The 230,686-nt window shown below is 70.2% G+C and carries 176 protein-coding genes and 3 pseudogenes (2 of these 179 cut by a window edge); 90 read left to right on the forward strand and 89 right to left on the reverse strand.

The genetic code is table 11. The features are described 5' to 3' along the window. The 9 genes from PV396_RS03160 to PV396_RS03200 form a co-directional block, all read left to right on the forward strand. Positions 1 to 2,231, forward strand: the 3' portion of a protein-coding gene (locus PV396_RS03160; protein ID WP_319200020.1) for a family 78 glycoside hydrolase catalytic domain. Its footprint begins 601 nt before the window's first position; the window shows 2,231 of its 2,832 coding nt (coding positions 602-2,832); its start codon lies off the left edge, out of view; it ends in the stop codon at positions 2,229 to 2,231. Between the two features lie 57 nt (positions 2,232 to 2,288). Continuing rightward, on the forward strand, positions 2,289 to 2,456 hold the full coding sequence (locus tag PV396_RS03165) for a hypothetical protein (protein WP_319200021.1): 168 nt from the start codon (positions 2,289 to 2,291) through the stop codon (positions 2,454 to 2,456). Further along, positions 2,453 to 4,786: a glycoside hydrolase family 3 N-terminal domain-containing protein gene (locus PV396_RS03170; protein WP_319200022.1), complete on the forward strand. Its 2,334-nt coding sequence runs from the start codon at positions 2,453 to 2,455 to the stop codon at positions 4,784 to 4,786. The genes PV396_RS03165 and PV396_RS03170 overlap by 4 nt, the downstream gene beginning before the upstream one ends. Continuing rightward, positions 4,783 to 7,209, forward strand: coding sequence for a glycoside hydrolase family 2 protein (locus PV396_RS03175; RefSeq protein ID WP_319200023.1), 2,427 nt, complete (start codon positions 4,783 to 4,785; stop codon positions 7,207 to 7,209). Before PV396_RS03170 ends, PV396_RS03175 begins: the two co-directional genes overlap by 4 nt. Before the next feature lie 288 nt (positions 7,210 to 7,497). Further along, positions 7,498 to 8,292: an SDR family NAD(P)-dependent oxidoreductase gene (locus tag PV396_RS03180; protein WP_319200024.1), complete on the forward strand. Its 795-nt coding sequence runs from the start codon at positions 7,498 to 7,500 to the stop codon at positions 8,290 to 8,292. 147 nt (positions 8,293 to 8,439) lie between these two features. Continuing rightward, entirely contained in the window at positions 8,440 to 8,748 is a 309-nt protein-coding gene (locus PV396_RS03185; protein WP_319200025.1) for a transposase, read from the forward strand. After that, on the forward strand, positions 8,745 to 9,515 hold the full coding sequence (locus PV396_RS03190; RefSeq protein ID WP_319200026.1) for an IS3 family transposase: 771 nt from the start codon (positions 8,745 to 8,747) through the stop codon (positions 9,513 to 9,515). The genes PV396_RS03185 and PV396_RS03190 overlap by 4 nt, the downstream gene beginning before the upstream one ends. 361 nt (positions 9,516 to 9,876) lie before the next feature. After that, entirely contained in the window at positions 9,877 to 12,072 is a 2,196-nt protein-coding gene (locus tag PV396_RS03195) for a hypothetical protein (protein WP_319200027.1), read from the forward strand. 65 nt (positions 12,073 to 12,137) lie between these two features. Beyond that, entirely contained in the window at positions 12,138 to 18,323 is a 6,186-nt protein-coding gene (locus PV396_RS03200) for a hypothetical protein (RefSeq protein WP_416071330.1), read from the forward strand. Between the two features lie 349 nt (positions 18,324 to 18,672). Here PV396_RS03200 and PV396_RS03205 read toward each other — a convergent pair whose 3' ends face one another. The 4 genes from PV396_RS03205 to PV396_RS03220 form a co-directional block, all read right to left on the reverse strand. Next, complete coding sequence (locus PV396_RS03205) at positions 18,673 to 19,341, reverse strand: nucleotidyl transferase AbiEii/AbiGii toxin family protein (RefSeq protein WP_319200647.1); 669 nt, start codon at positions 19,339 to 19,341, stop codon at positions 18,673 to 18,675. 5 nt (positions 19,342 to 19,346) lie between these two features. Beyond that, on the reverse strand, positions 19,347 to 19,739 hold the full coding sequence (locus tag PV396_RS03210) for a hypothetical protein (protein ID WP_319200028.1): 393 nt from the start codon (positions 19,737 to 19,739) through the stop codon (positions 19,347 to 19,349). A gap of 390 nt (positions 19,740 to 20,129) precedes the next feature. After that, positions 20,130 to 21,659 (reverse strand): UDP-N-acetylglucosamine 1-carboxyvinyltransferase, encoded by a 1,530-nt coding sequence (locus tag PV396_RS03215; RefSeq protein WP_319200029.1) that lies wholly within the window; start codon positions 21,657 to 21,659, stop codon positions 20,130 to 20,132. 65 nt (positions 21,660 to 21,724) lie between these two features. Continuing rightward, entirely contained in the window at positions 21,725 to 21,925 is a 201-nt protein-coding gene (locus PV396_RS03220; protein WP_319200030.1) for a DUF4236 domain-containing protein, read from the reverse strand. Positions 21,926 to 22,134: 209 nt separating this feature from the next. Here PV396_RS03220 and acnA point away from each other — a divergent pair, with 209 nt between their 5' ends. The 4 genes from acnA to PV396_RS03240 all read left to right on the forward strand — a co-directional run bounded on the left by acnA (position 22,135) and on the right by PV396_RS03240 (position 30,560). Beyond that, positions 22,135 to 24,852 carry an aconitate hydratase AcnA gene (gene acnA, locus PV396_RS03225; RefSeq protein ID WP_319200031.1) on the forward strand — a complete coding sequence of 906 codons (2,718 nt, stop codon included), beginning with the start codon at positions 22,135 to 22,137 and terminating at the stop codon, positions 24,850 to 24,852. A gap of 518 nt (positions 24,853 to 25,370) precedes the next feature. After that, positions 25,371 to 26,471, forward strand: a complete 1,101-nt coding sequence (locus PV396_RS03230) for a lytic polysaccharide monooxygenase (RefSeq protein ID WP_319200032.1) — start codon at positions 25,371 to 25,373, stop codon at positions 26,469 to 26,471. 381 nt (positions 26,472 to 26,852) lie between these two features. After that, on the forward strand, positions 26,853 to 30,140 hold the full coding sequence (locus PV396_RS03235; protein ID WP_319200033.1) for a GH92 family glycosyl hydrolase: 3,288 nt from the start codon (positions 26,853 to 26,855) through the stop codon (positions 30,138 to 30,140). Between the two features lie 12 nt (positions 30,141 to 30,152). Then, the gene (locus tag PV396_RS03240; RefSeq protein WP_319200034.1) at positions 30,153 to 30,560 is read left to right on the forward strand and encodes a hypothetical protein; all 408 of its coding nucleotides are present in this window, start codon (positions 30,153 to 30,155) and stop codon (positions 30,558 to 30,560) included. A gap of 28 nt (positions 30,561 to 30,588) precedes the next feature. On the opposite strand, the gene PV396_RS03245 is transcribed toward PV396_RS03240, so the two are convergent. Continuing rightward, complete coding sequence (locus PV396_RS03245; protein WP_319200035.1) at positions 30,589 to 34,419, reverse strand: GH92 family glycosyl hydrolase; 3,831 nt, start codon at positions 34,417 to 34,419, stop codon at positions 30,589 to 30,591. A 454-nt stretch (positions 34,420 to 34,873) separates the two neighbouring features. Between PV396_RS03245 and ngcE the strand changes: the two genes are divergently transcribed. From ngcE to PV396_RS03290, 9 genes are all read left to right on the forward strand, one after another. Further along, positions 34,874 to 36,370, forward strand: a complete 1,497-nt coding sequence (gene ngcE / locus PV396_RS03250) for an N-acetylglucosamine/diacetylchitobiose ABC transporter substrate-binding protein (protein WP_319200036.1) — start codon at positions 34,874 to 34,876, stop codon at positions 36,368 to 36,370. A gap of 266 nt (positions 36,371 to 36,636) precedes the next feature. Next, positions 36,637 to 37,563: a sugar ABC transporter permease gene (locus PV396_RS03255; RefSeq protein WP_319200037.1), complete on the forward strand. Its 927-nt coding sequence runs from the start codon at positions 36,637 to 36,639 to the stop codon at positions 37,561 to 37,563. A 5-nt stretch (positions 37,564 to 37,568) separates the two neighbouring features. Next, positions 37,569 to 38,495 (forward strand): carbohydrate ABC transporter permease, encoded by a 927-nt coding sequence (locus tag PV396_RS03260; RefSeq protein WP_319200038.1) that lies wholly within the window; start codon positions 37,569 to 37,571, stop codon positions 38,493 to 38,495. Between the two features lie 193 nt (positions 38,496 to 38,688). Continuing rightward, complete coding sequence (locus tag PV396_RS03265; protein WP_319200039.1) at positions 38,689 to 39,888, forward strand: ROK family transcriptional regulator; 1,200 nt, start codon at positions 38,689 to 38,691, stop codon at positions 39,886 to 39,888. A gap of 122 nt (positions 39,889 to 40,010) precedes the next feature. Further along, positions 40,011 to 41,117 carry a sugar ABC transporter substrate-binding protein gene (locus tag PV396_RS03270; RefSeq protein WP_319200040.1) on the forward strand — a complete coding sequence of 369 codons (1,107 nt, stop codon included), beginning with the start codon at positions 40,011 to 40,013 and terminating at the stop codon, positions 41,115 to 41,117. Between the two features lie 305 nt (positions 41,118 to 41,422). Further along, complete coding sequence (locus PV396_RS03275; protein ID WP_319200041.1) at positions 41,423 to 42,214, forward strand: ATP-binding cassette domain-containing protein; 792 nt, start codon at positions 41,423 to 41,425, stop codon at positions 42,212 to 42,214. Then, positions 42,211 to 43,530 (forward strand): ABC transporter permease subunit, encoded by a 1,320-nt coding sequence (locus PV396_RS03280; protein ID WP_319200042.1) that lies wholly within the window; start codon positions 42,211 to 42,213, stop codon positions 43,528 to 43,530. Before PV396_RS03275 ends, PV396_RS03280 begins: the two co-directional genes overlap by 4 nt. Positions 43,531 to 43,796: 266 nt before the next feature. After that, on the forward strand, positions 43,797 to 45,722 hold the full coding sequence (dxs, locus tag PV396_RS03285; RefSeq protein ID WP_319200043.1) for a 1-deoxy-D-xylulose-5-phosphate synthase: 1,926 nt from the start codon (positions 43,797 to 43,799) through the stop codon (positions 45,720 to 45,722). A 178-nt stretch (positions 45,723 to 45,900) separates the two neighbouring features. Beyond that, the gene (locus PV396_RS03290; protein ID WP_319200044.1) at positions 45,901 to 47,403 is read left to right on the forward strand and encodes an amino acid permease; all 1,503 of its coding nucleotides are present in this window, start codon (positions 45,901 to 45,903) and stop codon (positions 47,401 to 47,403) included. Positions 47,404 to 47,452: 49 nt separating this feature from the next. On the opposite strand, the gene PV396_RS03295 is transcribed toward PV396_RS03290, so the two are convergent. After that, on the reverse strand, positions 47,453 to 47,830 hold the full coding sequence (locus PV396_RS03295; RefSeq protein WP_319200045.1) for an NTP pyrophosphohydrolase: 378 nt from the start codon (positions 47,828 to 47,830) through the stop codon (positions 47,453 to 47,455). 92 nt (positions 47,831 to 47,922) lie between these two features. On the opposite strand from PV396_RS03295, the gene PV396_RS03300 reads away from it, so the two are divergent. Then, positions 47,923 to 48,993, forward strand: coding sequence for a hypothetical protein (locus tag PV396_RS03300; protein ID WP_319200046.1), 1,071 nt, complete (start codon positions 47,923 to 47,925; stop codon positions 48,991 to 48,993). Between the two features lie 246 nt (positions 48,994 to 49,239). Here PV396_RS03300 and PV396_RS03305 read toward each other — a convergent pair whose 3' ends face one another. From PV396_RS03305 to PV396_RS03320, 4 genes are all read right to left on the reverse strand, one after another. After that, complete coding sequence (locus PV396_RS03305; RefSeq protein WP_319200047.1) at positions 49,240 to 51,366, reverse strand: 3-hydroxyacyl-CoA dehydrogenase NAD-binding domain-containing protein; 2,127 nt, start codon at positions 51,364 to 51,366, stop codon at positions 49,240 to 49,242. Beyond that, positions 51,363 to 52,589 carry an acetyl-CoA C-acyltransferase gene (locus PV396_RS03310; RefSeq protein ID WP_319200048.1) on the reverse strand — a complete coding sequence of 409 codons (1,227 nt, stop codon included), beginning with the start codon at positions 52,587 to 52,589 and terminating at the stop codon, positions 51,363 to 51,365. Before PV396_RS03310 ends, PV396_RS03305 begins: the two co-directional genes overlap by 4 nt. A 233-nt stretch (positions 52,590 to 52,822) precedes the next feature. Continuing rightward, a complete protein-coding gene (locus tag PV396_RS03315) occupies positions 52,823 to 53,860 on the reverse strand; it encodes a LacI family DNA-binding transcriptional regulator (protein WP_319200049.1) in 1,038 nt (345 codons plus the stop codon). Continuing rightward, a complete protein-coding gene (locus tag PV396_RS03320) occupies positions 53,860 to 56,283 on the reverse strand; it encodes a glycosyl hydrolase 2 galactose-binding domain-containing protein (protein ID WP_319200050.1) in 2,424 nt (807 codons plus the stop codon). Before PV396_RS03320 ends, PV396_RS03315 begins: the two co-directional genes overlap by 1 nt. Positions 56,284 to 56,441: 158 nt before the next feature. Between PV396_RS03320 and PV396_RS03325 the strand changes: the two genes are divergently transcribed. The 3 genes from PV396_RS03325 to PV396_RS03335 are packed head-to-tail and all read left to right on the forward strand — an operon-like array spanning position 56,442 to position 59,553. Then, complete coding sequence (locus PV396_RS03325; protein ID WP_319200051.1) at positions 56,442 to 57,755, forward strand: ABC transporter substrate-binding protein; 1,314 nt, start codon at positions 56,442 to 56,444, stop codon at positions 57,753 to 57,755. Continuing rightward, complete coding sequence (locus PV396_RS03330) at positions 57,752 to 58,726, forward strand: sugar ABC transporter permease (RefSeq protein WP_319200052.1); 975 nt, start codon at positions 57,752 to 57,754, stop codon at positions 58,724 to 58,726. The genes PV396_RS03325 and PV396_RS03330 overlap by 4 nt, the downstream gene beginning before the upstream one ends. Then, positions 58,723 to 59,553: a carbohydrate ABC transporter permease gene (locus tag PV396_RS03335; protein ID WP_319200053.1), complete on the forward strand. Its 831-nt coding sequence runs from the start codon at positions 58,723 to 58,725 to the stop codon at positions 59,551 to 59,553. Before PV396_RS03330 ends, PV396_RS03335 begins: the two co-directional genes overlap by 4 nt. A gap of 377 nt (positions 59,554 to 59,930) precedes the next feature. Here the strand turns inward: PV396_RS03335 and PV396_RS03340 are convergent, their stop codons facing one another. From PV396_RS03340 to PV396_RS03350, 3 genes are all read right to left on the reverse strand, one after another. Beyond that, complete coding sequence (locus tag PV396_RS03340) at positions 59,931 to 61,220, reverse strand: ribonuclease D (protein WP_319200054.1); 1,290 nt, start codon at positions 61,218 to 61,220, stop codon at positions 59,931 to 59,933. Between the two features lie 134 nt (positions 61,221 to 61,354). Then, on the reverse strand, positions 61,355 to 62,014 hold the full coding sequence (locus tag PV396_RS03345; protein ID WP_319200055.1) for a response regulator transcription factor: 660 nt from the start codon (positions 62,012 to 62,014) through the stop codon (positions 61,355 to 61,357). A gap of 299 nt (positions 62,015 to 62,313) precedes the next feature. Next, a complete protein-coding gene (locus PV396_RS03350) occupies positions 62,314 to 62,979 on the reverse strand; it encodes a DUF3000 domain-containing protein (protein WP_319200056.1) in 666 nt (221 codons plus the stop codon). Between the two features lie 129 nt (positions 62,980 to 63,108). Between PV396_RS03350 and hemE the strand changes: the two genes are divergently transcribed. Continuing rightward, positions 63,109 to 64,203, forward strand: a complete 1,095-nt coding sequence (gene hemE / locus PV396_RS03355; RefSeq protein WP_319200057.1) for a uroporphyrinogen decarboxylase — start codon at positions 63,109 to 63,111, stop codon at positions 64,201 to 64,203. Between the two features lie 13 nt (positions 64,204 to 64,216). On the opposite strand, the gene PV396_RS03360 is transcribed toward hemE, so the two are convergent. The 4 genes from PV396_RS03360 to PV396_RS03375 form a co-directional block, all read right to left on the reverse strand. Next, positions 64,217 to 64,528, reverse strand: a complete 312-nt coding sequence (locus PV396_RS03360) for a hypothetical protein (RefSeq protein ID WP_319200058.1) — start codon at positions 64,526 to 64,528, stop codon at positions 64,217 to 64,219. A 39-nt stretch (positions 64,529 to 64,567) separates the two neighbouring features. Further along, a complete protein-coding gene (locus PV396_RS03365) occupies positions 64,568 to 65,338 on the reverse strand; it encodes a hypothetical protein (protein ID WP_319200059.1) in 771 nt (256 codons plus the stop codon). A gap of 56 nt (positions 65,339 to 65,394) precedes the next feature. Next, on the reverse strand, positions 65,395 to 67,647 hold the full coding sequence (locus PV396_RS03370) for a glycoside hydrolase domain-containing protein (RefSeq protein ID WP_319200060.1): 2,253 nt from the start codon (positions 67,645 to 67,647) through the stop codon (positions 65,395 to 65,397). A 247-nt stretch (positions 67,648 to 67,894) separates the two neighbouring features. Continuing rightward, positions 67,895 to 68,713, reverse strand: a complete 819-nt coding sequence (locus PV396_RS03375) for a rhomboid family intramembrane serine protease (RefSeq protein ID WP_319200061.1) — start codon at positions 68,711 to 68,713, stop codon at positions 67,895 to 67,897. A 124-nt stretch (positions 68,714 to 68,837) separates the two neighbouring features. Between PV396_RS03375 and PV396_RS03380 the strand changes: the two genes are divergently transcribed. Next, entirely contained in the window at positions 68,838 to 69,170 is a 333-nt protein-coding gene (locus tag PV396_RS03380) for a hypothetical protein (RefSeq protein WP_319200062.1), read from the forward strand. 85 nt (positions 69,171 to 69,255) lie between these two features. On the opposite strand, the gene PV396_RS03385 is transcribed toward PV396_RS03380, so the two are convergent. Beyond that, positions 69,256 to 70,671, reverse strand: coding sequence for an FAD-dependent oxidoreductase (locus PV396_RS03385; RefSeq protein WP_319200063.1), 1,416 nt, complete (start codon positions 70,669 to 70,671; stop codon positions 69,256 to 69,258). Between the two features lie 27 nt (positions 70,672 to 70,698). Continuing rightward, the gene (locus tag PV396_RS03390; protein ID WP_319200064.1) at positions 70,699 to 71,703 is read right to left on the reverse strand and encodes a DUF4349 domain-containing protein; all 1,005 of its coding nucleotides are present in this window, start codon (positions 71,701 to 71,703) and stop codon (positions 70,699 to 70,701) included. A gap of 208 nt (positions 71,704 to 71,911) precedes the next feature. Here PV396_RS03390 and hemG point away from each other — a divergent pair, with 208 nt between their 5' ends. Together hemG and hemQ are read left to right on the forward strand one after the other, a co-directional pair. Next, entirely contained in the window at positions 71,912 to 73,360 is a 1,449-nt protein-coding gene (hemG, locus tag PV396_RS03395) for a protoporphyrinogen oxidase (RefSeq protein WP_319200065.1), read from the forward strand. A gap of 4 nt (positions 73,361 to 73,364) precedes the next feature. Beyond that, positions 73,365 to 74,096, forward strand: a complete 732-nt coding sequence (gene hemQ / locus PV396_RS03400; RefSeq protein ID WP_319200066.1) for a hydrogen peroxide-dependent heme synthase — start codon at positions 73,365 to 73,367, stop codon at positions 74,094 to 74,096. Between the two features lie 141 nt (positions 74,097 to 74,237). Here the strand turns inward: hemQ and PV396_RS03405 are convergent, their stop codons facing one another. The 7 genes from PV396_RS03405 to PV396_RS03435 form a co-directional block, all read right to left on the reverse strand. Beyond that, the gene (locus PV396_RS03405) at positions 74,238 to 75,875 is read right to left on the reverse strand and encodes an alpha/beta hydrolase (RefSeq protein ID WP_319200067.1); all 1,638 of its coding nucleotides are present in this window, start codon (positions 75,873 to 75,875) and stop codon (positions 74,238 to 74,240) included. 136 nt (positions 75,876 to 76,011) lie between these two features. Beyond that, complete coding sequence (locus PV396_RS03410; RefSeq protein WP_319200068.1) at positions 76,012 to 76,827, reverse strand: TIGR04222 domain-containing membrane protein; 816 nt, start codon at positions 76,825 to 76,827, stop codon at positions 76,012 to 76,014. A 94-nt stretch (positions 76,828 to 76,921) separates the two neighbouring features. Further along, positions 76,922 to 77,722, reverse strand: coding sequence for a DUF4142 domain-containing protein (locus PV396_RS03415; RefSeq protein WP_319200069.1), 801 nt, complete (start codon positions 77,720 to 77,722; stop codon positions 76,922 to 76,924). A 300-nt stretch (positions 77,723 to 78,022) separates the two neighbouring features. Further along, the gene (locus PV396_RS03420) at positions 78,023 to 79,393 is read right to left on the reverse strand and encodes a DUF692 domain-containing protein (protein WP_319200070.1); all 1,371 of its coding nucleotides are present in this window, start codon (positions 79,391 to 79,393) and stop codon (positions 78,023 to 78,025) included. 139 nt (positions 79,394 to 79,532) lie between these two features. Next, a complete protein-coding gene (locus tag PV396_RS03425) occupies positions 79,533 to 80,333 on the reverse strand; it encodes a DUF4142 domain-containing protein (protein ID WP_319200072.1) in 801 nt (266 codons plus the stop codon). A gap of 133 nt (positions 80,334 to 80,466) precedes the next feature. After that, positions 80,467 to 81,078, reverse strand: a complete 612-nt coding sequence (locus PV396_RS03430) for a DUF4142 domain-containing protein (protein ID WP_319200073.1) — start codon at positions 81,076 to 81,078, stop codon at positions 80,467 to 80,469. 85 nt (positions 81,079 to 81,163) lie between these two features. Then, a complete protein-coding gene (locus PV396_RS03435) occupies positions 81,164 to 81,904 on the reverse strand; it encodes a peptidyl-tRNA hydrolase (RefSeq protein WP_319200075.1) in 741 nt (246 codons plus the stop codon). A gap of 54 nt (positions 81,905 to 81,958) precedes the next feature. Here PV396_RS03435 and PV396_RS03440 point away from each other — a divergent pair, with 54 nt between their 5' ends. Next, on the forward strand, positions 81,959 to 82,891 hold the full coding sequence (locus tag PV396_RS03440) for an ATP-binding cassette domain-containing protein (RefSeq protein WP_319200077.1): 933 nt from the start codon (positions 81,959 to 81,961) through the stop codon (positions 82,889 to 82,891). After that, positions 82,888 to 83,559 (forward strand): ABC transporter, encoded by a 672-nt coding sequence (locus PV396_RS03445; RefSeq protein WP_319200079.1) that lies wholly within the window; start codon positions 82,888 to 82,890, stop codon positions 83,557 to 83,559. Before PV396_RS03440 ends, PV396_RS03445 begins: the two co-directional genes overlap by 4 nt. Here PV396_RS03445 and PV396_RS03450 read toward each other — a convergent pair. The 9 genes from PV396_RS03450 to zapE form a co-directional block, all read right to left on the reverse strand. Further along, positions 83,551 to 83,724, reverse strand: a complete 174-nt coding sequence (locus PV396_RS03450; protein ID WP_319200081.1) for a hypothetical protein — start codon at positions 83,722 to 83,724, stop codon at positions 83,551 to 83,553. The two genes, PV396_RS03445 and PV396_RS03450, sit on opposite strands and share 9 nt — an antisense overlap. A 56-nt stretch (positions 83,725 to 83,780) precedes the next feature. Next, complete coding sequence (locus PV396_RS03455; RefSeq protein ID WP_319200083.1) at positions 83,781 to 84,668, reverse strand: PPK2 family polyphosphate kinase; 888 nt, start codon at positions 84,666 to 84,668, stop codon at positions 83,781 to 83,783. Between the two features lie 70 nt (positions 84,669 to 84,738). Beyond that, positions 84,739 to 86,124, reverse strand: coding sequence for a serine/threonine-protein kinase (locus PV396_RS03460; protein ID WP_319200085.1), 1,386 nt, complete (start codon positions 86,122 to 86,124; stop codon positions 84,739 to 84,741). Positions 86,125 to 86,182: 58 nt separating this feature from the next. Next, positions 86,183 to 87,610 (reverse strand): alkaline phosphatase PhoX, encoded by a 1,428-nt coding sequence (locus PV396_RS03465; protein ID WP_319200087.1) that lies wholly within the window; start codon positions 87,608 to 87,610, stop codon positions 86,183 to 86,185. Positions 87,611 to 87,700: 90 nt separating this feature from the next. After that, on the reverse strand, positions 87,701 to 88,492 hold the full coding sequence (locus tag PV396_RS03470; protein ID WP_319200089.1) for a slipin family protein: 792 nt from the start codon (positions 88,490 to 88,492) through the stop codon (positions 87,701 to 87,703). 113 nt (positions 88,493 to 88,605) lie between these two features. Further along, complete coding sequence (locus PV396_RS03475) at positions 88,606 to 90,069, reverse strand: SulP family inorganic anion transporter (protein ID WP_416071331.1); 1,464 nt, start codon at positions 90,067 to 90,069, stop codon at positions 88,606 to 88,608. A 14-nt stretch (positions 90,070 to 90,083) separates the two neighbouring features. Then, positions 90,084 to 90,674 carry a carbonic anhydrase gene (locus PV396_RS03480; protein WP_319200093.1) on the reverse strand — a complete coding sequence of 197 codons (591 nt, stop codon included), beginning with the start codon at positions 90,672 to 90,674 and terminating at the stop codon, positions 90,084 to 90,086. 74 nt (positions 90,675 to 90,748) lie between these two features. Next, positions 90,749 to 91,147, reverse strand: coding sequence for a hypothetical protein (locus PV396_RS03485; RefSeq protein ID WP_319200095.1), 399 nt, complete (start codon positions 91,145 to 91,147; stop codon positions 90,749 to 90,751). Between the two features lie 200 nt (positions 91,148 to 91,347). Continuing rightward, positions 91,348 to 92,418, reverse strand: coding sequence for a cell division protein ZapE (gene zapE / locus PV396_RS03490; protein WP_416071332.1), 1,071 nt, complete (start codon positions 92,416 to 92,418; stop codon positions 91,348 to 91,350). Between the two features lie 305 nt (positions 92,419 to 92,723). Between zapE and PV396_RS03495 the strand changes: the two genes are divergently transcribed. The 4 genes from PV396_RS03495 (at position 92,724) to msrB (ending at position 96,198) form a co-directional block, all read left to right on the forward strand. Further along, positions 92,724 to 93,560 (forward strand): pyrimidine reductase family protein, encoded by an 837-nt coding sequence (locus PV396_RS03495; protein WP_319200099.1) that lies wholly within the window; start codon positions 92,724 to 92,726, stop codon positions 93,558 to 93,560. Between the two features lie 155 nt (positions 93,561 to 93,715). Further along, entirely contained in the window at positions 93,716 to 94,189 is a 474-nt protein-coding gene (locus tag PV396_RS03500; protein ID WP_319200101.1) for an indole-3-glycerol phosphate synthase, read from the forward strand. A 144-nt stretch (positions 94,190 to 94,333) separates the two neighbouring features. Next, on the forward strand, positions 94,334 to 95,722 hold the full coding sequence (gene murC, locus PV396_RS03505; protein WP_319200103.1) for a UDP-N-acetylmuramate--L-alanine ligase: 1,389 nt from the start codon (positions 94,334 to 94,336) through the stop codon (positions 95,720 to 95,722). 68 nt (positions 95,723 to 95,790) lie between these two features. Beyond that, on the forward strand, positions 95,791 to 96,198 hold the full coding sequence (gene msrB, locus PV396_RS03510; protein WP_319200105.1) for a peptide-methionine (R)-S-oxide reductase MsrB: 408 nt from the start codon (positions 95,791 to 95,793) through the stop codon (positions 96,196 to 96,198). Positions 96,199 to 96,270: 72 nt separating this feature from the next. Here the strand turns inward: msrB and PV396_RS03515 are convergent, their stop codons facing one another. The 6 genes from PV396_RS03515 to PV396_RS03540 all read right to left on the reverse strand — a co-directional run bounded on the left by PV396_RS03515 (position 96,271) and on the right by PV396_RS03540 (position 103,435). Further along, entirely contained in the window at positions 96,271 to 96,678 is a 408-nt protein-coding gene (locus PV396_RS03515) for a hypothetical protein (RefSeq protein ID WP_319200106.1), read from the reverse strand. 177 nt (positions 96,679 to 96,855) lie between these two features. Next, on the reverse strand, positions 96,856 to 99,000 hold the full coding sequence (locus PV396_RS03520) for a beta-galactosidase (RefSeq protein ID WP_319200108.1): 2,145 nt from the start codon (positions 98,998 to 99,000) through the stop codon (positions 96,856 to 96,858). A gap of 58 nt (positions 99,001 to 99,058) precedes the next feature. After that, on the reverse strand, positions 99,059 to 99,997 hold the full coding sequence (locus PV396_RS03525; RefSeq protein WP_319200110.1) for a carbohydrate ABC transporter permease: 939 nt from the start codon (positions 99,995 to 99,997) through the stop codon (positions 99,059 to 99,061). Continuing rightward, on the reverse strand, positions 99,994 to 100,875 hold the full coding sequence (locus PV396_RS03530) for a sugar ABC transporter permease (protein WP_319200112.1): 882 nt from the start codon (positions 100,873 to 100,875) through the stop codon (positions 99,994 to 99,996). Before PV396_RS03530 ends, PV396_RS03525 begins: the two co-directional genes overlap by 4 nt. A 1-nt stretch (position 100,876) precedes the next feature. Continuing rightward, positions 100,877 to 102,265 (reverse strand): ABC transporter substrate-binding protein, encoded by a 1,389-nt coding sequence (locus PV396_RS03535; protein ID WP_319200114.1) that lies wholly within the window; start codon positions 102,263 to 102,265, stop codon positions 100,877 to 100,879. Positions 102,266 to 102,391: 126 nt separating this feature from the next. Then, a complete protein-coding gene (locus tag PV396_RS03540; RefSeq protein WP_319200116.1) occupies positions 102,392 to 103,435 on the reverse strand; it encodes a LacI family DNA-binding transcriptional regulator in 1,044 nt (347 codons plus the stop codon). Positions 103,436 to 103,769: 334 nt separating this feature from the next. On the opposite strand from PV396_RS03540, the gene PV396_RS03545 reads away from it, so the two are divergent. From PV396_RS03545 to PV396_RS03555, 3 genes and pseudogenes are all read left to right on the forward strand, one after another. Continuing rightward, positions 103,770 to 104,876, forward strand: a complete 1,107-nt coding sequence (locus PV396_RS03545) for a M20 family metallopeptidase (RefSeq protein ID WP_416071333.1) — start codon at positions 103,770 to 103,772, stop codon at positions 104,874 to 104,876. Between the two features lie 54 nt (positions 104,877 to 104,930). Continuing rightward, positions 104,931 to 105,143, forward strand: a complete 213-nt coding sequence (locus PV396_RS03550) for a hypothetical protein (RefSeq protein ID WP_319200120.1) — start codon at positions 104,931 to 104,933, stop codon at positions 105,141 to 105,143. A 313-nt stretch (positions 105,144 to 105,456) separates the two neighbouring features. Continuing rightward, a pseudogene (locus PV396_RS03555) lies at positions 105,457 to 107,185 on the forward strand (IS200/IS605 family accessory protein TnpB-related protein). A 68-nt stretch (positions 107,186 to 107,253) separates the two neighbouring features. Here PV396_RS03555 and PV396_RS03560 read toward each other — a convergent pair. The 5 genes from PV396_RS03560 to PV396_RS03580 all read right to left on the reverse strand — a co-directional run bounded on the left by PV396_RS03560 (position 107,254) and on the right by PV396_RS03580 (position 112,373). Beyond that, on the reverse strand, positions 107,254 to 107,859 hold the full coding sequence (locus PV396_RS03560; protein ID WP_319200122.1) for a GTP-binding protein: 606 nt from the start codon (positions 107,857 to 107,859) through the stop codon (positions 107,254 to 107,256). After that, complete coding sequence (locus tag PV396_RS03565) at positions 107,846 to 108,202, reverse strand: DUF742 domain-containing protein (protein WP_319200124.1); 357 nt, start codon at positions 108,200 to 108,202, stop codon at positions 107,846 to 107,848. The genes PV396_RS03560 and PV396_RS03565 overlap by 14 nt, the downstream gene beginning before the upstream one ends. 1 nt (position 108,203) lies before the next feature. Further along, positions 108,204 to 108,629 carry a roadblock/LC7 domain-containing protein gene (locus PV396_RS03570; protein ID WP_053746758.1) on the reverse strand — a complete coding sequence of 142 codons (426 nt, stop codon included), beginning with the start codon at positions 108,627 to 108,629 and terminating at the stop codon, positions 108,204 to 108,206. A 14-nt stretch (positions 108,630 to 108,643) separates the two neighbouring features. Beyond that, positions 108,644 to 111,082, reverse strand: a complete 2,439-nt coding sequence (locus PV396_RS03575) for a nitrate- and nitrite sensing domain-containing protein (protein ID WP_319200128.1) — start codon at positions 111,080 to 111,082, stop codon at positions 108,644 to 108,646. Between the two features lie 271 nt (positions 111,083 to 111,353). Then, positions 111,354 to 112,373 (reverse strand): substrate-binding domain-containing protein, encoded by a 1,020-nt coding sequence (locus PV396_RS03580; RefSeq protein ID WP_319200130.1) that lies wholly within the window; start codon positions 112,371 to 112,373, stop codon positions 111,354 to 111,356. 401 nt (positions 112,374 to 112,774) lie between these two features. Between PV396_RS03580 and PV396_RS03585 the strand changes: the two genes are divergently transcribed. From PV396_RS03585 to fxsT (PV396_RS03635), 11 genes are all read left to right on the forward strand, one after another. Then, positions 112,775 to 113,863 carry a MoxR family ATPase gene (locus PV396_RS03585; RefSeq protein WP_319200132.1) on the forward strand — a complete coding sequence of 363 codons (1,089 nt, stop codon included), beginning with the start codon at positions 112,775 to 112,777 and terminating at the stop codon, positions 113,861 to 113,863. A gap of 62 nt (positions 113,864 to 113,925) precedes the next feature. Continuing rightward, entirely contained in the window at positions 113,926 to 117,186 is a 3,261-nt protein-coding gene (locus PV396_RS03590; protein ID WP_319200133.1) for an SAV_2336 N-terminal domain-related protein, read from the forward strand. A 108-nt stretch (positions 117,187 to 117,294) separates the two neighbouring features. After that, positions 117,295 to 117,480, forward strand: a complete 186-nt coding sequence (locus tag PV396_RS03595) for a hypothetical protein (RefSeq protein ID WP_319200135.1) — start codon at positions 117,295 to 117,297, stop codon at positions 117,478 to 117,480. 119 nt (positions 117,481 to 117,599) lie between these two features. After that, positions 117,600 to 118,913: an FxsB family cyclophane-forming radical SAM/SPASM peptide maturase gene (locus PV396_RS03600; RefSeq protein WP_319200137.1), complete on the forward strand. Its 1,314-nt coding sequence runs from the start codon at positions 117,600 to 117,602 to the stop codon at positions 118,911 to 118,913. 76 nt (positions 118,914 to 118,989) lie between these two features. Continuing rightward, positions 118,990 to 121,956, forward strand: a complete 2,967-nt coding sequence (gene fxsT / locus PV396_RS03605) for an FxSxx-COOH system tetratricopeptide repeat protein (protein ID WP_319200139.1) — start codon at positions 118,990 to 118,992, stop codon at positions 121,954 to 121,956. Between the two features lie 173 nt (positions 121,957 to 122,129). Beyond that, complete coding sequence (locus PV396_RS03610; RefSeq protein ID WP_319200141.1) at positions 122,130 to 122,276, forward strand: hypothetical protein; 147 nt, start codon at positions 122,130 to 122,132, stop codon at positions 122,274 to 122,276. Continuing rightward, a complete protein-coding gene (locus tag PV396_RS03615) occupies positions 122,273 to 123,484 on the forward strand; it encodes an FxsB family cyclophane-forming radical SAM/SPASM peptide maturase (RefSeq protein WP_319200143.1) in 1,212 nt (403 codons plus the stop codon). The genes PV396_RS03610 and PV396_RS03615 overlap by 4 nt, the downstream gene beginning before the upstream one ends. Positions 123,485 to 123,539: 55 nt before the next feature. Continuing rightward, entirely contained in the window at positions 123,540 to 124,847 is a 1,308-nt protein-coding gene (locus PV396_RS03620; RefSeq protein ID WP_319200145.1) for a toll/interleukin-1 receptor domain-containing protein, read from the forward strand. Positions 124,848 to 124,852: 5 nt separating this feature from the next. Continuing rightward, positions 124,853 to 125,842, forward strand: coding sequence for a MoxR family ATPase (locus PV396_RS03625; RefSeq protein WP_319200147.1), 990 nt, complete (start codon positions 124,853 to 124,855; stop codon positions 125,840 to 125,842). Between the two features lie 5 nt (positions 125,843 to 125,847). Beyond that, entirely contained in the window at positions 125,848 to 126,825 is a 978-nt protein-coding gene (locus PV396_RS03630; RefSeq protein ID WP_319200149.1) for a hypothetical protein, read from the forward strand. Then, the gene (gene fxsT, locus PV396_RS03635; RefSeq protein ID WP_319200151.1) at positions 126,822 to 130,694 is read left to right on the forward strand and encodes an FxSxx-COOH system tetratricopeptide repeat protein; all 3,873 of its coding nucleotides are present in this window, start codon (positions 126,822 to 126,824) and stop codon (positions 130,692 to 130,694) included. The genes PV396_RS03630 and fxsT (PV396_RS03635) overlap by 4 nt, the downstream gene beginning before the upstream one ends. A gap of 62 nt (positions 130,695 to 130,756) precedes the next feature. Here the strand turns inward: fxsT (PV396_RS03635) and PV396_RS03640 are convergent, their stop codons facing one another. The 3 genes from PV396_RS03640 to PV396_RS03650 all read right to left on the reverse strand — a co-directional run bounded on the left by PV396_RS03640 (position 130,757) and on the right by PV396_RS03650 (position 132,818). After that, a complete protein-coding gene (locus PV396_RS03640) occupies positions 130,757 to 131,572 on the reverse strand; it encodes an SAM-dependent methyltransferase (protein ID WP_319200153.1) in 816 nt (271 codons plus the stop codon). Between the two features lie 78 nt (positions 131,573 to 131,650). Then, entirely contained in the window at positions 131,651 to 131,863 is a 213-nt protein-coding gene (locus PV396_RS03645) for a DUF397 domain-containing protein (protein WP_319200649.1), read from the reverse strand. A gap of 79 nt (positions 131,864 to 131,942) precedes the next feature. Continuing rightward, the gene (locus PV396_RS03650) at positions 131,943 to 132,818 is read right to left on the reverse strand and encodes a helix-turn-helix domain-containing protein (RefSeq protein WP_319200155.1); all 876 of its coding nucleotides are present in this window, start codon (positions 132,816 to 132,818) and stop codon (positions 131,943 to 131,945) included. Positions 132,819 to 133,225: 407 nt separating this feature from the next. On the opposite strand from PV396_RS03650, the gene PV396_RS03655 reads away from it, so the two are divergent. The 8 genes from PV396_RS03655 (at position 133,226) to mgtA (ending at position 144,714) form a co-directional block, all read left to right on the forward strand. Next, positions 133,226 to 134,446 (forward strand): ATP-binding protein, encoded by a 1,221-nt coding sequence (locus PV396_RS03655; RefSeq protein WP_319200157.1) that lies wholly within the window; start codon positions 133,226 to 133,228, stop codon positions 134,444 to 134,446. Continuing rightward, positions 134,397 to 134,996 (forward strand): hypothetical protein, encoded by a 600-nt coding sequence (locus tag PV396_RS03660; protein ID WP_319200159.1) that lies wholly within the window; start codon positions 134,397 to 134,399, stop codon positions 134,994 to 134,996. The genes PV396_RS03655 and PV396_RS03660 overlap by 50 nt, the downstream gene beginning before the upstream one ends. 258 nt (positions 134,997 to 135,254) lie before the next feature. Further along, positions 135,255 to 136,388 carry an MFS transporter gene (locus tag PV396_RS03665; protein ID WP_319200651.1) on the forward strand — a complete coding sequence of 378 codons (1,134 nt, stop codon included), beginning with the start codon at positions 135,255 to 135,257 and terminating at the stop codon, positions 136,386 to 136,388. A gap of 87 nt (positions 136,389 to 136,475) precedes the next feature. Further along, entirely contained in the window at positions 136,476 to 138,242 is a 1,767-nt protein-coding gene (locus PV396_RS03670; protein WP_319200161.1) for a beta-galactosidase family protein, read from the forward strand. Next, complete coding sequence (locus PV396_RS03675) at positions 138,239 to 140,623, forward strand: beta-galactosidase (protein WP_319200163.1); 2,385 nt, start codon at positions 138,239 to 138,241, stop codon at positions 140,621 to 140,623. Before PV396_RS03670 ends, PV396_RS03675 begins: the two co-directional genes overlap by 4 nt. A 97-nt stretch (positions 140,624 to 140,720) precedes the next feature. Beyond that, entirely contained in the window at positions 140,721 to 141,809 is a 1,089-nt protein-coding gene (locus tag PV396_RS03680; RefSeq protein ID WP_319200165.1) for a LacI family DNA-binding transcriptional regulator, read from the forward strand. A 9-nt stretch (positions 141,810 to 141,818) separates the two neighbouring features. Further along, positions 141,819 to 142,175: a metalloregulator ArsR/SmtB family transcription factor gene (locus PV396_RS03685; protein WP_319200166.1), complete on the forward strand. Its 357-nt coding sequence runs from the start codon at positions 141,819 to 141,821 to the stop codon at positions 142,173 to 142,175. After that, positions 142,165 to 144,714 (forward strand): magnesium-translocating P-type ATPase, encoded by a 2,550-nt coding sequence (gene mgtA, locus PV396_RS03690; RefSeq protein ID WP_319200168.1) that lies wholly within the window; start codon positions 142,165 to 142,167, stop codon positions 144,712 to 144,714. The genes PV396_RS03685 and mgtA overlap by 11 nt, the downstream gene beginning before the upstream one ends. Here mgtA and PV396_RS03695 read toward each other — a convergent pair. Then, the gene (locus PV396_RS03695; protein WP_319200170.1) at positions 144,705 to 146,207 is read right to left on the reverse strand and encodes an LCP family protein; all 1,503 of its coding nucleotides are present in this window, start codon (positions 146,205 to 146,207) and stop codon (positions 144,705 to 144,707) included. The genes mgtA and PV396_RS03695 overlap by 10 nt on opposite strands. 86 nt (positions 146,208 to 146,293) lie before the next feature. Here PV396_RS03695 and tatA point away from each other — a divergent pair, with 86 nt between their 5' ends. Together tatA and PV396_RS03705 are read left to right on the forward strand one after the other, a co-directional pair. Further along, a complete protein-coding gene (gene tatA / locus PV396_RS03700) occupies positions 146,294 to 146,536 on the forward strand; it encodes a Sec-independent protein translocase subunit TatA (protein WP_319200653.1) in 243 nt (80 codons plus the stop codon). A gap of 10 nt (positions 146,537 to 146,546) precedes the next feature. Further along, on the forward strand, positions 146,547 to 147,287 hold the full coding sequence (locus tag PV396_RS03705; RefSeq protein ID WP_319200173.1) for a peptidase E: 741 nt from the start codon (positions 146,547 to 146,549) through the stop codon (positions 147,285 to 147,287). Here PV396_RS03705 and PV396_RS03710 read toward each other — a convergent pair. Then, positions 147,209 to 147,751: a DUF6114 domain-containing protein gene (locus PV396_RS03710; protein ID WP_319200175.1), complete on the reverse strand. Its 543-nt coding sequence runs from the start codon at positions 147,749 to 147,751 to the stop codon at positions 147,209 to 147,211. The genes PV396_RS03705 and PV396_RS03710 overlap by 79 nt on opposite strands. Beyond that, complete coding sequence (locus PV396_RS03715) at positions 147,751 to 148,305, reverse strand: DUF6230 family protein (RefSeq protein WP_416071334.1); 555 nt, start codon at positions 148,303 to 148,305, stop codon at positions 147,751 to 147,753. Before PV396_RS03715 ends, PV396_RS03710 begins: the two co-directional genes overlap by 1 nt. Before the next feature lie 971 nt (positions 148,306 to 149,276). Between PV396_RS03715 and PV396_RS03720 the strand changes: the two genes are divergently transcribed. Continuing rightward, entirely contained in the window at positions 149,277 to 149,936 is a 660-nt protein-coding gene (locus tag PV396_RS03720) for a Tat pathway signal sequence domain protein (protein WP_319200179.1), read from the forward strand. Between the two features lie 33 nt (positions 149,937 to 149,969). Here PV396_RS03720 and PV396_RS03725 read toward each other — a convergent pair whose 3' ends face one another. Continuing rightward, positions 149,970 to 150,962 (reverse strand): lytic polysaccharide monooxygenase, encoded by a 993-nt coding sequence (locus PV396_RS03725; protein WP_319200181.1) that lies wholly within the window; start codon positions 150,960 to 150,962, stop codon positions 149,970 to 149,972. 481 nt (positions 150,963 to 151,443) lie between these two features. On the opposite strand from PV396_RS03725, the gene PV396_RS03730 reads away from it, so the two are divergent. Beyond that, a complete protein-coding gene (locus tag PV396_RS03730) occupies positions 151,444 to 153,249 on the forward strand; it encodes a S8 family peptidase (RefSeq protein ID WP_319200183.1) in 1,806 nt (601 codons plus the stop codon). Positions 153,250 to 153,418: 169 nt separating this feature from the next. Here PV396_RS03730 and PV396_RS03735 read toward each other — a convergent pair whose 3' ends face one another. Both PV396_RS03735 and PV396_RS03740 read right to left on the reverse strand, forming a co-directional pair. Further along, positions 153,419 to 154,285: an NAD(P)H-binding protein gene (locus PV396_RS03735; protein ID WP_319200185.1), complete on the reverse strand. Its 867-nt coding sequence runs from the start codon at positions 154,283 to 154,285 to the stop codon at positions 153,419 to 153,421. Further along, positions 154,282 to 154,938 (reverse strand): ScbR family autoregulator-binding transcription factor, encoded by a 657-nt coding sequence (locus PV396_RS03740; protein WP_319200187.1) that lies wholly within the window; start codon positions 154,936 to 154,938, stop codon positions 154,282 to 154,284. The genes PV396_RS03735 and PV396_RS03740 overlap by 4 nt, the downstream gene beginning before the upstream one ends. A 257-nt stretch (positions 154,939 to 155,195) precedes the next feature. On the opposite strand from PV396_RS03740, the gene PV396_RS03745 reads away from it, so the two are divergent. The 4 genes from PV396_RS03745 to cyc2 all read left to right on the forward strand — a co-directional run bounded on the left by PV396_RS03745 (position 155,196) and on the right by cyc2 (position 160,576). Continuing rightward, a complete protein-coding gene (locus tag PV396_RS03745) occupies positions 155,196 to 156,092 on the forward strand; it encodes a ScbA/BarX family gamma-butyrolactone biosynthesis protein (RefSeq protein WP_319200189.1) in 897 nt (298 codons plus the stop codon). Positions 156,093 to 156,165: 73 nt separating this feature from the next. Next, the gene (locus PV396_RS03750) at positions 156,166 to 156,816 is read left to right on the forward strand and encodes a ScbR family autoregulator-binding transcription factor (protein ID WP_319200191.1); all 651 of its coding nucleotides are present in this window, start codon (positions 156,166 to 156,168) and stop codon (positions 156,814 to 156,816) included. A 208-nt stretch (positions 156,817 to 157,024) separates the two neighbouring features. Further along, a complete protein-coding gene (locus PV396_RS03755) occupies positions 157,025 to 158,254 on the forward strand; it encodes a damage-control phosphatase ARMT1 family protein (protein WP_319200193.1) in 1,230 nt (409 codons plus the stop codon). A gap of 168 nt (positions 158,255 to 158,422) precedes the next feature. After that, complete coding sequence (gene cyc2 / locus PV396_RS03760) at positions 158,423 to 160,576, forward strand: germacradienol/geosmin synthase Cyc2 (protein ID WP_319200195.1); 2,154 nt, start codon at positions 158,423 to 158,425, stop codon at positions 160,574 to 160,576. Positions 160,577 to 160,630: 54 nt separating this feature from the next. Here cyc2 and PV396_RS03765 read toward each other — a convergent pair whose 3' ends face one another. Next, positions 160,631 to 162,160, reverse strand: a complete 1,530-nt coding sequence (locus PV396_RS03765; protein ID WP_319200197.1) for a hypothetical protein — start codon at positions 162,158 to 162,160, stop codon at positions 160,631 to 160,633. A 179-nt stretch (positions 162,161 to 162,339) separates the two neighbouring features. On the opposite strand from PV396_RS03765, the gene PV396_RS03770 reads away from it, so the two are divergent. Beyond that, on the forward strand, positions 162,340 to 163,002 hold the full coding sequence (locus PV396_RS03770) for a PDZ domain-containing protein (protein WP_319200199.1): 663 nt from the start codon (positions 162,340 to 162,342) through the stop codon (positions 163,000 to 163,002). Positions 163,003 to 163,044: 42 nt separating this feature from the next. Here the strand turns inward: PV396_RS03770 and PV396_RS03775 are convergent, their stop codons facing one another. Then, positions 163,045 to 163,800, reverse strand: coding sequence for a phosphodiesterase (locus tag PV396_RS03775; protein ID WP_319200201.1), 756 nt, complete (start codon positions 163,798 to 163,800; stop codon positions 163,045 to 163,047). Positions 163,801 to 164,005: 205 nt separating this feature from the next. On the opposite strand from PV396_RS03775, the gene PV396_RS03780 reads away from it, so the two are divergent. Together PV396_RS03780 and PV396_RS03785 are read left to right on the forward strand one after the other, a co-directional pair. Further along, a complete protein-coding gene (locus PV396_RS03780; protein ID WP_319200203.1) occupies positions 164,006 to 165,133 on the forward strand; it encodes an aminopeptidase P family protein in 1,128 nt (375 codons plus the stop codon). A gap of 54 nt (positions 165,134 to 165,187) precedes the next feature. Then, a complete protein-coding gene (locus tag PV396_RS03785) occupies positions 165,188 to 166,138 on the forward strand; it encodes an aminoglycoside phosphotransferase family protein (protein WP_319200205.1) in 951 nt (316 codons plus the stop codon). A gap of 23 nt (positions 166,139 to 166,161) precedes the next feature. Here PV396_RS03785 and treZ read toward each other — a convergent pair whose 3' ends face one another. Further along, on the reverse strand, positions 166,162 to 167,907 hold the full coding sequence (gene treZ / locus PV396_RS03790; RefSeq protein ID WP_319200207.1) for a malto-oligosyltrehalose trehalohydrolase: 1,746 nt from the start codon (positions 167,905 to 167,907) through the stop codon (positions 166,162 to 166,164). A 183-nt stretch (positions 167,908 to 168,090) separates the two neighbouring features. Between treZ and PV396_RS03795 the strand changes: the two genes are divergently transcribed. Both PV396_RS03795 and PV396_RS03800 read left to right on the forward strand, forming a co-directional pair. Continuing rightward, on the forward strand, positions 168,091 to 168,642 hold the full coding sequence (locus PV396_RS03795; RefSeq protein ID WP_319200209.1) for a DUF1707 and FHA domain-containing protein: 552 nt from the start codon (positions 168,091 to 168,093) through the stop codon (positions 168,640 to 168,642). Positions 168,643 to 168,736: 94 nt separating this feature from the next. Further along, positions 168,737 to 169,195, forward strand: coding sequence for an SSI family serine proteinase inhibitor (locus PV396_RS03800; protein WP_319200211.1), 459 nt, complete (start codon positions 168,737 to 168,739; stop codon positions 169,193 to 169,195). A gap of 40 nt (positions 169,196 to 169,235) precedes the next feature. Here PV396_RS03800 and PV396_RS03805 read toward each other — a convergent pair whose 3' ends face one another. The 3 genes from PV396_RS03805 to glgX all read right to left on the reverse strand — a co-directional run bounded on the left by PV396_RS03805 (position 169,236) and on the right by glgX (position 175,494). After that, a complete protein-coding gene (locus tag PV396_RS03805; RefSeq protein ID WP_319200213.1) occupies positions 169,236 to 170,495 on the reverse strand; it encodes a M14 family zinc carboxypeptidase in 1,260 nt (419 codons plus the stop codon). 371 nt (positions 170,496 to 170,866) lie between these two features. Beyond that, positions 170,867 to 173,251, reverse strand: coding sequence for a malto-oligosyltrehalose synthase (treY, locus tag PV396_RS03810; protein WP_319200215.1), 2,385 nt, complete (start codon positions 173,249 to 173,251; stop codon positions 170,867 to 170,869). An 89-nt stretch (positions 173,252 to 173,340) separates the two neighbouring features. After that, positions 173,341 to 175,494 carry a glycogen debranching protein GlgX gene (glgX, locus tag PV396_RS03815; RefSeq protein WP_319200217.1) on the reverse strand — a complete coding sequence of 718 codons (2,154 nt, stop codon included), beginning with the start codon at positions 175,492 to 175,494 and terminating at the stop codon, positions 173,341 to 173,343. A 190-nt stretch (positions 175,495 to 175,684) separates the two neighbouring features. Here glgX and PV396_RS03820 point away from each other — a divergent pair, with 190 nt between their 5' ends. The 5 genes from PV396_RS03820 to PV396_RS03840 all read left to right on the forward strand — a co-directional run bounded on the left by PV396_RS03820 (position 175,685) and on the right by PV396_RS03840 (position 180,585). Beyond that, a complete protein-coding gene (locus PV396_RS03820; RefSeq protein ID WP_319200218.1) occupies positions 175,685 to 176,545 on the forward strand; it encodes a Tat pathway signal sequence domain protein in 861 nt (286 codons plus the stop codon). A 91-nt stretch (positions 176,546 to 176,636) separates the two neighbouring features. Beyond that, positions 176,637 to 177,956 (forward strand): copper amine oxidase, encoded by a 1,320-nt coding sequence (locus PV396_RS03825; RefSeq protein WP_319200220.1) that lies wholly within the window; start codon positions 176,637 to 176,639, stop codon positions 177,954 to 177,956. Between the two features lie 114 nt (positions 177,957 to 178,070). Then, positions 178,071 to 179,309 (forward strand): SAV2148 family HEPN domain-containing protein, encoded by a 1,239-nt coding sequence (locus tag PV396_RS03830; RefSeq protein ID WP_319200222.1) that lies wholly within the window; start codon positions 178,071 to 178,073, stop codon positions 179,307 to 179,309. Positions 179,310 to 179,420: 111 nt separating this feature from the next. Next, the gene (locus PV396_RS03835; RefSeq protein WP_319200224.1) at positions 179,421 to 180,143 is read left to right on the forward strand and encodes a 3'-5' exonuclease; all 723 of its coding nucleotides are present in this window, start codon (positions 179,421 to 179,423) and stop codon (positions 180,141 to 180,143) included. Between the two features lie 88 nt (positions 180,144 to 180,231). Further along, entirely contained in the window at positions 180,232 to 180,585 is a 354-nt protein-coding gene (locus PV396_RS03840; RefSeq protein WP_319200226.1) for a VOC family protein, read from the forward strand. 16 nt (positions 180,586 to 180,601) lie between these two features. On the opposite strand, the gene PV396_RS03845 is transcribed toward PV396_RS03840, so the two are convergent. Continuing rightward, positions 180,602 to 181,603 carry a DMT family transporter gene (locus PV396_RS03845; protein WP_319200228.1) on the reverse strand — a complete coding sequence of 334 codons (1,002 nt, stop codon included), beginning with the start codon at positions 181,601 to 181,603 and terminating at the stop codon, positions 180,602 to 180,604. Between the two features lie 94 nt (positions 181,604 to 181,697). Here PV396_RS03845 and PV396_RS03850 point away from each other — a divergent pair, with 94 nt between their 5' ends. Then, complete coding sequence (locus PV396_RS03850; protein WP_319200230.1) at positions 181,698 to 182,600, forward strand: LysR family transcriptional regulator; 903 nt, start codon at positions 181,698 to 181,700, stop codon at positions 182,598 to 182,600. An 84-nt stretch (positions 182,601 to 182,684) separates the two neighbouring features. Here PV396_RS03850 and PV396_RS03855 read toward each other — a convergent pair whose 3' ends face one another. Next, positions 182,685 to 183,554: an aminoglycoside phosphotransferase family protein gene (locus PV396_RS03855; RefSeq protein ID WP_319200232.1), complete on the reverse strand. Its 870-nt coding sequence runs from the start codon at positions 183,552 to 183,554 to the stop codon at positions 182,685 to 182,687. A 201-nt stretch (positions 183,555 to 183,755) separates the two neighbouring features. On the opposite strand from PV396_RS03855, the gene PV396_RS03860 reads away from it, so the two are divergent. From PV396_RS03860 to mgt, 4 genes and pseudogenes are all read left to right on the forward strand, one after another. Then, positions 183,756 to 184,697 (forward strand): sugar ABC transporter permease, encoded by a 942-nt coding sequence (locus PV396_RS03860; RefSeq protein WP_319200234.1) that lies wholly within the window; start codon positions 183,756 to 183,758, stop codon positions 184,695 to 184,697. Further along, the gene (locus tag PV396_RS03865) at positions 184,694 to 185,527 is read left to right on the forward strand and encodes a carbohydrate ABC transporter permease (protein WP_319200236.1); all 834 of its coding nucleotides are present in this window, start codon (positions 184,694 to 184,696) and stop codon (positions 185,525 to 185,527) included. Before PV396_RS03860 ends, PV396_RS03865 begins: the two co-directional genes overlap by 4 nt. Continuing rightward, a complete protein-coding gene (locus tag PV396_RS03870; protein ID WP_319200238.1) occupies positions 185,527 to 186,801 on the forward strand; it encodes an ABC transporter substrate-binding protein in 1,275 nt (424 codons plus the stop codon). The genes PV396_RS03865 and PV396_RS03870 overlap by 1 nt, the downstream gene beginning before the upstream one ends. Before the next feature lie 38 nt (positions 186,802 to 186,839). Continuing rightward, positions 186,840 to 188,088, forward strand: a pseudogene (gene mgt, locus PV396_RS03875) (macrolide-inactivating glycosyltransferase). Between the two features lie 99 nt (positions 188,089 to 188,187). Here mgt and PV396_RS03880 read toward each other — a convergent pair. After that, a complete protein-coding gene (locus tag PV396_RS03880; protein WP_319200241.1) occupies positions 188,188 to 190,458 on the reverse strand; it encodes an MMPL family transporter in 2,271 nt (756 codons plus the stop codon). 235 nt (positions 190,459 to 190,693) lie between these two features. On the opposite strand from PV396_RS03880, the gene PV396_RS03885 reads away from it, so the two are divergent. After that, entirely contained in the window at positions 190,694 to 191,290 is a 597-nt protein-coding gene (locus PV396_RS03885) for a DUF1697 domain-containing protein (RefSeq protein ID WP_319200243.1), read from the forward strand. Then, positions 191,287 to 191,718, forward strand: a complete 432-nt coding sequence (locus PV396_RS03890) for a nuclear transport factor 2 family protein (RefSeq protein ID WP_319200245.1) — start codon at positions 191,287 to 191,289, stop codon at positions 191,716 to 191,718. Before PV396_RS03885 ends, PV396_RS03890 begins: the two co-directional genes overlap by 4 nt. 1 nt (position 191,719) lies before the next feature. Here PV396_RS03890 and PV396_RS03895 read toward each other — a convergent pair whose 3' ends face one another. Further along, complete coding sequence (locus PV396_RS03895) at positions 191,720 to 192,559, reverse strand: aldo/keto reductase (protein WP_319200247.1); 840 nt, start codon at positions 192,557 to 192,559, stop codon at positions 191,720 to 191,722. Between the two features lie 49 nt (positions 192,560 to 192,608). Between PV396_RS03895 and PV396_RS03900 the strand changes: the two genes are divergently transcribed. Further along, positions 192,609 to 193,634 (forward strand): ketopantoate reductase family protein, encoded by a 1,026-nt coding sequence (locus tag PV396_RS03900; RefSeq protein ID WP_319200249.1) that lies wholly within the window; start codon positions 192,609 to 192,611, stop codon positions 193,632 to 193,634. 52 nt (positions 193,635 to 193,686) lie between these two features. Here PV396_RS03900 and PV396_RS03905 read toward each other — a convergent pair whose 3' ends face one another. The 21 genes from PV396_RS03905 to PV396_RS04005 all read right to left on the reverse strand — a co-directional run bounded on the left by PV396_RS03905 (position 193,687) and on the right by PV396_RS04005 (position 218,381). Beyond that, positions 193,687 to 194,454: a sirohydrochlorin chelatase gene (locus tag PV396_RS03905; protein WP_319200251.1), complete on the reverse strand. Its 768-nt coding sequence runs from the start codon at positions 194,452 to 194,454 to the stop codon at positions 193,687 to 193,689. Positions 194,455 to 194,459: 5 nt separating this feature from the next. Then, entirely contained in the window at positions 194,460 to 195,380 is a 921-nt protein-coding gene (locus PV396_RS03910) for an ABC transporter permease (RefSeq protein WP_319200253.1), read from the reverse strand. Next, positions 195,367 to 196,152, reverse strand: coding sequence for an ABC transporter ATP-binding protein (locus PV396_RS03915; protein WP_319200255.1), 786 nt, complete (start codon positions 196,150 to 196,152; stop codon positions 195,367 to 195,369). Before PV396_RS03915 ends, PV396_RS03910 begins: the two co-directional genes overlap by 14 nt. 35 nt (positions 196,153 to 196,187) lie before the next feature. Continuing rightward, positions 196,188 to 197,291 carry an ABC transporter substrate-binding protein gene (locus tag PV396_RS03920; RefSeq protein ID WP_319200257.1) on the reverse strand — a complete coding sequence of 368 codons (1,104 nt, stop codon included), beginning with the start codon at positions 197,289 to 197,291 and terminating at the stop codon, positions 196,188 to 196,190. 222 nt (positions 197,292 to 197,513) lie between these two features. After that, positions 197,514 to 198,851, reverse strand: a complete 1,338-nt coding sequence (locus PV396_RS03925; RefSeq protein WP_319200259.1) for a sulfate adenylyltransferase subunit 1 — start codon at positions 198,849 to 198,851, stop codon at positions 197,514 to 197,516. A 2-nt stretch (positions 198,852 to 198,853) separates the two neighbouring features. Then, a complete protein-coding gene (cysD, locus tag PV396_RS03930) occupies positions 198,854 to 199,795 on the reverse strand; it encodes a sulfate adenylyltransferase subunit CysD (RefSeq protein ID WP_319200261.1) in 942 nt (313 codons plus the stop codon). Beyond that, the gene (gene cysC, locus PV396_RS03935) at positions 199,792 to 200,379 is read right to left on the reverse strand and encodes an adenylyl-sulfate kinase (RefSeq protein WP_319200263.1); all 588 of its coding nucleotides are present in this window, start codon (positions 200,377 to 200,379) and stop codon (positions 199,792 to 199,794) included. Before cysC ends, cysD begins: the two co-directional genes overlap by 4 nt. Further along, complete coding sequence (locus PV396_RS03940; RefSeq protein ID WP_319200265.1) at positions 200,379 to 201,089, reverse strand: phosphoadenylyl-sulfate reductase; 711 nt, start codon at positions 201,087 to 201,089, stop codon at positions 200,379 to 200,381. Before PV396_RS03940 ends, cysC begins: the two co-directional genes overlap by 1 nt. Further along, on the reverse strand, positions 201,086 to 201,265 hold the full coding sequence (locus PV396_RS03945; RefSeq protein ID WP_319200267.1) for a hypothetical protein: 180 nt from the start codon (positions 201,263 to 201,265) through the stop codon (positions 201,086 to 201,088). Before PV396_RS03945 ends, PV396_RS03940 begins: the two co-directional genes overlap by 4 nt. Next, positions 201,262 to 202,956: a nitrite/sulfite reductase gene (locus tag PV396_RS03950; protein WP_319200269.1), complete on the reverse strand. Its 1,695-nt coding sequence runs from the start codon at positions 202,954 to 202,956 to the stop codon at positions 201,262 to 201,264. The genes PV396_RS03945 and PV396_RS03950 overlap by 4 nt, the downstream gene beginning before the upstream one ends. Before the next feature lie 124 nt (positions 202,957 to 203,080). Then, positions 203,081 to 203,164: a putative leader peptide gene (locus PV396_RS03955; protein WP_309486338.1), complete on the reverse strand. Its 84-nt coding sequence runs from the start codon at positions 203,162 to 203,164 to the stop codon at positions 203,081 to 203,083. Positions 203,165 to 203,336: 172 nt separating this feature from the next. Next, on the reverse strand, positions 203,337 to 203,909 hold the full coding sequence (locus tag PV396_RS03960) for a GNAT family N-acetyltransferase (protein ID WP_319200271.1): 573 nt from the start codon (positions 203,907 to 203,909) through the stop codon (positions 203,337 to 203,339). 115 nt (positions 203,910 to 204,024) lie between these two features. Further along, the gene (locus PV396_RS03965; RefSeq protein WP_319200273.1) at positions 204,025 to 205,431 is read right to left on the reverse strand and encodes a hypothetical protein; all 1,407 of its coding nucleotides are present in this window, start codon (positions 205,429 to 205,431) and stop codon (positions 204,025 to 204,027) included. A 190-nt stretch (positions 205,432 to 205,621) separates the two neighbouring features. Further along, complete coding sequence (locus tag PV396_RS03970; RefSeq protein WP_319200275.1) at positions 205,622 to 206,941, reverse strand: GAF domain-containing protein; 1,320 nt, start codon at positions 206,939 to 206,941, stop codon at positions 205,622 to 205,624. A 336-nt stretch (positions 206,942 to 207,277) separates the two neighbouring features. Further along, the gene (locus tag PV396_RS03975) at positions 207,278 to 208,912 is read right to left on the reverse strand and encodes an acyl-CoA dehydrogenase family protein (RefSeq protein WP_319200277.1); all 1,635 of its coding nucleotides are present in this window, start codon (positions 208,910 to 208,912) and stop codon (positions 207,278 to 207,280) included. A gap of 78 nt (positions 208,913 to 208,990) precedes the next feature. Continuing rightward, a complete protein-coding gene (sbnA, locus tag PV396_RS03980) occupies positions 208,991 to 209,986 on the reverse strand; it encodes a 2,3-diaminopropionate biosynthesis protein SbnA (protein WP_319200279.1) in 996 nt (331 codons plus the stop codon). Between the two features lie 96 nt (positions 209,987 to 210,082). Continuing rightward, positions 210,083 to 211,120, reverse strand: a complete 1,038-nt coding sequence (sbnB, locus tag PV396_RS03985) for a 2,3-diaminopropionate biosynthesis protein SbnB (RefSeq protein WP_319200281.1) — start codon at positions 211,118 to 211,120, stop codon at positions 210,083 to 210,085. Next, complete coding sequence (locus PV396_RS03990) at positions 211,117 to 212,175, reverse strand: TauD/TfdA family dioxygenase (protein ID WP_319200283.1); 1,059 nt, start codon at positions 212,173 to 212,175, stop codon at positions 211,117 to 211,119. Before PV396_RS03990 ends, sbnB begins: the two co-directional genes overlap by 4 nt. A gap of 41 nt (positions 212,176 to 212,216) precedes the next feature. Beyond that, positions 212,217 to 214,562, reverse strand: coding sequence for a non-ribosomal peptide synthetase (locus tag PV396_RS03995; RefSeq protein ID WP_319200285.1), 2,346 nt, complete (start codon positions 214,560 to 214,562; stop codon positions 212,217 to 212,219). Continuing rightward, positions 214,559 to 217,087: a Pls/PosA family non-ribosomal peptide synthetase gene (locus PV396_RS04000; protein ID WP_319200655.1), complete on the reverse strand. Its 2,529-nt coding sequence runs from the start codon at positions 217,085 to 217,087 to the stop codon at positions 214,559 to 214,561. Before PV396_RS04000 ends, PV396_RS03995 begins: the two co-directional genes overlap by 4 nt. Before the next feature lie 22 nt (positions 217,088 to 217,109). Further along, positions 217,110 to 218,381, reverse strand: coding sequence for a heparan-alpha-glucosaminide N-acetyltransferase domain-containing protein (locus PV396_RS04005; RefSeq protein WP_319200287.1), 1,272 nt, complete (start codon positions 218,379 to 218,381; stop codon positions 217,110 to 217,112). A gap of 691 nt (positions 218,382 to 219,072) precedes the next feature. On the opposite strand from PV396_RS04005, the gene PV396_RS04010 reads away from it, so the two are divergent. Together PV396_RS04010 and PV396_RS04015 are read left to right on the forward strand one after the other, a co-directional pair. Beyond that, a complete protein-coding gene (locus PV396_RS04010; protein ID WP_319200289.1) occupies positions 219,073 to 220,227 on the forward strand; it encodes a YihY/virulence factor BrkB family protein in 1,155 nt (384 codons plus the stop codon). Between the two features lie 676 nt (positions 220,228 to 220,903). Continuing rightward, positions 220,904 to 221,587: pseudogene (locus PV396_RS04015) on the forward strand (helix-turn-helix domain-containing protein); the annotation flags it as partial. Here PV396_RS04015 and PV396_RS04020 read toward each other — a convergent pair. The 3 genes from PV396_RS04020 to PV396_RS04030 form a co-directional block, all read right to left on the reverse strand. Continuing rightward, positions 221,573 to 222,022, reverse strand: coding sequence for a VOC family protein (locus tag PV396_RS04020; RefSeq protein WP_319200291.1), 450 nt, complete (start codon positions 222,020 to 222,022; stop codon positions 221,573 to 221,575). The pseudogene PV396_RS04015 and the gene PV396_RS04020 overlap by 15 nt on opposite strands. A gap of 65 nt (positions 222,023 to 222,087) precedes the next feature. Further along, on the reverse strand, positions 222,088 to 222,615 hold the full coding sequence (locus tag PV396_RS04025) for a 2'-5' RNA ligase family protein (protein WP_319200293.1): 528 nt from the start codon (positions 222,613 to 222,615) through the stop codon (positions 222,088 to 222,090). 73 nt (positions 222,616 to 222,688) lie between these two features. After that, positions 222,689 to 223,762, reverse strand: coding sequence for a LacI family DNA-binding transcriptional regulator (locus PV396_RS04030; RefSeq protein WP_319200295.1), 1,074 nt, complete (start codon positions 223,760 to 223,762; stop codon positions 222,689 to 222,691). A gap of 238 nt (positions 223,763 to 224,000) precedes the next feature. Between PV396_RS04030 and PV396_RS04035 the strand changes: the two genes are divergently transcribed. The 4 genes from PV396_RS04035 to PV396_RS04050 form a co-directional block, all read left to right on the forward strand. Continuing rightward, positions 224,001 to 225,569, forward strand: coding sequence for a glycosyl hydrolase family 28 protein (locus PV396_RS04035; protein WP_319200297.1), 1,569 nt, complete (start codon positions 224,001 to 224,003; stop codon positions 225,567 to 225,569). Continuing rightward, entirely contained in the window at positions 225,566 to 228,937 is a 3,372-nt protein-coding gene (locus PV396_RS04040) for an alginate lyase family protein (protein WP_319200299.1), read from the forward strand. Before PV396_RS04035 ends, PV396_RS04040 begins: the two co-directional genes overlap by 4 nt. Before the next feature lie 36 nt (positions 228,938 to 228,973). Then, positions 228,974 to 230,263, forward strand: coding sequence for an alginate lyase family protein (locus tag PV396_RS04045; protein WP_319200301.1), 1,290 nt, complete (start codon positions 228,974 to 228,976; stop codon positions 230,261 to 230,263). Between the two features lie 103 nt (positions 230,264 to 230,366). After that, on the forward strand, positions 230,367 to 230,686 hold the 5' end (the start) of the coding sequence (locus PV396_RS04050; RefSeq protein WP_319200303.1) for a carboxylesterase/lipase family protein. 1,279 nt of this gene lie beyond the right edge of the window; 320 of the gene's 1,599 nt are visible here — the first part of the coding sequence; it begins with the start codon at positions 230,367 to 230,369; its stop codon lies off the right edge, out of view.

A 230,686-nucleotide genomic window follows, 5' to 3' on the forward strand; every position in this document is an offset into this window, starting at 1 on the left:
ACGGCGAGAACAACCTGACCGCTCTTCTCGCGGACGGCTGGTACCGCGGCCGCCTCGGCTTCACCGGCGACAAGCGCGCCGTCTACGGCGACCGGCTGGCCTGGCTGGCCCAGCTGGAGATCCGCTACACCGACGGCAGCACCGACACCGTGACCACCGACGCGGACGGCCGCTGGCAGGCCGCCCAGGGCCCGATCCGCCGCAGCAGCCTCTACGACGGCGAGACCCACGACGCCCGCGTGGAGCCCACCGACTGGCGGGGCGTGCGCGTCGAGGAGCGTGACCCGGCGACGCTCGTCGCCCCCGTGGGTCCGCCCGTCCGCCGGATCGAGGAGCTGGCACCGACCGCCGTCACGACCTCGCCTTCGGGCAGGACGATCGTAGACTTCGGCCAGAACCTCGTCGGCCGTCTGCGGCTGACGATGACCGGTGAGGCCGGGCAGGAGATCGTGCTGCGCCACGCCGAGGTGCTGGAGGACGGCGAGCTCGCCACCGCACCGCTGCGCAGCGCGCAGGCCACCGACCGCTACATCCTGCGCGGCGGCGGTCCGGAGACCTTCGAGCCGCGGTTCACCTTCCACGGCTTCCGCTACGCCGAGGTGACCGGCTGGCCGGGCGAGCTGAATCCCGATGACCTGCGTGCCGTGGTGATCCACTCCGATCTGGAGCGCACCGGCACCTTCGAAAGCTCCGACGAACTGCTCAACCGGCTGCACCAGAACGTGGTCTGGGGCATGCGCGGCAACTTCCTCGACGTCCCGACGGACTGCCCGCAGCGCGACGAGCGCCTGGGCTGGACCGGCGACATCCAGGTCTTCGCCCCCACCGCCGCCTACCTGTACGACAGCGCCGGCTTCCTCACCTCCTGGCTCGCCGACCTCGCCGCCGACCAGGGTGAGAACGGCGGGGTTCCGTTCGTGGTGCCCAAATGCGTCGACGGCGCCGACACCCCGACCGCCGCGTGGGGCGACGCCGCCACGGTCGTGCCCTGGGTGCTCCACCACGCCTACGGCGACCTCGGCGTGCTCGCGGCCCAGTTCGAGAGCATGCGCGGCTGGGTCGACCACGTCGCCTCGCTGGCCGGGGAGTCACGCCTGTGGGACAGCGGCTTCCAGTTCGGCGACTGGCTGGATCCGAACGCCCCGGCAGGACGCCCGGATCAGGCGCGTACCCCCGGCGAGATCGTCGCCACCGCCTACTTCGCCCGCTCCGCCGAGATCGTCGCCCAGGCGGGGCGATTGCTCGGCCGCGAGGCGGACGCCGTCCGCTATGGCGCTCTCGCCGCCGAGGTCCGTCAGGCGTTCGCCTCCGAGTACGTCACCGGCGCGGGCCGGATGATGTCGGACGCCCCGACCGCCTATGCGCTGGCGCTCCAGTTCGCGCTGCTGCCCGACCAGGCGCAGCGCGCGCACGCCGGCAAGCGGCTGGCCGGCCTGGTCCGCGCCGGCGGCTACAAGATCAGCACCGGCTTCGTCGGCACGCCGCTGATCTGCGACGCCCTCGCCGAGACCGGTCACCTGGACGCGGCCTACCGACTGCTGCTGCAGACCGAGCAGCCGTCCTGGCTCCACCCCGTCACTCAGGGTGCGACCACCATCTGGGAGCGGTGGGACAGCCTGCTGCCCGACGGCACGGTCAACCCCAGCGGCATGACCTCGTTCAACCACTACGCGCTCGGCGCCGTCGCCGACTGGCTGCACCGCACCGTCGCCGGCCTGGCCCCCGCCGAGCCCGGCTACCGGAAACTGCGCCTGGCCCCGCGCCCCGGCGGCGGGCTGACCCGCGCGCGGGCGGCGCTGCTCACCCCCTACGGCCGCGCGGAGATCGCCTGGCGTCTGGATGGCGAGGAGCTTCACGTCACCGCGCTCGTCCCGCCCAACGCGACCGCGGTGGTCGACCTGCCCGGCCCAGCAGGCTCACCGTTCGACGTCACCGCCGGTCATCACACCTGGACCGTCCACCTGCCGGCAACGGCACCACCCAGCGGCCCGGTCACCCTGGACACCACGCTCGGCGAGCTGATGGACCGGCCGGGGGCCATGAAGATCTTCACGGACACCCTGGTCCGCTACTTCCCCGAGGCCGCGGCGTACATCGACCAGTCCGACACCGAGTCCGGCGAGACGACGATCCGCGACGCGGCCGCCATGGTGCCTGGCGGCCCCGAATTCCTCCTCGACCTCGAGGAGCAGTACGCCGCCTTCAACGCCGCCGCGCCGAGCGCGAACTGACTCCCGCCGGGCAACCCGTGCCGGGCGCCCGACGAGGCCGACCTCGTCGAACTGTCCGTGCAGGTCGAAGGCGAAGCACCGCATGTCCCGGGCACCTTCGACGGCCGCTGCCTCTCCACCGAGATGACCGGGTGGCGCTCCGGCCGCGTCGTCGGCGTCGAGGCGCCGTCGGGCTACGTCGACCCGCGCACGTTCCGGTACACAACGAAGGAGAACTCCCGATGACAACCACCCCCGACACGATCCCGAACGACGCCGGCCCCGGCGCCCGGGAGACGGAGGGCGAGACGCGCTACCGCAACCCCGGTCTGCCGGTCGAGGACCGGGTGACCGATCTGCTGGCCCGCATGACCCTGGAGGAGAAGGCCGGACAGCTCACCCAGTTCTTCTACATGGGCACCGGCGAGCCGATCCCCGACGACTTCGACGTCGAGTCCCTGCCGCCCGAGCACCGCGCCTTCGTCCAGCAGCCCCACGAGGTCGAGACCGCCGTCTCCCGTGGCGGCGCCGGGTCGCTGCTGTTCGTCAAGGACCCCGCCCTGGGCAACCGACTGCAGCGCCGCGCCGTCGAGGACACCCGGCTGGGCATCCCGCTGCTGTTCGGCAACGACGTGATCCACGGGCTGCGGACGGTCTTTCCCGTGCCGATCGCGATGGCCGCGAGCTGGGACCCGGACGCCGCAGAGGCGGCGCAGGTCGTCGCGGCCCGCGAGGCGCGCGCGGCGGGGATCCGCTGGACGTTCGCACCCATGATCGACATCGCCCGCGACCCTCGCTGGGGCCGCATGATCGAGGGGGCCGGGGAGGACCCGGTGCTCGCCTCGGCCATGGCCGCGGCGCAGGTCCGCGGGTTCCAGGGGGACCTCGGGGCCGAGAGCGTCCTTGCCGGTGCGAAGCACTTCCTGGGGTACGGCGCCGCTCGCGGCGGGCGCGACTACGACGACGCCGACATCTCCGACGCCGAGTTGCGCAACGTGTACCTGCCGCCCTTCAGAGCCGCGATCGAAGCGGGCGCCACCAACGTCATGAGCGCCTACATGGACCTCAACGGCGTGCCGGCCTCCGCGAACCGGTGGCTGCTGAGCGAACTGCTGCGCGACGAACTGCACTTCGACGGCTGGGTCGTCTCGGACGCCAATGCCGTGCAGTCGCTGGAGACACAGCACTTCGCGAAGGACCAGCGGGACGCCGCCGTGCGGGCGCTGAACGCGGGCCTCGACATGGAGATGTGCACCTTCACCCCGGCGTTCGACCACCTCCCGCAAGCGGTACGCGACGGGCTGGTCACCGAGGAAACGCTGGACACCGCCGCGTCGCGGGTACTCGCGGTGAAGTTCCGGCTCGGTCTGTTCGAGAACCCCTACACCGACGAGGACGCGGCACCCGCGGTCCTGAACGCCGCGGCGCACCGTGACGCCGCCCGGGACGCGGCCGAGCGCACCCTTGTCCTCCTCAAGAACGACGCGGCCACACTGCCCCTGCGGCCCGAGCAGCTCACCAGCCTCGCAGTCATTGGTCGGCTCGCCGACTCCCGGCGCGACACGCTCGGACCGTGGGTGCTCGACCACGACACCTCCGAGGCGGTCACGATCCTCGACGGCCTGCGTGCCCGGCTCGGGGACGGCGTCCGGGTCGAGTACTCGGCCGGGGTGGGTGCCCCCGAGCGGCTGCACCCGTCGCCGTTCGACGTCCTGGACCCGACGGTCGTCCCGACCCCGCCCGACCTGGACGAGGACGCCGAGATCGAGCACGCCGTCGCCGCCGCCCGGGACGCCGACATCGCGATCGTGGTCGTCGGGCAGCCGCAGAACCAGATCGGCGAGAAGGCATCGACCTCCACGCTCGACCTTCCCGGCCGTCAGCTCGAACAATTGCAGCGCGTCGCCGCGACGGGCACGCCCGTGGTCCTGGTCGTGCTGTCGGGCCGTCCGCTGGACCTGCGTTGGGCGGACGAGCACGTCCCCGCCATCGTGCAGGCGTGGTACCCGGGGACACGTGGGGGCGAAGCGGTCGCCTCCATGCTGGTGGGTGACGTCTCGCCCGCCGGCCGGTTGCCCTTCACCTGGCCCCGCCACGTCGGTCAGGTGCCGCTCGTGTATTCCCACTACCGGACCTTCGCCCCGCAGGACCAGCACGCCCGGTACTTCGAGGACGACGGGGCGCCCCTGTACCCGTTCGGCCACGGCCTGTCCTACGCCACGTTCGCGTACACGAACCTCCGGATCGACCGGACGTCCATGGCCCGCCGGGACACCGCGACCGTGTCGGTCGACGTCACCAACACTTCCGAGCGCGACGCCGACGACGTCGTGCAGCTCTACGTCCACCAGCGCTACGGGGCGTCGTCGCGGCCCGTGCGGGAGCTCAAGGGCTTCGAGCGAGTCCCGGTCCCCGCGGGCACCACCACCACGGTGAGCTTCGAACTCGGCCCCGACCAGCTCCGGTACTGGAGCGCCGCGACCCGCACGTACCAGCTCGACGCCACCGTCCTCGACCTCTGGGTCGGGGGCAGCTCCACCGCCGAGCTCACGACCACCCTGGAAGTGACCGGATGACCAGGACCGACGTGCAGCTCGACGCAGATCACATCGACCTTCGTGACTGGACCATGTGCCGCCCGGGCAGTGCCGAAGAGGCAGCCGTACGCCTCCCGCACGATGCGATGATCACCGAGCCCCGGTCGTCCGACGCCTCCGGCAGGTCCGACACCGGATGGTTCCCGGGTGGCCGGTACGTCTATCGCACGCGCTGGTACGCCGACCCCGCGTACCGCGGTGGAGACGTCCAGCTCCGGTTCGAGGGCATCATGGGCGAGTCGGTCGTGACCGTGAACGGCCACCGGGTGGGGACCGTGCGCAGCGGGTACACCGAGTTCGGCTTCCGTATCGACGATGTCCTGAACTGGGACGACGAGAACGAGATCGCTGTCGACGTCGACAACAGCGCGCAGCCCGCAGGCCGGTGGTACCCCGGCTCCGGCCTGTACCGGTCGGTGTCCCTGCGGATCCGCGGTCGTGTGCGCCTGGAGGACGACGGGGTCGGCGTGCGGACGACGCTCCACGGCGCCGACGCGGTCGTCGAGGTCCGGACCGCGGTCGTGAACAACAGCGACAGGCCCGTCCACGTCCGCACCGTACTGCACTCCGAGGCAGGGGCCGTGGCGCAGGCCGTGGCGGCCGACGACGGGATCGCGCACCTGCACGTGCCCGGGGCCCGCCTGTGGTCCGCCGAGGACCCGTTCCGCTACCAGCTCGTCACGACGGTCGAGCACGACGGTGCCGTCGTCGACACCCGTCGCGAGCTCGTGGGGCTACGCACGGTGCACGTCGACGCGCGCCACGGCCTGCGGATCAACAAGGAGCAGGTCAACCTGCGCGGCGCGTGCATCCACCACGACAACGGCGTCCTTGGCGCCGCCACCCACCGGGCCGCGGAGTTCCGGCGCATCCGGATCCTCAAGGAGAACGGCTTCAACGCCGTCCGGTCGGCGCACCACCCGATGTCACGTCACCTGCTCGACGCGTGCGACGAGCTGGGCGTGTACGTGATGGACGAGCTCGCCGATTACTGGATCCAGTCCAAGTCCACGCACGACTTCGCGCACAGGTTCCTTGACACCTGGCGCGAGGACGCCGACCGCATGATCGAGAAGGACCGTAACCGGCCCTCCGTCGTCATCTACTCGATCGGCAACGAGATCCCCGAGACCGCGCACCCCGACGGCGTCGCGCTCACGCGTGAGATCACCGCGTACGTCAAGGCGGCGGACCCGGACCGCCCGGTCACGGTGGCACTCAACATCTTCCTCAACGTCCTGTCGTCGATGAACAGGTCCCCGTACGCAGGTACTTCCGACACGCCGGAGGGGGCTCCACCCAACAAGCAGGGGCCCGGCAGCACGGAAGCCAATCGTCTGGTCAACCAGATCGGGCGCATGATGGACGTCGTCTCGCGGCTCCCCATCGCCGACCGTGCGACACGCGACGCGTTCGGTGAGGTGGACATCGCCGGCTACAACTACGGGCTGGCGCGGTACAAGCACGACGTGAAGGCGTACCCCGACCGCGTGATCGTCGGCAGCGAGACCCTGCCGGGAGACATCGCCCGCGCGTGGGACCTCGTCACGGCGTACCCGTCCGTCATCGGCGACTTCATCTGGGTCGGCTGGGAATATCTGGGAGAGTCGGGGGTCGGGGTGTGGGCGCCCGGCCGCAGGACCGGGCTGGTCAAGCCGTACCCCTACCTCATCGCCGGGCCCGGGGTGATCGACCTGACCGGGCAGCCGGACTTCTCGCTGCGCCTCGGGCAGGTGGCATGGGGAACGCACCCCGGGCCGGCGATCGGTGTACGGCCCCTCGACCGGGCGGGACAGCCCGTCGCTCGGGTCGCGTGGCGCAGCACCGACGCTGTCGAGAGCTGGGCCTGGCGCGGGTGCGCGGGCCGCAAGGCCGAGATCGAGGTCTACTCCGCGGACGACGAGGTGGAGCTGTTCGTCAACGGGCGTTCCGCCGGCCGTCGCAGGGCCGGGAGCCGACGTCGCTACACCGCTCGGTTCACCGCCACGTACGCCGCCGGCGAACTCGTCGCGGTCGGCTATCGCGGAGGGCATGAGGTGTCCCGGACGGTGCTCCGCTCGGCGGGGGACGACCTCGAGGTCCGTCTGACCTCGGACCGGCCTCGCCTGCGGGCTGACGGCGACGACCTCGCGTTCGTCGAGATCGAGATCGTCGACGGCTCCGGCACGGTGGAGATGCTCGCGGACGACGACATCGAGCTCAGGGTCGAGGGCCCGGCCGAACTCGTGGGGTACGGCAGCGCCAGACCTGACCCCACCCGTCCGTTCACCGATCCCACTCAGCGCGCTCACCGCGGTCGTGCTCTCGCCGTCCTGCGATCCACGGGTGGGACCGGGAGCGTCCACGTCACCGCGACGTCGCACCTGCACGGCGTCTCACACCTCACCCTCGACGCACGCTGAACGATCACGGCTTGGTCCGCGTGGGCTCCGTCTCTGTCGCAAGAGAAACAAACGTGACTCGCGAGCAGGCGACCTGCGAGGAACTCGCCACCGCCTGGGGCCAGTTCCTGGAGTCGGGCGAGCCCGGCCGGCCTGCCTGCGACTCCGCCCAGCCTGAATGCATCCGGCTCATCGGCGGTGCCGTCACCTTTGTGAACGATTCCGCGCAGGCAGCCGACCCAAGGCCACGCCATACCTCCACCAGCCGACCGACCACCAGACTCACTCGCCAGCGACTGGAGCACTCCCATGAACCGCTACAACGACCGCCGTGTCCTGATCACCGGAGCGGGCTCCGGCATCGGCCAGGCCACCGTCCTGCGCATACTCGCCGAGGGCGGTCACGTCGTCGCCACCGACGTCGATACGGCCGGCCTGACCGCCACCCGCAAGCTCGCCGCAGACACCGGTACCCAGGCCCGTCTGCACACCGTCCAGGTGAACATCGCCGACGAGACCTCCGTCCGCGAGGCCGTCGCGGCGGCCCTCGCCGCCCTCGGCGGCGGCCTGGACGTGCTGGTCAACGCGGCCGGCATCCTGCGCTCCTCGCACACCCACGAGACCAGCCTGGAACAGTTCAACCAGGTCATCGCGGTCAACCTGACCGGCACCTTCCTGATGATCCGCGAAACGATCCCAGCGCTGCTCCGGGGCGAGAACCCGGCCGTGGTCAACTTCAGCTCCACCTCGGCGAGCTTCGCGCACCCCTACATGGCCGCCTACGCCGCCAGCAAGGGCGGCATCCAGGCCATGACCCACGCGCTCGCCGCCGAGTACAGCAAGCAGGGCATCCGCTTCACCGCCGTCGCGCCGGGCTCGATCTCCTCCGGCATGACCGACGCGAGCGGCACCAGCAAGGAGAACGTCGGCCCGGGCCTGCCCGACGACGCGGACTACGAAGTCATGATGAAGCTGCTCCCGGCCATCGGCCAGGGTTTCGCCGGTCCGGAGACGGTCGCGGGCGTCGTCGCCATGCTCGGCTCGGTGGACGGCGCCTTCATCACCGGCACCGAGATCCGCATAGACGGCGGCACCCACATGTAAGCGGCGGTTGCGATGTCAGCGGCGGACCAAACTGGAGGCCCGGACCATCAGTTCGGGCTGGAGCCGGACCTGGTGGTTTGAGGTTCCCCCGAGATGCGGAGGATGGTGACAGAGGGGCAGATGGTTCTCATGAGAGGAACATCGACCATGGCTGCTCCCAGGAAGTACTCGTTGGAGTTGCGTGAGCGTGCGGTGCGGATGTACCGGACCTCCGACCCGAAGCCGCAGATCAAGAAGCTGGCTGTTGATCTCGGTGTGCATCCCGAAGCCCTGCGTGGCTGGATCCGGCAGGCCGAGGCGGATGCCGACGAGCGCGACGATCGGCTCACCACCGACGAGCGGGCCGAGCTGGTGGCCCTGCGTAAGGAGAACGCCCAGCTCAAGCGGGCCAACGACGTACTGCGGACGGCCTCGGCTTTTTTCGCGGCCCAGCTCGACCCGACCCGGCCCAGGTGACGGCGCTCCTCGACGAGCATCCCCGCCTGGGAGTCGAGCCCGTCCTGCGGGAACTGCACATCGCCTCCTCCACGTACTACCGGTGGCGCCGCGTCGAACAGGAGCCGTGCGAACGGGTGCGCCGCGACGTCGAACTGACCGAGCAGATCAAGGAGATCCACGCCGACTCCGGCGGCGTCTACGGCTCCCCGCGGGTCCATGCCGTCCTCAAACGCGAGGGCGTCGACGTCGGGCGCAAACGCGTCGAGCGCCTGATGCGCGAGGCCGACATCGCTGGCGTCAGCCCACGCCGGGGCGGCTTCACGCGCCGCGACCCCAAGGCCACCCTGGCCCCGGACCTGGTCGAGCGCGACTTCACCGCGAAGGCCCCGAACCGGCTGTGGGTCACCGACCTCACCATGATCTCGACCGGCGAGGGGCCCCTGTGGCTGTCCGCGATCCGCGACGCGTTCTCCCGCCGGGTGGTCGCATGGGAGACCTCCGCCCGCGCGGACGCCGACCTGGTGCTGACCACGCTGGAGTACGCCCTCGCGGAGAACCTCTGGATGCTCATCAAAACCGAATGCATCCGCGGCCGCACCTTCACCACCCGGTCCGAGGCCAACCTCGCGCTCTTCGAGTACATCGACGGCTTCTATAACAGCCGGCGCATCCAGAAGCGGCTCGGCTACCTCAGTCCCGTCGAGTTCGAGGAGAAGCACTACGCCGAGCGGGCAACGGCCGAACGAACGAAGCTAAAACCCCGTCAACCCGCCCTGACCAGCTGATCAGCACCTCCCACACACCGGGGGAACCTCAAAGTGCTGGGTGAACAGGACGTTGATCCGCCCAGGTCCTGCCATCTGAGTTCGGTCTCATATCGGCACGAGGGGTGTGCCCGATACGAGTCACTGCCCATCATCGCAAAGTGACGAAAGACCTTCCGGAATGTTCCGTGTCGGCATACTCTGCGGGAATTACCGCACGTCAGACCGCAGCGGTCCGACGTGCGGCGGAGGTGTCATGGGTGGGGACCCGTATGTATCAGCAACGGTTGACGAACGTGGGGGGCCGGGGGTGTCGTCGAGGCTCCGCGACAGGGCGCAGGTGCCTGATCCGTACGGTGACCGGCCCCTGTTGACCTCTGCAATGACGAAAGGCTATGACGCCGTACCCGACGAAGAACGGGATTGGTTGCGGCGCTATCTGGAAGCGGTTGTCGTGGCCCGCCCGGCGCCCGTGCACACTGCCGTCGCCTTCAACGCCGTGTACTTCGGGTATGACCTCGGCGGCGACGGCTACGGCGGCAGCCCGCTCTGTCTCGACGACTTCCCTGTGATCACCTTCGGCGAGTGCGCCCCCGTGCTCCCGGTCGGTGCAATGGTGTGTGTCGCCACCGGGTCGGACCCGTTGTACGCCGAGATCGTCTATCGGGAGGGTTCCCACCCAGAGGTGGGCACCCTCGGTGACGTACCCGCCTGGGTGTCGGGGGCGCCTGCAGGGGCCGAGGGCCAGGGGAGACCGGGAGACGGCGCCGCGCCACGGCGAAGGGAGCTCCTGGTCCCGGATCTCCATGCCTTCGGCCCGGCTCTGAGCCTGTCATCGGCCCAGCTCCTCCGCTTACGCACGCGCCGGCGCTGGATCAACGAGGACGGGCATGTCGTCGTTGAGGTCCGCTACCCGTCTCCGGAGGCGGCGCGGCGCGACGACCTGACGGCCTATGCGGAGCATCTTCTGACGACGGCACGGGAGCAGCTGCTCAGTCCTTTCGTCCCCGTGTCCCTCGCTGCACTGGTGGGCGGCACGCACGACGACGACCTGCGAGCGGGGCTGAGCGGTCTCCTTGGGACGGTGAGGGGTGTGCTCAACTCCAGTGCCGTCTTGCGTACATGGGGTGACTACACCATGACCCGGAGCTCCCTCGCGGACTGCTGGCGGGACACCGGGCCGCTGGGCGGCGACGACCTCAGGTCGCTTGCCGCAGCGGTCGAACGCGCGGCCACCCCGGGGAGGCGCCGTTACGGCCTCACCACGGCTGTCACCGTGTACACAGCGGTTGGACCGCGGCTTCGTGGGTTCCCTGGAGCTACGGAAGTGCTCAAGGGAGTGGGGTACGCCGCAGCGGTGTGCCGGGCGAACGTGGCGCTCGCCGACGTCGTCCAAGGGGACAGCGACCAGGGCCTGTTCGAGAACGGCTCCCGGATCACGCTCGACGACGCCTTCGAGGGCGGAGGCGTGTGGCGGTCCCATCATCCCGGTGACGCAGAAGCGCACGGAGATCCCCTGGCCCCGGCCGGACGCGGCTGGACGTCCACGTTGCCCCCGACATCGGAGCCAGAGCCGGAAACAGAGTTGGACCCGGTCGATCTGCCTCTGGGCGACGACGCCTCTCTCGGCTCCTGTGAACTCCTGCGGAGTGACGCACAGGAGATCGTCTGGCGGGCACCCCTGCGGCTGTCCCAGCTCATCGACGGCTGGTTTCCCTTACATCCGTACGTCGTCGAGGAACTTCGCCGGTCTCACCGTGAGCGCCCCACGGTTCGCCTCGAACTCGACCATGCCGGCGAAGCGTTGGACGAGAAGGAGGCAGTGCAGGACGTCATCGCCGAACTCGGTGACACTTCGGGCCGTTTGACCGGGATCGTCTGGCCCGACGACTTCTTCTCCGGCCTGATGCTTGAGCTGCGCAGCCTCCGCGGCGGCTCGGTGATCCGCATGGCCACGACGTCGCTCGAGGAACGTGTGCTGGTCGGCGACCGTGACATCGGGCATTGCTATGACCCGCGTGTGCTCACCAGGGAGGACGTCCCGGGAAGTGACCGCCACGGTGACAGCGCGGTCGGACTGGGTCCCCGGCAGCTGGTGATGCGCACGGTGCGCCGTTGCGGTCTGCTCACCCTGGACGGCCATGCCCTTATGGACCGTTCGGTCCTGCCGAGCGCGGTCTACGGGCGTCGGCCGGCTCGGTCACAGGCCGCCGCCTTGGAATCGGCCGTTGCGGAACTGCTCGCGGAACGGCTTCTGGAACCGGCGCTCGGCAGCCGAGACGCCGGGGGTCAGCCTCATTTCCCGCCGCGCGACGGACAGCGGACCGTTCCCCTCATCGGCTACCGCCCCGCGCGGCCGCGGGTGATACGTCCCTGGGGCGGCACCGAACCGGGCGACGAGGGGCTTCGGGGGATCCAATTCGTCCCCGGTCATCTGCGCCGCCTGCGACCGGGGTGCTCGCCCAGCGTCGTTCAGCGTGCGGCCTTTCGGGAGCACTGCCGCAGGCTCGGCAAGGCGGACGGCTGGGAACTGCCCTACGGATACACGTTCGTCACCGAGCACACGCGTGGTCGCTGATTCATCACGCGGGCCGGCCAGCCTCTCCTGACTCCTTGGTGTCCACAGAAATGGAGTACGCGTACATGCAGGACCGCTACCGCGTCGTCACGGGGCCGCCGTGGTCCCCGTCGAGCGTCTCGGCCCAGGACCTCGAAGCACTGGCCGCCGCGCTCAACGCCTTGGACCACCCAGCCGTCGCCGCCCTCAACGACCTCACGGCCGACATGGTGGAACTGGCCTTCAACTCCCTGCGACCAAAGGACCGGCAGGAGTTGCTCGGCCGGCTGGGCATCCGCATAGCGGCCCCCCGACGGGTGAGTAAAGCCCTGTGCCAGGACGTTCTCGCCAGGCTGCGGCGTGAGGCACGGCAGCACACCTGCACATGCGGAATCAAAGAACTCACGGTCACCGTGATGAATCAGGTGGGCAACTTCGTCGTCGCGCAGGACGGTGAGACGGTTTCCGACCCCGTTACCCGGTGGGGCGCGACGCTTGTCCGGGCCACGGTGTTCGCGTGGTGCAACGCCTCCGTCACCGATGCTCACATCCTTGTATGGGCGGCGGAGCAGGACTGGTTCGCGGTGACGGCCGACGACAAGGAGACGGCTCAGCTCGCCGCTGTCGGTGCCGCGGCGCGCTCCATCGTGGAGGCGAACCCGGACGTCGCCCCCGAAGCAGCGGAAGGCGACGAAACGCCGGTCGCGGGCGACGGGAATCCTGTGCGCGCTGCCGTCGCCGACCGGCCAAGCACGAATACCCCCACTCCCGAGATCGTGGTACCCGGCCCCGGCACCTCTCACGAGACGACCGCTACGGCGTCCGACAGCGCCGGAACCGATGAGGGGACGGATCCGGAATCGGCCTGCCGACAGTTGCAGTCGGCCCTCGCGCAAGCCCGGCAAGCTGCGGAGAAGGTGACCAGTGCGGTCCGGGACGGCTGCCCCCCGCAGGAGGAGGACCTAGCGCCGCTGGCCGCGCTGGGTGCCGTCTTCGACAGCGTCGACGCCGTGCTCCGCACGGCGGGAATCGAGGGGGTGCCTCGCCGCCTGGAGGATATGACGTGCGCCGTACACGCGCACCGGGCTGCGCACGAGCGTGACCTCCGGGCACGGGAGCCTCTGCGGGAACTGTTGGATGTAGCCTCCTGCTCGGACAGCTCCGCCGCTGCCGCCTCTGCGGCTGAGGCCGTGCGCGGCGCGGCCCGCCGCTTGCTGGACACACCGGTGTGGGAGGAGCCGCAACGGGAGGAAAGCGCAGCGCTGGCCGCCTTGGCCCGGCTCATCAGGCTAGGCCGGCAGGCGGAGGCCGCGGCGGAAATCCTGGTTCTGCAGGAGCAGGTCGTGCGGGTGCTGCCCACGTGTGCCATGGCGGTGGTCATGGCCCCAGAGCTGATGTTGGCTCAGCCGGAGGATGCCGGCCGCGAACCCACCGGGGCCGGGGCGGACGGAACCCCTCAGCGCGCCGACGCCGAGACAACCGTGGAGTATGCGGCCGTACAGCCGGCCGGGCATACGGCGGAGAGCATTGGCCAAACCACCAAGGAGACCGCGCCCGAGCATGCCTCCAAGCCGGAAGCTGCGGCGGCCCTTGAGCCGGCGGCCTATGCCCACGACGCAGAGGCTGCGCCACCTGCGGACACCGACCCGGTACCGCTCACGGACCCGGATGCGCCTGCCCTGACAACGGCCCGGGAGCCGGTCCACGCTGCCGATGCGCATGCCACGCCTCCCGCCGCGAGCGACCCGGTACCCCCCGTGGACCCGGGCGGGCCCGTCTCGGTGGCCGCCGCACCTACCATCTGTCTCAAGGAGGACACGCCTGTCCAAGAAGCGGGACAAGCCTTGGATGACGCCTCCGACGACGCCGCAGCCGAGCGGGCGTTGGCGCATCTAGTCGCGGATCGACGCTTCGGACTCGCCCACCATCTGGCGCGGGCCACCGGCCACCCCGAGCCCCAGGTGGCGGCGCTCCGCCTGGCAGGTGCCGCCGCGCTGCTCACATCCGGTGACAGCCGGGGCGCCCGGCTGACGGCGGACCTGCTCCAGCAGTACGGCGGATACGCGGGCCACCACACCGAGGGCAGCGAACTCCTCGTGCTGCCTGCCCTGCTGCGTACCGCCCTGATCACCGGCGACCACTCGGCAGGCGCTCAGCTCAAGGCGCTGGCACCCCGACTCCCGGACCGGCTCGCGGAGGTGGCGACCACCGTCGCGGACCGTGCCCTCAGCGGTGCCCTGCTGATCGCTTCCCCGCTGGTCGCCGACGTCTCCGAGACGGAGGTCCGGCTGCGGGAGCTGCGTGAGCAGAGCCGTGCCCTGCTCGTGCCACAGAGGCTGCGGTTCGCACGGGCGACGGAGATTGCAAAGCGCTGGCTCGCCCCCGACGACGGGATGCTCGGATCGCTGCTCATGACCGTCGTCGGCGACAATCGCGACGCGATACAGCAGGTGCGGGAGCAGGCCGAGCGACTGGCGAAGCTGGCCGAGGTCAACAGTGAGATCGACCGCATGGACCGCAGACACCGCTCGTCCAGCGGCAAGCCGCTGCAGGGCTCAGGGCGGCAGGATCTGGTGCACCTGGTGGAGCGAGCTGTCAGCCTGGTCAAGGAGTGGTGCCTGGCGGTGGAAGGTATCCGTCGCGGCGACCGTTCCGACGGCAACCGGGCGGCCAAAGAGATCTCCTCCCTGCGCCAGTCCCTGCTGGGCGGCAGGGAGGCTGCGCTGAGCGAGCTGGAGCAGATGGCGCGGCGCTTGGACGCCATCGCTGCCGCGACGGCCTGGGCGGCCCGCGCATCGATGGAGGAACTGTTCGCGATGCTGGCCGGTGGCACCGTGACCAGGCGTTCCGGCGCTCCGGTCGACCCAGTAATCGTCCTGGACGCGGAATTGCTGAAGGTGTGCGACACCTGTGACGAGCGGCCGTCGCTCGACGAGCTGCTGACCGCGGTCGACCGGAGCTGGCAGGACGCCCTCGACGAGCGGCTCTCCCACGACGCCTTCACCGCGGCCCGTAGCATCGTAGAGCTGGCCGGACAAGAGTTGCTGCCCGCCGCCCGGGCTGGTGAGTTCGTCCCACCCGCGGACGCTGAGATCGACGACCGGGAAGCCGTCCGGCGCACGGAGTTGCGGAAGACACACGCCGATCTCGTTGCCGAGGTGCACCGCGCGCAGGCCGACGGTGCCGTGACCGAGGATCAGGACTTGGGCCTACAGGAACTGCTGGCCGACGCCCATGACCGCCTCGAAGGCGGCGACCGGCACGACCTGCTGGACGTGCGGCGGGCGCTCGACACGGTGCGAAGTGACCTGCCCGCCTTCAGGCAGCAAGCGTCCGACCGGATCCGCGCCCGGCTCGATGCCCTGGACCCCACCGCGGAGGAGCGGGCCCAGGTGCTGCGGCGCCTGGAGACGAACGACCTGGCTACCGCCGCCGACCTCGTCTACTTCCTGGAAATCGGCGAACCCGTCCCGGAGATCGAGGGAGGCGAGTCCCACCTGCCCGACTTCTTCCCGGCTGTGCCCGACGGCCTGCCGGGAGGCATCGACCACGACCTCATCGAACTGGTCCGGTCAGGCGGTAAGCATCCGACGCTTCCCGTCCTGGACTACGGCGGCCTCTCCACCGACGAGGCGGCACTCGCGGCTGAGGCGCTCGACGAGTGGCGCGCGCTGGCCGCCGTCGAGCGGAAGGACCGGCTCCAGGTGGCTCCGACGAGACAGGTGCCCCCGCTCCTCAAGCTCCTCGGGTACGACGCCAAGAGCGCCAGGCCGCTTGACGACCGGTCCCAGCACCGGCGGGAATACCGTCTTTTCGAAGCGACCGGAGTGGAGATCAACGGCAGGGCGAAGGCGCCCGCGTTCGGCTCGCAGATCAGGGAGCAGGGCGGCAACCTGCGCGTGATGATGGTCTGGGGCAGACCGCCTGCCAAGGTCGTCATGAGCTGGGCAGAGCGCGACACCAGCGATGCGAGCCTCCTCCTCGTCTACTTCGGCACGCTGAGCCGCGAGGCCCGCGTCGAACTCGCCGTCGGCTCAGGCCGGTTGCAGCCGCTGCTGGTCGTGGACGACGCCGCCCTCGCCTATCTCGCTGCCCGCGGCGATCGCCAGGTCAGCACCGCCACGCAGACACTGCTGCCCTTCTCGGGCGTCAACCCATACATCAGGGAAAAGCGCGGCCGGATCGGCGGCGAGATGTTCTACGGCCGTGACGCCGAGCGCAAGAGCATCCTCGACCCACGCGGCACCCAGGTCATCTACGGTGGCCGGGGGCTCGGTAAGTCGGCACTGCTCGCCGACGCCGGGGAACGGTTCACGGAGCAACGCCCCGGCTACCACCAGGCGGTGTACGTCAACCTCGACCAGGAGAACATCGGCAAAGGCAGCTCGTTCGGTCCGGTGACGCTGTGGAGCGTCCTGGAGCGGGAGCTGACCGAAGCTCAGGTACTCGACGACCGGCCGCAGGGGCGAAGGAAACGGCAGGAGATCTCCGAGCGGGTGCGCGTCGGAATCCGCACCTGGCTGGACGGGGATTCGCGCCGCCGTCTTCTGGTCCTGCTCGACGAGTGCGACCAGTTCTTCGAGGCGGACGCCCCGCGCTTCGACCAGACCAAGAAGCTCAAGGGCCTCGGGTCCGACACAAAGGACCGCGCCAAGGTCGTCTTCGCCGGACTGCACTCCGTGCAGCGCTTCTCCAAACTCGCGAGCAACGGGCCGTTCGGCCACCTCGCGCAGACCCCGAAGGTGATCGGTCCGCTGGCTCCCCAGTCCGCGGCCGAGTTGCTGGTCGAGCCGATGCGGGCGCTCGGGTTCGAGTTCAAGAACCTGGATCTCGTCAACCGGGTGCTCGGCTACTGCTCCTATCAGCCCTTCCTGCTCCAGATGTTCGGGCACCGGCTGGTCGAGCTGATGCACCGCAAGCGGGCGCGGCGCGGAGCCGAGGGGCCCCCTTATGAGGTGGAGGTGACCGACATCGAGGTCGTGGAGTCGGACGCCGCGCTCAGAGACGGCATCTCGGCGGCTTTCAAGGACACGCTGAGCCTTGACCACCGCTACGACGTGATCGCCAACGTGCTGGCGTACCACGCCCGCCATCACGGCCTTGAGGTGCGGCTGAGCGACACCGAGCTGCGCGAGGAGTGCGAGACGTATTGGCGCAAGGGGTTCGAACAGCTCGACACCGAGGGTTTCCGCGCGTACCTCTCCGAGATGGTCGGCCTCGGTATCCTCGCGCCCAACCACGACGGCCTGGGCTGGCATCTGCGCGGACCCAACGCTCTGCGCATGATCGGGACCTCCCACGAGGTGGAGGCCCGCCTGCTCAGGGCCGAACAGGACTGTGAACTCCAGGAAAGCATCGTGCAGGAAGGCCGCCCAGAACTCCCCGACGGCCAGCCGGCTCCGCTGACCAACACTCAGCTCGACGACCTCCTGGGCGAGCGGTCCAGCCGGACCAGGGTCGTCCTCGGCACATCTGCTACCGGAGTCACCGACGTCGCCCGGACCTTGCGTACGATCGCCGGACCGATCGATGGCTGGACGCTGCCGCCCGTCGGCAAGCCCAGCGTCTACAAGCAGGAGCTCACCGGAGGCCGCCCTCGCGAACGACGTGTCGTCATCAGTGACTTCGTCAACTACCGGGACCCGGTGCGGCCTGAGACCTGCCGGGAGGCCGTCGACCTGGCCGAGGTGCTGCTGCCCGTCACCCCGGGAGTCACCCGCGCGGTCGTCCTCGTCACCGACACCGACCAACTGGCCCTGTGGCGGACCCTGCTGACGGGAACCGAACCCACCTCGGCCGCCCCGGTGGTCCTGCGCCGTCACGACCGCCGCAGCCTGCGGGGCTGGGCTCAGCGTGTCAACATGTTCCACAGGGAGGACCGCCTGGACCGTCTCCACGAGCTGACCGGCGGCTGGCCGCTCTTGGTCGGCCGAGCACATCGCCTGCACGGCGAACTGGGTGATCCCGACGAGGTGTTGCGCCGCCTGGCGAACCTACGCGCTGACCGGGCCGAGGCCCGCGCCTTGGCGGAGGCGACCGGCGTGTACGCGGACCCGCGGCTTGCCGCTGGGTACCGGGCCCTCGACGACGAGTTCAAGGACGGCCCTTTCGATCTGGAGGGCGCGGTGACTGCTGTGGCGCTCAAGATCGAGGACGAGGACGAGGGGCGGTGGATTGTCACCTGCCTCGACGCTCTTCAGGTGTTCGACCGCGAGGACACTCAATTGCGCCTGGAACCGCTGTTGCGCCAGTGCGTGGCGCTCCGCATGTGACGGTGCGTGACACCGGTCCGGCCGCCCGCATGTCCGGGCGGCCGGTCGCCTTTCACGGTCACCTTGCCGATAGCCGACCAGAACGGCGAGGTCTCTGGCCCTTGCTAAGGCCGTCCCATGACGGGCCGCGCGTCCGGCTGATGCCGGACACGGCCTACGTATCCCCGCGGCGCGCTGCCCTGTTCACGCCGCCTTCCCTACGGCCGAGGCCCTGGAGGCCAGGTGTATAGGGGCGCACGAGGGATGACCCCAGTTGGTCACGCACCCCGACGGGGCCGTAGCTTGCCCGGCGTGCTCGGTGTGACAAGTTCGCGACCTAGTTTGCAGTTGTGATCTCGTCCGGACGCGATCAGTCGATGTCCGGATCACCGGCCTCTTCAAGGAGCCGGGCCGCGAGGTCGTCGGCCCACTCCAAGGCCCATGTGCGGAGAGCACTGATGGTGGCCTCGTCCAGGCCGTAGGCGGTGAAGGCTTCGTCGTCGGTCCACTCGGCGCCCGTGAGGTTCGACTGCAGATCTTCGCGCTCAAAGCGGCCTCGGGCATGGCGGCGGCCGAACTCCTCGAGCTCGGCATTGCTCCAGCGGCGGGAGGCCGCGAACACGTCGATCAGGTCGCGGGGCGCCCCGCGGTCGGCGAGGGCGCGGACTTTGGTCCCGATCACGTCCTCCTCCGCGAGGACGGGCCCGTGCAGGCTCTGGGCGACCGGCCGCCAGAAGATCTCCTTGAGGATGTCGACTTCGCATTCCTGCCCGGTGGCCGGGTCGGTCACGGTGAAGCGGGCGGACAGCGGGGCGGTCTCCAGCGCGTGCACCTTCCAGCCGTGGGCTTCCAGGCCGGCGCGGAGCGTGGCGGCGATGTCGGCCATGGGCGCAGGGTTCTCGGTGGCGACGTCGAGGTCCTGGCTGGGGCGGTTCACGAGGCGGTGTGCCCGCACGGCGTATCCACCGGTGAGAACAAGTGGATACGGGGAACCGAGCGCGATCACATCCGCCAGGAGCCGCGTGTGCAACTCCGGCATGTCGGTCACGCGGCTGTCCGGGTGCGGGAGGCGAGCTGGGGGAAGGCGTCTTCCCATACGGCGCGCACTGTGCGGCCGACGAGGGTGCGCAGCACCGGCCACAGATGGAGGAGCAGGTCCTGGTTGAGGTAGTGGGGCAGATCGTCGCGCAGGCCCTCGTGCAGGACAGTGCGGTACAGGCCCATGCGCTGGCGAGGCTTGTCCAGGTCGTACGAGGTCATCCCGGACCAGGCCATGTGCAGCGGTAGCTCCACGGCCCCCTGGGTCGGGCCGCGCAACTCGTCCAGTGACTCCGGCAGACGCCGCCGGAACTTTTCCCGGTACAGCGCCAGGTCCTCGGCGACCGCGCCCGAGAGGTCGCTCGGCGTGGGTGCGGGGTGCTGTTGGCTCGAGGGCATGACTCCATTATGGCGACCGGAGAAGCAGTGCGGAGCATGATGTGCGAGCTGGCGTCCGGAGTAAGCTGAGGCGGATCCTGCCGGTGAGCTGGGTGCGCAGTCTCTTCTGCCCTGAGCAGCAGGGACGGGCTGTCGGCGTGACGCTCGTTTGACGCTCTGGACGCCCGCACGCAGGGCAATGAGGCGAGAAAGGGGCTCTGACCTGGTCTTTCCCGTGACTCGTTCAGGCCGACATCTTTCCGATGACGCAATATGTCGAGGACGCAGCGGCCGGAAGCTCTCGATCCCGGCGGAAAGTCCCAGAAAAGTCCCAGAGGCGCCGCCACCTCCTCTCCCGCCTCGCATTCATGCAGGTCAGGAGGGGTGTGGCAGCACTTTTCCCACGGGGCGTCAGATGTCCCGGAAGATCTCGATCTGCGCCCCCACCGAGTTGAGCCGCTCCGCCAGATCCTCGTACCCCCGGTTGATCACATACACGTTCCGCAGCACGGACGTCCCCTCCGCCGACATCATCGCCAGCAGGACCACCACCGCCGGGCGCAGCGCCGGCGGGCACATCATCTCGGCCGCTCGCCAGCGGGTCGGGCCCTCGACCAGGACCCGGTGCGGGTCGAGGAGCTGGAGGCGGCCGCCGAGGCGGTTCAGGTCGGTGAGGTAGATCGCGCGGTTGTCGTAGACCCAGTCGTGGATGAGGGTCTGGCCCTGGGCGGAGGCGGCGATCGCCGCGAAGAACGGCACGTTGTCGATGTTCAGGCCCGGGAACGGCATCGGGTGGATCTTGTCGATCGGCGCCTCCAGCTTGGAGGGGCGGACCGTCAGGTCGATCAGCCGCGTACGGCCGTTGTCCGCGAAGTACTCCGGCGTACGGTCGTGATCGAGGCCCATCTCCTCCAGGACCGCCAGTTCGATCTCCAGGAACTCGATCGGCACCCGGCGCACGGTCAGTTCGGACTCGGTGACGACCGCCGCCGTCAGGAGGCTCATCGCCTCGACCGGGTCCTCGGAGGGCGAGTAGTCCACGTCGACGTCGATGTTCGGAACGCCGTGCACGGTGAGCGTCGTGGTGCCGACGCCCTCGACCCGTACGCCCAGCGACTCCAGGAAGAAGCACAGGTCCTGGACCATGTAGTTGGAGGACGCGTTGCGGATGACGGTGACGCCGTCGTGCCGGGCCGCGGCGAGCAGCGCGTTCTCGGTGACGGTGTCCCCGCGCTCGGTCAGCACGATGGGGCGCCCAGGAGAGACGGAACGGTCGACGCGGGCGTGGTAGAGGCCCTCCGTCGCCGCGATGTCGAGCCCGAACCGGCGCAGCGCGATCATGTGCGGCTCGATGGTCCTGGTACCGAGGTCGCAGCCGCCCGCGTACGGAAGCCGGAAGCTGTCCACTCGGTGCAGCAGGGGGCCGAGGAACATGATGATCGAGCGCGTCCGGCGGGCCGCCTGGGCGTCGATGGCCGCCATGTCCAGCTCGGCCGGGGGCACGATCTCGAGGTCGACGCCGTCGTTGATCCACCGAGTGCGGACGCCGATCGAGCCCAGCACCTCCAGCAGGCGGTACACCTCCTCGATGCGGGCGACCCGGCGCAGCACCGTGCGGCCCTTGTTGAGGAGCGAGGCACACAGCAGCGCGACGCACGCGTTCTTGCTGGTCTTGACGTCGATGGCACCGGACAGCCGCCGCCCGCCCACCACGCGCAGATGCATGGGCCCCGCGTAGCCCAGCGAGACGATCTCACTGTCGAGGGCTTCACCGATTCGAGCGATCATCTCAAGACTGATGTTTTGATTGCCGCGCTCGATGCGGTTGACCGCGCTCTGGCTGGTGCCGAGCGCGTCGGCAAGCTGCGTCTGCGTCCAGCCCCGGTGCTGCCTGGCGTCACGGATGAGCTTGCCGATGCGTACGAGGTAGTCGTCTGCCATGGGGTTGAGGTTATCTCAGATATGAGATGGCGCCTTCTGGGGGAGTCCGCACGGGTGACGTACCGTCAGTGGCGCTCGCCGCGACGGGTGCGGCGCCAGCCGAACGGGCCGGGCAGATCGACGGACGTCGTGCGGCGTCCCGTGCTGCTGTGGGTATGACGTGGCCCGTGGCTGCCGCCGCCGGTCGTGATGGACCAGGAGCGCTTGTTGATGTTGAGGCGCACGCCCGGGAGTATCCGGAAGCTCTTGCGGAAGGTGAGTGGCATAGGGGTCGGTTACCCCGATCCCGCGCGGTGATGGCCACATCACACCGCGGCCGGGCATGACCATTCGCCACCCATGTACTAGAGTTATCTCGACATCGAGATATCTCCGCCACTAAGGGTTACCTAACTTAGCCTTACCTTAGCGGATCGGCCAAGTCGTCGTGGCGGCAGGATGCGGTGTAACGCGCACATCAATGAAGGAGACTGTCGTGTCGGCGAACAGCTTCGACGCCCGTAGCACGCTCAGCGTGGGCGACGAGTCGTACGAGATCTTCCGGCTGGACAAGGTGGAAGGCTCGGCTCGCCTTCCGTACAGCCTGAAGGTGCTGCTGGAGAACCTGCTCCGTACCGAGGACGGCGCGAACATCACCGCCGACCACATCAGGGCCATCGGTGGCTGGGACTCGCAGGCGCAGCCCAGCCAGGAGATCCAGTTCACGCCGGCCCGCGTGATCATGCAGGACTTCACCGGCGTGCCCTGTGTCGTGGACCTCGCGACCATGCGTGAGGCCGTGAAGGCCCTCGGCGGCGACCCGGCGAAGGTCAACCCGCTCTCCCCGGCCGAGATGGTCATCGACCACTCCGTCATCGCCGACAAGTTCGGCACCAACGAGGCCTTCGCGCAGAACGTCGAGCTGGAGTACGGCCGCAACAAGGAGCGCTACCAGTTCCTGCGCTGGGGCCAGACCGCCTTCGACGACTTCAAGGTCGTCCCGCCGGGCACCGGCATCGTCCACCAGGTCAACATCGAGCACCTCGCGCGTACGGTCATGGTCCGCAACGGCCAGGCGTACCCCGACACCCTGGTCGGCACAGACTCCCACACCACCATGGTCAACGGCCTCGGTGTGCTCGGCTGGGGCGTCGGCGGTATCGAGGCCGAGGCGGCGATGCTCGGCCAGCCCGTCTCGATGCTCATCCCGCGCGTCGTCGGCTTCAAGCTCACCGGCGAGCTCACCCCCGGCACCACCGCGACCGACCTCGTGCTGACCATCACCGAGATGCTCCGCAAGCACGGTGTCGTCGGCAAGTTCGTCGAGTTCTACGGCGAGGGCGTGGCCGCCACCTCCCTCGCGAACCGCGCCACCATCGGCAACATGTCGCCGGAGTTCGGTTCCACCGCCGCGATCTTCCCGATCGACGGCGAGACCATCAAGTACCTCAAGCTCACCGGCCGCAGCGAGCAGCAGCTCGCGCTCGTCGAGGCGTACGCCAAGGAGCAGGGCCTCTGGCTCGACCCGGCCGCCGAGCCCGACTTCTCCGAGAAGCTCGAGCTCGACCTCTCCACGGTCGTCCCCTCCATCGCCGGCCCGAAGCGCCCGCAGGACCGCATCGTCCTCGCGAACGCCGCCGAGCAGTTCAAGACGGACGTCCTCAACTACGTCGACGCCGTGGACGAGGCCGGCAAGGAGTCCTTCCCGGCCTCCGACTCCCCGGCCGTCGCGCCGAACGGCGCCCCGTCCAACCCGGTCACCGTGACCGCCCCCGACGGCTCGACGTACGAGATCGACCACGGCGCGGTGACGGTCGCGGCCATCACCTCCTGCACCAACACCTCGAACCCGTACGTCATGGTCGCCGCCGCGCTGGTGGCCAAGAAGGCCGTCGAGAAGGGCCTGACCCGCAAGCCGTGGGTCAAGACCACCCTCGCCCCGGGCTCCAAGGTCGTCACCGACTACTTCGACAAGGCGGGGCTCACCCCCTACCTCGACAAGGTCGGCTTCAACCTCGTCGGCTACGGCTGCACCACCTGCATCGGCAACTCCGGCCCGCTGCCGGACGAGGTCTCCAAGGCCGTCAACGACCATGACCTGGCCGTGACGTCGGTGCTCTCCGGCAACCGCAACTTCGAGGGCCGGATCAACCCCGACGTCAAGATGAACTACCTGGCGTCCCCGCCGCTCGTCGTCGCCTACGCCCTCGCGGGTTCCATGAAGGTGGACATCACGCGCGACGCGCTCGGCGTGGACCAGGAGGGCAAGCCGGTCTTCCTGGCCGACATCTGGCCCTCCGAGGCCGAGGTCAACGACGTCGTGGCGAACGCCATCGGCGAGGACATGTTCTCCAAGTCCTACCAGGACGTCTTCGCGGGCGACGCCCAGTGGCAGGCGCTGTCCATCCCCGAGGGCAACACCTTCGAGTGGGACCCGCAGTCGACGTACGTCCGCAAGCCCCCGTACTTCGAGGGCATGACGATGGAGACCACCCCGGTCTCGGACATCTCCGGCGCCCGCGTCCTCGCCAAGCTCGGCGACTCGGTCACCACCGACCACATCTCCCCGGCCGGCGCGATCAAGGCCGACACCCCCGGTGGCAAGTACCTCACGGAGCACGGCGTCGAGCGCCGTGACTTCAACTCGTACGGTTCCCGCCGTGGCAACCACGAGGTGATGATCCGCGGTACGTTCGCCAACATCCGCCTGCGCAACCAGATCGCGCCGGGCACCGAGGGCGGCTACACCCGCGACTTCACCCAGCCCGACGCGCCCGTGGCGTTCATCTACGACGCCTCGCGCAACTACATCGAGCAGGGCATCCCGCTGGTCATCCTGTCCGGCAAGGAGTACGGCTCCGGCTCGTCCCGCGACTGGGCCGCCAAGGGCACCGCGCTCCTCGGCGTCAAGGCCGTCATCGCCGAGTCGTACGAGCGCATCCACCGCTCGAACCTCATCGGCATGGGCGTGCTCCCGCTCCAGTACCCGGAGGGCGCCACCGCCGCGTCCCTCGGCCTCACCGGCGAGGAGACCTTCTCCTTCACCGGCATCGAGGAGCTGAACAACGGCACCACCCCGCGCACGGTCAAGGTGACCACCGACACGGGCGTCGAGTTCGACGCGGTCGTCCGTATCGACACCCCCGGCGAGGCGGACTACTACCGCAACGGCGGCATCATGCAGTACGTGCTGCGCAACCTGATCCGCAAGTAGGCGATCAGGCAAGGCGGTTGGGGCCGCACTCCCGCTTCGGCGGGGGTGCGGCCCTTCGCATGTGTACGTCCGCGGCCAGGTCGAAGAGCTTCTGCAAGCGCGTCGGGCCACCGCCGAGTGCCGCACGGCCGCCGCACAGTAGCCGCCCGATACGGACGAGGTCGTCGGAAGGATCGCCCGACGCCCGTCATGGCGATGTCTCGAGAAGCTTCGACAGGTTCGCCTGGCACCACCGCTGGCATAGCGCCCCCGCGACGGCCGTCGCGAACATGCGTCAGGCGTTTACATCTTCACCCCGCGGCGCTAGCTTCGAAAGGGAGTGAGGTGGGAGCGCTCCCACACCGAGCGGACCGGAACCCGTAAGCGGGACCCGCTCCCACCCCACCACCCCCCACGCATCACCCCCGTGCACATAGCACTTCACGCGCACCCCTCGCCGGGCGCGCCCCTTCACCCGCACGTTCCGTACGCATCCCACGGCGTACGGCGCATCGCGTACGACTGAAGGAGTTCATGACATGGCCCTGACATCATCACCCTCACCTTCCCCCCGCACCCCACGCCGATTACTGCTCCCCACCCGGGGCAGATCCCTCCTCCTCGTCCTCCTGGCCCTGCTCACCGCGATCCCGGCCCTGGGCCTGGTCGTCACGGCGGGCGGTGACGCGGAGGCCCACGGCACCCCGATGAAACCCGGCAGCCGCACCTTCCTGTGCTGGCAGGACGCCCTCACCGACACCGGCGAGATCAAGGCGATCAATCCGGCCTGCAAGACGGCACAACAGGTCAGCGGGACCACGCCGTTCTACAACTGGTTCTCGGTGCTGCGCTCGGACGGCGCCGGCCGCACCCGGGGCTTCGTCCCGGACGGTCAGCTGTGCAGCGGCGGCAACACCAACTTCACCGGGTTCAACACCCCCAGTGCCGACTGGCCGTTGACCCACCTCACCTCGGGCGCCAACGTCGACTTCTCGTACAACGCGTGGGCGGCACACCCGGGTTGGTTCTACGTCTACATCACCAAGGACGGCTTCGACCCGACCAAGACACTCACCTGGGACGCCATCGAGTCCCAGCCGTTCCTGAGCGTCGACCACCCGCCGCTCAACGGCACCCCGGGCAACGTCGAGGCCAACTACTCCTGGAACGGCAAGCTTCCGGCGAACAAGTCCGGGCGCCACATCATCTACATGGTGTGGCAGCGTTCCGACAGCCAGGAGACGTTCTACTCCTGCTCCGACGTCGTCTTCGACGGCGGCAACGGCGAGGTGACGGGCATCAAGGACCCCGGCAACCCGCCCACCGAGCCCCCGCCCGGCGCGTGCACGGCTGCCCGCCGTACGACGGGCAGCTGGAACGGCGGCTACCAGTCCGAGGTGACCGTCACCAACTCCGGGAACGTGCCCATGCTCGGCTGGATGGTCGACTGGTCGCTCCCGGCGGGCCAGGCTGTCGACAGCCTCTGGAACGGCAACGCGACCTACAACGGCCAGGCGGTGATGGTCCACAACGCCAACTGGAACGGCTCCCTCGATCCGGGCAAGTCCGCGACGTTCGGATACGTCGTCCGGGGCTCCGGCGGTGACACGGCAACTACCCTGCCCTGCCGGGTCGGTTAGACCGGCGGGGCCGCACCTCGCACGTGCGAGTCCGCTCAGGGCGGACCCGGTGGCTGCCGGCCACCGGGTCCGCGAGCCGGGCCGGTACGGGGGAAGGGGCCCGGGGAAGTACGTCTTCGGGATGCGACAACTGGGTGAGACGGCAACGCGGTGAGACAACGTTGTCCAGTGGTCTGGACAACACTCTATCGCCCCAACGGACAACATCGTCAAGCCGGTTGATCACCCGCGGGAGTGCACCCCGTACCCCGCACGCGTGACACCAGCGCGCGTCCTCTCCGGGGCGCGCCCTCTCCCGTGGTATCGCTGGCGCACGTCACTGTCCCCGCGGTTTGTGCGACCTGTGGTGCGCGACCCGTCCGAAGGAGGAGGGGCCGCGTCATGCGTGTCCGCCCTACGTCCCTGCTGCTGGCCGCCGCCCTGGCGCTGGGTCTGCCCGTCCCGGCGCACGCGGCGGCAGCACCCGCGAACCCCCTGGTCGAGGACCCGACGCCGTACGTCGATCCGCTGATCGGCACCAGAAACGGCGGCGATGTCTTCCCGGGCGCCGTCGTCCCGTTCGGCATGCTCTCCTGGAGCCCGGAGAATACCCGGGGCGACGCCACCAGAACGGCGGCCCCCGGCGGCTACCACTACGACGCCACCCGGATCCGCGGCTTCAGCCTCACCCACATGTCCGGCACGGGCTGCGCGGGCGGCAGCGGCGACATCCCCTTCTTCCCGTACCCCGGCCAGGTCACGTCCTCCCCGGCGAGCGACACCAGGGACGCGGTGTACGCGGCCGACTTCAGCCACGCCGACGAGACGGCGGAGCCCGGCCACTACAGGGTGACCATGGCGTCCGGGGTCACCGCCGACCTCACGGCGACCGCCCGCACGGGTTCCGCCCGCTTCACCTACCCGTCCGGCCGACCGGCCTCGATGCTGATCCGCACCGCCAACTCCGAGGTGGGCTCGACCGGTTCGGCGGTCACGATCGACCCCGCCGCCCGCACGGTCTCCGGCTCGGTCACTTCCGGCAACTTCTGCGGCCACCTCGATCCGGAAGGACGGCGCCCCTACTACACCCTCCACTTCACCGCCCGCTTCGACCGCGCCTTCAAGGCGTCGGGCACCTGGCAGGACGACCGGCTGACCCCGGGTGCCACCACCGCGTCCGGCGGAACCGGCGGCTTCACCGCTGCCAACGGACGTCCCGTCCCGGGCAAAGGGGCGGGCGGATACGTGGAGTTCGAGCCCGGAACAGGCCCCGTGGGCGTCAAGGTCGGTATCTCGTACGTCAGTCGGGAGGGCGCGGAGGCCAACCTCGCGGCCGAGAACCCGCCGACCCGGTCCTTCGCGTCGGTCGAGTCCGCAGCCCGACAGGCCTGGCGGGAAAGGCTCGCCGCCATCAGTGTCGGCGGCGGCACGGAAGCGGACCGCACCACCTTCTACACCGCCCTCTACCACTCCCTCCTCCACCCGAACATCATCAGCGACACCGACCGCCGCTACCGAGGCGGCGACGGTGAGGTCCATCCGGTCCGGGCGGGCCACGACAACCAGTACGGCACCTTCTCCGGCTGGGACGCCTACCGCTCCCAGGTCCAGCTGCTCACCCTCCTCGACCCCGACTCCGGCTCGGACATCGCCCAGTCCCTCTACGAACTCGCCCGCCACAACGGCGGGTTGTGGGACCGCTGGCTGCACGGCGCGAGCGGCACCCACGTCATGAACGGCGACCCGTCGCCCGCCACCCTCGCCGGGATCCACGCGTTCGGCGGCACCCGTTTCGACCTGCGCGGCGCGCTGGACTCCCTGCTGCGGGCGGCGACGACACCGACGCGACAGGACCTGTCACCGGCGGGCAGACCGGTCCTGTCGATCGGCCAACGCCCTTCTCTGGACGCCTACTTGGCGCACCACTACATGCCGTCCGTGTCCAACGCGTGGGGCGGCGCGGCGGAGACCCTGGAGATGTCGGGCGCGGACTTCGCCCTCGCCGAACTGGCCCGAGCGGCAGGCAGGGCGCGAACGGCGGACAGCTTCATGAAGCGCGCCCAGTGGTGGCAGAACAACTTCAACATCGCGGCCCGTCCAGGCGGCGTCGGCTACGTCACCAACCGTAAGGCGGACGGCAGTTGGGTCCCCGGCTTCACCCCGGCAACCGGCAACGGATTCGTCGAGGGCACGGCGGCCCAGTACACCTGGATGGTCCCGCACAACCCGGCAGGCCTGTTCGCGGCAATGGGTGGCCCTGCCAGGGCAGTTGACCGCCTGGACGCCTTCTTCCACCATCCGGACGGCAGCTGGGCCCTCACGGGCAGCGGCGGCGAGAAGTCCGAACTGGACAACGAGCCCTCGGTCAATGTCCCCTACCTGTACGCCTACGCGGGCGCACCCCACAAAACCCAGGAAACCGTGCGCGCGGCGATGACAGGGCTCTGGTCGACTAGCCCGGGCGGTATCCCCGGCAACGACGACCTCGGCGCGATGTCCTCCTGGTACGTCTTCGCCGCGCTCGGCATGTACCCCCAGGTGCCGTCCCGAGCCGAACTGGTCCTGGCCTCACCCCTGTTCCCGAGGATCAAGATCAACCGCCCCCACGGCAACGACATCTCGATCCGCGCGCAGGGAGCGTCGGCGAACGCCCCATACGTCCACTCCCTCATGGTCGACGGCCGTACGAGCGACCGCCCGTGGCTCCCCGCGTCCTTCGTCCGCCGCGGTGGCACCCTGGACTACACCCTCGCCACCAGCCCGGATCCCACCTGGGGCAGCGCCCCCTCCGACGCCCCACCGTCCTTCCGGGCGGGCGAACAGCCCTACCAGATCGGGATCGGCCCCGACACGGCGACGATCGCACCGGGCGGCAGCGCGGCGGTGGACATCCGAGCACTGTCCATGACGGACACCGACTCCGCCGGTCCGGAGGTGCGCTTCGAGGTGGAGACCCCGCCGGGAATCACGGCAACACCCTCTGCCGGAACGCTGGTTGACGGCTCCCGCCGGGTCACGCTCACCGCGCGACCCGCAGTCGAGCAGGGCTTCCACGAAGCGAGGATCAAGGTGACGTCGACGGACACGGCGTACGAGCAGCCGATCACCCTCACGGTGGCGGCACCCGGCTCGCTCCTCGCCGCCTACGACAACACGGGCACCTCCGACGACCCGGGCGACCACACCGAGGCCGACTACGACGGCGGTGGCTGGAGCTACTCCCGCCAGGCCCTGGCAGCGGCAGGCCTGACCCCGGGCACACGGGGCAGGCTGGCGACCGGCCTGGCCTTCACCTGGCCGGCTTCGCCGACGGGCCGCCCGGACAACGCGTCGGCAGCCGCCCAGACCCTGCAACTCCCTGCCCCGGCATCCCAGTTGTCCTTCATCGGCAGCGCGGTCTTCGGCAACCGGCGGGCCCAGGCGACCGTCACCTACACCGACGGCATCACCGACACGGTCGACCTCGCCCTCACCGACTGGACCCTCGGCGGAGGCACGGGAACCGTCCAGTACGGCAACGAGATCGTCGCGAGGACCCCGTACCGAAACGTGTCGGGATCGGGCCGCGACCCGGTCCCGACGTACATCTTCGCCACCCGGCCGTTCCAGGCACCGCCGGGCCGGAGCATCGCGAGCGTACGTCTTCCGGCCAATGCCAACGTGCACGTGTTCACCCTCGCTGTTGGCTGACACCATCGAAGGATGGGGCAACGACCCAACCTTCCCGAGGATTTCAAGTCGGAGGCGCGCATCGCCTTCGCGTTCCTCGTCGAGACCGAGGGCTTCGCCGAGCCGGAGGAGCACGACAACCGGTGTTTCTACGGCTCTGAGCTGACGTACCGCCGCGCGGACCTGGAAGTGAGCGTCGGGTTCATCTGGGCACGACCTGAGCACGGGGTGTGGACGGATCTGAGCCTGATCGGGCCGGATGGCACGGCAGGTCGGAGCGTGTCACTGTACAAGGCCTACGTCGCCGCCGGCTGTGGCCCGCCCCAGGACGTCCCCGGCACGGTCCACAACCGCCGCACCATGCTCATGCGGGTCCACCAGCACGCCGCAGCCCTACGCCGATTACTGCCCCAGCTCCCTGCCCGCTTCCCCGACCCCTGACCGGCGAAGCGGGCGTTGGAAGTGGTGGTCAGCCCAGCAACTCCACCTCCGCCAGTGTCGACTCACCGTCGAGGACCAGCCGGTACCGCGAGTACGAGCCTCCGGACGTCACCGAGAACGCCCGCGTCTGCCTGTCCCACCTGAACACTTCACCGGAACGCCGGTCCAGGGTCCGCCAGTTGGCGCCGTCCGAAGAACCCTGCAGCTTCCAGCCCGTCGGGGCCTCGGCCTGGGTTGCGGACGTCAGCGTGTACTGAACGGCCTTCACAGAACCTGCGACCGGCAGGTTCACGGACGTCACCGTCGCGCTCGTCGCCGACGTGTTGTCGAACAGCGCACCCCCGCCCGTCACCACGTCCGCCCGCGGCGTCGGCACCGTGTCGTCCTGGGTGATCGAGACCGGCGCCGCGTTCCTGCCCGTCCCCCAGGTCGACGGCTCGGGACCCATGTCGAACTCCAGGGTCCCGCCCTGGGAGACGATCGAGTGGGGGAGCGAAGTCGACGTCCAAGGAAGGCCGTTGACCTTCAGACCCTGCACGTACACGTTCCGCGCGCTGTTGTCCGGCGCCTCGACCACCAGGTCCCGGCCGTTCTCCATATGGACCGTAGCCTTCGTGAACAGCGGGGAGCCGACGGCGTATTCGCCGCTGCCCATGACCAGCGGATAGAAGCCGAGCGCCGAGAACAGGAACCAGGCCGACTGCTCGCCGTTGTCCTCGTCACCGTGGTAACCCTGGCCGATCTCGCTGCCCGTGTAGAGGCGGGAGAGGACCTCGCGGACGTTCTTCTGGGTCTTCCAGGGCTGCCCGGCCGCGTCGTACATGTAGTTCACATGGTGGGCCACCTGGTTGGAGTGGCCGTACATGCCCATCCGGACGTCCCGCGCCTCCGTCATCTCGTGGATGACTCCGCCGTACGAGCCCACGAACTCCCGTGAGGCCGTTTCCGGTGTCCCGAAGTAGTCGTCGAGCTTGTCCGCGAGGCCCGCCCGGCCGCCGTACAGGTTGGCCAGACCCCGGCTGTCCTGCGGTGCCGTGAAGGCGTACCCCCAGCCGTTGGTCTCCGTGTAGTCGTGGCCCCAGACGCGCGGGTCGTACGCCGACGACTCCACCCGCCAGTCGCCGCGCTCGTTGCGGCCCTGGAAGAAGCCGGCCTCCCTGTCGAACAACCGCACATAGTCCTGGGCCCGGTTGAGGAAGTACTCGGACTCCTCCCGGTACCGCTGCACGCCCGTCTGCCGGAACAGCTCCTGGCCCATCCGGGCGATGCCGTAGTCGTTGAGGTAGCCCTCCAGAGCCCACGACAGGCCCTCACGGGTCTCGGTGCTCGTGTAGCCGAGGAAGGGCGAGGTCGCCATGCCCTTGCGGCCCACGCCCGACATCGGGGGCACGGCGGTCGCGTTCTTCACGGCCGCGTCGTACGCCGACCTCGCGTCGAACCCGACGCCCTTCACATAGGCGTCGGCGAACGCCACGTCCGACGAGGTGCCCGTCATCAGGTCGGCGTACCCGGGGGAGGACCAGCGGGAGGTCCAGCCGCCATCCTTGTACTGCTGCACGAACCCGTCGACCATCTCGCCTGCCTGACGTGGCGTCAGAAAGGAGTAGGCGGGCCAGGTCGTCCGATACGTGTCCCAGAAGCCGTTGTTGACGTACACCTTGCCGTCCACGATCTTCGCCCCGGTGCGCGTCGGGGTGTCGGGACCCGGCATCGGGGAGAACGGAGACGCGTACTGGAACTTCGAACCGACCTTCTCGAAGCCGGCGTTGGGGTACAGGTACAGCCGGTACAGGCTGGAGTACAGCGTCGTCAGCTGGTCCGGCGTAGCCCCCTCCACCTCGACCCTCCCGAGCAGCCCGTCCCACTGCCGCTGCGCACCGGCCCGTACCGTCTCGAAGGACGTGCCCTCCGGGATCTCCTGACGCAGATTGGCCTTCGCCTGCTCGACGCCGATGAGTGAGGTGGCCAGCCGCAGGGTCACCACCCCGCTCGGCGCGCTGAACCGGAGATAGCCCTTGACCCCGCTCGACGACCCGCCCGTCACCACCGCGTCCTCGTCGAACTCGCCGTACACGAACAGCCGGGTCGCCCCCGTCGACAGCCCCGACTTCACGTCCGAGTAGCCGGTGAAGGTGCCGTTGTCCGGGTCGAGGGTCAGGGCCGCCTGGTCGGTGACGTTGTCGAACAGGACACTCGCGTCGGCGCCGGGGTAGGTGAAGCGCAGCACCGCCGCGTGGTCGGTCGGCGTCATCTCGGCCTTGACGCCGTTCTCGAAGCGCACGCCGTAGTAGTACGGCCGCGCGGTCTCGTTCTCGTGCCGGAAGGCCAGCGCCCGTGCCGTACGGGCGGTGTCAGGGGTCCCGGGGGCGGCCGACGGCATCACCTGGAAGGTCTGCCGGTCGCCCATCCAGGGGCTCGGCTCATGACTCGCGCTGAACGCCTGGATCGTCGGCAGGTTGTCGGCGTTGTTGCCCCGCGCGTAGTCGTACAACCAGCTCAGCGAACCCGCGTTGGTCACCGGCGTCCAGAAGTTGAAGCCGTGCGGCACGGCCGTCGCCGGGAAGTTGTTGCCCCGCGAGAAGGCCCCGCTGGAGTTGGTGCCACGAGTCGTCACCGCATAGTCGGACAGGTGTTCCCGAAATTGTTCGGGTGCGGCGATCCGCAGCGACACGTCGTCGATCCAGCCCCGGAACTTCGCGGGACCGGCCGGCGAGTCGTACGCCAGCAGCACCCGGTCGACGGTCTTCCCCCGCGCCACCGCCCCGATCCGCGAGGCGACATGGTTCCACTGGTTGACGTACAGCACCTTGGCCGCGCCCTGCCCCCGCGGCGTGAGCGCGAAGCCGTGCTGGTCGACCGCGGACAGTTCGCTCAGCAGGGTTCCGTCCGTGAAGGCCAGGTCCACCGACACGTTGGTGGCGTCGTAGTCGCGGTCCCCGTCCGCCATCGACGGGAAGACCCGGTACGACAGCTCGGTGTCGGGGTCGACGGCCACGTTCACGTCGAACACCTTGTTGTACGAGTACGCCCGTCCGGTCGCCCGGTGCGTACCGGCGTACCGCAGCGCCCGTTTGCCCGTGAAACCGGCGCGGGCCTTCGCGGTCGGCGAGCCGCTCGGGCCGCGGTCGACCAGCGACAGCATGTCCGGGGGGACAGGGGCGTCGACGCCGCCCGTCGGGAACTGGACATCGGCGAGCTGGGTCATGGCACCGCCGTTGTTCCTGCCGATGTCGAGCCGGAAGTACCGGTATTCGGCGGGTGGTGACAGGTCGTACAACCTGGTCTGGAAGCGCTCGGTGAACGACTCGCCGCTGCGGCTGTCGATGGTCGTCCAGCCCGTCGTGCCGTCCTGCGAGCCCTGGAGCGTCCAGTCGGCGGGGTCCCGCTCGGCGTGGTCGTTGGCCGAGGTCAGCGCGTAGCTGACGACGCCGATCGGCTCGTCCAGGTCGAACTCGACCCAGCCGGTCGACGCGAACGTCAGCCATTTGGTCCCCGGCACACCGTCGACGAGGTTCTCCTTCACCTCGCCCCCACCGGTGTTCTCGCCGCTCGCCCGGACGTCCGTCACATGGTCGGTCACATTGCCCGGGATGCCGCTGCTGTAGCCGCCGTCGACACCGGACGCCCGCTTCGTGCCGTCCGGCCCGGTGTCGACGGTGTTCAGCCAGTCGGGCGCCTCCTCGGTCACCTCGAACGAGGAGGCGAACGACCGGTCGACGGCCGGTGCGGCCGGTGCGGAGGCGGGCAGTGCGGTCGCCGCACCCTGTCCGCCGATCACCAGTGCGAACACTGCCGCGATGGCTGGAATTGATCCGAACTCCCGTCCGGACCGACGTTTGCGCCGAACTCCCTGCCGCATGCGAGAGCATCCTCCTGCCACCTGGACAACGTTGTCACCTTGGTCGCGCAGGAACCAGTAGGGAGTCAAGTGGCCAGTGATGTCAAGGGTGTTGGGTGCGGCATTCGGGCCCAATATCGCGAATTTCCCGCGCAAAGGGATGCGGGCGGTCCGCATATTTCCGCGAGGTCTCAACTCGGAAAAGACCGATGGTCAACCCTGCATTCGATCTTGCCCCTTTGACGGGAAGTGGACTATACCTGTCGGCGTCTGCCACTGTTCGACCGGTCGACGCCAGGTGTGAGGGGAGCCGGAAGGGTGGTTTGACGTGCCGAACGCGCGGCCCGCCGGGTATTCCCTCTGATCAGGGCGCATCACGCACTAAGTACTTCCTGCACGACCCAGTTCGACCCGATCGCGGTGCCGGGAGGATCCGGTTCACCGCCTGAGTCCTGGAGAAGGCGAGGACTTGAGCATGGGACCCACTTCCGACGACAGCCGCACCCCCGACCGCACCACCACCGGCACCACCGGCACCACTCGCGCCACGACCGACGGCCTCGGCCGCCGAGACCTGATCAAACGGTCCGCGGCCCTCGGCCTGATCTCCGTCCCCACGCTGGGCTTCCTGTCCGCGTGTGCGAGCAGCGGCGGAGGCGACGAGGAAAAGGCGAAGGCGGGCAAGAAGACCGCGAAGAACCCCCTGGCCGTCAACGACACCGCCCAGCTGGAGTTCGTGCTGTTCGACGGCGGTTTCGGCAAGGAGTACGCCGAGGACGCGGTCAAGATCTACGAGACGAACTTCCCGAAGGCGAAGGTCAAGTTCTCCGCCACCCAGAAGATCCAGTCCACGCTCCAGCCCCGCTTCAACCAGGGCACCCCGCCGGACCTGATCGACAACTCCGGCGCCGAACAGATGGACATGGGCGTCCTGGTCGGCAAGAACCAGCTCGCCGACCTGACCCCGCTCCTGGACGCCCCGTCCTACGACGACCCGAACAAGAAGGTCCGCGACACCCTGCGGCCGGGCATCGTCGAGATGGGCCAGTTCGACGGCGACCCGGTGTGGATCATGTACTACGCCTACACGGTGTACGGCGTCTGGTACTCGCAGAAGGCCCTGGACTCGCTCGACGCCACGTACCCCGAGACGTGGGACGAGATGCTCGCCGTGTGCGAGAAGGCCAAGAAAAAGGGCATCGCCGGCTGGACCTACGCCGGCAAGTACCCGTACTACCTGCCCTTCTCGCTCTACGCGATGATCGGCAAGGTCGGCGGCGTCGAGGTCCTCGACGCGATCGACAACCTGGAGCCCAACGCCTGGAAGAACCCGGCTGTCAAGGCCTGTTTCGAGGCGTACTACGAGCTCTACAAGAAGGGGTACGTCCTCAAGGGCACCCCCGGTCTCGACCACATCCAGTCGCAGACCGCGTGGGCCAAGGGCAAGGCGCTGTTCATCCCGAACGGCTCCTGGGTGGAGAACGAGTCGGCCAACGTCATCCCCGCCGACTTCGACCTCGCCGTCTCCGGGCCGACCGGCATCGACAGCTCCGACAAGCTGCCGTTCGGCACGATCTGGGCCTCCGGCGGCGAGCCGTTCATCGTTCCCGCGAAGGCGAAGAACACGGCGGGCGGCATGGAGCAGTTGCGCATCATGCTGAGCGAGGCGTCCTCGAAGAACTTCACCAGCAAGGTCAAGTCGCTGACCGCGTTCAACGGCGGCACCGACGGCATCACCCTCACCCCCGGCCTCAAGTCGGGTGTGGCGGCGCTGGAGAAGGCCGGCCAGAACGTGGTGAACCCGCGACTGCAGGACTGGTACGTGCAGCTCCAGAAGGAGAAGATCGGCGTGTCCGGGCTGGGCGAGATGATGGCGGGACGGCTCACCCCGGCCGAGGCCATCAAGAAGATCCAGGGCTATGCCGACGAGACCGCGAAGGACTCGTCGATCAAGCACTACAAGCATCATTGAATCCTCCCCCAGCCGAAGCAGGGAGATTCCTGGCTCACGCCGCCTGCGGGTCAGCGACTCGACAGGTCTTCCACGATCAACACCAGCCGGGTTGAAACCAGCCCGGTTTGTGACACAAAGTCTGGAGGTGCATGTGCTGTCTTGGTTCTCGATCAGCACGATGTACGCGCTTGGTTCTCGCAACGTACGGCGACCAGGCTACCCGAATAGCAGCCGATGATCTGTCACCAGCGGCGGCACCCGCGTACGGAACGGGGTCTGTGGTAATGCAGCACGGCAAGTACCGCTTCATCGTGGGATTCCTCGCGGTCCCTCTGGGGCTGTACGCACTATTCGTCGTCTGGCCGTTCATCCAGTCCATCTATTACTCGTTCACGGACTGGACCGGACTGAGCCCGGAATTCAAGATGGTCGGCCTGGACAACTACAGGAGGATGCTCGACGACGAGATCTTCTGGAAGTCGTTGCAGCACAGCCTGCTGTTCGCGTTGCTGCTGCCGCTGGTGACGATCGGTCTGGCGCTGTTCTTCGCCTTCATGATCAATGTGGGCGGGAAGCGCCGCCGCGGCGGACCGGTGATTTCCGGGGTCCGCGGTTCCTCGTTCTACAAAATCGTCTACTTCTTTCCGCAGGTGCTGTCGATCGCGATCGTCGCGCTGCTGTTCGCCTTCGCGTACAACCCGGAGAGTGGTGCGCTCAACTCACTCCTGCGCGGCATCGGGCTCGACAGCGTCCAGCCGCTCTGGCTGGGCGACCCGGACCTCGCCCTGTGGTGTGTGATGGCGGTGCTGGTCTGGTCGACGGTCGGCTTCTTCGTGGTGCTGTTCTCCGCGGGCATGGCGTCCATCCCGGCGGATTTCTACGAGGCCGCGCTGCTCGACGGCGCCGGCCGGGCGACCACGTTCTTCCGGATCACTCTGCCGCTGCTGTGGGACACCGTGCAGTCCGGCTGGGTCTACATGGGCATCCTCGCGCTGGGCGCCGAGGCGTTCGCGGTCGTCCAGATCATGACGACCGGGCCCGGCGGCCCGGACTACTCGACGACCGTCATGGTCCTGTACGTCTACCAGAAGGCCTTCCGCGACGGTCAGGCCGCCTACGCAACCACCATCGGGGTCGCCCTGCTCGTCGTCACGCTGGCCTTCGCGGCCCTCGTGATGCGGCTGGGCCGGCGCGAGCGGCTGGAGTACTGACACACATGAAGACGACCGACAGCACACCGCCGGAGACGGTTCCCCAGCAGTCCGGTGGGGCCGTGCGCAAGGAGGACGGGCCCGGCACGCGGCCGCGGGAGAAGAAGGAGGGCAAAGCGCTCAACGTCTTCTCGCACGGCATGCTCGTCCTGTGGGCGTTCATGGTCGTGATGCCGCTCCTGTGGGCGGTGATGACGTCCTTCAAGGACGACAACGCGATCTTCAGCTCGCCCTGGGCCCTGCCGGACAAGCTGCACTTCGACAACTGGGCGCGGGCCTGGACCGACGCCAACATGAGCGACTACTTCCTCAACACCATCCTGGTGGTGGGCGGTTCGCTCGTCGGCACCCTGGTGCTGGGCTCGATGGCGGCGTACGTCCTGGCCCGCTTCGACTTCCCGGGGAACCGGTTCATCTACTTCCTGTTCATCGGCGGCATGAGCTTCCCGATCATGCTGGCGCTGGTCCCGCTGTTCTACGTCGTGAACAACATGGGCCTGCTGAACACGATCCACGGGCTGATCCTGGTCTACATCGCCTACTCACTGCCGTTCACGGTCTTCTTCCTGACCGCGTTCTTCCGGACCTTGCCGACCTCGGTGGCGGAGGCGGCCTTCGTCGACGGCGCCTCGCACTCCCGGACCTTCTTCCAGATCATGCTGCCGATGGCCAAGCCCGGCCTGATCAGCGTGGGCATCTTCAACTTCCTCGGCCAGTGGAACCAGTACATGCTCCCCACGGTGCTCAACACCGACCCCGACAAACGGGTCCTCACGCAGGGGCTCGTTCAGCTGGCCGCCAGCCAGGGTTACAAGGGAGACTGGTCAGGTCTCTTCGCCGGACTGGTGATGGCGATGCTGCCGGTGCTGGCCGCGTACATCGTCTTCCAGCGGCAGGTGGTGGCCGGACTCACGGCGGGCGCGCTGAAGTAACCGGAACCTTCCGTTCAGCCGCCGTACGCGCGGGTGCGGGCCACAAATGGCGCACGCGCGCCTCAATGTGTACAAGACCTCGGATGCAGTTCAACCTCTTGACGGGAGGCGACCCTAACGGCTCAGCTTAGAGTTCACTAGTTGGACATAGACGGGGCCTCATCGCAGCGGTCCCGGCGCGCAGGAGGTCGTCGTGGAGACTCCGGGGTCGCAGTCGTCACTGCACCGAGCCAACCTGGAACGGGTCGTACGGGCCGTGCGCCTCGCCGGGTCGCTCACGCAGGCCGAGATCGCCCGGACCACCGGTCTGTCCGCCGCCACGGTGTCCAACATCGTGCGGGAGCTGAAGGACGGCGGAACGGTCGAGGTCACCCCCACCTCGGCGGGTGGCCGCAGGGCCCGCGCGGTCTCGCTGAGCGGCGACGCCGGCATCGTCATCGGCATCGACTTCGGCCATACGCACCTACGGGTCGCCATAGGCAACCTCGCCCATCAGGTGCTGGCCGAGGAGTCCGAGCCGCTGGACGTCGACGCCTCCGCCGCACAGGGCTTCGACCGGGCAGAAGAGCTGGTCAATCGCCTGATCGTAGCAACGGAGGTCGACCGGTCCAAGATCGCCGGTGTGGGCCTGGGCGTACCTGGTCCGATCGACGGGGAGTCGGGCACCCTGGGCTCCAGCGCGATCCTGCCGGGCTGGATCGGCACCAGGCCGGGCGAGGAGATGCGCGGGCGCCTCAGCGTGCCCGTGCACGTGGACAACGACGCCAACCTCGGCGCCCTCGGTGAGCTGGTCTGGGGCAGCGGCCGGGGGGTGCGCGACCTGGCGTACATCAAGGTCGCGAGCGGTGTCGGCGCCGGACTGGTGATCAGCGGCAAGATCTATCGGGGCCCGGGTGGCACAGCGGGAGAAATCGGGCATATTACTCTTGATGAATCCGGCCCCGTCTGCCGATGCGGAAACCGGGGCTGTCTGGAGACATTCGCAGCGGCGCGCTATGTGCTGCCGCTCCTCCAGTCCAGCCACGGGACCGACCTGACCATGGAAGGTGTCGTACGGCTGGCGCGGGACGGTGACCCGGGCTGTCGTCGCGTGATCGCCGACGTCGGCCGTCACATCGGCAGTGGAGTCGCCAATCTCTGCAATCTGCTGAACCCGAGCAGGGTGGTCCTCGGCGGTGATCTCGCCGAGGCCGGTGAGCTGGTGCTCGGTCCGATAAGAGAGTCTGTCGGCCGCTATGCGATCCCCAGTGCGGCGCGTCAACTGTCCGTTCTCCCAGGGGCACTTGGAGGCCGTGCGGAGGTGCTCGGAGCACTCGCTCTCGCGCTGAGCGAGATGGGTGATTCGACCCTTTTGGACGGCACGCTGACCGCAGCGACTCCTGCGTTCACCTAGAGAACGAACAAAGCCGTTGCCAACCCGTTAAGGATTTACTTCTTGACGTCGCACGTGTGGCCGAGTTGACTTCCAGCCACCTCGGCCGCAGCGTTGCGGCCCTGTCAGGGAGGCACCACCGAATGAACGCCATGATGCGTAGAGTCGTGATCGGTACCACAGCGATTTCCATGGCCCTTGCCGTGGCCGCCTGTGGCAAGGCCGGCGACGACAAGGACTCCGACAGCGGCAGCAAGACCAGCTCGGGCGGCGACAAGTCGATCGGTCTGCTCCTGCCCGACAGTGTCACCACCCGGTACGCGAAGTTCGACAAGCCGTACTTCGACGCCAAGGTCAAGGAACTCTGTTCCGACTGCAAGCTGGAGTACGCCAACGCGGCGGGCAGCGCTGCCACGCAGGCCCAGCAGGTCAGCAGCATGATCACCAAGGGCGTCAAGGTCATCGCGATCAGCGCCGTCGACTCCGCCGCGATCAAGTCCTCGATCCAGGCCGCCGTCGACAAGGGCATCAAGGTCGTCGCGTACGACCGTCTGGCCCAGGGTCCGGTCTCCGCGTACATCTCCTTCGACAACGAGAAGGTCGGCCAGCTCCAGGGCCAGTCCCTCCTCGACGCGCTGGGCGCCAAGGCCACTCCGAAGGCCAAGGTCGTGATGATCAACGGTCTGGCCTCGGACCCGAACGCCGGGCTGTTCAAGAAGGGCGCCCACAGCGTCCTCGACGGCAAGGTCGACATCGCCTACGAGCAGGCCGGCGACTGGGACGACAAGGTCGCCGCCCAGAAGATGTCCGCCGCCATCACCCAGCTGGGCGCCAAGAACATCGCGGGCGTCTACTCGGCCAACGACGGCATGGCGGGCGGCATCGCCACCGTCCTCAAGGGCGCGGGTATCAGCAAGATCCCGCTGACCGGTCAGGACGCCGAGCTCAGCAGCATCCAGCGGATCCTCGCCGGCACCCAGGCCAGCACGATCTACAAGGCGTACAAGCCCGAGGCCGACGGCGCCGCCGAGCTCGCTGTCGCCCTGCTGGAGGGCAAGAGCATCGACTCGCTCGCCACCACGAAGCAGACCAGTGGTTCCGGCGACAGCGTGCCCTCGAACCTGCTGGTCCCGGTTGCGCTGACCAAGGCCAACATCGAGGAGACCGTGGTCAAGGACAAGCTGTACACGGTCGCCGAGATCTGCACCGGCGAGTTCGCCGCCGCCTGCAAGTCCGCCGGTCTTCAGTAGGCGCGCAGGCGCTCAAAGGAGTCCGCCGGCACCGGGCGGGCGCTCTCACGGGCGCCCGCCCGGACATGACCGCCCGGACATGACCGCCCGGACATGACCGCCCGGACATGACCGCCCGGCGGTCCGCGAGACCTGTCCGACGCCCGCCCCGGCCTTCAGACCCCGCTGCCGGGACGGGCGTCGGACGGAACCCGTTGCCATCGGCAGCGGAATCGCGCATGTTCACCTTGTAAACCAGTGCCTTGTGCACAACCCTCCGCGCCTTTTGACAGCGCGGCATCCCCGCCGGTCAGGCGGCGAAGGAGATGGTTCACGTGTCCGCTACGCCCGTGTTGGCGTTGCGCGGAGTCTCCAAGCGATTCGGTGCGGTTCAGGCCCTCACCGATGTCGAACTGGAGGTCCACGCCGGAGAAGTGGTCGCGCTCGTCGGCGACAACGGCGCAGGAAAGTCCACCCTGGTCAAGACGATCGCGGGTGTGCACCCCATCGATGACGGCGTCATCGAGTGGGAGGGCAGCCCGGTCAGCATCAACAGGCCGCACGACGCCCAGGGACTCGGCGTCGCGACGGTCTACCAGGACCTCGCGCTGTGCGACAACCTCGATGTGGTCGGCAACCTCTACCTCGGACGCGAGCTGCTGCGCCGCGGCGTCATCGACGAGGTCACGATGGAGAAGAACTCGCGTGAACTGCTGAGCACGCTCTCCATCCGCATTCCCAGCGTGCGCATCCCGATCGCGAGCCTCTCCGGCGGCCAGCGCCAGGTCGTCGCCATCGCCCGCGCCCTCATCGGAGACCCCAAGGTCGTCATCCTCGACGAGCCCACCGCCGCTCTCGGTGTCGAGCAGACCGCGCAGGTCCTCGACCTGGTCGAGCGGCTGCGCGAGCGCAACCTCGGCGTCATCCTCATCAGCCACAACATGGCCGATGTCAAGGCGGTCGCCGACACGGTCGCCGTGCTGCGCCTGGGCAGGAACAACGGTTCCTTCTCCGTGAAGGACACCAGTCAGGAAGAGATCATCTCCGCCATCACCGGGGCCACGGAGAACGCCGTGACCCGTCGTGCGGGCCGTCGCAGCACGGAGGCCGCGAAGTGAGCGACACGTCGAAGACAACGAAGAAGGACGGCGTGGTCGAGACCCAGGCCACCGTGGCCCCCGCCGACGACCCCACGGCCGCGGCCGTCCAGGTCGTCGACCCGCGTCTGCTGGTCCGCGAAGAGGGCCTGAAGGGCTACTGGACCGAGTTCAAGCGCAAGGTGAAGGGCGGCGAGATCGGCTCCCTGCCGGTCGTCATCGGCCTGATCGTCATCTGGACCATCTTCCAGTTGAAGAACGACCGGTTCCTCAGCGCCGAGAACATGTCCAACATCAGCTTCTACCTGTCGGCCACCGGCATGATCGCCATCGGCCTGGTGTTCGTGCTGCTGCTCGGCGAGATCGACCTGTCCGTCGCCTCCGTCAGCGGCCTGGCGTCCACACTGTTCGCCGTGTTCGTGGTCAACCACGGGGTGAACGTATGGCTCGCCCTGCTGATGACCATCGCGATCGGCATCGGTATCGGCAGTCTGCACGGCTGGTTCTTCGCCAGGCTCGGCGTACCGGCCTTCGTGGTCACCCTGGCCGGCTTCCTCGGCTGGAACGGCCTGATGCTGTGGCTGCTCGGCTCGACCGGCACCATCAACATCCCCGACACCGGCCCGGTGCACCTCCTCGGGCAGCGGTCCTTCTTCATGGACCAGGCCATCATCGGCGCCTACCTGCTGGCCGGCCTCGGAGTCGCCTCCCTGCTCGCCGGATCGCTCATCGAGCAGCGCCGGCGCAAGGCCGCGGGAGTGCCCTACCGGACCAACGCCGAGATCGTGCTGCGCGTCGGTGCGCTCGCGGTGGCCGCGTTCGTCGCGGCGTACGTGCTGAACTCCGCCTCCGGCGTGTCCAACGCGCTGGTGATCTTCCTCGCGTGCCTGGTGATCGTGGACTTCGTGCTGCGGCGTACCACGTTCGGCCGCAAGGTCTTCGCGGTCGGCGGCGGCATCGAGGCGGCCCGGCGTGCGGGTATCAACGTCCCGCTGATCCGGATCGCGGTCTTCGCGATCGCCGGCATGTTCGCGGCGATCGGCGGCATGTTCTTCGCCGGACAGACGCAGAGCGCTTCGCTGACGTCCGGTGGCGGCAACACGCTGATGCTCGCCATCGCGGCGGCGGTCATCGGTGGGACCAGCCTGTTCGGTGGGCGGGGCACGGTGTGGTCGGCGCTGCTGGGTATGTTGGTGATCCAGTCGATCCAGACGGGTCTGGATCTGCTCAACATGAACACGTCGATCCAGTACATGATCACTGGTGCGGTGCTGTTGGGTGCGGTTGTCATCGACTCGGTGTCGCGTAAGAGCCAGAAGGCGGCGGGGCGTGCGTGACGCGGTAGCGCCGTAGGGGTGAGGGTGGGTCGTTTGCCGCCGGCCCGCTGTGGCTTGTCGCGCAGTTCCCCGCGCCCCTGAAAGGCGCCTTCGGCGGCCTTTCAGACAAATGTGCCCGGCATCGTGTGGCGATGCCGGGCACATTTGTTGGGTACGGCCGATCACGTGACGTATCACGCAGAGGCCGGGCGTCGGTTGCGAAGGCGGAACACTAGACTCGACACACCCGGCGAAAGCTCGATCAGCTCTACTGCAAGGAGGCACGGGTGCCGCTGCTGACCCGCATCACGGGACCGCGCGATCTTGACCGGCTCAGCCTGGAGCAGCTCGATCAGCTGGCCGAGGAGATCCGGACCTTCCTCGTCGACGCGGTCTCCAAGACCGGCGGCCACCTCGGCCCCAACCTCGGAGTCGTCGAGCTCACCATCGCCCTGCACCGGGTCTTCGACTCGCCCAAGGACAAGGTGCTGTGGGACACGGGCCACCAGTCCTACGTCCACAAGCTGCTCACCGGCCGTCAGGACTTCTCCAAGCTCAAGATGAAGGGCGGCCTCTCCGGCTACCCCTCGCAGGCCGAGTCCGAGCACGACGTCATCGAGAACTCGCACGCCTCGACGGTCCTCGGCTGGGCCGACGGCCTCGCCAAGTCCAACCAGGTGCTCAGGCGCGACGACCACCACGTGGTCGCCGTCATCGGTGACGGCGCGCTCACCGGCGGAATGGCCTGGGAGGCGCTGAACAACATCGCCGACGCCAAGGACCGCCCGCTGGTCATCGTCGTCAACGACAACGAGCGTTCGTACGCGCCCACCATCGGCGGTCTCGCCAACCACCTGGCCACCCTGCGCACGACGGACGGCTACGAGCGGTTCCTCGCCAAGGGCAAGGACCTGCTGGAGCGGACCCCGGTCGTCGGCAGGCCGCTGTACGAGACCCTGCACGGTGCCAAGAAGGGCCTCAAGGACTTCATCGCCCCGCAGGGCATGTTCGAGGACCTGGGCCTCAAGTACGTCGGCCCCATCGACGGCCACGACATCGAGGCGCTGGAGTCTGCGCTCGCCCGCGCCAAGCGCTTCGGCGGACCGGTCATCGTGCACTGCCTCACCGAGAAGGGCCGCGGCTACCAGCCCGCCCTCCAGGACGAGGCCGACCGCTTCCACGGCATCGGCCCCATCCACCCCGACACCGGCCTGCCGGTCAAGGCCTCGGGCGCCGACTGGACCTCCGTCTTCGGCGACGAGATGGTCGAACTGGGCCGGGAGCGCGAGGACATCGTCGCCATCACGGCCGCGATGCTCCAGCCCGTCGGCCTGAAGAAGTTCGCGGACGCCTTTCCCGACCGCATCTACGACGTCGGCATCGCCGAGCAGCACGGCGCCGTCTCGGCGGCCGGGCTCGCCACCGGGGGAGTGCACCCTGTCTTCGCGGTGTACGCCACCTTCCTGAACCGGGCCTTCGACCAGGTCCTCATGGACGTGGCGCTGCACAAGTGCGGTGTGACCTTCGTGCTCGACCGGGCCGGCGTCACCGGCACCGACGGCGCCTCCCACAACGGGATGTGGGACATGTCGATCCTCCAGGTCGTCCCGGGCCTGCGGCTCGCCGCCCCGCGCGACGCCGACCAGGTCCGCGCGCAGCTCCGCGAGGCCGTCCAGGTCGAGGACGCGCCGACCGTCGTCCGCTTCTCGAAGGGCGCCGTCGGCCCCGCCGTACCCGCGGTGGGACGCGTCGGCGGCATGGACGTGCTGCGCGAGCCCGGCACCGACACCCCGGACGTGCTCCTCGTCTCCGTGGGCGCGCTGGCGCCCATGTGCCTCGAGATCGCCGGACTGCTCGACCAGCAGGGCATCTCGACCACCGTCGTCGACCCCCGCTGGGTGAAGCCGGTCGACGAGGCCATGGCCCCGCTCGCCGAGCGGCACCGCGTGGTCGTCACGGTCGAGGACAACTCCCGCGTCGGCGGCGTCGGTTCGGCCGTGGCGCAGGCTCTGCGGGACGCCGGGGTCGACGTACCGCTGCGTGACTTCGGTATCCCGCCGCGCTTCCTCGACCACGCCTCCCGGGCCGAGGTCATGGCGGAGATCGGGCTGACGGCACCGGACATCGCCCGCCAGGTCACCGGGCTCGTCTCCAGGATCGACGGACGGTTCGAGCAGGCCGAGGTCGACTCGGTGGAGCCCGCCCGCGACTGATCGCCGACAGCGCCAGGGCCGGTTTCCCCACCCTTTACGGTGGTGGAACCGGCCCATTGGCGTGAAATCCCTCGCGTCGGGGCAGGCGCTCCCCCAGTCTCGGCTTCACTCGACCGGGGGGACCCCCATCGCCCCCTCCCGATCATTGCCGGGACGACCCAGCGTGGGAGGTACACCCGTGAGCAGCACCGTCTTCAGAACGAAGAAGGTCGAACAATCCATCCGTGACACCGAGGAACCGGAGCACGCGCTCAAAAAATCCCTGTCCGCGCTGGACCTGACGGTCTTCGGCGTCGGCGTCATCATCGGCACCGGGATCTTCGTCTACACAGGCTCGGTGGCCAAGCTGAGCTCCGGCCCGGCGATCTCCCTGTCGTTCGTCGTGGCGGGTGTCGTCTGTGCCCTCGCCGCCCTCTGCTACGCGGAGTTCGCTTCCACGGTCCCCGTGGCGGGATCCGCGTACACCTTCTCGTACGCCTCGATCGGTGAGCTGCCCGCCTGGATCATCGGCTGGGACCTGGTCCTGGAGTTCGCGCTGGGCACGGCTGTGGTCGCGGTGGGCTGGTCCGGCTACTTCCGGTCGTTCCTGGACAACAACCTGGGCTGGCAGGTCCCCGAGGTGCTCGGTGGCCGGGACGGTGCGTCGGGCTTCGGCTTCGACCTTTTCGCCGCGCTTCTGGTCCTGGCACTCACCTGTGTGCTCGTCCTCGGCATGAAGTTGTCGGCGCGGGTCACCACGGTGGTCGTGGCGATCAAGGTGACCGTCGTGCTCATCGTGATCATCGCCGGGGCGTTCATCGTCAAGTCCGCCAACTACGACCCGTTCATCCCTCCCGCCGAGTCCGTGCCGGCCGGCAGCAGTCTCAAGGCCCCGATGATTCAGTTGATCTTCGGCTGGGCGCCGTCCAACTTCGGTGTGATGGGCATTTTCACCGGCGCCTCGATCGTGTTCTTCGCCTTCATCGGCTTCGACGTGGTGGCCACGGCCGCCGAGGAGACCCGCAACCCGCAGCGCGACATGCCCCGGGGCATCCTTGGTTCCCTCCTGATCTGCACCACCCTGTACGTCGCGGTCTCGATCGTCGTCACCGGCATGCTGAAGTACACGAAGCTGTCCGTGACCGCCCCGCTCGCGGAGGCCTTCAAGTCCACGGGACACCCCTGGTTCGCGGGTGTGATCAGCTTCGGTGCCACGATCGGACTCATCACCGTCTGTATGATCCTGCTTCTCGGTCAGACCCGCGTGTTCTTCGCGATGAGCCGTGACGGGCTGCTGCCGCGGTTCTTCTCGCACACCCACCCGCGCTTCAGGACGCCCTACCGGCCGACCATCCTGCTCGGCGTGGTCATCGCGATCGTCGCGGGTTTCACCAGTCTCGAGACGCTCGGCGAACTGGTGAACATCGGCACGCTGTTCGCCTTCATCATCGTCGCGATCAGCGTCGTCATCCTCCGCAGGACCCGCCCCGACCTGCACCGGTCCTTCCGTACCCCCTGGGTGCCGGTCCTGCCGATCCTGTCGGTACTGGCCTCGCTGTGGCTGATGCTCAACCTGCCCACGGAGACCTGGCTGCGGTTCGGCATCTGGATGGCCATCGGGTTCGGCGTGTACTTCCTCTACGGCCGGTCCCACAGCCGCCTCGGCCGCGAGGAGGAGGCGGCGACGTCCGGCACCAACTGACCCCGCTCTTCAGTTGAGTTGACCATCGGACCCCGTACGGTACGGCGGCCTAACCGCCCCTTACCGTACGGGGCCCGGTGCACTCGGCGCCCAACTCGCCGACCCTCCGCCGCAGTTCACGATCGGCGGTGACGACGAGAACGTCCCGGTCCCCGGCCTCGGCGACCAGCTCGACCATCCGGTCGTCCCCGCTGCCGGGCGCCGGCACGACCCGTACGCCCGCGACCGACGTCACTCCACGGGCGGCGCCCTCGACCACCAGGACGATCTCCAACGGCCCCGCGCGGCCCGGCAGTCCGCCCTCCGCGTACGCCACCAACCGGTCCCGCAGGCGTTCGGCGGCCCTGTGCCGGTCCCGCCACCAGCCGTCGGGAACCGAGCCGACGACATTCGCGCCGTCGACGATCACAAGCAGCGGGGCATCCATGGGTTCAGGGTCGCACGCGGCACCGGAATCGCAGGTACCGGATAAGGGGGCCTGGGGGCGCGACGAAGGTAAGAGCACACTAAAGTAGTCCAGTGCCCATTGTTCCTCCTTCCGCCAACGCGGCCGCGGGGCGCCCCGAATCGGTCAACGGTGACTGGCTCATACGGGGTCGCGACGGCCGGCTGAGTACGTACGACGCCGTGGGAGACGAGATCGTCTGCCGCGCGGAGTCCCGGCCCGGCGGGCCCTGGCTCCCACCCCGGCGCATCGGCGGCGACCTGCGTGTGCATGCCATGCTCGGTGTCGGCCAAGGCGCCGACCGGTACGCCCACTTGGCGACATGGCGGCCCACGGTGCAGGGCGAGGCGGGCCTCGTCCACACCACGCACTTCCGGCCCGCCCTCGCCGCCCTCGACTGGACGCGCCTGGGACACCCGAACCAGAAGGGCGACTGGACCGGCGTACCGGCGGTCGCCGTCGACGCGGAGGGGCGCGCCCATGTGTTCGTACGGAACGCCGTGGGCGGTGTCAGCATGCGCGGCCAGAAGGAGAAGGGCGGCTGGGGCCCCTGGCGGGACCTCAAGGGCGAGGACGTGGAAGAGCAGTTGTCGGCTGTCACGCGTGCCTCCGGACGCGTCGAGCTGTACGGCAACTCGCCGCACGGCATCCTGCGCTGGACGCAGCGCGGGCCCGGCCACATCCCGGAGCTCGACGAGGCCCCGCTGAAGGCGTCGGCCCGTCCGGGCAGCCTGCGGGCGCTCGCCACGTCCGAGGAGCACGTGAGCCTCTTCTACCTGGACGAGGCGGACACGGTCTGCGTGTGGCGTGCGGGCAGCGAACCGATCGAGCTGTTGCCGGGCGCGGGTCCCGGGCCGGTCTCGGTGATCCGCTGCACGCTGGACGGGGTCGACTGCACGGTGCTGGCCCAGCGTTCGGCGAGTGGGCGGGTGGCCTTCGCCGCGTATCCCACCGAGCAGGAGTCGGCGGGGGCGTGGTGGACCGAGTCGGGCCCTCAACTGCCGCTGGACGCAAGGGTGTCCCTGTCGGAGGACGCGGACGGCAAGGTGGTCGCGGCGACGACGTCACCGGGCGCGGAAAACCTGAGGGTGTCCCGCCGAAAGAACGAGCCGGGGCTGGCACTGGAGGCGTGGGAGGCGGTGTAGGGCCCGGATTTCCTTCGCCCCCGCCGCCCCTACCCGTCCCATCCTCGGGGGCGCTGCCCCCGAACCCCCGCTGCGTATTCAGCCCGTCCGGCGTTTGAGGACGAGGCCCGTTCAGGGCCGTAGGGGGGTCTGGGGGCGCAGCCCCCAGGAAGGGATGGGACGGGTAGGGGCGGCGGGGGCGAGAAACCAAGTGCCCCGCACACCGCGAAGCGGCATGCAGGGCACTCAGCGCGATCAACTCACCCGTCACACCGGGACAGAAGCCACCCCAGCCTCCAGGAACCGCTTCCCGTTCACCCGCTCGGAAACCCCCTCACGGTCCAGGTAAGGCGTAACCCCACCCAGGTGGAACGGCCACCCCGCCCCCGTGATCAGGCACAGGTCGATGTCCTGCGCCTCAGCCACGACACCCTCCTCGAGCATGAGCCCGATCTCCTGCGCGACAGCGTCGAGCACCCGGTCCCGAACCTGCTCCTCGCTCAGGGAAACATCCCCCTGCTTCAGCAGCGCGGCGACCTCGGGGTCCAACTCGGGCTTCCCGCTGTCGTACACATAGAACCCCCTCTTGCCCGCCTTGACGACCGCGGCGAGGTTCGGGGAGACCGTGAAGCGGTCCGGGAACGCCCGGTTGAGCGTCTCCGAGACGTGCAGCCCGATCGCAGGACCGACCAGCTCCAGCAGCACCAGCGGAGACATCGGCAGCCCCAGCGGCTCCACCGCCTTCTCCGCGACCTCGACCGACGTACCCTCGTCGATCACGTTCTGGATCTCGCCCATGAAGCGGGTAAGGATACGGTTCACGACGAACGCCGGGGCGTCCTTCACGAGCACCGCGGTCTTCTTCAGCTTCTTGGCGACACCGAACGCCGTGGCGAGCGAGGCGTCGTCCGTCTTCTCGCCGCGCACGATCTCCAGGAGCGGCAGGATCGCGACCGGGTTGAAGAAGTGGAAGCCCACGACCCGCTCGGGGTTCTTCAGCTTCGACGCCATCTCGGTGACGGACAGCGACGAGGTGTTGGTGGCGAGGATCGCGTGCGCCGGGGCGACCGCCTCGACCTCCGCGAACACCTGCTGCTTGACGCCGATCTCCTCGAAGACGGCCTCGATGATGAAGTCGGCGTCGGAGAAGCCCTCCGCCTTGTCCAGCACACCGGTGACCAGGGCCTTGAGGCGGTTGGCCTTGTCCTGGTTGATACGGCCCTTGCCGAGCAGCTTGTCGATCTCGGCGTGGACGTAGCCCACCCCCTTGTCGACGCGCTCCTGGTCGATGTCGGTCAGCACGACCGGCACCTCGAGGCGGCGCAGGAAGAGCAGGGCGAGCTGAGAGGCCATCAGACCTGCACCGACCACGCCGACCTTGGTGACCGGACGGGCCAGCGACTTGTCCGGCGCGCCGGCCGGCCGCTTGCCACGCTTCTGGACGAGGTTGAACGCGTAGATGCCGGACCGGAGTTCGCCGCCCATGATCAGGTCGGCGAGGGCCACGTCCTCGGCGTCGTACCCCTGCTGAAGGTCGCCGTTCTTGGCCGCGGCGATGATGTCGAGGGCGCGGTACGCGGCCGGGGCCGCCCCGTGCACCTTGCTGTCCGCGATGAACCGGCCCCGGGCGACGGCCTGGTCCCAGGCCTCACCGCGGTCGACGGCCGGACGCTCGACCTTGATGTCGCCCTTGATGACGGACGCCGTCCAGATGAGCGACTGCTCCAGGAAGTCCGCGCCCTCGAACAGCGCGTCCGCGATGCCCAGGTCGAGGACCTGCTGCCCCTTGAGCTGCTTGTTCTGGTTGAGCGAGTTCTCGATGATCACGCTCACCGCGCGGTCCGCGCCGATCAGGTTCGGCAGGATCGTGCAGCCGCCCCAGCCCGGTACGAGGCCGAGGAAGACCTCGGGGAGGGAGAAAGCCGCGATGGACTTCGACACGGTCCGGTACTCGCAGTGCAGACCGACCTCGACGCCACCGCCCATGGCGGCACCGTTGTAGTAGCCGAAGGTCGGGACGGCGAGCCCGGCGAGCCGCTTGAAGACCTCGTGGCCGCCCTTGCCGATGGCGAGCGCGTCGTCGTGGTTCTTCAGGAGCTCGACGCCCTTGAGGTCCGCGCCGACGGCGAAGATGAACGGCTTGCCGGTGATGCCGACACCGACGATCTCGCCGGCCGACGCCTCCTTCTCGACCTGGTCGATGGCGATGCTCAGGTTCGCCAGCGAGGCCGGGCCGAAGGTGGTCGGCTTGGTGTGGTCGAAGCCGTTGTCGAGGGTGATCAGCGCGAAACGCCCGGCGCCGAACGGCAGGTCGAGGTGGCGTACGTGCGCGGACGTCACGACCTCGTCGGGGAACAACTCGGCCGCGCCCTTGAGGAGTTCGGTGGTGCTCACTTGTCGCCTCCGGCGTCCTTGTGGTGCGGGTTCTCCCAGATGACGGTCGCGCCCATGCCGAAGCCGACGCACATGGTGGTGAGGCCGTAACGGACCTCCGGCTGCTCCTCGAACTGACGGGCGAGCTGCGTCATCAGACGCACACCCGAGGAGGCGAGCGGGTGACCGAAGGCGATGGCACCGCCGTACTGGTTCACGCGCGCGTCGTCGTCCGCGATGCCGTAGTGGTCGAGGAAGGCGAGGACCTGGATGGCGAAGGCCTCGTTGATCTCGAACAGACCGATGTCACCGATGCCGAGACCCGCCTTGGCGAGGGCCTTCTCGGTCGCCGGGATCGGCCCGTAGCCCATGACCTCGGGCTCGACGCCGACGAAGGCGTACGAGACGAGGCGCATCTTGACGGGCAGGTTGTTCTCGCGTGCGAAGTCCTCGGACGCGATGATCGACGCGGTGGCGCCGTCGTTGAGACCGGCCGCGTTACCGGCGGTGACCCGCCCGTGCACCCGGAACGGCGTCTTGAGGTTCGCCAGGTTCTCCAGCGTGGTCCCCGGCCGCATCGGCTCGTCGGCGGTCACCAGACCCCAGCCGGTCTCGCCGACCTGGTCGTTGGTGTTGCGCACCGAGATCGGCACCAGGTCCTGCTGGATCTTGCCGTTGGCGTACGCCTTGGCGGCCTTCTCCTGCGAGCGCACGGCGTACTCGTCGGTGCGCTGCTTGGTGATGTGCGGGTAACGGTCGTGCAGGTTCTCGGCGGTCATGCCCATGAACAGGGCCGACTCGTCGACGAGCTTCTCGCTCACGAACCGCGGGTTCGGGTCGACGCCCTCGCCCATGGGGTGACGGCCCATGTGCTCGACGCCACCGGCGATGACGGCGTCGTAGGCGCCGAAGGCGATCGAACCGGCGGTGGTGGTGACGGCGGTCAGCGCGCCGGCACACATACGGTCGATGGAGTAGCCCGGGACGGACTGCGGCAGACCGGCGAGGATACCGGCCGTACGGCCGAGAGTCAGGCCCTGGTCGCCGATCTGTGTGGTCGCGGCGATGGCGACCTCGTCGATCTTCTTCGGGTCGAGACTCGGGTTGCGGCGCAGCAGCTCCCGGATCGCCTTGACGACGAGGTCGTCGGCGCGGGTCTCGTGGTAGATGCCCTTCGGGCCCGCCTTGCCGAACGGGGTGCGGACGCCGTCGACGAAGACGACGTCCCTGACGGTACGAGGCACGATGGCTCTCCTCCAGAGGTGCGGGACGGCACTGCTGCGATACGCAACCGCTGAGCGGGCGCTCAGCCCCATGCTACTTACGAGTAACCGTACTGCACACCCCTGAGCACCAGAGCGGCGAACGTCACACAGCCTCCGCATGTTACCCCCGGTTACATGCACCCACCTCGGGGGCGCGGGGAACTGCGCGACCAGCCACAACGAGCCCGCAGCCGCAAACCAAAAGAAAGCCGCTACCCCTTGGGCGGAGCAGTGGACCCCCGCGGGGTCAACACGGGCGTAGCCACCGGATGAGACCCACCCCCACCCCCACCGATCACCTCGAACAACGTCCGAGCCACATCCGCCCCGAACCCATGCACGTCGTGACTCATCGCGGACAACGTAGGCCGAGTCAACCTGCACAGCTGCGAGTCGTCCCAGGCCAGCAACGACACATCGCCCGGCACCCCGAGCCCCATCTCCGCGGCCACGGACAGACTCGCCACGGCCATGATGTCGTTGTCGTACAGGATCGCCGTGGGCCGGTCCGCCGCCGAGGCGGACAGCAGCGACCTGGTCGCCCGCGCCCCCGCGTCACCGGAGTAGTCGGTCGCCATCTGCGACGCCCCGGCCAGCCCGAGTTCCCGCGCGGCCTCGTCGAAGGCCGCCGTACGGATGTTCGTGTGCCCGAGTGCCGCAGCGCCCCCCACCCGGGCGATCCGCCGATGCCCGAGCGCCGCGAGATAGCGCACCGCCTCCGTCACGGCCGTCGCGTCGTCGGTCCACACGGAGGTGAGCGTGCCGGTGAGCGACGGATGCCCGACCGCGACGGCGGGCATCCCGAGCCGCTCGACGGCCGGCACCCGGGGATCGTCGGCCCGCAGGTCCACCAGGATCGCCCCGCCGATCAGCCGCCCCTTCCACCAGGACTCCTGTAGCCCGACCTCCTCCTCCAGGGACCGTACGAGCCTGAGCAGCAGCGAGCACGAATGCTCGGTCAGGACGCTCTCCACGCCCGAGATGAAGTCCATGTAGAACGGCTCGAGCCCGAGCAGCCGGGCCGGCCGGCAGATCGCCAGCCCCACCACGTCCACCCGGGCCCCGGCCAGCGACCGCGCGGTGAGGTTCGGCTCCCAGCCCAGCTCACGGGCGGCGGCGAAGATCCGGTCCCGGGTCGCCTCGGCGAGTCCCGGCTTGTGGTTGAAGGCGAGGGACACGGCCCCCTTGGACACACCGGCGCGCGCGGCGACGTCCTTGATGGTGACGCGGGGGGTCGGCAATGCCGTCATCAGGCGGGCTCCACGCAGTACAGGGCCGATCGGGCGGTCTCGGCATCCGGAGTCTTCCAGCCATGCACCCCGATGGTCACCTGTTCTCCGGGCAACAGGGTCACCAGCCCACGATCGGCCCGCGCTCCCGGCTCCAGCCGGTCCGCCTGCAGCAGCAGATCCCGTACGAGGGTACGAGCCGTGACGGTGACCGTCCCCGTAGCCACACTCACGTCGAACTCCGGCCGGGGGTAAGGGATTTCGCGGTCCGGCACCGGAAAGTACAGCGCCCGCAGCACCTCGTGGTCCGGGCGCTTCCCGTACGCCTTGGCGTCCGCGACCAGGAACTCCTTGGCCCCCGCCGGCACGAGTTCACCCGGCACCCGCACCTCGGCGACGGCCCGCCGGTCCGCCGCGAACCCGACCCGCACCGACGCACCGACCACACCGCCGTCCACGGACACCCGCCGCAGCTCCACCGTCCCCGACCACCGCTCCGCAGCCTGGTTGACGACGGCCAACACCACGCCCTCACCCCGGACTTGCAGGCTGAGCAGCCGGTCCGCGTACAGTCGCCGCAGCTCGTGGTAGAGCGGCTTCTCGCGCCCGTCCCCGTCGATCGCCGCCCAGGACGTCACCGGCCAGCAGTCGTTGAGCTGCCACACGATGGTCCCCGCGCACACCGGCCAGTTCGCCCGCCAGTGCTCGATCCCGGCGGCGACGGCACGGGCCTGGTTGACCTGGGTGAGGTAGTGCCAGCGGTCGAAGTCCCCCTGAGGCAGGGGGAAATGCCGGGCGAGGCCACGCTCCAGCTTCCCGTTCCCGTCGTCGGCCTTCTGGTGATGCAGCATCCCGGGGGAGTCGGAGGCGAGCCGCTCACCCGGCAGCGCGCGCCGCAGAGTGGCGTACGCGGGCGGGGCCTGCCAGCCGAACTCGGCCACGAAACGCGGGACTTCGAGCCGGTAGTCGGCGTAGTCCTCCCGGTTCCACACCTCCCACGAGTGGTGCGTGCCGTGCGCCGGATCGTTCGGGTGCCGCTCCCAGGACCCGGACCAGGGACTGCCCGCCGTGTAGGGCCGCGTAGGGTCCAACTCGGCCACCACGCGCGGCAGTACACCCAGGTAGTACCCCTCGCCCCACGACTCCCCGGCGAGCGCCCGCTCCCAACCCCAGTCCCTGAACCCCCACAGGTTCTCGTTGTTGCCGTTCCACAGCACGAGCGAGGGATGCGGCATCAGCCGTACGACGTTCTCCCGGGCCTCCGCCTCGATCTCGCCCCGCAGCGGCTGCTCCTCGGGATAGGCGGCGCACGCGAACGGGAAGTCCTGCCAGACCAGCAGCCCCAACTCGTCGCAGACGTCGTAGAAGTCCTCGCTCTCGTAGATCCCGCCGCCCCACACCCGTACGAGATCCACACCGGCGTCGGCCGCCTGCGCCAGCCGCCTCCGGCACCGCTCCGGTGTGATCCGGGACGGGAACACGTCGTCCGGGATCCAGTTGACCCCCCGCGCGAACAGCCGCTCCCCGTTGACGACCAGGGTGAACCCGGTCCCGTGGGCATCGGCGGACGTGTCGAGCCCGACGGTCCGGAACCCGATGCGCCGCCGCCAGCCGTCCAGCTCGACATCGTCATGACGAAGCGTCAGTTCGACGTCGTACAGCGCTTGGTGACCGTATCCGCGCGGCCACCACAGCTCCACGTCGGGCACTTCGAGCCGTACGACACCGCTGGTCCCGTCGACCGTGCCCCGCGCCAGCACCTCACCGTCGCGCGAGAGACCGCGACTTCTCACCCGCGCCTCCAGGGTGAGCCCGGCCTCGACTCTGGTGCGCTCGACCTCGACCGACAACTGGACCTGTCCCAGGCCGTGTTCGTCGACCGTCACCTCGGGGCGCACCCGGGCGATCCGGGCCGTCGACCAGTGCTCCAGGCGTACCGGGCGCCAGATCCCGGCGGTGACGAGGGTCGGCCCCCAGTCCCAGCCGAAGGAGCAGGCCATCTTCCGGATGTACTGATAGGGCTCGGCATAGGCGCCGGGCCGCTCGCCCAGCCGCTCCCGCACGGCCTCCGCCTCGGCGTACGCGGAGGCGAACCGGACGGACAGCCGCCCTGTCATTCCGGTCACGTCGAACCGGTACGAGCGGTGCATGTTCCTCACCCGGCCGAGGAGTTGGCCGTCGAGCCGGATCTCGGCGGCGGTGTCGAGCCCGTCGAAGACGAGATCGGTCTGCTCCTGGACCGAGGGGGCCGCGAGCTGTGTCTCGTACGTCCACTCCCGGCGCCCCACCCACGCGACGTCCGTCTCGTTCCGGCCGATGAAGGGGTCCGGAATCACTCCGGCCGCCAGCAGGTCGGTGTGCACGCACCCGGGGACGGTGGCGGGCAGTTCGCCCCCCTCGTACCGCACGGTCCAGCCCTCGGTGAGTGGTGTGGCCTCCAGCATGCGCACTCCTAAACCGTTCCATTCCCGCGTTGGTGAAGCGCGGGAAAACCGGTGGCACCCTTGGCGAAATAGGGACTTTACCGGTTCAGTAAGTGGTGTCAGAGTGCCGAATCAGCCATCCCTGTAGTGCTCGTCCGTCCCGAACGGAGCTGATGCACATGAACCGCCGCACGATTCCCGCACTTCTCACCGCCGGTCTGCTGCTCTCCGCATGCACCGGAACCGGGGGAACATCGAAGGGCGCGGACGCCAAGGCACCTGACGACCCGTCAAAGGTGACCGGAACCATCAAGGTCCTCACCGTACGGACCGACCTCGTGCAGGACGGCACGCTGAAGAAGTACGCCGACGACTTCCGGAAGATCTACCCGAAGGTCAAGGTCGAGTTCGAGGGGCTCACCAACTACGAGGCCGAAGTCAAGATCCGTATGAACACGGAGAACTACGGCGATGTCCTGCTGATCCCCGCGGTGATCAAGAAGAGCGACTACCCGAAGTTCTTCGCCTCGCTGGGTACCGAGGCAGAGCGCGCCGAGAAGTACCGCTTCACCGGCTTCACCACCGTCGACGGCAAGGTCTACGGCCAGAGCCCGATCGGCGTGACCCCCGGCTTCGTCTACAACAAGAGAATCTGGCGGGAGGCCGGGATCACCGACTGGCCCACCACGCCCGCCGAGTTCATCACCGCCCTGAAGGCGATCAAGTCGAAGACGGACGCGGACCCGTACTACACCAACTTCGCCGCCCAGTGGCCGCTCACGTCCTGGACGTACGTCAACGGCTCGGTCGGCTGCGACACCGGGGCGACGACGAAACTGGTCAAGAGCGACCCCTGGGCCAAGGGCGCAGACCTGCGCGTGGGCGACACCCTGCTGTACGACATCGTGCACGAGAAACTCGCCGAGAAGGACCCCACGACCACCAACTGGGAGGCCTCCAAGTCCCGGTTGGCGAAGGGCGAGATCGCCACGCAGTGGCTCGGCACCTGGGCGATCATCCAGTTCCAGGACGCGGCCAAGAAGGCCGGCGTCGACCCCGCCGACATCGGGTTCATGCCCTTCCCGGCCCAGGTGGACGGCAAGTTCTGCGCGGTCGTCGGCCCCGACTACAACCAGGCCGTCAACGTCCACAGCAAGCACAAGGAGGCGGCCCGCGCCTGGATCGACTGGTTCACCGACAAGTCCGGTTACGGCGAGGACAACCTGGCCATCTCCCCGCTCAAGGACGCTCCGCTGCCCTCCGTGCTCCAGCCGTACGACGACGCCGGCGTGAAGTTCATCGAGGTCGACGACACCGCGGGCGCCCAGGTCAAGCTCATCGACACCGAGTCGGAGGTCGGCCTCTACGCCCCCGACTACCGCCAGGATCTCGTCGACCTGGCCCGCGGCGCCCGCAAGGGAAGCCTCGACGACTTCCTCGGGGACCTCGGCAAGCGCTGGACGGAGGCCCAGCGGTCCGTGGGGACGCAGTGACGGACACGACCGAGGCCGACATGGCGGGACGTAGGGCGGTGCGCCGGAAGGAACCGCCGCCCGGTCCCGCCACCGGCGCCCGACCCGGACCACCCCCGCCCAGGGCACGCCTGTGGCGGGGCGTGACCCCCTGGCTGTTCCTGATCGCCCCGCTCGCGCTGCTGCTGACCTTCACCTACGCGCCGATCATCAACATGATCGCGTACAGCTTCACCGACTGGGACGGCGTCAGCCCCGAACTGCACTACACGGGCGCCGAGAACTACACCGAACTCCTCACGCGCCCCGAGCTGTTCGAGGTGTTCTTCGTCAGCGGCTACTACCTGGCCGCCTCCGCGCTGCAGATCGTCGCCGCGCTCTACTTCGCGACGATCCTGAGCTTCAACGTCCGTTTCCGGAACTTCTTCAAGGGCGTGCTGTTCTTCCCGTACCTGATCAACGGGGTCGCGATCGGCTTCGTGTTCCTCTACTTCTTCCAGGACGGCGGCACCCTCGACTCGGTGCTCGGCGTGTTCGGTGTCCATACGGACCACGCCTGGCTGGGCACCCCGACGTCGGCGAACATCTCGCTCGCCGGCGTCTCGGTCTGGCGCTACATGGGCCTGAACTTCGTGCTGTTCCTGGGCGCGATCCAGTCCATCCCGGGGGAGTTGTACGAGGCCGCCGAACTCGACGGGGCGAACCGCTGGCACCAGTTCCGGTACATCATCGCGCCGGGTATCAAGCCGGTGCTGAGCCTGAGCGTGATCCTCTCCATCTCAGGCTCGCTGTCGGTCTTCGAGATCCCGTACATCATGACCGGCGGGGCGACCGGCACCGAGACCTTCGTCATCCAGACGGTGAAGCTGGCCTTCCAGTTCAACAAGACGGGGCTCGCCTCGGCGGCGGCCGTCGTACTCCTGCTGATCGTGCTCGCCGTGACCTGGGTGCAGCGGCGGCTCGTTCCGGACGACAGGGTGGATCTCGTATGACGCGCCGAGCGGTTGCCCGTACGTTCGTGTACCTGTCCCTGGTCCTCGCGGCGGTGGTCGTGCTGCTGCCGCTGGGCGTGATCGTCCTGACCTCGCTCAAGTCCGAGAAGGAGATGGCGGACGACAGCGGGGCGCTCTCGCTGCCGGGCGACCTCCTGAACTTCCACAACTACGTGACCGCGTTCCAGGACGGCGAGATGCTGTCCGCGTTCGCCAACACGGCCTTCATCCTGCTGTTCGCCGTCGCGGGAACCGTTCTCATCGGCTCGATGACGGCGTACGCGATCGACCGCTTCACCTTCCGCTTCCGCAAGCTGGTGATCGCGCTGTTCCTGGTGGCGACCCTGGTCCCGGGCGTCACCACGCAGGTGGCCACGTTCCAGATCGTCAACAGCTTCGGGATGTTCGACACCCTCTGGGCACCCATCGCGCTCTACATGGGCACGGACATCGTGTCGATCTACATCTTCCTGCAGTTCGTCCGCTCGATCCCGGTCTCCCTGGACGAGTCGGCACGCCTCGACGGGGCCAACGCCTTCACGATCTACCGGAAGATCATCTTTCCGCTGCTCAAGCCGGCGATCGCCACGGTGGTGATAGTGAAGGGGATCACCGTCTACAACGACTTCTACATCCCCTTCCTCTATATGCCGTCCGAAGATCTTGGCGTGATTTCGACGTCCCTTTTCCGCTTCAAGGGCCCGTTCGCCGCCCACTGGGAGACGATCTCGGCGGGCGCGGTCCTGGTCATCCTGCCGACGCTGATCGCTTTCCTGTCGTTGCAGCGCTTCATCTACAACGGCTTCATGAAGGGAGCGACCAAGTGACTCTTCAGGGGCGCGGGGCTGTGCCAACTTGTTGTATCCCCCAGAGGGGGTGCCCCCAGTCCCCGGCGTACTCGACCCCGGGTGGCGACACGCACCCTGTGCGTGGCCCGGGCCCGGGAGGCCCCCGCGGCCGGAGGCCGCTGTCAAACACAGCCCTCACGACCTGGCCAGTGGGTACGGCCAGAGGCGACGGGGAGGCCCTGAACCATCACTCCGGTGAAGCAGGGGCCCCGCACGCCGAACGCCGCACCCGCTGTCCCAGGTCGCACAACACGCTAACCCAAACAGCCCAAGGAGCCGCAAGCCACCACGAGGACGATCACACCATCGAGCTAATACGTCCTTGTGTGCACCCCTTGCCGAGCAGCTACCAACCCCTACGGCGCCTCGGCGGAAAGTGCCTCCACCAGAACCGGCGTGACCTGCTCCACCTGCCAGGCCCGAGCCCCGTATCCCGAAAGAGCCGCACCGACCGACTCCGCGTCCACCAGCTTGGGCGGCTCCCAGCACACCCTCCGCACCGTGTCCGGAGTGATCAGGTTCTCCTGCGGCATGTTCAACCGCTCGGCCAGCGCGGAGACCCCGGCCCGCGCGGCGGACAACCGGGCCGCCGCCACCGGGTCCTTGTCGGCCCAGGCCCGTGGCGGCGGCGGCCCGACCACGGGCTGCCCCGGCTGGGGCAACTGGGAGTCGGTGAGCACCTTGACGCGGTCCACCGCCGCCTGCCACTGCTCCAGTTGCCGTCGCCCCATCCGATGCCCGAACCCGGTCAGCGCGGCCAGCGCGTGCACATTGGCCGGTACGGCGAGCGCGGCCTCGACGATGGCCGCGTCCGACAGCACCTTGCCCGGCGACACGTCCCGGCGCTGCGCGATCCGGTCCCGCGTCTCCCACAGCTCCCGTACGACGGCGAGCTGTCGGCGCCGGCGCACCTTGTGCATGCCGGACGTGCGACGCCAGGGGTCCTTGCGGGGCTCCGGCGGGGGCGCCGAGGCGATCGCGTCGAACTCCTCGCGGGCCCACTCCAGCTTGCCCTGCCGGTCCAGCTCCTTCTCCAGCGCGTCCCGCAGGTCGACCAGGAGTTCGACGTCAAGCGCCGCGTACCGGAGCCAGGGTTCGGGCAGAGGCCGGGTCGACCAGTCGACCGCGGAGTGGCCCTTCTCGAGTACGAAACCGAGCACGCCCTCGACCATCGCGCCCAGGCCGACCCGGGGGAATCCGGCCAGCCGTCCGGCGAGTTCGGTGTCGAACAGGTGGGTGGGGATCATGCCTATCTCGCGGAGACAGGGCAGATCCTGGGTGGCGGCGTGCAGGACCCACTCCACGCCGTCGAGCGCCTCGCCCAGGCCCGAGAGGTCGGGGCAGGCGACGGGGTCGATGAGCGCGGTACCGGCGCCCTCGCGACGCAGCTGCACCAGATAGGCGCGCTGTCCGTAGCGGTAACCGGACGCGCGTTCGGCGTCGACGGCGACCGGGCCGGTGCCGGCGGCGAAGGCCGCGATCACCTCGGCGAGCGCGTTGTCGTCGGTGACGACAGGCGGAATTCCGTCACGGGGTTCGAGGAGGGGGATCGGCGCCGGAGCCTCAGAAGATCCGTTGTCGTCCGGAGGGGCGCCTCCGGTGGTTCGCAGTGAGCTGTCTGCTGCGGTCTCTTGGGCTTCGGTCACCTGTCAAGGGTATCTGTGTATGGACGGCGCCCGCCGACGGAACGTTCCGTCGACGGGCGCCTTGGGGTCGTAAACCGGTCACGTGTCACACGTGTCAGTGAATTATGTCGGTCATCTCGGTCGGTGATCAGTGATCAGTGGATGATCCCGGTCCGCAGAGCCACCGCGACCATCCCGGCGCGGTCGCCCGTGCCGAGCTTGCGGGCGATACGGGCGAGGTGGCTCTTGACGGTCAGTGCGGACAGGCCCATCGAGACGCCGATCGCCTTGTTCGACTGGCCCTCGGCGACCAGTCGCAGGACCTCGACCTCGCGGCCGGACAGTTCGCGGTAGCCGCCCGGGTGGCTCGGGGCACCCGGGGGGCGGCGGTGCATACGGGCGCCGGCACCGATGGGGGTGGCGCCGGGCCGGCCGGGGAGGCCGACGTTGTTGCGGGTACCGGTGACGACGTAACCCTTCACTCCGCCCGCGAGGGCGTTGCGCACGGCTCCGATGTCGTCGGCGGCGGACAGGGCCAGGCCGTTGGGCCAGCCCGCGGCACGGGTCTCGGACAGCAGGGTGAGCCCGCTGCCGTCGGGCAGGTGGACGTCGGCGACGCAGATGTCGCGGGGGTTGCCGATGCGGGGACGAGCCTCCGCGATGGACGAGGCCTCGATCACATCGCGCACACCGAGCGCCCACAGATGGCGGGTGACGGTGGAACGGACGCGGGGGTCGGCCACGACCACCATGGCGGTCGGCTTGTTCGGGCGGTAGGCGACCAGGCTTGCGGGCTGCTCAAGAAGAACGGACACCAGGCCTCCTGGAGTGCGGTGCTTTCAAGGTCACAGAGGTCTTCGGCATCAAACCTGTGCTCCTTTAGAGAAAGATCACGATCTGGTGAGTAACAATCCGTGCAATTCGGACACGCGATCGATCATCCGAAGATCGAACGGTTTCGCTCTGCGTCGATACGCGGCCGAAAGTGGCCGTATCGACAAAGAGCTACTAAAGGAACGCGTGGCGAGGCATGAAAACGGCGAACGGCCTTGCGGTCCCCGCACGGGGACCGCAAGGCCGTTCGCCGTTCAGTGCGAGCCAGGGGCAGAGCCCTCTAACGGGACTGGGGGCCCCGCCGCTGCGGCAGCGTCACCACCGACGCGTCTCCGGGGCCGGCCGGCGGCAGGCCCGCGATCTGGGCGAGCAGGTCGCACCAGGACGCCAGATGGGACGCGGTGTCCGGGACCCCGCCGAGGCTCTCCCGGGGCGTCCAGGAGGCGCGGATCTCGATCTGCGAGGCGGCCGGCCGCTCCGACATCCCACCGAAGTAGTGCGAACTCGCGCGCGTGACCGTGCCACTGGCCTCGCCGTACGACAGCCCGCGCGCCTGGAGCGCCCCAGTCAGCCAGGACCAGCACACGTCCGGCAGCAGCGGGTCGGCGGCCATCTCCGGCTCCAGTTCGGCGCGCACCAGTGTCACCAGCCGGAACGAGCCCTGCCAGGCGTCGTGCCCGGCCGGGTCGTGCAGCAGGACGAGCCGGCCGTCGGCCAGGTCCTCCTCGCCGTCTACGACGGCAGCCTCCAGGGCGTATGCGAACGGCGCCAGACGCTGGGGCGCCCGCGTCGGCTCGATCTCGATCTGCGGCCTCAGCCGCGCGGACCGCAACGCGTCGACGGCGGCCCGGAAGGGCAACGGTGCCGTGTCCGCATCCAGGTCCCCCTCCTTCGCGTCGTCCATTTCGCCAGCGCCGTCCGACAGTCGTCCCTGTGCCGCAGCCATGCGGGGAAGATTAAGGGGAACGGAGCCCCCGCGCGGGGAGAGACACCCGTGGGACGGACCACAGTCGGGCAAGAGCCGTCGGCAGGGCTGTTCGCGGGACTGTCGGTGGGGCGTGCGAGACTTCTGGTCGTGAGCGCGAACCAGAGCCCCGCGGGCCAGCAGCCGACAGCGACGTCCGCCGCCGTCAAGAACGACGCCGTGCAGGATTCCGCCTTCCTGAAGGCGTGCAGACGCGAGCCGGTGCCGCACACGCCCGTGTGGTTCATGCGTCAGGCCGGGCGCTCCCTGCCCGAGTACCGCAAGGTCCGCGAGGGCATCCCGATGCTGGAGTCCTGCACCCGCCCCGAGCTGGTCACCGAGATCACCCTCCAGCCGGTGCGCAGGCACAACGTGGACGCGGCGATCTACTTCAGCGACATCGTCGTCCCGCTCAAGGCCATCGGTGTCGACCTCGACATCAAGCCCGGCGTCGGCCCGGTCGTCGAGAAGCCGATCCGCACCCGCGCGGACCTCGCCCAGCTCCGCGACCTCACCCCCGAGGACGTCCCGTACGTCACCGAGGCCATCGGCCTGCTCACCCGCGAGCTCGGCGCCACCCCGCTCATCGGCTTCGCCGGTGCGCCCTTCACCCTCGCCAGCTACCTCGTCGAGGGCGGCCCGTCCCGGACGTACGAGAACGCCAAGGCGATCATGTACGGCGATCCGCAGCTCTGGGCCGACCTCCTCGACCGGCTCGCCGACATCACGGCGGCCTTCCTCAAGGTCCAGATCGAGGCCGGCGCCGCCGCCGTCCAGCTGTTCGACTCCTGGGCCGGCGCCCTCGCCCAGGCCGACTACCGCCGCTCGGTGCTCCCCGCCTCCCAGAAGGTCTTCAAGGCGGTCGAGGGGTACGGCGTGCCGCGCATCCACTTCGGTGTCGGCACCGGTGAGCTCCTCACCCCGATGAGCGAGGCCGGCGTGGATGTCATGGGCGTCGACTGGCGCGTCCCGCTCGACGAGGCCGCCCGCCGCGTCGGCCCCGGCAAGGCGCTCCAGGGCAACCTCGACCCGACGGTCCTGTTCGCCTCCACGGAGGCCGTCGAGGCGAAGACCCGCGAGGTCCTCGACTCCGCGAAGGGCCTTGAGGGCCACATCTTCAACCTCGGCCACGGCGTCATGCCGAACACACCCCCGGAGGCGCTGACCCGCCTCGTGGAGTACGTCCACACGAGCACCGCCCGCTGAGCCGGGGGGCCTGTCAGAAGGCGAACAGCGCCATGGCCGGCAGCAGCAGGAGCAGTTGCAGCCACACGAGCCATCGTCGGGGCAGGCCCAACGCCAGCAGGCCGAGAAGTCCGGAGGCGGCGAAGAGGGCCAGCCCCAGCGGCCAGTGGGTGGTCCAGTCGGCGCCGGAATGGGCGTACTGGTCCGCGCAGTAGAGCCAGACCAGGGCGGCGAGCACGAAGGAGACGGGGAGCAGGGCGAGCCCGTAGCCGGCCCGGACCCGTAGGCGGCGGCTTTCCTGCGCTGACCGCGTACGAGGGGCGGCGACAGGGTCGCTGGTGTTCACATCTGTCCTGTCCTGGTGGCTGGGGTTTGCCGGGTCGCGTCAGGAGCCGCGCTGGGCACGTTCCAAGGCCAGAGCGGCGGACCGGCGCTTCGGCTGTGACGGGTCCGGGAGCTGGCCCGCGCCCTGGCCGGGCCGCTGGTTCCAGTCCAGGATGCGGCTGCCGATCGTACTCAGTCCCGCGCTGCCGGGCGGGACATCGATGGAGAACAGCGCCTCGTAGGGCCGCTCGTCGTCGCCTCCCCATCGCACCACGCCGTCGCACACGGCGAGGATGTCCCGGATGACGGCCAGTTGAGGCGTGAAGAAGCCCCCGGACGAGCCCTCCGGGTACCAGCCGCTACGGATCGCGACCGCGGTCCCCGATGCCTGGTTGCTCAGCGGGGAGGAGAGGCTGGTACCGCCCAGCTTCCGGAAGCCCACCACGTCACCGGCCCGCAGGGCGTCGATCTCGTAGTGGAAACGGCGCACCACGTAGAGGAGGACCGCGGCGACGTCCCCGGTGCGTACCTCCACCGAGAGATCGCTGCCGTTGACGGCTCTGGACCAGATGGTGCCGCCGTCGTTCGCCTTCGCCTCCGTCGCCCAGCCGTTGGCGCTGAGCGGGGTCTTCTTCGGCGTCGGGTCTTCGTCGGTCGGTGTGGACGGCCGGGTGGGTTTGACCGTCCTGCCCTTGCCGGCGGCCATCGCCGGGAGCTGCCCCGCCCAGCCGGACAGGGCCGTACCGGCCAGCACTCCGGTACCGGCCGTCAGCACGGACCGGCGGGTCGGGCGCCGGGTGGTCTTCTTTGCGTTCCCATGCTGTTCGGACATCGGATCTCCAGAATCTCCAGTCATTTCCGCGCTCTTCTCCGCTCGCTGGGCATGGGTCACAGATTTCGGGCAGGCGCGTTGTACTTCTCGAACGTCTGGTAGACGCTCAAATTCTGGACCCCGTACTCCGCCGCGTCGCCGCCTGTGCCGTTGTAGCGTGCGAGGACAGCCTGTGTTTCCGGGTCCGTGTAATCAAGGCCGGGAATGCGCTGGCCGATGGAATGCGCATCGGAGATATGGACGAGTGCCACGGTGGTGATGTTGTACTCGTTGTTCGTGTACAGGTTGTTCCAGACGGTTTCCATCGTGTGCCAGTCCGACGCGTTGAGCGTCGCCTCGTCGGTGATTCCCGCCGAGGAGCAATAATTCCGGGCACTGATCGCGGTGGCGGCGAAAATCTGGCCCAGTCCCGCACTGGCGTCGTCCCTGGCACCGACCGGCATTTCCGGGACCGGAGTGATGGCCTGCTGCCAGGCGGGCATGTTGTTCCAGGCCTCCATCTGCTCCATATAGCTGTAGTACTCCTGGACAAGGGCGTTCGCGGCATCGTCCAGATAGGTGTACTTCCGGTATTCCCAGAAGATCGGCACCTGGATGAGGGACTTGCGCATTTTCAGCGAGCGGGCGAGTCCGGTGATGTAGGAGTCGTACTGGAGGACGACGTTCAGGGCGTCCTCCGTCGAATGATTGGTGTACCAGGTCGTCTCGTCCACGCCCAGGGACTGCATGGTCGCCCGGATGTCGGCCAGCAGTGCGTCACGGTTCGCCGTGTCGAAGGCGACGTCCAGTTTCTGGGAGGGGACCGGATCGAAGGTGTTCTGTCCGCTGTCCCGGCCGGAGGAGATGTCGTTGTCGATCTGGATGGCGCCGGTTCCCGACCCGACCGAGATCGTGGAGATCTGGTCGAATGCCCAGTCCTCCGGCATCGGGAAGCCGAGATTTCCGCTGAACCCGGTCGACATGTCCGATACGAAACTCGCGGAGGTCACACCGGAGGCGGCGACTCGGCTGCAGATGTTTCTCGGGCCGTAGACGCCGATCTTGTAGCCGGCCTCATACTCGTCGAAACGCTGCTGGATTCCCTGGAAATGCGGAATGATGTTGCTGGTGACATCGGCGTCGAGCGCGTCGTAGTCCACCGCGAAGTAGATGCGCGTGCCCCTCTGGAAACCGTAGCCCTGGGCCGCGTCGATGGCGGCCGACGCGTCCGCCACCCCCTGGTCGTGGTTGAAGTAGCTGACCGAGCCGCCGTAGGTCTGGTAGATCGGGAACACCCGCAGGCCGGCGCCGGCGATGGTGTCCAACTCCCCGGGCTGGATCTTCTTGTTGAGGGTCGTGCCCGCGACATTGGTCAGGTATCTGCCGACGATCGAGTACCCGGACGCCTTGAGCGCTGCCGCGCGGTCGGCGGTGACCTCGGTGACGCAGTCGCAGGCGGTGCCCGAGCGGCTCGGATCCCCGGTGCTGACCAGCAGGGAGGCCCACGTCTGGAAGTTTCCGGTGCCGGTGACGGGAAGGCGCACAAAACTCTGGAAGTCCGCGACCGCGTCGGCCAGATCCGATCCGAAGGTACTGGTGAACACCGCACCCGAGCGCTTGTTGAAGACCATGGCGGCGGAGAAGAGCTGAACGAAGGTGCCACTCGAACCGACCGACAGGGTGTTGGCTTTCAGACCGGCCTGCGTGCCCGGACCGAATACGCCGTTCGCCGTGGCGTCGTCGAAGCCGATGGCGAACTGGATCGCGTACATCAGCGCCTTCTGGACGTCCCGGGAGAAATAGCCGTCGCAGGGGATGACGAAGAAATTCGCGTGGTTGATGTAACTCGCGTTCATCCACTGCTGGATCGAGCGCACCTGGTCGCTGCCGCCGCTGATGAGGACATAGGGGTCCATGGTCAGCAGCGCTTTGAAGACCTTGGGTGTGACACCGTCCCCGGGGAAAACACCAGCGACACCCATGTTGGTCTTCAGTTCGGTCACACTGGAGCCGGTCGTCGCGTCGTACGACCCGGATATTTCGCTGCCGTCGTAGCCCTTGCAATAGAGGCCGGACTGGACGATGCGATTGATGTTGGCGTTCTCGTTCGTCCCGTCGACGACCGGATAGAGCGAGGTGAGTGTGCTGAGCGTGGTCGGGCCGAAGCTGTCGGACAGGGCGGTGATGCCCAGCTCGTACTGGAGAGCCCGGGTCAGCGCGTACATGATGTCCCAGCCGGTTGTGCCGTCCTCGGCGACCGTGGGTATTCCGGAGACCCCCGCATAAGTGGTGTTGATGAATTTCTGCGCCTGCAGCACCATGGCGTCCATCGGCGTCTTTCCCCCGGTCCCGGCGAAGAGTCCTGGCCTTTCCTGAATCGGATCCTCGCAGATCCGGCGAGCGTTGATGCGCGCCGGTCCAGGAAATTTGCCCTATCTAGAGACTTTCGAAATGCCCGAGTTGTTGAGCATCGGGGAAGTTTTTCGGATTTCGGTACGGGGGAATCTCGCGCATCCCGAAGGGAAACGTGAGGTGAGCCACAGATATGCTGTGGATATTCTGTGCGTTGGTTGTTTCCTACTGGCCCGGCCGTGCCCGCCTGCCCCAGAGAAGGCCACGCGGTTCCGGGGGCGGCGGTGTGCCTGGGCGTAGTGGCCAGGCAAGCAGCATCCCCGCGAGGAACCCGACGACATGGGCGGCGTACGCGACGGTGCCGGCCTCGGTGACCCCCTCGCCGGACGAGTACACCGCCTGCAGCCCGAACCAGAAGCCCAGCACCAGCCAGGCCGGCAGTCGCAGCGGCAGGAAGACGAGGAAGGGCACCAGCACCCAGACCCTGGCCTTCGGGAACAGCACCAGATAGGCGCCGAGCACCCCGGCGATCGCCCCGGAGGCGCCGATCAGGGGGTCGGACGAGTCGGCGTTGACGAGCGCGAAACCGTACGACGCCGCATAGCCGCAGGCGACGTAGAAGAGCGCGTAGCGCACGTGTCCGAGGCGGTCCTCGATGTTGTTGCCGAAGATCAGCAGGAACAGCATGTTGCCCAGCAGGTGCAGCCAGCCGCCGTGCAGGAACATCGCCGTGAGCACGGACAGCGCGGGGGACTTGTCGTAGCCCGGCGGGCCGATCACACAGCCCGGCCCCGTCCTGCCGATCCCGACCTCGCCCGTCGGCACCATCCGCGGCAGCTCGTGGTGGATCAACTCCTGGGGCACGGCGGCGTAGTGGTCCAGGAAGGCCTGGAGATGGCACAGCTGAGCCAGACCGCTCTCCCCCGTCACCGAGCCCGCTGTGCCGGGCATGGCGAGGAACACGAGAACGTTGGCGGCGATGAGCGCGTACGTGACCCAGGGGGTGCGGCTTGCCGGGTTCACGTCATGGACGGGGATGACCACAAGGAAGTACTGCCCCCGATGCGTCCCGCGAACCGGTGAACGCGGCTGTCCGTGTGTCCGTATCTGTCCTCGACGTCCGCGGCACGACGAAGGCGGGTCGCGGGGACGACGTGAGGAACAGGCGATGAACGACCGAGTTACTCCTCCGATGCAGTCGGTACAGGCTCTGCCGAACGGAGAGGCCGAACTCGCACTGGTGGTCCACCTGCCCTGGGAGGACGTGGCCCGGCTCGGCCAGGAGGCGGGGCGGCTGGCGACGCAGATGCAGCGGCCGGTGTCGCTCGACGAGGCGGTGAGTCACCGGTTGCGGTCCAGTGGGCTGGGCGCCCACGCGAAGCCGGCCCAGGCTCAGCAGGCCCCCTCCGTTTCCGCGTCGGCGTCCGTGTCGGCGTTGCCGTCCCGGCCGCCGGGGGAGCAGGCTCGGCAGGCTATCGATCGGATCAACGGGACCGCGTAGCGCCCTAGGGGTGCCGGTCGATCGCTGGGCGCGGGTGCGTCGTGGCTGGTCGCGCAGTTCCCCGCGCCCCTCCAGGGCGCTCCTGTCAGCCGGTGTTTTTCCGTACCGCTGATGTTGCCTTTCTGGCCGCTACCAGTACGGGGTCCCAGACCGGGGAGAACGGTGGGGCGTAGCCCAGGTCCAGGGCTGTCATCTGTTCCACCGTCATGCCCGCCGTGAGGGCCACCGCCGCGATGTCGACCCGCTTCGCCGCGCCCTCCCGGCCGACGATCTGGACGCCCAGGAGACGGCCTGTGCGCTGTTCGGCGAGCATTTTCACCGTCATCAGGGCCGCCCCGGGGTAGTAGCCCGCGCGGCTCGTCGACTCGATGGTGACCGTGACGTAGCGCAGGCCCGCCCGGTCCGCGTCCTTCTCGCGCAGGCCGGTGCGGGCGATCTCGAGGTCGCACACCTTGCTCACGGCGGTGCCGACGACACCGGGGAAGGTGGCGTAGCCGCCGCCCGCGTTCGCGCCGATGACCTGGCCGTGCTTGTTGGCGTGCGTGCCCAGGGGGATGTGCCGTTGCCGGCCGGAGACGAGGTCCAGGACCTCCACGCAGTCGCCGCCCGCCCAGATGTTCTCGTGGCCGCGCACCCGCATCGCCAGGTCGGTGAGGAGGCCGCCGTGGTCGCCCACGGGGAGTCCCGAAGTGCGGGCGAGCGTCGTCTCGGGGCGGACGCCGATACCGAGCACGACCACGTCCGCCGGGTACTCGGCGTCCTCGGTGGCGACCGCGCGCACCCGGCCGTCGTCGCCGGTGAGGAACTTGGTGACCTCGGCGTTGTTCACCATGGTGATGCCCAGGCCCTCCATCGCCTTGTGCACCAGGCGGCCCATGTCCGGGTCGAGGGTGGCCATCGGTTCGTCGCTGCGGTTGACGACCGTCACCTCGTAGCCGTGCTTGATGAGCGCCTCGGCCATCTCCACGCCGATGTAACCCGCCCCGACCACGACCGCGCGGTGGCCCCTGGTGGTGGTCAGGGTGTCCAGAAGCGCCTGGCCGTCGTCCAGGGTCTGTACGCCGTGTACGCCGGGGGCGTCGACGCCCGGCAGGGAGGGGCGGATCGGGCGGGCACCCGTGGCGATCACCAGTTTGTCGTACGACGTCCATGACTCGACGCCCGTCTCGAGGTCACGCGCGCGTACCCGGCCACCCGAGACGTCGATCTCCGTGACCTCCGTACGCATGCGCAGGTCGATGTCGCGGGCCCGGTGCTCCTCCGCCGAGCGGGCGATCAGCTGGTCCCGGTCCGGGACGTCGCCGCTCACCCAGTAGGGGATGCCGCACGCCGAGTAGGAGGTGAAGTTGCCGCGTTCGAACGCCACGATCTCCAGCTCGCCGGGGCCCTTCTGCCGGCGGGCCTGCGACGCGGCGGACATGCCCGCCGCGTCGCCGCCGATCACCACCAGACGCTCGGTCCCACGGTTCGGGTCGTTCGTACGGCCGTCGCTCATGCTCATACGAACACGCTACGGGGACCCGGCCTTTCAGTCCTGGCCCGGGCCCTTCGGCTGCGCCGGGGCAGCCGTCGGGGCGGCCTCGGTGGCCGCGCGCTGTCGCCGGGCGCGGTCGAGACGCAGCCAGACGAACACCAGCAGGGCCGCCAGCGCCGCGAACGGCAGGATCGCGGCGAGGGTCACCACGATCCAGCGCAGCATCGTCACGAAGGCGCTCCAGCCGCCCGCGAGGGCGTCCAGGAAGCCCGGGTCGTCGTCCTCGTCGTCGGACACCTTGGCCGGGTTCTCGGACAGGGAGAGATTGATCGTGGCCAGCGAGGTGCGGTCCTTCAGGGATGCCTGGCGGGCGAGCAGCGACTCCAGATCGGCCTGACGGCGGCTCAACTCGCCCTCGAGGGTGACCACATCGGAGAGCTTCGTGGCCTTGTCCATCAGCTCGCGGATGCGGTTCACACTGGCGCGCTGCGTGGTGATGCGGCTGTCCACGTCGACGACCTGCTCGGTGACGTCCTTCGCCTCCGCCTCGCGGTGCAGGAGCTTGCCGGTGCCCTCCAGATCCTTGAGGACCTCCTCGTACTTGCCGACGGGCACCCGCAGAACGACGTCGGTGCTTTCGCTGCCCGCCTCGCTCCCCCCGTTGTCCCCGTTCTCTTCGCCCTCCTCGAGGGTCGTCGTCTCGCTGCCGACATAGCCGCCCGCGTTCTCCGCCGTGGCGCGCACCTTGGCCAGGGCCTTGGACACGTCCTTGACCTGCACGGAGACGGACACGGTACGGATGATGTGCGGGCCGGTGGCCGCCTGGGGCGCCGCGCTGGCCTGGGCGCCGCTGCCCTTGCCGCCGCCCGGCTTGCTTTCCGCCCCGGCCTGCTCCTCCAGCGCGCCGGAGGCGGCCCCGTCCTTTGCGGCGGCGCCCGAGTCGTTGCTCGCGCTGGAGTCGGCACCGGCGCTGCAGCCGGTGAGGGCGAGGGATGCGGCGAAAAGGACGCCCGCCATGACCTGGACGGGACGTGTACGGCGTATGCGCACGGTGTTCATGTGGTGGATTCCCCCCGAGGGCTGTCGTTGGACCGTCCTGGGCTGTCCAGGACCGTCGTGTTGCACGACTGACGCTCCTTCGACGCCCGAAGGGGCTCGGACGTTGGCCGGTTACGGTTCCGATGAGGTCACGGTCGGAACTCGCGCCGGACACTTCGGGCGGCGTGCGCCGACAGGAGTGTCAGAGGGGTCTGAGAAGGTGGGTCGCATGAGCGCAGTGGAGGCCCGTGCGGGTGCCGGGCATGTCGTCGTCATCGGGGGTGGGATCGCGGGTCTGGCCGCCGCCCACCGGCTGCTGGACCGGGGCGTGAGAGTCACCGTCCTGGAGGCGTCCGACCGCGTCGGCGGCAAGCTGCTGCCCGGCGAGATCGCGGGCGCGCGCGTCGATCTCGGCGCCGAGTCGATGCTCGCCCGCAGACCCGAAGCCATCGCGCTGGCCCGCGAGGTGGGCCTCGACGACCGACTCCAGCCGCCCGCCACCTCCACGGCCTCGATCTGGACCCGGGGCGCCCTGCGACCCATGCCCAAGGGGCACGTCATGGGCGTCCCCGGCAGCGCCTCGGCCCTGGCCGGTGTCCTCTCCGACGAGGGGCTGGCCCGGATCGAGCGCGACACCGACCTGCCGCGCACAGAGGTCGGTGACGATGTGGCGGTGGGGGAGTTCGTCGCCGCGCGCCTCGGCCGCGAGGTCGTCGACCGGCTGGTGGAACCGCTGCTGGGCGGGGTGTACGCGGGCGACGCGTACCGCATCTCGATGCGCTCGGCCGTACCCCAGCTCTTCGAGGTGGCCAAGAAGCACGCGTCCCTGACGGAAGGGGTGCGCGGCATCCAGGCCCGGATGGCCGTCGCCCCCCAGCAGGGCGGGCCGGTCTTCATGGGCATCCGGGGAGGAGTGGGCCAACTCCCGCTCGCCGTCGCGGAGTCGGTGCGCGCGCGGGGCGGTGAGATCGTCACCGGGGCGCCCGTGAGTGAGCTGCGCCGGACGGCCGGAAGCGCGGCGGCGTGGCGGGTCGTCGCCGGGGAACGGGTGCTCGACGCCGACGGGGTGGTCGTCGCCGTACCGACCCCGGTGGCCGCCGGACTGCTGCGCGCCGAGGCACCGGCCGCCGCGGCCGAGCTCGCGGGCGTGGAGTACGCGTCGATGGCCCTGATCACCCTGGCCTACCGCCGCGCCGACGTCAGCCTTCCCGAGGGCAGCGGCTTCCTGGTGCCGCCGGTCGACGGACGCACCATCAAGGCGTCGACGTTCGCCTCCCAGAAATGGGGCTGGATCGCCGACGAGAACCCGGACCTGCTGGTCCTGCGGACCTCCGTGGGGCGGTACGCCGAGACGGAGATCCTCCAGCGCCCCGACGCCGACCTGGTCGAGGTCTCACGCCACGACCTCGAGGAGGCGACCGGACTGACGGCGGCCCCCGTCGAGACCCGCGTCACCCGCTGGGACGACGGGCTGCCCCAGTACCCGGTCGGCCACCACGCGCGCGTGGACCGCGTCCGCGAACACCTCGCCAAGCTCCCGGGCCTCGCGGTGTGCGGCGCCGCCTACGACGGGGTCGGCATCCCCGCCTGCATCGCGAGCGCGTACGCGGCGGTGGACGCGCTGGAACCACTGGAGGCGGGCCCGGTGCGAAGCGCGGCACACGGAGCGGGAGAATAGGCGCATGAGCGACGACGCCCCCACCACCGACGCGGCCCGCATCCCGAACAAGGGCAAGCTGGCCAAGGACCTCAACGAGGTCATCCGCTACACCCTGTGGTCCGTCTTCAAGCTGAAGGACGTCCTGCCCGAGGACCGCACGGGCTACGCCGACGAGGTCCAGGAGCTGTTCGACCAGCTCGCCGCGAAGGACGTGACGGTCCGCGGCACATACGACGTGTCCGGACTGCGCGCCGACGCCGACCTGATGATCTGGTGGCACGCCGAGACCGCGGACCAGCTCCAGGAGGCGTACAACCTCTTCCGCCGCACGAAGCTGGGCCGCGCCCTGGAGCCGGTGTGGTCGAACATGGCGCTGCACCGTCCCGCCGAGTTCAACCGCTCGCACATCCCGGCGTTCCTGGCCGACGAGACGCCCCGGAACTACGTCAGCGTCTACCCGTTCGTGCGCTCGTACGACTGGTACCTGCTGCCCGACGAGGACCGCCGCCGGATGCTCGCCGACCACGGCAAGATGGCCCGCGGCTATCCGGACGTGCGCGCCAACACGGTCGCCTCGTTCTCCCTCGGCGACTACGAGTGGCTGCTGGCCTTCGAGGCCGACGAGCTGTACCGCATCGTCGACCTCATGCGCCATCTGCGCGCCTCCGAGGCCCGTATGCACGTCCGGGAAGAGGTCCCGTTCTACACGGGGCGCCGCAAGTCGGTCGCCGAACTGGTCGAAGGGCTCGCCTGATCGGGGTGGCACTCCGAGTCGGCCCGGGGGTCCGGGGGCCCGCGGCGGAGCCGCTGATGTCACTGACCCGGGGGATGCGGTACGGGGCGCCGAAAGGACATCGGCGAGCTGGTCGCCGGTCTCGCCTGACGGCGGCCCGCGTCACGCGCCCTGGGCGGCCATCTCCTTCGGGGAACGGTCGGCCCGGGCCGCGGGCCGGGGTGCCGCGTGCGGGGCGCAGTCCGCGTTCCGGCGGGGCAGGCGGCCGTCCAGCAGATACGCGTCCAGGTGGTCGTTGACGCACCGGTTCGGGCCACCGGCGATGCCGTGGGTGCCCGCGCCCCGCTCGGTCACCAGGGCCGAGCCGGGCAGCCGGCGGCGCAGTTCGAGCGCGCCGGCGTAAGGCGTCGCCGCGTCCCGTTCTGCCGCCAGGATCAGCACTGGCGGCAGGTCGCCCGGCCCGGTCCGTACGTCGAGGGGCGTCTGCCGGGGCGCCGGCCAGTAGGCGCACGGCAGGTTCATCCAGGCGTTGTCCCACGTCTCGAACGGTGCCGTGCGCGCCAGCAGCGTGTTGTCCCGGTCCCAGACCTGCCAACTCGTCGGCCAGGGCGCGTCGTTGCACTCGACCGCCGTGTAGACCGCGTTGCCGTTCTCCGACTCGACGGCCGCCTCCATCACCGGCGCCGCCTGGTCGATCAGCGGCTGCGGATCACCCTTGAGGTAGGCGGCCAGGGCGTGGGCGCGGTGCGGCCAGTAGTCGTCGTAGTACCCGGCCTGCAGGAACGCGCCCTGCAACTGGCCCGGGCCCACCTTCCCGCCGGCCGGCTCGGTGGCGAGCCGCGCCGCCGCCTTCTCGTAGCTCCGCTGCACCGCCCCAGGCGTGGCGCCCAGTCCGTACACGTCGTCGTGGCGCGCGACCCACGTCCGGAAGTCGGCCCAGCGGCTCTCGAACGCGGCCGACTGGTCGAGGTTGTTGCGGTACCAGATCCCGCTCGGGTCCGGGTTCACCGCCGAGTCGAACACCATCCGCCGTACGTGCGAGGGGAACAGGGTCGCGTACAGCGCCCCGAAGTAGGTGCCGTAGGAGGCGCCCATGAAGGTCAGCCGGTCCTCGCCGAGCGCGGCGCGCAGGACGTCCAGGTCACGGGCGTTGTTGAGCGAGTGGTAGTGGCGCAGCGCCTCGCCCGAGCGCTCGGCGCACCCGCGCGCGTACGCCTTCGCCTCGGCGACCCGCTCCATCTTGTACGACTGGGAGGGGTGCACCGGTGCCTGGGTGGGCCCCTTGAAGAAGTGCTTCGGGTCCTTGCAGGACAGCGGCGCCGACCGGGCGACCCCGCGCGGGGCGTACCCCACCAGGTCGTACGCCCCCGCGATGCGCTTCCACTCCGGGATGACGCCGATCATCGGGAAGAACATGCCGGAGGCGCCGGGGCCGCCCGGGTTGTAGACGAGGGCGCCCTGGTGGGGCACCTTGTGCTCGGGGTCGCGCGGGTCCTTGCCGGTCGCCGGGGTCCGGCTGACGGTGAGCTTGATCTGCTTGCCGTCGGGGTGCGCGTAGTCGAGCGGCACGGTGACGGTGCCGCAGCGCACGCTGTCGGGCAGTTCCTCCTCCGCCGCGCACTTCCCGAACCGGATACCGGCCGCCCCGGCCCGCGCGGCGGCCAGCACGGAACCCCGGAACTCCGCCGAGCCGGGGCCTCCCGGGCGGTCGGGCAGGCCCGGGGCGCTGTCCGCCGGGGCGGCGGCCAGAGTGGTCAGCAGCAAGGACCCGGCAGCCGAGTAGAGGGCGGCAGCTCGCATCGCGTATCCCTTCGGTGGCAACAGAAGGGATGTTTCGGGCGAGGATCGGCGAAGGCAAGCACCGGTCGCCCGTGTCGCCGTGAGCACTCCTGTGCGCCCCCACACACTCCCGGGGCGCCGGGAACAGGGGCGCGGTTCAGCGCAGCCGTTCGCGCGGGGTGTGCTGCGTCTCCCGGTGCGCGAAGGCCGCGCGCAGGTCGGGCTCGTCGACCGCGCGGACGCCGAGCACGGCGACGGAGGTGAGGTACGTCCGTTCGTCGCCGGCGCCGTGGGGCCCGGTGGTCCTGGTCCGCCGGGTCAGGGCGGTGAGGAGTCGCTGCCCGGCCGGTGACGCCCAGCGTGAGTACGGGTGGACCTCGATACGGGCGACGGCGAGGCAGCTCAGGGTGAGGACGAGGGGGAGCGCGAACCAGAGGGCGACCAGGTCGCGCGGCACGGTGTCCCGCCCCGGCACCAGCAGGGCCACCGCGCCCAGCGCGAGGACGGCCAGCGCTGCGGACCGCACCTGGCGGACGGCGAAGGCGATCCCGCGCCGTGCGCCGTCGGGTACGGCGAGCCCCGCGGCGACCAGCCGGTCCGCGAGCCCCCGGACGGCGTCCGCGCCGGCCGCGGCCGCCCGTACCGGAGCGATGCGTGACTGCCCCTCCGGCCCGATCGCGCCGATGACCGACCGCTCCATCTCGTCGCGCCCGCTGGGGTCCACGACGGTCGCCCAGCCGGTGTGGGCGAGCAGCAGCCGCCGCTGACGGGCCATCGACACCAGCGTGAGATCGGCGACCCGCGCCGGTCCACCGGACAGGAACGCGGCCTCGTACAGCGTCAGATCACGCCCGCGTCCGTTCGGGCCCGCGTCCGGGTCGGCGGCGGCCGCGCGTACGGCGGCCAGACACAGCCGGGTGCACGCCGTACCGGCGGCGATCCAGGCCAGCAGCAGGAGGAAGGACCAGAACATGCCGTTGTTCTATGCGAAGGGTGCCGGGAACGCCATGGGCTTTCAGGATATGGACGAGGTATGGCCGGTACGTGCCGTATCGCCGGTGGCCGGATCAGGACGGCGCGGGCTCCGTGAACTCCACGACCTCCCCGACCTCCGACGGCGGGACGGTCGCGGGCGGCGGCAGGGGATAGGTCGTCACCGGCGAGGGCGTCACCGGGACCGCCGACGCGGGGGCGGGCGTCGGGCCGGGCGGGGCCGGGGAGTTGGTGAGGGGCGGGGTGCTCGCGGCGGCCATGTCCTGGGCGAGGGCGTCGAAGTCGACGTATCCGGTGGCCTCCAGGACCTGGATGTGGTCGAGCACGGTCGTGTTCGCGTCGTCGGCGAGGGTGCGGACCAGGGAGTTGCGGGTGCTCGCACGGACCTGCGCGACGACGGAGAACACCTTGCCGTGTGCCATCCGCAGCAGGTTGGCGAACTCGCGGTCGAAGTCCTCGCCGTGAGCCGCGTCCATGGTGGTGAGCCACTGGCGCTGCTGCTCGCTCGGCTGGTTGGGCAGTTCGAAGCTCAGCCGGGTGGCGACGTCCCGGACCCGCTCGTCGAGGAAGGTGTGCCCCTCGATCAGATGACGGCCCGCGATCCGTACGGCCTCGGTGGTGCCGCGTTCCTGGGCCTGCTGACCTGCGGGCAGTTCCCACAGACCCGCCAGCCGGACCTTGGTGAGGAACTCGCGGTCGAGCGCCGACAGGGGACCGAACCGCGTCGACACGGTCTGGGCGTTGAGCACGTCCACACCGGTTCCGGAGCGGTCCGTGTACGACCAGACCGGAAAGATCAGCGCCACGAGGGTCGCCGCGAGACCCACGACGATGAGCCCGGTGCCGCCGAGGCCGGAACGTTGGATGGATCGCATGGTGCCTTGCCTCCTGTCGCGGCACCGCACGCTAATGCGCTTCGGGCACGGAGTTGGCATCGTACTGCGACCCCTACGCCGACCGCCGTACGCGAGGAGGCGGCAGCGGGAGGAGGGTACGGGCGCCGGATGGGGGAGCGCGCGCCCTGTGCACATCTCCTGAAACACTGACGAAACCGACGCCGAAGTGTGCTGTATTGAGCGGCACTGTTACTCCACGCACACTTCGCGTGGGTGATGGGGCGGGCGGGACGGCGGTACGCGGGGGGAGTGACGTTCGTCGCTCTGTGCCCCGGCGCGTCAGCGGCGCAGCAGGACGCGGCGGGTGGCCCGGGCCAGCCGGGCCGTGGGGCGCTGGGAGCGCGGAGCCGGTCCCGAGCGATCCAGCCACCACTCGCGCAGCCGCCGCCGGCCCTCCGCGTTCGCGGGGATCCCGGGCTGCCCGCCGAACAGCAGATGCGCGGCGAAGTCCAGCGCGTCGTGCCGGTAGCCGTCGGACATGGGGTGCCCGTGCGCGTACGCGAGGAACGCGGGCCGGTAGGCCGCCCCGAGGATCTCGGGCAGCTCCGGCGCGACCTTCGCCACGACGTCGGCCCGCTTCGCGCCGAGCGCCCGCGACTGCACCCCGAGCCGCACCCGGTCGAACCCCTCCGGCGCCGGGGTCCCCGCGACGAGCGCGGAGAGCAGCGCGGTCTGCTCCAGGGCGAGGCGCTGGCGGGCGTACGCGGAGCCGGAGGAGTCGTGCGAGGCGTCGTAAGAGTCGGACGCGTCGCCGGTGGTGGGCCTCTCCTCGGCCGGGTCCGGGGTCGCGGCCCGCTCCAGCGCTCCCCGGATCGCGCCCAACTCCCGCTCCAGCTCGCCCGGCTCGGGGAAGTTTTCGTCCCGCTCCAGCAGCACCCCGGGCGGGGTGACCCGGGAGGCGAGGTCGGTGAGGATGTCGAGAACGGCGTCCGGGACGGGGTGGGCGTGGCTGTCGTGCCAGACGCCGTCCCGCTCGAATCCGCCCGCGACATGGACGTACGCGATGGCCTCGACGGGCAGCTCGGCCAGCGCCTTCGCCGGATCCTCGCCCCGGTTGACGTGGTTGGTGTGCAGGTTGGCGACGTCGATGAGCAGGCGTACGCCGGTCCGGTCGGCCAGTTCGTACAGGAACTGGCCCTCGGTCAGCTCGTCGCCCGGCCAGGCGATGAGCGCGGCGATGTTCTCGACGGCGAGCGGCACCGGCAGCGACGCCTGGGCGATGCGGACGTTCTCGCACAGCACGTCGAGGGCGTCCCGGGTGCGGGGCACGGGCAGCAGGTGCCCGGCCTCCAGCAGCGGGGAGGCGGTCAGCGGACCGCCCGCCCGGACGAACGCGATGTGCTCGGTGACCAGCGGTGAGGCCAGTGCCTCGGCCCGCTCGGCGAGCGCGGTGAGCCGGTCCTCGGCGGGCCGGTCGGCACCGCCGAGGCCCAGCGAGACACCGTGCGGGACCACGGTCACCCCGCGCTCGCGCAGCCGCAGCAGCGACTCGGGGAGATGCCCCGGGCAGAGGTTCTCGGCCACGGCCTCGACCCAGTCGATGCCCGGCATGGCCTCCACGGCGTCCGCGATCTCCGGACGCCACCCGATGCCCGTACCCAGTCGCCCGAGCCGCCTCGGGCGCTGCCGTCGCTGCTGCTGTTGCTTCATCGTGTCTCGCCTTCTGAGACCTTCTCGGTCCACGGAGTGATGGCCCGTGTCCCCGGGGCCGAACCCCTTCAGGGAGACGTTCAGAGCAACATTTGAGCTTTCGCTCCGTCCGCCCGCCCTTCCGCCGCTTCCCGGCCGGCTACTGCTGGCCCTGGACGACGGTATTGGGGTCCTTCGCCTCCGGTCGGTTGGTGTTGACCACGCCCGGTGCCCCCGGTGACGGCTTCGACGTCCCCACGACATTGCCGGTCGGCTCCACCGCGGGTGCGTTGGGCGGCACCACTCCGGGGACGGGCGGCGGCGGACCGGTCGGGCTGGCGCTCGGTCCGGCGGCGCCCTCGGCGATGGTCTCGAAGTCGATCAGGCCGGTCTTCTCCAGGATCGTGATGTGGTCGAGCACGGTCTGGTTGGTGTCCGAGCACAACTGGCGCACCAGCGAGTTGCGGGTGTTGTTCCGTACCGTCGCGATGTCCGGGAAGATCTTGCCGTGCGCGGTCCGCAGGAGGTTCGCCCAGACCTTGTCGTAGTCCGCGGCCGAGGCTGCCGTCATCTGGTCCAGGAAGCCCTGTTGCTGTGCGTTCGGCTGGCTGGGCAGCGGGACGTTGAGCTGCGCGGAGATGGTCCGCGCCCGCTTGTCGAGGTCGTTGTGGCCCACGATCAGGTGGTTCGCCGCCTCTTTGACGGCCGGATTCGTGGAGCGCTGCATCGCCTGCTGGCCTGCGGGCAGCTCCCAGAGTCCGGCAAGGCGCACGCGCACGATCAGGCTGCGGTCGAGTGCGGTCAGCGGCCCCCACTGCGTGTTCCACGTCTCACCGGTGACCACGGCCGCTTTCGCGGCGTCGTCGCGATGGGGGTACGAGTAGACGACGGGGTACGCCAGCGCGCCGATCGTGCCTGCGATCGCCAGGCCGACGAGGATCGAGCCGTTCATGCGGGGCAAAGAAGCCTCCCGGGGAAAACCAACTGGTCGTTGGGGACTGTCACTTGGCCAGTGAGGGAGATACGTGCGGCGTATCGGGATGTTCGGACGGGCGGACCGGGGTCAGGGCCTCGGCCCGCGTTGCCGACACGTGTCAGATCGTGCCGTTGGCGATGCCGTCGAAGTCGACCTGGCCGGTCTTCTCCAGCATCGTGATGTGGTCGAGCACGGTCTGGTTGGTGTCCGAAGCCAGCTGCCGCACGAGGGTGTTGCGGGTGTTGTTCCGTACGACCCCGATGGTCGGGAAGATCTTGCCGTGCGCGGACCGCAGGAGGTTCGCCCAGGTCCGGTCGAACGCCTCGCCGTCCTGAGCCGCGTCCATCTGTGCCAGGAAGCCCTGTTGCTGCTCGTTCGGCTGGTTGGGCAGTTCCACACCGAGCTGGGACGCCACGGTCCGCACCCGTTCGTCGAGGTCGGCATGGCCCGTCAGCAGGTGGTCCGCCGCGTCCTTGACGGCGGGGCTCTTCGAACGTGCCATCGCCTTCTCGGCCGCGGGCAGCTCCCACAGTCCGGCCAGCCGCACGCGCACGATCAGGTCGCGGTCGTTGGCGGTCAGCGGACCCCACTGGGTGTTCACCGTGGCGGCGGCCACATTCGCCACTCCGGTGCCGGAGCGGTCGTTGTACGACCACACAGGGAACGAGAGCGCGGCGATGGTGGTGGTCAAGGCCGCGATGACGAGGGCCGAGTGGTTGAAGCGCGGCAAAGGAGCCTCCCGGGTGAACCAACTGGTCGTTGGGCATGTGGTGCATGGCCAGCGACAGGAGGTACGCGCGGGAACCCGATGATGTTCAACGAAGATGTTTGAACCCTGTGCGGCCCAGGGGACGATGGTCCGCGACCACCGTCGCCGAACCGGGCGCGATCTCCGTGAAACCGGCATCTCGGACCAACGGGAGGTCACCGGAGGTGAGTTCACCCCACCGGGCCGGCTCCGCGGTACGGACGGCGAGCGGGAAGCCCGCGTCGCGCCAGGCAGCCCGGGCCTGGTCCGACAGCTCCCACCACGCCAGTTGTGCGCCGTGTCCCGTCTGGGCCATCGCCTTGCCCGCCGACATGTCCAGCTCGGGGTTGAGCCACAGGACGGGCACCGTCGGGTCGGCGTCGAGCGGCGGCTCCGGGTCCGCCAGATCCGTGCCGGAGACCTGGAGCCGGGCCAGGTCCTTGGGCCAGCCGTCCAGCGGCACCGGCGGGAAGACCCGCACCTCGGCCGACTTGCCGGTCACCGTGATGCCGGGGAGCGCTTCGGCCCGCCGCCACTCGGCGCCCCGCGCCCGCCGTACGACCTTGCGGATCCGGGCGTCCTGCCAGTCCCGCACGGCTTGCGCCCACTCGCCCTCACCGGCCGACCGCTCGTCCCCGAGGAGCACGAGAACGGCCCGGGCGGCGGTCTCCAGGGCGTCCGTACGGGCGGGCGGCGCGGCCTTCTCGATCCGGGCGACGAGGGGGAGGACGAACTGGGGGGCCTCGTCCCGCGAGGAACTCTCGGAGCGAAATGGGCTGTCGCCGGGAACGGCCTGGTCACTGGTCACGTCCTTCAGTCTGCCAGGCGGAAGATCGGTTCTTCCGGGCAGAGGGTGGGGCGCATGCGGCACGAGCTTCGACTGGACGGTGTGGGCCGCCGGTACGGCATACGCGGCCCCTGGGTCCTGCGCGGCGTGAACATGACGCTGGCGCCCGGCACCCTCACCCGGGTCGAGGGCGCGAACGGCACCGGAAAGTCCACGCTCCTGCGCGTCCTCGCCGGCATCGACGCCCCCACGGAGGGCACCCTCACCGGCTGCCCGCGCACCGCGTACGTCCCCGAACGCTTCCCGGCGACGCTCCCCTTCACCGCACACGGCTACCTCACGCATCTGGGCGCCGTGCACGGACTGTCCCGTACGGCCGCCGCCCGCGCCGCCGACGAGTGGCTGGAGCGGCTCGGCGCCGCCGCGTACGCCCGGACGCCCATGGCGCAGCTGTCGAAGGGGAGCAGCCAGAAGGTCGCGGTCGCGCAGGCCCTGCTCGCCGACCCCGAGCTGCTCGTCCTCGACGAGGCGTGGACGGGCCTCGACACCGCCGCCCGGGCCGAGTTGGAGCGGGTCGTCGCCGAACGGACCGCTTCCGGCGCCTCGGTGGTGTTCGTCGACCACGACCCGGGCCGCCTGGCGGGGGCGCCCGACGAGACCTACACCGTGACGGAGGGCAGCCTCGACCGCCGTACGGCACAAGCCGGTTCACCGAAGCCGACCGGCCCGCACCTGGTCGTCGAGGCCCAGGGGCCGCCGGGCGCGGAGCCCCCGGCCGAGGCGCTGAGGTGGACGACGTCGAGCGCGCGGTCGGAGCCGCCCGGCGGCCACCGGCTCACCGTCCCCCGTACCCACTCGGACGTCGTGCTCCGCGCCCTTCTCATGGCCCGCCCGCCCTGGCACGTGGTGAGCGTCGAGGCGGCGGCCACGACAGCGCCCGGCCTGACCCGAACGCCCGCCGACACCGCCGTACCCGTACCGCAGGCCCCCGAGGAAAGCCACCGATGACCGCCCTCCTGCGCTACCAGGCCGCGCTGCTCGTCCGTTCGCAGCGCTGGCTGCCGCCGTTCGTCCTGTACGCGGTGTTCCTGGGCGTCGGGGTGCAGGGCGGGCAGCCGGTGCTCGACTCGCTCGGGTACGCGGCGGCGGCCCTGTTGCCGGTGGCCGCCTGGCTGGTGCGGATCTGCGCGGGCAACGAGCCGCCCGCCGCCCGCGCCGCCGTGGCCGCGGCCGCCGGTCCCGGCCGGGCGCACCTCGCCTGTCTCCTGGTGTCACTGGCCGCCGCGGCGGCGCTCGGCACGGTCGCGACCGTCCTGGTGACCCTGATCAGCGACCCGACGAGCGCCGACCACCGGATTCGGGTGGAACCGCTCCCGGCCGGGGCCGCCGGACTGCTCGTGGCCCTGGCGTGCGCCCTGCTCGGCACGGCCGTCGGCGCGCTCACCACCTGGCCGCTGCTGCGCTCGACCGGCCGGGCCGTCCCCGCGATGATGCTCGGCGCGCTGCTGGCGATGGTGGCGACGGGGTCCCCGGCGAAGTCGGCGATCACGTCCCTGGTGACCGGTTCGCGCGCGGGCAGCGTCCCGGTGCCCCTGCTGCCGCTGGCGCTGGCAGCGCTGCTCACGGTGGCGGCGATCGCCGTGGCCTGCGCGCTCACCTCACGCCGCTCACCCTGAGCAGGCGTTGCGCTGCGCCTCCTGCCACTCGCACACGGGGCACAGGGTGATCCCCTTCCGGGACGCCGGGTACTCGGTCGGCTCCCGGCACAGCACGCACTCGGCGTACGTCTCGGACTGCGCGTGCGCCCTCTGTTCCTGGCGCTCCTCGTGCTCGTCACTCATGCCACCAGCGTAGGCCGGTCGAATGGGCGGCGACCACGACGGCGACCACGAGTCTTCTAGGTGGCGAGGAGCCGTGCCCTGGCCTCTGCCACGTCGAAGTCCGCCTTCGGGTACTGCGGGTCCAGGCCCTCCAGGTGCTCCAGCAGCAGCCGGCTGATCGCCCAGTTGCGGTACCACTTGCGGTCCGCCGGGACCAGGTACCAGGGCGCGTCCGTCGAACACCTCTCCAGGGCGATCTCGTACGCCTCCTGGTACGCGGGCCACAGGGCGCGTTCCTCGATGTCGCCGACGTTGAACTTCCAGTGCTTGTCGGGGTTGTCGAGACGTTCGAGGAGGCGGCGCCGCTGCTGCTCGTAGGAGATGTGCAGGAAGCACTTCACGACGGTCACCCCGTCTTCGGCGAGGGACTTCTCGAAGCCGTTGATCTGGCTGTAGCGGCGGGTGAGCTGGGCACGGGAGACGAGTTCGCGGACCCGGGCGATCAGGACGTCCTCGTACTGCGAGCGGTCGAAGATGCCGATCTCGCCGGGGTGCGGGAGTTCCTTCTTGATCCGCCAGAGGAAGGAGTGGCCCAATTCCTCGTGGGTGGGCGCCTTGAACGCCTTGATCCGGCAGCCCGACGGGTTGAACAGGCCGATGACGTGCTTGACCGTGCCGCCCTTGCCGCTGGTGTCCATGCCCTGGAGGACGAGCAGCAGTCGCCGCCGGTCCCCGGCCGAGCCCGCGGCCCACAGGCGTTCCTGCAGGTCGGCGAGCCGTTCGCCCATCAGGGCGGTGTCCGCGAGCCCGGCGGCCTTGTCGGCGGGCCCGCCCGGGCTGGCCCCGGCGTCGTGGGCGCCGAGGTCCACGTGCTGTCCCCGGGGGAGGCGCAGCAGCTCACCCAGCGTGCTCGGGCCGCTCTCCTTGTGCTGTGCGGCGCCTTGCTTCGAGCCTTTCCTGGCCATTGGGCACCCCTCTTCCGGTCCGGTCCCTCGATCCTGCGACCCGGGAGCGGGACACGCCAGCCGTCGGGATCTATGGGCGCGTGCAGCGGCCGGTGGGACTGGCGGCGGGCGGGAGGCACTGGTCGGTGAAGTCGGCGGGGCTGTCGCTCAGGTAGCGGCCCATGCAGGTGCTCGGCGTCACGAGGCCGCGTTCGGCGCAGAAGGCGAGCGCGGCACGGCCGTCGGTGAACGGGCCGGGGGCGTAGATCACCCAGTAACCCGGGCGCAGGGAGGCGTACCTGTCGCTGAGCACGAACTTGGCCTCCGGGACGGACTCGCGGATCTTGGCGAGGCGTGTGTCGCGGGCGGCGGTCCCGGAGCCGACCGGCTCGGAGTGGAGCTGGGCGATCCAGCGGCCGGGCGGAACGGCCGAGGGAGGCGGTGAGGTTCTCGTACGGGCCGTCGGGTCCGAGTCGCCGCTCGTCGCCTTCCCGTCGAGGAGGCGCGGGGTGAGCAGGACAGCGGCGACGGCGACGAGGGCCGCGAGTACGGCGGACAGGACGATCCGCTTGCGGCGTTTCGGCGACCGCGGGGGCGGCCCGCCGAACTCCGGGCCCCGGCCCTCGGGCATGGGCGTGGGCGCGGTCAGCGTCGGGCGCACGTGCTCCGCCGTTCCGCCCGCCACCACCCGCTCCAGCATCGCCGCCAGCCGGGCCGCGTCCGGGCGCGCGGCCGGGTCCCGGTCGAGCAGCGCGTCCAGTACGGGCGTCAGCGGGCCGGAACGGGACGGCGGCGGGATGTCGGACTCGAGGACGGCGGCCAGTGTCGTGAGCGAGGTCTCGCGGCGCAGGGGACTTACGCCCTCCACGCACACGTACAGCACGACCCCGAGGGACCACAGGTCGGCGGCCGGATCGTCGGAGGGGCCACGGATGCGTTCCGGGGCGATGTACTCGGGGGAGCCGATGAGTTCGCCGGTCATCGTCAGGGCTGTGGCCCCCTGGAGCGCGGCGATCCCGAAGTCGGTGAGGACCGCGCTGCCGTCCTGCCGCAGCAGGATGTTCGCCGGTTTCACGTCCCGGTGCTGGACGCCCCCGGCATGCGCGGCGCGCAGCGCCTCCAGTACCTGGCCGCCGATCCGCGCCGCCTCCACCGGCGTCAACGGGCCCGACTGCAGGCGCTTGTCGAGTGGAATGCCGGGCACGAGCTCCATGACGATCCAGGGGTGCGGGTCCTCCTCGATGATCTGGTGGACCGTCACCACATGGGAGTGGTTGAGCCGGGCGAGCGCCCGCGCCTCGCGCAGTACCCGCTCCCGTACGACGTCGTCCGCCGCCGCGTCACGCCGTACCGCCTTCAACGCGACCTCGCGGTGCAGCACGGCGTCGCGGGCCCGCCACACCGTGCCCATCCCGCCGCTGCCGAGCCGCTCCAGCAGCTCGAAGCGGCCGTCGATCACGTCCCCCGGTACGTTCATGGCGGACAGGTTATGGCCTGCCAGCCATGGCCCGGTCAGGGGGCGTCCGTTACCGCTTTCAGGGGCCCCGCACCGCGAAGGTCGTCCCCGGCGTGTAGCAGTTGACGTACATCGTCCGGCCGTCGGGCGAGAAGGTGACGCCCGCGAACTCGCCCCATTCCGGGGCGCTTTCGGTGCCAATGTTCTGTGCGTTACGGGCCATCGCGTACACCTCGCCCCTGCGGGTCACGCCGTACACGTGCTGGGCGCCGTCCCCGTCCTCGCACACCATCAGGCCGCCGCTCGGGGCGAGACAGATGTTGTCCGGTGACTCGCCGGGCAGCTGGATGTCGGTGTCCGGGCCGAAGACGATGACGAGGGTGAGGCGGCGAGCCCCGGGGTCGTAGCGCCAGATCTGGCCGAAGTGGGTGGCCGCCGAGCCCTCGTTCGCGTGGGCGAACGACGACACGAAGTACACGCACCGCCCGCCCCAGTAGCAGCCCTCCAGCTTCTGCGCGTGCGTGATGCCCTTCGGCCCGAAGTCCTGGAGACGGACGGGGGTCTGGGCGGCCAGCGGGTCCGGTACGTCCACCCACTCGACGTGATCGAAGCAGGCGCCCGGTTCCTGGATCGAGGAGAGGTCGGGTACGCCGGGCACGCGCATCGCCTGGAGACGGCCGCCCGCGCGCAGTGAACCGACCCCGCCCAGCGGCCTCTTGGGCAGGAAGCGGTAGAAGAGGCCGAAGGGGCGCAGGAACGCGTCCTCCGTCTCGTAGACGATGCCGCTCTTCGGGTCGACGGCGATCGCCTCGTGCTGGAAGCGGCCCATCGCGGTGAGCGGGACGGCGCCGGTGCGGTGCGGGTCGGCCCCGTCGACCTCGAAGATGAAGCCGTGGTCCTTGGTGTAGCCGTTGGTGCCGACCTTGTCCTCGGTCTCCTCGCAGGTCAGCCAGGTGCCCCAAGGCGTGGGCCCGCCCGCGCAGTTGACGGCCGTACCGGCGATGGCCACCCGTTCCGCGAGGACGTCACCGTCCCGGTCGAGGGTGAGGGACGTACAGCCGCCCTTGCCCATCGGGTCGTAGGTGAGGCCCTTGATGGTCGGGACCGGGATTCTGCCGGTGACGCGGTTCTCGTGGTTGCGGACCAGATGGACGCGGCCGTGCCGGCCCGCGAAGGCGGCCATGCCGTCGTGGTTGGAGGGGACCGGTCCCTCGCCGGAGCGCAGGGGGTCGCCCTCGCGGGACAGCACCCGATAGCGGAAACCTTTCGGCAGATCGAGCAGGCCCTTCGGGTCGGGGACCAGGGGGCCGTAGCCGGAATGTCCGAGCTCCTGGGCGGCGGCGGTACCGGCGAAGAGTTCGGAGAGGGCTCCGGTGAAGGCGATACCGGCACCCAGGGCGCCGGTGCGGGCGAGGAGCCGGCGCCGGGATGCGCCGGGCTCGTCAACTGCCGTGGGGCGGGCGTCTGCTGAGGGGCCGTCGAGTTCGGGCGTACCGAATGCGGACATGGGGGTAACCTTCCTGCTGGCGGACAGGACTGTGACGTTGCCGTGTGTATCACGCCATGCAGGCCTCGGGAACCACGCGCGTAACGTGCCTCACCCGGGTGACCCGCCCGGAGGCGGCTGCTGGGCCTGCGCCCGTTCCAGGAAGCGGAGGAGTTCCACCGGGAAGGGCAGGACGAGCGTCGAGTTCTTCTCGGCCGCGACCGCCACCACCGTCTGGAGCAGCCGGAGCTGGAGTGCGGCGGGCTGTTCGGACATCACCTCGGCGGCCTCCGCGAGCTTCTTCGAGGCCTGCAGCTCGGCGTCCGCGTTGATGATCCGCGCCCGGCGCTCCCGGTCGGCCTCGGCCTGGCGGGCCATCGAACGCTTCATCGTGTCCGGCAGGGACACGTCCTTGATCTCGACCCGGTCGATCTGCACGCCCCAGCCCATGGCCGGGCTGTCGATCATCAGCTCGAGGCCCTGGTTGAGCTTCTCCCTGTTGGACAGCAGATCGTCCAGGTCGCTCTTGCCGATGATCGAGCGCAGCGAGGTCTGCGCCATCTGCGAGACCGCGAACCGGTAGTCCTCCACCTGGATGATCGCGTTCGCCGCGTCGACGACCTTGAAGTAGACGACCGCGTCCACGCGCACGGTCACGTTGTCCCGGGTGATGCCCTCCTGGGCCGGGATCGGCAGCGTGACGATCTGCATGTTGACCTTGTGCAGCCGGTCCACGAGCGGGACCACCAGCGTGAACCCGGGTGCCCTCACGCCACCGGTGAGGCGGCCCAGCCGGAAGACGACCCCGCGTTCGTACTGCTTGACGACCCGCGCCGCCGCCCCGACATAGACAATCCCGGCGCCCACGGCGGCGACGCCCGCGGCCAGCAACTCCTCAAGCATGACGACGACCTCTCACAGCCGTCCCGTACGTGCCGATCGGCACCCTTAACAAACGATATGCCCGGCCCGGGGCTCAGGTCGAGCGCCGGACCGGGCAACCGCGGGGGCGGAGGCTACGGCGTGGTCGTCAGCATCTTGACGGGTTCCGTGCCGACCGCGCTGTGCCGCTCGGCCCAGCTCTCCAGGGCCGTGCGGCAGGCGTGGTCCAGGTGGTGCAGGCCCGACAGGTCCAGCTCGATCGGCCGGTCCTGAGGCAGCGCCTCCAGACTGTCGAGGATCTTCGGCAGCCGCAGGAAGGTCGCGTTGCCCGACAGATACGCCTGGACGGGGCCGGCGCCCTTGTCGATGACCTCCATCTTGAGGTGCGAGGCCTCCCAGGCGGTCTTGCCGACCGACAGAGCGAGGCCGATCAGCACACCCTCGAACATGTTCACGGACACGATGGCCACGGCCGTGACCACCAGGATCAGTGCCTCACCCCGGTGCTCGCGCCACAGCGACGCAATTCCGCGCAGCGGTATGAGCTTCCAGCCGGCATGCACGAGTATCCCGGCCAGCGCGGGCAGCGGGATGAGCGCCAGCGCGCCGGGCAGCAGCGCCGCGAACAGCAGCAGCCATACGCCGTGCATCACCCGGGACGCCTTCGTCCGGGCGCCCGCCTGGACGTTCGCCGAGCTGCGCACGATCACCGCGGTCATGGGCAGCGCGCCCAGCAGTCCGCACACGGTGTTGCCGGCGCCCTGCGCCATCAGCTCCTTGTCGTACTGGGTGCGCGGACCGTCGTGCAGCCGGTCCACCGCTGCCGCGCTGAACAGGCTCTCGGCGGACGCGATCAGCGTGAACGCCACGACCGTGCCGAGCACGCTCAGGCTCGTCAGCTCCCCGAAGGCGCCGAGCCCGGGCACCTGGACGGCGTCCAGCAGGCCCTTCACCTCGACGGTACCCACGGGCAGATCGAAGACGAGGGTGACGGCGGTCGCCAGGACCACCGCGGCGAGTGCGCCCGGCACCGCCCGCACCTTCGCGGGCAGCCGCCGCCAGAGCACGATCACGGCTATCGTGCCCGCGCCGACCGCCAGCGAGGCCAGCGCACTGGTGCTGCCCACCGCCTTCGCGGCGGCCTCGGGCAGCCCGGTGATCTTGTCGAGCCCGGCGGCCGGCGCCTTCAGCCCGGCTGCCGCGTACAGCTGCCCGGCGATGATCACGAGCCCGATTCCGGCCAGCATGCCTTCGACGACGGAGACCGATATGGCCCGGAACCAGCGCCCCAGCTTCAGGGCGCCCATGGTGAGCTGGAGCAGCCCGGCGGCGAGCACGATCACTCCGAGGGCGGGCAGCCCGTGCTCCCGTACGGCCTCGAAGACCAGCACGGTCAGGCCGGCGGCGGGGCCGGACACCTGGAGGCTGCTGCCCGGCAGGAGTCCGGCGACGATCCCGCCCACGATGCCGGTGACCAGGCCGAGTTCGGCCGGTACACCGGAGGCGACGGCCACCCCCACGCAGAGCGGGAGGGCGACCAAAAACACCACGAGCGAGGCGGCGAAGTCCTGCCGCAGATGAGGGGCCTTGGCAAGCAGGTTCACGGCGGCCCTCACAGCGCTTCGAACGCGTCGGTGGCGGCGCGGTGTTCGCGTACGGACCCGGTGTGCACCTCGTAGTACCAGCCGCGCAGCCGCAGTTGGTCCTTCGCCAGGCGTTGTTCCACGCACGGGTAGGAGCGCAGCCGGAGCAGCTGGGTGAGGACGTGGTTCTGGACGGCCGAGGCGACCGTCGGGTCGTCGGTGTCGGCCGGGTCCGGGGCCTCGGGGCCCTCGGCGGCGTGCGCGAGCCAGTCGCGTACGGCGGGTACGGCGGTGAGGTCGTCGCCGCGCACCAGGGCGCCGACGGCACCGCAGTGCGAGTGGCCGCAGACGACGATGTCGCTGACGCCGAGGACCTCCACGGCGTACTCGATGGTGGCCGCCTCGCCGGTGGGGAGGGCTGAGGCGTACGGGGGGACGATGTTGCCCGCGGTGCGCAGTTCGAAGAGCTCGCCCGGCCTGGCACCTGTGATCAGGGTTGGTACGACCCTCGAATCGGAGCAGGTGATGAACAGGACCTGGGGGGACTGGCCTTCGGCGAGCTTGGCGAACTCCTCAGGGCGCTGACCGAAGGTACGGGCGTTCTCGATGAGGGGCTGCATGTGGTGACTCCTCCTGGCGCGCCTCGATGGCGCGTCGGACGTACATGACAGAGCGTGGGGGGACGTCTCTGCTCTCAGCAGCGGAACACCTGGAGTGCGGCCGGGGTATGCGCGGTCAGTGATCTGGGCGCCTGACGGCCGGGTGTGACGCGCGCTTCCGGTTCCTGCGGAGCGGTGGGGTCCACGGTGAGGAGCGGGCGATCGGGCACCTCGGGGCCCGAGTCGACGATCCGATGCCGGTCGCGGATGCGCAGCGGCCAGCTCGGGTGGTCGGGGCGACGGTCATTACCGCAGGTAACGTACTCGTCGCGCAGGGCTTCCGCCCTGGGTTTGTTTCTGGGCTCGGTCTTGGCCTCGACATGACGCGCTGTGTGCGCGGATGCGAAGGACGCCGTGGGGGCGAAGAACTGAAGGGTCAACAGGGCGGCGGCGAGGAGTGCGACCACCGTCCGGGCCGTTGTACCTCGGAACATGTGCCCCCCTCCAGGATTCTCGCGGCTCTCGTATGCGTCAACGAATGGTCAACCGCGGGTCAAGAAACACGTTAACCCTGCGAAGTTGTTTGCTGGGTTAACTTAGCGTTTCATGCTGAAGAGAGCCTGAAAAGCGTGGGTGGGATGACGCGAACCGGCCCTTGACGCACGGCAGTTCATATGGTTGACGAGCGACCGCCTCAGGCGTGTCCCACGAGGCCCTTGCCGTCGCGGGCCAGCGCGGTCAGCCGGGAGATCGCGCGAAAGTACTTCTTGCGGTAGCCGCCGTTCAGCATCTCCTCGCTGAACAACTGGTCGAAGGGCAGACCGGAGGCGAGCACCGGTACCTCGCGGTCGTACAGCCGGTCGGCGAGCACGACCAGCCGCAAGGCCGTCGACTGGTCGGGAACCGGCCGCACCTCGGTGAGGCACACGGCCTTCAGACCCTCGGTGAGGGCGCCGTACCGGCTGGGGTGCACCCGGGCGAGATGGTCGAGCAGGTGCGGGAAGTCGTCGAGCGACGCGCCCTCGGTGGCGTACGCCGCCTTGGTCACCTGCTCCTCGGAGTACGGCGCCGGGGCCTGGGGCAGCCCCCGGTGGCGGTAGTCCTCGCCATCGATGCGCAGGGAGCGGAAGTGGGCGGACAGGCCCTGGATCTCGCGCAGGAAGTCGGCCGACGCGAACCGGCCTTCACCGAGCTTGCCCGGCAGGGTGTTCGAGGTGGCGGCGAGCGCGACGCCCGCGTCGACGAGCTTGCCGAGCAGGGTGGAGACGAGGACGGTGTCGCCCGGGTCGTCCAGCTCGAACTCGTCGATGCACAGCAGCCGGTGCCCGGACAGCGTCTGCACGGTCTTCTGGAAGCCGAGGGCGCCGACCAGGTTCGTCAGCTCCACGAAGGTGCCGAAGGCCTTGAGCGCGGGCTCCGCCGGGGTCGCGTGCCAGAGGGAGGCGAGGAGGTGGGTCTTGCCGACGCCGTAACCGCCGTCGAGGTAGACGCCCCTGGGGCCGGCCGGCACCTTGGCCGCCCTGGCCTTTCCGAAACCGAAGAACCCCCGCTTGCCGCCCCCCACGGCGTGCGCCCCGCCGAGGCCGCCCGCGAAGCCGTCGAGGACGCGCACGGCCTCGGTCTGGCTGGGCTGGTTCGGGTCCGGGATGTACGTACCGAAGCGCACCGAGTCGAACCGCGGCGGCGGGACCATCTCGGCGACCAGCCGGTCCGCCGGAACGTGCGGTTCACGGACGCACAGGGACAGCGGGGCTGTCGGGGCCATCGGGTCGAAACCGGAGGCGGCGGGGGTGGTAGGCACGGTTCACCATGCTAGAGCCTGTCCGGTGGGCCCGGTCGGGCCGGGAGCGCCGGTGGGCGGCCGACGAGGGCGGGGTGAGGGCGGTCGCGGCGGTCGGTGGACGGAGGGTCGCGGGGAGGCATGGGGGCCTCTTCCGGCCGAGCGGCGGCGGACGGCGGGGGCGGTGGAGTCGGCAACCGTGACAAACAGGGTGAATGGGTGCGCCGCCCTCCGTGATCCGGTGTTCGGCCCCCCGGACAGGCCCTGGGAGCCGTGCCAGACTGCGTGGTATGCGACGCCTGTTCCCTGTGACCGAAGAGACAGTGGCCGAGGCCTCGGGAGGGGCCGTGGACGGCACCGATGCCGGTGGTCCGCCGGGAGGCGGCACGGCGGTCGACCGCGAGTGGAGCCTGGACGAGATCGCCGCCGCCTATGCCTACCCCGAACGGACGAACGAGCGCCAGGAAGCCTGGCTGCGCGCCAACATGGTGTCCACCCTCGACGGCGCCGCCCAGCACGACGGCCGCTCCCAGCCCATCTCCTCCGCCGCCGACATGCGTATCTTCGGCACACTGAGGCAGTTGGCGGACGTGGTCCTCGTCGGTGCGGAAACGGTACGGCAGGAGGGTTACCGGCCGGCACGCGCGCGTGCGGAGTTCGCCGCGGCCCGGGAGGCGGCCGGACAGGCCGAGGTACCGGCGATCGCGATCGTCAGTGCGAGTCTGGAACTGGACTACTCGCTCCCGTTGTTCACCTCGCCCCTCGTACCCACCCTGATCCTCACGGGTGCGGCGGCCGCCCCCGACCGGGTCGCGACGGCCGAGAAGGCGGGCGCCCAGGTGGTCGTCGCCGGCGACGGCATGGGCGTGGACCCGGCACGTGCCGTCCAGGCCCTGACCGACCTCGGGCACACCCGGCTGCTGGCCGAGGGCGGGCCTCGGCTGCTGGGGCAACTGGTGGCGGCCGGTGTGCTCGACGAACTGTGCCTGACGATCTCCCCGATGCTCACCGTGGGAGACGCCCAGCGGATCTCGGGCGGGCCCTCGGTCGGGGTCCCCCGGCACCTCGAACTGGTGTCCTTGCTGGAGGAGGCCGGCTTTCTGTTCAGCCGGTATCACCGCTCCTGACGTGTGGCGGTCCGCTCGTCCCGACACGACGCGGAATCTCTCGTTCCGTTTGGCTTTCGCTGGGCACACTAAATCTCGCGGTACCCGTGCGATCACGGGGCAGGATGGTTTCAGCAGGGGCCAATGGCGGCCCACGGATGAGAAGGGCGCCTGTCGTGTTCACGAGCGTACTGATGATCGAGAAGGCCCTGACATCCGCCGACGTGGAGTTCGTCACCACGTTGCACGGGGAGGAGGGGGTCGCCTTCCACGTACTGCTCCAGCCCCGCGGCGACCAGGCCGACCGGCTGCTGCGGGCCATCGACGACATCGCCCTGGGCGAGCTCGACGTGGCGGCGCACGAGGCGGAGACGCCCGAGGGTGAGGACGCGGCGGCGATGGGGGAGCGGGCGCTGGAGGTGTCGCTGGCGGCGTTGCGGGTGGCGGGGCACGAGGCGGACGGGCAGATCGTCGAGGATCATCCGCTGGACGCGTTGCGGGGGTTGGTGGAGGAGATCGAGGCGGATGAGGTCATCGTGCTGACCGATCCCCACTATGTGGAGGAGTTCTTCCACCGGGACTGGGCTTCTCGGGCTCGGCACAAGGTGGGGGTGCCGGTTTTGAAGTTGTTTTCGCACAGTAAGGCGTAGGTGTTCGGGTGCGGGTTCGCTGTGGCTTGTCGCGCCGTTCCCCGCGCCCCTAGGTACGTCGCCGCAGCGTCCGTTTTCAGGTGCCGTCGGTTTGGCCAATAGGCTGGGGGCTCAGCTTCGTACCGCATCTGGGGAGAAACGCACATGGCACCCGGCCTTCCTATCGCCATGGACCGACCGCACTTCATCGGGATCGGGGGCGCCGGGATGTCGGGGATCGCGAAGATCCTCGCGCAGCGCGGGGCCGAGGTGGCGGGCAGTGACGCCAAGGAGTCCGAGACCGCCGTGGCGCTGCGGGCGCTGGGGGCGACCGTGCACATCGGGCACGCGGCCGGGCATCTGGCCGACGACGCCACCTGTGTCGTGGTCTCCTCCGCGATCCGTGCGGACAACCCGGAGCTGGCGCGGGCGGCGGAGCTGGGGATCCCGGTCGTCCACCGTTCGGACGCGCTCGCCCGGCTGATGGACGGTCTGCGGCCGATCGCGGTCGCGGGCACCCACGGCAAGACGACCACGACGTCGATGCTGGCGGTGTCGCTGAGCGAGCTGGGCCTGAACCCCTCGTACGCGATCGGCGGCGACCTGGACGCGCCCGGCTCGAACGCCCTGCACGGCGACGGCGAGATCTTCGTGGCCGAGGCGGATGAATCGGACCGCAGCTTCCACAAGTACGCGCCCGAGGTCGCGATCGTCCTCAACGTCGAACTCGACCACCACGCCAACTACGCGTCCATGGACGAGATCTACGAGTCCTTCGAGACGTTCGCGGGCCGGATCGTGCCCGGCGGGACGCTGGTGATCTCCGCCGACCACGAGGGCGCCCGCGAGCTCACGCGGCGTCTGCCGGACTCCGTGCGGGTGGTGACGTACGGGGAGTCGGCGGACGCGGACGTGCGGGTGCTGTCCGTCGTCGCCCAGGGGCTGAAGAGCGAGGTGACCGTCGAGCTGGACGGGGCTCGGCTCACCTTCACGGTGTCGGTGCCCGGCCGGCACTACGCGCACAACGCGGTGGCCGCGCTCGCGGCGGGCGTCGCGCTGGGCGTGCCCGCGGCCGAGCTGGCCCCCGCCCTGGCGGCGTACACGGGGGTGAAGCGGCGGCTCCAGCTGAAGGGCGAGGCGGCCGGCGTCCAGGTCGTCGACTCGTACGCCCACCACCCGACCGAGATGACGGCGGACCTGGAGGCGATGCGGGCGGCGGTCGGCGAGGCGCGCATCCTGGTGGTCTTCCAGCCGCACCTCTTCTCCCGTACCCAGGAGCTCGGCAAGGAGATGGGACAGGCGCTGGCGCTGGCGGACGCGTCGGTGGTCCTGGACATCTACCCGGCCCGCGAGGACCCGATCCCGGGCATCACGAGCACGCTGATCATCGATGCGGCGCGGGCGGCGGGCGCCGATGTGACGGCCGTGTCCGACAAGGCGGAGGTGCCCGAGACCGTCGCGGGAATGGCGAAGCCCGGCGATCTCGTTCTCACCATGGGCGCGGGTGATGTCACGGACCTGGGCCCGCGGATCCTGGACCGCCTGGGTCGGTGACGTCCACGGTTCCGCAGTGATTTCCGCGGTGACGTTCGCGGTGACTTCGCAGTAAGGGGCTGAGCTTCATGTCGTACGACGTCGAAAAGCCGGACGAGCAGTGGCGTGCGGAGCTGACGCCGGCCGAGTACACGGTCCTGCGTCAGGCCGGCACGGAGCCCGCCTTCGTGGGTGAGTACACGGACACCAAGACGAAGGGCGTCTACTCCTGCCGGGCCTGTGGGGCCGAACTGTTCACCTCGGACACGAAGTTCGAGTCGCACTGCGGCTGGCCGTCCTTCTTCGACCCGAAGGACACCGACGCGGTGGAGCTGCTCTCGGACCGGTCCCACGGCATGGTGCGGACCGAGGTGCGGTGTGCGCGGTGCGGGTCGCACCTCGGGCATGTGTTCGAGGGGGAGGGTTATCCGACCCCGACCGACCAGCGGTACTGCATCAACAGCATCTCGCTGCGGCTGACGGCCGACGAGGGCTGAGGACCGGGTAGCCGGACGCGAGTGGGGCCCTGCCGTACTACGGCAGGGCCCCACTCGCGTTCCCTCTGTTGCCTACGACGTGCAGACGTCCTTCAGCCGGTCGGCGGCGGCGTCGATCCCGCTGGAGTCGGGCTTCCTGTCGCCGTCGAGGATCGACTTGTTGTAGTCGTCGATCGCCTTGCCCAGGTCGTCGACCGCCTTGTCGACCTTGTCGTCGTCCGTCTCCTTGTTGATCTTCTCCAGGTTCTTGTCGATGGTGTCGATGGACGCGTCGGTCTTCGACGGGTCCTTCACCGCGTCCCAGCCGGCCTCGTGGATCGCCTTGACGCTGTCCGCGATCGAGTCGGCGTTGCTGAGGCAGCCCAGGGAGCTGTCGAGGTCCTCGCAGCCGGTGAGGAGCCCGGCGGTCAGGGCGACGGTGGCGACGGCGGCGGAGATGGCTGCGATACGACGAGGTCCGCGGCGGCGGTTCGAGGGCATGGAAACGAATCCCTTCACTTCCTGGGGCACTTCTCGGGGCTGGGTCACTTCTCGGGCTGACGGAGGGACGAGTGGGTGTCGATCTCCGTCCCCACACCATCCCCCCGCGCGCCCGCCGCCACGAGGGACCCTTCTCCCGAACGCCTGGTGTAGCCCGCTACACCATCGGCGAGCGCCTCAGGCCTCCGTGCTCAGCACCCGGACGTCCCAGGCGCCGAGCTCCAGTTCGGTGCCCGCCGGGACCGGGCCGCCGTTCAGTACGTCCGTCAGGTCGGCCGGCGCCGTCACGCGCACGGGCTCCCAGCTCCAGTTGTGGACGATGTGCACGCGCCGTCCGTCCTCGGCCGTGCCGGTGGTCGCCGTGACCGAGGCCGGCAGCTCGCCCCAGGCACTGCGGGCGGCCGGGGTCAGCCAGCCGGCCAGTTCCCTGGCGAGGTCGCGGCCCGGCACCGTACCGACGTACGTCACCTGGCCCGCGCCGTGGCGGCGGGTGGTGACCGCCGGCCAGCGGCCGAAGTGCGGGTGGTCGTAGGTGACCAGCGGCTCGGCGTCGGTGACGGTGAGGCCGTCGACCCAGTGCGACGCGGTCGCGTCGTCCGGGAGCCGGAGCGGGCCGCCGGGCACGGCACGCACCGGGATCTCGGCGGCCAGGTTGCTGAACTCGTCGTAGCTGACGCCCGCCGCGTCCACCAGGCGGCCGGGGGAGAGCTCGTGGCGGGCCCGCGCCTCGAGGTCCGCGTACGCCGTGCGCGGGCCGAGGACCAGATGGCCGCCCGCCTCGGCGTACGCGGCGAACCAGTCGAGGGTCGTGTCGTCGACCATGTACAGCGCGGGGACGACCAGCACCGGGTGGCGTGTCACCGCCTCCTCGGGGGTGAGGCCCTCCCGTTCACCGCTCGGGTCGTGGAGCTGGCGGGCGTGGACGATCCGGACCTGACGGCCGGCGTCGAAGGCGCCCCGGTAGAACGGGTCGAAAATCCGGTGGTAGGCGGTGTCGTCCGGCTCGCCGTCGCCCGTCGCGAGCGGCGGGTACTTCTGCATCAGCCACTTGCTGGGCGTCGAGTAGACCATCGTGATGTCGGCGTCCGGCTCGAGACCGGCGACCAGCGCACCCGCCGCGTCCAACTCGGCACCGAGTGCCGCCAGTTCGGCGTACGTACGGCCCGGTCGGCCGCTGTGCGGAATGACGCCGCCCCAGTACGTCTCGGCGCCGAAGTGCAGGGTGTGCCAGTGCCAGTACTCGATCATCCTGGCGCCGCGCCCGACCAGCGCCCAGGCCGCCTGGCGCCACTGGCCGTCGTAGGCGGGGCGGTTGTCCCACGCGAAGCCGATGGAGCCGGCGTTGGTCTCGGTGACCAGGAACGGGGCCTGCTTGGACGAGAACATCCAGTCGGCGGTCTGGTACAGGGCCCAGACGCCCGTCGTCTTCCAGCGCTGCGCGTGCGCGTCCGGCGTACGGTCGGGGAGCGCGAGGCCGTCCTGCATGTCGTAGTACGGGTTGCCCGACGCGATGTCGAGGCGGTCGGTCAGCTCGTCGTCCTGCACCGCCGGGCGGGTGTACGAGATGCAGGTGGTGACGAACTGGTCCGGGTTCGCGTACTCGCGCACGATGTCGGCCTGCCAGCCGATGAACTCGGTGACCTGCAGGGCCTGGAACTCCCGCCAGGCGACGTCGTACTGGGGCTGGAAGTTGCCGTCGGGGGTCCACAGGTCGGCCCAGGTGGACAGGCGGTGCGACCAGTAGACGAGGCCCCATTCGCGGTTCAGGGACTCGATGTCCCCGTACTTCGCCCGGAGATGGTCGACGAAGCGCTCGAACACGCCCCGGTTGTGCAGGAGTTCGTTGCCGGGTTCGTTGTCGACCTGGAAACCGATGACCGCCGGATGGTCGGCGTACCGGGCGACGATCTTCCGGATCACGCGCTCGGCGTGGAACCGGAACGCGGGGTGCGTGAAGTCGACCTCCTGCCGGGCACCCCAGCCGATCCGCTGTCCGGTGGCCCGCTCGCCGGTGATCTCCGGGTACTGACGGGCCAGCCACGGCGGCACGGCGTACGTCGGGGTGCCGAGGACCACGGAGATACCGCGCTCATGGGCGCCGTCGAGCACCGGCTGCAGCCAGTCGAGGTCGAAGTGACCGTTTTCCGGCTCCCAGGTCGACCAGACCGACTCGCCGACCCGGATCACGGTGAACCGGGCGTCGGCCATCAGGTCGAGGTCGGCCTTGAGCTGTTCGCCGGGACGGAACTCGCGGCCGTGGGTGGGCTGGTACTCGTGGTAATACGCGGCGCCGAAGAGGACGCGGGCGGGCAGAACCGCCATGAAGTCAACCTCCAGTGGGGGAAGGGGTGTTGGGCAACAGATGTGACCGGGCCGGGAGTTACTGCTTGACACCGCCGGTGGCCAGGCCGCTCTGCCAGTACCGCTGGAGCATCACGAAGGCCACGACGAGCGGGATCACCGAGATCATCGACCCGGTCACGACCAGCGCGAGCATGTCGCTGCTGGCGCCCGCCCCGCCGTTCTGGGCCTGGGCGGCCCAGGAGGACAGCCCGACCGTGATCGGGTACAGGTCCGGGTTGTTGAGCATGATCAGCGGCAGGAAGTAGTTGTTCCAGGTCGCCACGAGCGTGAACAGCAGCACGGTCACCAGACCCGGTGCCAGCAGCCGCAGCACGATCTGGAAGAAGATCCGGAACTCGCCGGCGCCGTCCATCCGGGCGGCCTCCAGGATGCTGTCGGGCACGGCGTCCTGTGCGTACACCCGCATGAGATACAGCCCGAAGGGGCTCACCAGCGAGGGCAGGATGATCGCCCACGGGGTGTTGACCAGCCCCACCTTCGCGAACAGCAGGTACGTCGGAATGGCGAGGGCCGTCGCCGGCACCATGACCGCGCCGAGTACGAGGTTGAAGGCGGCGCCGTTCCCGCGGAACTGGAACTTGGCGAACCCGTAGCCCGCCGCTGCCGCCAGGATCGCGGCGCCGACGGCACTGACACCGGCGTACAGCAGGGTGTTGAGCAGCCAGTGCAGGAAGACGCCGTCGTCCTGGGTGAAGGTCAGCCGGATGTTCGTCAGCAGTTGCGGCGCGTCCGAGAACCACAGGCCGAAGCTGTTGATCAGGTCCCGGGTGCTCTTCGTGGACGCGATCAGCAGCCAGAAGAGGGGGAGGAGGAAGTAGGCGAGCACCGCCAGCATGGCGATCGTCAGGGGTGTGCTGCGTCGGCCCGCCTGTCGGCCGCGCCGCTTCTTCGGCGCCTCGGGCGTCCGGTTCGTCGCTCGAACCACACTGGTCGCGGGGGGAGTTGTGGTGGTCACGCGGGCCTCCTGCGGTTCGCGGTGAGCAGGAAGGCGTACGAGATGATCACGATGAGCAGGCCCAGGAGGAAGGAGACGGCCGCCGCGTAGTTGATCTGCTGGCTGGTGAAGGCGAGCGTGTAGGCGTAGAGGTTGGCGGTGTACGAGCTGTCGATGACGTCCGGGACGATCTTCATCAGCAGGTTGGGCTCGTTGAAGAGCTGGAAGCTGCCGATCACCGAGAACAGCAGGGTGAGCGTCAACGCGGGCCGCAGCGCCGGGAGTTTGATGGACCAGGCGATCCGCCAGGCGCCCGCTCCGTCCAGTGCGGCGGCCTCGTACAGGTCTGTCGGGATGGTCCGCAGGGCCGCGTACAGGATGATCATGTTGTAGCCGACGAACTCCCAGGTGACGATGTTCGCCAGGCTGCCGAGCATCCAGCTGTCGGTCAAAAAGTGCGGGGCGGGCAGGCTCAGTTTCTCGCTGAGCTGGGCGAACGGGCCGAAGTCCGGGCCGTAGAGGTAGCCCCACATCAGGGTGGCGACCACGCTCGGCACGGCGTACGGCACGAAGATGCCCAGCCGGATCACCCGGGCGAGCCGCAGCAGGCCGCTGTCCAGCGCGAGCGCGAAGAGCAGGGCGAGCAGCAGCATCAGCGGGACCTGGATCACGAAGAAGGTCGCCACCCGGATCACACCGTCACGGAGCTGAGGGTCCTTGACGGCGGTGAGGTAGTTGTCCAGGCCGACGAACGAGGTGCCGCCGACCAACTTCTCCTGGAACAGGCTCAGATAGGCCGCGTAGCCGAGCGGGGCGAGGAAGAGGAGGAGGAACAGGACCATGAACGGGGCGATGAACAGCGGGCCCGCCGACCGGGCCCGCGTGAGCTGCTTGGCCATGTCAGGGGGCCGCCTTCACGGTGAAGCCCTGGCTCTTGGCGAACGTGGTGATCCTCGTCTGCCAGCCCTCGAGCGCGGCGACCGTGTCGGTCTTTCTGGCCAGGGAGCGCCCGACGGTCTCCGTCCAGTCCGTGGCCACCTGGTCGAGGAACGGCGGCCACTGGAAGGCCGGGTTGACCTCCTCGCTGATGCCGGCGAAGACCTCGTTGACCTTCTGGCCGCCGTAGAAGGCGGGGGTGTCGCCGATGTAACTCGCGTCCGCGAGCAGCGCCTTGGTGGCCGGGAAGAAGAACTGCTTCGTCGCGAACATCTTCGCGCTCTCGGGGTCGCTGTTGAGGAACTTGGCGAACTCGGCTGCGGCGATCGGGTTCTTGGTGGAACGGATCACCGCGGTCGTCGAGCCGCCCCAGTTGCCGGCGCTCGGCTTGGCGGCGTCCCACTGCGGCATCGGGGCCGCCCGCCACTTGCCGGAGGTGTCCTTGGCCGAACCGGAGAGGAAGGCGGGACCCCAGGCCCCGGTCATCCAGGTGGCGTACTTGCCCTTGTTGAGCGCGGCGTACCAGGAGTCCGTGAAGTCCGGCTCGACACCGATGACGCCCTCCTGTGCGAGCCCGCCCCAGAACGCGCCGAGCTTCTTGGAGACCGCGTCGTCGACGCTGATGGTGATGTCGCTCTTGCCGGAGGTGACGTAGGGCTTGGCGCCCGCCTGCCACAGCATGCCGTGCCAGGCGGCGACCTGGTTCGCGGCGAGGTTGGTCAGATAGACATTCGGGTCGGCCTTGTGCAGCTTGCGCGCCGCCTCGGCGAACTCGTCCCAGGTCTTGGGGACTTCGATGCCGTGCTTGTCGAAGATGTCCTGCCGGTACAGCATGCCCATCGGGCCGGTGTCCTGCGGGATCGCCCAGAGCTCGCCGTTGCTGCCGCTGACCTGCCCCCAGGTCCAGTCGACGAACTGCGACTTGAGAGCTGCGGCGCCGTACGGCCGCAGGTCGAGGAGGCTGTCGGTGATCGTGAAGGTCGGGATGGCCTGGTACTCGATCTGCACCATGTCGGGGGCGCCGCTGCCCGCCTTGAGGGCCGTACGCAGCTTGGTGTACTCCGGGACGCCCTGACCGGCGTTGACCGCCTTGACCTTGATCGCCGGGTACTTCTTCTCGAAGAGGGCGATCTCCTGCTCGATGTTCGGGACCCAGGTCCAGAACGTCAGCTCGGTCGGGGTCTTCATCGCCTTGTCGATGTCGGCCTGGCTGACCGGCTTCGACGAGGTCGATCCGCTGCCGGACCCGCCCCCGCCACAGGCGGTGAGGGCCGCACCGAGCGACGCGGCGCCGGCCGCGGTGAGCAGGAGGCGACGGCTGATGGCAGAGGGAGAGGCGATGTTTTTGCGCATGGTGAACTCCGGCCGGGGCGAAAGGGAGTGGAGAGATGGGAGAGGAAGAGGGCGGGTGAGGAGAATGCGAGAGGGGGGCAGGGAGGGGGCCGCAGGTGGGGCTGACCGGCCTCTTGGCGGGGGCGGCTACCGGTGGGGCGGGGGTGCGGTGGAGGACCGTACGACGAGGTCGACCGGTGGGTCGCTCGGCGGCAGGGGATCCTCGTCCGGGTTCTCGATGGCGTGCAGGAGCCGTTTGAGGCCTTCCTGCGCCACAGCGTCGAACGGCTGCCGCACTGTGGTGAGCGGCGGTGTGACGTACGCGGCGACCGGGATGTCGTCGAACCCGACCACACTGACGTCGTCCGGCACCCGTCGGCCGGCCTCCGTCAGGGCCCGGATCAGTCCGATGGCCATGTCGTCGTTGGCGGCGAACACGGCCGTCACCGAGGGATCGGCGGCGAGTTGGCGGCCCGCCGCGTATCCGGAGGCGGCCGACCAGTCGCCCACGACCACGGGCGGCTCGGGTGCGCCGCGCGCGGCGAGGGCGGCCCGCCAGGCGGTGAGCCGGTCCCTGGCCGCGTACCAGCGTGGCGGTCCGGAGAGATGATGGACCGTCACATGACCGAGATCCAGCAGGTGTTGGGTGGCGGCCCGGGTCAGCAGGTCCGCACCGCCGCCCGAGGTGACCGGGCGGGAGGTGGCGAAGGGGCTCGGCGCGCCGATGACCAGGACCGGCACGTCGACGGACAGCTCCGCCATGCTCGTCCCCTCGTCGATCGGCTCGGAGACGACGATGCCGTCCACTCCCTGTTCGAGGAGTGAGCCGACGGCGCCGGCGACGCCCGAGGGGTCGCCCTCCATCGTGTTGACGACCCGCAGCGCGTATCCGGTGTCCCGGACGGCGCGCTCGATCCCCATCAGCAGTGACGCGGGCCCGTACAGGGCGGTGCCCAGTGTCACCACGCCGATGGATCTGGTCCGCCCGGAGGCGAGAGCCCGGGCCGCGTTGTTCATCCGGTAGCCGAGGTCCTCGGCGGCCTGCAGAACCCGGCGCCGTACGTCAGCGGAGACGTACGGCTCGCTGTTGAAGACCCGGGACACGGTCTTCTGCGAGACCCCCGCGAGACGTGCCACGTCGACACTGCGGGGCGTCGACGAGGTCGCTCCCCGTCCTGTCTGTCGTGTCACGGTGACTCCCGGTGGCCGGTGGCCGGTGGCCCACGGTAGCCGGAGGGTGACCGCGGCTGCCGTGGATGAGGTGGAACAACGCCCGTCCATGTTCTGACTGCGCTGTCATGACTGCGCAGTCATATCTACGCAGTCGGAGCGGGCGCGTCAAGGGTTAACGCAATCTCCGTGTAACTTTCGCGGCCGGCGCGATGGTGATCACCGAGTGGCCGGCGACGGTGATTCCCCGGTTTTCTGGGTAGCTACCGGGTTTGCCACTCCGTCCACGCCGTCCGAGGAGCTGCCCGTGCCCTTGCCCGACATCGAGTCCCTGGCCCGTACCGCCCTGCCCGAGATGACCGACGACCTGCGCACCCTGGTCGGGTACGAGACCCCCAGTGACGACAAGGAGCTGCTGTCCGCCGGCCTTGCCGCCATCGAGGACTGGGCGCTTCTACGGCTGGGCCCGCCCGACGAGGCCGTGCGCCACGACGGCGGCGAGCACGGCGACGTCCTGGAACTCCTCTACCGGGGCACCTCCGAGGCGACGGTCCTGCTGCTCGCCCACTACGACACCGTGTGGCCGGCCGGCACCCTCGCCGAGTGGCCGTTCACCGTGACGGACGACGGCAGGGTGAGCGCGCCGGGCGCCTTCGACATGAAGTGCGGCCTGGTACAGGCCGTTTGGGCGTTACGGCTGATGCGCGAACGAAATCTGCCGCGCCCGACCGTACGCCTGCTCCTCAACGGCGACGAGGAGATCGGCAGCCCGTTCTCCAGGCCGCACATCGAGCGGCTCAGCGAGCACGCGGCGGCCACCCTGGTGTGCGAACCGGCGGCGGGGCCGGACGGTGACCTCAAGACGGCCCGCAAGGGCGTCGGCCTCTTCGAGGTGACCGTGGAGGGGGTGGAGGCGCACGCGGGCCTCGATCCGTACGGAGGCGCGAGCGCCGTGCACGCCCTGGCCGAACTGGTCACCCGGATAACGGAGTTGGGCTCACGCGAACACGGCACGACGGTCAACGTCGGTGTGATCAGCGGCGGTACGGGACGCAACGTCATCGCCGGGCACGCCCGCTGCGGGATCGACGTACGCGTCGCCGACCCCGCCGAGGCGGCCCGCGTCGACAGCGGACTGGCCGCCCTCACGGCCTCCGACCCACGGGTACGGGTGTCCGTCTCCGGGGGCTGGAACCGTCCGGCGATGGTGCCGACGCCCGCCTCCCAACTCCTGTTCAAACAGGCGCAGTCGGTGGCGGCCGAGCTCGGTCTGACGATCCGTGAGACAGGGGTGGGCGGGGCGAGTGACGGCAACTTCGTCTCCGCGCTGCGACGCCCGGTTCTCGACGGACTCGGTCCCGTGGGCGGGGGTGCGCACGCCCGCGGCGAACATGTGCTGCTGGCCCATGTGCCCGTCCGCACCGCGCTGCTCGCCGGGCTGCTGATGGCGTACGCGGAATAGACGGGCGCCTGCGTACGCTGGAACGACAGTCGGCTCGAGCGAACGGGGACTGGGATGACGTACGGGGCGAAGACCACGGCGAAGGTCGAGGCGCGGGTCGGGACGGGGGCTTCCGAGACCGCCGAGGCGGTCCGCCAGGCCCGTTTCGGGCAGTTGCCGGACCGGATCCGGATGGAGGACATGATGGCGGCGCAGCCTGCCTCGGTACCGGATCCCGCGAAGGACACGTACAACGTGGACGAGTGGACGGTTCGGTACTGCCTGTAGGTGAAGGCGCGTGAGTAGTGAAGTTGGGCGAAGCGAAGTGAGGCCGGGGCGGCATCGCCCCGGCCTCACGGCGTTGAAGCGGTGATCGGGGCTGCTGCGGAGGGGTGTGGAGCTGCTGCCGCTGGAGTGTGTTCAAGGGTGTTCTGGTGAACGGGAGTGAGTGCTGCTGGTCTCGGTCGGGTCGCCCGCCTCGCTCGTGGGGCGGATTTCAGTGGGGAACTGACGTTCTTGCGTCGAATGCGTGACCTTCATGGGTGGTGCTCGTTTCCCATCGCGACGGGATCTTCGAGGGGGACCGGGCGGGGGTGGTGGGGTGGGTGAGCTGCGGAGCATCGCGGTGCCGTTCGTCGTGTCCGGTCCGAGTGGTGTGGCCGTCCGGACTCGTCTCAAGCACCTGACACCCGGCGATGAGAAGGTGTTGCGGCTGGTGGGTGCGCATCTGGGGTCGTTGGCTTCGAGGGATCTCAGGGCGCGCTGCCGGGACGGTGTGGAGCATTCCGGTGAGGCGTGGGCGGTGCGTAAGCGGGAGCTGACACCTGCCTCGTCGTCGCGGTGGCCCGGGTCGATCACCAAGGCCACGCATGACCAGTGGGCGCTGACCCGCCGCTGCCAGCTGGTGTACGTCCACGACCTGGAAGCCGGCATCCGCACCATCGAGGACCGCCTGTCTCAGTCCGTCGGGCAGAAGGGGACGAGGAAGGCGCCCGGGGGTTACCGGTCCCGGCGGGAATGGCACGCCAAGTCACGGCGGCTGCGCGTACCGGAGGACCGGCTGGCCGCCGCGCGGGCGGACCGCGAGGCCGGTGTGGTGCACGTCGTGCGCGGCGGCAAACAGCTGGCCCGCACCCGCCACCACCTGGAGGCGGCAGGGCTCACGGAGTCGGCGTGGCGTGGGCGGTGGGAGGCTGAGCGCTGGTTCTGCCAGGCGGACGGTGAGTCCGGCAAGCCGTACGGCAACGAGACGATCCGCGTCAGTCCCGACGGCGAGGTCAGCCTCAAACTCCCTACGCCACTCGCGCATCTCGCCAACGCCCCGCACGGCCGGTACGTGCTGGCGTGCAAGGTGGCGTTCGCGCACCGGGGGGCAGGAGTGGGCCGACAGGGCCGCAGCCAACCGGGCCATCGCCTACCGCATCCTCCCCCACGCTCGGCTTCGCTCGAGCGGGGGCACCCCCATCGACACCGGCCGGGAGCGCTGGTATGTGACCGCCGCCTGGCAGATCCCACCCACCCCGAACATCCCGATCGAGGCCGCCCTCGCCCACGGAGTGATCGGCGTCGACATGAACGCCGATCTCCCCCACGCTCGGCTTCGCTCGCGCGGGGGCCCCCACGGCCGCCTGGCGCCTGGACGTCCACGGCAACCCCACCGGCAGCCCGCGCCGCTTCTTCTACGACCTGACCGGCACCGCCCAGCACCGTGACACGCAAGTCCGCCACGCCCTCACCCGCCTCCTGCACTGGGCACAATCGTGCGGTGTGACGGCCATCGCGGTCGAGGACCTGGACTTCGCCGCCGAGAAGACCCGGGAGAAACACGGCCGCCGCAAACGCTTCCGCCAGCTGATCTCCGGCATGCCCACCGCCAAACTCCGCGCCTGGCTGGCCTCGATGGCCGACCAGACGGGCATCGCGGTCATCGCCGTCGACCCCGCCTACACCTCGAAATGGGGTGGGCAGCACTGGCAGAAACCCCTCACCACCACAACCCGCACAACCACTCGTCACGATGCTGCCGCTGTGGCGATCGGAAGGCGCGCCCAGGGACACCCGATCCGGCGACGGACGGCACCGCCCCCACAGCACCGGAGTGATGAGCAGGGGCATCGGACCGTCCAGGCCGGAACGGTTGTTCCTGGGCGTGAGGCGTTGCTCATCAGCGGCCTCCGGCCGCGGGCCGCCCCCGCATTCCCGGACCACGGACACGATCCGTGCCGCCCGGATGCGGAGCGAGCGCGGGCAACCAGAACGCCGAACACCGTCCGGGGCGTTCGACTGAGCACGAGACCTGGCAACAGGACTCACTCCCGCTCAGTCCCTAGGAACGGTGCCCCGGAGCCTGGTCGGAAGGCTTGCCACCGCCTTGCGGAAACCTTGCACACGCGTGACCTCAGGCGCTGTGCGCGCTTCCCCCGCCCGAAGCCGCCGTCGCTATCAACTGGTCAAGGAGGGCTATCAACACGTCCCGGCACGACTCCCGGTTCCGCGCGTCGCACAGCAGGACCGGCGTGTGCTGCGGCAGCGCCAGCGCCTCCCGGATCTCCTCCGGCTCGTACGGATGCTCCCCGTGGAAGCCGTTCACCCCCACGACGAACGGGATGTTCCGCCGCTCGAAGAAGTCGATCGCCGCGAAGCTGGTCTCCGGCCGGCGTACGTCGATGAGGACCACGGCCCCCAGCGCACCGATCGCCAGGTCGTTCCACATGAACCAGAACCGCTGCTGGCCGGGCGTACCGAAGAGGTACAGGATCAGTTCCCGGCTGAGGGTGATACGGCCGAAGTCGAGGGCCACCGTGGTGGACTTCTTCTCCTCGATGCCATCGAGGTCGTCGATGCCGAGGCCGGCCGCGGTGAGCGGTTCCTCGGTGCGCAGGGGCACGATTTCGCTGACCGAGCCGACCATCGTCGTCTTGCCCACGCCGAAACCGCCGGCGATGAGGATCTTGACCGTGTCGGGTGCCGAGGTCCCGTTCACGGTCAGGCTAGAGCCGGCCAAGGCCGTCCCTCACTTTCTGGAGCAGGTCCATGTCCGTGGTGCGCGAGATCTGGCGTGGGGACCGGGCGGTGATCCGGCCGGCCTCCAGCAGGTCGCACAGCATGATGACGACCACGCTGACCGGGAGATCCAGATGCGCGGCGAGCTCCGCCACCACCACGGGCCGTGCGCACAACCGCAGGATCCGAGCGTGCTCGGGCTGCGGGCGCGCGGCCCCGTCGGGCTGCGGGTCCGCCGCCGTCACCGAGGTGATCAGTGTGAAGTCGGCGCGGCTGGGCCGGGTCCGGCCGCCGGTGAGCGTGAACGGCCGTACGAGACGGCCGGCCGCGTCGCTTCCGCTCACTTCACTCGCCGGCCGCGCCGGCGACCCCGGCACGCGGCGCCGCGCTGAGGTGCTCACCGATCTTCTTCACCAGCATGTTCATCTGGTACGCCACGACGCCGACGTCCGCGCCCTGGCTGGTCAGGACCGCGAGATGGGCGCCCGGTCCTGCCGCCGTGAGGATCAGGTAGCCGTTGCGCATCTCGATCAGCGCCTGGCGCACCGGGCCGCCCCGGAAGTCCATGCTGACGCCCTTGCTGAGGCTCATCAGCCCGGACGCGGTCGCCGCGAGCCGCTCGGCGTCGTCGCGCAGGAACGCCGTGGACCTGCTGACGACCAGTCCGTCCTCGGAAAGCACTACGGCGTGGTTGACCTCGGCTACCCGGTCCACGAGTCCGGTGAGCAACTGGTCGAGCTCGGTGTGCGTGGCGGGGGTGGGGCGTGTCATTTCTCTGTCCTTCATCAGCGGTCTGCGGGCGGAGTCGAGGTGACCGGAGTGCCAGCGGCGGGGAGTGGTGCGTCGGGTTCCTCAGGCGCGTTGTCCTCCCCATGGTCGTACTGCTCTTCTGCGTCGTCGTCACGGGCCTGCAGGGTTCCGCGCTGGAACCCGGAGAGCGAGGAGGCCGCGCGTTCCGCCGAGAACTCGTCGAGCGCGTCGTCGGACGTGTCGTCGGGTCCGGCCTCCTCCAGCAGTTCGGCGGCCAGGCTGGTCTGCGGCACACGGCGCGGCAGCGGGCTGAGCCCGCCCTTGCGTGCGTCGCCGCCCTGCTCGGCCTTCTCCGCACCGCTCCGGCCCGCCCCGACGAGGGCGGCCGGCCGGGGCGCGGCAGCGGCGTCGGCGGTCCGGACACGGGCCGCGGCGGGCGGCGTCTCCCGGGTGCGCTCGTGCGCCGGACGCTCCGCGGCGACGGTTCCCGCCGCCTGCGCGGACGTTTCCTCCGGGACGGTGGAGTCGGTGTCGGGCGCGGTGAGTTCCCGTACGACCACCTCGTGCGGGATCAGCACGATCGCCGTCGTACCGCCGTACGGCGAGGAGCGCAGGGTGACCTGGATGCCGTGGCGGACGGCGAGGCGCGCGATCACGAACATGCCCAGGCGCAGGTCGTCGGCGAGCGCCACCACGTCGAACTGCGGCGCCTTGGAGAGGTTTTCGTTGAAGGACGCGTAGTCCTCCTCGGACATGCCGAGACCGCGGTCCTCGATCTCGATGGCCAGCCCCTTGGCGACCAGCGCGGTCCGTACGCCCACCGGACTGGGCGCGGGCGAGTAGGCCGTCGCGTTGTCGATCAGCTCGGCCAGCAGATGGATGACGTCGGCCACCGCGGGCGGCGCGAGGTACACGTCCTCCTCGGTCTGCACGTCGACCCGCTGGTACTCGGCGACCTCGCCGACCGCGCTGCGCAGGATGTCGAGGAGCGCGACCGGCTCGGTCCAGCTGCGGCCGGGCCGTTCACCGCTGATGATGACGAGGTTTTCCTCGTAGCGGCGCAACTGGCTGGCCGTGGAGTCGAGTTCGTACAGCCCCTTGAGGATCTCCGGGTCCTGGTGGGCGCGTTCCAGCGCGTCCAGCTTGGTGAGCTGGAGGTTGACCAGGTTCTGGCTCTGCCGGGCGATGCCGAGGATGATCTTCTGGAAGCCCCGCCGGGTGTCGGCGAGTTCGACGGCGGTGTGTACGGCGGTGCGCTGCGCGGCGTTGAACGCCTGGGCCACCTGGCCGAGTTCGTCGTGGCCGTAGTCCAGTGGCGGGGTGGCCGACTCGACGTCGATCTTCTCGCCCCGGTTGAGTCGTGCCACCACGTCCGGCAGCCGGTCCTCGGCCAGGCTCAGGGTGGCCATGCGCAGGCCGCGCAGCCGGCGGGACAGGGACCGGGTGATGCGCCAGGACAGGACGATGCACAGCAGCAGCCCGGCGAATCCGCCGGCGCTCAGCGAGGCGGCCTTGATCAGGAGCGACCGCGCTTCGTCGGCGCTGCGGTTGAGCAGCCCCCTGGTCTCGTCGTGGATGAGGGAGCCGTACTGGAGGCTCAGTTCGTCCATCGCCGCGTTCCACTGCTTCTGCCGGTTGGGCAGGGTGATCTTCCGGTCGCTGCCGCCGCCGGGCGTACCCGACGCGAGTACCTGGTCCTCGATGGAGGTCAGGGTCTTCCAGGCGGTCCCCTGCAGGATCGTCTCGGTGCGGGTCTTCGCCGAGCCGGTCAACGACTGGACCAGCTGGTCCTCGACGACCCAGCGCCGGGCGCTGACCAGCCGGACGTACGCCTCCCACTCCTGCTGGTCGAAACGGCCCGAGGGCCAGGCCAGGGTGAGCTGCGAGTCCTCCTGGGCGACCAGTTCGGCCGCGTTCTCCAGCGCGACGAGCGGGCCGGCCTGGGAGGTGAGGTCGCCGTCGTCGACCTGGGAGAGCTCCTGGAAGGCGTGGATCTGGTTGCCGATGATCGACGAGTACTGGTCCAGCGCCTGCTGGGGGGAGATGTCGGTGAGCCGGTCGACCTGACCCCGGTAGTACTCCAGGCTGGCCGTCGCCGCGATGACCGAGTACATCCGTTCCCCGATACGGGCGGGGGCCTCCTGGATCGCCCTGGTCTGGCCGACCAGTTTCGCGACGGCCGCGTCCGTCACCTTGCGCTGCGCGTCGAGGGCGGAGCGGTCGCCCTTGGGCGAGGCCAGCCACGCGGCCGACAGGGTGCGTTCCTTCTGCAACGCGAGCGTGGCGTCGGTCCCCATGGCACCGGTCGCCCTGCTGAGCCCCGTCTGGTCCCGCAGCCGCAGGCCCTCCGAGAACATCTGAATCGTCGTCACACCCCACATCGCGGCGAGGGTGACGGTGGGAACCAACGCGAGCAGGATCAGCGAGAGACGTATGGAGCCGAGACGGCGCCGGGCACCTTTGCGTGGAGGCATCGTCGTCCTAGGGCGATCAGCGGTGGGTGGGAGTGACAAATGGCAGGTGGCGGATGGTGGGTGACAGCGGAAGCGGAACTGATGGCGGAACACGTCAGGGTCCGCAGGATGCTATCCGTACCAGTGAACGTACGCACCGTGAGCCCCCAAAGCTTGGTGCAGCCGTTGTACGACGGTTGCCGCGCAAGGGGATTCGGGGGCGGGGCGGAAGGGAATGCGGAACGGTTGCGGAAGGGGGCCGGCGGGGTCGGAAGCGGCGGACCTGATGGGCTCAGCGGGTGCCGGCGGCCGCGAAGGCGGCGACATCGGCGATGTTCTGCTTGGTGACGAAGGCGGGCCCGGTGAGCACGGGGGCCGCGCCGCCGCCGCTGACGTTGCCGTTGGTCTTGTACAGCCAGAGCGAGTCGACGGCGAGATAGCCCTGGAGATACGGCTGCTGGTCGACGGCGAACTGCACGTCACCCTTCTTGATGGCGCCCACGATGTCGTTGTTGAGGTCGAAGGTGGCGATCTTCGCCTTGCTGCCCGACTGGTCCACCGCCTTCACCGCTGAGAGCGCGAACTGCGCTCCCAGGGTGACGACTTCGTCGATGCTCGAGTCCTGGCTCAGCCGGGCCGCGACGACCGCCGTCACGGTGTCCAGGTCGGTGCCGTTCACGTACAGGTTCTCGGTCTCGCCGGCGAACGTCTTCTTCACCCCGGCGCAGCGTGCCTCCAGGGCGACGTTGCCCTGCTCGTGGATGACGCAGAGGGTGTGCTTGACCTTGAGCGCGTCCAGCTTGTCGCCGAGCGCCCGGCCGGCGGTGCTCTCGTCCTGGCCGAAGAACTCCAGCAGGCCCGCGGAACGCCAGGCGTCGATACCCGAGTTGAGACCGACCACGGGTATCCCGGCCTTCGTCGCCTGCGAGACCGCGCTCTTCATCGCGTCCGGCTTGGCGAGGGTCACGGCGATTCCGTCGACCTTGTCCTTGACCGCGTCAAGCACCAGGCCGGCCTGGGAGGCGGCATCGGGGTCGCTCGCGTACGTCAGTTCGACGTTGTCCTTGGCCGCGGCGGCCTGCGCGCCCTTCTGCACGCGCTCCCAGAAGGCGTCGCCCTTGGCTCCGTGGGTGATCAGGGCGACCTTGAGCCGGGCGGTGCCGACAGCGGCGGAGCCCTTGCCGGAGTCCGCTGCGTCGGAGCCCGAGCCCGAACAGCCGGCCGCGAGAAGGCAGACGGCGGCCACGCCGGCGGCAACGGCCGTGGCACGGGCGGATCGTGCGGAACCGGAAGAGGCGGGGGGTGTGTTCATGGGAGTGCGGCACCTCGCTGCGCGGCCGAGGAGGAGAAGGGAGGGGGACGAGTGAGGGTGTGGGTACGCCGAAAACTGCGCGATCGTCGGGCGACGTGCACCTACTGTCCGACTTTCGCTGGGGCGGAGCCAATCGGATGTGACGCCTGGTAGTCAAGTGAGCAACCAGGTGGAACCGTGGTTCACGTGCCGGTTCGGGGTGTGCCCGGCGCGGGTGATCCTCCTCGGTCGGAGCTGGGTAGTGTCAGAAGGATTGCCTGTGCGGAGGGGGAACGGAAGGGGAAATGGGACCTCCGGTTCCCTTTCGTGCCCCGATGTTTGCCAACCTCGTACGCGACCCGCCCGGCCCCCTCCCTCCGGCGATCAGGCAGCCCCGCCCGTCCTGCACCGAGGAGCGTGACGTGAACGAGTGGCTGATCTACCGAGGCACCGGACAACCGCACGACGGAGTCGACCGGCTCCCGGAGCCGCCTGCCTGGCGCCGCTTCGACGGTGGCCCGTTGATCCGGCCGCCGGCTCCCGTGGACGCCGTCTCCACCCGAAGGCTCGGCCGAAGCCGCGCCTTCGCCGAGCACTACCGGCCCACCCCGGCCGAACTGGAACTGGTCAACGCGGCGCTGTACCTGCGCCGCCCGCTCCTGGTCACCGGCGAACCGGGCAGCGGCAAGAGCACACTCGCGCACGCCGTGGCGCATGAACTGGGCCTGGGCCGCGTACTGCGCTGGCCGATCGTCAGCCGTACCCAACTGACCGACGGGCTCTACACATACGACGCGCTGGGCCGGCTCCAGGACCTCCAGATCACCCGCCCGGAAAACCGTCCCCAGGACGACAGCAGTCAGGCCGGACCGAACCCGGCCGCACCGCACTCCTCCGGCCAACACCCGCCGGAAGACACCGACTTGCTGGCTCAGGGCATCGGCCGCTATCTCCAACTGGGCCCGCTCGGAACGGCGTTGCTCCCTACTGCACGCCCCCGGGTACTGCTCGTGGACGAGCTCGACAAGAGCGACATCGACCTGCCCAACGACCTCCTCGGAGTCCTGGAGGAGGGCGAGTTCGGCATCCCCGAACTGGAACGGATCGCCGAACACCGCCCGGCCGTACGGGTCCGTGACCACGACGGGCGATCCGTGGAGGTCCACGAAGGACGCGTCCGCTGCCGCGCCTTCCCCTTCATCGTCCTCACCAGCAACGGTGAACGCGACTTCCCGGTGCCGCTGCTCCGGCGCTGCGTCCACCTCCACCTGGAACCCCCGGACGAGGAGCGGCTCGCCGCCATGGTCCGCGCCCACTTCGGCGAGGACGCGGCCGAGCAACACGCGGACGTCATCGCCCGGTTCCTGGAACGCAGGCCCGGCGAACAGCGGGCGGCCGACCAACTCCTCAACGCCGTCTACCTCACCCGCCACGCCCAGGACGAGGAACCCGGCACCCGCGCCCACCTCGCCGAACAGCTCATGCGCCCACTGAACCGGCCGACGAGGTGAGCGGGGAGGCGGGGCCGTCGGACCCGCTGGGCGCGCTGATCCGACGCCTGGGGGAGGCCGGGGTGAGGCCGAACGCCACCGAACTCGCCGACGCGCTCTGGCTGGCGGGGCGGATGGCCGACGCGGACACCGGCGCCGGAAACGGCCCGGGTGTGGGGGCCCCGGACGGCACACAGGCCGGGCGAGAGGGCGTCTCCGCAGATCCGGCGGACCACCCGGCGCCCCCGCAACTCCTCGCGGTGGTCAGGGCACGCGGAGGACCACGCCAACCGGGAGACCGGCGGGAGCAGGGCCTCGAGCAGGCAGGAAAGCCGGAGCGGACAGGACGGCCGGAGAGCCAGGAAGGGACGGATGGGCAGGAAGGACCGGACGACCCCGAGGAGCCTGCGGGAGCGGCGGAGACCTACGACGCACCGGGCGCCGAGATCCTCGTACCGACGGCGTCCGCCTTCCCGGACCTGCTGTCCCTGGCGCGCGCACTGCGCCCCCTCCGGGACTGGCAGCGGCTGACGGGAGCACCGCGACCCCGGAGCGACGACCTGCTGGACGAGTCCCTCACCGCGCAGGCGAGCGCCGCCGGGAACTGTGCCCTGCCGGTCTTCCGGGCCGACCGGCGCCGGCGGGCCCGGATGCAGCTGCTCGTCGACGACTCGCCGTCGATGGGCGCCTGGGACCGCACCCTGGAGGAACTGCGCCTGGCCTGCGAACAGTCCGGTGCCTTCCGCTCGGTGACCGTCCATCGGCTGCGGCCACATCCCGACGGCGGGGTCGGTGTGCTGTGCCGGGCCGGCGGGAGCCAGTGGCTCGCCCCGGCGGAAGGGCTGCGCGACCCGAGCGGCCGGACGCTCACCCTGCTGCTCAGCGACTGCTCGGGCCCGCTGTGGCGACACGGCGCCGGCCAGCGGTTCCTCCACCGGCGACTGCGCGCGGGCCCGCTGGCCGTAGTACAGCCGCTGCCCGCGCGGCTGTGGCCGCAGACCCTGCTGGCCACCGAACCCGGCACCCTGCGGTGCACGACGGACCCCGGTGGAACGCTCGGCTTCGAGCCGTTCCGCGCCCCGCGTCCACGCCACGACGAGGCCCTGCCGGTCCCCGTCCTGCCGCCGACGCCCGCCGCGCTCGGCGACTGGGCACGTTTGCTGTCGGAACGGTCGGCGGGCACGCCGGTGGCCTCGGTGGCCATGGTCGGGCCCGCGGACGAGGGCACACCACCTGGCCCACGCCCCGACCGCTCCCCGGCCCAGCTGGTCGAGGACTTCCGCACCGTCGCCTCTCCCGCCGCCCGCCGCCTCGCGGTCTGCTTCTCGGCGGCACCGCTGGCGTACCCCGTGATGCAGCTCGTCCAGCGTGCCCTGCTCCCCGCGACCGGCCCGGTCGAACTGGCCGAGGTGCTGTTCAGCGACCTGCTGGTGGAGGTGGCGGAGGAACGCGACGGTCCTGGACCCTGGTACGAATTCGCCCCGGGCGTAAGGGATTTGCTGCTGCGGCGACTGGAACTGGACGAGGCCCGCGCGGTGCTGCAACAGTGCTCGCGCTACCTGGGAAGGGTATGGGGAGAAAAGGCCCAGAACTTCCCCGCGACGGTGGTCGCCCACCTCTCGGGTGCGGCGGTCCATGCCGTGGTGGCAACGGACGGGTCCGAGGAGACGGCCGGGCGCCCGGTCCCGCAGCCCTTCGCCGACGTACCCCGCAGGGTGCTGCGCAGATTCCAGCCGAGGGAGGTCGAAGGCGCCGCGAACCTCGTCATCAACCGGTCGCATTCGCAATCCCTGGCCCTCTGGCTGGCCCGCAGCCGCCTCGCCCGCTACGAACGCCAGGGCGGCATCCGCGACCTCTGGGACGCCGTACGCCTGCTGCGGGCGACCACACCCACCCCGGCCACGAGGGCGCTGCTCGCCGAGTGCCTGCTCGGCCTCTGGGACATCCACCGGGACCGCGCGGTGCTGCGGGAGGCGGAGGACACCGTCCGCGCGGCGGCGGACCCCGCCGGTGCGCCGCCGGCCCACGCGCACCTCGTCCTCGGCAAGGTGCTCCGGGCCCGGGCCGCGACCGAGCCCGACGACGGGACGAGGGCCCGGGCCCTGGCCGAGGCCGCCGAGAGCCTGGAGCGCGCGTACGCCCTGGTGCGCTCCGAGCCGCGCCCCCTGCTCGACGTGCTCCTCTGCGTCGTCGACGTGGTCCGCGCCCGCTACCGGCTCCTGGGCGATCGACGCCTCCTGTACGGGGCTCAGGTGCGGCTCGACGCCCTCCTGGAGGGCTGGCCGGGCGAACACCCCCTGCCCGGCTCGGCGTTGCTGGCCCGCGGCGCGCTGCTGATGGAGCTGTGCGCCAACGCGCGTGAGCGCGACTCGGCCGATGAGGCCCGCGCACTCGCCGTACAGGCATCGGCGGACTTCGAGTCGGCGGCAGGCCTGGCGGAACGGGCGGGCGAAGCCCGGGGGGTCGTCTGCCGGGCCTGGCTGGAACTGGCGGCGGCACGGGCGGTGGTGGTGGGGGACGAGGGGGCGCGGGAGGTTCTGGGGGCGTTGGGGGAGGCGCTGCGGGTGGCGGGGGACACGGGCGAGCTGCGCTTGCGAGCCCTGTGGCGGCTGGCCGTGGCGCACACCGCCCGCTGGACCCGCACCGCCGAAGCGGCCGAACTGGAGACCGCCGACGGCTATTTCGCCTCCGCGCAGGCGCAGTTGAGCACCGACGACCCACGCCGCCCGGAACTTCTCACGGCGCGTGGAGGCGCGTTGCTGGACCGGGCGGGCCACGGCGGTGACGTGGACGTCGCCACGGACGCCGTACGGGTCCTGCGTGCCGCACTCGCCCAGACGTCGGAGAGCGCCCCGGCACTGCCCGCCCGCAGGCTCCTCTTCGCCCGCGCCCTGCACCGCCACCACGAACTCGGCGGCTCGCTCACCGATCTCCACGAGGCCGAGTGGATCCTGGCCCGCGCGGCTCGTGGCGCCCGTTCCGGCGGTGACAGCCGTACGGAGGCGCTGGCCTGGCTGGAGCGCGGCGACGTACTGCGCTCCCTCGCCGACCCGCAGCACGCCACCACGCAGTACGAGGACCGGGCCGCCGAGTCCTACGGCCGAGCCGCTGCCGCGGCCGCGGACGAGACGTCCGTCGACCTCCTCGTCATGGCCCGTGCCCTGCACCGACGCGCCATGGTCCTGGAACGCACGGCGGGCCCGGCCCGCGCTCTCGACGCGTATCGGGCCGCCTGGGCCACCTGGCAGCGGGCGGGTGGCGACGCACGGCATCCGGAGGCCCGTACGACCCTGGAGCGGATGCGTGCGCTGTCGGTGCGGGCGATGGGCACTGCTTCGGCCTAATTCGATCGTTCTTTCGGTCATGTCCCGCAGGTGAGGCCCGAGAAAGGTTTCCGTGTGTTCCCCGCACGGGTAATTGCCGATGGTCGACGTGGCTGGGAGGAGCACGGCGTGTCGAATCCTGCGGCTGATGAGCCGATCGCGTGGGACGAACCTCTCCCGGATCTCACGGGGGTCGAGTGGGGTGAACTGCCGAGGACCGGCAGCAACCTCGTGCTGAACGACGTCCTCGCGCAACTGGTGCTGAGGTCCGGCGCGCTCGCGCGGCCCGTGGCCTACTACGAGGACTCGCCCTGATGACGTAGGGCGGTTTCGCTCGAGCGGTGAACCGGACCGGTACGGCCGGCTCTGTCCACCGCTCGGCGCGGAGTGCCGCATTGGACGTACGGGCGATGCCTCGGGGAGGTGGCGGCGCGATGTTCCCTGTGTCGTGCGAGCAGAGCGGTTCCACGGCGGGTCAGTTCCTCGCTCCCTGGCCGCTGTCGGTACTCGACGTCCGTGCCCTGCGTCGCAACGGTCTGCGTCCCGTGCCGGTACATCAGTTCACGCTCAAGGTCCACAGCAGATGCAACCTGACCTGCACTTATTGCTACATCTACCACGGCAGGGACGAATCCTGGCGGGGCCATCCGCCCCAGGTGTCGACCTCCGTCATGCGGCAGACGGCCCACCGCATCGCCGAACACGCGCGCGCCCACGAGCTGAGCGAGGTCCGTATCGCCCTGCACGGGGGTGAGCCGCTGTTGTCGGGGCCGGGTGTCCTGGTGGACTACGTCCGGACGATCCGAACCGCCCTTCCGGCCGACTGCGTCCTGCGTGCGACCGTGCAGTCCAACGGCACCCTGCTCACCGAACAGGCCCTGACCCGGTTGGCCCAGGAGGGCATCAGGGTCGGCCTGAGCCTCGACGGAGGCACGCCCGCGTTCAACAGACGCCGGGTGGACCACGCGGGGCGTCCTTCCTGGCGGCGGGCCGTACGTGCCGCGCGGCTGCTCGCGCGCAACCCGCAGTCGTATGCCGGGATCCTGTGCACGGTCGACGTCACGGCCGACCCCGGCGAGGTCTACCGGTCCCTCGCCGCACTGCGGCCCCCCATGCTCGACCTGCTGCTTCCGCACGGAAACTGGTCGAATCCACCGCCGGGACTGCCGGTGCGCGCGCCCGAGGCGGCCCGGACCGGCGACCGGGGCGCAACCCCCTACGGTGACTGGCTGGCCGCGGTCTTCGACCTGTGGTGGAACAGCCGTTCGGGGGAGGGGCCACCGCCGCGGATCCGGATCTTCTCCGAGATCATCGCGCTGCTCCTGGGCCTGCCCAGCACGCTCGAGGCCGTCGGTCTGTCACCGACGGCGGCGATCGTCGTGGAGACGGATGGGGAAATCGAGCAACTGGATTCCCTCAAGCAAACCTACGAAGGCGCGGTGGTCACTGGACTGGACGTCTTCCGCAACACCTTCGACGAGTCGCTCGACCATCCGGGTGTGTCGGCGCGTCAGATAGGGGTGGCGGCCCTGGGCGCCGTCTGCCGGACATGCCCTGTCATGGCTGTGTGCGGTGGCGGGAACTATGCCCATCGCTATCGTGAAGGAAGTGGTTTCAGGCACCCCTCGGTGTACTGCCACGATCTGGAACGACTGATCCGGCACGTGGCTGCGGCGCTGGTTCTGGCGACCGGAGGCGAACGTCCTGTTCCAGCCGTTTCGGCGTGGTCTCCCACGGCAATGCCTTAGGGGCTATGAGCTGACCAGATGACTGTGTCCGACTTCCGGGGCGCGACCGGACGGCACGGAGTAGGGAGAGAACCTCATGGCGGACCGGGCCGGGGGAGCCAGGTCCCATGGCCACACCGTCATCAGCTACGCGGGATTCAACCGGCCCTGGGCCACCTGGATCGCCTACCAGCTGGAGCAGTTGGGCCATCGGACGACACTGTTGCGCTGGGACCCGCCCGTCAGCATGTCGCTGGCCGAGGCGCTGCGCAGTCTGCTGGAGGCGCCCGGACGGATTCTGCTCGTCCTGGACGACTGGTACTTCAATCTGGGGCCGCGCAGCGACGAGGAGTGGATCGCCGCTCTCCGGGAGGTCGTACCGGAACACGAGGACCGGTTCGCCGCGGTCAGTGTGGCCACGCGTGCCATCCCGCCCGGCGGTGAGCGGCTGCTCCCGGTCGACCTGCGGGATCTGGACGCCGGTGAGGCCAGACGGCGGATTCTGGTCCGGCTCGGGCTGCCGGCCGGCGAGCTGTCGCAGAGCGGCGACTTCGCTCCGCGCTTTCCCAACGATCCGCCGGCCGTGCTCAACATTCCCCGGCGGAACCTTCGTTTCACCGGTCGTGACGGCGCCCTCGAGGAACTGCACTCCCAGCTGAACCAGGGCGAGGACGGCGTTTCGCGAGTCGCGCTGCGTGGCATCTCGGGCGTCGGCAAGAGCCAGATCGCGATCGAATACGCACACAGGTTCGGAAACGACTATGACGTGGTGTGGTGGGTCAACGCCGGATTCAGGGCCACCGCCCGCGAACAGTTCGCCGATCTCGCGCCCCGGCTGCAGCTGTGGGTGGGCTCGGAACTGGGCGAGCGGATCCGGGCCGTCCACGAGGCGCTGCGCACCGGGAAGCCGCTCGGACGGTGGCTGGTGATCTTCGACAGCGCCGACGACATGGCGCAGGTCGAGGATCTGCTTCCCGAGGGCAACGGCCATGTGCTGGTGACGACACTGACCCAGGACTGGGCCACGTCGGGCCGCCTCTCGGAGATCAAGATCCTGCCGTTCATCCGTGAGGAGTCGGTTGCCTATGTGCGCCGTCGCGCCCCTCGCCTGACCGAGCAGGAGGCCGACAGGCTCGCGGACGCCGTGCAGGACCTCCCGTTGCTGCTGGCGCAGACGGCGGCCTGGCTGGACGCGAACAGGATGCCCGCCAAGGACTACATCGAACTGATCAGCAAGGGCGGGGCCAACCAGATCGGCATCCGTATCTCCGACGACTATCCCATGGGCTTCCAGACGAGCTGGTCGATCACGCTCAACACCCTGGAGGCGAACCATCCGGAGGCCTCCGAACTGCTTCGCCTGTTCGCGCTGTTCTCGCCGGACGCCATTCCCGTGCGTCTCATACAGAAGGCCCACCCGTCCGACCTGCCCGACCATCTCGCCTCGCTCGCGGCCGACCCCTTCCGCTGGTACGCCGCATTGCAGCGATTGTCCGAGTCCACTGCTGTACAACTCGTCCACGAGAGTTCGTCGGAGGACGAACCCCTAGTGGGAGGCGCGACCATGCACCGGCTGTACCACAGTTTCCTGACCAGTGCCCTGCCGGAGGAGCGGCGGGAAGCGATGTCGTCCGTCGCCTGCGAAGTGCTGGCCGGTGCCGATCCCCGCGACCCCGGAAACGTCCAGGAATGGCCCAAATACGCCGAACTGCTCGCGCAGTTGGAGAGCTCCGGGGCACTCGACAGCATCAAGCCGGCCGTGCGCAGGCTGGTCCTGAACTGCGTCGAGTACCTCAGGGCACGCGGGGAGGGGCAGGACGGACTCGCGCTGTGCACACAGACCCTGGCCCGCTGGCGCAGCCGCCTGGAACCGGACGACCCCGACATGCTGGTGTTGACCCACCAGCACGCCAACATGCTGCGCCGCGTCGGACGGTTCCGGGAGGCCGAGGCCGTCGCCCGGGCGACGGTGGACCGACTGGCCGAGGTCAGGGAGGCTGACGATCCGGAACTGCTGAGGGCGAAGAACGGCCTGGGCGGGACGTTGCTGGCCCTGGGCGCCTACGTAGACGCCTACCAGCTCTGGCGCGACGAGCGGGATCGCGGCACGAAATCCTCGGCGGTGTCACAGGGGCGGTCCAACCTCGCCCTGACGCTGCTCCTGCTGGGCAATTACCAGGAGGCGGCCGAACTGCACCGCCACATCCTCAAAATGAGGCAGGCGAGTCTGGAGGAGAACCACCCGCAGATCCTGATCTCCGCGCTGTACTACGCCTGGACGCTCCGTCTCCTGGGCAGCTACGACGAGGCGAAATCCCGGCAGGAACGCAATTGCGAACTCCTGATGCGGGACGCGGGCGAATGGCACCCGAACACCCTGCTCGCACAGCACAATCTCGCCCTGTGTCTGCGCCGTACGGGAGAGCTGGCACAGGCTGAACACCACATGCGCCACGTCGTGGAATACGGCCTGCGCAAGCGGGGACCGAGCCACCCCGACACGCTCCACACCCAGGCGGACTACGCCACCTTCCTGCGCGAGCACGGCGATCTGGGCGAGGCCCGCAAACTGGCCGACGAGGTGACCAACGGCTATCACGACCTGGTCGGGCCCACGCACCCCTTCACCATCGGCACCACGGGCAACGTCGGCCTGGTGCTGTGGAAGTACGGAGAGCGCGAGGAAGCGCTGAGGATCGCCGAGACCACCTGGAGCGGGATGGCCGGGGCGGTCGGCGCGGACCACCCCTGGACCCTCGGCTGTGCCCTCAACCTGTCCGGCGCCCGCAGCTACGCGGGAGACGAGGAACGCGCCGCGCAGCTCAGCAGGGACACCCTTCGACGAGCCACCGCGGTACTGGGCGAGAACCATCCCATGGCCCTGTCCTGCAAGGCGGCCCTCGCCGCCGACCTGAGGTCACTGCGCCGGGGTGACGAGGCTGCCGGGCTGGAGCAGGAGGCGCTGCGCGCACTCACGGGGAAGTACGGTTCCAGCCATCCCCACACCACAGCGGTGGGCCGCCGGGACCGCCCGTACTGGGACTTCGAACCGCAACCCACCTGACCAATTTCCGTACTTGCGAGTCATGTGACACGCCGTCGCCCGAACTGCTAACGTCGCGCCCGTCACACGCGCGATTTTCCATCTCACCTGGAGAAGGCTTGCCTGTTCCTCAGGGCGTGGCGCCTTCTCTCAGCGCCCAGCCATTGCCGAGCTTTTCCGGCCAGGATGTGGCCATGCTGGCTGCGGATGCGAGACAGCCGGTTCTCGCGGCGGTGGCCGAGATGCTGCTGTGGCGGGTCGGTACTTCTGTCCGGTGCGCGTTCTACGACGACTCGCCCTACGTCCCGCCGGAGCAGCCGTCCCCCCTCGATCATTGGTGACCTCGTACCCGTGGCCTGTCCAGGGTCTCGACGTCAACGCGATCAGGCGTGCCACCGGCGCCCGCCCCACCCCGTTCCAGCAGTTCGTGCTGAAGGTCCACAGTCGCTGCAACCTCGCCTGTACCTACTGTTACGTCTACGAAGGCCCGGACCAGAGTTGGCGTGGGCGCCCTCGGGCAGTGTCGGCAGAGGTCGTGGACGCCGCCGCCGCCCGTATCGCCGAACACGCCGCGGCTCATCAACTGCGCGACGTGCACGTCAATCTGCATGGCGGGGAGCCGTTGCTGTCCGGCCCGGGACCTCTTGTCCGCCATGCCGAAGCGGTGCGGCGGGCAGTGGCCGAACAGGCCGGGACGTCCTGCCGGGTGCACGTCACCACGCAGACGAACGGGACGCTTCTCACCGACGCCGTGGTGGGTGAACTCGCCGACGCCGGAATCAGAATCGGGGTCAGCCTCGACGGCGGGCTCGCCCGGCACAACAGCCGTCGGATCGACAGACGGGGGCGTCCCGCCTGGCCCGCCGCGACCCGGGGGCTCCGGGTTCTGGCGCGGCATCCGGACGCGTACGCCGGAATTCTGTGCACCATCGACCCCGCGATGGATCCCGTCGAGGTGTACGAGTCGCTGCTGGAGTACGCGCCGCCGAGTCTGGATCTGCTGCTGCCGCACGCCAATTGGGCCGCTCCGCCGTCCGGCGCCGAAACCCCCGGAACATACGGCCGATGGCTCGCCGCCGTTTTCGATCACTGGTTTGACGCCGAGCACATGCGGACGACCATTCGGCTGTTCACCGAAATCGTCGGACTGCTCATGGGACTGCCCAGCGGTACTGAGGCAGTGGGTACCTCTCCTGTCGTGGCCGTCGTGATCGACACGGATGGGGCTGTCGAACAGGTCGACTCACTCAAGACCACTTATGCGGGGGCCCCGGTCACCGGGTTCAATGTCTTTCGGCACGCCTTCGACCTTGTGCTAGACCACCCCGGCATCGTGGCCCGCCAGATCGGTCTCGCCGCTCTCTCCTCAACCTGCAGGAGTTGTGCGGTGGTTGAGGTCTGTGGGGGAGGAAACTACGCCCATCGATTCCGGGCCGACTCCGGATTTCTTAATCCGTCCGTCTATTGCCCGGACCTCGCCCATCTGATCAGGCACATCGCCGGGCGGCTCAGCGCAGCCGTCGGTGACGCACGATTGCGGGAGGGCTGAGCCGCAGTCAGAATTCCCCTAGGGGCGGGGGACTGGGGGCGACGGATTGAACAAGGTGTTCATCAGCCACAGCACGCGCGGCGACTCCTACGCGACAGCGGTGCGCTCGCAGGTCGTACACGGGCTGCGAGAGCGCGGATACGACGTACTTGTCGATGCCGACGGGCTGTTGCCGGGGGAGAGATGGCATCCGCGGCTGTACGAATGGCTGTTGGAGTGCCGTGCCGCGGTGGTTCTGGTCAACCGGGCGGCGCTGGCGTCGGGTTGGGTGCATCGGGAGGTCGACATCCTGATGTGGCGGCATCACTTCAACCAGTCGTTCTTCGTCCTCCCCGCACCTGTCGGCGATGTGACCCCCGAGGACATGCAGGCCGCCGGGTTCGAGGACCTGATGTCCCTGCAACTCGTGCAACGAGCGGGAGCGGGCGACACCGGGAGCGAGCCGGAGGACCCCGCCGAGGCCGCGGCGGTCATCGTGCGGGCGTTTCCGCCACTGCCGGCGCTGCCGGACGACGACGATCCCGTACAGCGCTGGGCCGAGGACATCACCGCGCAGCTGAGCCAGGTACGGACGATGAGCCGTCTCGCTCGGATGGGGCGGGCTCTCGGGATGCATGACCGGCACCTGGCCGGGGCTCCGGTCACGGATGTCAGCTGTGGTTTCCTCGCCGCGCAGATGCTGCACACCCATGACGCGGTGGCGCTGCGCAACGCCGTCGGGGAGATCGCCCGGCACATGGACAGCACGGCTCTCGACCAGCTCGTCCATCTGCTGCTGCCGGTCTGGATCGACGCCACGTCCGCCCGGCACGTGCTGCCGGTCGCCGACGGCACCGGGCCTCGCACCGTCGTGCTCAACGTGCGCAACCCGGACACTGGTGAGTACTACCTCGGCCGGGCCTTCTGTATGGACCACAGCCGCTACTGGCCCATCGTCGTGAGCGCGCCGCCGCCGGGCGAAGAGGACCCGGAGGAGGAGCTCCGGTACCGGTGCGAGCGGACCATCAGGGCCCGGTTCGGCATGACCGACCGGGAACCGCTCGCGAGCGCCCCGCAGCTGCCCAACTGCGACACCTACGTCGTGATCTTCGCCGAGCACTGTTCCCTGGACGAGGCGGAGCGGGTGGTCGACTGGCTGCACGGGCACATTCCCTGGCTGCACATTCTTCTCATCCCACGGGACGAGCTGACGGACGACGACCCCAGACCCGGCCGGCTCGCCGGCGCCGCGTTGCTCGTGCCGCCCTTCGGGGCCGACGACGAGCGGATCGCCATCAGGGTCGCCTACGGGATGCTCAACGACTGGGGCCACGGCAGGGGCGGGGACGACGACAGGCCAGGACGGCCGCGGGGAAGGGGATGAGCCCGATGACGGAGCACCTGAGTCCCGAGGAGTGGTTCCGCAGTCCCGATCGCGGGGACGGCGAGATCTATGTGATGTCCCCGCGTATAGAGGAGGCCGTGAAGGTGGCACTCGCCACCGGCCGGCCGTTGCTCCTGAGAGGACGACCGGGCTCCGGCAAGTCGTCCCTCGCGCCCTTCATCGCCCGGCAGCGCGGCTGGCGTTACTACGACCACGTCATCACGTATTCCACCCGTTCGACCGAACTGCTCTGGCGCTACGACAGTGTGCGCAGGCTTGCCGACGCGCAGGCGCACCGGCAGGGGGCCGTCGGCCTCGACGATGCCTCCTACGTCGAACCGGGCGTGCTGTGGTGGGCGTTGGCGCCCCGGTCCGCGCGGCGGCGAGGGCGGACGGCCCAGCAGGAAAGCTCTGGGTCCGAGTGTCTCGAACCCTCCGCCGAAATCAACGCCGGGCGCAGCCCCGACCACGCCGTCGTGCTCATCGACGAGATCGACAAGGCCGATCCCGACGTACCCAACAGCCTTCTGGTGCCGCTGGGTTCGCATCGGTTCACCGTGGTGGAGACCGGGACGGAGGTACGGCTGGAGCAGCCCGTCGGGGAGGTCGACCCGCGGTTCTCGCGGCATCTCGTCGTCATCACGACCAATGACGAGCGTGAGCTCCCCCAGGCGTTTCTGCGGCGGTGCGTCGTGGAGTCGCTGCCCGACCATGATGTGCCGAGCCTGGTCAGGATCGCCGAGGAGCACATGAAGACCTGGCACGGCAGCGTAGGTGACGACGAACTGCGGCTGGCCGAGGCGCTGGCCGTGGAACTGGGAAAGGTACGGGAACAGGCCATGACGATCGGCCTGCGTGAACCCAGTACCGCCGAGTTCCTCGACGCGTTGCGCGCCTGCATCACCCTCGGGATCACCCTCCGCAGCGAACGCTGGGAGTGGCTGAAGAACTGCGTGCTGATCAAGCGCCAGCAGATAGCCGGGGACGGATGGTGATGCCGGTGACGCGGGAGATCTGGCTGGGGGACGTCGTCCGCGCCGCCGCCGCGCTCGGAGTGAGCGACGCGGCCGGCTGGGAACGCGTGGCCTCGCTGCTCGGTCTGGGCCCCGGGGCAGAGCGAGAGCTTCCCGCACAACCGCCGCCGGATCCGACGGCCCTCCTCCCGCAGCCCGTCTCCGCCCCCGGGCAGCACGGCCCGGCCGACGACGATGCCGCGCGGCCCCATGTCGAACCCCCCGGCGCGGTGCGGCCGACGCCCACCGACGAGGAGGCCGCCCTGCTCGTCCCCGTCGCCCACCGGCCACCCCGCCACACCGGGTGGGCCGTCGACCCCCTGCCCGTTCCCCGGTCCGCCCCCTTCGGGGAACCCGGCCCGCCTCAGCACCTGCCGCTCCTGGCACCCCGCTCGACCGCGGCCGTGCTGCACGCGGCCCTCGCCCGCGTCACGCCCGAGGGCGATCTCGACGTCGAACGGGCCGCCGACCATCTGGCCCGAGGACTGCCGCTCGCCGAAATCCCGCGTCGCCCCCTCCCCACTTTGCGCTACGGGGTGCAGATCCTCGCCGACATCTCCGCCGCGATGGAACCCTTCGCCCAGGACGTCGAGGACGTCGTCGATCAGGTCCGCAGTCTCGTCGGTGTCGCCGGGACCCGAGTGCTGCGCTTCGCCGACTGCCCCTCCCGAGGCGTCGGCACCGGCCCGCGCGGCACCTGGCGGCCCTACCAGCCTCCTCAGCACGGCACCCGAGTACTCCTTCTGTCCGGTCTTGGCCAGGTGGGACCGGCGTTCGACCCCCACCGTGGCACCGAGCGGGAATGGCGGGAGATCCTGCTCCGGATCCGGCAGCACGGCTGCGACACGGTCGCCCTCGTCCCGCTGCCCGAACGGCTCTGGCCCGGCTGGTGGCAGTACTGGTTACGGGTGGTGGCCTGGGACCGTGGGACCACTGTGGGACGGGTAGTCGGGGGGGTGCGGTGAGCCCCCCGGGCCGCCAGGGCCACGAACTCGCCGTCCTGCTCAGCGTCGCCAGCCGCGTCGAGCCCGAGCTGATGCGTACGGTACGGATCGCGGTCGCGCCGTTGCTCGACGTGTCGGCCGAGTCCGACCTGTGGTTCGGCAATCTCGTCGAACGGCGGGGGTACGGGTATGTCTCGCTCCGCAGCGACCTGTTGCCGTCGCTGCGCGCCGAACTCGCCGACCGGCTGGCCGGATCACCGGCCGGGGCGCCCGTGCACCGCCTGTGGTCCGTGATCGAACACCTGCACAAGGACCGTTCGCCGGCGCTGTTCGCCGAGGAGCGGGCCACCTGGCTCGCGATCCGGGACGGTGCGGGCGCCGACCTGGCCATCGAACGCGCGCTGAAACCCGCCCTGCGGGCCCTCGTCGAAGGCAGGGACGGCATCGCCCGCTGGTTCGCCGGTGCCTGGCCCCGGCTACCCGACCCGGTCCGCCGTACCACCACCGCCTGGCAGCTCGCCACGGTCACCAGCGCACGCCTGTCCGGCGTGAGCCTGCGTCCCGAGATTCCGGAGCGCCTCTCGGTGACCGACATCGGGCTGATCGCGGCCAGACTGCCCCGTGTCTCGCTCCGGGTCCGCCGGTACGGCCCGGATCTGCTGCTGGGCGAACGGGCCGACGGCACGGGCGGCTTCACCATCGAGGTTCCGGACACCGACCCCAGAGTGCTCGACCTGCTCGACGACCCGCTGCCCCGGACCCTGCTCGTGAGCCGCGGCGCCACCGTCACCGAGCGCGTCGGCTGGGGCCCCGTGCAACTGCTCGCGGCCGACGGCGCCGTCTACGCACTGCCCGCCCCCAGCCCGGTGCCCGAACGCTCGGTCCGGCTGAGCACGCACGGCGCACCCGACCGGCGGATCACCATCGCCCACACCGGCGCCAGCCAGGCCTGGGGCACCTGGATCGCCAACCAGGCGGAGGACGCCGGGTTCGGTGTGACAGCGGTGCTCTGGTACCCGGATCCGGCAAGGGCCCTGTGGGACGAACTCGGCGGTCTCCTGCGTGGCCCGGGCAGGACCTTGCTCGTGCTGGGCGACACCGACTGCCGGCTCGCCGGACGCGGCGACGACGAGTGGAACGCCGCGTTGCCCGAGGCCGCCGCCGACCGACCGGGCCGTCTCGCGGCAGTACTGGTCGGCTCGGGTCAACGGCCCGCCGCTGTCGGGACGTTGCCGCTCGCGGATCTGCGCGCGGTAGATGAACGCGAGGCCGCGCGCCGCCTGTTCGCGCTTCTCGGTACGCCACTGACGGGCGCCGGCGTCAGCACCGGAAACGGCGACCGCCGCACCGCCGACCCCCGCTTCCCCGGCATCGCACCGGCCATTTCCAACGCGCCGCTCCGCAACCCCCGCTTCACCGGCCGCGAAGCCCTTCTCACCCGGATACGGCAGGCCCTGCTCGCCCCCGGCCCGGAACCCGGTGGCGCCGACCACCACCGGTGCGCCCTGCTCGGCCCCTCGGGCACGGGCAAGACCCAGACGGCCACCGAATATGTCCACCGGTACGGAAACGAATACGACGTGGTGTGGTGGATCAGTGCGGGCTTCCAAGGCACGGCACGCGAGCAACTCGCCGCTCTCGCATCGGAGTTGAGACTCGCCGCAGGGCAGGGCGTCGGCTATCGGATTCGTGCGGTGCAGGCCGCGCTGCGCGTCGGGCAGCCGTACCACCGCTGGCTGTTGGTACTCGACCGCGCCGACGACCTGACCGAGACCGAGGACCTGCTGCCCGAGGGCGCCGGGCATGTTCTCATCACCTCCAACAGCCGCGCCTGGGCCGACAACGAGCGCGTCCACCGCATCGACGTGCCCCCCTTCTCCCGCGCGGAGTCGATCGCGTACACCAGGAGCCGTGCCCCCCGGTTGAACCTCGCCGAAGCCGATCTCCTCGCCGAGGCGGTGCAGGACCTGCCGCTGCTGTTGTCCCACACGGCGGCCTGGCTGGACGCCCACCCCATGCCGGTCGCCGACTATCTGGAACTCGTCCATCACGGCCACTCCGGCCGGCTGGACCAAGCCGTCACCGGTGGTGGTTCGGCCGGCTATCCGCAGGCGTTGGAGAGCAGTTGGTCGATCACGCTGACCTCGCTGCGGGAACATCATCCCGCCCTGGTCGAACTCCTGAAGCTCTTCACCTGCTTCTCGCCGGACGCCGTACCGGTGCACCTGCTGTGGAAGGAGCGACGGGCCGATCTGCCGTCACGCATCGCGGCCCTCGCGGCCGACCGGCAGGCGTGGGACGCCGCGTTGCAGCGGCTGGCCGAGACATCGGCCGTACGGCTGGTCTTCGGGGACGACGGGGTGCAGCGGGCCGAGGTGCACCGCCTCTACCACTCCCTGCTGCGCGAGAGCCTCGGCGAGGACGAACGCGATCTGTTCTCCCAGGTCGCCTGCGACACGCTGGCGGCCGCGGATCCCGGTGACCCTCTCGACGCCCGTACCTGGTCCCGCTACGCCGAGTTGATCCCGCACCTGGAGATCTCCGGAGGTCTGGACAGCACGCGGGACTCGGTTTCCCGGATGGTGCTGAACTGCATCGAGTACCTCCGCAGTTGCGGTGAGGCGCGTGCGGGGTTGCGGCTGTGCGAGCTGACCATCGCGCGATGGCACAGGCGGATGCCGCCGGACAGCGGCCAGCTGCTCATCCTCACCCACCAGCACGCGAACATGCTGCGGCGGGTGGGGCGTTACCAGGAGGCGGAGGCGGTGGGGCGGGCCGTCGTGGACAGACTGGCGGCACGGCGGCCGGCGGAGGACGCCGAACTGCTGCGGGCTCAGAACGGGTTGGGCGGGACTCTGGTGGCGCTGGGGGCGTATCGCGAGGCGTACGAGCTGTTCTCGCACACCGTTCATGCCGAGACCGCGGCAAGAGGAGCAGAGGCGACACTGAGCGCGCAGGCCCGCTCCAACCTCGCCAACGTGCTCGACCTGTTGGGGCGTTATGAGGAGTCGTACGAGCTGTACGGCTCGCTGGTGTCGAGGATGCGGGAGGAGGCGGGCCCGGGACACTACCGAACGCTCTACAACGAGCTGCGCTGCTGCTGGACGCTGCGCCTGCGTGGCCGATATCCCAAGGCTCTCGCCTGGCAAAGGGCGAACCTGAAGGACTACCGCGAGGTCATGGGTCGTTACGCCGTCAGCTCCATGGTCGCCGAGCACAACCTCGCCCTGTGTCTGCGCCGGTCCGGCCAACTGCCGCAGGCCGACGGCATCATGCGCGAGATCGTCGAACTCGCCCGCCAACTCCACGGCCCACGCCATCCGCAGGCCCTCTTCGTCGCCGCAGACTACGCCTCCCTCCTGCGCGAACAGCGCGACCTCGACCACGCCTGGACCCTCGCGGACCGCGTCGCACGGGACTACGCGGACCTGTTGGGAGACGCCCACCCCTTCTCCGTCGGCACCTCCGCCAACGTCGGCCTCACGCTGTGGGAGTCGGGCGACCGCGACGAGGCGCTCCGTATCGCCGAGCGTGCCCTGCGCGGGATGACCGCCGCGATGGGCGCCGACCACCCCTGGACACTGGGCTGTTCGCTGAATGTCTCCGGTGCGCGCAGCCTCGTCGGGGACGCGGAGGGGGCCGCCGGCTACAGCCGGGACTGCATGGACAGGTCGGCGCGGGCCGTCGGGAGCGCGCACCCGCTGACCCTTCTGTGCAAGGCGGCGCTGGCAGCCGACCTGCGCGCACTCCGCCAGCACGACGCCGCCGACCGCCTCGAGCGGGAGACCTTGGGACAACTTGTCGAGAACCTGGGCGCCGACAGCCCGTTCACTCTGTCCGTGCGCCGTGGGGAGCGGCCGTACTGGGACTTCGAGCCCCAGCCGGAGTGACAGCGGCCCTTCCCTCCGGAACCGGAAGGAAGGGCCGCGGGGACGAGCGCTGACCTCTGGAACTACGGCTTGCGAGCCACCGCCCCGTACATCGCGATGTCCTCGTCCCTGATCCCCTCGCCGCTCGTCTCGTCGGGGTGCCACTTGTGGACCTGGACGATACCCGGCTCGACCAGGTCGAGGCCCTCGAAGAACTCCTCCGCCTCCGGGAACGTCCGCAGGCGCATCGGCATGTTGCGGGCCTTGTACTCGCGGGCGACCCGGCCCACCTCCTCCGGGGCGAACTCGGCGGTGCCGATGGACATCGCCAGGTAGCTGCCCGAGGGGAGGGGGTCGAGGAGACGGCGGACGATGCCCACCGCGTCGTCCTCGTCCAGGACGAAGTGGACGATCGCGATCACGGTGAGGGCGACCGGCTTGGTCAGGTCGAGGGTCTCCCGGAAGTCCGGGGAGTCGAGGATGGCCTCCGGATGCTGGAAGTCCGCCTCGATGTACGCCGTCCTGCCCTCCGGGCTGCTGGACAGCAGGCCCTGGGAGAGGGTGAGGACGATCGGGTCGTTGTCGACGTAGACCACCCGGGACTCGGGGGCCACCGACTGGGCGATCTCGTGCAGGTTGGGGGAGGTCGGGATGCCGGTGCCTATGTCGAGGAACTGGCGGATGCCCGCTTCCTTGGCCAGGTAGGCGACCGCACGGTTCATCCAGTCGCGGTTGGCCTTCATATGGATCGGCAGGGCGGGCCACTCGTGCGACATGGCGTCGCCCGCTTCCTTGTCGGCGGGGTAGTAGTCCTTACCGCCGAGGATGTAGTCGTAGATCCGTGCGGAGTGTGCGTTCTCCGTGTCGATGCGGTCGGCCGGCCATCCGTTGTCGGGCACGCCGTCCCTCCCATTCGGGTCGTAAGCCTGAGTCAAGCCAGTCAAGTCTCAGTAGAAACAAGGCAGTTCAGCGCCAGTTCAGAGCAGGAAGTCTGCGTCACCCGCCTTTACTCCGGCCAGGAAACTCGTCATCTCGTGCGGGGTGAAGACCAGGGCGGGACTGTCGGGGTCGGTCGACTGGCGGACGGCCACCCGGCCGTCGGAGAGCTTCTTCACCTCGACGCAGGCGCCGCCCGCGTCGTCGCTCCACGGCTTGGACCAGCCGCGGGAGCCGAGCTCACGGGCCGGCATGCCGTTGCGTATGGGGTGGGGGTGGCCGGAGTGGTTCGGGTGGGTGTTCGTGAGGTGGGGATGCGTGGGGTGGTGCATGTCAGAGCTCCTTGCGAATCGCACCGAGGAGGGCCTCGGTCTTTCTGGCGGGCGCAGACTGCGCACCCAGCCGGTCCAGAGCCTCGCGATAGACGACGACGTCGTCGCCCTTGTCGAGATACACCGCGCCGACCAGACCGCTCAGATAGACGATGTCCGGCAACTCGGGTGCCCTGAACCGGAAGAGATGGAACGCCCCGGCCCGCATCGCGGGATGCGGGCCGTTGCCGAACGGCATGATCTGCAAGGTCACATGGGGCAGCGCGTTCATCTCGATCAGGTGGTCGATCTGCGCGCGCATCACCTCCGGACCGCCGACCGGCCACCGCAGCACGGTCTCGTCCATCACGATCCACACCCGCGGCGGTGCCTCGCGGGTCAGCAGTTCCTGACGGCGCAGACGCAGTGCCACCCGCCGGTCCGTCTCCTCCGAGGAGCCGTGTGGATTGCCGGCCCCCAGCAGCGCCCGCGCGTACTCCGCCGTCTGAAACAGGCCCGGCACGAACTGCGCTTCGTACGCGCGGATCTGCAACGCGGCCTGTTCCAGGCTGAGATACGCGGCGAACCAGTCGGGCAGTACATCCCGGTAGTTGTGCCACCAGCCGCGCTTGTTCGCCTCGCGGACCGACTTCAGGAACGTGTCGATCTCCTGCTGGTCCGTCACCCCGTAGGTCTGCAGGAGTTTCTCGACGTCGGGCAGGCGCAGCCGGGCCACCTTGGCGGCTTCCATCCGGCGGATCGTGGAGTGGCTGACCCCGATCGCCACGCCCGCGTCCTCGAAGGAGATACCGGCGCGTGTGCGCAGCTCCTCCAGCTGTCTGCCGAGGATCATGCGCAGTACGGAGGGGGCGCCGCCCCAGTCTGTCTCCGCGGTCACACCTACCCCCCTCACGACGGGCTCAGGGTCGCAGTCTGTCACGATCATCTTTCGACGGGAGCAGCATGCACCCCACAAATTGCAAATTTCAACTTGCTGGTTGCGAGCCGTTGTTGTCAGGTGTCACAGTGTTCGTACCTTCCCGGAAACGGTGAACGGCGAGTCCGCGTGGCCCTGTTGGGGGAGAAGGGGCCGCAACCTGCACGTTTTTGACGTGGGTTGACCGGTTCGTCGATCACATCGGGTCGGTGTCGCACCGGCCAGGGTGCACAGGCAACGAAAGGCGAACGGCGATGGCTCCGCCCTCTCTCCCCCAGCCACTCGGCCGAATGCCCAGGGGTCGGCACACCGGCCACCCGGACCTCCCCGATCACTCCGCCCCCTCCGGTCACTCTCCGCAGTCGGACATGTTCGTACTGACCGCGACTCCGGCCTCCGTCGGCACGGCCCGCCGGAAGGTGCGTGAACTGCTCGACGCCTGGGGCGTCGACCCCGACACCTCGGACAGCGCCCTCTTGGTGACCTCCGAGCTGGTCACCAACGCCCTCACCCACACCGCCAGCGAGCGGATCGTGTGCCGGCTGCACCTCTCCGCCGGGCGGCTGCACCTCGAGGTCGAGGACGAGAACCGTGGCGGCACCCTGCCGGCCCAGCGCATACCCGACCCCGACGAACAGTGCGGACGCGGACTCCTGCTGGTCGGCATGCTGAGCCGCGACTGGGGTGTGCACGACGCCCCGAACGGCTCCGGGCGTGTGGTCTGGGCCGAACTGGCCACCGAGGAGGCGGAGTCGGCGGAGGCCGCCCCACCGCCACCGGTGGCGCCGGTCGCGGCAGCGATACCGGTCGCGGTCCCGGCTCCGGTCGACTCGGCCGATCCTGCCGAGTCCCTTACGCCTGCCGGTGCGACGGCCCTGGTCCCGACGGCGCTCGCCACCGAGGTATCGGCCCCCGCTGCGCGCACGACCGCCGGGCCCGCCGCGTCCATACCCGCCCGGACACCCGTTCCCGCGCCGACGCCAGCCCCGATGTCGACGCCGGCCCCGGCACCGGCCCCGGCATCGACGCCGACGTCAGCACCGGCACCCGTACCGGCCCCGACGTCGAAATCCGCCTCGGCGTCGGCCTCCGTACCGTCCCCGCCACCGGAATCGGCCCTGGCGTCGGCCCCGAGACCCGTACCGGCCCCGACGTCGAAATCCGCCCCGGCGTCGGCCTCCGTACCGTCCCCGACACCGGAATCGGCCCTGGCGTCGGCCCCGAGACCCATACCGGCCCCGACGTCGAAATCCGCCTCGGCATCGGCCCCCGTACCGGCCCCGACGCAGGCCCCCGTGCCGCCACCGGCCACGGCCCCGGTCAGCGCCGTAGCCGTAGCCGCCCCCGTACCGCCCCCGCCCCCAGCCCCGGCCAGCCCCATACCCGCAGCCGTCCCCGCACCCGCGGCCCCCAGACCTCCCTTCCCCCCAACTCCCCCCTCCGCCCCCGCAGTACAGGCCGCCGCCCCCGCTCTCTGGCGATCGTCGGCCCCGCACCGCATCCGGCCCGTCCCCCACTCGGCCGAAGGAATCGCCTCACATGGACCGTATGGAACGCCAGCACCGCACCCCCCGTACTCCCGCTCCTGACCCGCGCCCGCACGGCCCGTACGGCCGCCCGGTCACCCACCAGTCCCCTACGTCCTTCATCCCCCGGCCCGTCCAGGCCGCCGCCGCGTCCCACCTCCCGGCCCCGCCGCTGCACGCGCCCCCCTCGACCAAGCCCCCGCGCGAGCAGCACGCCCACCTCGCCCACCCCGGCCCCCTCGTACTCCCGGCCCGCCTGGCCGCCGGTCTCGGGTGTGACGCCGTGGGCACACCCCGTGAGTACGGGCGGCGGATCATGGATGCGCTGCCCCGCGTCGGCTGTGTCTTCGCCGACGACCAGCGGTGGTGGTGGATCGTGCCGTCCGGTTCGCACCTCGGCGTGACCTGGCCGCCGGGTGTCCGGTACGTCATCGGCGCCCAGCTGGCCGACCCGTCCTGGACGGGCACCCGGCCCGTGTCGCCGTCCGTCCGGCCCCGGCTGCTCCACAGCCCCGAGGGCGACTCCCCGTACACCCCGCCGATACCGCTGTACGTCCTCACCTGCCGACTGGCGGGCAGCGATCCCAGCTGGTCGCTCGGCGCGGGCGGCTGATTCCGCCGGTTCCCTTCCGAATCCCCCGGGGCGAAAGGCCTCGGGGGATCTTGACGCCGTAAATGTTACCGGTAACATCGTTGCCGTCCCCGCATCGGAGCGAGGGCGAGTCAGCCGCGTTCTCGACCACAGGCGACGGGAGTCCTCGTGACCGATCGACCCACCGGACGCCCGGCTCTCACCGAGCGACGGGACGCCCCGCCCGCGCCGACGGCTTCGACAGCGACCTCGACGACCCCGGTCTTCAGCCCCGTCGCCGTGGTCGCCTCCTGTGTCGGGTTCGTGCTGATCGGGGTCGTACAGGCCCTGTACGGGCCGTCGATCCCGGCCTTCCGCGAGGAGTTCGGGCTCTCCCCGTCGGCCGCGGGTCTCGGGCTGAGCGCCCACTTCGCCGGCGGGGTCGTCGGGGTCCTCCTCTTCGACCGGCTGTACGTGCGGCTCGGCAACCGGCGCGTCCTGGGCAGCTCGTACGTCCTGATGGCCGTCGGCGCCGCGGGCTTCGCGCTCGCGCCCAACTGGCCCGTCGCGCTGGCCGCCGCCCTGCTCGCCGGGCTCGGCTTCGGGGGTATCGACTACGGCCTCAACCAGCTGTTCGCGGTCGGCTTCGGCGACCGTTCGACGGCGATGCTGAACATCCTCAACGCCCACTTCGGCATCGGCGCGATCCTCGGCCCGGCGCTGATCGGCGCGGTCGGCTCGGAGCACTACCCGGCCGTCTTCCTCGCCTTCTCCCTCGCCAACCTGCCCCTGCTGCTGTGCCTTCGAGGCGTCCGGGAACACGTACCGCAACCGGCCCCCGCGCCCGGAGCGGGTGCCACCGGCGGCCCGGGCGGGCAGGTGCTCGCCCGCAGTATTGGTTCCGTACTCGGTGTCTTCGTCACCCTCTACGTCCTGCACGTGGGCATCGAGGCGGGCGTCGGCGGCTGGGAGCCCACGCACCTGGAGACGGTCGGATACGGCGCCGGAGCCGCCGCCACGGCCACCTCCGTGTACTGGCTGATGATGACGGTGGGCCGTTTCCTGGCGGCCCCGCTCGCCCTGCGTTTCTCGCCCCAGTCGATCGTCGCGGTGTCCTGCGCCGGTATGACCGGCTGCCTGCTCCTGGCCGCCGTACCCGGACTCGCCCCCTACGCCTACGCGGGCGTCGGTCTCTTCATCGCCCCGATCTTCCCCACCGGGCTGCCCTGGCTGAACCGGGTCGCCCCACGGGCGCGGAGAGCGGGCGCCGTCGTCATCGCCGCGTCGATGGCCGGGGGAGTGGCCGCCGGACCACTGCTCGGCAAGGCCATCGAGTGGTCAGGCGTACGGGCCGTGCCGCTGCTGCTGTGCGGAGTCTCCGCGCTGTGCCTGGCGGCCACGGTCTGGCTGATCCGGGCGACCCGGACCGACTGAACGCGCCCCACTGGAAACTCCGCTCCCCACCCGATTGAACGCGCCCCCCACTGAAGATCCCGCTCCCGACCGAAGGGAACTCCCCTCATGTCCGCTCCCGCTCTGACAACGACGTCCGACGGCTTCCTGCTGCACGGCGAACCGTTCCGGATCATCTCCGGCGCGATGCACTACTTCCGCGTCCACCCCGACCAGTGGGCCGACCGGCTGCGCAAGGCCCGGCTGATGGGCCTCAACACCGTGGAGACATACGTCCCCTGGAACCTCCACCAGCCCGAACCGGGCACCCTCGCCCTCGACGGCATCCTCGATCTGCCGCGCTACCTGCGGCTGGCCAAGGCGGAGGGGCTGCACGTCCTGCTGCGGCCCGGCCCGTTCATCTGCGCCGAGTGGGACGGCGGCGGGCTGCCCTCCTGGCTCACCACCGACCCCGACATCCGGCTGCGCTCCAGCGACCCCCGGTTCACGGGCGCCATCGACCGCTACCTCGATCTGCTGCTGCCGCCCCTGCTGCCGTACCTCGCGGAGGCGGGCGGTCCCGTCATCGCCGTCCAGGTGGAGAACGAGTACGGGGCCTACGGTGACGACACCGCGTACCTCGAGCATCTCGCGGAGGCTCTGCGCTCGCGCGGGATCAGGGAGTTGCTCTTCACCTGCGACCAGGCCAACCCCGCGCACCTGGCGGCCGGCAGCCTCCCCGGTGTGCTCACCACGGGCACCTTCGGCAGCAAAGTCGCCGCGTCCCTGGAGCAGTTGAGGGCCCACCAACCCGAAGGGCCCCTGATGTGCGCGGAGTTCTGGATCGGCTGGTTCGACCACTGGGGCGAGGAGCACCACACCCGGGACGCGGCGGACGCCGCAGCCGACCTGGACCGGCTGCTCTCGGCGGGCGCGTCCGTCAACATCTACATGTTCCACGGCGGCACCAACTTCGCCTTCACCAACGGCGCCAACCACGACCACGCCTACCAGCCCATCGTCACGTCCTACGACTACGACGCCGCCCTCACCGAGAACGGCGACCCCGGCCCGAAGTACCACGCCTTCCGCGAGGTGATCGCCCGGCACGCACCCGTCCCCGACGAGCCGGTCCCCGCGCCGAGCGTCAAACTCCCGCCCACTGTCGTCGAGTTGGGGCAGAGCGCACCTCTGCTGCCCCATGCCGGGCTCCTCGCCAAGGCCGTGCGTACCGAGGACCCGGCGACCATGGACGAACTGGGGCTGCGCGCCGGATACGTGCTCTACCGCACCATCGCCCCCCTCGCGGGCGACGGACTGCTGCACTTCGCGGGCGGGGTGGGCGACCGGGCGCAGGTGTTCGTCGACGGCGCGCCCGTGGGCGTACTCGAACGCGAGCGGCACGACGAGTCCCTGCCCGTGCGGATTCCCTTCGCGGGAGCGGCGGTCGAGGTGCTCGTGGAGAACATGGGTGGGGTCAACTACGGGCCGCGCATCGGCTCGGCCAAGGGTCTCCTCGGGACGGTCAGCTTCAACGGCACCGCCCTGCGCGGCTGGGACAGCCACCCGCTCACCCTCGACGACCTCAGCGCGCTGCCCCTCGCTCCCTCCGGTGCGGTCCCTTCTACCCAACCCGCCTTCTATCAGGGCACGTTCGAGGTCCAGACCCCCGCCGACACCTTCCTGTCACTGCCCGGCTGGACCAAGGGCCAGGCCTGGATCAACGGCTTCCACCTCGGCCGCTACTGGAACCGCGGCCCGCAGCGCACCCTCTACGTGCCCGCCCCCGTCCTGCGCCCGGGTGCCAACGACCTGCTCCTCCTCGAGCTGAACGCCACCACCTCCACGCAGGCCCTGCTCACCGACGCCCCCGACCTGGGACCGGTGAAGCCGTGACCCACCACTACCTCCGGTTTCCCCCGCCCGCCGGGCCCCCGCTCACCGGCCACCTCCCGTTCGGTGACGCGCCGGGGGCCGCCGACCCGATCGAGGTGACCAGCCGCTGGTTCACGCGCGGCGGACGCCCCTGGTTCCCCGTCTCCGGCGAGTTCCACTACAGCCGCTACCCGGCTGGCGAGTGGGAGGAGGAGCTCCTGAAGATGAAGGCGGGCGGGGTGACGGCCGTCGCCAGTTACCTCATCTGGATCCACCACGAGGAGATCGAGGGAGGGCTCCGCTTCGACGGCGACCGCGACCTGCGCCGGTTCGCGGAACTCTGCGCCCGCCACGGCCTCGACTTCATCCCGCGCATCGGGCCCTGGAGCCACGCTGAGGTGCGTAACGGTGGGCTGCCCGACTGGCTCCTCACCCGCACCGGCGCACCCCGCACCGACGACCCCGACTACCTGGGACCCGTACGCGGCTGGTTCACCGCGATCGCCGAGCAGCTGAAAGGGCTCGACCGGGCGCACGGCGGACCGGTCGTCGCCATCCAGATCGAGAACGAGCTGTACGACCAGCCCGGCCACCTCCGCACCCTGAAGCGGATGGCGCGGGAGGCCGGGCTCAGCGCCCCGCTCTGGACCTCGACGGCCTGGGGCGGGGTCCAACTCCCGCCCGACGAGCTGCTTCCGCTCTACGGCGGCTATCCCGAGACCTTCTGGACCGACTGGGACGGCGGCTGGCCCGACACCTGCCGCAAGCACTTCTTCTTCACCCACCAGCGTGACGACGAGGGTATCGGCGCCGACCTTCGGCCGACCCGGGTGCGAGGTCAGGAACCGGTGCCGACCGACCGATTCCCCTGGGCCACCTGCGAGTTGGGCGGCGGGATGGCGGTGGCCTACCACCGCAGGCCACGGGTCGACGCCGCCGACGTCGGCGCGCTCGGGCTCACGAAGATCGGGTGCGGCTCGGTCTGGCAGGGCTACTACATGTTCCACGGCGGCACCAATCCGGTGGGCGAGCTGACCACCCTCCAGGAGTCCCACGCCACCGACTACCCGAACGACCTCCCCGTCCTGACGTACGACTTCCAGGCACCGCTCGGCGAGTACGGGCAGTACCGGCCCTCGTACGACGAACTGCGCCTGCAGCACCTGATGTTGGCGGACTTCGGCGAGCGCATCGCACCCATGGAGTCCGTGCTGCCCGAGCTGCGGCCTGCCGGACAGGACGACCGGGAGACGCTGCGCTGGGCGGTACGCGGTGACGGCGGCTCGGGCTTCCTGTTCGTCAACAACCACCAGCCGCACCAACCGCTGCCGGACCATCCGGACACGTCGTTCACCGTGGAGTTTCCCGACGCTCCCGAACTGACGCTGCCCAGCGTGCCGGTGACGGTCCCTCAGGGTGCTTATTTCTGCTGGCCCTTACGGCTCGACGTGGCCGGCCTGCGGCTCGACTGGGCCACCGCCCAGCCGGTGTGCACGGTCGACGCCGGCGGACGTACCGTCCTGGTGCTGGCGGCCACGGACGGGATCCCCGTCGAACTGGCCCTGGACATCGGCACGTTGAGGTATGTGCACACCCCCATGGGGAAGGTCGCCTCCGCCGACGGACGCTTCCTCGTCACCGGACTGCGGCCCGGCACCGACGCCCTCGTCGAGGTCGGGACGGTGGACGGCGGACAGGTCGGCCTGCTCGTCCTGGACGCGGCGACGGCGCGTACCGCCTACCGGGGTGTGGCCTGGGGTGCCGAGCGGATCGTCCTGTGCGGCGACAGGGACAGCGACGGCGGTGACGGGGTCGTCTTCGACGCGGTGGCCGGGGAGGTGCGGCTGCACAGCGCGTCGGCAAGGCCGTCGTTCGCCGTGCTGCCCGCGCCCGAAAGCCCTCCCGGCGGGAACCTGACGGCGAAGTCGGACGGGGTGTTCACCCGCTACACGCTTCCCACGGGCGGTGCCTCCGGCACCCTCGACGTCTCCCTCGTCCGGGCCGCCGGGCCCGCCCCCGACCCCGTCACCGGCGTACTGGGCCGGGCCAGTGCTCCCGCCGACAATCACTTCGACACGGCCGCCGCCGAGTACCTCATCCATCTGCCGGACGAACTCCCGCGCGACGGAACGCTGTTGCGCGTCCACTGGACCGGGGACGTGGCCCGCGCGTATGCCGGGGACACGCTGGTCGCCGACCAGTTCTACTCGGGGCGGGTCTGGGAGATCGGCCTCGGCCGACTGCCGGACCACGCCCTGCGCGCCGACGGCGGGCTGCGGGTGAAGGTGCTGCCGTTCGCGGCCGGGGCACCCGTGCACCTGCCGGTGCCCGTGCCGGTGGGGGAGGCGGGGATCGAGCGTGTCGAGTGGGTCACGGTCCGGACTCACATGATCACAGGGTAGGTCCTGGCCGGTGGTGACCGCCGTCCGGCGGCCTATCCTGTGGGCCAGCCGGGCGGGGCACGACCGCCACGGGACGAAGCCGAAGGAAGCGACCCCCATGACCCGAAGCGCCGGTGGTGGCGCCGCCCCCAAGGGACGCAGCCGACGCAACTTCGCGGGAACGCGGCCGGTGATGGACGACGTGGCACGGCTGGCCGGTGTCTCCAAGCAGACCGTGTCGCGGGTGCTCAACGACCATCCGGCCGTCCGGACGGAGACCCGCGAGTCGGTGCTGGCGGCCATGCGGTCGCTCGGGTACCGCCCGAGCCGCAGCGCGCGTTCGCTGGCCAGCGGACGGACCCGGATGCTCGGGGTGATCTCCTTCGACGCGGCCCGCTACGGGCCCGCCTCCACGCTCACCGCGATCAACACCGCGGCCCAGGACGCCGGTTACCTGGTCAGTTCCATCGCCCTCGACACCGCCGACCGGGACACCGTCGTCCAGGCCGTGGACCGGCTGTCGGCGGAGGGCGCCGACGGTGTCATCGCCATCGCCCCGCAGCGGCGCGTCGGCCGGGCGCTCGCCGAGGCCCACCTCGACATCCCCCTCGTCGTGATGGACAACGCCCTCGGCGACGACACCCCCATGGTCACCGCCGACTCCAGGGGCGGAGCGCGCCTGGCCACCGAACACCTGCTGGACCTGGGCCACCGAACGGTCCGGCACATCGCCGGACCGGCCGGTTGGACCTCCGCCGAGCGCCGGGCCGCGAGCTGGCGCGAGACCCTCGAGAAGGCCGGGGCCGAGGTGCCCGAGCCGCTCGCCGGCGACTGGAGCGCGGACTCCGGGTACGAACTGGGCAGGCGGCTCGCCCGCGATCCGGACGTCACCGCCGTCTTCGCCTCCAACGACCAGATGGCGCTCGGCGCGCTGCGCGCCTTCCACGAGGCCGGCCGCCGGGTCCCGGACGACGTCAGCCTCGTCGGCTACGACGACATCCCGGAGGCCGCCCATCTGCTGCCGCCGCTCACCACCATCCGCACCGACTTCCAGGAGATCGGCACCCGCTCGCTGCGGCTGCTCCTCGCCCGGATCGACGGCGGCACCGACCCGGGTACCGCGGGTAGGGAAACCGACACCGACCTCGTCACCGTCATCCCCGCCCATCTCATCGTGCGGCGCAGCACAGGTCCGGCCCCGGCCTAAACTGGGCCGGTGGTGACAGGTACCGACAGTTCCGGTTTCGACGATCCGCCCGCCGAGGTGCTGGTGGAGGCCGCCGGGGCCTTCGGTCTGCTCGCCTCGCCCGCCCGGCTGCACATCATGTGGGCGCTGGCCCAGGGCGAGAGCGATGTGACCGGCCTCGCCGAGCGCGTCGGCGGCGCCCTGCCCGCCGTCAGCCAGCACCTCACCAAACTGAGACTCGCCGGGCTCGTGCGCGCACGGCGCGAAGGCCGCCGGCAGGTCTACTTCGTCGACGACCCCGACATCGTGACCGTCGTACGGCTGCTGGTCGGGCGGCTGACCGACCGCGCCGAGCACGCCCCCGTACGGCACCTCCGTGGAGTCTGACTTCCGGACACTGCGGAGCCTCGACAGCTCCCCGCGCGGTCTCACCGACGGCGAGGCCGAGGCGCGGCTGGCGGTGGTCGGCGAGAACGTCCTCCCGGCTGCCCGTCCGACGCCCTGGCCCGTCCGGTTCGTACGGAGCCTGCGCGACCCCTTCACCGCTGTACTGCTCTGTCTCGGGCTCGTCTCGGCGGCCGTCACGGCCTGGGGGACGGCCGCGGTGATCCTGTCCCTGGTCGCGGTCGGCTGTGTGCTGCGCGCCACGGGAGAACACCGGGCGGAACGTTTCCTCACCGGGTTGCGCGAGCTCGGGGCCGGCACCGCGACCGTCCTGCGCCGCCCGGACACCGGCGGGCCGCCGCACGCCCGGGAGATCCCGGTCGCCGACCTCGTGCCGGGCGATGTGATCCGGCTCGGGCCCGGTGACCTGGTCCCGGCCGACGTACGGCTGCTGCGCGCGACCGGGCTGACCGTGCACCAGGCGCCGCTCACCGGCGAGTCGGCGCCGGTCGCCAAGGACGTACGGCAGGAGGGGGCGGGCCGTGGCCTGTTCGCGAGGCGCGAGCTGTGTTTCCAGGGCAGCGCCGTCGCCTCCGGGAGCGCCACCGCCGTGGTGGTGGCCACGGGGGCGCGCACGCATTTCGCGGGCGCGCACGAGACGGCCGTGCGCCGGGCGGGGAACCCGAAGCGGAACCCGGCAAGGCACCCGAGGACGAACCCGCGGCGGAGTGCTTTCGACCGGTCGTTGCACGGTGTCGCCCGGGTGCTGATCCGGTTCATGCTGCTCGCACCGCCACTCGTGCTGATGGCGAGCGGGGCGCTGCACGGGCAGGGGCCCGAGACACTGCCGTTCGCCGTCGCGGTGGCCGTCGGGCTGACGCCCGGGATGCTGCCGGTCGTTGTCTCCACCTGTCTGGCGCGCGAGGCCTCGCGGCTTGCCCGGGCGCACGGGATCGTGGTGAAACGGCTGCCCGCGCTGCACGACCTGGGCGCGGTCGACGTCCTGTGCCTTGACAAGACCGGCACCCTCACCCGGGACCGGCCGGTCGTCGAACGGGCCGTGGACGGGGCCGGACACGACGATCCGGCGGTCCTCGACTGGGCCGCCACAGCAGCCTGGTGGACCCTGCAACTGGCCGATCCGCCCACCCCGGACACCCTCGACGAGGCGCTGCTGACAGCGGCGGGTCCGGTCGGCGAGCGGTACGACGGGGTGGCGGCGCTGCCCTTCGATCCGGTGCGGCGACTGGCCACGGCGGTGGTACGCGGGCGGCCGGGGCACCATGTCCTCGTCGTCAAGGGCGCGGTCGCGGACGTCGTCGGGCGGTGCGCGCTGGACCCCGCCGAACGGGCACGGCTGCTCGCCCGCGCCGACCGGGAGACGGCACGCGGACTGCGACTGCTCGCTGTCGCCACCGCCGAGCGGCCCGCGCGCACCCGGGATTGGACCCCGGCCGACCTACCGGGACTGACGTTCCGGGGCTTCGTCGCCCTGCGGGACGACCTCGCACCCACCGCCGCCGGGGCCCTGCGCGACCTCACCGCGCTCGGCGTCGGGGTGAAGGTTCTCACCGGCGACCATCCGGGCACCGCCGCCCGCGCCTGCCACGACCTGGGTCTCGACCCCGGGGAGGTCGCGGACGGGGACGCGCTGGCCGGCCTCGGCGACGCCGAACTGACGGACCTGGTTCGCCGTACGACCGTCTTCGCGCGCTGCACCCCCGCCGACAAGGCGCGGATCGTCTCCGCGCTGCGGACGGGCGGCCACGCCGTCGGCTTCCTCGGGGACGGGGTCAACGACGTGCCCGCGCTGGGCGCCGCCGACGTCGGGATCGCGCCGCGCGCCGCCGTGGACGTGGTCCGGGAGAGCGCCGACGTCGTCCTCGGCGACAAGGACCTCGCCGCCGTCGCCCACGCCGTCACGGCCGGGCGGCACAGCGGCGGCAACATCGCCACGTATCTGCGCGTCACGCTCTCCTCGAACCTCGGCAACGTCGTCGCGATGCTCGCCGCCGGGCTCCTGCTGCCCTTCCTGCCGATGCTCCCGGCCCAGGTCCTCGCCCAGAACCTGTGCTTCGACGCGGCCCAACTGGCGTACGCGTACGACCGTCCCGCGCCCGGTGTCCTTGCCGGGCCGACCGTTCCCCGCTCCCGCGACCTCCTCCGTTTCCTCGGCCGCTTCGGCGCGCTCAACGCCCTGGCCGACCTCACGACCTTCGTCGTGCTCGCCCTCGCGCCGCACGGGCCCGACGCCTTGGACGACCGGGCCGTCTTCCACTCGGCCTGGTTCACCGAGAACCTCCTCACCCAGGCCGTGGCGATGGTCCTCCTGCGGGGCGGAGGCCGGCTCACGGGAGCCGTCGGGCGAGCGGCCGCCGCGCTCGCGGCCGTGGGGCTGCTGCTGCCGCTGTCCCCGCTCGGCCCGGCGCTGGGACTGGTGGGGCTGGCGGGTCCGTACTACGCGGGTGTGGCGGTCGTGCCGGCGCTGTACGGGGGTGTGCTCGCCGTCGCCCGGCGGCACCGGGGGTCCGGTCAGCCGTAGGTCAGGTTCGAGCAGGGGTTGTCGTCCGCCGAGCGGGCTCCCTCGACGACGTCCTTCGGGACCGAGGTCGGCTGCGGTGCGGCCGTGGCGCCGCCCTTGTACGACTGGCCGACGACCACGTTGATGTCCGCCCCCGGGACCGGCTGCATGGCCGCGCCGGGGAAGGCGCGGGCCACTGTCTGTGCCTGCGTCTTGTGGTCGGGGCCGTACTCGATGACCGTCGTCGCGTGGTCCTGGCTGCGCGCGGTCGCCGTGCCGGTGACGGTGAAACCCTCGGCGGTCAGCTCGGCGGCGGCCTTCGCGGCCAGACCCGTGACGGTGGTGCCGTTGTAGACGGTGACCGCGATTCCCTCGCCGGACACGGGAGTCGGGATGGCGGCCGGGCGCGCGCTCGGCGTGGCCTTCTTCTTGCCGCTCGCGTCCTTGCCGTCCAGGGTGCGGTCCGCCTTCAGGGCCGCCCAGAGGTCGCTCGCGTCGGGTTCGACGATCGCGACGCGGGAACCCTGGTACCGCCAGGGGATGGTGACGAACTTCGTGTTGTGCAGGTCGATGTCCTTCAGCGACATCGCGAAGGAGATCAGCTTCTGGGCGGAGCCGAGACCGGGGTCCACGGTCAGGGACTTGGTGGCCGCGTCGGCGAGGGGGAGCAGCTTGGTCGGGCTCAGCCCGTTGTCCTTGACCTCCTTCAACAGGCTTGCCACAAAGGCCTGTTGGCGCTTGATCCGGCCTATGTCGGAGCCGTCGCCGATGCCGTGCCGGATCCGGACGTAGTCCAGCGCCTTCTGCCCCGAGACCTTCTGCTCGCCCTTGTCGAAGAGCAGCTTGCCGCGCGAGTCGAGATGGGGGTTGAGATCTCGCTCGTACAGGTTCTGCGGGAGGCACACCTTCACCCCGCCCACCACGTCGGTCAGCGCGGCGAAGCCCTTGAAGTCGACGACCACGGTGTGGTCGACGCGCAGCCCGGTGATGCTCTCGACCGTGTTCTGCGTGCAGGCGGGATTGCCCGTGCGGGTCTCACCGACCGAGTAGGCCGCGTTGAACATGTCCGGCTGCGCGGTCGTCCACTTGCCGTCCGGCAGCTTGCAGGGCGGGATGGTGACCAGGGTGTCGCGCGGGATGGAGACGGCGACGGCGTTCTTGTGGTCGGCGTAGATGTGCAGCAGGAAGGCGGTGTCGGAACGGCCGATGTCGTTGACGTCGCCGCCGCCGAGGGCGGCGTTTCCGTCGTTGCGCGCGTCCGAGCCGATGACGAGGACGTTCTCGCCCTTGGACGAGCCCGCGGCGGGCCGGTTGTCCGAGAGGCCCCCCGCGTCGAAGGTGTTGATGTCGCTGTCCAGCTTCAGATAGACCCAGCCGGCGCCGGCCGCGGCGAGCAGCAGGAGCGAGAGGATGATCGCCAGGGCCAGCCGTCCACGCCTGACCGGCTTGCGCCGCCGGGTGCCCGCGGCGGACCGGTGTCGCGGGGGTACGGCCCTGCTGGTGCTGGTGGTCATCGGCGCCCTTCTGACGTCTCACCCTGGTTGTACAGTTGCGCAAAGTAGCAACTGTCATGTGTGACGAAGGAAAGGGCGGTGAGGTTGTGCTCCGCAACGGACTGGAACCCTGGCACCTGCTGATCGTGGCGATCGTGTTCATCGTGATGTTCGGCTCGAAGAAGCTGCCGGACACGGCACGCGCCCTGGGCCGCTCGATGCGCATCCTCAAGAGCGAGGCGCAGGCGATGAAGGCGGACCCGCAGGTGGGGGAGGGTGCGGAGGGGGCTGCGGCTGCCGTCAGGAGCGAGCCCGCGGCCGACCGACGGGAGCCTGTCGCCGATCGGTAAGATCATCCGCATGGCCGCTTCCGAACCGACCGTCCTCGCGACCTCCGGCGGACACCGCACCGGCGGCCGGACCATGGTGGCGTTCGACGCCCTGGTGCATCACGCCGTCGACCTCTCGGGCGTCCACGGCCGCAGACCGCGCGTCCTGTACGTCGGTACGGCCATCGGGGACGCCGAACACTTCACCGCCCGCATGGGTGAGGCGGCCCGGGTCGCGGGCTTCGACCTCACCCCGCTGCATCTCTTCCCCATGCCCAACGTGGACGACATCGAGGGCACGGTGCTCGACCAGGACGTCGTCTGGGTCATGGGCGGCTCGGTCGCCAATCTGCTGGCGGTGTGGCGGGTGCACGGCCTCGACCGGATCATGCGGCGCGCCTGGGAGGCGGGGGTCGTGCTCAGCGGGGTGAGCGCGGGCTCCCTCTGCTGGTTCAGAGGGGGCACCACCGACTCCTTCGGCCCAGAACTCCGGCCGCTCACCAACGCGTTGGGCTTCCTGCCGTACGGCAACGGGGTGCACTACGACAGTGACGCGGGGCGTCGCCCGCTGGTGCACCGGCTCGTTGCCGACGGCACCCTGCCCACCACGCACTGCACGGACGACGGGGTCGGTCTCGTCTACCGAGGAACCGAACTCGTCGAGGCGGTCGCGGAGTTGCCGGGCAGGGGCGCCTATGTCGTCAGATGCGAAGGCGACACGGCAGTGGAGGAGCGGATCGAGCCGCGCAGGCTGCCCTCGCCCTCTGCCTGACCGTCGTCCGCCGCTGCGGCCTCCGTCGTCTCCGGGGCCGCCATGGCGGCCTTGCCCTGCTGCTCGTTCTTCCGCCGCTGCCGACGGCTGACCCGCGGGTCCTGATTTGGAAGCCAGCCGAAGGCCATGCAGCTGCCCACGGCTCCGAGGGCGAGGCCCACGAAGAAGCCACCGAGGTTCGAGGTGACCCAGGTGCCCAGCGTCAGCATGATGCCGACGATCGAGTAGAACAGGCGCTGCGCGGGGTTGAAGAGGATCAGCAGACCGCACACCACCATCAGCGCCGGCAGCATGAAGCCGGCCAGACCCTGCATACCCAGGTGCACGACGATCTTCAGGGAGACCTTCATCGTGATGAGGATCTCCACCCCGCCCAGGGTGAGCAGCAGCCCGCCCACGAACGGACGGTGGGCCCGCCAGTTTCTGAAGGCGGGCCCCACCCCCTCTTGCTCGAGGCCGGTCATCAGCAACCCGACGGGCTGAAGCTGAGCTTCAGGCCGGGCAGCTTGAACACGGCCGCCGTGGTGGCGTAGTTGGTCGACCGCAGGTTGGCGATACGGACGGTGTCCGCCTGCTGGCTGAAGACGCCGGCCGGACCCTGGACGCCCGCCTTGCTGAGCGTGCTGGCGTCGTTGCCGATCTCGATGTTGGTGAAGGACGCGTCACCCGACTGCTCGGTGCCGTCGAGCGTCAGGTCGGTCGCGGTCACCGGAGTGCCGTTGCCGCCCGCCTTGATCAGCAGGTTGATGCCGCCGAGGTCGACGCTCTGGCACAGCTTGGTGATCGACGCGTTCTTGATCGCGGTGGTGATGACCAGGACCTGGCCGCCGGTGTCACCCTCGTTCGGGCTGTGCTCGATCATGTGGTCGAGGGCACCGAACTGCTCGAACCCGTTGCCGGTCATCTCGGTCGCGGTGACCGTGAACGGCATACCGGAGATGGCGAACTGGACGCCCAGGGCGCCCTCCGCCGTGAGAACCGCGAGCGTGGCGGCGACCAGCGTGGCCGGCACCGCCATCACGGCGGCGCGGCGCAGACGGACCCGCCCGCGTCGCTCGGTGCCTTTTCCGGCACCTTCGAAGAATTCGGACACGTTGGTGGATCCCGTGCCGGCGGCGCCATCGGAAGCGTTGGCGCTTCCTGGCTGCTCGGGGTTGGATCCGGCGGACGACGAGGCGTCCGAGGACGAGGCCATGGCTGCTCCCAGTACATAGTCAAAACTGCGTCAATGCTGGTCAAGCTTCAGTGGCACGTTGTCCTGGCGCGGACAGCGGCTGCGGCGAACTCCGTCTTCACAACTCCCGGCGGTTGCAAGGACTTTCACGGTTACGCCCCAGTAGCCGGGAGGAAGTTACCCGTGGTTACTTTGGGGGGTCAAGGGAGTTGTGGAAAAAGGGTGCGGATTATGCGCCACCTGTGACTTCTCGGGGGGATCGAGGCCCGTTCGGGGCCCGTTCCGGGCTCCCAGACGGCCTTGAGAGGGGTGTCGCGAGGCCCGCCGAAGCACGCCGGAGTTCAGCGGGAGACACGTCGGCGGATTCCCCGACAAGTACGACCCGAGCCGCCAACTTCCGTCCGATGCCTTGACGTTGACGGTCCCTCAGGTCTACAACTCAACCTGGTTTCCCCGGATCCGTGGCGCCGGATCCGCAGCGGTGCGTGTCACCGCTCTCCCGGACTCATTGCTCATTCCGCAGTCCACATCCGAGGCACCGGCATGGCCGTTTCCCCCATGGGCCGCCGCCGGTTCGCCCCTGTCCCGCCCGGTCCGGCAGGAAGCCTCCCTCCAAGCCTTCCTACCGGTCACCGGCCGGTTGTCGTTGCCGGTCCGTCGCGTACGGAGAAGGCGTCACGGGCCGGCGACGCCGTCATTCCGCGCCCTTCATGTGTCCTGAAACGCGCGCTTCCGCGTGTCCCGACCACATCGAAGCCACCCCCAGAAAACACCACCCCCCAACACCCCCTGCTCCAGAAAGAGGCACCCGCATCATGCGTACTCGTACCCGCACCGTCCTCGCCCTCGCCGCCGCCGTCGCCGGACTGTCGGTCGCCGCGGTCACCCCCGCGTCCGCCGCCGACACCGTGCTCACCATCAACAGCGGGGCCGGCGACGCCGTCGCCGTGGGCGACGTCCTCAGCGCCTCTCTCGCCACCGGCACCACGGCCACGCTCTACTCCAGCGCGACCGGCACCAGTGGCGTCACGTGTGCGGCGTCCACCTTCACCGCGAGGGTCGACGACAACCCCGCCGCGCCCGGCACCGCCACCGAGTCGGTCACCGCGCACACCTTCGGCAGTTGCACCAGCAACGTCCTGGGTGTGCTCGGCGTGAACAGCGTGACCGTCAACAACCTGCCGTACACCACCGCGGTGGGCTCCGACGGCACGGTCACCGTCACCCCGGCCGCGGACTCCACCATCCAGACGACCGTGGTGCTGCGTACCCTGCTGGGCACCATCAACTGCGTCTACCAGGCGCCCAGCCTGTCCGGTACGACCGGCGAGGCCGACAACAGCATCAACTTCGCCGCCCAGGCCTTCACCAAGACGTCCGGTTCGTCGCTGTGCTTCGCCAACGGCTACTTCACCGCGAAGTACGCCCCGGTGCAGGACGTGACGCAGGGCAACGCCACGGTCTTCGTCAACTGACGAACCGTCAATGATCGGCTGCGCGGCCGGTGTTCACCGGTTGCGCAGTCGCAGGGCGAGGGCGGCGACCACGGCCAGCAGTACGGCCGCGGCCCCGCCCGCGATCAGGTGCCGGGTCCCGGTGCCGTCGGTGGCCGAGGCCACCGGGGCGCCGGCCACGGTGCCTGCGGCCTGTGGGGCGGCGGAGTCGGCGGACTCCGCCGCCCGTCCCGTCTCCGCCGCCGGCCCGCTTTCCACGGCCGGTGCCGGCTGCTCTGCCGCCACGCTCGGCGAGCTCGACGCCGTCGAGCCGGCCCGAGCCGTGGGGGATGCCGTCGGCGCGCTCGCGCCGGTGTCGCCGGAACCCCCGGCGCCGCCCGTACTGCTCTTCGCTGCCGGGAACACCACGTCCGAGCACGAGTAGTACGTGTCCGCCGTGCTGGAGTTCTGCCAGATCGTGTACAGCACATGGCGCCCGGTCCGGTCCGACGGCAGCGTCATCCCGATGCGGTACGCGTCGCCCGTCATCGCGGGGTCCTTGACCTCGGCGAACGGCCGGTCCGGCAGATCGGACCAGTTCAGCGGGCCGGACGGGTCGTACCCGGGCTTCGTCAGGAACATCTTGAACGTGCCGGTGTGCGGGATCGTCGAGCGGTACGTCATCGTCAGCCGGGCGCCCGGTGACAGCGTCGTCGAGGGCCAGTCGGCGCGGGCGAGGTCGAGCCCCCGGTAGTCGGACAGCCCGCCGCTGCACAGCCGGCCGTCGGGAATCACCGCGCGGTCCCGGCCGTTGACCTCGCCGACCCGCACGTTGTCCCAGAAGGTGAAGGGCGCCCCGCCGTTCGCGGCGACAGCCGCCCGGCAGGCCGCCGTACCGGCCTGACTGCCGCCGTCGGGGGAGCAGGCGAAGGCACGGCTGACCGGATTCGTCGGCGCGCCGTGCGCCTGAGCGGGACCCGCCGCCGACAACGTGAGCAGCAGCGGAGCCACGAAGGCGGCGCCGCCGGCGAGTGCGGCGGCCGGGAGAGTGCGGCGGTGGGCGGTCATCCGGGACGTCTCCTCGACCGAGGGTGAGCAGGTCTGCAAGCGGGCCGACCCGGGACGGGTCTGCTCTCGGGCAGTACGGGAGACGGGCGGGCCGTGTTCAATCGCCGGCCCACGGCCCCGACACGACGTGACCGTCCCCGTACCGTCCCGCCTCCCCCTCGGAGCGACCCACCCCATGCCCAGGTAATCCCGCGCAACCCGCCCAATCCGGTCAACTGGCCTTCGTGCAGGGGCTGTTTCCGGCTCTCGAGGGTGGGGATCCGGACCGATCGAGGGTTTCCTCTGTATCCGGATGACCTTCCCTTTGCCTACTGTTCCACCACAGCCGCCCCACAGGAAACCCCGAAACGGGCCGCTCGCGCTTGGCCGGCCGCTGCGCCGCTTTTCGAACCGCACCCCCCGCCGCTTCGAAGACGAAGCGATTCGCCCGCCACTCCCCGCTGCCCCGCGGCTCGGAGTACGGCCCCGAAAGGCAAAGCCCTTGCGTACTTCACCCACCCGTGCCACGGGGCGGAAGCTGATATCCGTCGCCGCGGTCTCCGCCGCTCTGGTGGCCGCGGCCACCACCTCGGTCGCCGTCGCCCAGGAGCCCGCCGCTCAGGTCGCCACCCCGGACGCCACCGCGCAGGCGGTCGCCGCCCCGGCCGAGCGACTCATCGTCGGCTACAAGGCCGGCGCCGCCGAGGCCACGTCGAACCAGGCCGCCGACGCCGACGCCGCCGCCAAGGGCAAGGAGGCCGGCGAGAGCCTGGACTTCCAGCGCCGCCTCGGCACCGGTGCCGCCCTCGTCGACCTGGGCGAGGAGCTCAGCAAGACGGACGTCGCCGACGTGATCGCCGAGTACCAGGCCGACCCGCAGGTCGCCTACGTCGTGCCGGACCGCCTCAAGAAGCCGATGGCGGACCCGAACGACACCGAGTACGCCAAGCAGTGGGACCTCTTCGAGTCCACCGCGGGTATGCGCGTCCCGGGTGCCTGGACCACCTCGACCGGCACCGGCGTGACCGTCGCCGTCATCGACACCGGCTATGTCACGCACTCCGACGTCGCCGCGAACATCGTCGGCGGCTACGACTTCATCTCCGACACCGCGGTCTCCGTGGACGGCAACGGCCGTGACAGCAACCCGGCCGACCCCGGCGACTGGTACGCCGCCGGTGAGTGCGAGCAGACCGAGGGCAGCGACTCCTCCTGGCACGGTACGCACGTCGCGGGCACCATCGCCGCCGTCGCCAACAACAGCAAGGGCGTCGCGGGCATCGCGTACAACGCGAAGATCTCCCCGGTCCGCGCGCTCGGCAAGTGCGGCGGCTACGACTCCGACATCATCGATGCCATCACCTGGGCGTCCGGCGGCACCGTCTCCGGTGTCCCGGCCAACACCAACGTCGCCAAGGTCATCAACATGAGCCTCGGCGGAGGCGGCGCCTGCTCCGCGGCGACCCAGAGCGCCATCACCGGCGCGGTCAACCGCGGCACCACGGTGGTCGTCGCGGCCGGCAACGAGAACGCGAACGCCTCCACCTCCAACCCGGCGAACTGCAACAACGTCATCACCGTCGGCGCCACCGGACGCACCGGCGCCCGCGCCTCGTACTCCAACTACGGCTCCGTCGTGGACATCTCGGCCCCCGGTGGCGAGATGAGCACCGGCACCGCCAACGGCATCCTCTCCACGCTGAACTCCGGCACGAAGACCCCGGGCACCGAGTCGTACGCCTACTACCAGGGCACCAGCATGGCCACCCCGCACATCGCGGGTCTGGTCGCGCTGATGAAGTCGGCGAACTCCTCGCTCACCCCGGCGCAGATCGAAACGGCCATCAAGAGCAACGCCCGTGCTCTGCCCGTCAGTTGCTCGCTCGGCTGCGGCGCGGGCCTGGCCGACGCGACCAAGACCGTGCAGGCCGTGAGCGGCAGCACCGGTGGCGGCACGACGGGGACCGTCTTCTCCTCCTCCACCGCCGTCTCGATCCCGGACAACGGCTCCGCCGTCGAGTCCTCGATCGCCGTCACCGGCCGGACCGGCAACGCCCCTTCGGCCCTGCAGGTCGGCGTGGACATCACCCACACCTACCGCGGTGACCTGGTCATCACCCTGGTGGCTCCCGACGGTTCGACCTACCCGCTGAAGGCCTCGAGCACCTCGGACTCCGCCGACAACGTGAACACCACGTACACGGTGAACGCCTCAAGCGAGGTCGCCAACGGCACCTGGAAGCTGCGCGTCCAGGACGTCGCCTCCTCGGACACCGGCAAGATCAACGGGTGGAAGCTCACCTTCTGATCCGGCCGGCTGGACTCGGCGGCCCGACGGCCCCGCGACCCAGCGGCCGAACCACCCGCCGGTGAGCGAACCGGCGGAGTGACAGAAACGGGCGGGTCGGCCGGCGTGGATGGACGCCGGCCGGCCCGTCGTCATGTGGGGGCCGTGTTCGCGAGCGCGCCCGCGCTCGTCACTCGGGTGCCGGGCCGCCGAACTCCGTCAGCTGTTCCGTCGCCCAGTCCCGGTACCCGCGTGCCGGGCGGGCGAGCAACTTCTTTACGTCCGGCTCCACTTGGCCCTTCGAGCCGTCCCGTCCCCGCGCGGCACTCTCCACGAGGGCCCGGGCCACCGGTTCCGGACAGCGCTCCAGCAGTCCCCGGAGCACCTGATCGTCCGTCAGTTCCACGAACTTCAGCGGCCGACGCAGCAACTCCGCCAGGATCTCCGTCTGTTCCACCGGCGTGATCCCCGCAGGCCCGGTCAGCGCGTACGCCCGCCCGGTGTGTTCCGCCGGATTCGTGAGTGCCCGTACCGCCACATCCGCGATGTCCCGCGGGTCGATCGCCGCGGTGGCCACCGTGCCGTTCGCGCCCCGCACCACACCCTCGGTCCGGATCGAACGGGCCCAGCCCAGCGTGTTGGACATGAACGCACGCGGTCGCAGCAGGGTCCAGGACAGCCCCGAGCCGCGCAGCAGTCCCTCGTTCTCCCGCTGCCACTCCGTCACCAGGTCGGTCGCGTCGGGCTCGGTCACCGACAGGGTGGTCAGCTTCACCACATGGTGAACTCCCGAGTCCCGGGTGGCCCGTAGGAAGTTCTCGTCGTGTACGTGCGTCATCGGGTCCGCGGTGACGAGCAGCGCCGACCGTACGCCGGTCAGCGCCCCGCGCAGGCTCGCGGGGTCCTCGAAGTCGCCGCCCACCACCTCGGCCTGCGGGCCCGCGAACGCGGCGGCGCGGGCCGGGTCGCGGGCCAGCAGCCGTACGGGCTCGGCGGCGGGTAGGCGCGCGGCGACCTGGCGGCCGACGGTGCCGGTCGCGCCGGTCAGCAGGATCACGACGCCTTCAGATCGAGCGAGTCGGGCACGGCGAGGACACGGGAACCCCGGTCCGCCCTGCTGTCGAGGCCGAGCAGCAGCCCCGGCACCGCCAGGCTCGGCAGGATGTGCGCCCACAGCACGGACAGCCGGTGGCCGAGATCGGCCCGGTCGGTCATCGCCCGTGACATCAGCTGGATGCCGGTGAAACCGCCGACCAACAGGTCCACCGTCTCCGGCGGATCCACCGTGGGCAGCAACTCGCCCTGCTCAAGTGCCTGTTCCATAAGGGACGTCAGCCGCTCAGACCACTGCCTGAAGGGCTGCGAGTGATCGACGTGGTTGGGCATCTCCTGGTCCACCGCCAGCCGAACACTGCCCCGCAGCAGGGAGTTGGTCCGCAGTCGCTGGCCGACCACGAACGTCATGTCGATGATCTCCTGCAACTTGCAGGGCTGCGGCGGCACACTGCCGAACGGCACCTGCTCGTCGAGGACCGCCTGCGCCAGGGATTCCTTGGAGGGGAAGTGGAAGTACAGGGCGCCCTTGGTCACCTCGGCCCGCTCCAGCACCATCGAGATGGTCGTGGAGGTGTAGCCGTGCTCGTCGAAAACCGCGCCCGCGGCTTCCAGGATCGCCCTGCGCGTCCTGATGGCGCGCTCCTGCTTCGCCATAAGAGCCCCTCCCTGGCGCCCAGTTGACCGGTGTCCGTGCCGGTGCCGAATGTGGGTGTCGTACTGGCGTGTGCGGCGCGGGTCAGGTGCGCCGGAACCGCCGATCATAGGGCCGGACCGACTCATCTCGTTGAAAACAAACCGGTCGCCTCGTACTCTATCGCTCACCGGAGCGGGCGCCTTTCCGTCTGCCACGCCACACGGGGACCGAGGGAGAGACATTGCCTCCAGTGCCGCAGTCTGCCGAAATCCCGACCATGACGGCTGGTGTTCCGCGTCAGCTGGTGCACCGCGCGGCGATCGCCGAGACGTTCCCGACCAGTTGGTCCCGAACGGGGACCGACCGGTTCAGCGTCTCCGCGCAATGGCCGCGTGCCCATTGCTTACACGTGTCGCCCGATCGGACGGCATACGATCCGCTGCTCGTCGTGGAGACCGTACGCCAGGCCGGAACCCTGCTCAACCACACCGAGTACAAGGTGCCGCTGGACCACCAGTTCGTGCTCCAGGAATTCCGGATCACCACTGTCCCTGAGTACCTGGGCGTCGGGCCGGTCCCGGCCGAACCCGTCGTCGACATCACCTTCTCCGACATCCGCCACCGCGGCAAGCGTCTTGTCTCGGCCCGCTACGAGGCCGACGTACGGCTTGACGGCATGCGGGTCGCGCACGCCGATGTCGCCTTCACCTGCACCAGTGGCGCCGTCTTCAGCCGGCTGCGCGGCGGCCGTACGGCGGACACGGTCACCGCGCTGCCCGTGCCGCCGGGCCTCCTGGCCGCTGACGTCGGCCGGGAATCCGCGGCGGATGTGGTGCTGGCGCCACCTCAACAGGCGGAAGGTCACTGGCAGTTGAGAGTTGATACCGGTCATGCCGTTTTCTTCGATCACCCACTTGACCACATACCGGGCATGTTGCTCCTCGAGTCCGCCCGCCAGGCCGCGATGGCGCGAACGGGCCCCGACAGCGGCCTGATACCCGTGTCCTTCGACACGACCTTCCATCGGTTCGCCGAACTGGACCTGCCCACCTGGATCGAGTCGACGGACGAGGGCGACGGCACCCTGAAGGTGGTGGGAACGCAGGAGGGAAGCGCGGTTTTCGAGTGTGTGGTGGGCACTGCGGAACGGTCGGCTATCTTGTACGGGGAGTAAGAAACAAACGGCATATCCCGTTTTTCTTCGGGGAGTTCGGGAGCACCGGGACGTTGGGGAGGGACGGACGGCGATGGCGAGGCAATTACGCGCCGAGCAGACCCGCGCGACGATCATCACGGCGGCGGCCGACCTGTTCGACCGGCACGGCTACGAGTCGACCAGCCTGAGCGACATAGTCGAGCACGCCCATGTCACCAAGGGCGCCCTCTACTTCCACTTCGCGGCGAAGGAGGACCTGGCCCACATCATCCTGGAGATCCAGTCCAGGACCTCCCGGCGGATGGCCAGAGACATCGACGGCCGCGGCTACACCTCGCTCGAAGCACTGATCCGCGTCACCTTCGGGATCACGCGCATGGCCGTGGAGGGTCCGATCGCCCGGGCGGGCCTGCGTCTGGCCGCCGGAGACGTCGCCGTACGACCGCCGCTGCGACACCCCTTCCGGGAGTGGTCGGAGATGGTCTCCGGCAAACTCATCGGGGCGGTCAGGGAGGCCGACGTGCATCCGGACGTCGATGTCGAGGCGATGGCACACTCCCTCGTCAGCTTCTTCGTGGGCAGCCGCGTGGTCAGCCGCGCGGTGGAGCCGGTGGCGCGCCAGCCCCGGCGCACGGCGGACATGTGGCGGCTCACCATCCGGGCACTGGTGCCCACGCCGAGGCGGGCACGGTATCTGAGCCTGGTGGCGCAACTGGAGCGGGAGATACGGGCGGTGGCGTGAGGCGGTTGGGAAGGGCGGTCCCGTCCGACCCCGGTGCGCGGGCTTGCGCCCGCCTGCGGGGGGCAGGGTGGCGGGTTCCGGGCCGCCGGCCCGCGCGCGAGGTTCGTGTCTGCGGTTCGCGCGTGAGGCTCGTGAGTGAACCTGTGCGTGACGCCTGTGCGTGCTGATGTCCCCGGCCGCGTTTTTCGCTGACGGTACGGTGAGTCGTATGCCTGCCTCCGACTCCGTGTCCCCGCCCGTGATCCTCGGCAACGAGCCGGGCTCGTTCCCCTGGAGTGTGCTGGCCGAGCGGCACCCCGCGCTCATCCGGAAGGTGCGGGACGCCTTCCCGTACGGCCCCGAGCAGCACCGCGCGCTCGACGCGCTCCTCAAGAACTGCACCGAGGGCGCCGTCGAACCGCTCCCCGCCGGCGCCGAGGACCGTGAGCAGTGGGAGGAGTGGGGCACCCGGGAGTACGCGGGACAGTCCTGGTTCGATGTGCCGTGGCTGTGGGCGGAGGGCTACTTCTACCGCCAACTCCTTCAGGCGGTCGGGTACTTCGGGGTGACAGGGGAAAGCGGGAGGAGCGAGGGAAGCGAGGCCGCATGGCGGGGGATCGACCCCTTCCGCCCCTTCAAGCTCGCCGAACTGGACGCCCCCGAGACCGACGAGGAACTCGCCACGCTCGACGACCTTGTGGGCAGGCCCGAGGAGGAGCAGGCGCGTGCCCTGCTCCACGGGTCGCTGTGGGGCAACCGGGCCGACCTGGGCTTCAGGCTCTCCGGCGCGGACGAGGGCGGAGAGGCGGCCGGACTCGTCGCCGACGACAGTGAGACCCTCTGGTCGCTGCTCGGGCCCGCCCGACGCGCCGCCGGCACGGTGTGTCTGGTCGCGGACAACGCGGGCCGCGAGCTCGTGCCCGACCTGCTGCTCCTGGACCACTTGCTCACCCAGGGGTATGCGGGACATGCGGTTCTGCACGTCAAACCGCACCCGTACTTCGTCTCCGACGCGACGACCGCCGACGTTGTCGACGCCCTGCGCCGGTTGACCCGCGCGCCGGGGGAGGCCACCGCGTACGGCCGTCGCCTCTGGTCCGCGATGGCCGACGGCCGGCTCGTGGTACGCGCCCACCCCTTCTCCTGCGGCCCGCTCCCGTACACGGAGATGCCTGACGACCTTCGCGAGGAGTTCGCCTCGGCCACGGTCACCCTGATGAAGGGGGACCTGAACTACCGTCGCCTGGTCGGTGACCGCCTCAGGCCCCCCACCACGCCGTTCGCCGACGTGACCGCGTACTTCCCAGGCCCGGTCGCCGCCCTGCGCACCCTGAAGTCGGACGTGATCGTCGGCCTCGACGCCCGGACCGAGGCGGCGCTCGTCGCCGCGGAGGGGCAGCGCTGGCGCACGAGCGGAACCCGTGCGGTGATTCAGGTGTCGTCGCCACAAGTGCCGTAGGTGCAGGTGTCGTCGATGCCAGTGTCGCCAGTGTCGTCGTGGTGATCGCATGTCGAGTGAACTCACAACGCCCGTCCGGAATCCCGGAATCGGTCCTGATTCACGCGATGGTGTGATCATGTGCGGCTGGGCGGATGGTGAGTCCGGTGCAGGGGTAGGGCCCCGCCCATGACACAGCCGTTCGTACTCCCGCACTTTTATATGCCGTATCCCGCGCGGCTCAACCCGCATCTGGAAGAGGCACGTGCCCATTCGACCGTCTGGGCACGGGAGATGGGAATGCTGGAGGGTTCAGGCGTCTGGGAGCAGTCCGATCTGGACGCGCACGACTACGGGTTGTTGTGCGCGTACACACATCCCGACTGCGACGGGTCCGCCCTCTCGTTGATCACCGACTGGTACGTGTGGGTGTTCTTCTTCGACGACCACTTCCTGGAGGTGTTCAAGCGCAGCCAGGACCGCGACGGCGGCAAGACCTATCTGGACCGGCTGCCCCTTTTCATGCCGCTCGACCTCTCGACGCCCGTACCGGAGCCGCAGAACCCGGTGGAGGCGGGCCTCGCCGACCTCTGGGCGCGCACGGTTCCGGCGATGTCGGTGGACTGGCGCAGGCGGTTCTCCGTCGCCACCGAGCATCTGTTGAACGAGTCGATGTGGGAACTTTCCAATATCAACGAGGGACGTATCTCCAACCCTGTCGAGTACATCGAGATGCGCCGCAAGGTGGGCGGCGCGCCCTGGTCGGCGGGGCTCGTCGAGTACGCGACGGCCGAAGTGCCCGCGTCCGTCGCGGAGTCGAGGCCGCTGCGGGTACTGATGGAGACCTTCTCGGACGGGGTCCACCTGCGCAACGACCTCTTCTCCTACCAGCGGGAGGTCGAGGACGAGGGCGAGCTCAGCAACGGTGTGCTCGTCCTGGAGACCTTCTTCGGGTGCACCACCCAGGAGGCCGCCGAGACAGTCAACGACATCCTCACCTCGCGGCTCCACCAGTTCGAGCACACCGCGCTCACCGAGGTGCCCGGGCTGGCCCTGGAGAAGGGCCTCACGCCGGACCAGGTCGGCGCGGTCGCCGCGTACACGCGCGGACTGCAGGACTGGCAGTCGGGCGGCCACGAGTGGCACCTGCGCTCCAGCCGGTACATGAACGAAGGCGCCCTGGAGGAGTCGCGGCCGTTCGCGATGGGCGGGTTCGGTACGTCCGCCGCCAACATCGGCGCGCTGCTGGCCTCGGCCGGCGCCGAACGCATGCGCGCCTACACGCATGTGCCCTACCAGCAGGTCGGCCCCTCACAACTGCCCGATTTCTACATGCCGTTCCGGCTCAACCTCAGCCCGCACCTGGACGGCGCCCGCGGCCGTCTCACCAGCTGGATGCACAGTGTGGGCATGCTCCAGGAGGGCGTCTGGGACGAGGACAAGCTCGCCGCGGCCGACCTGCCGCTGTGCGCTGCCGGCATCCACCCCGACGCGACGGCCGACGCCCTCGACCTCAGCTCCGCCTGGCTGGCCTGGGGCACCTACGGCGACGACTACTACCCCCTGGTCTTCGGCCACCGCCGCGATCTGGCCGCGGCCCGCCTGTGCACCGAGCGTCTCTCCGCCTGCATGCCCATCGAGGGCGACGCCTTCCCCGTCCCGGTCAACGCCATGGAACGCGGCCTCATCGACCTGTGGCGGCGCACGACGGTCACGATGACCCCCGACCAGCGGCGCACGTTCCGCGCGGCGGTGGACGTGATGACCGAGAGCTGGGTGTGGGAACTGCTCAACCAGTCCCAGAACCGCATCCCCGACCCGATCGACTACCTGGAGATGCGCCGCGCCACCTTCGGCTCGGACCTCACGATGAGCCTGTGCCGCATCGGCCACGGCCGGACCGTGCCGCCGGAGATCTACCGCAGCGGCCCCGTCCAGTCGCTGGAGAAGGCCGCCGCCGACTACGCGATGCTCATCAACGACGTCTTCTCCTACCAGAAGGAGATCCAGTACGAGGGGGAGATCCACAACGGCATCCTCGTCGTCCAGAACTTCTTCGGCTGCGACTACCCGACCGCGCTCGGCATCATCCACGACCTGATGACCCAGCGCATGCAGCAGTTCGAGCACGTCGCCGCGCACGAGTTCCCGGTCCTGTACGAGGACTTCAAGCTCACGGACGAGGCACGCGCGACCATGGACGGTTATGTGGCCGAGCTGCGGAACTGGCTGTCCGGCATTCTGAACTGGCACCAGCAGGTCCCCCGCTACAAGTCCGACCACCTGGCAAGCAGGGCCCACGGCTTCCTGCCGGACCGCGGCTCGGCACTGATGCTCGGCTGATCCCGCACGCCCGCCCACTCGGAGGCCGGTCGGCGGTGCGTGGGGCGTCGCCGGTCAGCCGAGGTCGCGCACCCGCTCCGCCGTGTCCTCGGCGAGCTCCCGGACGCCCATCGAGGCGTTCCCCGAGAGCTCGCCGAGTATCGCGTCGGAGGCGGCCAGCAGGGTGCGGGTCTCCTCCGGGAGGTCCGCGTCGGCCAGCGCGCGGGTCAGGGCGTAGTGCTCCTCGGCGATGAAACGGCCGAGGTTCACCCCGTGCCACAGGCGCAGGGAGGTGTCCCGGGGGTCGGTGAGGACGGCGCGCAGGGTCGCCAGCGTGGCGGTGGCCTGCGGCAGCAGACCCAGTTCGCGTTCGAGGCGGGCCTGCGTCAGCCGGGCCGAAACCCGGGCCCAGGCCGTGTCCTGAAGGGCCGCGAACAGACGCTGGGCGCGCAACGCCTGGAACGTGTCGCCCAGTTCCTCGAAGCCCCGGCCGAGCGCACGCAGCGGGGAGGTGTCCAGGGCGTCCGCCGCCCCATCGGGCCGCCGGAGCAGGTGCTGCCCCAACTCGATCTCGTCCAGCCGTCGGATCAGGGCGACCCGGGCCACTTCCGTCATTCCCTGGTCGCGGGCGAGGTCCGTCCAGGTGAACACCGGCTCGTCCGACGGGTCCGTGCCGAACATCGAGGCGTCCGTCTCCAGCGCCCACCGCCGCAGATCGGCGCCCGAGTCACCGGGCCCGGGCAGGTCGCTCAGACCGCACACCGTATCGAAGTCCGTGTCCCGGACCTCGTGCAGCAGCGGCAGGTCCTCGGCCAGACCGTGCAGGCCCACCAGGACGGCTCCGAGGCGCAGTTCGTCCGTCATCGACGACTGGGCCTCGTACCTCACCAGATGCCGCAGCAGGCCCAGGTCGTCGGCCGCGCGGTCGAACTGTGCCGCGCGCAGGGCGAGTCGGCGGCGCAGCGGGTCCCGGGCCACCGCGTCCCACGCCGCAGGGCCCTCGCCGGCTCGCAGCGCGGTCAGGTCGGCCCGGCCTTGCGCGAGTACCGGCTCCCACAGGGGCGGGCGGGGATGCCGGTCGAGCCGTTCGTACGCACCGCCCTCCTCCGCGTTGAGCAGCAGGAAGTCGGGCTCGGTGCGCAGAAGAGCCGTGTGCAGCATGCCTATCAGCTCCACCGGGGAGCGCTCGGGCAGCCCCAACTGGGCCCGGAGTTCGGCGCGTTCGGCGTCGATGTCGTAGTCCGCGCGGATCTCCTCCTCCGTCTCCGCGATCCGCGCGAGGATCTTCTCCATGCCGTCGGCGGGCGACAGGTCCAGGTAGTCGTGCCAGCCGGGCAGGCCGATCACCGTCTCGAGCGCCTCGTCGGCACTGGAGGCGATGATCCCGGCCGAGCCCTCCGAGTCGGCGTACAGCACGGACCCGTCCGCGCACAGGAAATAGGTACCGCCCGTGCCGTCACCCGCCACCGGCGTCAGCGGTCCGCCCGAGGCGAGGCGGACCTCCTCCGCGTGGTCGGCGCGGTCGAGGTCGAACTCGAACGGGAACGCGGCCAGTTCGGCGGCGGAACGGCTCTGTCGCAGCAGCCGCAGGGCGTGATCGGTCATGCGGCAGAACGTAACAGCCCCCACTGACAACGGGATGATCCGCTCCCGTCGGCGGTTTACGGACCTTCTCCGCTCTATGCGATGAGGTGCCCATGTCCGACGCCCTGTCAGTCTCACTCGTTCGTGGCTCGTCGTACGCCGGTGCGCCGGGTAGAGCACCTGCCGGAGGCGAACGAACCATGGAACAGACTGCGCTGCGTCCCAAGCCGATGCCCGGGCGGGAACCGGCCGACGGCACCACATCCCGCCCGTCCCGGCGCCCGCATGCCGCGCGCCGACGCGGACGACGGCTGACGACCCTGCTGTTCGGCCTGTTCATCGGGACCGTCCTGGTTCTCGCGGGCGTCGGACTCGGCACTCTCGGCGCCACGGTGATCGGCCTGAGCAAGCTCGCGGAGCTGCAGCGTCAGGCCGGACAGGGCGGGGGGACCGGCCAGCCGGGGGAGGGGTCGGACGCGCTTGGCGGAACGCCCGCCGAGCCCGGCGCCGGTGTCGGGTCCCGGTCCGGCTCCGCGTCCGGGGCGGGCCCCGCCAAGTCGCCCTCGGGCGGCGCGAGCCCGGCCTCCGCGCCGCCCGCCGTGACCGCGACGCTCGGTCTGGAGGCCGTCGACGCCGTGAAGGCGGGAGCCCTGCTCGTCGGTGTCCATGTCCCCGGCCCTGGCTACACCGCGGGCCTCGTCCGGGGTGACGTACTCCTCGCGTTCGGCGGGACCCGCATCGACTCGGCGGCCGATCTCGCCCGGGCGGTCGGCCACGCCCGGCCCGGGGCGGAGATCACCCTGACGGTTCGGCACCGCGGCGGCTACCAGCAGTTGGTCGTCGTCCCGGGCGTCGTGACCTGACCGACCCCGTGACCTGACCGACCCCCGTCTCACAGTCCCCCCTCAGACGACCACCCGGAAGTGGCTGGTCAGCTGTCCCTCGTCGGTCAGTACATGGAAGGCGAGGCCGACCGGCGCGTCCCGGTCCGCGATCTGTTCGCCCTCCCAGGGCAGCCGGAGCGTCCATGTCACCCCTGGGCCGACGAGCAGCGGGCGGCCGGCGAAGGTCGTGGCCGCCGGTGTGTGGGCGTGCCCGGTGATCAGCCCGGCGATCCGGGGCCTGCGTTCCATCAGGGCGGCCAGACGGCCGGGGTGGGCCAGCTGGTAGGCGTCCGGCAGGGGATGGTGCAGGGCGACCGGCGGATGGTGGAAGGCGAGCAGCGCCGGGACTCCGTCGTCCACTTCGTCGAGGGTGCCCTCGATCCAGTCGTACGTCTGGTCGTCGAGTGCGCCCGCGTCGCTGCCCGGCACGCTGGAGTCGCACATCAGGACGGCGCCGTCGTCGAAGACGTGCGCGCTGTTGACCGGTCCGTCGTCGGCGGGCAGTCCGAGCAGCGCCTTGCGGTAGGGCGCGCGGCTGTCGTGGTTGCCCGGGCAGGTGAGCACCGGGAAGGGCGCGTCGCCGGTGCGCAGGCCGAGGATGTGCGCGGCCTCCTCGTACTCGGCCTCCGTGCCGTGGTCCGCGATGTCCCCGGTCACCAGCAGGGCGTCCACGCGTCCCGGCAGCTCCCACAGCCGGTCGCGCACCCGTTCGGCGCGGGCCGTGGAGCGTGCGGTCCCGTCGAGGTGCAGATCGCTGATGTGGGCGAGTACGAGCATGGCCTTCCCTTCTTCGAATAATGGTTCGGATAGATCTAAGCATTAGATTTAATGGTTGCTCAACTCCCAACCGTTAGTTGAGAGGCTGGGGGCAGGGGAGGAAGGTGGGAGGAAGGTGGTTACCGCCGTCAACCGGCTCGCGCCGCCCCGCGCATCCGGGCAGGATGCTGCCCGTAGCCCCTCGCGCCCTTTCACGGAGGCCCGGATGACCGGCAGCAGCCCCGCGCCCTTCACCGCCGACGACTACCGGGCCCGGATGCGCCGCGCCGCCCGGGCGGCCGAGGACGCGGGGCTCGCCGGGCTCCTGGTGGCGCCGGGACCGGACCTCGTGTGGCTCACCGGCTACGCGCCCACCGCGGTCACCGAGCGCCTCACCCTGCTCGTACTGGCCGCCGGGCAGGACCCCGTGCTGGTGGTCCCCGCGCTGGAGGCCCCGGACGCGGCACACGCCGTGGGCGCGCCCGCCCTGACCCTGCGCGACTGGACCGACGGCAAGGACCCCTACGCGGCCACCGCGTCCCTCCTCGAGCCGGCAGGCCGCTTCGGGGTCAGCGACAACGCCTGGGCACTGCACCTGCTGGCACTCCAGAGGGCGCTGCCCGACGCCTCGTACGTCTCCCTCACCGAGGGACTGCCGATGCTGCGCGCGGTGAAGGACGCGGCAGAACTGGCCCACCTGGCAGCCGCGGGCGCGGCTGCCGACGCAACGTACGAGGAGATTCGGAAGGTTCCCTTCGGCGGACGCCGGGAGAGTGACATCGCGGGCGACCTCGCCGATCTGCTGCGGCGGTTCGGGCACTCCCAGGTCGACTTCACCATCGTCGCCTCCGGCCCCAACGGCGCAAATCCGCACCACGAGGCCGGCGACCGTGTCATCGAGCGGGGCGACATGATCGTCCTCGACTTCGGCGGGCTGCTGCACGGCTACGGCTCCGACACCTCCCGCACGGTCCACGTCGGCGAACCGGACGCCGAGCGGCGCAGGGTCCACGACATCGTGCGCGAGGCCCAGGAAGCCGGTTTCCGCGCTGTGCGGCCCGGCGCCGCGTGCCAGGACGTCGACCGCGCGGCCCGCACGGTCATCGCCGAGGCCGGGTACGGCGAGTACTTCATCCATCGCACCGGCCACGGCATCGGCGTCACCACACACGAGCCGCCGTACATGATCGAGGGCGAGGAACTGCCCCTCGTCCCCGGTATGTGCTTCTCCGTGGAACCCGGCGTCTACCTGCCCGGGCGCTTCGGGGTACGCATCGAGGACATCGTCACCGTGACCGACGGCGGCGGCCGGCGCCTCAACAACACGACCCGCGAGCTGGTCATAGTGGACTGACCGAACAGCCCGACCCCTCCGCCCCCACCCCCCCCGGACGACAGCGGCGCGACGATGACCCAGGCACCGACACCCACCGCGGACACGGTCCGCCGACTGGTCCGTTCCCTGCTCGCGGACGGCACCGCCGGCCCGGGCGGCACGAGCACGGCCGGCACCGGACCCGACATCCGGCCCACCGGCGACCCGTCCACCTGGTGGGTGGGCTCCCGGCACGTACTGCGCCTGGCCCCCGACCGCGAAACCTCCGCCCGACTGCGCCGCGAACTGCGCCTGCGTGACCTCGTACGCCCGCACATCGGCGTCGCGGTCCCCGGCGCGGTGGCGCACGGCGAGTGGGCCGACGGGCTGGCCTACACGCTGGACACGAGGCCGCCCGGCGGCTCCGCCGAGGAGCACGACATCTCCGCCGTCGGCGAGGCCGACCTGGCCGCGCTGCTCACGGGGCTGCGCGAGGTGCCCGTACGCCAGGCCGAGACGCTCGGCGTGCCGAGGGTCGGGCCACGCTCCCTCGAGGCGCTGCGCCGAGCCGCCGCGCAGGCGGTCGAACGTCTCGCCGCGGCCGACGAGTTCGACCCCGCGCTCCTTCAGCAGCTGACCCCGTCCGCCACCACGCAATTGGCCGCACAGGCCGGTACGCCGGTCCTCGTGCACCACGACCTCGGGGGCGGCCACCTCGTGGTGAGCGCGGACGGCAGGGTGCGTGGCGTCGTCGACTGGACCGACGCGGTCGTCGGCGATCCGGCCGAGGACATCGCCGGCCTCGCCCTCGCGGTCGGCTCGCCCGCGGCCGTACGGGCCGCCACCCTCGCCGGCTACGCGGCCCGCCCCTGCCTGCGCGGCCTGTGGCTCGCCCGCTGCGACACGGTCCTCCGGCTGGCCGGGAGCCTCGCGCGCCGCGAGGCCGGCGCCCTGCCGCTGCTCAGGGTCCAACTGCGGCGGGCGTGGGAGGCGATCCTGCTGGAACGGGTGACCGAGCTGCGGGAGGACGGCGACGAGGAGTAGTCCGGTCGGCCCCTTGGCTCACCTCACCCTTGCTCCAGCACCACGCAGGACTCCCCGGGGACGTGCAACAGCCCGTCCGCGCCCGGCAGTTCGACCGGTTCCCAGGCGGCCAGCACCCGCGCCCGGCGGGGGCCGAGCGGGATCGCCGCCGACTTCGTGGAGAGGTTCGCCACCACCCGTACGTCGCCCCGGCGGAAGCCGATCCAGCGGGCCTCCTCGTCGTACGCGACCTTGATGTCCGAGAGATCCGGGTCCGTGAGGTCGGGCTGGCTGTGGCGCAGGGCGATCAGGTCCCGGTACCAGGACAGCACGCGCGCGTGGGGCTCGCGTCCGGGCTCCGACCAGTCGAGGCAGGAGCGGTCACGCGTCGCCGGGTCCTGGGGGTCCGGCACGTCCTCCTCGGCCCAGCCGTGCGAGGTGAACTCACGTCGCCGGCCCCGCCGTACGGCCTCGGCGAGCTCCGCGTCCGTGTGGTCGGTGAAGAACTGCCAGGGGGTGCCCGCGGCCCACTCCTCGCCCATGAACAGCATCGGCGTGAACGGCCCGGTGAGCATCAGCGCGGCGCCGCAGGCCAGCAGCCCGGGGGAGAGGGAGGCCGAAAGGCGGTCCCCCTGGGCGCGGTTGCCGATCTGGTCGTGGGTCTGCGTATAGCCGAGCAGCCGGTGCGCGGCGACACCGGTGCGGTCGAGCGGGCGGCCGTGCAGACGGCCCCGGAAGGTCGAGTACGTGCCGTCGTGGAAGTAGCCGTCCGTGAGCGTCTTGGCGAGCGCGGCGAAGGGGGCCCGCGCGAAGTCCTCGTAGTAGCCCTGCGACTCACCTGTCAGCGCCGTGTGCAGCGCGTGGTGGAAGTCGTCGCTCCACTGCGCGTGCAGCCCGAGACCGCCGCCCGCGCGCGGGGTGACGAGCCGCGGGTCGTTGAGGTCGGACTCGGCGATCAGGGACAGCGGGCGGCCCAGGTCGGCGGCGAGGGCGTCCACGGCCGTCGACAGCTCCTCCAGGAAGTGGCACGCGCGCGTGTCCCGCAGCGCGTGCACCGCGTCCAGCCGCAGACCGTCGATCCGGTAGTCGCGCAGCCAGGCCAGCGCGCTGCCGAGCAGATGGGCGCGCACCTCGTCCGAGCCGGGAGCGTCCAGGTTCACGGCGGAGCCCCAGGGCGTCTGATGGGTGTCCGTGAAGTACGGGCCGAACGCGGGCAGATAGTTGCCGGACGGCCCCAAGTGGTTGTGCACGACGTCCAGAACGACGCCGAGACCGAGCGCGTGCGCCTGGTCGACGAAGCGTTTCAGGGCCTCGGGGCCGCCGTACGGCTCGTGCACGGCCCACAGGGACACCCCCTCGTACCCCCAGCCGTGCCGCCCCGGGAACGGGCACAGCGGCATCAACTCGACGTGGGTGACGCCCAGTTCCACCAGATGGCCGAGCCGCTCGGCGGCCGCGTCCAGCGTGCCCTCGGGCGTGTACGTACCGACGTGCAGCTCGTACAGGACCGCGCCCGGCAGCGCGCGGCCCGCCCAGTCGGTGCGCCAGGTATGACGCCCGTGGTCGACGACGGCGCTCAGCCCGTCCGGGCCGTCCGGCTGGCGGCGCGAGCGCGGGTCGGGCAGTACGGGGCCGTCGTCCACGGCGAAGCCGTAACGGGACCCGTCGCCCGCCTCGGCCTCGCCGGACCACCAGCCCGTACGCTCCGGATCGCGTTCCAACGCGCGCGTGGCGCCGTCGCACCGGAGTGTCACACGACTGGCCTGCGGAGCCCACACCTCGAAGTGCACGGACGGATCCCCTTCGTCTGCGTGACTGTGCCCACCGGGAGGTAGCCCGTCCCATGGTGCTCCAAACACCGAGGCTCCGTGCTTGAATCTTCATCTTTGCCTGAGGTGTCGTCAGGTCGGCCCGTCGGCCGCCGTTTCCGCGTTTTCTGGACACCCCGCGCGTGCTGCCCGACAATCACGAACGTGACGTCGTCCTTCGAGTTCAACACGTATCCGGCTCGCCTCTCCGACGCGGAGCGCGACCGGGCGCTGAAGGCACTCCGGGACGGGGTCGCGCTGGGCCGGCTCTCGCACGACACGTTCATCCGGCGCATGGAGCTCGCGCTCGTCGCCCGCCGCTCCGACGAACTGGCCGTCCTCACCGCCGACCTGCCCACCGAGAGCCGGGTGTCCCGACTGGTGTTCGGGACGGTCGAAGCGGTCTCCGGTTTCACCGTACGGCTGCGCAGGGCCTGGCAGGCCGAGCGGCTGCCCAAGCTGCTGCTGCCCCACCCCGGCAACGGCCACCCGCTGCGCATAGGGCGCGACCCCGCCAACGGGCTGCGGCTCACCCACGAGACCGTCTCGCGCGTCCACGCCGAACTCCGGCACCAGGGCAGCCTGTGGGTGCTGCGCGATCTCGGTTCGACCAACGGCACGACGGTGAACGGCCGCCGGGTGATCGGCGCGGCCGTCGTCCGGGCCGGTGACCAGATCAGCTTCGGGCACATGGCGTTCAGGCTCTCGGCGGAGTGAGGAACCGCGCGAACCGGCAGCCACGCGCGCGCGTGGGCTCCCGTTCGGGTGAGTCGGACTGCGGTGCGGGGACCGCGCTGCCGATGCACAGGGAATGACCCACACGATCGCAACCGCCGACACGACCAAGCCCGTACGTGTCGTCAGGACCCTCAGGACCGCGCGAGCGGTACGCGGTGCCCTGCTGGCCGTCGGCCTCCTCGTCGCCGGCTCCGCCCCCGCCCAGGCGGTCTCCCAGCACGACGTCCGGGACAACTGGCTCTACGTCAGCGTCACCAGGGGCGAGCCGGGCTCCGCGGACACCCGCCGCACGCTGGTGCTGTGCGACCCGCCCACGGGGCACGCGCACGCGGCCCGGGCCTGCGTGGAACTCTCCCGGGCGGACGGCGACATCGGCTCCATCCCGCCGAGGAAAATCCTCTGCCCGATGCTCTACTCACCCGTCACCGTGCACGCGCGGGGCGAGTGGAACGGCCGAGCGCGGGAGTACGACAAGACCTTCTCCAACGCGTGCGAACTGGGAGCGCGGACCGGGGCGGTCTTCGCGCTGTAGGCGCGCACGGGGCCCGGAGGGACGAGGCGAACGGCTTCGCCTAGTCCCTCCGAGGGGCCCCCTCGCGCGCGTGCCGCGCCGCCGCGAGCACCGTGCGGGCCTGGTGCTCCACCTGATGCTCCAGGGGCACCCAGCGCGCGCGGAAACGGTCCATGAAGGCCTCACTCCATGTCGCGACCAGGTGTTCGAGGCGCGGCGCCGCACGATCGTCGGTCTCCAGCAGGACCCGCAGCAGCATCGCGGCGGCCCGTAGGGGCAGCCGGCGGCCGAAGGCGTCGACACTGCCGACGTACGCCATCGTCGTGTCGGCGGGCGGGGTGTGCGTCCAGTCGGCGGCCAGCCCGGGCACCAGCTCCAGCGCCCACTGGGCGGCCCGCAGCAGCGGCCCCTCGGCGCCCGCCAGCCGGGGCAGCGCGTCGGCGAGGACCTGTTCGACCTCCTGCCCGTCCCGCAGCAGCCGGTCCGCCAGTCGCCGTATCGCCGCCGCCGGCGCGGGATGCGGGGCGGGATCGTCCACCAGGTCGCTCGCCCACATCGGCACCTCGACGACCGCGGTCAGCCCGCCGTACCGGTGGGCGTGGTACCAGGTGCTGTGCCGGGCGTCGTCCGGCATGCTCGGATACGCGGCGTCCGAGCCCGGCGCCGGCATCACATGCACGCCCGGTCCCGACGCGGGCCAGCCCGCCGCGTCCGAGGCGCCCGTCTCCACCGGGATGTGCAGCTCCGCCGCCGACTTGGCGAACGGCTCGGCGAGCCCGGGGACGTCCTTCGTCAGCTGCACCCAGCTGCCGCCCACGTCGGTGCCGTGCAGGGTGACCTGGAGGTAGGGCCGCACCTCGTCGATGACCCGGGTCAGGGCGCGGGTCTCCGGTGGGAGCCGGTCGGGCGGCAGCACGGAGGGCGACCACTCCGGCTGCTCGGGCCCGGCGGGCCGGTAGAAGCCGTGGTGGTAGTCGAGCAGGCTGCTCGGCGCCGGTGTGACGTGCAGGCTGGCCCCGTCCGGGTCCGCGCACAGCAGGAAGTGCCAGGAGGTATCGGTACGCAACTCGCGGTCGTGCACGGCTCGTTGCGCGAGAGCCAGGAGCGTGGAGCCGCCCGTGGGTTCGTTGGCGTGGGCGCCCGCGACGACGAGCACGGCGCGTCGCGCGTGGCCCACGGACAGCAGGTGCAGAGGCCGTCCCGCGCGGGAGGCACCGACCTGTCTGAAGGCGCACAGGCCCGGCCGATGAGCCGCCAGCGCCCGGGCGGACGAGACGAGTTCGTTCACACTGGGGTAGCGCAGCTCCGGCAGGAGACTCACCCCCGTCTGGTCCACCCTGCGTCGCAATCCGCAGTACCCCATGGCGTCCAGGAACTGTCAAGAAGGTAGTGGGGGCGGCTCCAGGGGGCGCCAAGGAGCACTCCACCGCCGACGGTCGGGGCGGTCCCGGTCGGAGGAACGGTCAGCAGAGCCCTCGGCTGCGCGGGACGGGTCGCACACCGCCCTTCAGGGCCCGTACGCGGGCTATCCGTCGGGGCGCGAAGAAGGCGACGCGGCTCACCACCACGCGCCGGTCGTCACGCCCGAGCGCCGGGCGCGCACGCCGCCGCGAGCCCAGCGCCCGGGCGCATACAGGGGCGTGCAGAGTTTTGTTCGCGCCCTCGCCGTCACCCCTGCCCTCACTTCTGCCGTCACTCCTCTCCAACCCGTTCCAGCAGTGCCACCGGCAGCCGCGTGAAAAGCTCCTCCACGCGCGCGTGCCCGGTGAACTCCCGCTCCGGAGCCAGCAGATCGGCCCACCGGCCCGGCGGCAGCGGCAGCCGCGTGTCGTGCCAGCCGCCCGCGTCCGCCAGCCGCAGGGACAGCCGGGTGACCGCCGTGACGACCTCCCCGGAGCGCGCGTACGCCAGACAGTGCGCCGCCGCCGGGCCCTCGGCGACGAGCGGCGTGTATGTCGCCGTGTCGCCGAACACCGCCGGGCGCCGGGCACGCAGCCGCAGCGCGGTCGCCGTCAGCTCGTCCTTCTCGCCGGGCGCCTCGGAAGGGAAGCGGACCGGGCGACGGTTGTCCGGGTCGACCAGCGCCCGGTACTCGCTCTCCGTGCCCTGATAGAGGTCCGGTACGCCCGGCATCGTCAGATGGACCAGGGCCGCGCCCAGGACGTTCGCCCGGACGTACGGCTCCAGTTCGTCCCGCAGCGCGGTCACGTGCTCGCCGGGCGCCCCGCCCGGGCCCGCCGCCACGAACGCCGCCACCGCCTCCTCGTACGCGGGCTCCTGCTCCGTCCAGGCGGTGTGCAGGCCCGCCTCCCGGACGTGCTTCAGCAGGGCGCCCTGGAGGCGCTCCGCGTCCGCCGGGCCCAGGCCGAAGGCCGTCTGCCAGGCCGCCCACGCCAGCTGGGCGTCGGGCACGCCTTCACCGGTGCGTGTGACCTCCGCCAGGACGTCGGCCCAGCGCTGCGGGCACTCGGTGAGCACGGCCAGGGCCGCGCGTACGTCGGCGCTGCGCTTCGTGTCGTGCGTCGACAGCACCGTCCCCGTCGACGGCCAGTCGCGCTGCACGCGCGCGCAGTAGGCGTGGAAGTCCGCCGGGGACACCGCGGGGCTGCCCGGACTGCCGCCCACCTCGGTCGCCGACAGCAGCGGAACGTAGCGGTAGAACGCCGTGTCCTCCACGGACTTGGCCCGCAACGCCGACGACGTCTGTGCGAACCGCTCCCGGAACTCCCGCTGCTCCGGCCCCTCCCCGTGCCGCCCGAGCAGCAGGTCCCGTACGACGTCCACGGCCTCGCTCTCCTCCGGCACGACGAAGGCCTGCCGGGCCTCGGCGGCGGCCTCCTCGGTGACCACGGCGGCCGTGTCCCCCGGGGTGTACGGGCGGTAGACCTCCAGCCGGACCAGCAGCTCGCACAGCGCCGTACGCAGGGCCCAGGGAGCCCGGTCGCGCAGCGCGGGGTCGGGGGAGGCGGCGCAGAGACGGTTCGCCACGCGGGTCAGCCGGTCCAGTTCGGTGGCCAGCTCATGCGTCACCACCTTGTACGCGGCCCGCCGTACCGTCGCCTCCCAGTGCCCGCCCCGGTCGGCCTGAGGGGCCGCGAACCGCCGGTACTGGCCGAGGAGTTCACCCGCGCCCGCCGGGTCCGTGAACAGGCCGTCCATGTGCCGCAGGGCGTCGTAGCCGGTGGTGCCCGCGACCGGCCAGCCCGCCGGGAGATGCTCGCCGTCCGCGAGGATCTTCTCGACCACCGTCCAGCGGCCCCCGCTCGCCTCGTGCAGCCGGCGCAGATACCCGCCCGGGTCCGCCAGACCGTCCGGATGATCGACCCGCAGTCCGTCCAGCACCCCGTCCTCGAGCAGCTCCAGCAGCTTCCCGTGCGTCGCCGCGAACACCTCGGGATCCTCCACCCGCACCCCGATCAGCTCCGAGATGCTGAAGAAACGCCGGTAGTTGAGCTCGGTCCGCGCCAGCCGCCACCATGCCGGGCGGTACCACTGGGCGTCGACGAGCTCCGGCAGCGGCAGTTCCTCGGTGCCCTCGCGCACGGGCAGGACATGGTCGTAGTAGCGCAGGACGTGACCGTCGTACCCCAGGTGCGCGTCCTGCCACCGCTCGACCTTCAGCCGGTCCCACTCCGCGCCCAGCGGCTGCCCCAGCACCGGCAGCAGCAGCCGGCCGCCCTGCGCCTCCCAGTCGATGTCGAACCACCGCGCGTACGGTGACCCGGGGCCCTCCCGGAGCACCTCCCACAGAGGGCGGTTGTGGCGCGGGGACATCGCCATGTGGTTCGGCACGATGTCGGCGACAAGGCCGAGGCCGTGCTCCCGCGCGGTGCTCGCCAGTGCCCGCAGCCCCTCCTCGCCCCCGAGTTCACCGCGCACGCGCGCGTGATCCACCACGTCGTAGCCGTGCGTCGACCCCGGGACGGACTCCAGGAACGGTGACAGATGCAGATGCGAGACGCCGAGCGAGGCCAGATAGGGCACGGCGAGTGCCGCCTCGCCGAACGGGAACGCGGGCTGGAGCTGCAGGCGGTAGGTGGCCGTGGGCACGACCGGCTCAGGACGCTCAGGTGTCATGGGAACCTACGTACCCGCCCCGCCGCCTTTCCTGTCATCGACTCCGGCACGCGGCTCCCCCGCCCGCCTCCCGTACCCGCCCGCTCCGGCTAGGTCGGGCGCTGCAGCACCGTCAGGCTGTGGTCCAGCAGAGTCAGCCGGTCGCCCGCCTTCACCTTCGCGCCCGTGCCCGCCGCCACGCCCTCCGGGCGGGCGGTGTCGACCACGACCTGCCACTGTCGGCCGTGGTTGACCGGCACCACGAACTCCAGCGTCTTCGGCGAGGCGTTGAACATCAGCAGGAACGAGTCGTCCAGGATGCGCTCACCGCGCGGACCGGGCTCCGAGATCGCGTTGCCGTTGAGGAACACGCTCATCGCGCCCGCCTGCGCCGAGTCCCAGTCCCGCTGGACCATCTCCTCGCCCGCCGGGGTGAACCAGGCGATGTCCGACAGCTCGTCGTGGGTGCCCTCCACGGGGCGGCCGTGGAAGAAGCGGCGCCTGCGGAAGACCGGGTGGTCCCGGCGCAGCCACACCATCGCGCGCGTGAAGTCCAGCAACTCCGTGGAGCCGGGCCCGCCCTCGGCGTCGGAATTGCCGTCGGAGGTGTCGCCGGAGCCCGGCCACGGCACCCAGGAGAGCTCGTTGTCCTGGCAGTACGCGTTGTTGTTGCCGCCCTGGGTGCGGGCGAACTCGTCGCCGTGGCTGATCATCGGCACGCCCTGGGACAGCATCAGCGTCGCGACGAAGTTCCGCAGCTGGCGCGCCCGCAGAGCGAGGACGCCGGGGTCGTCGGTCTCGCCCTCCGCGCCGCAGTTCCAGGACCTGTTGTGACTCTCGCCGTCCCGGTTGTCCTCACCGTTGGCCAGGTTGCGCTTCTCGTTGTACGACACCAGGTCATTGAGGGTGAAACCGTCATGGCAGGTCACGAAGTTGATCGAGGCCAGCGGCCGGCGCCCGTCGTCCTGGTAGAGGTCCGAGGACCCCGTCAGCCGGGACGCGAACTCCGCGAGCGTGCGCGGCTCGCCCCGCCACATGTCCCGTACGGTGTCGCGGTACATGCCGTTCCACTCGGTCCACAGCGGCGGGAAGTTGCCCACCTGGTAGCCGCCCTCGCCCACGTCCCACGGCTCGGCGATCAGCTTCACCTGCGACACCACCGGGTCCTGCTGGACCAGGTCGAAGAACGACGACAGCCGGTCCACCTCGTGGAACTGCCGGGCCAGCGTGGCCGCGAGGTCGAAGCGGAAGCCGTCGACATGCATCTCGGTGACCCAGTAGCGCAGCGAGTCCATGATCAGCTGGAGCACGTGCGGGGACCGCATGAGCAGCGAGTTCCCGGTGCCCGTGGTGTCCATGTAGTAGCGCTGGTCCTCGGCGAGCCGGTAGTACTGCGCGTTGTCGATGCCCCGGAAGGACAGCGTCGGGCCGAGGTGGTTGCCCTCCGCGGTGTGGTTGTAGACCACGTCCAGGATGACCTCGATACCGGCCTCGTGCAGTGCCCGCACCGCCGACTTGAACTCCAGGACCTGCTGGCCGCGGTCGCCCCAGGAGGCGTACGCGTTGTGCGGGGCGAAGAAACCGATCGTGTTGTAGCCCCAGTAGTTGTTCAGGCCCATGTCGACCAGACGATGGTCGTTGACGAACTGGTGCACCGGCATCAGTTCCAGGGCCGTCACCCCGAGTTCGGTCAGATGTTCGATAATCGCGGGGTGTGCGAGCGCCGCGTAGGTCCCGCGCAGCTCCTCGGGCAGCGCCGGGTGGCGCATCGTCAGGCCCTTCACATGGGCCTCGTAGATCACCGTGTGGTGGTACTCGGTGCGTGGACGCCGGTCGTCGCCCCAGTCGAAGTAGGGGTTCACCACGACCGACGACATGGTGTGCGGCGCCGAGTCGAGATCGTTGCGCCGCTCCGGCTCGCCGAAGTGGTAGCCGTACACCTCCTCGCCCCAGGTCACCGAACCGCTGATCGCCTTCGCGTACGGATCGAGGAGCAGCTTCGCCGAGTTGGTCCGCAGGCCGCGCTCGGGCTCGTACGGACCGTGCGCCCGGAAGCCGTACCGTTGCCCAGGCATCACCCCGGGCAGATACGCGTGCCGGACGAACGCGTCGCTCTCCCGCAGTTCCACCGCCGTTTCCGAGCCGTCGTCGTGGAGCAGACACAGCTCTATCCGGTCGGCGGCCTCCGAGAAGACCGCGAAGTTGGTGCCGGCACCGTCGTACGTGGCGCCGAGTGGATATGCCTCTCCTGGCCAGACCTGCATGCACTCGACTCTTTCAGTAGTGGTCCGCCGCTGGGGCGACTCCACTCCGAGTCTCCCCGAAAGTGATGGAACCACCTACGACTTACGTCCCTCTTACCGTTCGACCAGTGCGTACCCGCGAAACCGGGTATGCCAAAACTTTTCCTTCTTCACGTACTCCCTGGGCTGTGAGGGGGAGTAAGGGGACAACGTGCGCAAAATCGTGCGCCGCCACCTGGGCAAGGTGGTGGCGGGTGCGGGGATAGCGGTGGCCGGTACGGCCGTGATGGTCGCGGTGACGCTGCCGGGATCGGCGGGGGCCGACGAATCGGGGGGTACGGGAGGCTCGAGCGTCTCGGGAGGCACCTCGGGGGGCACTTCCGGAGGCACCTCCGGGGGCACCTCGGGCTCGGCGAGCACGGGCGGCGGGGGGCAGGCCGCGGTGCCGCCCGGTGTCGTCGAACAGGTGCCCGCCGAGGGCGCGAAGGGCAAGGGCCGTGATCCGCTCACCGACGGTGAGATGGCCCGCGTCGAGAACATCGCCCTCAGCCGGCAGCTGCGCGACGCCGGTGAGAACGTGACGGGACAACGCGGCCCGCAGCGGATCAGCGTCGACCTCGCCGAACCCGAGGCCGCCGAGGTGGACAAGCCGAACGCGCCCCGGCGCGCGGACGTGTCGTTCTACGACTACAAGAACGACGCGCTGGTCACCAAGACCGTGAACCTCGACACCGGCAAGGTCGAGCGGACCGACACCCAGCACGGTGTGCAGCCGCCCCTGAGCCGCGCCGAGTCGATCGAGGCGACCAAGCTGCTGATCGCCGACCCGCTGGGCGCGGGCCTGCGGGCCGACTACAAGGACGCCACCAGCAGTGAACTCACCTCGCCCGACCAGCTCCTGGTCACCAGCATGGTGTACCGGGCCGTTCCGGGCGCCCAGCCCGCCGCACTCGCCGCATGCGGCGACCACCGCTGTGTGCGGCTCTTCCCGAAGGTGAAGAACGGGCCGTGGATCGACTCCCGTTCGCTCATCATCGACCTGAGCACCCGCAAGGTGGCCAAGCTCGGCTGACCTGGGGCGACAACCACGTCCCGTCCTCGGTCCACCTCCGCGTCACCCATTCTTCCCGCCCAACTCTCTCCTCCTAGGGAGTCCCTCAGTCATGCGCGAAAAATATGCGCTCGCCGGCCTCGCCGGTCTCTCCGCGGTCGCACTGACCGCCGGCCTCACCACGGCGGCGGGCCCGGCCACCGCCCAGCCCAAGGCCCAGCCCAAGGCCCAGGCCGTACCGCCCGCCGAGTGCAGTGCGCCCTACCGCATCGAACAGAAGCTCTCCACCGGCACCACCTGGCGGATGTGCTGGCGCTACGAGGCCGAGGCCGGGCTCGTCCTGGAGAAGATCTCGTACCAGCCCCCGGGCGAGGCCCAGCCGATCAAGGTCCTCAACTCCGCGAAGCTCAGCCAGATCCACGTCCCCTACGACGACGGGGCGGCCGAGTACCAGGACCTCACCCAGGCGGGCTTCGCCCAGGGCCTGATGAACATGGCGCCCGGTGAGTGCCCCGGCGGCACCATCAAGACCGTCAAGGTCCCCGAGGCCTGGGACCCGGCGCACGCGAACGTCAAGGGCCTGTGCACCACGACCCGTTCGCGCGGTCACGCCTACCGGATGCAGGGCGACACCGCGAACAAGGTCTGGCAGACCCAGGGCAAGGACCTGCTCATCTACACCGTCAACCAGACCGGTTGGTACGAGTACATCACCGAGTGGCGCTTCCAGGACGACGGCACCATCAACATGAGCGTCGGCGCCACCGGCAGCCTCGCGCCCGACGACTACGACGCGGGCGACGGCCGCGGCTGGCCCATCGGCAAGGGCGCCAGGGCGTACGCCACCAGCCACAGCCACAACGTCTTCTGGCGGCTCGACTTCGGCCTCGACGGCTCCTCCAAGGGAAAGATCGAGCAGTACGACTCCGTGGTCAGCCCGCCCCGGAGCGGCGACGAGGGTCCCACCAACAAGACGACCCGCACCCAGATCAAGAAGGAACTCGCGGGCGACGCCAAGAACATGCGCTGGTGGCGTGTCGTCAGCGCCACGGGCAAGAACAAGGACGGCCACGCCCGGTCGTACGAGCTCGTCCCCGGGTCCACCACCAAGTACCCGGGCCGCAGCTACACCAAGCACGACGTGTACTTCACCGAGTACAACAAGTGTGAGCAGTTCGCCAGCGACAACCTGCTCAACTGCGGTCCCGGCGCCAAGAAGTCCGTCGACGGCTGGACCAACGGACAGACACTCACCCACCCGGTGGTCTGGATGAACGTGGGCTTCCACCACATAGCCCGGGACGAGGACCAGCAGCCCATGCCGGTGCACTGGCAGGGCTTCTCCATCGCCCCACGCGATGTCACGGCTATGAATCCGCTCACGCCCGCCGCGCTCGCCAACCAGAACGGGCATGTCGAAAGCGGTAGTTGAGAAACGACCCTGTCCATCCTGCTGCATCGCCGACCGCTTGCGGAGTACCCTTCCTTGATCGTTGGCCGGGACCGGCCACGGGGAGAGCTCGGGGGAGCGGAAGGCGGTGCACGGGTGGGCTCGGGAGGGCTGGAGCTGCCCCCTGGTGACGAGGGTCACGAGGGGAACTCCACAGAGGTCCCGCCCGGCGCGGTGTCCCTGGCACGGCCGATGGAGACGGGTTCCATCGGCCCGGAACTGGACTGGGACGCCGACGCCTGGCACGAGGTGCGGACACGCGCCCAGCGGGCCGGCCGGGCCTATATCTGGCTGAACCTCGTCGAACAGCGGTTGCGCGCGGTCGTGGCCGCTGTTCTGCGTCCCATCTACGAACCGGTCCACGGCGACGAGTGGGTGGTCGCCGCCGCCGGCCCGGCCGGCCAGGAATGGGTGCAGCGCGCGGTGGCCGTACGGGAAGTCAGCCGCCGCAAGGGCTACTTGCTCGACCCCGCCGACGACAACGTCCTCAGCTTCCTCACGTTGCCGCAGCTGCGCGAGCTGATGGTGCAGCACTGGCCGTGCTTCGAGCCGTACGTCGACGAGCGCCGTGACGTCGAACTCGCCCTGGACGAGCTGGAGGTCACCCGCAACGTGGTCTCCCGCAACCGGGCCCTCTCCGAGGCTGTTCTCAACCAGGCCGAACGGGCCTCGGGCAAGCTCCTGGAGACCCTTGGCGCGGGCGGTGACGTGCCCTCCGCGCGCCGGCTGCCGGTGGACGCGGTCGAGGACCTGGTGGGCGACCGGTACGGGGACGTGGTCGCCGTGCACAGCGACCGGGTACGGCTGATGCGCCAGTTCCCGGCCGAGGACCTCTTCGGCGGTGCGCGTCGCCTCGACGCCATCGGGATCGGCCTCAACCTGCTGGTGCAGAACTTCTCCGGGCGGCGGCTGGTGCGGCTGGCGGAGTCCGGCTGCCGGGTGAGGCTGCTGTTCCTGAACCCCGCCTCCAGCGCGGTGAAGCGACGGGAACGGGAACTCGGCCTCAAACGGGGCGAGTTGAGCCGCGCGGTGGAGATGAACATCCTGCACATGCGCCGGGTGCGGTCGAACCTGCGTGACCCGGGCGCCTTCGAGATCCAGGTCTTCGACGAGACGCCCCGCTTCACGGCCTACCTCGTCGACGGGGACGCCTCGGACGGGGTCGCGGTCGTGCAGTCGTATCTGCGCCGGACGCGCGGGATGGAGGCGCCGGTGCTGGTGCTGCGGGGTGGAAGCCGGGTGGTCAAGTCGGGCGAAGCGGAGGAGATCGGCCTTTTGCCGACATACCGCGAGGAGTTCGAGGTGGCCTGGGCCGATTCGCGGCCTGTGTCCTGAGTCGCTCACCTTCCCCAAGCGGAACGCGGTCCTCTGATTGTCAGTGGCTCATGGGATCGTGGAGACCACTGGGGGAAAGCACCACCAAGAAGGTAAGAAGGGGGGCCAGGCATGGGCTGGCACCATGAGCTGCTGATCGGCTTCGACCTGGAGACGACCGGGACCGACCCGGGCGAGGCGCGCATCGTCACCGGCGCGGTGATCGAGGTGAGGGGCGGCGAACCGCTCGGCCGCCGCGAATGGCTGGCCGATCCGGGCGTGGAGATCCCGGCGGACGCGGTCGCGGTGCACGGCATCACCAACGAGCGCGCGACGAGCGAGGGCAGGCCGGCCGACCAGGTCGCGGACGCCATCGCGGACGTCCTGACGACGTACTGGAAGACGGGCGTACCGGTGGTCGCCTACAACGCGAACTTCGACCTCACCCTGCTCTCCGCCGAGTTGCGCAGGCACGGTCTGCCGTCCCTGCGGGAGCGGCTCGGCGGTCTCGATCCGGCGCCGGTGATCGACCCGTACACGATCGACCGCTCCGTCGACCGGTACCGGCGCGGCAAGCGCAACCTCGAAGCGGTGTGCACGGAGTACGGCGTCCTGCTGGACGCGGCCCACGACGCCTCGGCGGACGCCCTGGCCGCGGCGCGGCTCGCGTGCGCGATAGCCGAACGGCATCCCAAGGTCGCGGCCCTCGGACCGGTGGAGCTGCATCGGCGCCAGATTGACTGGTACGCCGAATGGGCGGCGGAATTCCAGAGCTTCCTGCGCCGCAAGGGGGAGGCGGACGCGGTGGTGGACGGCACCTGGCCGCTGCGGGAGGCAGTGGGCGAGGTGGTGTGAGGCGGCCTCTGGTCGTCCCACCCCGGGCACGGCGACATCCCGCTCTCGGTGCCGGTCCGTCCGACGGCCGTCCTGGCAGGATGACGGCATGGAACGTGTGCTGGGAATCGGTGGACACTTCATGCGGGCGGCCGATCCGGCGGCGCTGAGCGCCTGGTATCGCGACAGCCTGGGGCTGGACGTCGACGAGTACGGCCTGTGGCGTCAGGAAGCCGGACCGACGGTGTTCGCGACGTTCGAGTCCACCACCGACTACTTCGGGTCCCGCGACCAGCAGACGATGCTCAACTTCCGGGTCCGGGACCTGGACGCGATGCTCGCCCAACTGCGTGCCCGCGGAGCGGACGTGGCCGAGGAGACGCAGGACATGGAGGGCGTCGGCCGATTCGGCTGGGTCACCGATCCGGAGGGCAACCGGATCGAGCTCTGGCAGCCCGCCTGACCACCGACCGCGCCTCTCACGGAGGTTCGGGGGCGGACCCCTCGAGCACGGGACGGGCGGCAACGGCGGGAGTACCGGGTACGGAAACCGGGGCGGGAGCCCTCTGCGCCCGGCGGGCGCGGTGGGCCCGTTCCACCGACTGACCCCAGTACGTGCCCGTGACCATCAGCGTCGCTCCCAACGCCGTCAGCGGCGTCAGGTGTTCGCCGCCGAGGGCGATGCCGATCGCGGCGGCCCAGATCGGCTCCGTGCCCAGCAGCAGGCTGGCCCGGCTCGCCGACGTGCGCTGCACGGCCCACGTCTGGGCGAGAAACGCGAACACGCTGCAGAACAGGGAGAGATAGAGCAACTGCGTCCAGGTCCCGGCGTCGGCACGGGCGAGCGCGGGCAGGTCGGGGGCGGCGGCCGGAAGGAACAGGGCCGTGCCGATCAGGGTCTGGAGCGTCGTCAGCTGAAGGGGGCGGATCGGCCGGCCCGTGGTGAGACGCCCGACGAGGGCGACATGGACCGCCCGGACCAGCGCCGCGCCCAGCATCAACACATCGCCGAGACGCGGTGCGTGGAAGCCGTTGCCGGACATGAGCAGGCCCACGGCGAGGACACACACGCCCGCGGCGGCGTAGAAGGCCGGGGGCAGTCCGCCGGGGTGTCCGGCGCGGTCCAGGAGAGGGGTGAGCACGATGGTCAGGCTGATGATGAGGCCCGCGTTGGCGGCGGTGGTGTGGGCGACCCCGTACGTCTCGACGACGAGGACGGCGGCCTGCGTGACCCCGAGCGGCAGCCCGGCCCGCACCTCCTCCCGCGTCCACAGGCAAAAACCGCTGCCCAGCCCCCGTCCCTCCCCCCGTCCCCCGGCGGCGACCACCCCGAGACAGGCGAGCGCGGACACGGCGTACCGCGCGAACAGGACCACGAGGACGGGCAGGGCGGAGGTCGCCGTCTGGGCGGACAGATAACTGGAGCCCCAGACGAGCGCGACAAGAAGGAGTACCGCGTCGGTACGGCGGGAGTCGGACACGCGACCACGGTGCACCGGCGACAACCCTGAAGCCTAGGACCAGCTTCTAAAAGGATCTTTTAGTTTCCCTACACCATCTGCCTACACTCGCCCCGTGGACGAACGTCAGCTGAGGATCCTGCGCGAACTCGGTGAGCTGGGCAGTGTCACCGCCGTCGCCGACGCGCTGCTCGTCACGCCCTCGGCGATCTCGCAGCAACTGCGGCTGCTCCAGCGCGCCATCCCGGTCCCGCTCACCGAGCGGCAGGGGCGGCGGCTGGTGCTGACCGACGCCGGACAGGCGCTGGCGGGCGCGGCGACCGAGGTGGAGTCGGCACTGGCGCGGGCCCGGCACACCGTCGAGGAGTTCCTGGACCGGCCGGACGGGCAGGTGTCGGTGGCGGCGTTCCACAGCGCGGGCGCCGCCTTCTTCCCCCTGCTGCTGCGGGCCCTGTCAGCTCCGGACGGGCCGGTTCTCGCGCTGGCCGACCAGGATGTGCCGCAGGACGACTTCCCGCCGCTGACCAGGGAGTACGACCTGGTCCTGGCCCACCGGCTGGACCACGCCCCGCCCTGGCCGCGCACGGTGACGGCGACCCCGCTGCTGCGCGAACCCCTCGACGTGGCGATGCCCGCCGACCATCCGCTCGCCGCCAAGCGACGACTGACCCCCGGCGATGTGGCCGACCAGCCCTGGATCGCCGTACACGACGGCTTCCCGATCATGGCGACGATCGAGGCCATCGCCACCGCGGCGGGCAGGCGGCCCCATCTGGCCCACCGCATCAACGAGTTCGCGGTGGCGGCGGAGGCGGTGGCCGCAGGCGGAGGCCTCGCCCTGATGCCCCGCTGGACCTCCCGCCCCCACCCCGCCCTGACCCTCAAACCCCTGACAGGCATCCAGGCCAACCGCCGCATCGACGCCCTGCACCGCCCAGAACGAACAGCCCGCAGGGCAGTAAGAACGGTCCTGACCGAACTACAACAAGCAGCACAGAAAATCAGGGTCGGGGAGTAACTGACAGGGGCGCGGGGAACTGCGCGACAAGCCCCACACAACCCGCACCCGCCCCACAACACCAGTCCCCACCCCCCTAGGCGCTCAAAACGCATACCACCGCACAGTCAAATCCCCCTCCCGCAAAGACCTCACCCGCCGCGAGAACTCCACCACCGCCCCCGGATTGACCGGCGCATGCTGCGCCACCCACGCACAGCTCGCCGTCTCCCGAGCCCCCCGCAACACCGAACACCCCTCCCACTCCCGCACATCCCACCCGTACGCCCCCGTGAAGGCGTCGTAAGCCTCCGCAGGAACCCCGTACCGGTCGTGGGACAGAGCCATGACCACCAGGTCGTGTTCGCGCAGATCGGCGGAGAAGGTCTCCAGGTCGACCAGGACCGGACCCTCGGGCCCGATGTGGACGTTGCGGGGAAGCGCGTCGCCGTGGATCGGACCGGGCGGCAGGTGCGGGGTGAGCGCGGCGGCGGCCGCCGCGAACCCGTCGCGGCGCTCCCGCAGATAGGCCGCGTCCGCCGGGTCGATCGCGTCGCCGGCGAGCCGCAGCCAGCGTTCGACACCGCCCAGGAGTTCCCGGGGCGGCAACACGAACGAGCGGGGGAGCGGCAGGGCGTGCACGATCCGCAGGAGTTCGGCCAAATCCGCGGGTTCGGCGGGGCGTACGGGATCGGGCAGCCGGTGCCACACGGTCACCGGGTGGCCTTCGACGAGGAGCGACTCCGGGGTGGCCACGCGTACCGCCGGGACGTCCGCCCCGGCGAGCCAGAGCGCGATGTCCAGCTCCCGCCGCGCACGGTCGAGGAGTTCGGCGTCGCGGCCCACCTTGACGACCAGGTCACCGGCCGCGAACACGGCGTTCTCGCCCAGGGCGAGCAGCCGAGCGCCCGCCGCCGCGCCGGGCGGCAGTACGTCCGCCGTGGCCAGTACGTCCCGGGCCCGTGCCTCGTCCATGGTCCGCCTTCCGTGCAGTCCTGCAGTCCCTCGTACCCGGCTGTTGATGTCCGTGTACGTCCGCGAACGGCGTCGGGTTCACGCCATCCGCCGGTCAGTGTCGCATTCGCACTGGTGGGGCGTTTGCGTGGTGCCTTGACTGCCTACACGGGCTTCACGACCATGACGGGGCCACCTCGGGCGACCAAAGGAGCCGACCACGTGACATTGGCGACCGGAACGAGGCGGCCGACCAAGCACGCGACCCGCGCCGGACCGGAGAGCGGCCGGTCGCTCGGCGGCCACGGCGCCTGGTTCCTGGTCCTGCCCGCCCTGATCCCGATCCTCGTCCTGAGCGTGGGACCGCTGCTGTACGGGATCCTGCTGGCGTTCACCGACGCCCAGTCCGGCCGGACCGCGTCCACCCGGTGGATCGGCACCCTCAACTTCCAGGACCTGCTGCACGACACGCTGTTCTGGGAGTCGTTCCGGATCGGGCTGGTCTGGGCGGTCGGGGTGACCGTGCCGCAGTTCCTGCTCGCGCTCGGCCTCGCCCTTCTCCTCAACCAGGAGCTACGGCTGCGCTGGCTGGCCCGCGCCCTCGCGATCGTCCCGTGGGCGATGCCCGAGGTCGTCGTCGGCATCATGTGGCGGCTCGTCTACAACGCGGACGCCGGAGTCCTCAACGAGACGCTGCGCGACCTGGGTCTGGGCGACGGACGCGACTGGCTCAGCGGCCTCGCGACCGCGCTGCCCGCCGTCATCGTCGTCGGCGTCTGGGCGGGGATGCCGCAGACGACGGTGCCCCTGCTCGCCGGGCTGCAGAACACCCCGCGCGAACTGCACGAGGCGGCGGCGATGGACGGCGCCGGCGCCTGGCGCCGCTTCCGGACGGTCACCTGGCCCGCCCTGCGGCCGGTCGCGTTCGCCATCACCGCCCTCAACCTCATCTGGAACTTCAACTCCTTCGCCCTGGTGTACGTCCTGACGAACGGCGGCCCCGGCGGGCGTACCCGCCTGCCGATGCTCTTCGCCTACGAAGAGGCCTTCCGCTACGGGCAGTTCGGCTACGCGGCGGCGATGGGCTGTGTGATGGTCGCGCTGATCTCCGTCCTTCTCGCCGTGTTCCTCGTCGGCCGGCTGCGGGGAGGCGAGGAGAGTTGAGGACGAGCAAGAGCGCCCGCGTCGGCCAGTACGCGGCCCTTCTCGCGTATCTCGCCTTTCTGGCCCTGCCGTTCCTCTGGCTGCTGTCCACCGCCTTCAAGCCCCCGCGCGAACTGGGCAGTCTGCACCCCACCTGGATCCCGAAGAACCCCACGCTCGACAACTTCCGCCAGGCCTTCGACGAACAGCCGCTGCTGCACGCCGCGTCGAACTCCCTGCTCGCGGCGGCCTCGGCCGCGCTGGTCGCCGTAGTGCTCGCGACCCCGATGGCGTACGTCATGGCCAGACACCGCACGCTCCTGGGGCGGGCGGCCACCGGATGGGTGGTGGTCAGCCAGGCGTTCCCGTTCGTGCTGGTGATCATCCCGCTGTTCCTGGCGCTGAAGAACCTGCGGCTGATCGACTCCGTCTTCGGGCTGGTGATGGTCTACGTGGTGTGGTCGCTGCCGTTCGCGCTGTGGATGCTCGTCGGGTATGTACGGGCCGTGCCCGCCGAGTTGGAGGAGGCCGCGGCCGTCGACGGCGCCGGGCGTCTGCGCACCCTGGTCTCCGTCACGGCGCCCCTGCTCGCGCCGGGGATCGTGGCGACGGCGCTGTTCGCGTTCGTCACCGCCTGGAACGAGTTCTTCTTCGCCCTGGTGCTCCTCAAGACCCCGGAGAAACAGACCCTGCCGGTCGTCCTCACCCACTTCATCGGCGCGGAGGGCGTGGCGGACCTCGGCCCGCTGGCCGCCGCCGCGTTCCTCGCGACGCTGCCCTCGCTCGTCGTGTTCGCGATCGTCCAACGCCGCATCACCGGCGGCCTGATGGCAGGGGCGGTGAAGAGCTGATGCGCGCGCGATGGCTCGTCGTCCTCGTGCTGCTGCTCGCCGGCTGCACAGGCGGGGGCACCACCGCGGACGGTGGCCGGATCACCCTCCGCTTCCAGTCCCTCGCCTGGCAGGACGAGTCCGTCGCCGCCAACAAGGCACTGGTGAAGGAGTGGAACGCGACCCATCCGGACGTCAAGGTCCAGTACGTACAGGGCAGTTGGGACAGCGTCCACGACCAGCTCCTCACCTCCTTCGAGGGCGGCGAGGCTCCGGACATCATCCACGACGCCTCGGACGACCTCGCGGACTTCGCGTACGGCGGTTACCTCGCCGATCTGCGCGAGTTGCTGCCCGAGCGGCTCAAGTCCGACATCCCGCAGCGGAGTTGGGAGACTGCGACCTTCGGCGACGGCGTCTACGGCGTGCCCTTCCTCCAGGAGCCGCGCGTCCTGATCGCCAACGCGAAGTGGCTGCGGGAGTCCGGGGTCCGCATCCCCACGCCGGAGCACCCGTGGAGCTGGCCCGAATTCCGGTCGGTGACCCGCGAGTTGAGCGGCGACGGCAAGTACGGCGTCGCCTGGCCGCTCAAGGAGCCCGTCTCGGCCACCCTCAACCTGTCGCTGTCGACGGGCGGTCAGCTGTTCCATCGGGGAGCGGACGGCAAGGTCACCGTCCGCTTCGAAGCCCCCGAGGAAGTAGTCCCCCGTACGATCCATGAGCAGGTCAACTCCGATGACAGCGCGCCGAGTTCGACGCTCGGCAGTGGTGGCTCCGACACTCTCCCCGGGTTCTTCGGCGGCCGGTACGCGATGGTCCCGCTCGGCTTCTCCTACCGCCAGCAGATCGAGCAGCAGGCACCCAAGGGCTTCGAGTGGCAGGTGCTGCCCGCCCCGGCCGGCGCCGACGGGCTCACCCAGGGCGTCAGCCCGCAGACCCTCTCCATCGCCGAGGACAGCCGACACCAGGCGCAGGCGGCCGAGTTCATCGACTTCATGCTGCGCCCCGAGAACATGGCCCGCCTCGCCCTCGGCGACTGGATGCTCCCCACGGGCACTCAGGCCCTTATGTCCCCCTCCCTGCGCACACCCAGGGACGGCTGGGCCACGGGCACCGCCCTCGCCGCCCACCTCAGCTCTGCCCCGGCCCAGTCCGTACGTGGCTACCCGGAGTGGAAGGACAAGGTCGCGACCCCCGCTTTCCAGGAGTACTACAGCGGCGCGATCGACCTCGCCGAACTGCGGAAACGGCTGGAGGAGGACGGAAACCTGGTGCTGGCGCGCTATCAGCGGTGAACCGGCCGGTGATTGGCAGAACCGCCCCGCAATTCACGTTGCACGAGACGTCTCGTCTCGCCTATGGTCGAGCCCATGACTCCAGCTCACATCGCCATGTTCTCCATCGCCGCCCACGGCCACGTGAACCCGAGCCTCGAGGTGATCCGCGAGCTGGTGGCCCGCGGTCACCGGGTCACGTACGCGATTCCGCCCGTGCTCGCCGACAAGGTGGCCGAGACCGGCGCGCGGCCCGTGCCCTACGACTCGACGCTGCCGGGTCCCGAGGCCGACCCGGAGGCGTGGGGCACCACCCTCCTCGACAATGTCGAGCCCTTCCTCGCCGACGCCATCCAGGCACTTCCGCAGCTCATCGAGGCGTACGAGGGGGGTGAGGGAAGCGAGGTGGGTGTGCCGGACCTCGTCCTGCACGACATCGCCTCCTACCCGGCCCGCGTCCTCGCCCACCGCTGGGGTGTACCGGCGGTCTCCCTCTCGCCGACACTCGTCGCCTGGGACGGGTACGAGGAGGAGGTCGCCGAGCCGATGTGGGCCGAGCCCCGGCAGACCGAGCGGGGGCGGGCCTACTACGAACGGTTCGAGAGCTGGCTGAAGGAGAACGGGATCACCCAGCACCCCGATCCCTTCGCCGGCCGCCCCGCCCGATCCCTCGTCCTGATCCCGAGGGCGTTGCAGCCGAACGCCGACCGCGTCGACGAACGCGTCCACACCTTCGTGGGCGCCTGCCAGGGCGACCGCTCCGAGCAGGGCGACTGGCAGCGGCCCGCCGACGCGGAGAAGGCGGTCCTGGTCTCGCTCGGGTCCGCCTTCACCAAGCAGCCGGACTTCTACCGGGAGTGCGTGCGCGCGTTCGGCGGCCTGCCGGGGTGGCACTTGGTGCTGCAAGTCGGCCGGCATGTCGACACCGACGAACTGGGCCCTCTCCCGGCCAACGTCGAAGTACGGTCCTGGGTGCCGCAGTTGGCGATCCTGCGGCAGGCCGACCTGTTCGTCACGCACGCCGGGGCCGGCGGCAGTCAGGAGGGGCTGGCCACCGCCACGCCGATGATCGCCGTACCGCAGGCCGCCGACCAGTTCGGCAACGCGGACATGCTGCGGCAGCTCGGGGTTGCCCACCACGTACCCACCGAGGAGGCGACCGCCGAGACGCTGCGCGCCGCCGCCCTCGTGCTCGTGGACGATCCGGAGGTCGCCCGCCGGCTCGCGGAGATCCAGGCCGGGATGGCGAAGGAGGGCGGCACCCGGCGGGCCGCCGACCTGATCGAGGCCGAGCTTCCCCGTTGGTGAACGGGAAGAGGGCCCGTTGGCTCCCCAGTGACCAACGGGCCCTCAGCTCAAGGGACTTGCAGGCTGTTCAGATGCGCGAAAGGTGTTGCCGGGGAGTACTCAGACCCCGACCCGCTCACCCTCCACGGCAGGCGGCGGAGGCGGTGACGCGGGCTCCGCCGTCTCGTCGTGCGTCATGTCCGGCAGGCGGTTGAGCCACTTCGGGAAGTACCAGTTGCGGTCGCCGAGCAGGGCCATCACCGCGGGCAGCAGCACACCCCGGATGATCGTCGCGTCGATGAGGACCGCCGCCGCGAGGCCCACACCCATCTGCTTCATCGACTGCATCGACAGCGTCCCGAAGATGGCGAACACGGCCACCATGATGACGGCGGCACTCGTGACGACCCCGGCCGTGGTGACCACCCCGTGCTGGATCGCGTCCTTCGTCGTACGGCCCCGCAGATGCGCCTCGCGGATTCGCGAGACGACGAACACGTGGTAGTCCATCGACAGGCCGAACAGGATCACGAAGAGGAACAGCGGCAGCCAGGTGATGATGGCACCCACCCCCTCCGCGCCCACCAGAGACGCGCCCCAGCCATGCTGGAAGACGGCGACCAGGATGCCGTAGGCCGCCCCGACCGAGAGCAGGTTGAGCACGATCGAGGTGATCGCGATCGTCAGGGAGCGGAACGACAGGAGCATCAGCAGGAACGCGAACACGACCACGAAGGCGAACACCGGGGCGACCGCGCCTGCGAGTTGGTCGTTGAAGTCCTTCGAGCCCGCGACCTGCCCGGTGATCGGCGCCTGGACACCGTCGACCTTGCCGAGAGTGGCCGGGCGTACCTCGTCACGCAGCTTGTCCAGGCTCTCCCCGGCCTTGTCCAGGTCGGAGCCACCGACCAGCGGTACGTACACGAAGGCGATGTTCTCGGCGTCGTGCAGCTTGATGTCGACCGGGCCGCGCGAGGCACCCGAACTGATCGCCCGCGCACGGAAGTCGGCCAGCGCGGACTTCACGTCGGCCGCGTTGATGTCCTTCGCCTTGACGATCACCTCGGCCGGCTCCGAGCCGCCCGGGAAGGCGTCGTTGACCCGGTTGTAGGTGCCGACGATCGGCAGCGAGTCGCCGAACTCCTGGTCCAGGGTGAGGTTCTGGGTCTTCATGCCGAGCGCGGGCGCGGCCACGGCGAGCAGCGCACCGGCAGCCACCACCAGTGAGATGGCCGGCCTGGCGAGTACGACCTTCAGCACGGCCGTCCAGAAACGGCTCTCCCCGTTGCCCTTGCCGCGGTTGCCGTTCTTGCGCCGCTTGTCCGGGTGCAGGAACGGGATCCTGCCCTTCTCGACCCGCTCACCGAGCAGCGACAGCAGCGCGGGAAGGACCGTCACCGAACCGACCATGGCGACCGCCACGACCATCAGCGAGGCCAGGCCCATCGCCTCGAACGTGGCGAGACCGGTGAACAGCATGCCCGCCATCGCCACACACACCGTGACACCGGAGACGATGATCGCCCGGCCACTGGTCGCCGCGGCGATCTGCAGCGCCGCCTCGGGGCTGCGGCCCGCCGCCCGCTCCTCGCGCTCCCGGCGCAGATAGAACAGGCAGTAGTCGACGCCGACCGCGAGACCGACGAGCAGCATCACGGAACTCGCGGTGTCGTCCATCGGCTGGAGGTGGCTGACGATGCCCATCAGACCCATCGTCGCCATGATCGCGGTGATCGCCAGCGCCACCGGCAGCAGCGCCGCGACCAGCGCGCCGAACGCGATCAGCAGAATGCCGAGGGCCACCGGTACGGCGGACAGCTCCGCCTTCTTGAAGTCGTCCCCGAAGGCGTCGTCGAACGTCTTGTTCATACTGGCGCCGCCGATCTCCTCGATCCGCAGCTCCGAGTGGTCCTTCTGGACGTCCGCGACGGCCTTCAGCACCGGCTCGACCCGCTCGCCCGCCGTGTCGGCGTCACCCCGCATGTCGAACTGGACGAGCGCGCTGCGACCGTCCTTCGAAAGGGTGTCCGTGTCGTACGGCGACTGGACGTCCGTGACCTTTCCGGTCCCGTCGACCGCCTTCATGACATCGGCCACGGCGGCCCGGAACGCGGGATCCGTGGCCTTGACGCCCGAGTCCTTCGTCTGGATGAGGACGGTCTCGCTCGCGGGTTCGTCGATCCCGGCATCCTCGATGATCTTGGCAGCCGTGTGGGTCTCGCCCCCCAGCTGGTCGCTCTCCTTGACCTCGACGCTGCCGGCGGCCGAGCCGAGGCCCATCGCCAGGACGACGAACAGCACCCAGATCCCGACGGCCGCCCAGCGATGCCGGGCACTCCAGCCGCCGGCCCGGGCGGCTATGCCCCGTACCCGCGTATCTCCGTTCCTCATGACGGACTTGCCCCCTCGTAAGCGGTGACGGCCCCCTGCCATCACCTTTAGTTCGAAGGTATGGGGCGGATAAGACCATCTCCTCGTACTCGCCGGTGAGCTGCGCCCGGCCGCGGTCCTCCCCTCGGACACCGGTGTCTCCCCACTGGGTAGGACACCGGCCCCCTACATCTAAAAGATGATCTCGGGGTGGTCTGTCAGGGGAACTGTCAGTGGGCCGTCCTATGGTGTGCGGATGACTGGTGTGCGGATGACGACAGGTGAGCAGGCGACAAAGACCTACGCGGCGCTGCTGCGCGGCATCAACGTGGGCGGCAACAAGAAGGTCCCGATGGCCGAGCTGCGCACGCTGCTGGAAGGCCTCGGGTACGGCAGCGTCCGCACGTATCTGCAGAGCGGCAACGCCGTGTTCGCCACCGGTCACGGGGACGAGGAGTCCCTCGCCGGGGAGATCACGAAGGCCATCGCGCAGCACTTCGGTTTCACCGTCGACGTCATCGTGCGCGACCACGCGCACCTGCGCGCCATCAGGGACGACTGCCCCTTCCCTGCGGCCGAACTGGAGGCCAAGCAACTCCACGTCACCTACTTCTCCACCCCCGTCGACAAGGCCCGCTTCGCGGACATCGACCAGGGCGCCCACCTCCCCGAGGAGTTCCGCCTCGGCGACCGCGCGCTGTACCTGTACGCCCCCGACGGCCTCGGCCGCTCCAAACTCGCCGAGCAACTCGCGAAGCCCCGCTACCTGAAGGGCCTGATCGCGACCACCCGCAACTGGAACACGGTGGTCAAGCTGGTGGAACTGACGGGAGACGAGGCACCGGGGAAGTGAGACCAACGCCTGACGACAGCCGCGCCGAAGGCCGCGACCTCGCCGTGGAGGCCGTCATCGAAGCTGAGCTGCGGCTGCTCGACCCGGAGGTCCGCACCTCACCGGAGCTGACGGGAGCGCTGCTGCACCCCGGGTTCCACGAGTTCGGCGCCTCGGGCCGGCACTGGGACCGGGCGTCGATCATCGCGTCCCTCGCCGCGACCACCGAACCGGGCGCCCCTCGCATCGCGGTCTCGCGGATGACGGGCGTACAACTGGCCCCCGACCTGATCCATCTCACCTTCGACACGGAGAACAACGGCCGCCGCGCCCACCGGAGTTCACTGTGGCGCCGGAACACCGAGGACGGGGGCTGGCTGCTGTACTTCCACCAGGCGACCCCGTTCCACAGTGAAAACGGCGACGAGAACGGCGACGAGGAGGGCTGACCTACCGGACGGCGTCGAGGCGAGCGAGTTCGGCCCCGGACAGTCGTACGGTCACGGCGGCCAGGTTCTCCTCCAGGTGTACGAGGGAGCCCGTGCCCGGGGTCGGGCAGAGCACCGGGGAACGGCGCAGCAGCCAAACCAGTGCGATCTGCGCCGGGGTCGCTCCGTGCGCGGCGGCGATCTCCGCACACACCGGGTCCGTCGCCAACTCGCCGTTGCCCAGCGGAAACCACGGCAGGAACGCGATGCCGTGCGCCTCGCACAGCCTCAATACCGGCTCGGCGGAACGGTCGAGGAGGTGATAGCGGTTCTGGACGGACGCGATGGACGTCAACTCCGTTGCGGCGCCCAGCTGTTCGACCGTCACCGAGTCCAGGCCGAGATGCCGGATCTTGCCTTCCGTGCGCAACTCATCCAGCGTGCCCAGCTGTTCGGCCATCGGGACGCGCGGGTCGAGCCGGTGCAGCTGATACAGGTCGATGGTCTCGCGGCGCAGCCGACGCAGGCTCGCCTCGCACATCGCCCGCAGCCGCTCCGGCCGTCCGTCGATGTGCCAGACGTCGGGGCCGGTCCGTACGACACCGCCCTTGGTGGCGATCAACACCCCGGCCGGGTAAGGGTGCAGGGCCTCGGCGATCAGTTCCTCGGCGATCGACGGGCCGTAGTTGTCGGCGGTGTCGATGAGCGTCACGCCCCGGTCCACGGCCCGGCGCAGCACGGCCACCGCGTCGTCCCGGTCCCCGCGCGGGCCCCAGTAGCCGGGGCCGGTCAATTGGGCCGTGCCGTAGCCGAGGCGGCCGACCGTAAGCTCGCCGCCGATCGTGAATCTTTCCGAAGCCATGCGACGGACGGTACCTGCGCGCTGCACGCACCATGGCAGGCTGGCCGTCATGCGCTACATCATCATCGGGGCAGGGGCGGTCGGCGGTGCCGTCGGCGGGCGGCTGGCCGGGGCGGGACACGAGGTGGTCCTTGTCGCGCGGGGCGCCCAGTACGAGGCGCTGCGCGCGCATGGGCTGCGGCTGGTGGCGCCGGACGGGACGCACACGTACCGCCTGCCCACCGTCGACGGACCCGCCGGACTCGGGGAGTTGCGCGCCGACGACGTGCTCGTCCTCACCGTGAAGACGCAGGACACCGAAGCTGCCCTGGCGGCCTGGGGGCCGGCGCCCGTCGAGGGCGGCGGTACGGCGGCGGAGCGGCTGCCGTTGCTCTGCGCGCAGAACGGTGTGGAGAGCCCACGTCTCGCGCTGCGCCGCTTCCGGCGGGTGTACGGGGTCTGCGTCTGGCTCCCCGCGGCCTATGAGGAACCCGGCGTCGTCTCCGCCGCGGGCGACCCGCTCACCGGCATCCTCTTCCTCGGCCGTTACCCGCACGGCACCGACGACACCGTCCGCCGGATCGCCGCCGACTGGGAGAAGACGGCGGCGATCGAGGCGCCGGTCGTAGCGGACGTCGCGCGCTGGCAGTACGCCAAGCTGCTCACCAACCTGGGCAACGCGATCCGGGCGCTCAGTGGCCCGGCGGACAGCCCGGAGAGCGAACGGCTGCGCGAGCGGGTGTACGCCGAGGGCGAGTCGGTGCTCGCGGCGGCCGGGATCCCGTACGCGAGCGCCGAAGAGGCGAAGGCGAGGCGCGGCGACAAGATCACCCTGCGACCGCTGCCCGGCACCGAGCCCGGCGGCGGCTCCACCTGGCAGTCGCTCAGCCGGGGCACCGGCACGATCGAGAGCGACTATCTGAACGGCGAGATCGCCCTCCTGGGCAGGCTGCACGGAGTACCGACACCTCTGAACGAACTGCTGCAACGACTGGCCAACACGTTCGCGGGGGAACGTCGACCGGCCGGTTCGCTGCCGTCGGCGGAACTCGTACGGCTGACGGACGAGGCTGTCGCGTCTGTCCGAGAACCCTGAGCGCGTTCGTCCCAGCGGTGTGAGGTGGAGGCACCCGGTGTGCAGGAAACGCCTACGCGCTCACCGCGGCACGCCCCGCCAGAGGCACCCGCACTGCCGCCACCTGCTCCTCGTAGCGCCGCAGCAGCAACCGGGCCACCTCGGGCGCCGGTCCCAGGACGTCCGCGAGGACATCGGCCTCTGCCGAGCCCCGTGCGATGCGGTCCGGGAGGAAACCGGGGGCCAGGACATAGGGGGCCACGGCGACCTTCGAGCAGCCGAGGGCCCGCAGCTCCCGTACCGCGTCCTCGGTCCGGGGGAGGGCCGCGGAGGCGAACGCAGGCCGCACGGCGCACCAACCGGTGTGCCGCCACTCCCGCGCGATATCAGCGATCACTGCGATCGCCTCCGGGTCGGTGGACCCCGCCGAGGCCAGCACGACCCCGGTCGAGGACTTGTCGGCGGGCGTCAACCCCGCCTCGTACAGGCGCCGTTCGAGGGCGGACAGGAGCAGCGGCGACGGGCCGAGCACCTCCGCCTGGCGGATCCGGAGGTGGCGCGGCGCGTCCCGCAGGACCGCCGGGATGTCCGCCTTCGCGTGGAAGGCGCGGGTGAGGAGGAGGGGCAGGGCCACCACGTCCCGTACGCCCTCCGCCGCGAGGGACTCCAACACCCCTTGTACGGACGGGATGTTGAAGTCCAGGAAGCCGGTCTCCACGCGCAGCCCCGGCCGCAGCGACCGTACCCGCCGCACGAGGGCGTGCACGGTCGCGGCGTGCCGCGGGTCGCGGCTGCCGTGGGCGATGACCACGAGGACGGGGCCGACCGGCTGCTTGTGCATGGGGCTCAGCTCTTCACCAGGAGGCCGCGACCGCGCAGTACCCGTCGTTCCAGCGGGCTGAAGATCAGCAGGTCGACGGCGATACCGACGAAGAGGATCAGGAAGATCGCCTCGAAGATCATCGGCATGGAGCTGGCGTTGCGGCCGTTCTCCAGCAGAGCGCCCAGACCGATGCCCAGGTCGGGGGAGGAGGCGATGATCTCCGCCGCCATCAGTGAGCGCCAGGAGAACGCCCAGCCCTGCTTCAGACCGGCCAGATAGCCCGGCAGCGACGCCGGCAGGACGATGTGCCAGGCGCCCCTCCACCCGGTCGCGCCCATCGTGCGGCCCGCCCGCAGGAACAGCGGCGGCACCTGGTCGATGCCGGAGACCAGGCCGTTGGCGATGGACGGGACCGCGCCGAGCAGGATCACCGCGTACATCATCGAGTTGTTCAGGCCCAACCACAGGACCGCCGGCGGCACCCACGCCACCGATGGCAGCGACTGGAGGCCCGACAGGACCGGCCCGATCGCCGCCCGGATGAACTTCACCCGGGCCACGACCAGACCCAGCGGGGTGCCGATCGCCAGCGCCAGCAGGAAGCCGAGCAAACCGCGCTCGACACTGACCCAGATGTAGCCGAGGAGCTTGCCCTCGAGCCAGGCGTCCTTGAACTCGGCCGCCACATCTCCGGGCGAGGGCAGCTTCGTCGGGTCGGTGACGATGTTGAAGGAGATCAGGGCCTGCCAGATCAGCAGCACCACGCCGGTCGCCACCAGCGGCGGGAGGATCTTGGCGCGGAAGGTTACCGAGAAGGGCGTACGCCCGATGGTCACGTTGTCCAGAGCGTCCAGACCGGCCTCCAGGCCGCCGGCCTGCTGGTTGCCGTCGGCCCGCGCCTCGCGCGTCTCCGTCAGGCCCGACTTCGTGTCACTGCTGGCCATGACGGCGGATCTCCCCACGCAGTTGTTCGGTGATCTCAATGGACAGTTCGGCCACGGGAGCGTCCTCGATGCGGCGCGGCTGCGGGATGTCCACCGTCCACTCGTGGGCCACGCGGCCCGGCCGGGACGACAGCAGGACGACGCGCTGCGCGAGCCGCACCGCCTCCCGCACGTTGTGCGTGACGAACAGGACGGAGACACCCGTCTCAGCCCAGATCCGGGTCAGCTCGTCGTGCAGCATGTCGCGCGTGATCGCGTCGAGCGCCGCGAAGGGCTCGTCCATCAGCAGCAGCCGGCTCTCCTGGGCCAGCGCCCGCGCCAGCGCCACCCGCTGACGCATACCGCCGGACAGCTCGTGCACCCGCTTGCCGTACGAGCCCTGCAGCCGGACCAGCCCGAGCAGTTCCTCGGCGCGGTCACGCCGGTCGTTCTTCGCGACTCCCCCCAGCTTCAGGGCGAGTTCGATGTTCTTGCCCGCGGTCAGCCACGGGAAGAGGGCGTGCTCCTGGAACATCAGGGCGGGACGCCCGTCCGTCGTGATGGAGCCCGCGCTGGGTCGGTCCAGCCCCGCCACCAGGTTCAGCAGCGTGGACTTTCCGCAGCCCGAGGCCCCCAGGAGGGTGACGAACTCACCTGGAGCGACATCGAGCGTGATGTCGTCGAGGACCAGCTGCTGCCCGGCGGGCCCGGCGAAGGACTTCGATACGTGCTCGATGCGGGCGGCGTACTCGACTGACTCGGCCGTTTCGGCCTTGGCGATCGCGGTGGCCATGGTCGTCACCTCCTGGGAACTCTCGGGATCGGGGACTACTGGACGCCGAGACCGGCGTCGTCGACCGGGCTCTCGCCCTCGCCCTTCAGGACGTTGTTGAGGGGCGTGAGGTCGTAGATGCCCTTGAGCAGCGGGTCCTCCAGCAGTCCGGCCTTGACCGCGTGCTCCGCCTCGGAGTTGAGGGTGGACGCCAGCGGATCGTTGGTGAACTGGATGGACTTCCACGCCGGGTCGATGACCTCGGGCTTCAGCGCCTTACCGGAGTCGACCTCGAGCTGGGCGTTGGCCGCCGCCTTCGCCGCGTCCGAGTTCGCGTTGATCCACTTGTTGGTGTCGACCGATGCCTTCAGCACCGCCTCGACGGCCTTCGGGTGCTCCTTGAGGAACTTCTGCGACACGATGATGTTCGTGATCACGAACTTCTTGTCCGGCCACAGGTCGGACTCGTCCAGCAGCACCTTCGCGCCTTCGGCGACCAGCTTGGACGCGGTCGGCTCCGGCACCCAGGCGCCGTCGATGGAACCGGACTTGTAGGCGTCCGGGGTCACCTTGTTGTCGGTGCGCACGACCGACACATCGCCCTTGCCGCTCTCCGCGTCGACCTTCCAGCCCTGGTCGGCGATCCAGTTGAGGAACGCCACGTCCTGGGTGTTGCCCAGCTGCGGGGTGGCGATCTTCTTGCCCTTGACGTCCTTGATGGACTTGATCTTCTTCGGGTTGACGACGAGCTTCACCCCGCCGGACGCCGAACCGCCGATGATGCGCAGGTTGGTGCCCTTGGACTTGGTGTAACCGTTGATCGCCGGGGAGGGACCGATCCAGCCGATGTCGATGGAGCCGGAGTTGAGGGCCTCGATCTCGGACGGACCGGCGTTGAAGACCTGGTACTTGGCTTCCGTGGCGCCCAGCGCCTTCTGGAAGTACCCCTTGTTCACAGCGACCAGGGCGGTCCCGTGGGTCAGGTTGCCGAAGTAACCGATCTTGACGGAGTCGAGCCCGTCGATCTTCTGGGCGCCCGCGGCGACCTTGGCGGTGTCGTCGTCCTTCGCCTCGGAGCCGTAGCCGCAGGCGGCCAGGGTGAGAAGGGGGAGCGCGGCTATGACCGCGAAGCCGCGGCGAAGAGCGGAGTTTGCAGGCACGGGAGGTGTTCCTCTCGGAGGCCCGGCGGTCACGATCTCTCAGGTCGTGGCCGGGAGGTCGGCAGGTTTTCGTCTACGGCGGTGGGGGGTGTGGGCGCGCAAGCGGTGCGCGTACGTCAGCACGCACATCGCGCGACCCCGCCCTGCCCGCTGCCGAGGGCGCCGCTGCCGATGCGGCCGCCCTCCTTCGCGAACGTGGAGTAGTAGTCGGTGGAGTTCATGTCAGAAGTCCCACCCGTCGTCCTCGGCCTCGTCCTTGACGGGCTCCGGGGACGCGAACGACTCGCCGACCATGCCCGCGGTGAGCGTGGTGCCGTCGTTCGGGTCGATCAGGATGAACGAGCCCGTGCGACGGGAGTCGGCGTACGAGTCCACCGGCAGGGGCTCCGCGGTGCGGATCTTCACCCGGCCGATGTCGTTGGCGACGAGCTGCCCCGGATGCGGGTGCAGGGACAGGTCGTCGAGCGTGAGCCGGGACGGGATGTCCTTGACGATGGCCTTGACCGTGCGGGTGCCGTGCTTGAGGAGCACCCGGTGGCCGACCGTCAGGGGTGCGTCGGCGACATGGCACACGGTCGCCTCGACGTCCTGCGTGGTCGGCGGCGCGTCCTTGCTGGGCACGATCAGGTCGCCGCGCGAGATGTCGATGTCGTCCTCCAGGAGGACGGTCACCGATTGCGTGGTCCAGGCGACGTCGACCGACTCGCCGAGCAGGTCGATACCGGCGATCTTCGACGCGTGGCCCGACGGCAGGACCGTCACCGCCTCGCCGACGCGGAAGGAGCCGGCGGCGATCTGGCCCGCGTAGCCCCGGTAGTCGGGGTGCTCGGCGGTCTGCGGCCGGATCACGTACTGCACGGGAAGACGGGCGTGGCAGTGGCTCAGGTCGTGGGCGACCGGGACCGTCTCCAGGTGCTCCAGGAAGGTCGGCCCGCCGTACCAGTCCATGTTCGCGGACGGGTCCACCACGTTGTCGCCGGCCAGCGCCGAGATCGGGATCGCGGTGATCTCGGGGACGCCCAGCTCCAGCGCGTACGCCGTGAACTCCTCGGCGATCGCGGCGAACACGGACTCCTGGTAGTCGACCAGGTCCATCTTGTTGACCGCGAGCACCACGTGCGGGACGCGCAGCAGGGCCGCGAGGGCCGCGTGCCGGCGGGTCTGCTCGACGACACCGTTGCGGGCGTCGATCAGGATCACCGTCAGCTCGGCCGTGGAGGCACCCGTCACCATGTTGCGGGTGTACTGCACATGGCCGGGCGTGTCGGCGAGGATGAACCGGCGCCTGGGGGTGGCGAAGTAGCGGTACGCCACGTCGATGGTGATGCCCTGCTCGCGCTCGGCGCGCAGGCCGTCGGTGAGCAGCGCGAGGTCGGGGGCCTCCTGGCCGCGGCTCGCCGAGGCGCGCTCGACGGCCTCCAGTTGGTCGCTGAGGATCGACTTGGAGTCGTGCAGCAGCCGGCCCACGAGGGTGGACTTGCCGTCGTCGACGGAACCGGCGGTGGCGAACCGCAGGAGCGTGGTCTCGGAGAGTTCCGTGCGTTCCGTGGTCGTGCTCATGGCTAGAAGTACCCCTCGCGCTTGCGGTCTTCCATCGCGGCCTCGGACATCTTGTCGTCGGCGCGGGTGGCGCCCCGCTCGGTGAGCCGGGAGGCGGCGATCTCGGCGATGACGTCGTCCAGCGTCACCGCGTCGGAGTCGACGGCGCCCGTGCAGGACATGTCACCGACCGTGCGGTAGCGGACCTGCCGCTTCTCCACGGTCTCGCCGGCCTTGGGGCCGCCCCACTCGCCCGCGGTCAGCCACATCCCGGCCCGCTGGAACACCTCACGCTCGTGGGCGAAGTAGATCTCCGGCAGCTCGATGCCCTCGCGGGCGATGTACTGCCACACGTCCAGCTCGGTCCAGTTGGAGAGCGGGAAGACACGGACGTGCTCGCCGGGCGCGTGCCGCCCGTTGTAGAGGTTCCACAGCTCGGGGCGCTGCCGGCGCGGGTCCCACTGCGAGAACTCGTCACGCAGCGAGAACACCCGCTCCTTGGCCCGGGCCTTCTCCTCGTCGCGACGGCCGCCGCCGAACACGGCGTCGAACTTCTCGGCCTGGATCTTCTCGGTCAGGGGCAGCGTCTGGAGCGGGTTGCGGACCCCGTCCGGACGCTCCTTCAGCACACCCCGGTCGATGTAGTCCTGCACGGAGGCGACATGGAGCCGCAGCCCGTGCGCGGCCACGGCCCGGTCGCGGTACTCCAGCACCTCGGGGAAGTTGTGCCCGGTGTCCACGTGCAGCAGCGTGAAGGGGATGGCCGCGGGGGCGAACGCCTTGAGCGCCAGATGCAGCATGACGATCGAGTCCTTGCCGCCGGAGAAGAGGATCACCGGCCGCTCGAACTCACCCGCCACCTCGCGGAAGATGTGCACGGCCTCGGACTCGAGGGCGTCCAGGTGGGAGAGGGCGTACGGGGCGTCGGTGTCGCCCCCGTGCGTCTTGGCCACGGTCGTCGTCATGCCAGTCCCCTCTCGGTGAGCAGCGCGTGGAGGGCCGCCGCGGACTCCTGGACGGTCTGGTCCTGCGACTCGATCCGCAGATCCGGTGTCTCGGGCTCCTCGTACGGGTCGTCGACCCCCGTGAGCCCGGTCAGCTCGCCCGCGGCCTGCTTGGCGTACAGACCCTTCACATCGCGTACGGAGCACACCTCGACCGGGGTCGCCACATGCACCTCGATGTACGCGGTACCGCTCTCCTGGTGACGCTTGCGCACGGCCTCACGGCTGTCCGCGTACGGCGCGATCACCGGGACCAGCGTCTTGACGCCGTTACGGGCGAGCAGCTCGGCGAGGAAGCCGATGCGCTGCACGTTCGTGTGCCGGTCCTCGCGGCTGAAGCCGAGGCCCGCCGAGATGAACTCACGGATCTCGTCGCCGTCCAGCACCTCGACGAGGTGGCCCTCCTCGCGCAGCCGGCCGGCCAGTTCGTACGCGATGGTGGTCTTGCCGGCGCTCGGCAGACCCGTGAGCCATACGGTGGCTCCGGTCGTCACTGGTGTCTCCTGGTCCTCGGGGGTCGCGGTCTCGGTCTGGGTCCGGTTCATCAGCCGTGCAGTCCGCACTCGGTCTTGCCGCGGCCCGCCCAGCGGCCGGCGCGCGCGTCCTCGCCCTCCAGCACCCGGCGGGTGCAGGGCGCGCAGCCGACGGACGCGTAGCCGTCCATCAGCAACGGGTTGGTCAGTACGCCGTGTTCGGCGACGTACGCGTCCACGTCGTCCTGCGTCCAGCGGGCGATCGGGGAGACCTTCACCTTCTGGCGCTTCTCGTCCCAGCCGACGACCGGGGTGTTCGCCCGGGTCGGGGACTCGTCGCGGCGCAGGCCGGTCGCCCAGGCGGCGTACTCCTTGAGGCCCCGCTCCAGGGGCTCGACCTTGCGCAGTTTGCAGCACAGGTCGGGGTCGCGGTCGTGCAGCTTCGGCCCGTACTCGGCGTCCTGCTCGGCGACCGACTGGACCGGGGTGAGGGTGAGGACGCGGACGTCCATCACGGCCTCGACGGCGTCACGGGTGCCGATGGTCTCCGGGAAGTGGTAGCCGGTGTCGAGGAACACGACGTCCACGCCGGGCATGGCCCGGGAGGCCAGGTGGGCGACCACCGCGTCCTCCATGGAGGAGGTCACGCAGAAGCTCTTGCCGAAGGTGTCGGTCGCCCACTGGAGGATCTCCAGCGCGGAGGCGTCCTCCAGGTCACGTCCCGCCTGCTCGGCGAGCGCCTTCAACTCGTCGGTCGTACGGTCTTTCTGAACCGTCGTCATATCTTGTCCCCTCCGGTTTCCCGAGGCTGAAATCCACGGGCGAGCAGCCCGAGGAACTTCAACTGGAAGGCTCGGTTGCAGGCTCCGCATTCCCAGGCGCCATGGCCCTGTTCGCCGGGGCGCAGGTCCTCGTCGCCGCAGTAGGGGCAGTAGAAGGGGGCGGCACGCTCGCTCACGACAGTGCCTCCTCGGAGGCGCGGGCGGCCCAGGTGGCGAACCGCTCGCCGTCCTCGCGCCCCTCCTGGAAGTTCTTCAGCACGCGCTCGACGTAGTCCGGGAGCTCGTCCGAAGTCACCTTCAGACCACGGACCTTGCGGCCGAAACCGGCCTCCAGACCGAGGGCGCCGCCCAGGTGCACCTGGAAGCCCTCGACCTGCTCGCCCGCGTCGTTCAGGACCAACTGGCCCTTGAGACCGATGTCCGCGACCTGGATACGGGCGCAGGCGTTCGGGCAGCCGTTGATGTTGATGGTGATCGGCTCGTCGAACTCCGGGATACGGCGCTCCAGTTCGTCGATCAGCGAGGCGCCGCGCGCCTTCGTCTCGACAATCGCGAGCTTGCAGTACTCGATGCCGGTGCAGGCCATCGTGCCGCGCCGGAACGGGGACGGCCTGACGGTCAGGTCGAGCGCCTCCAGGCCCTCGACGAGCGAGGCGACCCGCGTCTCCTCCACATCGAGGACGATCATCTTCTGCTCGACGGTGGTGCTCAGCCGGCCCGAGCCGTGGGCCTCGGCCAGCTCGGCGATCTTCGTGAGGATCGTGCCGTCCACGCGGCCGACGCGCGGGGCGAAACCGACGTAGAAGCGGCCGTCCTTCTGGCGGTGCACGCCGACGTGGTCGCGCCAGCGCTCGACGGGCTGGGCCGGGGCCGGGCCGTCGGTCAGCTTGCGCTTGAGGTAGTCGTCCTCGAGGACCTGGCGGAACTTCTCCACGCCCCAGTCGGCGAGCAGGAACTTCAGCCGGGCGCGGGTGCGCAGCCGCCGGTAGCCGTGGTCGCGGAAGATGGAGATGACGCCCTCGTAGACGTCCGGGACCTCGTCCAGTGGGACCCAGGCGCCCAGGCGCTGGCCGATCTTCGGGTTGGTGGAGAGGCCGCCGCCGACCCACACGTCGAAACCGGGGCCGTGCTCGGGGTGCTCCACACCGACGAAGGCGACGTCGTTGATCTCGTGCGCCACGTCGAGCAGCGGCGAGCCGGAGATCGCCGACTTGAACTTGCGGGGCAGGTTCGAGAAGTCCTTGTTGCCGATGATCCGCTGCTGGATGATCTCGATGGCGGGCGTGCCGTCGATGATCTCGTCCTCGGCGATCCCGGCGACGGGCGAGCCGAGGATGACGCGGGGCGTGTCACCGCAGGCCTCGGTGGTGGACAGACCGACCGCCTCGAGCCGGTTCCAGATCTCCGGGACGTCCTCGATCCGGATCCAGTGGTACTGCACGTTCTGCCGGTCCGTGAGGTCGGCCGTGCCGCGCGCGAACTCCTGCGAGATCTCACCGATCACCCGCAGCTGCTGGGTGGTGAGCCGGCCGCCGTCGATCCGGACGCGCAGCATGAAGTACTTGTCGTCCAGCTCCTCCGGCTCCAGGATCGCGGTCTTGCCGCCGTCGATCCCGGGCTTGCGCTGTGTGTACAGGCCCCACCAGCGCATCCGGCCGCGCAGATCGTTGGGGTCGATCGAGTCGAAGCCCCGCTTGGAGTAGATCGTCTCAATGCGTGTCCGCACATTGAGACCGTCGTCGTCCTTCTTGAACTGCTCGTTTCCGTTGAGCGGGGTGAAGTGTCCCGCGGCCCACTGACCCTCACCACGGTGACGGCTCACCTTGCGGCGGGGCGCGGCGGCAGGGTTCTGCGGGGTGGCGGCCATGATTTTTGGTCCTTCGGGACAGGCGGAAAGCGGCTCTTACCTGCGCGTTTCGGCGCATGGTCAGACTCGCGCGGCTCTGCGCAGACTGAGGCGAGGGGAGGAGATCGGCGGTGCTGAGGGCTGGTCAGCTCGCCGGACAGATGGCGCTGGACATGCGGCCGAGGTCGACGTGCCGCCGACTCACCAAGGCAATCCCAGTTCCAGACATGACGGAAGCGTGTCACGGCAATCTGGACACAGTCCAGCATTGTCCGCCATGCGGACACCCTTGTCTCGTACGGTGAGACAAGGGTGGTGTCGGTCACATGGCGGCGTCACGACAGGTCGAACACCGGGCGGCTGACCGTGCCTGAGCAGGTCAGACGCAGGTCAGGCGCAGGTCAGATGCGGTGCGCTCCCGGCCAGGGGCCTGGTGCGCTCACCTCCGCCTCCTCCTCGACCTTGGTGTCGAAGAGGGTGAAGCCGCGGCGCAGATAGTTGTCCATCGCGTGTTCGCCGTCCTTGGTGCACGTATGCAACCAGACCCTCTTCGTCGGGGTGAGCCCCGGCCACCGGTCCGCGAGGTCCCAGGCCCGGGCAGTCCCGTACGACAGCAGGTGTCCGCCGATCCGGCGGCCCCGGAAGGCGGGGATCAGCCCGAAGTAGGCGATCTCCACGACGCCGTCGTCCTGGGGCTCGAGCTCCATGTAGCCGGCCGGTGTGCCCCGGTCGTAGGCGACCCATGTCTCCACGCCCGGCCGCTCCAGGTACTCCTGCCAGCGCGCGTACGTCCAGCTCAGCCGGTCCGTCCAGCGGATGTCGCCGCCGACGGAGGCGTAGAGGAAGCGGCTGAATTCGGGGGAGGGGTGTTCCGCGTGGACGACCTTGACGTCCCCGTCGGGGGTCTCGGCAGGGAGGAGGTCGGTGGGGGCTGTCTGTTCCAGGGACCAGGTGGTCACGGGGATGTTGCTCATGGGATACAGGGAATCATGGGGTGTTCGGCTGCGGGTTCGGTGGGGGCTTGTCGCGCAGTTCCCCGCGCCCCTGGAGAAGCCGGGGCGCTGGCGCGCCCCGGCTTCATCGGTAGTGCTATTTCAGGGAGTCGGTGATCGACGACAGGGGTACGGCGTACAGGATTCGTTTCGGGATGGGGGTGCCGGTCCATCCTGAGCGGTTGTCCGCCGCCCATTCCGTCAGGGACCAGAGTTCGCCTGTGCCCTCCCAGTAGGAGAGGGACTCGGCGTGTTCGGCCCAGCAGCGGCGGGACGTGTCGTCTGAGCCGCAGCGGGCCGCCTTCGCGCCGTCGGCGGTCAGGCGCCAGAGGGTGCCGTGCCGGTCCTTCACGCCGGGGGCGTGGGCGACGTACCAGTCCGCCTTCTCCTCGCCCGGCGAACGGTAGGACAGCACGCCCTGGATGGCGGTGGCCTTCGTCGAGTAGGCCTCGACGGGGTTCACCCGGCCGAACATGTTGGCGGCGAGGAGGCCGGAACGGTCGCCCGCGCGGCTGAACGAGTAGCGCCACAGACGGCTGTGCTGATCGGCGCCGGCCGGGAACGACTCGGCGGCCACCAGGCTGTCGGGCGTGGAGGTGCGGTCCAGGGACAGCGAGCCGAAGCAGGGGAGGCGGTCGTCGGACGCCGGGTCGCAGGCGCCGCCGGCCAGGCTGTACGAGGCGACGGCGGGCATCACGTACCCGTAGCCGTGCGCCGACCAGCCGCCGGGCACCCGGCCGACCGCCGGGCTGTCGACCGAGGCACGCTGGATGCGGTTCATGTCGTAGACGTACAGGGCCTTGCCGTCGGAGTCCTTGGCCGAGGCGGTGACCAGCAGCTTGTCCTGGTACCAGACCATGCCGGAGATCGGGGACTCCAGCTTGCGGTAGTCCGAGCCGTCGTCGGTCGGGACGACCAGCAGCACCCAGCGGTACGTCATGCTGCTCAGGTTGTTCGCGTCGATGACGGCGATCCGGGCCAGCCCCCGGGAGACCTCGGGCTCGCCCGGCCTGGCGTCGTTGTGCGTCCAGCCGGAGAGGATCACACGGTTGGCACCCCAGCGGCCGTCCTCGTCCGCGTCACCGGAGGTGGTGACGGACTGCGGCAGCCAGCGCTGACTGGCCGAATCGGCGGAGTCCCAGCAGTACGCGCGGGTGGCCGCCGGGGCGACGGGCAGGGCCTCGGTCTCCGTGGGGGCGCACTCGGCCGCGTTGTGCAGCGTGCGGTTGGTGTGTTCCAGGACGGTGCTCACACCCACCGTGCCGCCCATGGAGTCGGCCAGCCGGTCCAGTGAACTCTTCGACGCCAGGTGCTCCTTGAGCTGGAAGTCCTTCAGCTCGGCAGCGGACGTGAGGGACTTCAGGGGACCCGGGTTGTCGCTGCTCACGGCCTGGGAGGCGCTGACGATCGTGGCCGCGGCGGTCAGGGCGAGGGCGGTTCCGGCGAGCAGGCCGCGCAGCGCTCGGCCCCTCTTCTGCCTGCGGTGTCTGCCGCGATGTTTCATTCATCCTCCCGAGGCAGGCCAACTGCGGCTCGCGATCCGTGCGTTGAACCGGGGTCGCAGTGTGGGGGGCCGTGGGAAGGATGGTACGTCAGGGGGCACCGGGCCTGGTCGAATACTCCGGAATACGTGCCCTGTGTTGACCCCCGGCGGCCGTCCGGGTGCCTTTTCTCACGCCGGTGTCACCGCCGGGTCACCCTGCGTCGCCCTCCGGGCCGCCCCCGGTGCCCTCGCTCTCCGAGCCCCGCCCCCGCGCCACGGCCGACGCCGTCGAGTGGGGCAGCAGATCGCGGGGATCGTCGGGGAGGACGACGGTCACCTCCGTGTCGTCGCTGAAGCGGTAGGGGCGATGGTCGAGGAACGCCCCGAGATAACGCCGTATCCGCGACATCTCCGCCCGTACGGTCACCGTACGGGCCGGGTCGCCGAACACGTCGTCGGCCAGGCCCGCCGCGCTGCGGCCGGCCGGGTGCAGGGCCAGCAGATAGAGCAACTCGGCATGCCGGGGACTCAGTTCGTGGGTCCAGGAACCCGCCGGACCCGACACCGTCACCGACCAGCGGCGAGCCCGGCCCAGGTCCAGGACGATCCGGGTGGCGCCACGAGGTTCGGGCTCGGCGGCGGCGTGCACCAGCCAGCCCCCGGCCAGCGGCTCCACCACGCACAGCCCCAGCGCCGGCAGCCAACGGCGACCCGGGGACAACGACTTGGGCAGGGCGACCCGGTTCGTGTACGGCATGCCGGTCACCGCGGCCGTCCAGCCGTCCCGGTCCACCACCAGAGCCCGCCCGCCGAGTCGCGCCAGCACCGGCGCCGCCACCGCCCGCAGCCGCTCCAACGAGTGGTGGTGGCGCTCCCGCAGCCCTGCCTCGGCGAGCTTGGCGACCGAGTCGACCCAGGCAAGCGTCGCCGGATGCATGGTCTCCAGCGGTCCGCTGACATCCACCACACCGATCAGCCTGCCGTCGCGCGGGTCGGTGATCGGGGCGCCCGTGCACGTCCAGGTCGCGTGCGACCGTACGAAGTGTTCGGAGGCGAAAACCTGTACGGGGCGCCGCGCGATCACCGGAGTGCCCACCCCGTTGGTACCGACGACGTCCTCGGCCCAGTCGGCGCCGGGCTCGAAGCCGAACGAGTCCGCCCTGCGCAGCACCGACGCGCTGCCCTCGCGCCACAGCACCCGGCCGTGCTCGTCCGCGACGACCATGATGTGCTCGGTGACGTCCGCGACCGACAACAGCCCCTGCCGCAGCGCCGGGAGGACATGCCGCAACCTGGACGTCCCGCGCCGCCGGTCCAGTTCCTCACGGCTCAGCAGACCGGAACGGAAGTCGTGGTCCGGGTCGACGCCGCTGCGCAGCATCCGGTCCCAGGACTGGTCGATCACCGGGCGGGGCGCGAGACGCGGTCGCTGTCCCATGAGGCGGGCCGCGCGTACGTCGCTGAGCAGTCGTGCCGCCTTCGCCGTGTCGCGGCCGGCGAGTCGCGCGACCTCCATCGGCGGGTTCGCCACTTTGTCCTCCCGGCCCGTATTGACTGAATGTCTTATGGTGCCGCCCGTGAGCACCGAAGGACCACACTCCGCACACACATGCCAACAAGTTGCAACCCCCTGCAACCCTGGTGAACCGTCCTGCGGTGGCTGAAACTTGGTCGACGCCGCCGCGCGGTGTCCATGCTCCCGATCGATGCGGGGCAAGTGAGCGGGGGTGGTGCCGTGTCGGCGCAGCACCACCCCCGCGAAGCGCTCCGCGGGTAGTGCGGTTTTTGGCTGCCGGCCCGGTGGGGGCTTGTCGCGCAGTTCCCCGCGCCCCTGTCGGGCGCTGTCGCGCCTCGACAGGCCCTGTCCTCAGGTCACCGGCCGGGCCCGTTCCACCACCGACGTCAGGTCCAGGGTGTGCGGGAGAGTTCCGAACGCGTTGCCCCAGTCGCCGCCGAGCCGCGAGGCGCAGAACGCGTCGGCGATCTCCGGGGGCGCGAACCGGACCAGCAGCGAACCCTGGAGCACCAGCGCGATCCGCTCGACCAGCCGCCGCGCGCGGCCCTCGACGCCGTCCAGATCGGCCAGTTCGGTCAGCAGGTCCTTGATGGCGCCGTCCAGCCGGTGGTCGGCTCCGCGCGCCTTGCCGACCTCCTGGAGGAACGCGTTGAGGGCGGCGGGCTCCCGCTGCATCGCCCGCAGCACGTCCAGCGCCTGGATGTTCCCGGCGCCCTCCCAGATCGAGTTGAGCGGCGACTCGCGCAACAGCCGGGGCATGCCCGACTCCTCGACATAGCCGTTGCCGCCCAGACACTCGGACGCCTCCACCACCAGCGGGGTGCAGCGCTTGGTCACCCAGTACTTGGCGGCCGGCAACGACAGCCGCAGGAACGCCCGTTCCTGCTCGCCTCCGTCGTCGTAGGCGGCGGCCAGCCGCAGCGCGAGCGTCGTCGCCGCCTCCGACTCCAGGGCCAGATCGGCCAGAACGTTGCGCATCAGCGGCTTGTCGACCAGCCTCCCGCCGAACGCCTCGCGGTACGTACAGTGGTGTACGGACTGGGCGACCGCCTGCCGCATCAGCGCGGCGGCGCCGAGCACGCAGTCGAGCCGGGTCATCGCCACCATCTCGATGATGGTGCGCACCCCGCGCCCCTCGTCCCCGACGCGGCGCACCCATGTCCCGTCGAACTCGACCTCGGCGGAGGCGTTGGAGCGATTGCCCAGCTTGTCCTTGAGCCGCTGGATACGGAACTCGTTGCGCGTGCCGTCGGGCAGGACCCGGGGCAGCAGAAAGCAGGTGACCCCGCCGGGAGCCTGCGCCAGCACCAGGAAACCGTCCGACATGGGCGCCGAGCAGAACCACTTGTGGCCCGTCAGCTCGTACGTCCCGTCCTCGGCGAGCGGCGTCGCGACGGTCGTGTTGGCCCGTACGTCGCTGCCGCCCTGTTTCTCCGTCATGCCCATCCCGAAGAGCACGCCGGCCTTCTGGTCCGCCGGCTGGAGCCCCTCCTCGTAGACGGTGGACGTCAGCCGGGGCTCCCACTCGGCGGCGAGCGCGGGGTCGGTGCGCAGCGCGGGCACCGCCGCGTGGGTCATCGACAGCGGGCAGCCGTGGCCGGCCTCGGCCTGCGACCAGACGACGAACCCTGCGGCCCGCCGCACATGCCCGCCCGGTCGTGACCAGGCCGCTGTCAGCCCGGCCGAGACGCCCTTGCCGAGCAGCCGGTGGTAGGCGGGATGGAACTCCACCTCGTCGATCCGGTTGCCGTAGCGGTCGTGCGTCCGCAGTTTCGGGGGGTTCTCGTTGGCGAGCGCCCCCCATTCCTGCACCTGCGCGGACCCGGTGGACTTCCCGAGCCCGGAGAGGTCCTCCCGGGCCTCGTCCAGAAGCCCGGGGTCCAGATGCCGCTCGACGGCCGCCACCAGGGCTTTGTCGGCGGTGAACACGTCATATCCGACCAGGGGCGGCACCTGGTTGGTCACGGTGTGGGTGCTGGCTGCCATGAGACGAACGTACCCCCCAGTACGTCGTGCTCACCGGATACCCCGCCCGCAGCGCAGCACCCGTGCCCGGACCGCCCGTCAGGCCGGCCTGGAGAGTGTCGCCAGTTCGTCGGAGGCCAGGGCGGCCATGTCCTGCTCGCCCTGGAGGGCCTCCAGCCAGCCGGGGTGGTACACGGTGTCGAGGTAGCGCTCGCCGAGGTCCGGCGCGATCGCGACCGCCGTGAGGTCCCGTCCGTCGTGCCGGGCCAGCCACTGGGTCGCCCCGCTGATCACCGTGCCGGTGGACCCGCCGAAGAGGAAGCCCCGGGAGGCGAGCCGACGGCAGACACGCACCGCGTCCGTCTCCTCCACGCGGATCACCTCGTCGATGTACGACTCGTCGAGCAGCTGCGGCCGCACACTCGTGCCAAGCCCCGGGATCATGCGGGGGCCGGGCGGTCCGCCGAAGGTGACCGAGCCGACGGCGTCCACGGCGACGATCCGCACCCGCCGGTTCCACTGCCAGAACCAGCGCGCGCAGCCCATCAGGGTGCCGGTGGTGCCGGCGCCGACGAACAGAACGTCGAGGCCGGGAAACCGGCGGGCGATCGCCGGTGCCGTGGTGAGGTAGTGCGCCCGCCAATTCCCCTGGTTGGCGTACTGGTTGAGCCAGACGTACCGCTCGTCGGAGGCGCACAGCGCGCGGACGTACCCGATCCGGGCGCCCAGGAACCCGCCGCGCAGATCGGGCTGGTCGATGACGTGCACCCGGCTGCCCAGCGCCTCCATCAGCCGGATCGCCTGCGCGTTGCAGCGCGAGTCCGTCACACACAGGAACCGGTAGCCGCGGCTCGCCGCGAGCACACTGAGCGCCACGCCCAGATTGCCCGACGAGGACTCCACGAGAACGGACCCCGGCCGCAGCCTGCCCTCCCGTTCGGCGGCCGTCACCATCTCGTGGGCGGCCTTCATCTTGATCGAACCGGCGAAGTTGAAGCCCTCGCACTTCAGGAAGAGGGGGAGGCCCACGGTGGCCCGGAGGTCGACGTAGAGCTCATCCTCGTTGTAGTCCGATGGCTGGGAAATGACTGGCATGTTGTCCCCCTGAGTGTGGCGCGCCTGTCCTCGGCGCGCCTGATCTGTGGCACGGCACCCGGTGACCGGGCGCTGCGACCGACCCCCCTGAACGAGTCAGCCGTGCCTGCGCAGTTCGTGGAAGAAGCCGTCGACGACACGCAGTTCGCCGCGGCGGGCCACCTCGTCGTGGACGAACCTGCCGACGGCGAGGTCGAGCACTCCGAGGCCGAAGGGCGAGAACACCACGGGCCGGTCCACCGGGACCTTCGTCCGTTCGGTGAGTACGTCGTCCAGCGTGCCGTCGATGAACTCCCGTCCCCCGGTGAGCTGTTCGGCCAGGTGCGGCGAGGTGTCGGCCTTCAGACAGTGCTCGACGTCGTCGACGTAGTTGGCCGAGGCCAGCAGGATCTCGGGCGCGAGGTCGCGCAACGAGACGTGCAGGACGAGCGGATGGTGGTCGAACCACGACACGTCGTCGATGTGCGGTTTCGCGGCGACGGTGGCGAACACCAACAGGTCGCCGGACCTGACCAGTTGCTCGGCGCTGTCGTGCACGACGACCTTGCCGACGCCGTCCGACCGTTCCAGATAGCCCCGGAAGCCGGCCGCGCTGTCGGCCGACAGGTCGAACACGCCCGTCTCGTCGAACTCCCAGCCGGTGGAGGCCAGATAGGTGTGGATGTAGCGAGCGATGAGCCCGGTACCGACGAACCCGACCCGGGTCGGCCGGGGGCGCCCCCGGCTCAGCCGGTCGGCGGCCAGCGCGGCCGAGGCCGCCGTGCGGGAGGCGCTGATGATGGAGCTCTCCAGACAGGCGAACGGGTAGCCCGTGTCGTGGTCGTTGAGGATCAGTACCGCCGACGCCCGGGGAATCCCGGCCGCCACGTTCTCCGGGAAACTGGAGACCCACTTCAGCCCGTCCACGTGCACGGCCCCGCCGATCGACGCGGGCAGCGCGATGATCCGCGACGAGGGCCGGTCGGGGAACCGCAGGAAGTACGAGGGCGGGTTCACCGAGTCCCCGGCCCCGTGCAGCCGGTACACCGTCTCGACCAGGTCGACGACGTCCGACTCCCTTCCGTGGAGGGCCTGTTGCACCTGCTCACCGGAGATGACCGAGAACGGCGGGACCGTGACGGGGTTCGTGGTCATGAGGACGTCCCTTCGAAGGTACCGGCGGAGCCGGCGATGTCGGTGGAGTCGGCGGAGTCGGTGCGGCGGACCGGGTCGGCCAGGGCGGCGAGGACCTCGCGCGGCCCCTCGAAGGGTTCCCGGCTGTGTGCCGTACGGATGTTGTCGACGAGCAGCAGATCGCCGCCGCGCCAGGGCTCACGCACGGTGTGCGCCGCGTACACGTCGTTGAGCAGCTGGACGACGTCCAGACCGATCGGATCGCCGTTGCCGTAGCGGGTGTTGAAGGGGAGGCCGTCGGCGCCGTACACGTCGACCAGGTACTCGTGGACCTCCGGGTCCATCGTCCACTCGTTGAGGAACGCGATCTGGTTGAACCAGCAGCGGCGGCCGGTGACCGGGTGCCGCAGGACGGCTCCGCGGCGCTGGCGGGTGCGCAGGGAGCCGTCCGGCTCCCAGGCGAACTCGATGGCGTGGGCGCGGCAGTAGCGTTCGACGGAGGCCCGGTCGGAGGTGCCGAAGGCCTCGGCGACCGTCGCGCCGATCTCGTCGCTGAACGTACGGGTGAGCAACCAGCCCTCCTTCTCGAAGCGTTGGACGAGGTCGGCGGGCAGCGCGTCGAGCACGGCCGCCGAGTCGGCGACCCCGGTGGCGCCGCCCTCGGCGGGCGCCTCGAGGCAGGCGAACATCAGCAGGCCGGGGAACTCCAGCGCGTAGCTCAGCTCGTGGTGCATGCACATCGGCTGGTTCGGCGGCCACTTCGAGGAGGAGTACACGCCGTCGGCGTACCGCCGCCGGGGTGCGAAGGCCTCCTGGTCCTTCATCAGGCCGTCGGCCAGCCGGCGCAGAACGGCGCCGGTCAGGGACGGTTCGTGCAGGCCGAGGCCGCGCACCAGCAGCGAGCCGTGTTCGGCGACGGCCGCCCGCAGCGTGTCCCGGTGGGCGCCCGCCCACTCGACCGGGTCGGCGACGGGCGGTGCGCACAGGGTCGGTGGCCGGCCGGGAAGCAGCTCGATGTCCGGAAGTGCCGTCTGAGGCACGTGAGTTGATGTCGACGAAGCGGATGAGAGTGTCATGGTGTCGTTCGTTCCTTTCGGTGCGGCGCGCACAGCGGTCGTCAGGCTGTGGCGGCCGGGGTGTCGAGCAGCTCGGCCAGGTCCGCGAGGACCGGGAGGCGGATGACGTCCTTGTGGGTGATCGCCCGGTCGAGGGCGATCGCGAGCCGGACCGCCGACAGCGAGGTGCCGCCGCGGTCGAAGAAGTGGTCCAGACGGCCGACCCGGTCCGCGGGGACACCGAGAACCTCGGCCCAGGCGAGGGCCAGCCGCCGCTCACCGGCCGTTTTCGGTTCCTGTACGCCTGCTCCGGCGCGCTCCTCGGCGGTGTCGAGTTCCTCGGCGAGCGCGGTGAGCGTCCTGCGGTCGGTCTTGCCGTTGGCGGTCAGCGGCAGCGACTCCCGCCAGTGCACGGCCGCCGGAACCATGTAGGCGGGCAGCGACTCCGCCAACCGCGCCTGTACGTCGACGGGTTCGGCCCCGGTGCAGAACGCCGCGAGCCGCGCGCCCCGGACGACCACCACGGCGCCGTCCCGGACCCCGGGCACCCGCAGCAGCGCGTTCTCGATCTCGCCGATCTCGATCCGGAAGCCCCGCAGCTTCACCTGGGTGTCCCGGCGGCCCAGGAACTCCAGCCTGCCGTCGGGCAGCCAGCGCCCGTGGTCGCCGCTGCGGTAGAGCCGCTCGCCGGGCCGGTAGGGGTCCAGGGTGAAGGCCGCCGCCGTGCGTTCCGGGTCGTTGACGTACCCGCGTCCGACGCACACCCCGGAGAACACGATCTCGCCGGGCGCTCCGAGCGGCACGGGCGCGAGGTGCTCGTCGACGACGTACACGCGGACGTTGCGCACGGGCCGGCCGAGCGGGACGCGGGGTCCGTCCGGGACCCGGTCCATCACTTCGTGGTTGGTGTCGTCCGAAGTCTCCGTCAGCCCATAGGCGTTGGCGACGCGGATCTCCGGCTGGGCGGTGAACCAGCGCTGCACCAGCTCCCGCTTCACCGCCTCCCCGGTGACCGACACACAGTGCAGGTCGGGTAGTTGGCGCGGCCTTGCCTCCAACTCGGCCAGTACGGCCTCGAGATACGACGGCACGATCTGGAGGACATTGACCCCGCCGTCCACGACCGTGTCCACGAACCGGGGCACGTCCAGGATCACGTCCTGCACGACCAGCAGCGTCCGGCCGCCGACGAGCAGCGCCGACACCAGTTGCCACAGCGAGATGTCGAAGCACTGGGGAGCGGTCTGCGCGACCACCTGCCCCTCGCCGATCCCCAGGTCCTCCAGCTTGGCGAGGACGTGGTTGACGAACCCCGCGTGCTCGCACATCGCGCCCTTGGGCTCACCCGTCGACCCGGACGTGAAGTAGATGTAGGCCAGTTGGTCCGCGCCGACGTCCACCCCGAGGTCGCCGTCCGCGTGCCCCTCCGCGCCGATCTCGTCGACGTACAGCCTCGGTACGTCCGTGCCCGTCCCGTCGAGCGTGGTGGTGCTGCCGTGTTCGGTGACGACGAACGCGCACTCGGCGCGGGTGAGGGTGGCGGCGATGCGCTCGGCCGGGAAGTGCGGCTCGACCGGCAGATAGACACCGCCCGCCTTGAGCACCCCGAGCACGGCGGCCATCCAGTCGAGGTTGCGCTCGGTGACCACGGCGACGACTCCCTCCCGGGCCAGACCCCGGGCCAGCAGCGCCCGACCGAGCTGGTTGGCACGGGAGTTGAGCTCCCGGTAGGTCCACTCGGTCGGGCCCTGCACGGCCGCGACCGCGTCCGGGTGCCGCCGTACCCGCTCCTCGAACAGCTCGTGCACCCGGCGGTCCGGGAGTTCACGGGTGGGGCCCGCCAATCCGTCCAACTGGAAGGCGAGTTCATCACCGGAGAGCAGGCTCTGCCGCTCGTGGTCGGCGTCCGGGTCGGCGGTCAGCAGGGAGAGGGCGGTGAGGTGGTAGCCGGCGATGCGGGCAGCCGCTCCGGCGTCGAGGACATCGGTGCGGTGGCGCAGTCGCAGGGTGCGCTCGCCGACGCTCACGTGCAACACGGCACTGTCATCGACCGGTTCACCGCCGTGCGGGTCGAGCACGGTCTCGTACGCAGGCTCGTCAGCGTCGCCCGTCTCGGCGGCGAGGTCCGTCAGGGCCAGCAGCTCCCGCCAGGAACTGGGGCCGACCAGCATCCGACGGGGGACGGGCCGCTCGCCCTTCACCGCCACGTACCCGGTGACGACCTCCCGCTCACCGGAGAGCGCGGCCAGGACCTTGGCGTGCGCGGCGAGCAGTGCCGCCTCGAACGAGTCCGAGCGCAACAGGCTGTCGTCGATGGGAACTTCGTACTCGGCGTACACCGCGTGGCGGCGGTGGTGCGGGTCCTCGTCCGGGACCGGGCCGGGTGTCCAGCGTGGAATGGTGTTCATCGAACTGCCCCCGTCGATATCTGTGCGGTGTGCGCGGAGCGCGCGGAGTGGGTGAGCAGGCTGGTCTGTTCGGCCGGCGGGATCTGGTCGCCGCGCAGGGCCACGGCCGGGTTGCCGCCCCAGCGGGTCAGGCACGGCACGTACTCGCCCTTCATCAGGAAGGAGTCCGGGGCGAGTTGGGACCCGTCGCCCATGGAAACGCCGTAGTGGACGAGCGCGCCGACGCCGAGCGTGACGCCCCGGCCGAGGACGATGTGGTCGGACTTGTAGGTGCCGTCCTCCTGCGAATGGGCCTGGATCTTGCTGTGGGCGCCGAGCGTGCAGTCGTCGCCGATCGTGGTGAGGGTGCGCTCGGTGATGGCGGCGCCGTCGTCGAACACCCGGCGCCCGATCCGCACGCCCATCAGCCGCCACAGCAGGCCCTTGAACGGCGTCCCGTTGAACACGACGAGAAAGTCGGCCGGCACCTTCCACAGCCGTTCCTGCCACCAGAAGTGCGGGTCGTAGATGGACACCAACCGTGGTACCAGGCGCCTGAACCGGGTGATGAGCCGCTCGACCAGCACGTAGTACCCGGCGGTGAGCACAAGCCCGAGCATCAGGGAGGCGCCGACCAGCGCCCCGGCGGCGACGCCGTGGGTGCCGTGCACGGCGAAGGCGGCGAAGCCGAGCACCGTCAGGAGGAACGAGTGCAGCCAGCGCACGAACAGGAACAGGCCCATCGAGCGCAGGTTGTAGCGGTTCTTCGCGGCGAGACGGCGGCGGAACTCGTCGCCCTCACGCAGCTGGTCGAAGCTGCTGTCCCGCTCCACCGACCTCGGGATCTCGAAGGACGGCGAGCCCAACAGCCCGACGTTTTCCCGGACTTCCCCGTCGAGCGGCACCATCACCTTCGTCGCGAGGAGGACGTTCTCGCCGGTGCGGCCACCGGCGGGGTAGGCGATGTGGTTGCCGAGGAAGCTGTGCGCCCCGATCGACGCCCGCGAGAGGCGGAAGGAGGTCGCGGAGTAGTCGGCGTTGAGGACCGACAGCCCGTCGGCGACCATCGTGCCGCTGCCGACGGAGACCAGGTACGGGTTCTCGTGGCGCACCTCCGTACCGAAGTTGGAGCCGGTCTGCTCGACGTGCGAGAGGTCGTAGCCGATGGCCCGCAGGTAGTGGACGATGTACGAGCTGTCGCCGCACAGCCACTTGAAGAACTTGAGGTTGGTCAGCCGGGTGACGGCCCGGTGCGCCCCGTAGTGCGGGCCGTACAGCGGGTAGACCCGGTCCGGCCTGATCACCGGGTTCAGTAGCCGGGGGACCAGGGTCACCGTCATGGCTCCGACGACGATCGTGGCGACGAAGAGCGCGAGGGACAGACCCAGCGCCTCGGCGTAGAAGCGCACCGAGGTCATGTCGGCCACGTCCGGGTCGAACAGCGCCTCGAGCCGGGGTGCCAGGTCGAGCAGCAGATACCCGCCGCCCACCGCCAACGGCACGTACACCAGCAGGAGTTGCAGCAGACTCGCGAGACCGTAGACGGCCCGCCGGGTGGCCGAGCAGGGGGCCTCGGGGAGCCGTACGTAGTCCACGTCGGTGGGCTCGGCGGGCGAGCCGTGCCGGCGGAGGCCCGCAGGTACCGTCTGGCCCTCGAACAGCGTGGAGGAATGGCCGAGCTGGGATCCGTCTCCCATCGAGGTGCCGATGTCGAGGACGGTCTTCTCGCCGACGTACACGTCCCTGCCGAGGGTGACCGGGCCGGTCTGGACGCGGCCGGCGACGGCCCGGTAGCAGAGGAAGTAGGAGTCCTTGCGGATGACCGTGCCCGCGCCGACCGTCAGCAGGTCGGTGCAGACCGGGAGAGCGGGCGAGAGGATGGTGACGCCCCTGCCGATCCGCGCGCCGAGCGCCCGCAGATACAGCACGTAGAGGGGGTTCCCGGTGAACAGGCGCATCGGGTTGGCGTTCAGCAGCGACCTGACCGTCCAGAAGCGCAGATAGGCGAGGCCCCAGACGGGGAAGTCGGTCGCCTTCCACCGGCCGACCAGCACCCATTTGACGATCACCGGCAGCACACACATCCCGGCGAAGGCGGCGCCGCCGAACACGACCGACCGCAGATAGATGTCGGCGATCCCCGACCCGGCGTTGATCCACTGGTAGCCCTGGACGGTGACGAGCCCGGCCAGGAAGCAGTACCCGGCGAAGAGCAGCGCCTGGGCGGCCCCGCACAGCACATACCGCGAGGTACTGCCGGGCGGCGGGGCCTTCGCCGGTGGCGCGAGCGGCGCCTCGGCCGGGGTGTCACCGAGCGCCGCCGCCAGACTCCGGATCGTCGGACTGCCGTACACGTCCTTCATGGACACCGACGGCAGATCGTCCCGCTTCCTGACCCGGGCGCAGAAGTGGGCCATGACCAGGGAGTTGGCACCGAGGTCGTCGAAGAAGTGGCTGTCGGGCGGTACCCGGTCGGTCTTCAGGACACCGGCGAGCACCTCGGTGAGGATCTGCTCGACCGGTGTTCCCCCCACATGTTTCCCCACTGTTCCCCCCACGATGAGCTCCCTAGCGGTGCTGGTCCTGGCTTTCGGTTCGGTTGGTTCGGCCGGTTGGTTCGGGCTGTTCGAGCCGGTCGGCGTGGTCGGATCGCCGGCCCGGCAGGGCGGGCGTGCTTCCCTGCGCCCGCCGCCTCCGTTCCCACTTCCGGGCGCGCCGCGCCGCCTCCGCGACCAGGGCTTCCAGGGGTCCCCGGCCCCTGGTGAGCCGCCATACGACCGCGAACAGCAGCGAGCCCGTGACCAGTACGGCGTACTGGAGGCCGGTGGAGCCGTTCAGCGCTCCTGTGGCGAGGAACAGGACATGGGCGGTGTACAGGGTCAGCGGCATGCTTCCGGCGGCCGCCAGCGGCATCAGCGCGCGCCGCACCACCGTGATCCGGGTCAGCAGCAGGACCGCCGCGAGCAGCGCCGTGGCCGCGCCGAGCGTGTGCAGCATGTCGAACGGCGAGGTGGAGTGCGGGGCGCGGGAGAGCATCGACCACCAGGTCGTGCCGTCCGGGATGTCCCACCGGACCTGGTCGCGGGCGTGCGGCCCGGTCGCGTCCGGGAACTCGCTCTGCCGCAGTCGCTCCAGACCGCCCCGGCGCAGGAGCCAGAACGAGCAGACCAGCCAGGCGGTGGCGGCGAGCGCGAGCCCGGCGGTCAGCAGCCGGGTCGCGGTGCGCCGGTCGAAGAGGTCGAGGCGTCCGATCGCGAGGCCGGCGCAGAGGTACGCCGTCCACGCCAGGACGGGATAGTCGCCGTGGACGAGAAGGTCGCCGAGGAGGCCGGCCGGGTCGGTGACGACGTCCTGGAGTGTCGGATCACCGTCGAAGGCGGGTTCGGGCAGCGCGCCCCGGAGAAGGTGGACGAGAAACGGCGAGACCACGCCCAGGGCGAGCGCGAGGCAGGCCAAGGTCCGTGCCCGCAGGGCCAGCAGGGGCAGTGCGAGCAGGAACAGCAGGGCGTAGAAGGCGAGGATGACATCGACGCTGAGCCCGCCCGCGTTGGCGGCGTAGCCCAGCAGCAGCCCGATGAGGCCGACGGACAGCGCCCGTGCGGTGACCGAGGCGAGCGAGCCCCGGTCGATGCGGGGCGTACGGCCGCCGGTGGTGAGGGCCAGGCCGACTCCGGCCACCAGTGCGAAGGTCGCCGAGGACCGGCCGCCCGCCAACTGCCAGGCCACCGTCGGGGAACCGTCCGGCTCGAAGTCTCCGAAGACGTGCACGGAGAACATACCGAGCAGTGCGAGGCCACGGGCCACGTCTACACCGGCGATGCGCGGTGCGGCTAAAGGCATGGGGGTACTCCGTAAATTGGCATGATGGATTTCGCGTCCGCTGTGTGCCCGTGGTGCGGATGTGAACGGGAGTGACAGGTGACGCGCTATGAGGAATGAGTACGGAAAGCGGCGTACGAGGATGGAATACGTGTGCGGCGTATGAGCGGAAGTTGTCGATGAGCGCGGCGTGCGGCACGGTTTCGATGACGATGTCGATCCGCGCGTTTTCCGTGCGGATCAAGGGCGACGCGGCTCGAGCGGGCTTGTTCGGAGCCCGGCTGCCCCCGTGTCGTGGTACTTCGCACTTCCATGGGTGGGTGTGCCCCCGGAGAATGCAATCCGAATTGTTTCGACCCGGTTATGAGGGGGTCAAGGTGGCCTGGCGTAATGTCGCTTTCCTGTTACAGAGTCACGACTTTTCGTACGGTTGGCGACTGCCTGTTCACCTGCCCCACCAGGGAGCTTTCCGTAAGCCGGGTGTAATTGCCGGGCGGTATTCCGTTTGAAGGCGCCGGAATATGGCCGCCGAGGGCATGACAGAAATCGTATTCGATTTTCTGCTGAATCGTTCCGTCGGGTTTCCGCTGGGTTTCTCCTCGCTTTCTGCGGTGTCACGGGAGCGAAGGGGAGGGAGCGGCGAAGGAGCGTGGCGCCGTGAGCGGGGTACCGGAGGGTGAGAGGGATGGCGCCCGCCCGATACCGTTAGGGCGTGCAGGCAGCAAGTGAACTTCCCGGGAGCCCCAGCGGCCGACTCCACCGCGCGCGCGTTCTCTACCGGAACGTCTCCAAGCGCAGGACCGCGTGGCTGTTGCTCAAGGACACCGTCAACTCGTGCATCGAGTACCGGATCCTGGGTCTGGCGGCCGAGGCGGCCTTCTTCACGCTGCTCTCCGTGCCACCGCTGCTGCTGAGCCTGATCGGGCTGCTCGGCTACGTCGACGACTGGACCGGCACCGACACGATCACCAGCCTGGAGACCAACCTGCTGGAGGCGTCCCGCACGGTCCTGTCCGACAAGGGCGTCACCGAGATCGCCCGGCCGATCCTCGACGACGTGATGAAGGGCGGCCGGCCCGACGTCATCTCCATAGGGTTCCTGTTCGCCCTCTGGTCCGGCTCGCGCGCGGTGAACGTCTTCATCGACACCATCACCGTGATGTACGGCCTCGACGGCGTGCGGGGCATCGTCAAGACCCGGCTGGTGGCCTTCGTGCTGTTCGTCGTGGCGCTGCTGATCGGCTCGGTCGCGCTGCCGCTGATGGTGGCGGGGCCGGATGCGGTGCTCGACGTCCTGCCGTGGTCGGAGACGCTCGTACAGGTGCTGTACTGGCCCGTCGTCATCCTGCTGTCCATCGCCTTCCTGACGACGCTGTTCCATGTGTCGGTCCCGGTGCGCTCCCCGTGGATCGAGGACGTCCCGGGCGCGCTGGTGGCCCTCGGGATGTGGGTGCTCGGCAGCTTCCTGCTGCGCATCTACCTGACCAAGACGATCGAGGGCGCCACGATCTACGGATCGCTCGCGGCGGCCGTCGCCGTCCTCCTGTGGGTCGGGATGTCCGCGTTCGCGGTGCTCGTCGGAGCCGCCGTCAACGCCGCGATCGACCGCGTCTGGCCGGCCGCCGCCACCGCCGCAGCGCGCGCCGCCAACGAACGCATCCGCGAGGAGGAGGCCGCCGAGTACGTCGCCCGGATGACCGCCCTCCACTCCCAGGAAGCAGACGACGACCCCGACGACTGCGACATGCCCTCGGAATTCCCGGAACGCTGGTCGCGCTTCCTCCCCCCGGAGGACGTGACATCCCGCCTGCGCACACACGCGAAGAGCACACCGAAGCCGGGGGAGGACCCACCGTCCGAGAAGTGAACGGGCCCGCACTTCTGTCTCCCGTGCACCTCCTCCGACGCCCGCCACGCGTTGGCGCAGGGCAGGGTCTCGGGTTCGGTTGTCGGTGAGGGGCGAAGTCCTGGCCGAGTGGCTCCTGAGCGGGTGGGGTGTCGCCCTCGGGTGGGTTGGGCGGTTTGGAGGGCCTCGGTGCGCGAGTGTCTGACCGCCGGGGGCTCCGGGAGAGGTGCAACGGTCCTGGACGACCTGGCCTGGGCGAGTGGCACCTGAGCGGACGGGGTGCCGCCCCCGGTGCGGGTTCGGCGGCGGAGGGTTTCGGTGCGCAGGGGACTCCGGGACAGATTCAGCGCTCCCGGGTGGCCTGGCCCGTCTGCGGACCGTGTCGGGTGTCGGGGGTGACCCGCCGTCGGTCTCCTGGTCGAGCCGGAGACTCGGGCTCGGGTGTTGGTGAGGGGCAGTGTCCTGGGCGAGTGGGGCGTCGCCCCGGGTGGCTCTGCGGGGCTCGGTGATGTGGCTGCCGGACCGTCGGGAGGGCCGGAGCGGGGCCTCGGGCGGGCTGATCTGCCAGGGGCGGCTGTCCTGCCCGAAAATTGCCACGTCGCCGATGTGATCGCCCCGCCAGGTCGTCCACCGCAGCGCGTCCGCGTCTCCTGGGCCCCGCAGGAGCATCCCGCGCCCAAGGCATAGCCTTTCCTACGTGTACGAGGAGCGGTCCTCCCGGGTGCCGGGCGCGGTGGTGTGGACGAACACCACGGGCGGGTCCGGCGTCCGGCCCGTGCTGCCCGACGGGTGTATGGACCTGCTGTGGCGCGAGGGCCGGTTGCTGGTCGCGGGGCCCGACACCCGCGCGTACGTTCCCGACGGTGCCCCCGCGCGCTGGGCGGGCGTCCGCTTCTTCCCGGGCACGGCGCCCGCCCTGTTGGGCGTACCCGCGCACGAACTGCGCAACCGGCGCGTCGAGTTGGCCGACCTCTGGGGAGCCGCCGAGGTGCGGCGGCTGAGCGCGCGGGTCGATGCGGCGCCGGACCCGGTGACGGCGCTCGAGGAGGTGGCGCTGGAACGGGCGGCCCACGCCCCCGACCCCGATCCGCTGCTGGGCGGCCTCGTCGCCGCCCTGGAAGCGGGCCGCCCGGTCGGGCGTACCGCCGACGAACTGGGGCTCAGTGCCCGCCAGTTGCACCGCCGCTCCCTGACCGCCTTCGGCTACGGCCCCAAGACCCTGGCCCGCGTGCTGCGCCTCCAGCGCGCGCTGGTCATGGCCCGCGCCGGAGTGCCCTTCGCGGAGACGGCCACCCGTACCGGGTACGCCGACCAGGCCCACTTCGCCCGAGACGTACGGGAGTTGGCGGGGATGCCGCTGGGGCAGCTACTCGGCGGCCGGAGCGGCGGCGGCCAGCGGGGCGAACAGGTCGACCCCGTTGCCGTCCGGGTCCAGCACACACGCGTACCGCTGCCCCCAGACGGCGTCCCAGGGCTTCAGCTCGCTCCGATGGCCGGCGCCCGTCAACTCCTCGTACAGGGCGTCGACTTCGGCGGGCGACCCGCACAGCATGGCCAGCCCGATCCGCCCGCCCCCGCTCGGCGGCCGCCACCCGGGGTGGAAGGAACGGACCGTTTCCTCGGTGTCGAGCAACAGCCGTAGCCCACCCGGGAGTTCGGCCTCGACATGCGGCTGCTCCTCGGCTCCCGCGGGGAAGTCGAGCCCCAGCCTGCGGTAGAAGGCCACAGAGGCGGCGAGGTCGGACACGACAATGCCGATGGCGTCGAACCTGGGCGTGGGAAGAGACGTAGGAGGTGTGGGAGGTTGTGGAGTCATACGGCCACGTTAGGCGTAGCCACCCGCGCCGGTCTTGAACGAATCGGACGTCTCCTCGTCCTGGTTCAGGGGGCCAGCGGGAACGACCTCCGGTGCTGCCACCGGGTGCCGTCGTGTGCCACGAGATCGACTGAAGACACCTGGGCCGTGAAGGGGAGAAGGCTGGTGAGGTCCGCCGCCGCCTTCTCCAGCAGGGCGGCGTCGTCCAGCCGCTGCGCGACAGTGAGATGCGGGACGGCATCGCCGTACTTCCCGCCGTACGGAGGGGTGTCCGGCCAGCGTTCCACGATCGCCTCGGTGAGCCGACGGAACGGTGTGTCCGGCTCCGGAGCGAGATACAGCAGCCCCGGAAACCGCCCGCACCGCTCGAAACCGACCTGGAAGGACCGGTGGCGCCCGAACACCTCCCCCAGGGCGGTGAGGACGCCCTCGTCGATCGCGCTCGCCGGGAGAAAGGGGAACAGCACGGTCACATGCGCCGGAACACCCTCGCGCGCCACCGGATCGAGCCGCTCACGCCACTGCCCAACCGCGGGCTCCGCCTCCGGAATCCGCACGACGAGCCCTGTCTGTCCTGCCGAGGTACCTGTCATCGCACCTGTCTAGCAGAGGAGTCGCCCACTGGAAGGGCTGCCCACCGGAGGAGCTGTCCAGCGGCGGGACCGTCTAACCGACGTGCGGCGACGTGCCGGAGGAGCCCGCCGGGACAGGGGCCGTGCTCGCGCGTTCCACCAGCCGGGTCGACAGCTCCGTGCGCGTGCTCTCCGGGCGGTCGCCCGCCATCATCCGTACCAGCAGCCGCAGTGCCGTCGACGCCATCTCCGACAGGGGCTGGCGGACCGTGGTGAGGGCCGGCGTGGTCCAGCGGGACTCGGGGAGGTCGTCGAAACCGACCACGCTGATGTCGTCCGGCACCCTCAAACCCCTTTCCGCCAGGGCCTGGTAGACGCCGAGCGCCATCCGGTCCGAGCAGACGAACACCGCGGTCGGCGGCTCGGGCAGATCGAGGAGTTCCAGCATGCGCCGGTGCGCGAGCGTCTCGTCGAAGCCGCCGTAGCAGACGTACTCGGGGCGCTGGCGCACCCCGGCGGCGACGAGCGCCGAGCGGTAACCGGCGACCCGGGCGCTGCTGCACATCTTGCGCCGGTACCCGGCGACGACCGCGACGCGTTCATGGCCGAGGGCCACCAGATGCTCGGTCGCCGTCACTCCGCCCTGCCAGTTGGCCGCGCCCACGGACACCACCCCGGGCGGCGGTTCCAGCACCGGGTCGATCATCACGAACGGGATGTGATGCTGGTCGAGCCAGGCGTACTGGGACGCGGTCAGCTCGGCGAGGTTGAACAGCACGCCGGACGAGCCTCGGGTCGTGAGCTTGTCCAGCCAGCCGCGTTCCGGGCGCCCGCCCCGGGTCCGGGTCAGGCCCGCCGACACGACCATCTCGAGGCCCGCGTCGTGCGCCGCCTCCTCCACACCGTGCAGCACCGCGCCCGACCAGGAACTGTCCAGCGAATGGACGACGAGATCGATGAGGCCGGGCGCCTTCGACGCGTCGAAGCGGGGCCTGCGGACATAACCGAGTCGGTCCAGCGCCTCGGTGACCCGCCGCCGTGTCTCCGGAGCCACGTCCTCGCGGCCGTTGACGACCTTCGAGGCGGTCGGTACGGAGACCCCGGCCTCCCGGGCGACGACCGCCAGTGTGGGACCCGTGGGGGCGGCCCTGCCTCCGGTGCGGACCATCTTCCAACCGCCTCTCCGGCCCGCCCGCGGACCATCGAAAATTTCGAAAAGCACCGCTCACACGACGGAAACATTGACCGCTTAGCAACCGGTTCCTACATTAAGCCCGCCCCAACTCGTCGGGAAGACCCAGTGATCTCAACAACCGGTTGCTGACACGATCGCCGCTGCCACCCCTCAGCTCGGGAGCGGCAAAGCAAATGACGTATGACAACCGGTTGCTACAGAGGAGTTGTTCATGCCCCCGTCGTCGCAGTCCTCGCCTTCCTCGTCGTTCGTGTCGTCCTCGCCGCTGACCCGCCGCACCGCGCTCCAGGCGGCCGGTGCCACCGCGCTCGCCGTCGGTCTCACCAACCTGACGGCCACAACGGCCCGGGCGGCCGACGCCGAGGCGGCCCCGGCGCTCGTCACCTACCCCCGGCCGTCCGCCATGCCGACCAACACCAGTTTCAAGGTGCGGGTGAGGACCGCCCCGGACGGCGAGTGGCAGACCCTTGACATCTGGCGGCCCCAACTGGGGGAGATCAACCCCACCACGGGGTCGAGCAAGATCTACAACTCCTCGCTGGCATACTTCGACTTCCAGGGTTCCGTCGAGATCGAGGTCACCTACCTCAAGGGCGGCACCACCAAGGCCCGGGTGCGACCGGACTCCTACGGCATCAAGCCCGAAGTCCTGGGTGACACTCTGCGGTTCACGCTCGACGGGCCGCGCAACGTCGTCGTGCAGATCAACGACGACATCTTCGACTGCCTCCATCTGTTCGCCCGCGCGGTCGAGAAGAAGCGCCCCGCGGTGGACGACCCGAACGTCATCTACTACGGCCCCGGCGTCCATACCACCGCCGACGGCACGCTGCTCGTCCCGTCCGGCAAGACCGTGTACCTCGACGGCGGCGCCGTCCTCAAGGCGACCGTGATCTTCCGCGACGTCGAGCACGCCGGGATCGCCGGCCGGGGAGTGCTCGCCGGGACCGCCGGCGGCGGAGCCCTCGTGGAGAACTCGCGGAACATCTCCATCGGCGCCGTCACCGTGCTCAACCCGAACGGCTACGCCGTCCAGTTGGGCGAGGCCACCGGCGTCACGATCAAGGGTCTCGGCTCCTTCAGCTCCAAGGGCTGGGGCGACGGCATCGACGTCTTCTGCAGCAGCGACGTCGTCATCGACGGCGTCTTCATGCGCAACTCCGACGACTGCGTCGCCATCTACACCCACCGCTGGGAGTACTACGGCGACACCACCAACATCACCGTCCGCAACTCCACCCTCTGGGCGGACGTCGCCCACCCCATCAACGTCGGCACGCACGGCAACACCGACAACCCCGAGGTCCTCAAGAACCTGCACTTCAAGAACCTCGACATCCTGGACCACCGCGAGCCCCAGATGGGCTACCAGGGCTGCATCGCCCTCAACCCCGGTGACAGCAACCTGATCAAGAACGTGAAGATCGACGGCGTACGTGTCGAGGACTTCCGCTGGGGTCAGCTCATCCACATGCGGGTCATGTACAACACGAAGTACAACACCTCGGTCGGGCGCGGCATCCAGAACGTCTACGTCAAGGACCTCTCCTACACCGGCAAGCCGCTCGCCACGTGCCTGCTGCTCGGCTACGACGCCAAGCACGCGATCGAGGACGTGACCTTCGAGAACCTCGTCGTCAACGGCACGGTGATCGCGGACTCGATGAAGAAGCCGACCTGGTACCTCACCACCGACACCATCCCCATGCACACCAACGAGCATGTGACCAACCTCCGTTTCCTCACCACCGCCGAGGCCGAGGCGGCCGCGACCTCATGACGACCTCCCCACTCAGCCGCCGGGGTTTCCTCGGCGGCAGCGGCGCCGCCGCCCTGCTGCTGGCCTCGGGCGCGACCGGACTCGCCGTCGCCGCGCCCGCCGCCCGGGCCGGGGCCGGCGAACGCTCCTTCGCGCACCCCGGCCTGCTGCACACCACCGACGACCTGACCCGGATGAAGGACGCGGTCGCGGCACGCCAATCACCCATCTACGACGGTTACTCGGCGTTTGCCGCCCACGCCCGCTCCAAGTCCACGTACACCGTGCAGAACACCGGCCAGGTCACCTCCTGGGGCCGTGGCCCGTCCAACTTCATGGGCCAGGCCGTCGCCGACTCGGCCGCCGCCTACCAGAACGCCCTCATGTGGTGCGTGACAGGCAACCGCGCCCACGCCGACAAGGCCCGCGACATCCTCAACGCCTGGTCGGCCTCGCTCACCGCCGTCACGGGCGCCGACGGACCGCTCGGCGCGGGCCTCCAGGCCTTCAAGTTCGTCAACGCGGCCGAACTCCTGCGCCACTTCGGCGACTACGACGGCTGGACGGACGCCGACATCGCCCGCTGCGAGACGTCCTTCCTCGACGTCTGGTATCCGGCGGTGTCCGGCTACATGCTCTACGCCAACGGCAACTGGGACCTGACGGCCCTTCAGACCATCCTGGCCATCGGTGTGTTCTGCGAGGAGCCGACCCTCTTCGAGGACGCCCTGCGCTTCATGGCGGCCGGCGCCGGCAACGGCAGCATCGCCCACCGCATCGTCACTGACGCAGGCCAGGGCCAGGAGGCCGGCCGCGACCAGGGCCACGAACAGCTCGCGGTCGGCCTGACCGGAGACATCGCCCAGGTCGCCTGGAACCAGGGCGTCGACCTGTGGGGCTTCGACGGCGACCGCGTCCTCGCCAACTTCGAGTACGCCGCCCGCTACAACCTCGGCGGAGACGTCCCCTTCACCCCCGACCTCGACCGCACCGGCAAGTACATCAAGACGTCCGTCTCCGCGACCGGCCGCGGCACGCTGCCCCCGATCTACGAGATGGCGTACGCGCACTACGCGGGCGTACGCGGCCTCGAGGCCCCCTACACGAAGGCCGCCGTCTTCCGGGGCGCGGGCGGTGCCCGGGTCGTCGAGGGCAGCAACGACGACCTGCCGAGCTGGGGCACCCTGACCTTCGCCGGCACGACGGCCCCCGCACCGGCCGCGCCCACCGCCCCGGCGGGCGTCACGGCACTCGGCACCGACAGCGCCGTCACCGTCTCCTGGCTCCCGTCCGCGTGGGCGACCGGCTACACGGTACGGCGGGCCACCCACCCCGAGGGCCCGTACGAGGTGATCGCCGACGCCCTCACCACCGACACCTACGCCGACCGGGACGCACACCGAGGCCGGACCTACTACTACACCGTCCTCGCAACCAACTCCCTCGGTTTGAGCGGCAGTTCGGGATGGGCGACGGCAGGCGCCGGTCTGCCCGCACCCTGGTCGAGCCAGGACGTGGGGGACACGGGCGTCCCCGGCTCGGCGGTGTTCGACGGTGAACGGTTCGTCCTGGAGGCGGGCGGCACGGCGGACACCTACCGTCTGGCCCACGTGCCCCTGCGCGGCGACGGCACAGTGACCGCGCGGATCGTGTGGCCGCTCAGCTCCCAGTACTCCAAGATCGGCGTCACTCTGCGCGGCTCCCTCGACCCCGCCGCACCGCACGCGTCGATGCTGATCCAGGGCCTGCCGCTGCACACCTGGAGCGGGGTGTGGACCGTACGTCAGGCGCCCGGAGCGACGGTCTCGGCGACAGGCAGCACGCCTGTCCCGCCCTCGCAGCTGACGGCCATCACCACGGCCGCGTCCTTCCCGATCTCCGCCCTCGGCGCCCTCCCCGAGTCGGCGACACCCCTCACGGCGCCCTACGTCGAAGGCGCCGGCGACGGCTACCGGCTGCGCGCCCCCTACTGGGTACGCGTCGAGCGGAAGGGCCGCCGCTGTACGGGGTCCATCTCCCCGGACGGCGAGAACTGGACCCAAGTCGGCGTGACAGACGTGGAGTTGGGGCGCACCGCGTACGCCGGACTCGCTCTCACCTCCTGCCTGGGCGTCGACGCGGAGTACGCCGAGACCGGCACCGGCGCCTTCGACAACGTCCGTGTGACGTCCGCCTCCGGCACCGTCTGGTGCGTACCGCGCCCCCGGCGCACCGCCGCCGACCTGCGGGCGGCCACCGCAGCCGACGCCGTCGAGCTGACCTGGACCGACCCGGACCTGTCGGCGCGGTACACGGTGCTGCGGGCCACACGTCCCGAGGGCCCGTACGAGAGGGTCGCCGCCGGTGTCGGACCGGTCGGCTTCGGCACCCGGCTGCGGTACGCGGATTCCACCGGGGCGCCCGGACGGACGTACCACTACACCGTCGCCAAGACCAACTCCGGTGGCCGTGGCCCGCGTTCGGCGCCCGCCTCGGCCGTCATGCCGACACCGTCGGTGCCCGAGGCGCTGTCCGCCGGCACGGCGTACGCCAACGTGGGCGTGCCGTTCCGGCAGTTGATCCGGGCCTCGCACCAACCCGTGCGGTTCAGCGCCGCCGGGCTGCCCAAGGGGCTGGCCGTGGACCGGCGTACCGGGCTCGTCTCCGGAACGCCCGCCGAGAGCGGGGAGTTCGCCGTCACGACCGTAGCGGGCAACGCCTCCGGCGTGGCGACGGCGGGCCTCACGCTCGCCGTCTCCGCCCCGCCGCCGGCCCCCTGGACGTACGGCGACCTCGGTGATGTCGCCCTCGACGAGCGGGAGTTGGGGACTTACGGCGTGGTGGCGGTCCGCACGCCCGGCATCACCTCGTACGAACCGAAGGGCGATGGCGCAGGCGACGGGACCTTCGTCGTACGCGGTGCCGGAACCGACCTGAACGTCAACGGCCAGGGAATGACCGGGCAGTTCGTCCGGCGGCCGGTCACCGGGGACAGTGTCCTCACCGCCCGTCTGGTCTCCCGCAGCGGAGCGACGACCGCCGACCGGGTCGGACTGCTCATGGCGAAGTCCCTGTCACCGTTCGACCAGGCGGCCGGGGCGATCGTCACCGGCGGCACCACCGCACAGCTGATGCTGCGCAGGACGGTCGCCGGCGCCTCCACCTTCACCGGTCCCACCACCCCCGCCCCCGCACTCCAACTCCCTTGTCTGCTCCGACTGAAGCGCACGGGGACCACCTTCTCCGCAGCCTTCTCCACCGATGACGGCGTCAGCTGGACCCCCCTCGCCGAGGGAGACATCCCCGGCTTCGGCGACGCCGCCTACTACGTGGGCCTTGTGGTCTGCTCCCGCGACCCCCTGGCCCGCTGCACCTCGTACTTCGACGAGGTGAGCATCAGCCCCACCTGATCCGCCTGGACACCCCAGGATTGGAGATGCATCGCAATGAGCCGCGAATACCCCCACACGCACTCCTCCCCGCAGTATCGACCCCATCAAGTCAACGACAACCAGACCGAGTTGAGCCGCCGCGGACTGCTGAAGTCCGTCGGCGGTCTCACCGCCGCCCTCGCCGTCGGCACCTCCGCCGCCGCGATCACGGCCCCCACCGCCCAGGCCGCACCAGCGACCTTCACCCACCCCGGCATGTTGCACGCCTACGGCGAACTCAACCGCGCCAAGGTCCAGGTCGCCGCCGGTACCGACCCCTGGCGCTCCGGCTGGAACCGCCTCACCGCCAACTCCCACTCCGCGTCCACCTGGACGCCCCGCCCCCAGGCCACGATCATCAGGGGCGGCACCGGCGAGAACTACACCATCCTCTACAACGACATCCACGCCGCCTACCAGAACGCCCTGCGCTGGAAGATCGCGGGCACCACCGCCAACGGCGACACGGCCGTGCGGATCCTCAACGCCTGGTCGTCGACGCTCACCTCCGTCACCGGCAACGCCGACCGCTTCCTGGCCGCCGGGATCTACGGCTACCAGTTCGCCAACGCGGCCGAACTCATGCGCGGCTACAGCGGGTTCGACCTCAACCGGTTCAAGACGATGATGCTCGACGTCTTCTACCCCCTCAACAACCAGTTCCTCACCGGCCACAACGACGCCTGCATCACCAACTACTGGGCCAACTGGGACCTCTGCAACATGAACTCGATCCTCGCGATCGGGATCCTGTGCGACGACGCGGCCAAGTACGACCAGGCGGTCAACTACTTCAAGACCGGCGCGGGCAACGGCTCCCTCGCCCACGCCGTCCCCTACCTCTACACCGACTCCGCGGGTTACGCCCTCGGCCAGTGGCAGGAGTCGGGGCGGGACCAGGGGCACACCATGATGGGCATGGGCCAGATGGGCGCCTTCTGCGAGATGGCCTGGTCCCAGGGCGACGACCTGTACGGGCACGACGGCAACCGGTTCATGAAGGCCGCCCAGTACGTCGCCAAGTACAACCTGGGCAACGACGTCCCCTACACCACCTACACCTGGGGCACCGGCCAGAACTGCTCCCAGTCGTCACAGACCGTGATCTCCTCCGCGAGCCGGGGCCAGGTCCGCCCTGTCTGGGACCTCCTCTACTACCACTACGCCAAGCGGCGCGGACTGTCCGTCCCGTACATCCAGGCGATGGCCGAGAGCGTCCGGCCCGAGGGCGGGGGAGGTGACTACGGCACGACGAGCGGCGGCTTCGACCAGCTCGGCTTCGGCACGCTCATGTACGCCAGATAGCCGCACGACCACCCACCGAAAGGCTCCTTCCGCGGGAATACCGGCAGGTCATGTGTTGCTCTGATCTCTACGGTTCACGAGCGGCGAGGAAGCCGGTGAGCAGATGACGGCAGCACCGACCGACCCGGTGGTCAGGACACGCCACGGAGACGTCCGTGGCAGGTACGAGCGCGACGGGATCGCCGTGTTCCGCGGCATCCCGTACGCCGCACCGCCCTTCGGCCCCCGCAGGTTCCGGCCGCCCGTGCCGCCCACCCCCTGGGACGGGGTGCGCGACGCGGGCGGCTTTGGCCCCACCGCGCCGAAACCGCCGTACTCGGAGGCCTTCGCCCGGCTGCTGTCCGACCCGGTGGTGCCCGGCGACGACTGCCTCAACCTCAACGTCTGGACACCCGCGCTCGGCCGAGGAGCACGCCTCCCGGT

This window comes from Streptomyces sp. ME02-8801-2C (assembly GCF_033793965.1).
Classification (GTDB): domain Bacteria; phylum Actinomycetota; class Actinomycetes; order Streptomycetales; family Streptomycetaceae; genus Streptomyces.

Coding starts and splice junctions, on each gene's coding strand:
- PV396_RS03765 (WP_319200197.1), bottom strand. CDS start 162,160: ATGACCGATCACGCCCTGCGGCTGCTGCGACAGAGCCGTTCCGCCGCC.
- PV396_RS03705 (WP_319200173.1), top strand. CDS start 146,547: ATGGCCGCTTCCGAACCGACCGTCCTCGCGACCTCCGGCGGACACCGC.
- PV396_RS03680 (WP_319200165.1), top strand. CDS start 140,721: ATGACCCGAAGCGCCGGTGGTGGCGCCGCCCCCAAGGGACGCAGCCGA.
- PV396_RS04045 (WP_319200301.1), top strand. CDS start 228,974: ATGAGCCGCGAATACCCCCACACGCACTCCTCCCCGCAGTATCGACCC.
- PV396_RS03840 (WP_319200226.1), top strand. CDS start 180,232: ATGGAACGTGTGCTGGGAATCGGTGGACACTTCATGCGGGCGGCCGAT.
- PV396_RS03315 (WP_319200049.1), bottom strand. CDS start 53,860: ATGACGGCATTGCCGACCCCCCGCGTCACCATCAAGGACGTCGCCGCG.
- PV396_RS03480 (WP_319200093.1), bottom strand. CDS start 90,674: ATGCAGCCCCTCATCGAGAACGCCCGTACCTTCGGTCAGCGCCCTGAG.
- PV396_RS03785 (WP_319200205.1), top strand. CDS start 165,188: ATGACCCAGGCACCGACACCCACCGCGGACACGGTCCGCCGACTGGTC.
- PV396_RS03220 (WP_319200030.1), bottom strand. CDS start 21,925: ATGCCACTCACCTTCCGCAAGAGCTTCCGGATACTCCCGGGCGTGCGC.
- zapE (WP_416071332.1), bottom strand. CDS start 92,418: ATGGCCCCGACAGCCCCGCTGTCCCTGTGCGTCCGTGAACCGCACGTT.
- PV396_RS03770 (WP_319200199.1), top strand. CDS start 162,340: ATGGAACAGACTGCGCTGCGTCCCAAGCCGATGCCCGGGCGGGAACCG.
- cysD (WP_319200261.1), bottom strand. CDS start 199,795: ATGACGACGACCGTGGCCAAGACGCACGGGGGCGACACCGACGCCCCG.
- PV396_RS03740 (WP_319200187.1), bottom strand. CDS start 154,938: ATGGCGAAGCAGGAGCGCGCCATCAGGACGCGCAGGGCGATCCTGGAA.
- PV396_RS03215 (WP_319200029.1), bottom strand. CDS start 21,659: ATGGCAGACGACTACCTCGTACGCATCGGCAAGCTCATCCGTGACGCC.
- PV396_RS03350 (WP_319200056.1), bottom strand. CDS start 62,979: ATGGCTGCGGCACAGGGACGACTGTCGGACGGCGCTGGCGAAATGGAC.
- PV396_RS04020 (WP_319200291.1), bottom strand. CDS start 222,022: ATGACTCCACAACCTCCCACACCTCCTACGTCTCTTCCCACGCCCAGG.
- PV396_RS03900 (WP_319200249.1), top strand. CDS start 192,609: ATGCGCTACATCATCATCGGGGCAGGGGCGGTCGGCGGTGCCGTCGGC.
- PV396_RS03495 (WP_319200099.1), top strand. CDS start 92,724: ATGCGACGCCTGTTCCCTGTGACCGAAGAGACAGTGGCCGAGGCCTCG.
- treY (WP_319200215.1), bottom strand. CDS start 173,251: ATGACACCTGAGCGTCCTGAGCCGGTCGTGCCCACGGCCACCTACCGC.
- PV396_RS03720 (WP_319200179.1), top strand. CDS start 149,277: ATGCGTACTCGTACCCGCACCGTCCTCGCCCTCGCCGCCGCCGTCGCC.
- PV396_RS03575 (WP_319200128.1), bottom strand. CDS start 111,082: ATGCCTCCACGCAAAGGTGCCCGGCGCCGTCTCGGCTCCATACGTCTC.
- PV396_RS03670 (WP_319200161.1), top strand. CDS start 136,476: ATGTCCGCTCCCGCTCTGACAACGACGTCCGACGGCTTCCTGCTGCAC.
- PV396_RS03485 (WP_319200095.1), bottom strand. CDS start 91,147: ATGTTCCGAGGTACAACGGCCCGGACGGTGGTCGCACTCCTCGCCGCC.
- PV396_RS03230 (WP_319200032.1), top strand. CDS start 25,371: ATGGCCCTGACATCATCACCCTCACCTTCCCCCCGCACCCCACGCCGA.
- PV396_RS03235 (WP_319200033.1), top strand. CDS start 26,853: ATGCGTGTCCGCCCTACGTCCCTGCTGCTGGCCGCCGCCCTGGCGCTG.
- PV396_RS03180 (WP_319200024.1), top strand. CDS start 7,498: ATGAACCGCTACAACGACCGCCGTGTCCTGATCACCGGAGCGGGCTCC.
- PV396_RS03295 (WP_319200045.1), bottom strand. CDS start 47,830: ATGGATGCCCCGCTGCTTGTGATCGTCGACGGCGCGAATGTCGTCGGC.
- PV396_RS03580 (WP_319200130.1), bottom strand. CDS start 112,373: ATGAACACACCCCCCGCCTCTTCCGGTTCCGCACGATCCGCCCGTGCC.
- hemQ (WP_319200066.1), top strand. CDS start 73,365: ATGAGCGACGACGCCCCCACCACCGACGCGGCCCGCATCCCGAACAAG.
- PV396_RS03450 (WP_319200081.1), bottom strand. CDS start 83,724: ATGAGTGACGAGCACGAGGAGCGCCAGGAACAGAGGGCGCACGCGCAG.
- PV396_RS03465 (WP_319200087.1), bottom strand. CDS start 87,610: ATGTCCGCATTCGGTACGCCCGAACTCGACGGCCCCTCAGCAGACGCC.
- PV396_RS03515 (WP_319200106.1), bottom strand. CDS start 96,678: ATGCCCTCGAACCGCCGCCGCGGACCTCGTCGTATCGCAGCCATCTCC.
- cyc2 (WP_319200195.1), top strand. CDS start 158,423: ATGACACAGCCGTTCGTACTCCCGCACTTTTATATGCCGTATCCCGCG.
- PV396_RS03390 (WP_319200064.1), bottom strand. CDS start 71,703: ATGAACACCGTGCGCATACGCCGTACACGTCCCGTCCAGGTCATGGCG.
- PV396_RS03530 (WP_319200112.1), bottom strand. CDS start 100,875: ATGGCCAAGCAGCTCACGCGGGCCCGGTCGGCGGGCCCGCTGTTCATC.
- PV396_RS03880 (WP_319200241.1), bottom strand. CDS start 190,458: ATGAGGAACGGAGATACGCGGGTACGGGGCATAGCCGCCCGGGCCGGC.
- glgX (WP_319200217.1), bottom strand. CDS start 175,494: ATGCAGGTCTGGCCAGGAGAGGCATATCCACTCGGCGCCACGTACGAC.
- hemG (WP_319200065.1), top strand. CDS start 71,912: ATGAGCGCAGTGGAGGCCCGTGCGGGTGCCGGGCATGTCGTCGTCATC.
- PV396_RS03455 (WP_319200083.1), bottom strand. CDS start 84,668: ATGGCCAGGAAAGGCTCGAAGCAAGGCGCCGCACAGCACAAGGAGAGC.
- msrB (WP_319200105.1), top strand. CDS start 95,791: ATGTCGTACGACGTCGAAAAGCCGGACGAGCAGTGGCGTGCGGAGCTG.
- sbnB (WP_319200281.1), bottom strand. CDS start 211,120: ATGACCACGAACCCCGTCACGGTCCCGCCGTTCTCGGTCATCTCCGGT.
- PV396_RS03975 (WP_319200277.1), bottom strand. CDS start 208,912: ATGGCAGCCAGCACCCACACCGTGACCAACCAGGTGCCGCCCCTGGTC.
- murC (WP_319200103.1), top strand. CDS start 94,334: ATGGCACCCGGCCTTCCTATCGCCATGGACCGACCGCACTTCATCGGG.
- sbnA (WP_319200279.1), bottom strand. CDS start 209,986: ATGCCAGTCATTTCCCAGCCATCGGACTACAACGAGGATGAGCTCTAC.
- PV396_RS03955 (WP_309486338.1), bottom strand. CDS start 203,164: ATGTCTGGAACTGGGATTGCCTTGGTGAGTCGGCGGCACGTCGACCTC.
- PV396_RS03335 (WP_319200053.1), top strand. CDS start 58,723: ATGACGCGCCGAGCGGTTGCCCGTACGTTCGTGTACCTGTCCCTGGTC.
- PV396_RS03380 (WP_319200062.1), top strand. CDS start 68,838: ATGAACGACCGAGTTACTCCTCCGATGCAGTCGGTACAGGCTCTGCCG.
- PV396_RS03440 (WP_319200077.1), top strand. CDS start 81,959: ATGCGGCACGAGCTTCGACTGGACGGTGTGGGCCGCCGGTACGGCATA.
- PV396_RS03910 (WP_319200253.1), bottom strand. CDS start 195,380: ATGGCCAGCAGTGACACGAAGTCGGGCCTGACGGAGACGCGCGAGGCG.
- PV396_RS03915 (WP_319200255.1), bottom strand. CDS start 196,152: ATGGCCACCGCGATCGCCAAGGCCGAAACGGCCGAGTCAGTCGAGTAC.
- PV396_RS03185 (WP_319200025.1), top strand. CDS start 8,440: ATGGCTGCTCCCAGGAAGTACTCGTTGGAGTTGCGTGAGCGTGCGGTG.
- cysC (WP_319200263.1), bottom strand. CDS start 200,379: ATGAACCGGACCCAGACCGAGACCGCGACCCCCGAGGACCAGGAGACA.
- PV396_RS03625 (WP_319200147.1), top strand. CDS start 124,853: ATGACGGAGCACCTGAGTCCCGAGGAGTGGTTCCGCAGTCCCGATCGC.
- PV396_RS03260 (WP_319200038.1), top strand. CDS start 37,569: ATGAAGACGACCGACAGCACACCGCCGGAGACGGTTCCCCAGCAGTCC.
- PV396_RS03610 (WP_319200141.1), top strand. CDS start 122,130: ATGCTGGCTGCGGATGCGAGACAGCCGGTTCTCGCGGCGGTGGCCGAG.
- PV396_RS03895 (WP_319200247.1), bottom strand. CDS start 192,559: ATGGCTTCGGAAAGATTCACGATCGGCGGCGAGCTTACGGTCGGCCGC.
- PV396_RS03600 (WP_319200137.1), top strand. CDS start 117,600: ATGTTCCCTGTGTCGTGCGAGCAGAGCGGTTCCACGGCGGGTCAGTTC.
- fxsT (WP_319200139.1), top strand. CDS start 118,990: ATGGCGGACCGGGCCGGGGGAGCCAGGTCCCATGGCCACACCGTCATC.
- PV396_RS03325 (WP_319200051.1), top strand. CDS start 56,442: ATGAACCGCCGCACGATTCCCGCACTTCTCACCGCCGGTCTGCTGCTC.
- PV396_RS03365 (WP_319200059.1), bottom strand. CDS start 65,338: ATGTCCGAACAGCATGGGAACGCAAAGAAGACCACCCGGCGCCCGACC.
- PV396_RS04040 (WP_319200299.1), top strand. CDS start 225,566: ATGACGACCTCCCCACTCAGCCGCCGGGGTTTCCTCGGCGGCAGCGGC.
- PV396_RS03240 (WP_319200034.1), top strand. CDS start 30,153: ATGGGGCAACGACCCAACCTTCCCGAGGATTTCAAGTCGGAGGCGCGC.
- PV396_RS03750 (WP_319200191.1), top strand. CDS start 156,166: ATGGCGAGGCAATTACGCGCCGAGCAGACCCGCGCGACGATCATCACG.
- PV396_RS03520 (WP_319200108.1), bottom strand. CDS start 99,000: ATGGCGGTTCTGCCCGCCCGCGTCCTCTTCGGCGCCGCGTATTACCAC.
- PV396_RS03420 (WP_319200070.1), bottom strand. CDS start 79,393: ATGAAGCAACAGCAGCAGCGACGGCAGCGCCCGAGGCGGCTCGGGCGA.
- PV396_RS03210 (WP_319200028.1), bottom strand. CDS start 19,739: ATGCCCTCGAGCCAACAGCACCCCGCACCCACGCCGAGCGACCTCTCG.
- PV396_RS03545 (WP_416071333.1), top strand. CDS start 103,770: ATGACCGACGACCTGCGCACCCTGGTCGGGTACGAGACCCCCAGTGAC.
- PV396_RS03960 (WP_319200271.1), bottom strand. CDS start 203,909: ATGAGCAACATCCCCGTGACCACCTGGTCCCTGGAACAGACAGCCCCC.
- PV396_RS03905 (WP_319200251.1), bottom strand. CDS start 194,454: ATGCACAAGCAGCCGGTCGGCCCCGTCCTCGTGGTCATCGCCCACGGC.
- PV396_RS03255 (WP_319200037.1), top strand. CDS start 36,637: ATGCAGCACGGCAAGTACCGCTTCATCGTGGGATTCCTCGCGGTCCCT.
- PV396_RS03535 (WP_319200114.1), bottom strand. CDS start 102,265: ATGCGCAAAAACATCGCCTCTCCCTCTGCCATCAGCCGTCGCCTCCTG.
- PV396_RS03195 (WP_319200027.1), top strand. CDS start 9,877: ATGACGAAAGGCTATGACGCCGTACCCGACGAAGAACGGGATTGGTTG.
- PV396_RS04025 (WP_319200293.1), bottom strand. CDS start 222,615: ATGACAGGTACCTCGGCAGGACAGACAGGGCTCGTCGTGCGGATTCCG.
- PV396_RS04005 (WP_319200287.1), bottom strand. CDS start 218,381: ATGCCTTTAGCCGCACCGCGCATCGCCGGTGTAGACGTGGCCCGTGGC.
- PV396_RS03775 (WP_319200201.1), bottom strand. CDS start 163,800: ATGCTCGTACTCGCCCACATCAGCGATCTGCACCTCGACGGGACCGCA.
- PV396_RS03385 (WP_319200063.1), bottom strand. CDS start 70,671: ATGAGCATGAGCGACGGCCGTACGAACGACCCGAACCGTGGGACCGAG.
- PV396_RS03405 (WP_319200067.1), bottom strand. CDS start 75,875: ATGCGAGCTGCCGCCCTCTACTCGGCTGCCGGGTCCTTGCTGCTGACC.
- PV396_RS03200 (WP_416071330.1), top strand. CDS start 12,138: ATGCAGGACCGCTACCGCGTCGTCACGGGGCCGCCGTGGTCCCCGTCG.
- PV396_RS03745 (WP_319200189.1), top strand. CDS start 155,196: ATGACGGCTGGTGTTCCGCGTCAGCTGGTGCACCGCGCGGCGATCGCC.
- PV396_RS03645 (WP_319200649.1), bottom strand. CDS start 131,863: ATGCCGGCCCGTGAGCTCGGCTCCCGCGGCTGGTCCAAGCCGTGGAGC.
- PV396_RS03835 (WP_319200224.1), top strand. CDS start 179,421: ATGGGCTGGCACCATGAGCTGCTGATCGGCTTCGACCTGGAGACGACC.
- PV396_RS03710 (WP_319200175.1), bottom strand. CDS start 147,751: ATGACCGGCCTCGAGCAAGAGGGGGTGGGGCCCGCCTTCAGAAACTGG.
- PV396_RS03870 (WP_319200238.1), top strand. CDS start 185,527: ATGCGCGCGCGATGGCTCGTCGTCCTCGTGCTGCTGCTCGCCGGCTGC.
- PV396_RS03695 (WP_319200170.1), bottom strand. CDS start 146,207: ATGACCACCAGCACCAGCAGGGCCGTACCCCCGCGACACCGGTCCGCC.
- PV396_RS03715 (WP_416071334.1), bottom strand. CDS start 148,305: ATGGCGGTGCCGGCCACGCTGGTCGCCGCCACGCTCGCGGTTCTCACG.
- PV396_RS03470 (WP_319200089.1), bottom strand. CDS start 88,492: ATGCTTGAGGAGTTGCTGGCCGCGGGCGTCGCCGCCGTGGGCGCCGGG.
- PV396_RS03940 (WP_319200265.1), bottom strand. CDS start 201,089: ATGACGACGGTTCAGAAAGACCGTACGACCGACGAGTTGAAGGCGCTC.
- PV396_RS03170 (WP_319200022.1), top strand. CDS start 2,453: ATGACAACCACCCCCGACACGATCCCGAACGACGCCGGCCCCGGCGCC.
- PV396_RS03175 (WP_319200023.1), top strand. CDS start 4,783: ATGACCAGGACCGACGTGCAGCTCGACGCAGATCACATCGACCTTCGT.
- PV396_RS03370 (WP_319200060.1), bottom strand. CDS start 67,647: ATGGACGCCATGGTGCTGCAGGCGCAGAAATTCATCAACACCACTTAT.
- PV396_RS03550 (WP_319200120.1), top strand. CDS start 104,931: ATGACGTACGGGGCGAAGACCACGGCGAAGGTCGAGGCGCGGGTCGGG.
- PV396_RS03205 (WP_319200647.1), bottom strand. CDS start 19,341: ATGCCGGAGTTGCACACGCGGCTCCTGGCGGATGTGATCGCGCTCGGT.
- PV396_RS03660 (WP_319200159.1), top strand. CDS start 134,397: ATGGACCGTATGGAACGCCAGCACCGCACCCCCCGTACTCCCGCTCCT.
- PV396_RS03965 (WP_319200273.1), bottom strand. CDS start 205,431: ATGAAACATCGCGGCAGACACCGCAGGCAGAAGAGGGGCCGAGCGCTG.
- PV396_RS03460 (WP_319200085.1), bottom strand. CDS start 86,124: ATGAACGTACCGGGGGACGTGATCGACGGCCGCTTCGAGCTGCTGGAG.
- ngcE (WP_319200036.1), top strand. CDS start 34,874: ATGGGACCCACTTCCGACGACAGCCGCACCCCCGACCGCACCACCACC.
- PV396_RS03800 (WP_319200211.1), top strand. CDS start 168,737: ATGACCCACACGATCGCAACCGCCGACACGACCAAGCCCGTACGTGTC.
- PV396_RS04030 (WP_319200295.1), bottom strand. CDS start 223,762: ATGGTCCGCACCGGAGGCAGGGCCGCCCCCACGGGTCCCACACTGGCG.
- PV396_RS03270 (WP_319200040.1), top strand. CDS start 40,011: ATGAACGCCATGATGCGTAGAGTCGTGATCGGTACCACAGCGATTTCC.
- PV396_RS03780 (WP_319200203.1), top strand. CDS start 164,006: ATGACCGGCAGCAGCCCCGCGCCCTTCACCGCCGACGACTACCGGGCC.
- PV396_RS04035 (WP_319200297.1), top strand. CDS start 224,001: ATGCCCCCGTCGTCGCAGTCCTCGCCTTCCTCGTCGTTCGTGTCGTCC.
- PV396_RS03950 (WP_319200269.1), bottom strand. CDS start 202,956: ATGGCCGCCACCCCGCAGAACCCTGCCGCCGCGCCCCGCCGCAAGGTG.
- PV396_RS03245 (WP_319200035.1), bottom strand. CDS start 34,419: ATGCGGCAGGGAGTTCGGCGCAAACGTCGGTCCGGACGGGAGTTCGGA.
- PV396_RS03275 (WP_319200041.1), top strand. CDS start 41,423: ATGGTTCACGTGTCCGCTACGCCCGTGTTGGCGTTGCGCGGAGTCTCC.
- PV396_RS03825 (WP_319200220.1), top strand. CDS start 176,637: ATGCGCGAAAAATATGCGCTCGCCGGCCTCGCCGGTCTCTCCGCGGTC.
- PV396_RS03990 (WP_319200283.1), bottom strand. CDS start 212,175: ATGACACTCTCATCCGCTTCGTCGACATCAACTCACGTGCCTCAGACG.
- PV396_RS03755 (WP_319200193.1), top strand. CDS start 157,025: ATGCCTGCCTCCGACTCCGTGTCCCCGCCCGTGATCCTCGGCAACGAG.
- PV396_RS03855 (WP_319200232.1), bottom strand. CDS start 183,554: ATGGACGAGGCACGGGCCCGGGACGTACTGGCCACGGCGGACGTACTG.
- PV396_RS03655 (WP_319200157.1), top strand. CDS start 133,226: ATGTTCGTACTGACCGCGACTCCGGCCTCCGTCGGCACGGCCCGCCGG.
- PV396_RS03320 (WP_319200050.1), bottom strand. CDS start 56,283: ATGCTGGAGGCCACACCACTCACCGAGGGCTGGACCGTGCGGTACGAG.
- PV396_RS03415 (WP_319200069.1), bottom strand. CDS start 77,722: ATGCGATCCATCCAACGTTCCGGCCTCGGCGGCACCGGGCTCATCGTC.
- PV396_RS03925 (WP_319200259.1), bottom strand. CDS start 198,851: ATGAGCACGACCACGGAACGCACGGAACTCTCCGAGACCACGCTCCTG.
- PV396_RS03995 (WP_319200285.1), bottom strand. CDS start 214,562: ATGAACACCATTCCACGCTGGACACCCGGCCCGGTCCCGGACGAGGAC.
- PV396_RS03410 (WP_319200068.1), bottom strand. CDS start 76,827: ATGTTCTGGTCCTTCCTCCTGCTGCTGGCCTGGATCGCCGCCGGTACG.
- PV396_RS03885 (WP_319200243.1), top strand. CDS start 190,694: ATGACTGGTGTGCGGATGACGACAGGTGAGCAGGCGACAAAGACCTAC.
- PV396_RS03725 (WP_319200181.1), bottom strand. CDS start 150,962: ATGACCGCCCACCGCCGCACTCTCCCGGCCGCCGCACTCGCCGGCGGC.
- PV396_RS03570 (WP_053746758.1), bottom strand. CDS start 108,629: ATGACACGCCCCACCCCCGCCACGCACACCGAGCTCGACCAGTTGCTC.
- PV396_RS03445 (WP_319200079.1), top strand. CDS start 82,888: ATGACCGCCCTCCTGCGCTACCAGGCCGCGCTGCTCGTCCGTTCGCAG.